The 228,710-nt window shown below is 61.8% G+C and carries 210 protein-coding genes, 3 tRNA genes and 5 pseudogenes (2 of these 218 cut by a window edge); 125 read left to right on the top strand and 93 right to left on the bottom strand.

All coding sequences use genetic code 11. From position 1 onward, the window contains the following. Positions 1–210 carry the final stretch of a spermidine synthase gene (locus tag ACYU8T_RS08925; RefSeq protein WP_461159167.1) on the top strand. The gene continues 462 nt to the left of window position 1, outside the view, so only the last 210 of its 672 coding nucleotides appear in the window; the start codon falls outside the window, past its left edge; it ends in the stop codon at positions 208–210. A 274-nt stretch (positions 211–484) separates the two neighbouring features. On the opposite strand, the gene ung is transcribed toward ACYU8T_RS08925, so the two are convergent. Next, on the bottom strand, positions 485–1,177 hold the full coding sequence (gene ung, locus ACYU8T_RS08920) for a uracil-DNA glycosylase (protein ID WP_461159166.1): 693 nt from the start codon (positions 1,175–1,177) through the stop codon (positions 485–487). Between the two features lie 84 nt (positions 1,178–1,261). Between ung and ACYU8T_RS08915 the strand changes: the two are divergent. The 3 genes and pseudogenes from ACYU8T_RS08915 (at position 1,262) to ACYU8T_RS08905 (ending at position 3,788) form a co-directional block, all read left to right on the top strand. Continuing rightward, positions 1,262–2,232 (top strand): annotated as a pseudogene (locus ACYU8T_RS08915) (serine hydrolase). Positions 2,233–2,294: 62 nt separating this feature from the next. Further along, a complete protein-coding gene (locus ACYU8T_RS08910) occupies positions 2,295–2,681 on the top strand; it encodes an Mpo1-like protein (protein ID WP_461159165.1) in 387 nt (128 codons plus the stop codon). A gap of 36 nt (positions 2,682–2,717) precedes the next feature. After that, entirely contained in the window at positions 2,718–3,788 is a 1,071-nt protein-coding gene (locus tag ACYU8T_RS08905; protein WP_461159164.1) for a GNAT family N-acetyltransferase, read from the top strand. On the opposite strand, the gene ACYU8T_RS08900 is transcribed toward ACYU8T_RS08905, so the two are convergent. Together ACYU8T_RS08900 and ACYU8T_RS08895 are read right to left on the bottom strand one after the other, a co-directional pair. After that, positions 3,766–4,626: a cupin-like domain-containing protein gene (locus tag ACYU8T_RS08900; protein ID WP_461159163.1), complete on the bottom strand. Its 861-nt coding sequence runs from the start codon at positions 4,624–4,626 to the stop codon at positions 3,766–3,768. The genes ACYU8T_RS08905 and ACYU8T_RS08900 overlap by 23 nt on opposite strands. Next, positions 4,623–5,753: a GNAT family N-acetyltransferase gene (locus ACYU8T_RS08895; RefSeq protein WP_461159162.1), complete on the bottom strand. Its 1,131-nt coding sequence runs from the start codon at positions 5,751–5,753 to the stop codon at positions 4,623–4,625. Before ACYU8T_RS08895 ends, ACYU8T_RS08900 begins: the two co-directional genes overlap by 4 nt. A gap of 191 nt (positions 5,754–5,944) precedes the next feature. Between ACYU8T_RS08895 and ACYU8T_RS08890 the strand changes: the two genes are divergently transcribed. The 4 genes from ACYU8T_RS08890 to ACYU8T_RS08875 all read left to right on the top strand — a co-directional run bounded on the left by ACYU8T_RS08890 (position 5,945) and on the right by ACYU8T_RS08875 (position 9,638). Continuing rightward, a complete protein-coding gene (locus ACYU8T_RS08890; RefSeq protein WP_461159161.1) occupies positions 5,945–6,943 on the top strand; it encodes an NAD-dependent epimerase/dehydratase family protein in 999 nt (332 codons plus the stop codon). A 289-nt stretch (positions 6,944–7,232) separates the two neighbouring features. Further along, on the top strand, positions 7,233–8,240 hold the full coding sequence (locus ACYU8T_RS08885) for a KpsF/GutQ family sugar-phosphate isomerase (protein ID WP_097092889.1): 1,008 nt from the start codon (positions 7,233–7,235) through the stop codon (positions 8,238–8,240). Between the two features lie 8 nt (positions 8,241–8,248). After that, complete coding sequence (gene kdsB, locus ACYU8T_RS08880) at positions 8,249–9,043, top strand: 3-deoxy-manno-octulosonate cytidylyltransferase (protein ID WP_461159784.1); 795 nt, start codon at positions 8,249–8,251, stop codon at positions 9,041–9,043. Positions 9,044–9,047: 4 nt separating this feature from the next. Next, a complete protein-coding gene (locus ACYU8T_RS08875) occupies positions 9,048–9,638 on the top strand; it encodes a histidine phosphatase family protein (RefSeq protein WP_097092295.1) in 591 nt (196 codons plus the stop codon). Between the two features lie 154 nt (positions 9,639–9,792). Here the strand turns inward: ACYU8T_RS08875 and ACYU8T_RS08870 are convergent, their stop codons facing one another. The 4 genes from ACYU8T_RS08870 to ACYU8T_RS08855 form a co-directional block, all read right to left on the bottom strand. Then, on the bottom strand, positions 9,793–10,473 hold the full coding sequence (locus tag ACYU8T_RS08870) for a hypothetical protein (RefSeq protein WP_461159783.1): 681 nt from the start codon (positions 10,471–10,473) through the stop codon (positions 9,793–9,795). Between the two features lie 285 nt (positions 10,474–10,758). Continuing rightward, entirely contained in the window at positions 10,759–11,301 is a 543-nt protein-coding gene (locus ACYU8T_RS08865) for an LptA/OstA family protein (RefSeq protein ID WP_097092294.1), read from the bottom strand. Further along, positions 11,301–11,948, bottom strand: a complete 648-nt coding sequence (locus ACYU8T_RS08860) for an LPS export ABC transporter periplasmic protein LptC (RefSeq protein WP_097092293.1) — start codon at positions 11,946–11,948, stop codon at positions 11,301–11,303. The genes ACYU8T_RS08865 and ACYU8T_RS08860 overlap by 1 nt, the downstream gene beginning before the upstream one ends. A gap of 17 nt (positions 11,949–11,965) precedes the next feature. Beyond that, positions 11,966–12,583: a ribonuclease D gene (locus ACYU8T_RS08855; protein ID WP_461159160.1), complete on the bottom strand. Its 618-nt coding sequence runs from the start codon at positions 12,581–12,583 to the stop codon at positions 11,966–11,968. A gap of 238 nt (positions 12,584–12,821) precedes the next feature. Here ACYU8T_RS08855 and ACYU8T_RS08850 point away from each other — a divergent pair, with 238 nt between their 5' ends. Next, a complete protein-coding gene (locus ACYU8T_RS08850) occupies positions 12,822–13,637 on the top strand; it encodes a cold-shock protein (RefSeq protein ID WP_461159159.1) in 816 nt (271 codons plus the stop codon). Between the two features lie 225 nt (positions 13,638–13,862). After that, the gene (locus ACYU8T_RS08845) at positions 13,863–15,761 is read left to right on the top strand and encodes an ATP-dependent nuclease (protein ID WP_461159158.1); all 1,899 of its coding nucleotides are present in this window, start codon (positions 13,863–13,865) and stop codon (positions 15,759–15,761) included. 352 nt (positions 15,762–16,113) lie between these two features. On the opposite strand, the gene ACYU8T_RS08840 is transcribed toward ACYU8T_RS08845, so the two are convergent. The 10 genes from ACYU8T_RS08840 to hflK all read right to left on the bottom strand — a co-directional run bounded on the left by ACYU8T_RS08840 (position 16,114) and on the right by hflK (position 26,336). Then, entirely contained in the window at positions 16,114–16,356 is a 243-nt protein-coding gene (locus tag ACYU8T_RS08840) for a hypothetical protein (protein ID WP_097092289.1), read from the bottom strand. Further along, complete coding sequence (locus tag ACYU8T_RS08835; RefSeq protein WP_201515559.1) at positions 16,353–16,568, bottom strand: hypothetical protein; 216 nt, start codon at positions 16,566–16,568, stop codon at positions 16,353–16,355. Before ACYU8T_RS08835 ends, ACYU8T_RS08840 begins: the two co-directional genes overlap by 4 nt. A 278-nt stretch (positions 16,569–16,846) precedes the next feature. Continuing rightward, complete coding sequence (locus ACYU8T_RS08830; RefSeq protein ID WP_461159157.1) at positions 16,847–18,166, bottom strand: cell wall hydrolase; 1,320 nt, start codon at positions 18,164–18,166, stop codon at positions 16,847–16,849. A gap of 18 nt (positions 18,167–18,184) precedes the next feature. Beyond that, positions 18,185–19,114 (bottom strand): cysteine synthase A, encoded by a 930-nt coding sequence (gene cysK / locus ACYU8T_RS08825; protein WP_461159156.1) that lies wholly within the window; start codon positions 19,112–19,114, stop codon positions 18,185–18,187. Beyond that, entirely contained in the window at positions 19,111–20,415 is a 1,305-nt protein-coding gene (locus ACYU8T_RS08820) for an MFS transporter (protein WP_461159155.1), read from the bottom strand. Before ACYU8T_RS08820 ends, cysK begins: the two co-directional genes overlap by 4 nt. A gap of 103 nt (positions 20,416–20,518) precedes the next feature. Then, positions 20,519–20,923, bottom strand: a complete 405-nt coding sequence (locus tag ACYU8T_RS08815; RefSeq protein ID WP_461159154.1) for a hypothetical protein — start codon at positions 20,921–20,923, stop codon at positions 20,519–20,521. A 26-nt stretch (positions 20,924–20,949) separates the two neighbouring features. Beyond that, on the bottom strand, positions 20,950–22,581 hold the full coding sequence (locus tag ACYU8T_RS08810; protein WP_461159153.1) for a helicase HerA-like domain-containing protein: 1,632 nt from the start codon (positions 22,579–22,581) through the stop codon (positions 20,950–20,952). 122 nt (positions 22,582–22,703) lie between these two features. Next, positions 22,704–24,218 (bottom strand): Do family serine endopeptidase, encoded by a 1,515-nt coding sequence (locus ACYU8T_RS08805; protein ID WP_097092282.1) that lies wholly within the window; start codon positions 24,216–24,218, stop codon positions 22,704–22,706. A 136-nt stretch (positions 24,219–24,354) separates the two neighbouring features. Beyond that, a complete protein-coding gene (hflC, locus tag ACYU8T_RS08800) occupies positions 24,355–25,206 on the bottom strand; it encodes a protease modulator HflC (RefSeq protein ID WP_097092281.1) in 852 nt (283 codons plus the stop codon). Further along, a complete protein-coding gene (gene hflK / locus ACYU8T_RS08795; RefSeq protein ID WP_176502227.1) occupies positions 25,206–26,336 on the bottom strand; it encodes an FtsH protease activity modulator HflK in 1,131 nt (376 codons plus the stop codon). The genes hflC and hflK overlap by 1 nt, the downstream gene beginning before the upstream one ends. Before the next feature lie 73 nt (positions 26,337–26,409). Here hflK and ACYU8T_RS08790 point away from each other — a divergent pair, with 73 nt between their 5' ends. The 9 genes from ACYU8T_RS08790 to ACYU8T_RS08750 all read left to right on the top strand — a co-directional run bounded on the left by ACYU8T_RS08790 (position 26,410) and on the right by ACYU8T_RS08750 (position 36,381). Beyond that, positions 26,410–27,369: an Mrp/NBP35 family ATP-binding protein gene (locus ACYU8T_RS08790; RefSeq protein ID WP_461159152.1), complete on the top strand. Its 960-nt coding sequence runs from the start codon at positions 26,410–26,412 to the stop codon at positions 27,367–27,369. 71 nt (positions 27,370–27,440) lie between these two features. Continuing rightward, complete coding sequence (locus ACYU8T_RS08785) at positions 27,441–27,875, top strand: CoA-binding protein (RefSeq protein ID WP_461159151.1); 435 nt, start codon at positions 27,441–27,443, stop codon at positions 27,873–27,875. 39 nt (positions 27,876–27,914) lie between these two features. Beyond that, positions 27,915–30,191 carry a xanthine dehydrogenase family protein molybdopterin-binding subunit gene (locus ACYU8T_RS08780; protein WP_461159150.1) on the top strand — a complete coding sequence of 759 codons (2,277 nt, stop codon included), beginning with the start codon at positions 27,915–27,917 and terminating at the stop codon, positions 30,189–30,191. 8 nt (positions 30,192–30,199) lie between these two features. Next, positions 30,200–31,198, top strand: coding sequence for a ferrochelatase (gene hemH, locus ACYU8T_RS08775; RefSeq protein ID WP_461159149.1), 999 nt, complete (start codon positions 30,200–30,202; stop codon positions 31,196–31,198). A 1-nt stretch (position 31,199) separates the two neighbouring features. Then, positions 31,200–31,922 carry an acetoacetyl-CoA reductase gene (phbB, locus tag ACYU8T_RS08770; RefSeq protein ID WP_201515549.1) on the top strand — a complete coding sequence of 241 codons (723 nt, stop codon included), beginning with the start codon at positions 31,200–31,202 and terminating at the stop codon, positions 31,920–31,922. Further along, the gene (locus tag ACYU8T_RS08765; RefSeq protein WP_461159148.1) at positions 31,922–32,209 is read left to right on the top strand and encodes a ribbon-helix-helix domain-containing protein; all 288 of its coding nucleotides are present in this window, start codon (positions 31,922–31,924) and stop codon (positions 32,207–32,209) included. Before phbB ends, ACYU8T_RS08765 begins: the two co-directional genes overlap by 1 nt. A gap of 69 nt (positions 32,210–32,278) precedes the next feature. Then, the gene (locus ACYU8T_RS08760) at positions 32,279–34,720 is read left to right on the top strand and encodes a TonB-dependent receptor (protein ID WP_461159147.1); all 2,442 of its coding nucleotides are present in this window, start codon (positions 32,279–32,281) and stop codon (positions 34,718–34,720) included. Between the two features lie 180 nt (positions 34,721–34,900). Next, positions 34,901–35,668 carry an energy transducer TonB gene (locus tag ACYU8T_RS08755; protein WP_461159146.1) on the top strand — a complete coding sequence of 256 codons (768 nt, stop codon included), beginning with the start codon at positions 34,901–34,903 and terminating at the stop codon, positions 35,666–35,668. A 29-nt stretch (positions 35,669–35,697) separates the two neighbouring features. Then, the gene (locus ACYU8T_RS08750) at positions 35,698–36,381 is read left to right on the top strand and encodes a Fe2+-dependent dioxygenase (RefSeq protein ID WP_461159145.1); all 684 of its coding nucleotides are present in this window, start codon (positions 35,698–35,700) and stop codon (positions 36,379–36,381) included. 10 nt (positions 36,382–36,391) lie between these two features. Here the strand turns inward: ACYU8T_RS08750 and ACYU8T_RS08745 are convergent, their stop codons facing one another. From ACYU8T_RS08745 to ACYU8T_RS08720, 6 genes are all read right to left on the bottom strand, one after another. Beyond that, entirely contained in the window at positions 36,392–37,264 is an 873-nt protein-coding gene (locus ACYU8T_RS08745) for an FAD:protein FMN transferase (protein WP_461159144.1), read from the bottom strand. 98 nt (positions 37,265–37,362) lie between these two features. Further along, complete coding sequence (locus ACYU8T_RS08740) at positions 37,363–38,199, bottom strand: DUF4198 domain-containing protein (RefSeq protein ID WP_247230369.1); 837 nt, start codon at positions 38,197–38,199, stop codon at positions 37,363–37,365. 10 nt (positions 38,200–38,209) lie between these two features. Continuing rightward, positions 38,210–38,734: a DUF2271 domain-containing protein gene (locus ACYU8T_RS08735; protein ID WP_461159143.1), complete on the bottom strand. Its 525-nt coding sequence runs from the start codon at positions 38,732–38,734 to the stop codon at positions 38,210–38,212. 19 nt (positions 38,735–38,753) lie between these two features. Beyond that, a complete protein-coding gene (locus tag ACYU8T_RS08730; protein WP_461159142.1) occupies positions 38,754–39,395 on the bottom strand; it encodes a PepSY-associated TM helix domain-containing protein in 642 nt (213 codons plus the stop codon). 330 nt (positions 39,396–39,725) lie between these two features. After that, a complete protein-coding gene (locus ACYU8T_RS08725) occupies positions 39,726–44,396 on the bottom strand; it encodes an NAD-glutamate dehydrogenase (RefSeq protein ID WP_461159141.1) in 4,671 nt (1,556 codons plus the stop codon). A 168-nt stretch (positions 44,397–44,564) separates the two neighbouring features. Continuing rightward, positions 44,565–45,839, bottom strand: a complete 1,275-nt coding sequence (locus ACYU8T_RS08720; RefSeq protein ID WP_461159140.1) for a PAS domain-containing protein — start codon at positions 45,837–45,839, stop codon at positions 44,565–44,567. Positions 45,840–46,026: 187 nt separating this feature from the next. Between ACYU8T_RS08720 and ACYU8T_RS08715 the strand changes: the two genes are divergently transcribed. Next, positions 46,027–46,102, top strand: a tRNA-Thr gene (locus ACYU8T_RS08715). A 129-nt stretch (positions 46,103–46,231) separates the two neighbouring features. Here ACYU8T_RS08715 and ACYU8T_RS08710 read toward each other — a convergent pair. Next, a complete protein-coding gene (locus ACYU8T_RS08710) occupies positions 46,232–47,566 on the bottom strand; it encodes a reverse transcriptase domain-containing protein (protein WP_461159139.1) in 1,335 nt (444 codons plus the stop codon). Then, positions 47,464–47,694: a hypothetical protein gene (locus tag ACYU8T_RS08705; protein WP_461159818.1), complete on the bottom strand. Its 231-nt coding sequence runs from the start codon at positions 47,692–47,694 to the stop codon at positions 47,464–47,466. Before ACYU8T_RS08705 ends, ACYU8T_RS08710 begins: the two co-directional genes overlap by 103 nt. A gap of 784 nt (positions 47,695–48,478) precedes the next feature. Here ACYU8T_RS08705 and ACYU8T_RS08700 point away from each other — a divergent pair. Both ACYU8T_RS08700 and ACYU8T_RS08695 read left to right on the top strand, forming a co-directional pair. Then, positions 48,479–48,838, top strand: coding sequence for a hypothetical protein (locus tag ACYU8T_RS08700; RefSeq protein ID WP_461159138.1), 360 nt, complete (start codon positions 48,479–48,481; stop codon positions 48,836–48,838). An 8-nt stretch (positions 48,839–48,846) separates the two neighbouring features. After that, complete coding sequence (locus ACYU8T_RS08695; protein ID WP_461159137.1) at positions 48,847–49,428, top strand: DUF805 domain-containing protein; 582 nt, start codon at positions 48,847–48,849, stop codon at positions 49,426–49,428. Here ACYU8T_RS08695 and ACYU8T_RS08690 read toward each other — a convergent pair. Together ACYU8T_RS08690 and ACYU8T_RS08685 are read right to left on the bottom strand one after the other, a co-directional pair. Next, positions 49,429–50,186, bottom strand: a protein-coding gene (locus tag ACYU8T_RS08690; protein ID WP_461159136.1) for an IS5 family transposase whose coding sequence is annotated in 2 segments (ribosomal slippage) — positions 49,429–49,865 and positions 49,865–50,186 — 759 coding nt in all. Because the reading frame shifts where the segments join, the coding sequence is not laid out codon by codon here. A 44-nt stretch (positions 50,187–50,230) separates the two neighbouring features. Further along, positions 50,231–52,486, bottom strand: coding sequence for a DNA methyltransferase (locus ACYU8T_RS08685; RefSeq protein WP_461159135.1), 2,256 nt, complete (start codon positions 52,484–52,486; stop codon positions 50,231–50,233). 373 nt (positions 52,487–52,859) lie between these two features. On the opposite strand from ACYU8T_RS08685, the gene ACYU8T_RS08680 reads away from it, so the two are divergent. From ACYU8T_RS08680 to ACYU8T_RS08665, 4 genes are all read left to right on the top strand, one after another. Continuing rightward, entirely contained in the window at positions 52,860–54,539 is a 1,680-nt protein-coding gene (locus ACYU8T_RS08680; protein WP_461159134.1) for a DUF262 domain-containing protein, read from the top strand. 250 nt (positions 54,540–54,789) lie between these two features. Then, complete coding sequence (locus ACYU8T_RS08675; protein ID WP_461159133.1) at positions 54,790–55,095, top strand: hypothetical protein; 306 nt, start codon at positions 54,790–54,792, stop codon at positions 55,093–55,095. A gap of 162 nt (positions 55,096–55,257) precedes the next feature. Then, positions 55,258–55,509, top strand: coding sequence for a type II toxin-antitoxin system CcdA family antitoxin (locus tag ACYU8T_RS08670; RefSeq protein WP_461159132.1), 252 nt, complete (start codon positions 55,258–55,260; stop codon positions 55,507–55,509). Further along, entirely contained in the window at positions 55,509–55,808 is a 300-nt protein-coding gene (locus ACYU8T_RS08665) for a CcdB family protein (RefSeq protein WP_461159131.1), read from the top strand. The genes ACYU8T_RS08670 and ACYU8T_RS08665 overlap by 1 nt, the downstream gene beginning before the upstream one ends. Before the next feature lie 28 nt (positions 55,809–55,836). Here ACYU8T_RS08665 and ACYU8T_RS08660 read toward each other — a convergent pair whose 3' ends face one another. The 3 genes from ACYU8T_RS08660 to ACYU8T_RS08650 form a co-directional block, all read right to left on the bottom strand. Further along, entirely contained in the window at positions 55,837–56,724 is an 888-nt protein-coding gene (locus tag ACYU8T_RS08660; RefSeq protein WP_461159130.1) for a plasmid partitioning protein RepB C-terminal domain-containing protein, read from the bottom strand. After that, a complete protein-coding gene (locus tag ACYU8T_RS08655) occupies positions 56,721–57,215 on the bottom strand; it encodes a plasmid partitioning protein RepB C-terminal domain-containing protein (RefSeq protein WP_461159782.1) in 495 nt (164 codons plus the stop codon). The genes ACYU8T_RS08660 and ACYU8T_RS08655 overlap by 4 nt, the downstream gene beginning before the upstream one ends. An 84-nt stretch (positions 57,216–57,299) precedes the next feature. Next, positions 57,300–58,663, bottom strand: a protein-coding gene (locus ACYU8T_RS08650) for an IS3 family transposase (RefSeq protein WP_461159116.1) whose coding sequence is annotated in 2 segments (ribosomal slippage) — positions 57,300–58,313 and positions 58,316–58,663 — 1,362 coding nt in all. Because the reading frame shifts where the segments join, the coding sequence is not laid out codon by codon here. A gap of 453 nt (positions 58,664–59,116) precedes the next feature. On the opposite strand from ACYU8T_RS08650, the gene ACYU8T_RS08645 reads away from it, so the two are divergent. Further along, complete coding sequence (locus tag ACYU8T_RS08645; protein WP_461159129.1) at positions 59,117–61,138, top strand: Druantia anti-phage system protein DruA; 2,022 nt, start codon at positions 59,117–59,119, stop codon at positions 61,136–61,138. A 17-nt stretch (positions 61,139–61,155) separates the two neighbouring features. On the opposite strand, the gene ACYU8T_RS08640 is transcribed toward ACYU8T_RS08645, so the two are convergent. Genes ACYU8T_RS08640 through ACYU8T_RS08630 form a run of 3 tightly spaced genes read right to left on the bottom strand, consistent with a single transcriptional unit; the run spans position 61,156 to position 64,567 of the window. Beyond that, positions 61,156–63,144: a DEAD/DEAH box helicase gene (locus ACYU8T_RS08640; protein ID WP_461159128.1), complete on the bottom strand. Its 1,989-nt coding sequence runs from the start codon at positions 63,142–63,144 to the stop codon at positions 61,156–61,158. 18 nt (positions 63,145–63,162) lie between these two features. Further along, complete coding sequence (locus tag ACYU8T_RS08635) at positions 63,163–63,807, bottom strand: DUF1998 domain-containing protein (RefSeq protein ID WP_461159127.1); 645 nt, start codon at positions 63,805–63,807, stop codon at positions 63,163–63,165. Next, positions 63,800–64,567 (bottom strand): hypothetical protein, encoded by a 768-nt coding sequence (locus tag ACYU8T_RS08630; RefSeq protein WP_461159126.1) that lies wholly within the window; start codon positions 64,565–64,567, stop codon positions 63,800–63,802. Before ACYU8T_RS08630 ends, ACYU8T_RS08635 begins: the two co-directional genes overlap by 8 nt. A gap of 27 nt (positions 64,568–64,594) precedes the next feature. On the opposite strand from ACYU8T_RS08630, the pseudogene ACYU8T_RS08625 reads away from it, so the two are divergent. Then, positions 64,595–66,563: pseudogene (locus ACYU8T_RS08625) on the top strand (AAA family ATPase); the annotation flags it as partial. A gap of 155 nt (positions 66,564–66,718) precedes the next feature. Here ACYU8T_RS08625 and ACYU8T_RS08620 read toward each other — a convergent pair. Continuing rightward, a complete protein-coding gene (locus ACYU8T_RS08620; RefSeq protein ID WP_461159125.1) occupies positions 66,719–67,315 on the bottom strand; it encodes a hypothetical protein in 597 nt (198 codons plus the stop codon). A gap of 504 nt (positions 67,316–67,819) precedes the next feature. On the opposite strand from ACYU8T_RS08620, the gene ACYU8T_RS08615 reads away from it, so the two are divergent. Beyond that, entirely contained in the window at positions 67,820–69,442 is a 1,623-nt protein-coding gene (locus ACYU8T_RS08615; protein ID WP_461159124.1) for a sensor histidine kinase, read from the top strand. Beyond that, complete coding sequence (locus ACYU8T_RS08610; RefSeq protein ID WP_461159123.1) at positions 69,435–70,088, top strand: response regulator transcription factor; 654 nt, start codon at positions 69,435–69,437, stop codon at positions 70,086–70,088. Before ACYU8T_RS08615 ends, ACYU8T_RS08610 begins: the two co-directional genes overlap by 8 nt. Positions 70,089–70,128: 40 nt before the next feature. Here the strand turns inward: ACYU8T_RS08610 and ACYU8T_RS08605 are convergent, their stop codons facing one another. Further along, positions 70,129–73,053 carry a TonB-dependent receptor gene (locus ACYU8T_RS08605; RefSeq protein WP_461159122.1) on the bottom strand — a complete coding sequence of 975 codons (2,925 nt, stop codon included), beginning with the start codon at positions 73,051–73,053 and terminating at the stop codon, positions 70,129–70,131. Positions 73,054–73,347: 294 nt separating this feature from the next. Here ACYU8T_RS08605 and ACYU8T_RS08600 point away from each other — a divergent pair, with 294 nt between their 5' ends. After that, on the top strand, positions 73,348–73,935 hold the full coding sequence (locus ACYU8T_RS08600; RefSeq protein WP_461159121.1) for a hypothetical protein: 588 nt from the start codon (positions 73,348–73,350) through the stop codon (positions 73,933–73,935). A 599-nt stretch (positions 73,936–74,534) separates the two neighbouring features. Here the strand turns inward: ACYU8T_RS08600 and ACYU8T_RS08595 are convergent. Next, positions 74,535–75,539 (bottom strand): helix-turn-helix transcriptional regulator, encoded by a 1,005-nt coding sequence (locus ACYU8T_RS08595; protein ID WP_461159120.1) that lies wholly within the window; start codon positions 75,537–75,539, stop codon positions 74,535–74,537. 209 nt (positions 75,540–75,748) lie between these two features. Here ACYU8T_RS08595 and ACYU8T_RS08590 point away from each other — a divergent pair, with 209 nt between their 5' ends. The 5 genes from ACYU8T_RS08590 (at position 75,749) to ACYU8T_RS08570 (ending at position 82,035) form a co-directional block, all read left to right on the top strand. Then, a complete protein-coding gene (locus ACYU8T_RS08590) occupies positions 75,749–76,741 on the top strand; it encodes a nuclear transport factor 2 family protein (RefSeq protein WP_461159119.1) in 993 nt (330 codons plus the stop codon). 87 nt (positions 76,742–76,828) lie between these two features. Further along, positions 76,829–79,144 (top strand): TonB-dependent receptor, encoded by a 2,316-nt coding sequence (locus ACYU8T_RS08585; RefSeq protein WP_461159118.1) that lies wholly within the window; start codon positions 76,829–76,831, stop codon positions 79,142–79,144. A gap of 70 nt (positions 79,145–79,214) precedes the next feature. Beyond that, entirely contained in the window at positions 79,215–79,547 is a 333-nt protein-coding gene (locus ACYU8T_RS08580) for a DMT family transporter (protein ID WP_461159117.1), read from the top strand. 181 nt (positions 79,548–79,728) lie between these two features. Further along, a protein-coding gene (locus ACYU8T_RS08575) for an IS3 family transposase (protein WP_461159116.1) occupies positions 79,729–81,092 on the top strand; the annotation gives its coding sequence in 2 pieces (ribosomal slippage) (positions 79,729–80,076 and positions 80,079–81,092; 1,362 coding nt in all). A 421-nt stretch (positions 81,093–81,513) separates the two neighbouring features. After that, positions 81,514–82,035: a tyrosine-type recombinase/integrase gene (locus tag ACYU8T_RS08570; RefSeq protein WP_461159115.1), complete on the top strand. Its 522-nt coding sequence runs from the start codon at positions 81,514–81,516 to the stop codon at positions 82,033–82,035. Between the two features lie 133 nt (positions 82,036–82,168). On the opposite strand, the gene ACYU8T_RS08565 is transcribed toward ACYU8T_RS08570, so the two are convergent. The 4 genes from ACYU8T_RS08565 to otnK all read right to left on the bottom strand — a co-directional run bounded on the left by ACYU8T_RS08565 (position 82,169) and on the right by otnK (position 86,286). Next, positions 82,169–83,215 (bottom strand): NHL repeat-containing protein, encoded by a 1,047-nt coding sequence (locus ACYU8T_RS08565; protein WP_461159114.1) that lies wholly within the window; start codon positions 83,213–83,215, stop codon positions 82,169–82,171. Positions 83,216–83,391: 176 nt separating this feature from the next. Beyond that, the gene (denD, locus tag ACYU8T_RS08560; RefSeq protein WP_461159113.1) at positions 83,392–84,384 is read right to left on the bottom strand and encodes a D-erythronate dehydrogenase; all 993 of its coding nucleotides are present in this window, start codon (positions 84,382–84,384) and stop codon (positions 83,392–83,394) included. Beyond that, positions 84,381–85,040, bottom strand: a complete 660-nt coding sequence (gene otnC / locus ACYU8T_RS08555; protein WP_247230477.1) for a 3-oxo-tetronate 4-phosphate decarboxylase — start codon at positions 85,038–85,040, stop codon at positions 84,381–84,383. Before otnC ends, denD begins: the two co-directional genes overlap by 4 nt. Beyond that, on the bottom strand, positions 85,033–86,286 hold the full coding sequence (otnK, locus tag ACYU8T_RS08550) for a 3-oxo-tetronate kinase (protein WP_461159112.1): 1,254 nt from the start codon (positions 86,284–86,286) through the stop codon (positions 85,033–85,035). The genes otnC and otnK overlap by 8 nt, the downstream gene beginning before the upstream one ends. 58 nt (positions 86,287–86,344) lie before the next feature. Between otnK and ACYU8T_RS08545 the strand changes: the two genes are divergently transcribed. From ACYU8T_RS08545 to ACYU8T_RS08525, 5 genes are all read left to right on the top strand, one after another. Next, positions 86,345–87,670 (top strand): MFS transporter, encoded by a 1,326-nt coding sequence (locus tag ACYU8T_RS08545; protein WP_461159111.1) that lies wholly within the window; start codon positions 86,345–86,347, stop codon positions 87,668–87,670. 66 nt (positions 87,671–87,736) lie between these two features. Further along, a complete protein-coding gene (locus tag ACYU8T_RS08540) occupies positions 87,737–88,522 on the top strand; it encodes a FadR/GntR family transcriptional regulator (protein ID WP_461159110.1) in 786 nt (261 codons plus the stop codon). A 495-nt stretch (positions 88,523–89,017) separates the two neighbouring features. Continuing rightward, the gene (locus ACYU8T_RS08535; RefSeq protein ID WP_461159109.1) at positions 89,018–91,378 is read left to right on the top strand and encodes a TonB-dependent receptor; all 2,361 of its coding nucleotides are present in this window, start codon (positions 89,018–89,020) and stop codon (positions 91,376–91,378) included. Between the two features lie 89 nt (positions 91,379–91,467). Further along, positions 91,468–91,782, top strand: a complete 315-nt coding sequence (locus ACYU8T_RS08530) for a DUF3363 domain-containing protein (protein ID WP_461159108.1) — start codon at positions 91,468–91,470, stop codon at positions 91,780–91,782. 12 nt (positions 91,783–91,794) lie between these two features. Continuing rightward, a complete protein-coding gene (locus tag ACYU8T_RS08525; RefSeq protein WP_461159107.1) occupies positions 91,795–92,136 on the top strand; it encodes a hypothetical protein in 342 nt (113 codons plus the stop codon). Here the strand turns inward: ACYU8T_RS08525 and ACYU8T_RS08520 are convergent. The 4 genes and pseudogenes from ACYU8T_RS08520 to alr all read right to left on the bottom strand — a co-directional run. Beyond that, positions 92,076–92,237 (bottom strand): annotated as a pseudogene (locus tag ACYU8T_RS08520) (hypothetical protein); the annotation flags it as partial. The gene ACYU8T_RS08525 and the pseudogene ACYU8T_RS08520 overlap by 61 nt on opposite strands. Positions 92,238–92,321: 84 nt before the next feature. After that, on the bottom strand, positions 92,322–93,575 hold the full coding sequence (locus ACYU8T_RS08515; RefSeq protein WP_461159106.1) for a sulfotransferase family protein: 1,254 nt from the start codon (positions 93,573–93,575) through the stop codon (positions 92,322–92,324). Positions 93,576–93,661: 86 nt separating this feature from the next. Continuing rightward, entirely contained in the window at positions 93,662–94,915 is a 1,254-nt protein-coding gene (locus ACYU8T_RS08510) for a D-amino acid dehydrogenase (RefSeq protein ID WP_461159105.1), read from the bottom strand. Then, positions 94,912–96,042, bottom strand: coding sequence for an alanine racemase (gene alr / locus ACYU8T_RS08505; protein ID WP_461159104.1), 1,131 nt, complete (start codon positions 96,040–96,042; stop codon positions 94,912–94,914). Before alr ends, ACYU8T_RS08510 begins: the two co-directional genes overlap by 4 nt. A 118-nt stretch (positions 96,043–96,160) precedes the next feature. On the opposite strand from alr, the gene ACYU8T_RS08500 reads away from it, so the two are divergent. Then, on the top strand, positions 96,161–96,637 hold the full coding sequence (locus ACYU8T_RS08500) for an Lrp/AsnC family transcriptional regulator (RefSeq protein ID WP_461159781.1): 477 nt from the start codon (positions 96,161–96,163) through the stop codon (positions 96,635–96,637). Positions 96,638–96,656: 19 nt separating this feature from the next. Here ACYU8T_RS08500 and ACYU8T_RS08495 read toward each other — a convergent pair whose 3' ends face one another. Beyond that, positions 96,657–97,550: a phytanoyl-CoA dioxygenase family protein gene (locus ACYU8T_RS08495; RefSeq protein WP_097092201.1), complete on the bottom strand. Its 894-nt coding sequence runs from the start codon at positions 97,548–97,550 to the stop codon at positions 96,657–96,659. Between the two features lie 261 nt (positions 97,551–97,811). On the opposite strand from ACYU8T_RS08495, the gene ACYU8T_RS08490 reads away from it, so the two are divergent. The 3 genes from ACYU8T_RS08490 (at position 97,812) to ACYU8T_RS08480 (ending at position 102,200) form a co-directional block, all read left to right on the top strand. Continuing rightward, positions 97,812–98,879 carry a hypothetical protein gene (locus tag ACYU8T_RS08490; protein ID WP_247230521.1) on the top strand — a complete coding sequence of 356 codons (1,068 nt, stop codon included), beginning with the start codon at positions 97,812–97,814 and terminating at the stop codon, positions 98,877–98,879. Positions 98,880–99,219: 340 nt separating this feature from the next. Beyond that, on the top strand, positions 99,220–101,745 hold the full coding sequence (locus ACYU8T_RS08485; RefSeq protein WP_461159103.1) for a TonB-dependent receptor: 2,526 nt from the start codon (positions 99,220–99,222) through the stop codon (positions 101,743–101,745). A gap of 62 nt (positions 101,746–101,807) precedes the next feature. After that, positions 101,808–102,200 (top strand): VOC family protein, encoded by a 393-nt coding sequence (locus tag ACYU8T_RS08480; protein ID WP_461159102.1) that lies wholly within the window; start codon positions 101,808–101,810, stop codon positions 102,198–102,200. A 137-nt stretch (positions 102,201–102,337) separates the two neighbouring features. On the opposite strand, the gene ACYU8T_RS08475 is transcribed toward ACYU8T_RS08480, so the two are convergent. Further along, positions 102,338–102,919, bottom strand: coding sequence for a nitroreductase family protein (locus tag ACYU8T_RS08475; RefSeq protein WP_461159101.1), 582 nt, complete (start codon positions 102,917–102,919; stop codon positions 102,338–102,340). 264 nt (positions 102,920–103,183) lie between these two features. Here ACYU8T_RS08475 and ACYU8T_RS08470 point away from each other — a divergent pair, with 264 nt between their 5' ends. Then, positions 103,184–103,861 carry a TetR/AcrR family transcriptional regulator gene (locus ACYU8T_RS08470; RefSeq protein WP_461159100.1) on the top strand — a complete coding sequence of 226 codons (678 nt, stop codon included), beginning with the start codon at positions 103,184–103,186 and terminating at the stop codon, positions 103,859–103,861. Between the two features lie 182 nt (positions 103,862–104,043). Here ACYU8T_RS08470 and ACYU8T_RS08465 read toward each other — a convergent pair. The 6 genes from ACYU8T_RS08465 to ACYU8T_RS08440 form a co-directional block, all read right to left on the bottom strand. After that, positions 104,044–104,117: transfer RNA gene (locus ACYU8T_RS08465), tRNA-Gln, on the bottom strand. 217 nt (positions 104,118–104,334) lie between these two features. Beyond that, positions 104,335–108,591: a DNA-directed RNA polymerase subunit beta' gene (gene rpoC, locus ACYU8T_RS08460; protein WP_461159099.1), complete on the bottom strand. Its 4,257-nt coding sequence runs from the start codon at positions 108,589–108,591 to the stop codon at positions 104,335–104,337. 85 nt (positions 108,592–108,676) lie between these two features. Then, positions 108,677–112,843, bottom strand: a complete 4,167-nt coding sequence (rpoB, locus tag ACYU8T_RS08455; RefSeq protein ID WP_247230529.1) for a DNA-directed RNA polymerase subunit beta — start codon at positions 112,841–112,843, stop codon at positions 108,677–108,679. A 308-nt stretch (positions 112,844–113,151) separates the two neighbouring features. After that, positions 113,152–114,153: an inorganic phosphate transporter gene (locus tag ACYU8T_RS08450; RefSeq protein WP_247230531.1), complete on the bottom strand. Its 1,002-nt coding sequence runs from the start codon at positions 114,151–114,153 to the stop codon at positions 113,152–113,154. A gap of 128 nt (positions 114,154–114,281) precedes the next feature. Further along, complete coding sequence (locus tag ACYU8T_RS08445; RefSeq protein WP_461159098.1) at positions 114,282–115,397, bottom strand: DUF47 family protein; 1,116 nt, start codon at positions 115,395–115,397, stop codon at positions 114,282–114,284. 97 nt (positions 115,398–115,494) lie between these two features. Continuing rightward, the gene (locus tag ACYU8T_RS08440; protein ID WP_461159097.1) at positions 115,495–117,672 is read right to left on the bottom strand and encodes a TonB-dependent receptor domain-containing protein; all 2,178 of its coding nucleotides are present in this window, start codon (positions 117,670–117,672) and stop codon (positions 115,495–115,497) included. 130 nt (positions 117,673–117,802) lie between these two features. Between ACYU8T_RS08440 and ACYU8T_RS08435 the strand changes: the two genes are divergently transcribed. Further along, entirely contained in the window at positions 117,803–118,255 is a 453-nt protein-coding gene (locus ACYU8T_RS08435) for a hypothetical protein (RefSeq protein ID WP_461159096.1), read from the top strand. Between the two features lie 73 nt (positions 118,256–118,328). Further along, a pseudogene (locus ACYU8T_RS08430) lies at positions 118,329–118,548 on the top strand (hypothetical protein); the annotation flags it as partial. 70 nt (positions 118,549–118,618) lie between these two features. Here ACYU8T_RS08430 and ACYU8T_RS08425 read toward each other — a convergent pair. Continuing rightward, a complete protein-coding gene (locus ACYU8T_RS08425) occupies positions 118,619–119,563 on the bottom strand; it encodes a LysR family transcriptional regulator (protein ID WP_201514759.1) in 945 nt (314 codons plus the stop codon). Positions 119,564–119,711: 148 nt separating this feature from the next. On the opposite strand from ACYU8T_RS08425, the gene ACYU8T_RS08420 reads away from it, so the two are divergent. After that, positions 119,712–121,046 carry a lipopolysaccharide biosynthesis protein gene (locus ACYU8T_RS08420; RefSeq protein ID WP_247230536.1) on the top strand — a complete coding sequence of 445 codons (1,335 nt, stop codon included), beginning with the start codon at positions 119,712–119,714 and terminating at the stop codon, positions 121,044–121,046. A 132-nt stretch (positions 121,047–121,178) separates the two neighbouring features. Here ACYU8T_RS08420 and ACYU8T_RS08415 read toward each other — a convergent pair whose 3' ends face one another. Beyond that, positions 121,179–122,297 (bottom strand): glycosyltransferase, encoded by a 1,119-nt coding sequence (locus ACYU8T_RS08415; protein ID WP_461159095.1) that lies wholly within the window; start codon positions 122,295–122,297, stop codon positions 121,179–121,181. Between the two features lie 417 nt (positions 122,298–122,714). Between ACYU8T_RS08415 and ACYU8T_RS08410 the strand changes: the two genes are divergently transcribed. From ACYU8T_RS08410 to ACYU8T_RS08400, 3 genes are all read left to right on the top strand, one after another. Next, positions 122,715–123,668, top strand: coding sequence for a glycosyltransferase family 2 protein (locus ACYU8T_RS08410; RefSeq protein WP_461159094.1), 954 nt, complete (start codon positions 122,715–122,717; stop codon positions 123,666–123,668). Positions 123,669–123,678: 10 nt separating this feature from the next. Then, positions 123,679–124,059, top strand: coding sequence for a GtrA family protein (locus ACYU8T_RS08405; protein ID WP_461159093.1), 381 nt, complete (start codon positions 123,679–123,681; stop codon positions 124,057–124,059). Between the two features lie 118 nt (positions 124,060–124,177). Further along, positions 124,178–125,680: a hypothetical protein gene (locus tag ACYU8T_RS08400; protein WP_461159092.1), complete on the top strand. Its 1,503-nt coding sequence runs from the start codon at positions 124,178–124,180 to the stop codon at positions 125,678–125,680. A gap of 46 nt (positions 125,681–125,726) precedes the next feature. Here the strand turns inward: ACYU8T_RS08400 and ACYU8T_RS08395 are convergent, their stop codons facing one another. Beyond that, positions 125,727–126,929 (bottom strand): hypothetical protein, encoded by a 1,203-nt coding sequence (locus tag ACYU8T_RS08395; RefSeq protein WP_461159091.1) that lies wholly within the window; start codon positions 126,927–126,929, stop codon positions 125,727–125,729. A 48-nt stretch (positions 126,930–126,977) separates the two neighbouring features. On the opposite strand from ACYU8T_RS08395, the gene ACYU8T_RS08390 reads away from it, so the two are divergent. From ACYU8T_RS08390 to ACYU8T_RS08355, 8 genes are all read left to right on the top strand, one after another. Then, positions 126,978–127,115 carry a hypothetical protein gene (locus ACYU8T_RS08390; RefSeq protein ID WP_461159090.1) on the top strand — a complete coding sequence of 46 codons (138 nt, stop codon included), beginning with the start codon at positions 126,978–126,980 and terminating at the stop codon, positions 127,113–127,115. 26 nt (positions 127,116–127,141) lie between these two features. Continuing rightward, positions 127,142–127,336, top strand: coding sequence for a DUF4169 family protein (locus ACYU8T_RS08385; protein WP_461159089.1), 195 nt, complete (start codon positions 127,142–127,144; stop codon positions 127,334–127,336). 167 nt (positions 127,337–127,503) lie between these two features. Further along, the gene (locus ACYU8T_RS08380) at positions 127,504–128,442 is read left to right on the top strand and encodes a hypothetical protein (protein WP_461159088.1); all 939 of its coding nucleotides are present in this window, start codon (positions 127,504–127,506) and stop codon (positions 128,440–128,442) included. Between the two features lie 165 nt (positions 128,443–128,607). Beyond that, positions 128,608–129,825, top strand: a complete 1,218-nt coding sequence (locus ACYU8T_RS08375) for an argininosuccinate synthase (protein WP_097092182.1) — start codon at positions 128,608–128,610, stop codon at positions 129,823–129,825. A 75-nt stretch (positions 129,826–129,900) separates the two neighbouring features. Continuing rightward, entirely contained in the window at positions 129,901–130,554 is a 654-nt protein-coding gene (locus ACYU8T_RS08370; protein ID WP_461159087.1) for a PAS domain-containing protein, read from the top strand. Between the two features lie 127 nt (positions 130,555–130,681). After that, entirely contained in the window at positions 130,682–131,320 is a 639-nt protein-coding gene (locus ACYU8T_RS08365) for an EF-hand domain-containing protein (RefSeq protein ID WP_247230552.1), read from the top strand. 71 nt (positions 131,321–131,391) lie between these two features. Further along, positions 131,392–132,111: a response regulator gene (locus ACYU8T_RS08360; RefSeq protein WP_097092180.1), complete on the top strand. Its 720-nt coding sequence runs from the start codon at positions 131,392–131,394 to the stop codon at positions 132,109–132,111. Next, the gene (locus ACYU8T_RS08355) at positions 132,108–133,454 is read left to right on the top strand and encodes a sensor histidine kinase (RefSeq protein ID WP_461159086.1); all 1,347 of its coding nucleotides are present in this window, start codon (positions 132,108–132,110) and stop codon (positions 133,452–133,454) included. The genes ACYU8T_RS08360 and ACYU8T_RS08355 overlap by 4 nt, the downstream gene beginning before the upstream one ends. Positions 133,455–133,659: 205 nt before the next feature. Here ACYU8T_RS08355 and ACYU8T_RS08350 read toward each other — a convergent pair whose 3' ends face one another. The 13 genes from ACYU8T_RS08350 to flgB form a co-directional block, all read right to left on the bottom strand. After that, complete coding sequence (locus ACYU8T_RS08350; RefSeq protein ID WP_461159085.1) at positions 133,660–134,715, bottom strand: flagellar motor protein MotB; 1,056 nt, start codon at positions 134,713–134,715, stop codon at positions 133,660–133,662. 3 nt (positions 134,716–134,718) lie between these two features. Continuing rightward, positions 134,719–135,582: a flagellar motor stator protein MotA gene (gene motA, locus ACYU8T_RS08345; RefSeq protein ID WP_201514745.1), complete on the bottom strand. Its 864-nt coding sequence runs from the start codon at positions 135,580–135,582 to the stop codon at positions 134,719–134,721. Between the two features lie 232 nt (positions 135,583–135,814). Next, the gene (locus ACYU8T_RS08340) at positions 135,815–136,660 is read right to left on the bottom strand and encodes a flagellin (RefSeq protein ID WP_461159084.1); all 846 of its coding nucleotides are present in this window, start codon (positions 136,658–136,660) and stop codon (positions 135,815–135,817) included. A 12-nt stretch (positions 136,661–136,672) separates the two neighbouring features. Then, positions 136,673–138,007 (bottom strand): flagellar hook-associated protein FlgK, encoded by a 1,335-nt coding sequence (gene flgK, locus ACYU8T_RS08335; RefSeq protein WP_097092175.1) that lies wholly within the window; start codon positions 138,005–138,007, stop codon positions 136,673–136,675. Continuing rightward, on the bottom strand, positions 138,004–138,315 hold the full coding sequence (locus tag ACYU8T_RS08330) for a rod-binding protein (RefSeq protein ID WP_461159780.1): 312 nt from the start codon (positions 138,313–138,315) through the stop codon (positions 138,004–138,006). Before ACYU8T_RS08330 ends, flgK begins: the two co-directional genes overlap by 4 nt. Further along, complete coding sequence (locus tag ACYU8T_RS08325; RefSeq protein ID WP_461159083.1) at positions 138,315–139,445, bottom strand: flagellar basal body P-ring protein FlgI; 1,131 nt, start codon at positions 139,443–139,445, stop codon at positions 138,315–138,317. Before ACYU8T_RS08325 ends, ACYU8T_RS08330 begins: the two co-directional genes overlap by 1 nt. Next, positions 139,445–140,086: a flagellar basal body L-ring protein FlgH gene (locus ACYU8T_RS08320; RefSeq protein ID WP_461159082.1), complete on the bottom strand. Its 642-nt coding sequence runs from the start codon at positions 140,084–140,086 to the stop codon at positions 139,445–139,447. Before ACYU8T_RS08320 ends, ACYU8T_RS08325 begins: the two co-directional genes overlap by 1 nt. A gap of 143 nt (positions 140,087–140,229) precedes the next feature. Next, a complete protein-coding gene (flgG, locus tag ACYU8T_RS08315) occupies positions 140,230–141,018 on the bottom strand; it encodes a flagellar basal-body rod protein FlgG (protein WP_461159081.1) in 789 nt (262 codons plus the stop codon). Positions 141,019–141,079: 61 nt separating this feature from the next. Then, a complete protein-coding gene (locus ACYU8T_RS08310; RefSeq protein ID WP_461159080.1) occupies positions 141,080–141,823 on the bottom strand; it encodes a flagellar basal body rod protein FlgF in 744 nt (247 codons plus the stop codon). A gap of 193 nt (positions 141,824–142,016) precedes the next feature. Further along, on the bottom strand, positions 142,017–142,880 hold the full coding sequence (locus tag ACYU8T_RS08305; protein ID WP_097092170.1) for a flagellar hook-basal body complex protein: 864 nt from the start codon (positions 142,878–142,880) through the stop codon (positions 142,017–142,019). 67 nt (positions 142,881–142,947) lie between these two features. Next, entirely contained in the window at positions 142,948–143,607 is a 660-nt protein-coding gene (locus ACYU8T_RS08300; RefSeq protein ID WP_201514741.1) for a flagellar hook assembly protein FlgD, read from the bottom strand. Continuing rightward, on the bottom strand, positions 143,604–144,014 hold the full coding sequence (gene flgC / locus ACYU8T_RS08295; protein WP_461159079.1) for a flagellar basal body rod protein FlgC: 411 nt from the start codon (positions 144,012–144,014) through the stop codon (positions 143,604–143,606). The genes ACYU8T_RS08300 and flgC overlap by 4 nt, the downstream gene beginning before the upstream one ends. A 2-nt stretch (positions 144,015–144,016) precedes the next feature. Beyond that, entirely contained in the window at positions 144,017–144,388 is a 372-nt protein-coding gene (gene flgB / locus ACYU8T_RS08290) for a flagellar basal body rod protein FlgB (RefSeq protein WP_097092167.1), read from the bottom strand. A gap of 261 nt (positions 144,389–144,649) precedes the next feature. Here flgB and ACYU8T_RS08285 point away from each other — a divergent pair, with 261 nt between their 5' ends. The 8 genes from ACYU8T_RS08285 (at position 144,650) to ACYU8T_RS08250 (ending at position 150,942) form a co-directional block, all read left to right on the top strand. Continuing rightward, a complete protein-coding gene (locus ACYU8T_RS08285) occupies positions 144,650–145,318 on the top strand; it encodes a motility protein A (protein WP_461159078.1) in 669 nt (222 codons plus the stop codon). Beyond that, positions 145,318–145,809, top strand: coding sequence for a flagellar motor protein MotB (locus tag ACYU8T_RS08280; protein ID WP_461159077.1), 492 nt, complete (start codon positions 145,318–145,320; stop codon positions 145,807–145,809). The genes ACYU8T_RS08285 and ACYU8T_RS08280 overlap by 1 nt, the downstream gene beginning before the upstream one ends. 92 nt (positions 145,810–145,901) lie before the next feature. After that, complete coding sequence (locus tag ACYU8T_RS08275) at positions 145,902–146,420, top strand: flagella basal body P-ring formation protein FlgA (protein ID WP_247231650.1); 519 nt, start codon at positions 145,902–145,904, stop codon at positions 146,418–146,420. Positions 146,421–146,466: 46 nt separating this feature from the next. Continuing rightward, positions 146,467–146,745: a flagellar biosynthesis anti-sigma factor FlgM gene (flgM, locus tag ACYU8T_RS08270; protein ID WP_461159076.1), complete on the top strand. Its 279-nt coding sequence runs from the start codon at positions 146,467–146,469 to the stop codon at positions 146,743–146,745. 8 nt (positions 146,746–146,753) lie between these two features. Further along, entirely contained in the window at positions 146,754–147,062 is a 309-nt protein-coding gene (locus ACYU8T_RS08265; protein WP_097092164.1) for a hypothetical protein, read from the top strand. 183 nt (positions 147,063–147,245) lie between these two features. After that, positions 147,246–148,067 (top strand): lytic transglycosylase domain-containing protein, encoded by an 822-nt coding sequence (locus ACYU8T_RS08260; RefSeq protein ID WP_461159075.1) that lies wholly within the window; start codon positions 147,246–147,248, stop codon positions 148,065–148,067. A gap of 9 nt (positions 148,068–148,076) precedes the next feature. Further along, positions 148,077–150,197, top strand: a complete 2,121-nt coding sequence (gene flhA, locus ACYU8T_RS08255; protein ID WP_461159074.1) for a flagellar biosynthesis protein FlhA — start codon at positions 148,077–148,079, stop codon at positions 150,195–150,197. Between the two features lie 13 nt (positions 150,198–150,210). After that, complete coding sequence (locus tag ACYU8T_RS08250; protein ID WP_461159073.1) at positions 150,211–150,942, top strand: sigma-70 family RNA polymerase sigma factor; 732 nt, start codon at positions 150,211–150,213, stop codon at positions 150,940–150,942. Between the two features lie 90 nt (positions 150,943–151,032). Here the strand turns inward: ACYU8T_RS08250 and mdoH are convergent, their stop codons facing one another. From mdoH to ACYU8T_RS08230, 4 genes are all read right to left on the bottom strand, one after another. After that, a complete protein-coding gene (gene mdoH, locus ACYU8T_RS08245) occupies positions 151,033–152,910 on the bottom strand; it encodes a glucans biosynthesis glucosyltransferase MdoH (RefSeq protein WP_461159779.1) in 1,878 nt (625 codons plus the stop codon). Between the two features lie 71 nt (positions 152,911–152,981). Further along, on the bottom strand, positions 152,982–154,466 hold the full coding sequence (locus tag ACYU8T_RS08240) for an OpgD/OpgG family glucan biosynthesis protein (RefSeq protein ID WP_461159072.1): 1,485 nt from the start codon (positions 154,464–154,466) through the stop codon (positions 152,982–152,984). A 213-nt stretch (positions 154,467–154,679) separates the two neighbouring features. Next, positions 154,680–155,522 (bottom strand): flagellin N-terminal helical domain-containing protein, encoded by an 843-nt coding sequence (locus ACYU8T_RS08235; protein WP_461159071.1) that lies wholly within the window; start codon positions 155,520–155,522, stop codon positions 154,680–154,682. 22 nt (positions 155,523–155,544) lie between these two features. Then, on the bottom strand, positions 155,545–155,673 hold the full coding sequence (locus tag ACYU8T_RS08230; RefSeq protein ID WP_268933191.1) for a hypothetical protein: 129 nt from the start codon (positions 155,671–155,673) through the stop codon (positions 155,545–155,547). Positions 155,674–155,851: 178 nt separating this feature from the next. Between ACYU8T_RS08230 and ACYU8T_RS08225 the strand changes: the two genes are divergently transcribed. The 25 genes from ACYU8T_RS08225 (at position 155,852) to queE (ending at position 177,766) form a co-directional block, all read left to right on the top strand. Then, positions 155,852–157,093: a sigma-54 interaction domain-containing protein gene (locus tag ACYU8T_RS08225; protein WP_461159070.1), complete on the top strand. Its 1,242-nt coding sequence runs from the start codon at positions 155,852–155,854 to the stop codon at positions 157,091–157,093. Between the two features lie 12 nt (positions 157,094–157,105). Then, complete coding sequence (gene fliE, locus ACYU8T_RS08220) at positions 157,106–157,465, top strand: flagellar hook-basal body complex protein FliE (protein WP_461159069.1); 360 nt, start codon at positions 157,106–157,108, stop codon at positions 157,463–157,465. 3 nt (positions 157,466–157,468) lie between these two features. Beyond that, entirely contained in the window at positions 157,469–159,205 is a 1,737-nt protein-coding gene (gene fliF / locus ACYU8T_RS08215; protein WP_461159068.1) for a flagellar basal-body MS-ring/collar protein FliF, read from the top strand. Beyond that, on the top strand, positions 159,198–160,214 hold the full coding sequence (gene fliG, locus ACYU8T_RS08210) for a flagellar motor switch protein FliG (RefSeq protein WP_097092156.1): 1,017 nt from the start codon (positions 159,198–159,200) through the stop codon (positions 160,212–160,214). The genes fliF and fliG overlap by 8 nt, the downstream gene beginning before the upstream one ends. 52 nt (positions 160,215–160,266) lie before the next feature. Next, complete coding sequence (locus tag ACYU8T_RS08205; protein WP_097092871.1) at positions 160,267–160,845, top strand: FliH/SctL family protein; 579 nt, start codon at positions 160,267–160,269, stop codon at positions 160,843–160,845. Positions 160,846–160,858: 13 nt separating this feature from the next. Next, positions 160,859–162,187 (top strand): FliI/YscN family ATPase, encoded by a 1,329-nt coding sequence (locus tag ACYU8T_RS08200; RefSeq protein ID WP_097092155.1) that lies wholly within the window; start codon positions 160,859–160,861, stop codon positions 162,185–162,187. Further along, positions 162,184–162,609, top strand: coding sequence for a flagellar FliJ family protein (locus tag ACYU8T_RS08195; RefSeq protein WP_097092154.1), 426 nt, complete (start codon positions 162,184–162,186; stop codon positions 162,607–162,609). The genes ACYU8T_RS08200 and ACYU8T_RS08195 overlap by 4 nt, the downstream gene beginning before the upstream one ends. A gap of 1 nt (position 162,610) precedes the next feature. Continuing rightward, positions 162,611–164,473, top strand: a complete 1,863-nt coding sequence (locus tag ACYU8T_RS08190) for a flagellar hook-length control protein FliK (protein ID WP_255254759.1) — start codon at positions 162,611–162,613, stop codon at positions 164,471–164,473. A gap of 27 nt (positions 164,474–164,500) precedes the next feature. Further along, positions 164,501–165,136, top strand: a complete 636-nt coding sequence (locus ACYU8T_RS08185; RefSeq protein ID WP_097092153.1) for a flagellar basal body-associated FliL family protein — start codon at positions 164,501–164,503, stop codon at positions 165,134–165,136. A 52-nt stretch (positions 165,137–165,188) separates the two neighbouring features. After that, on the top strand, positions 165,189–166,073 hold the full coding sequence (locus ACYU8T_RS08180) for a flagellar motor switch protein FliM (RefSeq protein ID WP_461159067.1): 885 nt from the start codon (positions 165,189–165,191) through the stop codon (positions 166,071–166,073). Beyond that, positions 166,070–166,408, top strand: coding sequence for a flagellar motor switch protein FliN (gene fliN, locus ACYU8T_RS08175; RefSeq protein WP_097092152.1), 339 nt, complete (start codon positions 166,070–166,072; stop codon positions 166,406–166,408). The genes ACYU8T_RS08180 and fliN overlap by 4 nt, the downstream gene beginning before the upstream one ends. Positions 166,409–166,492: 84 nt before the next feature. Beyond that, positions 166,493–166,756 carry a FliO/MopB family protein gene (locus ACYU8T_RS08170; RefSeq protein WP_461159066.1) on the top strand — a complete coding sequence of 88 codons (264 nt, stop codon included), beginning with the start codon at positions 166,493–166,495 and terminating at the stop codon, positions 166,754–166,756. Next, positions 166,746–167,540, top strand: a complete 795-nt coding sequence (gene fliP / locus ACYU8T_RS08165; RefSeq protein ID WP_461159065.1) for a flagellar type III secretion system pore protein FliP — start codon at positions 166,746–166,748, stop codon at positions 167,538–167,540. The genes ACYU8T_RS08170 and fliP overlap by 11 nt, the downstream gene beginning before the upstream one ends. Positions 167,541–167,559: 19 nt before the next feature. Next, on the top strand, positions 167,560–167,832 hold the full coding sequence (gene fliQ, locus ACYU8T_RS08160; protein ID WP_097092149.1) for a flagellar biosynthesis protein FliQ: 273 nt from the start codon (positions 167,560–167,562) through the stop codon (positions 167,830–167,832). Then, positions 167,829–168,611, top strand: coding sequence for a flagellar biosynthetic protein FliR (gene fliR / locus ACYU8T_RS08155; protein ID WP_201514725.1), 783 nt, complete (start codon positions 167,829–167,831; stop codon positions 168,609–168,611). Before fliQ ends, fliR begins: the two co-directional genes overlap by 4 nt. A 1-nt stretch (position 168,612) precedes the next feature. Further along, on the top strand, positions 168,613–169,749 hold the full coding sequence (gene flhB / locus ACYU8T_RS08150; RefSeq protein WP_247230596.1) for a flagellar type III secretion system protein FlhB: 1,137 nt from the start codon (positions 168,613–168,615) through the stop codon (positions 169,747–169,749). A gap of 213 nt (positions 169,750–169,962) precedes the next feature. Next, positions 169,963–170,418, top strand: coding sequence for a hypothetical protein (locus ACYU8T_RS08145; RefSeq protein WP_461159064.1), 456 nt, complete (start codon positions 169,963–169,965; stop codon positions 170,416–170,418). A 97-nt stretch (positions 170,419–170,515) separates the two neighbouring features. Beyond that, on the top strand, positions 170,516–171,916 hold the full coding sequence (gene fliD / locus ACYU8T_RS08140; RefSeq protein WP_461159063.1) for a flagellar filament capping protein FliD: 1,401 nt from the start codon (positions 170,516–170,518) through the stop codon (positions 171,914–171,916). Between the two features lie 18 nt (positions 171,917–171,934). After that, entirely contained in the window at positions 171,935–172,330 is a 396-nt protein-coding gene (locus ACYU8T_RS08135; RefSeq protein WP_201514721.1) for a flagellar export chaperone FliS, read from the top strand. 158 nt (positions 172,331–172,488) lie between these two features. Then, positions 172,489–173,682, top strand: coding sequence for an acetylornithine transaminase (locus ACYU8T_RS08130; RefSeq protein ID WP_461159062.1), 1,194 nt, complete (start codon positions 172,489–172,491; stop codon positions 173,680–173,682). A 100-nt stretch (positions 173,683–173,782) separates the two neighbouring features. Beyond that, on the top strand, positions 173,783–174,712 hold the full coding sequence (argF, locus tag ACYU8T_RS08125) for an ornithine carbamoyltransferase (RefSeq protein WP_461159061.1): 930 nt from the start codon (positions 173,783–173,785) through the stop codon (positions 174,710–174,712). 141 nt (positions 174,713–174,853) lie between these two features. Next, positions 174,854–175,810, top strand: coding sequence for an Hsp33 family molecular chaperone HslO (hslO, locus tag ACYU8T_RS08120; RefSeq protein ID WP_461159060.1), 957 nt, complete (start codon positions 174,854–174,856; stop codon positions 175,808–175,810). Between the two features lie 149 nt (positions 175,811–175,959). Further along, positions 175,960–176,370, top strand: coding sequence for a DUF3617 domain-containing protein (locus ACYU8T_RS08115; protein ID WP_461159059.1), 411 nt, complete (start codon positions 175,960–175,962; stop codon positions 176,368–176,370). Positions 176,371–176,414: 44 nt separating this feature from the next. Beyond that, entirely contained in the window at positions 176,415–177,107 is a 693-nt protein-coding gene (gene queC, locus ACYU8T_RS08110; RefSeq protein ID WP_461159058.1) for a 7-cyano-7-deazaguanine synthase QueC, read from the top strand. Positions 177,108–177,118: 11 nt separating this feature from the next. Next, complete coding sequence (gene queE / locus ACYU8T_RS08105; protein WP_461159057.1) at positions 177,119–177,766, top strand: 7-carboxy-7-deazaguanine synthase; 648 nt, start codon at positions 177,119–177,121, stop codon at positions 177,764–177,766. A 187-nt stretch (positions 177,767–177,953) separates the two neighbouring features. Here queE and ACYU8T_RS08100 read toward each other — a convergent pair whose 3' ends face one another. The 3 genes from ACYU8T_RS08100 to lipB form a co-directional block, all read right to left on the bottom strand. Then, positions 177,954–178,643 carry a hypothetical protein gene (locus tag ACYU8T_RS08100; RefSeq protein ID WP_097092138.1) on the bottom strand — a complete coding sequence of 230 codons (690 nt, stop codon included), beginning with the start codon at positions 178,641–178,643 and terminating at the stop codon, positions 177,954–177,956. Between the two features lie 123 nt (positions 178,644–178,766). Then, positions 178,767–179,042, bottom strand: a complete 276-nt coding sequence (locus tag ACYU8T_RS08095; RefSeq protein ID WP_255254758.1) for a hypothetical protein — start codon at positions 179,040–179,042, stop codon at positions 178,767–178,769. 74 nt (positions 179,043–179,116) lie between these two features. Continuing rightward, entirely contained in the window at positions 179,117–179,821 is a 705-nt protein-coding gene (gene lipB, locus ACYU8T_RS08090) for a lipoyl(octanoyl) transferase LipB (RefSeq protein WP_461159056.1), read from the bottom strand. A 73-nt stretch (positions 179,822–179,894) separates the two neighbouring features. Between lipB and ACYU8T_RS08085 the strand changes: the two genes are divergently transcribed. Further along, positions 179,895–180,683 carry a glycerophosphoryl diester phosphodiesterase membrane domain-containing protein gene (locus ACYU8T_RS08085; protein ID WP_247230611.1) on the top strand — a complete coding sequence of 263 codons (789 nt, stop codon included), beginning with the start codon at positions 179,895–179,897 and terminating at the stop codon, positions 180,681–180,683. Here the strand turns inward: ACYU8T_RS08085 and ACYU8T_RS08080 are convergent. The 3 genes from ACYU8T_RS08080 to ACYU8T_RS08070 are packed head-to-tail and all read right to left on the bottom strand — an operon-like array spanning position 180,665 to position 182,605. Next, positions 180,665–181,264, bottom strand: coding sequence for a GNAT family N-acetyltransferase (locus tag ACYU8T_RS08080; RefSeq protein ID WP_097092134.1), 600 nt, complete (start codon positions 181,262–181,264; stop codon positions 180,665–180,667). The genes ACYU8T_RS08085 and ACYU8T_RS08080 overlap by 19 nt on opposite strands. Before the next feature lie 5 nt (positions 181,265–181,269). After that, positions 181,270–182,133 carry an oxygen-dependent coproporphyrinogen oxidase gene (gene hemF / locus ACYU8T_RS08075; RefSeq protein WP_461159055.1) on the bottom strand — a complete coding sequence of 288 codons (864 nt, stop codon included), beginning with the start codon at positions 182,131–182,133 and terminating at the stop codon, positions 181,270–181,272. A 13-nt stretch (positions 182,134–182,146) separates the two neighbouring features. Then, complete coding sequence (locus ACYU8T_RS08070; protein ID WP_461159054.1) at positions 182,147–182,605, bottom strand: tRNA (cytidine(34)-2'-O)-methyltransferase; 459 nt, start codon at positions 182,603–182,605, stop codon at positions 182,147–182,149. A gap of 211 nt (positions 182,606–182,816) precedes the next feature. Here ACYU8T_RS08070 and petA point away from each other — a divergent pair, with 211 nt between their 5' ends. From petA to ACYU8T_RS08045, 5 genes are all read left to right on the top strand, one after another. Then, a complete protein-coding gene (gene petA / locus ACYU8T_RS08065) occupies positions 182,817–183,383 on the top strand; it encodes a ubiquinol-cytochrome c reductase iron-sulfur subunit (protein WP_247230617.1) in 567 nt (188 codons plus the stop codon). Between the two features lie 11 nt (positions 183,384–183,394). Next, on the top strand, positions 183,395–184,714 hold the full coding sequence (locus ACYU8T_RS08060) for a cytochrome b (protein WP_247230619.1): 1,320 nt from the start codon (positions 183,395–183,397) through the stop codon (positions 184,712–184,714). 17 nt (positions 184,715–184,731) lie between these two features. After that, positions 184,732–185,583 (top strand): cytochrome c1, encoded by an 852-nt coding sequence (locus ACYU8T_RS08055; RefSeq protein ID WP_247230621.1) that lies wholly within the window; start codon positions 184,732–184,734, stop codon positions 185,581–185,583. A gap of 82 nt (positions 185,584–185,665) precedes the next feature. Further along, the gene (locus ACYU8T_RS08050) at positions 185,666–186,202 is read left to right on the top strand and encodes an adenine phosphoribosyltransferase (RefSeq protein WP_461159053.1); all 537 of its coding nucleotides are present in this window, start codon (positions 185,666–185,668) and stop codon (positions 186,200–186,202) included. Between the two features lie 11 nt (positions 186,203–186,213). Then, a complete protein-coding gene (locus ACYU8T_RS08045) occupies positions 186,214–186,864 on the top strand; it encodes a 5'-methylthioadenosine/S-adenosylhomocysteine nucleosidase (RefSeq protein ID WP_461159052.1) in 651 nt (216 codons plus the stop codon). 72 nt (positions 186,865–186,936) lie between these two features. Here the strand turns inward: ACYU8T_RS08045 and ACYU8T_RS08040 are convergent, their stop codons facing one another. Together ACYU8T_RS08040 and ACYU8T_RS08035 are read right to left on the bottom strand one after the other, a co-directional pair. Further along, the gene (locus tag ACYU8T_RS08040; protein ID WP_461159051.1) at positions 186,937–187,419 is read right to left on the bottom strand and encodes an EF-hand domain-containing protein; all 483 of its coding nucleotides are present in this window, start codon (positions 187,417–187,419) and stop codon (positions 186,937–186,939) included. A 25-nt stretch (positions 187,420–187,444) separates the two neighbouring features. Beyond that, positions 187,445–188,233, bottom strand: coding sequence for a DUF4198 domain-containing protein (locus ACYU8T_RS08035; RefSeq protein ID WP_461159050.1), 789 nt, complete (start codon positions 188,231–188,233; stop codon positions 187,445–187,447). A gap of 125 nt (positions 188,234–188,358) precedes the next feature. Here ACYU8T_RS08035 and ACYU8T_RS08030 point away from each other — a divergent pair, with 125 nt between their 5' ends. From ACYU8T_RS08030 to ACYU8T_RS08020, 3 genes are all read left to right on the top strand, one after another. Further along, positions 188,359–190,437, top strand: a complete 2,079-nt coding sequence (locus ACYU8T_RS08030; RefSeq protein WP_461159049.1) for a TonB-dependent receptor domain-containing protein — start codon at positions 188,359–188,361, stop codon at positions 190,435–190,437. Between the two features lie 5 nt (positions 190,438–190,442). Then, positions 190,443–191,189: an energy transducer TonB gene (locus ACYU8T_RS08025; RefSeq protein WP_461159048.1), complete on the top strand. Its 747-nt coding sequence runs from the start codon at positions 190,443–190,445 to the stop codon at positions 191,187–191,189. A gap of 184 nt (positions 191,190–191,373) precedes the next feature. Continuing rightward, positions 191,374–192,144 carry an SDR family NAD(P)-dependent oxidoreductase gene (locus tag ACYU8T_RS08020; RefSeq protein ID WP_461159047.1) on the top strand — a complete coding sequence of 257 codons (771 nt, stop codon included), beginning with the start codon at positions 191,374–191,376 and terminating at the stop codon, positions 192,142–192,144. A gap of 94 nt (positions 192,145–192,238) precedes the next feature. On the opposite strand, the pseudogene ACYU8T_RS08015 reads toward ACYU8T_RS08020, so the two are convergent. Further along, positions 192,239–192,810: pseudogene (locus tag ACYU8T_RS08015) on the bottom strand (type 1 glutamine amidotransferase domain-containing protein). Between the two features lie 118 nt (positions 192,811–192,928). Between ACYU8T_RS08015 and ACYU8T_RS08010 the strand changes: the two are divergent. Then, entirely contained in the window at positions 192,929–194,047 is a 1,119-nt protein-coding gene (locus ACYU8T_RS08010) for a DNA topoisomerase IB (RefSeq protein WP_461159046.1), read from the top strand. A gap of 33 nt (positions 194,048–194,080) precedes the next feature. After that, positions 194,081–194,650: a DUF1003 domain-containing protein gene (locus ACYU8T_RS08005; RefSeq protein WP_201514701.1), complete on the top strand. Its 570-nt coding sequence runs from the start codon at positions 194,081–194,083 to the stop codon at positions 194,648–194,650. A 60-nt stretch (positions 194,651–194,710) separates the two neighbouring features. Here the strand turns inward: ACYU8T_RS08005 and ACYU8T_RS08000 are convergent. Further along, positions 194,711–194,785: transfer RNA gene (locus ACYU8T_RS08000), tRNA-Val, on the bottom strand. A 127-nt stretch (positions 194,786–194,912) separates the two neighbouring features. On the opposite strand from ACYU8T_RS08000, the gene ACYU8T_RS07995 reads away from it, so the two are divergent. Then, positions 194,913–196,247 (top strand): dicarboxylate/amino acid:cation symporter, encoded by a 1,335-nt coding sequence (locus ACYU8T_RS07995; protein WP_461159045.1) that lies wholly within the window; start codon positions 194,913–194,915, stop codon positions 196,245–196,247. Positions 196,248–196,254: 7 nt separating this feature from the next. Here the strand turns inward: ACYU8T_RS07995 and cpdR are convergent, their stop codons facing one another. Continuing rightward, positions 196,255–196,632: a cell cycle two-component system response regulator CpdR gene (gene cpdR / locus ACYU8T_RS07990; RefSeq protein ID WP_097092082.1), complete on the bottom strand. Its 378-nt coding sequence runs from the start codon at positions 196,630–196,632 to the stop codon at positions 196,255–196,257. 147 nt (positions 196,633–196,779) lie between these two features. Between cpdR and ACYU8T_RS07985 the strand changes: the two genes are divergently transcribed. Continuing rightward, positions 196,780–197,673, top strand: coding sequence for an N-formylglutamate amidohydrolase (locus ACYU8T_RS07985; RefSeq protein ID WP_461159044.1), 894 nt, complete (start codon positions 196,780–196,782; stop codon positions 197,671–197,673). A 70-nt stretch (positions 197,674–197,743) separates the two neighbouring features. Here ACYU8T_RS07985 and ACYU8T_RS07980 read toward each other — a convergent pair whose 3' ends face one another. Beyond that, positions 197,744–199,048 (bottom strand): sugar MFS transporter, encoded by a 1,305-nt coding sequence (locus ACYU8T_RS07980; RefSeq protein ID WP_097092081.1) that lies wholly within the window; start codon positions 199,046–199,048, stop codon positions 197,744–197,746. A gap of 165 nt (positions 199,049–199,213) precedes the next feature. Between ACYU8T_RS07980 and ACYU8T_RS07975 the strand changes: the two genes are divergently transcribed. Together ACYU8T_RS07975 and ACYU8T_RS07970 are read left to right on the top strand one after the other, a co-directional pair. Then, entirely contained in the window at positions 199,214–200,308 is a 1,095-nt protein-coding gene (locus ACYU8T_RS07975) for an aldose epimerase family protein (protein ID WP_461159043.1), read from the top strand. A gap of 3 nt (positions 200,309–200,311) precedes the next feature. Next, on the top strand, positions 200,312–201,169 hold the full coding sequence (locus ACYU8T_RS07970) for an SMP-30/gluconolactonase/LRE family protein (RefSeq protein WP_461159042.1): 858 nt from the start codon (positions 200,312–200,314) through the stop codon (positions 201,167–201,169). On the opposite strand, the gene ACYU8T_RS07965 is transcribed toward ACYU8T_RS07970, so the two are convergent. After that, positions 201,166–202,155 carry a LacI family DNA-binding transcriptional regulator gene (locus tag ACYU8T_RS07965; protein WP_461159041.1) on the bottom strand — a complete coding sequence of 330 codons (990 nt, stop codon included), beginning with the start codon at positions 202,153–202,155 and terminating at the stop codon, positions 201,166–201,168. The genes ACYU8T_RS07970 and ACYU8T_RS07965 overlap by 4 nt on opposite strands. Before the next feature lie 242 nt (positions 202,156–202,397). Beyond that, entirely contained in the window at positions 202,398–203,060 is a 663-nt protein-coding gene (locus ACYU8T_RS07960; RefSeq protein ID WP_461159040.1) for a protein-L-isoaspartate(D-aspartate) O-methyltransferase, read from the bottom strand. Positions 203,061–203,229: 169 nt separating this feature from the next. On the opposite strand from ACYU8T_RS07960, the gene ACYU8T_RS07955 reads away from it, so the two are divergent. After that, positions 203,230–205,929, top strand: a complete 2,700-nt coding sequence (locus ACYU8T_RS07955; RefSeq protein WP_461159039.1) for a GAF domain-containing hybrid sensor histidine kinase/response regulator — start codon at positions 203,230–203,232, stop codon at positions 205,927–205,929. Between the two features lie 179 nt (positions 205,930–206,108). On the opposite strand, the gene ACYU8T_RS07950 is transcribed toward ACYU8T_RS07955, so the two are convergent. The 3 genes from ACYU8T_RS07950 to ACYU8T_RS07940 are packed head-to-tail and all read right to left on the bottom strand — an operon-like array spanning position 206,109 to position 209,634. Then, a complete protein-coding gene (locus ACYU8T_RS07950) occupies positions 206,109–206,867 on the bottom strand; it encodes a FadR/GntR family transcriptional regulator (RefSeq protein WP_461159038.1) in 759 nt (252 codons plus the stop codon). Between the two features lie 18 nt (positions 206,868–206,885). Next, positions 206,886–207,815 carry a Gfo/Idh/MocA family protein gene (locus ACYU8T_RS07945; protein ID WP_461159037.1) on the bottom strand — a complete coding sequence of 310 codons (930 nt, stop codon included), beginning with the start codon at positions 207,813–207,815 and terminating at the stop codon, positions 206,886–206,888. Positions 207,816–207,831: 16 nt separating this feature from the next. After that, a complete protein-coding gene (locus ACYU8T_RS07940; RefSeq protein ID WP_461159036.1) occupies positions 207,832–209,634 on the bottom strand; it encodes an IlvD/Edd family dehydratase in 1,803 nt (600 codons plus the stop codon). A 100-nt stretch (positions 209,635–209,734) separates the two neighbouring features. Between ACYU8T_RS07940 and ACYU8T_RS07935 the strand changes: the two genes are divergently transcribed. Together ACYU8T_RS07935 and ACYU8T_RS07930 are read left to right on the top strand one after the other, a co-directional pair. Further along, positions 209,735–210,637, top strand: a complete 903-nt coding sequence (locus tag ACYU8T_RS07935) for a 2-dehydro-3-deoxygalactonokinase (RefSeq protein WP_461159035.1) — start codon at positions 209,735–209,737, stop codon at positions 210,635–210,637. Further along, positions 210,634–211,263, top strand: a complete 630-nt coding sequence (locus tag ACYU8T_RS07930) for a 2-dehydro-3-deoxy-6-phosphogalactonate aldolase (RefSeq protein WP_461159034.1) — start codon at positions 210,634–210,636, stop codon at positions 211,261–211,263. The genes ACYU8T_RS07935 and ACYU8T_RS07930 overlap by 4 nt, the downstream gene beginning before the upstream one ends. Positions 211,264–211,463: 200 nt before the next feature. Here ACYU8T_RS07930 and ACYU8T_RS07925 read toward each other — a convergent pair whose 3' ends face one another. Continuing rightward, complete coding sequence (locus tag ACYU8T_RS07925; protein ID WP_461159033.1) at positions 211,464–213,500, bottom strand: hybrid sensor histidine kinase/response regulator; 2,037 nt, start codon at positions 213,498–213,500, stop codon at positions 211,464–211,466. A 140-nt stretch (positions 213,501–213,640) separates the two neighbouring features. Between ACYU8T_RS07925 and ACYU8T_RS07920 the strand changes: the two genes are divergently transcribed. The 5 genes from ACYU8T_RS07920 (at position 213,641) to ACYU8T_RS07900 (ending at position 216,473) form a co-directional block, all read left to right on the top strand. Then, positions 213,641–214,684, top strand: a complete 1,044-nt coding sequence (locus ACYU8T_RS07920) for a COX15/CtaA family protein (protein WP_461159032.1) — start codon at positions 213,641–213,643, stop codon at positions 214,682–214,684. Further along, positions 214,681–215,001 (top strand): divalent-cation tolerance protein CutA, encoded by a 321-nt coding sequence (cutA, locus tag ACYU8T_RS07915; protein WP_201514688.1) that lies wholly within the window; start codon positions 214,681–214,683, stop codon positions 214,999–215,001. The genes ACYU8T_RS07920 and cutA overlap by 4 nt, the downstream gene beginning before the upstream one ends. A 130-nt stretch (positions 215,002–215,131) precedes the next feature. Continuing rightward, on the top strand, positions 215,132–215,611 hold the full coding sequence (gene rplM, locus ACYU8T_RS07910; RefSeq protein WP_097092068.1) for a 50S ribosomal protein L13: 480 nt from the start codon (positions 215,132–215,134) through the stop codon (positions 215,609–215,611). After that, positions 215,611–216,153 (top strand): 30S ribosomal protein S9, encoded by a 543-nt coding sequence (rpsI, locus tag ACYU8T_RS07905; RefSeq protein ID WP_097092067.1) that lies wholly within the window; start codon positions 215,611–215,613, stop codon positions 216,151–216,153. The genes rplM and rpsI overlap by 1 nt, the downstream gene beginning before the upstream one ends. Positions 216,154–216,290: 137 nt before the next feature. After that, the gene (locus tag ACYU8T_RS07900) at positions 216,291–216,473 is read left to right on the top strand and encodes a CsbD family protein (protein ID WP_461159031.1); all 183 of its coding nucleotides are present in this window, start codon (positions 216,291–216,293) and stop codon (positions 216,471–216,473) included. A 51-nt stretch (positions 216,474–216,524) separates the two neighbouring features. Here ACYU8T_RS07900 and ACYU8T_RS07895 read toward each other — a convergent pair whose 3' ends face one another. Beyond that, positions 216,525–217,922 carry an alanine/glycine:cation symporter family protein gene (locus ACYU8T_RS07895; RefSeq protein WP_461159030.1) on the bottom strand — a complete coding sequence of 466 codons (1,398 nt, stop codon included), beginning with the start codon at positions 217,920–217,922 and terminating at the stop codon, positions 216,525–216,527. 87 nt (positions 217,923–218,009) lie between these two features. On the opposite strand from ACYU8T_RS07895, the gene glmM reads away from it, so the two are divergent. From glmM to ACYU8T_RS07870, 5 genes are all read left to right on the top strand, one after another. Beyond that, positions 218,010–219,350, top strand: coding sequence for a phosphoglucosamine mutase (glmM, locus tag ACYU8T_RS07890; RefSeq protein ID WP_247230670.1), 1,341 nt, complete (start codon positions 218,010–218,012; stop codon positions 219,348–219,350). Next, complete coding sequence (locus tag ACYU8T_RS07885; RefSeq protein WP_461159029.1) at positions 219,350–219,574, top strand: DUF1272 domain-containing protein; 225 nt, start codon at positions 219,350–219,352, stop codon at positions 219,572–219,574. The genes glmM and ACYU8T_RS07885 overlap by 1 nt, the downstream gene beginning before the upstream one ends. Continuing rightward, positions 219,571–220,332: a bifunctional hydroxymethylpyrimidine kinase/phosphomethylpyrimidine kinase gene (gene thiD / locus ACYU8T_RS07880; protein WP_461159028.1), complete on the top strand. Its 762-nt coding sequence runs from the start codon at positions 219,571–219,573 to the stop codon at positions 220,330–220,332. The genes ACYU8T_RS07885 and thiD overlap by 4 nt, the downstream gene beginning before the upstream one ends. Beyond that, on the top strand, positions 220,325–220,924 hold the full coding sequence (locus tag ACYU8T_RS07875) for a ribonuclease HII (protein WP_097092061.1): 600 nt from the start codon (positions 220,325–220,327) through the stop codon (positions 220,922–220,924). Before thiD ends, ACYU8T_RS07875 begins: the two co-directional genes overlap by 8 nt. 628 nt (positions 220,925–221,552) lie before the next feature. Next, entirely contained in the window at positions 221,553–222,215 is a 663-nt protein-coding gene (locus tag ACYU8T_RS07870; protein WP_461159778.1) for a L,D-transpeptidase family protein, read from the top strand. 289 nt (positions 222,216–222,504) lie between these two features. Here the strand turns inward: ACYU8T_RS07870 and folP are convergent, their stop codons facing one another. Both folP and ACYU8T_RS07860 read right to left on the bottom strand, forming a co-directional pair. Continuing rightward, positions 222,505–223,629, bottom strand: a complete 1,125-nt coding sequence (folP, locus tag ACYU8T_RS07865) for a dihydropteroate synthase (RefSeq protein WP_461159027.1) — start codon at positions 223,627–223,629, stop codon at positions 222,505–222,507. A 102-nt stretch (positions 223,630–223,731) separates the two neighbouring features. Next, on the bottom strand, positions 223,732–224,871 hold the full coding sequence (locus ACYU8T_RS07860) for a site-specific DNA-methyltransferase (RefSeq protein ID WP_281494301.1): 1,140 nt from the start codon (positions 224,869–224,871) through the stop codon (positions 223,732–223,734). Between the two features lie 287 nt (positions 224,872–225,158). Here ACYU8T_RS07860 and ACYU8T_RS07855 point away from each other — a divergent pair, with 287 nt between their 5' ends. The 4 genes from ACYU8T_RS07855 to ahpF all read left to right on the top strand — a co-directional run. Beyond that, positions 225,159–225,503, top strand: a complete 345-nt coding sequence (locus ACYU8T_RS07855; RefSeq protein ID WP_097092058.1) for an ArsR/SmtB family transcription factor — start codon at positions 225,159–225,161, stop codon at positions 225,501–225,503. 133 nt (positions 225,504–225,636) lie between these two features. Next, positions 225,637–226,299, top strand: a complete 663-nt coding sequence (gene betI, locus ACYU8T_RS07850) for a transcriptional regulator BetI (protein ID WP_461159777.1) — start codon at positions 225,637–225,639, stop codon at positions 226,297–226,299. Positions 226,300–226,416: 117 nt separating this feature from the next. Next, positions 226,417–226,980, top strand: a complete 564-nt coding sequence (ahpC, locus tag ACYU8T_RS07845) for an alkyl hydroperoxide reductase subunit C (RefSeq protein WP_461159026.1) — start codon at positions 226,417–226,419, stop codon at positions 226,978–226,980. A gap of 162 nt (positions 226,981–227,142) precedes the next feature. Next, positions 227,143–228,710, top strand: the 5' portion of a protein-coding gene (ahpF, locus tag ACYU8T_RS07840) for an alkyl hydroperoxide reductase subunit F (protein WP_461159025.1). It continues 13 nt past the right edge of the window; the window shows 1,568 of its 1,581 coding nt (coding positions 1–1,568); it begins with the start codon at positions 227,143–227,145; its stop codon lies beyond the right edge, outside the window.

The following is a 228,710-nucleotide window of genomic DNA, read 5'->3' as shown; positions in this document are numbered from 1 at the left end:
AACGACCGGCTCTATTCGTCGGCTGGCCTTGCCACCGCCAAGGCAGCGCTGAAGCCGGGCGGCATCCTTGCCATCTGGTCCGCCGCCCCCGACGCGGCCTTCACCCGCCGCCTGCGCGACGCTGGCTTTCAGGTCGATGAGGTGGCGGTCAAGGCCCGCGACAACGGCAAAGGCCCCCGCCACGTCATCTGGTTCGCCCAGAAGCGGTAAATGGTCGAAGCCCTAATCCTTCTCCCGCAGGCGGGAGAAGGATACGCAGCCTTGCCAGCTTGCTGGCTAGGCGAAGTTGGATGAGGGCGGCCACCCAACCCTCACCCTCCCACCGCTGACGCGGCGGGCCTCTCCCTCTCCCGTAAACGGGCGAGGGCTAAAAGTGCCCATCTCATCCCGTCATCCCAGCGAAAGCTGGAATCTCATGCCGCCGGGCTGAACGCCATCGCCACAGATGCGAGCCTCCGCTGGCATGACGACAAATCGCGCCCGATCAAACCCCACATTCCGGCAAAGCCCAATCAATCCCCCCACGCCCCTTCTCTTCCAGAAACGCATTAGCCTGCGAGAAATGGCGGCACCCCAAAAACCCATTATGCGCTGACAGCGGCGAAGGATGCGCCGCCTTCAAAACCAGATGCCGCGTCTGATCCACAAAGGCCGCCTTGCGCTGCGCATAGGCGCCCCACAGCAGGAACACGACCGGTTCCTCCTGGCCATTGACCAGCCGGATGATGGCATCGGTAAATTCCTCCCAACCGCGCTTCTGATGTGACGCGGCGCGGCCCATTTCGACCGACAACACGCTGTTCAGCAGCAGCACGCCCTGCCGCGCCCAATGTTCCAGGAACCCATGGCGCGGCGGATCGATGCCAAGGTCGCTCTTAAGCTCCTTGTAGATATTGACCAGCGACGGCGGCGTCCGCACTCCCGGCCGCACGCTGAAGCACAGCCCATGCGCCTGTCCTTCGCCATGATAGGGGTCCTGCCCCAATATGACCGCCTTCACATTGCCAAGCGGCGTCAGGTCGAGCGCGCGGAAATATTCGCTGCCTTTGGGAAAGATGCGCTTCCCCTGCCGCTTCTCCTCTTCCAGGAATATCTTGAGCGCCTGCATATAGGGGCGGTCGAACTCCTCGCGCAGCGGCGCGCGCCAGCTTTCGTCGAGCTTGATCGTTGCGGTCATGCCCGCCTGATGACCTGCCCGGCAACAGCCTGTCAACCGCACGGCAGTCTTGCTCCGCGTCCGCAAATGAGGGAAAGGGCAATCATGCCGCGCCTTTCCTTTACCACCGCCATCATGGCGGGCCTTGGCCTGTTTCTCGCGCCCCTGCCAACCGCTGACGCCTTCGGTCCTCAGCCCAATGTGGTGCATCAAACGGCGCAATCGCGCCTGCTCGGCGAGTTCTCCCGTTTCGCAAGCCTCAGCGACGGCACCGTCGGCATAGCCGTGCGCGATCTGCGCAGCGGAGAGACGCTGGAACTGAACGGCGACACGCTTTTCCCGATGGCCAGCACCTACAAGGTCGCGGTGGCGGGGAAGATCTTGTCGCTCGCCGATGCGGGCATGCTGCGCTTCGATGAGAAGCTACCACGGTTCGGCACGGCGATGCCGGTCACGGCCTTGCTCGACCTGATGCTCACCCGCAGCGACAATGAAGCGACCGATGCGCTCGTCGCCCGCGCGGGCGGGCCGCAGGCGGTGAATGGCTGGCTCCAGTCGCTCGGCATCCGAGGCCAACGGGTGGACAGCAACACCGCCCAACTTCTCGCCCGCGCGAAGGCGGGAGCAGGCGGGGCAGGGGATGAGGCCGAAACCCCATTTCGGCGCGGGCGCGCGACGCGATGGACATGCCCAACATCGCCTTCGCCGCCGATCCGCGCGATACGTCGACGCCCCGCGCGATGAACGACCTCCTCTCGACCATCCAGCATGGGAAGGCGTTGAAGAGGGACAGCACGGCCATGCTGCTCGGCATCATGGCGCGTTGCAAGACGGGCAAGGCGCGCCTCGTCGGCATGCTTCCGCCCGGCACGCCGGTCGCTCACAAGACGGGTACATTGAATGGCCTGGGCAATGACACGGGCATCATCACCCTGCCCGATGGCCGCCCGATCGCCATCTCTGTCTTCGTCATGAAGGATCATCGCGGCCATGCCGCGCGCGACCGCATCATGGCTGAAGTAGCCCGCGCCGCTTACGACTATTTCCTCTTTGCCCCTGAATCGCACACGGTCTGACGCATCTGGCTTAACTTGGAGCAAGCCTGTCTTTAGCTGTGCAACCCTGAAAGGGGCCTGGCATGAGCAATATCGCACTGTTCAGCGAGTTCTGGCCATATTATCTTCAGGAACATGCGCGTCCTGGGACGCGAGCCTTGCATTATGCGGGGACGAGCGCCGTCATCCTGCTGCTGACCGCCATGCCCCTGACGGGCCGCTGGTGGCTGCTTCCAGCACTGCCCGTTGCGGGCTACGGCTTCGCCTGGGCGGCGCATGCCCTGATCGAGCGCAACAGGCCCGCGACCTTCCGCCATCCGCTCTGGTCCCTGCGCGCCGATTTCCGCATGTGGTTCCGCTTTCTCACAGGACGCATGCGCCGTGATCTCGCCCATGCAGGCGTGCGCCCGGATGGATCGATCGACCCGGCCAAGCGCCTCACCCTTCTAGGCGTCTCTCCGCGCCATTGACTTGACCGCCCTTGCAGCTCTGTCACAAGTGCGGCGATGGCTCTTTCCGCCCACTTCTCCCCCTTGCCCGATCTCGCCGCGCTCGCTCCCCGCTGGCAGGCGCTTGAGGCGGCATCGGACGCCTCCTTCTTCCTCGGCTGGACCTGGACCAGCAGCTGGCTCGAAAGCTATGGCGTCCGCCCCGACCTGCTGTGCGTCACGGATGGTGAGGGCAGGGACGTGGCCCTGGCACTCACCGGCCATGCAATGCAGCCGCGCCTGCTCGGCCGCTGCGCCACCCTCTCCCTCAACCAGTCGGGCGATCCCGCCGCCGATCGACCCTATGTCGAATATAATGGCCTGCTCGCTCGGCGCGGTGCGGAGACGCAGTCCGCCCAAGCCTTCCACGCCGCTCTCCAGCGCCACACCGACTGGCGCGCCCTTCGCCTCAGCGGCATTGCCCCCGGCTCACCCTTGCTCAGCCTGCCCATTCGCCGCGCCACCCGCGTCGACAGTTCGCCCGTCTACCAGATTGATCTCGCCGCCGTCCGCGCCGCGAATAGCGACTATCTCTCGCTCCTCAGCCCCAACACCCGCAGCCAGATTCGCCGCGCGAGCAAGGATCATGGCGGCCTGCCCACCGTCACCGCCGCCGCCACCCCGGACGAAGCCGCCACATGGCTGGATGACATGCGCGCCTTGAACGAAGGCCGCCACGCGGACAATGCCTGGGCAGACCCAGCCTTCCGTCGCTTCCTCCTGACCCTCACGCAAAAGGGCATTTTGACCGGCGAGGTCGAACTGCTCCGCTTCAGCGACGAAGGCGGCGCCGTCGGCTTGCTGGTCAATTTTATCCATCGCGGCCAAGCGATGAATTATCAATCCGCCTTCGCCGCCCCGCGCACGGCCAAGGACAAGCCTGGCCTGCTCTGCCACACCGCCGCCGTCGCCCATTATGCGGGCAAGGGCCTCAGCCTCTATTCGCTCCTCGCAGGCAAGGACCGTTACAAGCAAAGCCTCGCCACCCGCGAAGAGGCGCTGGAATGGTGGATATTGGAACGCTTCTCGCCTGCCCTTGAAGCCGAAGCGCTGCTCCGCCGGTTGCTTAGACGCCCAGCTTTCGCATGATCCGATAGGCGATCCGCCGCGCGCCCTGCCGCTCGGGCTGCGCTCCAATCCGCCCGATCGGCAGTCCCCGCCGCCGCAGCAGTGCGTTCAGCCCATGCAACTCGCTCTCGGCAACGCTGCGTTCCGATCGCCAGGTCACCGACAGGCTGATCGACACGCCTGCGCCATTTTCCACGAAATGCGGTGCCTTCACCGGCACATGGATCGCGTCGCCGGGTAGCAGCCTCACTGCCGTCCCCCGCTCGCGAAAATGCTCCCGCCAATGGAGGTTGCGATGCCCGCCCGCATGAAAAGCCTCGCTCTGCATCGCAGGCACCAACTCCTCGTCCCCCGCCGGAAAGACGGTCATGACCTTCTCGCCCATGATCTGGAGAAGGATATTATGCTCCGGGTCCATGTGGAACGGTGTGACGCTGCCCGGCGATGACAGGAATATGAAGGCTTCCCGATTCAGCATCGCCCCCGTCCGCGCATCCACGATCGGCGCGAGCTCCGCCAGCGCCGCATCCAGCAGAGCGCCATAGGCCGCATCCCGCTCGACATTCTTCAAGACCGCCCAGCTGCCATTGCTTTCGATCGTCCGGATCGTCTCGCCCAGGCTGAGCCCATTGGACGGCGTATCCTCCGGCCGGACGCCGAGCGGCAGCTTGCCCAGATTATATTCGACCGACGCCGCCGGCATCCGCTCGGCAAGACCCGCCAGCGCCCCGATCGTCAGCAGCGGATGCCCAACCAGCCCATGATGCAACTTCACCGGCGCATCCGGATAGGCTCCCGCGAATATCCGCTGCGCGTCCTCATCGAAAATCTGCGCGCTGATGGCTGAGCGAGCGGTCATCCCTGTCCTTTCATATGGCTCGCGATCGCCTCTATGCCATTGGCGACCGCGAAGGCTGCCGCGCGCCCCACCCGGCTTAACCCCCGGCCATGCAGCGCCACGCGATATTGCACGATCGTCCGCCGCTCGGCCCACAGGCTGTCGATCATCGGATGGTCGGGCGCGGCGCAGCTGTCCATCCAGCCGATCGCCGGATCGCCTTGCACCGCATGCAGGTTCGCCAGCTCGATCAGCACGCCGGGCGAAAAGCGGCCCATTTCCTCGTCAAAGGCGATCTTGAAGGAAAAGGCGCCATCGCCGTGACGGAAATTCGCCAGCATCGCGATCGGCCGTCCATCAAGGTCGATGCGCAGGAAATGCAGCAGCCCCGCGTCGAACGCTGCCGCGCAGGCCGCCCGGAAAAAGGCTGCGTCCCGTGGCGAGCAGGCAAGCGCCGACCCTTCGCGCCCCTTCCACCCCGAAGCCTCCAGCGCCAGGAAATCGGCGCACCAGTGCGGCAGTTCGGCCCTGTCCACCAACAGACGCTGCTCCACCGCGCCAAGGTCTGCCAGCCGTTTCTGCAGGCGCCTGATCTCCTTGCGCTTCTTCGCGCGCACGTGACTTTCCCAATAGGCGTCTGCATCCAGATCGGACCGGAGCATGGCGCGGTCATAGCGATGCACCTCGCGCCGCCCACGCCGCTGCTCGACGCACAGCGCCTCCAGCGCCGCAGCATTGGCCCCCGCTGCGTCCAGCCCCCGCAGGTACAGGAATCCCGCCGCCCAATGCGCGTCATCCAACTGCGCGAGCAATCCGCGCCAGGCCGCCATCTCCGCACCCCGCCGGATCAGCGGCGCGCCAAAGAAACAATGCTCATGCATCCAGTTGGTTACGCAGGACAGCGGCAGGCGGCTGTGGCGGGCAGCCACCGTCACCGGCAACAATCCGATCAGTTCGCCTCCCGCCTGCGCCTCGATGATGCGCACGCCAGGTGTCCCCGCCAGATGGTCCAGCGCGGCGCACAGCATGTCCGGCGCGTAAAAGGCGTTGGCCTCCGCCGCCTCCGCCGCCAATGCGGTCCAGCGCGCGCGCTGGGCTGGGCCATAGGCACGGGTGCCGCTGGGCAAGGGATGCGATGCCATGTCCATGACACAAGCGCATAAGCTTCAATGATTAGGGAAAGACTAAACTGCCTCATTTGGGGCAGCAGGCCGCCTCTTTGGGGGAAAGCCCTTTACATCGCCCGCTGGATTGTCTGTTTACAGGCGGCTAACCTTCGACGACTGAAAGACAATCCCATGGCGACCTCCTCCATCCAGTCACGCTCCATGGTGGCCGCATGACCATCCTCGTCACGGGGGCCGCGGGCTTCATCGGCATGGCCGTCGCTGATCAGCTTCTCGCCGCCGGACGGGCGGTGATCGGCATCGACAATATGAACGACTATTATCAGGTCTCGTTGAAGCGCGACCGGGTCGCCGCGCTGCAACAGCGGCATGGCAAGCTGTTCACCTTCGCCGAACTTGACTTTGCCGATCTGGATGCGCTGAACCGCGCGCTTGCCGATCAGACGGTGGAGGCGATCATCCATCTGGGCGCGCAGGCGGGGGTTCGCTATTCGCTCATCAACCCGCATGCCTATGTGCGCTCGAACCTTGCCGGTCATGTGAACATGCTGGAACTGGCGCGCGAAAGGCGGGTGCGGCACCTCGTCTATGCGTCCTCCTCGTCCGTCTATGGCGGCAATGACAGCCTGCCCTTCCGCGTCGAGGACCGCGCCGATCATCCCGTATCGCTCTATGCCGCCACCAAGCGCGCCGACGAATTGATGAGCGAGACCTACGCCCATCTCTTCCGCATACCGATGACCGGCCTGCGCTTCTTCACCGTCTATGGCCCCTGGGGACGGCCTGACATGGCGATGTGGATCTTCACGAAGAAGATCCTCGCGGGCGATCCCATCCCGGTCTTCAACCACGGCCGCATGCAGCGCGACTTCACCTATATCGACGATATCGTCAGCGGCGTGATCGGCTGCCTCGACCATGCCCCGGCCGACGATGGCGCGCCCAAGGCGGGGGGCAGCCGTTCGCCCCATCGGCTCTACAATATCGGCAACAACCGGCCCGAAGAATTGATGCACCTCATCTCGGTGTTGGAACAGGCGATCGGGCGCAAGGCGGAGATCGATTTCCAGCCCATGCAACCCGGCGATGTTCCCGCTACCTTTGCCGATATCAGCGCGATCGCGGAGGATATCGGCTTCGCGCCGACGACCGGCATAGAGGTGGGCGTGCCGCGCTTCGTGTCCTGGTATCGCGACTATCACGCAAGCTGAAGCGGGCGAAAATTCGCCGCAATACGCCTAACCGTGCGGAAAGTTCCAGCTACCTACAAAGAAGCATCGATTTGTGCCGCATGTGGCAATAAAGGCGCGCAAATTTTCGCGCCTGTCGGCAAATTAAATTGCCATTCAGCCGTCAACTATCCTATCTGCTTCGCCGGGTCGGCTTGCAGCCGGATGGGTCGCTAATGAATTGGAGGGCAGTACGCTGATAGGGCGGCTGCTGCCATGCTGCACGGATCAGGAAAACCTGGCTGGACGTCATGGAAAAAAGGGCGAACTTGTGTCGACAGTAACGAAAATTGTGCCTTTTGGTTCTGGCAGCCGGATTGTGGAAACAGCCTGCAGGACCTTGTCTGTCGCGTCCCATGGCTTGAACGCGCTGGAAGCGAAGTTCGCCGACCGGGATTTTTCCGCGATATTCCTCCGCGTCGTCAGCATGATCATGAGTGTGCGGGGCCGCTTGATCGTCACCGGCATGGGCAAGAGCGGGATCGTCGCGCGCAAGATGACCGCGACTTTGACCTCGACCGGCACGCCCGCGCTGTTCATGCACCCGGCCGACGCGGGCCATGGCGACCTTGGCATGGTGACGCCTGACGACATCGTGCTCATGCTGTCGCACTCGGGCGAATCCAGCGAACTCGGCCCCATCATCCAATATTGCAAGCGCTTCGGCATACCTCTGCTCGGCCTCACCGCACGTGCGCAAAGCACCGTCGCGACGGCCTCGGACGTGTGCGTGCTCCTGCCTGCCGTGCGCGAAGCTTGCCCCAACGAACTGGCGCCCACGACCTCCACCACGGTCCAGATGGCGTTCGGTGATGCGCTGGCCATCGCGCTCATGGAAATGCGCGGCTTCTCCGCCGACGACTTCCATAAATTCCATCCCAATGGCCGTCTTGGCGCGCAACTGCTGAAGGTGCGGGACCTTATGGCCTCCGGCGACAATGTGCCCCGTGTGCCCGAAGACGCCTCGCTGCTCGACGCCACCATCGAAATGACCCGCGCGCGTCTTGGCGGCACGGCGATCGTCAACAGCAGCGGCGAACTGATCGGCGCTTTCACCGATGGTGACCTGCGGCGCACGCTCACCGGTACGCGGCAACTGACCGAAGCGGTCGGCCAGTTCATGACCGTGCCGCCGCTGTCGGTCGGTCCCGACGAACTGGCATCCGAAGCGCTGCGGCTCATGCACATGCACAACATCACCCTGCTCTTCGTCTGCGAAGGCGGGCGGTTGATGGGTGCGGTCCATATGCACGACCTGTTGCACGCCGGGGTCGCCTGAACAGCCTCATCGTCATTCCGGCGCGGGCGGGATCGTCCCGTTTGCCGCGCAAGCCCCTGCGCCTGATCGCCGGTCGCACGCTGCTGCACCGGACCATCGCCATGGCCCGCGCCGCCATCGCGGGCATAGTCGACGCTGAGCTGGTCGTGGCGACCGACGACAGCGAAATCGCCGATCACGCCAATGCTGTTGGCTGTGCCGCAGCCATGACGGAGAGCGCCATCGCCACCGGCTCCGGCCGCGCGCTCGCCGCCGCGCTCCAGCGTCCGGAATCCCCGCATTTTGTCGTCAATCTGCAGGGCGATTCCCCCTTCCAGCCACAAGGGGCGCTGCGCGCCGTCATCGCCGCGCTTCATTCGGGCGCTGAAGTCGCGACCCCCGTCATCGCCCTCGACTGGAGCGCGCTCGACGCGCTCCGCGATCACAAGCTGCGCTCGCCTTTCAGCGGCACTACCTGCGCCCGCGCTCCCGATGGCCGCGCGCTCTGGTTCTCGAAGACCATCATCCCCGCCATCCGCGACGAGCAGGCGCTGCGCGCCACCCAGCCGCTCTCCCCTATCTGGCGCCATGTCGGGCTCTATGGCTACACATTGGACGCGCTCACCCGTTTCGAGGCTGCGTCCCCCACCGCGCTTGAGCAGCTGGAGGGGCTGGAGCAGCTTCGCCTCCTCGAACTCGGCATCCCGGTCACCACCGTCGCTGCCGATCCGCCGATCTTCGACAGTTCCGGCATCGACACCGAAGCCGACATCCAGCGCGTAGAGGCCCTCATCGCCACTTATGGCGACCCTACGCCACTCTGACCCCATGCGCCGCATCTTCATCATTCGCCATGGCAACACCTTCGAAAGCAGCGCCGCCGCTTGCCGCATCGGCGCGCGCACCGACCTGCCGCTCGTCGAAAGCGGCCGCGCCCAGGCTGACCGCCTCGGCCAATGGTTCGCCGCGCAAGGCCTCGCCTCGTCCCGCATCCAGAGCGGCCCGCTCAGCCGCGCCCGCGAGACCGCAAGCCGCATCGCCGCCGCTCTCGACCAGTCGGTGACAGGCACGCTCTCCTGGCTCGACGAGATCGACCATGGCCCGGACGAAGGCCGCCCGGAGGCCGAAGTCCTTGCCCGCATCGGCGCACAGGCGCTTGGCGCATGGGACGAGCAGGCCCTTCCGCCCCCCGGCTGGATCGTCAACGCGCCTTCCCGCATCGCCGCCTGGCAAAGCTATTTCGCGCAAGGTGGGGAGGGCACGGACCTTCTCGTCACCAGCAACGGCGCGGCCCGCTTCGCCCTGATCGCGCTCGGCCTCTCACCCGCGTCGCTCAAGCTGCGCACGGGCGCCTTTGGCGAACTCACCATCGCTGCGGACGGCAAGGTCATGCTGCGACATTGGGATCAACGGCCCTGAGGGCTAGAGCATCGTGCGCAGAAGTGGGAACCGGTTTTGCGCCTAAAGCGAGGCGATAACAAAAAACTAGAGCGCGCGACCTGCGTCCGATTAAACGCAGCGCGCTCTAGCTGAAAGCGTCTTGGCTTCAGGGGAGGCGACCCCCGATTGCTCCTCATCCCACCGGTGCCGCGCTCGCTGTTATGGGTTGCAGCACGGCCGGCTTCGCCTCGGGCGACGCGACAGGCTTGTCCGGCACCGCCTCCGGAGCCGCAGCCTGTGACTTCAGGCTCGCCGCGGCATTCTGCAACGCCACTGCCGCCGCCTCCAGCGCCGCCGCTGCGGAACCTGACTGGCCGACCGTAGCCTCTGTCGTGACGGCCATCCCCGCAGCCGTGACTGCCTCATGCGGCGCATTGACCTGCGTCACCCCGCTGGTCCCCGTTGCTGGAGCCGTCGTCACCACCGGTGCCGCCGTCGCCGCCGCCGGAGCAGCCGCCGTCACCACCGGTTGCGCCTCGCACACCGCATCGATGCCCATCGCGCTTTCGGAAAAGGTCGTCGCCAGTTGCGGCAGTTCCTTATCCTGCGCCTCGGTCGCCAGCGTCAGCAGCGTCTCGATCGTCTGGCAATAGCTCCCCGCCTGCGCCATTCCAGAATGGCCGTTACCCAGCTTCGTGTTGAACTGTTCATACACCCGCTGCCCTTCGGCGATGCCATTGACCCGCATGAACCGTGTCTTGAGCACATTATTGTAACTGCTCAGCAGCCCGATTTTCTTGTCGACGAAGGCGGAATATTTCGCCTCAATCTCCTTGTTCACCGCCTTGCATCGCAATGTTCCCAGCATCAGCATCACGTGCAGATCCCGGACTTTCGCCGCTTCTATTTCATAGGGTTGCCAGCACTGATTTGGACCGGAGGCGGCTAGCTGACCGGAAGAAAGCGCAACAAAACAACAGGCAGCTGTCGCCGCCATCAGCAAGCGTGACATGATGGACCTCGCAGAATCGAGAAACGACCCCGCTGCATCCATTGTAACATTTTGCCTTCAAAATGCCATATTTATTAATGCCACCGTGCAGCTTCCCGCGGGAAAACCCACGCCTCCAACCCTTCACAAGCTTTTGGAAAAAAAGGCTCAGTTGTTCCGCTGCGGCACGGTAAAGGTGCCCGACACACGGCCTCCCGATCCGCCCGATACACCCGGAGCGCCGCCAGAGGACCGCCCGTCCACGGTCGACCGCCCGCTCGTCAGGTCGATCACCAGCCGCCCGCCCGACAAGCGGTTGCTGCCCTGCGTCAGCGTCACATTGCCCAGCATCGTGATCAGGCGGCTGTTGAGGTCATAGATCGCCACATTGCCGCGCGCCGTCTCATTGCCCTTGGTCACGACGACATTGCCCGAAGCATCGATCCGGTCGACCTCCACGCCGCTGCCCGCGCCGTTGCGATAGGCCACCGTCATCCGCGCGGCATTCAGCTTCATGCCCGCCTGCGTCACTTCGACATTGCCGGACACGACCACCCGGTCGGCACGGTCCTGCACTTCGATCCGGTCTGCGGTGAAGTTGACCGGCGCGTTGCTGTCATGATTCTTCAGCACCTGCGCCCCGGCGCCAGCAAAGACCATCGCCGCGCAAAGGGCGCCAGCGCTCGACAGCAGGATCAGCGATCTCTTCATCACTTCCGCCCTTTGATGCCATTTTGTTCGATGCGCAAGCTCGCCCTGCCATTCAGCGTCACCGTGCGAGCGGCCAGGTCCGCTTCCAGATGGTCGCCGCTGAACGTGCCGATCGGTATCCGCCCGTCCACGCGGCCCGCGCTGCGCATGCGCCGAGTCTTGAGGTCGATGCCCACGTCTCGCGTCGTCAGCCTGTATCCGCCCGCCGCTTCGAACTGCACCGGCCCGTCCACCGCGACGCGCTCCTTTTCCATGTCATAGCGCCCCTTGCGCGCGTTCAGTACGGCGGGCCCTTCGGACAGCAGCACGCGCGCCGACATGTCATTGAGGTCCACGATCGGCTCGCGCGAGCTTTTCTGCACCGCGCTGCCCGCCCGCAGGGAAAAGGGCTGCCCCTTGCTGTCCTCGCCACGATACAGCGCCTCGCTCACCCGCATGCGCTCCTTCGCCACCTCGACCTTGTTCTTGTCGAGCACGAAGCTCACCTTGTCCCCGCCGGTAAAGGGCGCCATCACCAGCAAGGCCGCCAGCACGCCGACGAACACCGGCAACCAGTTCTTCAGCCGCGCGACCAGCCTGTCATGGCTGCCGCCTGGCCGCGCCCAATCGCGCCTGGCATGACGTTGCTGATCGGCCTGTATGGACATGGAAAAGCGTTACGTCCTCACATATGCGCGAAGATGTCGATCTCCGGCCATCCCGCCAGGTCGAGCTCCGCCCGGTGAGGAAGGAAATCGAAACAGGCCTGCGCCAGTTCCATCCGCCCTTCGCGGATCAGCCGCTTGTCGAGTTCGGCCTTCAGCGCATGGAGGTAGCGCACGTCCGACGCTGCATAATCCTTTTGCGCGTCGGACAGGGTGGGCGCGCCCCAGTCGCTCGACTGCTGCTGCTTGCTGATTTCCTGCCCCAGCATTTCGCGCACCAGCTCCTTCAATCCGTGCCGGTCCGTATAGGTGCGGATCAGCCGCGACGCGATCTTGGTGCAATAGACGGGCGCTGCCACCACGCCCAGATAGTGGCGGATCGCCGCGATGTCGAAACGCCCGAAATGATAGAGCTTCAAACGCGCCGGGTCCGCCAGCACCGCGCGCAGGTTGGGCGCGGCATAATCGCTGCCGGGCATGAAGCGCACCAGATGCTCGTCGCCCCGGCCGTCGCTGATCTGCACGACGCATAAGCGGTCGCGCGGCGTGATGAGGCCCATGGTTTCGGTATCGACGGCGACGGGGCCGGGGGCGAGGACGTCTGCGGGCAGGTCCTCTTCATGAAAGTGAACGGTCATTCGACCCCTCTATGGCGAAAGCGGCGGCAACTCAATCGACCCTTTTGGCCGTGAACGAAAAGCCTCATTACGGGGCAATCCCGAATTGTGGCGGCAATCGGGCTAAAATCATTCGCGCATGGCTGAAAAGTTGATATAGTGATTCTCAAACCCGCATATCTGCGGTGGATTCTTCATGTCATTCGCCCGGCATGTTTATCCGGTATAGTCTGGGCGAAGCGAAAGTGACCAACAGGGCATGAGTTTTGATAGAGGTCGCCGCGGCGGGCGCGGCAAGGATAAGCGCGACGGTTTCGGCGACGACAATTTTTACGGCGGCGGTAATGATCGTGGCGGTTTCGGCGGTGGTTTTGATCGCGGTGGTTTCGGTGGCGATCGCGGTGGTTTCGGCGGCGGTGACCGCTTCGGCGGCGGCGGTGGCGGCGGTGGTTTCCGCAGCGGCGGCGGCTTTGGCGGCGGCGGCGGTGGTGGCGGCTTCGGCGGCGGCCGTGGCGGCGGCATGCCCGCGCAGGTCGTTGGCGAAGGCACCGGCGTAGTCAAATTCTTCAACGGTCAAAAGGGCTTCGGCTTCATCGTCCGTGATGACGGCGGCGAAGACGTGTTCGTCCACATCAGCGCCGTTGAGCAGGCAGGCCTCACGGGCCTCGCCGAAGGTCAGCAGCTGGGCTTCACCCTGGTCGATCGCGGTGGCAAGGTGTCGGCGACCGATCTCAAGATCGAAGGCGAACCGCTCCCCGTTCAGGAACGCGCACCCCGCGAACCCCGCGCAGGCGGCTTCGGCGGTGACCGTGGCGGCTTCGGCGGCGGCGATCGTGGCCCGCAGCGTCAGCTGACCGGCGAACGCGCCAGCGGCACGGTCAAGTTCTTCAACGCCATGAAGGGCTTCGGCTTCATCCAGCGCGACGACGGCCAGCCCGACGCATTCGTGCACATCAGCGCCGTCGAACGCGCAGGCATGTCCGCCCTCAACGAAGGCGACCGCCTGGACTTCGAACTCGAAGTAGACCGCCGCGGCAAGCACGCAGCCGTCAATCTTCAGCCCAAGGGCGACTGATAAAAAGCCCTGCCCGCATCAGCGGAGAGGATAGAAAGGGGTCGCCTGCCCGGCGGCCCCTTTTTTGTTGGGGGCGGTGGAGAATTGGGGTCTGAACCCTGACACTTTTCGTGATCCAAATTGGCGTTCACGCGCCGGAATGTTCGGATGGAAAACCGATAACAGACTGTTGACACCCGCTCTAATAATGGCGGAGTTGCTTACGTCAAATGCCGGGGGCGCAGGATGCGGTACAAGTCGTTTAGAATCAGGAACTTCAAGGGTATCAAAGATACGACAGTGAATCTTCAATCGGTCGCGGGTGCCAGTGTGTTCGCGTTTGTTGGGTTGAATGAAAGCGGAAAAACCACGGTTCTAGAAGCAATCCACAGTTTCTCACCAGATACGGCGACTAGCGAACTTTTAGGTGGCGAGGAGGGCCTCGGAGTTCCGATCAAAGATCGCGTTCCCAGGCACCTAATTTCAGATTTCAATGGCAAGGTTTCGGTAGAAGCGTCGCTCGAATTAAACGAGATCGACAAAGACAAGGTAATTGCAGATCTCGAGAAAAAAGGCTTGAAAGTTGACAGAGATTCGATCGGAAATGAGATAACTTTTGAAAAATGGCAAGAGTTCAAAGGCGGCGACTTAGTAGGAAATTACTTTAATTTGATGACGAGGCCCAAGGTAAAATCTCTTGGACAAAAGAAGTGGAGGGCGGTGTCTGGCCTTGATGAAATGACGATGGTCCGCAATGTTTATTATGCGTTGACTCCAGATATCGCGTATTTCCCAACATCTGTATTTGACTTTCCTGAAACGATTTTTTTAACGAATCGCGGAGGTTTAATAGATCAGTTCTATCGTCGAACATTCCAAGATATACTTGATTATGACGGTAGAGGGTTAACTATTGAAAAAGATATTGTTCGACGCGTTCGCGGGAAAACGATGATTATTCCTTGGACATCGTTCCTTTCTGCATGGTCGGGGCACGACGATCGCGAAAAGATCCAGCATGTTATGGATCGAGCGAGTGCAGCTATAAGTAAAATGATTTTCGGAAGGTGGAATCAGATATTTGGGGAGGATACTAAAGGAAAAGAAATAATTATCACGTTTGAAATCACTGAGGGTGAGATTCAAGATGCTCAGGGGACAAGAACAAAAACCCAAGAGCACGACTTGTTTATAAAATTTCAAATTCGGGATGGAACTCGCCGCTTTAACGTGAATGACAGATCTTTGGGATTTAGGTGGTTCTTTTCGTTTATGTTATTCACGCAATTTCGTGTTGCGCGAGCAAGTTCTACATCGAGGCCGCTATTGTTCCTGTTTGACGAGCCAGCCTCCAATTTACACGCGGCGGCGCAACAAAAGCTTATAGAATCGTTTCCTGAAATTGCTAAGGGCGAGCATACCTTGGCGTACTCAACACACAGCCACTATTTGATCGAGCCGAAATGGCTTGAGCAAACATTTATTGTGACCAACCGCGCGGATGCGCCAGTTTCATCTGTTTTAGATGATATATCGCTGGATGATGAGTCACTTGATATTAAAGTTGAAACCTACCGGAATTTTGTCAATTTTCATCCCGGTCAGACAAGCTATTTCCAGCCGATCCTTGACAGATTGGCGGTGGTTCCTTCAAAGTTTGATGCGCAGAAAGCTTCTATCGTTTTGGAAGGAAAGTCAGATTACTATATTCTTAGGTATTTGGCCAAACTTCTGAACTTGAGTGATATGCCGTTATTACCAGGCTTGGGAGCAGGGACATTTGGCGCACTTGCTGCGCTGCATGTGGGATGGAACTTGAGTTTCTTGTTCGTTCTTGACGGAGACGCGGCCGGGAAGGCTGAGCGGAGCCGCTATGCAGAGGAATTTGGCATACCGGTCGGACGTCTTGTGACAATCGACGAGTTGGTTGACGACGTAAAGGTGATTGAAGATCTTCTCGATGATGAGGCGCGCTCCATTATTCAAGTCGAATTGGCGCTGACGAAGTCACCAACTAAAGGGCAAATTAGGCGATTTTTTCAAGAGCGTCTTGCGAGTCAAAACGTCGCTTCGCTTAGCGATGAATTCGCATCACGGGGTGGGAAGCTTATCGCCCAATTGAGGGAAAAACTTGCAGCCGAATAGGCTGGTAATTCCGGCTGGTCTCGAAGGCCGACCATCATAGGATGGGCGGTCCGACCGGATGTTATGGGATCCCCGTTGTGCCCCACCGTAAAGATGTCATCGAAACCCTAGCGGGCGAATCTCGCACCCCGAATTAGCCGATCAGCAGAGTGCAGTCAGAACAAGCGAGCCCCCAGTCCATGTCCCCACTCGCCACCACCCTAAGCCAATCGCTCCCGCTCAAGCACGCCGATGATTTTCCCATAAGCGCGGGCCAGATCATCATGCTTCAGTCGCGCTTCCCTGCACGTCGCAACGGCTGCGCTTTGCTGAGCCAGCAGTTGCTGGCTCCGCAGATGAGCGACCCGCTTCCTCATCGCGTCCGGTAGGAAGGCGGCGGCTGGCGGGATACATGGGCGGGGGAGCGCTTGACGTCGCCGGAGATCATCTGCTTCTTCATCAGGACGCGGACCTGATCCGCTTCCCGACCGTCGAGCAGCACCACTCTGGAGCCGCCCGACAGCAGCGGCTCTATCGTCGATATGCGGAAATCATGGGTGCGGCACAGCCGTTCGACCTCGGCCACAGATGCCGTCAGGTTGACGACCCGGCTCATGAATGCCGCCCTTCGCCGCCGAAGGGATAGGGGGCGAAGGCGGCCCCGCTCCTGACCGCGCCCGACCTGTAGGGATGGTGATGCTCGCGGATGCGGCGGCCATAGCCCCGCGCCCGCGCGCGGTGCGCGGCCCGTGATGTGGCGCATATCGAATGTTGCTCCTTGAGGAGCTCCATCTGTTCGCATTTCAGCAGATAATTGAGGTCTTCCATAGAGCATGCTCCGGCTGGCAAGCGGGAGCACAAGGGACTCTCGGTCGAGGCGAAGGCTTGCGGGCTGTTTTCGCTCGATGCCGCCTTCTAGCACAGCCCCGTCATTCTGTCGCACGAATTCGGGAAGGGGCGGGCATCCCTGCCAGATCGGCCCGTCGCCGCCTCCGCGCTGCCGCTACTGCGCCCCCCGGTAAAAGCGCACCAAGGGCCATCCGAAAGGGGAGGGCCACCCGGGCAGCAAAAATAGGAAAAATAGAAAATCGCGGCCGGAAACTCTTTTAATTCGCCATTTCATTCATGACTCTATTCGGCGGCGTAATCGTCACCGTCTCAAACCGCTCCTTCTTCCGCACGCCCTCCAGCGGCGACGGCGGGACTTTCACCTGCTCCACCGGCACCCGCTGCCGCATGCATTCTCCCCGGTTCTCCCGCGGCGTTTGCCCGCAATTCCACAACGCCCGCTGCAATCCAGTCGCGGCGTTGTGAATATAGGCAAAGCTCATATTCTCCAGCTGATCGCCCGACAGCGGAAAGCCCGGCGGCGCAATCCCCGCCCGCCACGCCATGATACGGCACTCCAGCCGCCCCGCGCAAAAAGTCTGCGCCATCACCGGCCAGCTGTCGGCCGCCGTCGCCTTGCCCAATTCCACCAGAAAGGCTCTCGCTCCCGGAGCGACGGCGATCAGCCTCACTCCGCCCATGATCTGACCGACCGAACCCGCGCCAATCGCCTCCTGCGGTTTGGCCGTCAAAGCCGCCAGCTCGGATCCGCCCGGCACCAGAATGCCGGGCAGTTCGCTGCCTCCCTCCCGATGCGCAATCGACAGGCGCGCGATCCGCCCGATCACCGGCTCCACGCTCTCCCGCGCCAACCGGAAAGCGGGCGGCGTCCCCCACCAGCCCCTCCAGCGGAAGAAGAGGTGCGTTCCCACCGCCGTGATCTTGTCCAGGCTGCTGCTCCAATAGGGCACAACCCAATCGGTATGATAATGGGTTGCATAGCCGACCGGCTTGAACACCTTGCCAGCGAGCGCCGCCCTGGCAATTTCCCGCGCCCGCTCCCAGGCGGCGGGGCTCGGCGTGCGCGCCAGAGCGCCGTCGCAAGTGAAGGTGAACTGACAGCCGGTGGATCGCTCTTGCCCCTGAAAAACAACGCCGCAGACGGTTTTCGGGAAAGCGGGGTGGCGCACGCGGTTCAGCACCACCTGCGCCACCGCGCGCTCGCCTACGGCATCATCTCCAGCCTCGTAAAGCTGCGCAGCCGCCAGACAGTCGATCGCCCGCGCCAAATCGCTCTCCGATCCATTGAACAGGAAAGGCCGCGCAGCCGGATTTGGCAAATGGGAAAATGGCACGGCCGCGTTGAATGCCTGCGCCTGATCACGATCCAGTTGGTACAGTTCCACAGGCTGCACCACCGGAGCGGCCGTCGCTGGTTGCTTCAGCCTCGCTCGCTGCACCAGCGCCACCCGCGCGGCTTCGGCCGCAGGCGCGCGCGCCTCCCACCGCGCCACCAGCGCGGGGAGGCCAGCGAACAGCAGAAGCCATATCAGCCACATCGCCCGATGCGGCTGGCTGCCGGTGGTAGCGTCAATCATCCTGTGTCCAGCGCTGACCTATTCGGGCAGGAAGTCAGGCACCGACAGATAGCGCTCGCCGGTGTCATAATTGAAGCCCAGAACGCGGCTGCCGGAGCCAAGTTCCTTCAGCTTCTGCGCGATGCCGGCGAGGGTCGCGCCGGACGAAATGCCCACAAGCATGCCTTCCTCACGCGCGGCACGGCGGGCATATTCCTTGGCATCGGCCGGATCGACCTGAATCACGCCGTCCAGCAATTGCGTGTGCAGGTTCGCGGGGATGAAGCCAGCCCCGATGCCCTGGATCGGATGGGGGCCGGGCTGTCCACCGCTGATGACGGGGGATAGGGTCGGTTCGACCGCATACACCTTCAGACTGGGCCAAAGCTTCTTCAGCACCTGGGCGACGCCGGTGATATGACCCCCTGTGCCGACGCCGGTGATCAATATGTCAATCGGGCTGTCCGCAAAGTCGGCCGCAATTTCCTGGGCCGTCGTACGAACATGCACGTCGATATTGGCGCTGTTCTCAAATTGCTGCGGCATCCACGATCCGGGTGTCTGCTCGATCAACTCGAGGGCGCGCTCGATCGCGCCCTTCATGCCCTTTTCGCGCGGGGTGAGATCGAAGGACGCGCCGTACGCCAGCATCAACCGGCGCCGCTCCATCGACATGCTTTCCGGCATGACGAGGATCAGTTTGTAGCCCTTCACGGCCGCGACCATGGCCAGGCCCACGCCGGTGTTGCCGGACGTCGGCTCGATAATGGTGCCGCCGGGCTTCAGGTCGCCTGACGCTTCGGCAGCCTCGATCATGGCGAGCGCGATACGGTCCTTGATCGACCCGCCCGGATTCGCACGTTCCGACTTGATCCAGACCTCGGCCCCTTCAGGCGCGTCGGCGAACAGGCGGCTTACCCGGATATGCGGCGTGTTGCCGATGGTTTCGAGAATATTGGCAGCTTTCATTTGGCCTTCTCCTGGCTGATGTCGGCCTCCCGTAAGTCGGGTGGGTCAAAGGTACGTGCAAGGCGCAACTCGGGAAAAAGCCGCGCCCAGACAAGGGTGATCACGATCGCGCCGATGCCGCCGCCGATCACCGCGACGACAGGCCCCACCAGCGCGGCGAGGAAACCGGACTCTGCTTCACCCAATTCATTGGATGCTGAAATGGTAAGTTGGGAAAGGCTGGACACCCGGCCGCGCATGGCATCGGGGGTGTGCAGCTGGATCAGCGACTGGCGGACATAGACGGACACCATGTCCGCAGCGCCCAGCAGCACCAATGCGCCGATGCCGATCTCCATCGCGATGTTACGTGGGATGAAGGCGGTAGCACCGAACAGGATGGTTGAGAGCCCGAATATGATGACGGCCGCCAGCATCTTCACGCCGACCTCCGATCGCATCGGTCGAAAGGAGAAGAAGAGCGCCACGATACCCGCGCCAATGGCTGGCGATGCGGCCAGGTGCCCGAGCCCCGCCGATCCGACTTTCAGGATATCGCGGGCGTAGATTGGCAGCAGAGCCGTTGCTCCTGCCAGAAGGACCGCGAAAAGATCGAGCGTGATGGTAGCAAGGACGAGCCGGTTCGAACGCACATAGGTCAGTCCGTCCAGCATCTGCCGGACAGGATGCCGGCTTGTGTCGCGCGGCGGCTGCTTTACCGGACCGATCAGCAACATGCCGCCTAGTGCGACCGCGAACAGGCCGGACGCCAGAGCATAAGCGCCCCACGCCGTTATCGCATAGACATAGCCCCCCAATGCTGGGCCAATGATCATGCCTGCCTGCCAGGCCACGCTGGACAAGGCGATCGCGTTTGGCAGCACGTCGCGCGGCACCAGATTGGGCGCCAGTGCGCTGTAGGCCGGCCCATTGAACGCCCGCGCGATACCCACGATGGCGGCGATCCCGAAGATCAGCGGCAGGCTTACCCACCCTTCATAGGTCGCAAACGCCAGCAGCGCGGATGCCACCATCAGCATCGCCAATGTCAGCCGAGCGATAACGCGCCGGTCGAAATGATCGGCGACCCAACCCGTCAAGGGAGTGAGAAAGAACAGGGGCACGAACTGCGCCAAACCGATGAGGCCCAGCTGAGCCGCGGCGCCCGACGTGCTCATGCTCTCCCGGGCGACATTGTAAGCTTGCCAGCCCAGGACAGTCATCATGCCATATTGAGCGAGCACGCCCGCAAGCCGCCCCAGCAGATAGCCACGGAAGTCGCCGAAGTGCAGCGGATGGCGGGAGTCGGTTGGCGCCTTCATGAGATTTTCTTACTGCCTGCGCCGTGATACGCAATTGCGTGGGTAGAGAATGGCAACAGCAGTTTTTGCAACGGCAAAACTCCTGCTTGGCCACTCCCTGAACCTAGCGGTCGGGGTCAAGCAGAATGCCGCTGACCGACCCGTTGCGGACGGAGCATATGAAGGGGAGTGACCGCTGGCCACCGGCTGGGCCCACCTCGCCTTCGACTTCCCATCCGGTCGCCATCGACCTTGCGTTCACGCGCCCCACTATGCGCGCGCCCGCACCTGCCTCGTCACGTGCCTTTGCAGCGCAGGCGTTGCGTGCAGCGGTGGCGCTGCGGATGGAGCCGTAGACGGGAGAGACATAGGGCTGCCGCTTCGCGTCACGTTCGGCTTGGCGGTCGCGAACGACGTCGCTGACGATCGCAGCGTCGGCTGCGCGGTGCAGATCGCGATAATCCTGCGCCTCCACAGGCAGGGCAACAATTGAGGCCAGAGCGCAAATGGCAGTGCTTCCGATACGCATCCTGCTTCTCCCTTTGAGGCGATGTCCTATTTGAACAGGCTGCCCAATATGCCGCGCACAAGTTGGCCCGCCAACCCTCCGCGGGAAGAACGGCGGCTCGATCCTCCGAACACCGCGCGGCCGATTTCATTGGCGACTTGCCGTCCTACCGATGATGCGGCAGAGCGGGTAGCGGACTGGACCGCCCGGTCGAGGGCAGACGGTTTGGCGGCCTCTCGCGCAGCGGCTGCGTCCCGCTTCGCCTGCTCCTTGAGCTCGGCCTCGCGCTGCTTTGCTTCCAACTTGGCCTGAACGGCGGCCGCCTTGTCGGCCTCAACCTTCGCTTTTGCAGCCTGAGACGCCGCAGCAGCGGCTTGGCCCCGAGCCGCCAATATCTCTTCCGCAGACTCGCGATCGACAAGCGCGTCATATTTCCCTTCACACGGAGAGATGGATTGGATGATCGCCCGTTCCTTTGCGTCGACCGGACCCAGGCGGGAACGGGGCGGGGCGATCAGGGTACGTTGAACGATCCCGGGAGAGCCATCTTCCTGGAGCAGCGAGACCAGGGCTTCGCCTACCTTCAGTTCGGTGATCGCGGTTTCCACGTCCAGATCGGGATTCACGCGGAATGTCTCGGCGGCCGCCTTGATGGCCTTCTGGTCGCGCGGCGTGAAGGCGCGCAAGGCGTGCTGAACGCGGTTGCCAAGCTGGCCCGCCACCTCTTCGGGAATGTCTATCGGGTTCTGTGTGACGAAATAGATGCCCACGCCCTTGGAACGGATCAGCCGGACGACCTGCTCGATCTTGTCCGTCAGCGCCTTGGGGGCGTCATCAAATAGCAGATGCGCCTCGTCGAAGAAGAACACCAAAACCGGCTTGTCCGGGTCGCCGACCTCAGGAAGCGTTTCGAACAGTTCGCTGAGTAGCCAAAGGAGGAAGGTCGCGTACAGCTTCGGGCTCTGCATCAGCTTGTCTGCGGCCAGGATGTTGACATAGCCGCGTCCCTGATCGTCAACCTTCAGGAAGTCGTGGATATCAAGCGCGGGCTCACCGAAGAAATGCCCGCCGCCCTGGCTATCAAGTTGCAGCAACTGGCGCTGGATCGCTCCCACGCTTGCTTTGGTGACGTTGCCATAGCGGCTGGAAAGTTCTTCCGCATTCTCGGCGCAGTAGGCGAGCATCGATTGCAGGTCACCAAGGTCGAGCAGCAGCAGCCCTTCCTCATCGGCATATCGGAACGCGATGGAGAGCACGCCTTCCTGCGTCTCATTGAGGCCCATCAAGCGGGCGAGGAGCAGCGGCCCCATTTCGCTGACCGTAGTGCGGATCGGATGACCCTGCTCCCCGTAAAGGTCCCAGAAGATCGCCGGATTATCGGCGTAGCTGTAATCTTCTACGCCGATCTCCTTGGCGCGGGCGACAAGCTTGTCGGCATTTTTTGCCGTGGGCGATCCCGCCATTGCAATGCCTGATAAATCGCCTTTCACGTCGGCGAGGAAAACCGGAACACCACGGGCGGAGAAGCTCTCCGCGATCCCTTGCAGCGTCACCGTCTTGCCGGTTCCCGTAGCGCCTGCGATCAGCCCATGACGGTTGGCCCGGCGCAAGTTAAGCGTTTGAGGAATGCCGCCGCCCGTGCCAGCTGCGCCAAGGCCGATGAAAATGCCGTCGCTCATGCGTCATGCTCCCCATAAGCATCGGGCCGCGCCTGCCGGACCCTGCTCACCATCTTAGTGGTGAGACAGGCAGTCCGGCAAGCGCGGCCCGATGCGATCTTAAACGCGTTATTCCCGGAAACTTACTTGTCCCGCAGACGCACCGGCAAAAATACCGCGGGTTGCCCGCGACGCAGTACCTGCAAGAGAATGGCACTTCGTCCTTGTGACGACACCTGCCGCACGGCGGCGTCCAAATCTGCCTGGCTGGCGACCGGACGGTTGTTGGCAGTGATGATCACATCGCCGCGACGCAGGCCCTTCGCTCCTGCGTCGGTGGAAGTATCGACAGCGGTGATGACGACGCCGCGCGTGTCGGCGGCGATGCCCAGCTGGCGGACGATGTTAGGCGTCAGCGGGATGGCCGAAATGCCAAGCGACTGCTGCGTCGCTTGCGCACCACCGGATTGGTCGTCCGGCTGCTGCTGGTTGAAATCATCGTCCTGTTGCTGGGCGAAGCTGTTGAGCTCATCCTCTGATGGACGCTGGCCGACAATGGCGGTTACCGTCTGGCGCTGTCCATTGCGCAAGAGGACGATCGGCACCCGCGATCCGATCGGCTGCGATGCAACGATCGACGACAGGTTCTGGTCGGGCGTCACTTCCTGACCCGCCACGCTGACGATCACGTCGCCCGCCTTGATGCCTGCGCGGTCCGCGCCCTTGCCAGGTTCGACGCCCTGGACGAATTCGCCGCGGTTCTTTGCAAGACCAAGGGAATCTGCGAGGTCTTCGCCAAGCGGGCTGATCTGGATACCCAGATAGCCGCGCTTCACGCTCTGTCCCTTGCGGAGCGTGGCGACGATCGGCGCCGCCTGTTCGGACGGGATTGCAAATCCAATGCCCACATTGCCGCCCGATGGCGAAAGGATCTGGCTGTTGATGCCGATCACATTGCCGCGCATGTCGAACATCGGGCCACCGCTGTTGCCCTGATTGATCGACGCATCGGTCTGGATGAACTTGTCATAGGTTCCGCCCGTGCCGCGATGGACGGCCGAGATGATGCCTGCGGTGACGGTGCCCGACAGGGCGAAGGGGTTGCCGATGGCGATTACCCAATCGCCGACGCGCGCCTTCGTGCTGTCGCCGAACTTGACGAACGGCAGCGCCTTCTTCGGCTCGATCTTCAACACCGCGATATCGGTGGCGGGATCACGCCCGATCAGCTTTGCCGAATATTCCTCTCGGTTGGTGAGGGTCACCGTGATGGCATCGACCGAAGCCCCTTCGGCGCCGGCGGACACGACATGGTTGTTGGTGACGATATAGCCGTCAGCCGAGATGATGAACCCTGAGCCAAGAGACTGCGCCTGCCGCGTCTGCGGCTTGGCACCAGGACCCTGGCCGAACAGGTCGCCGAAAGGCGTGCCCGCGAAAGGATTTTGAACCTGCACGCGCTGCTTGGTGGAAATATTGACCACCGCAGGCTGAAGCTTTTCCACCATGTCGGCCAAGCTGGCAGGCGCGCCGGCAGGTGCCGCGGCCTGCATGCCTTCATTTTGCGCGACCTGCGCGCCGACGTTCGGGCTGGATGTTACCGCGATGGCGGTGCCACCGAGAAGCAGGGCACCGGTAAGGGCATAAGCGTAACGCACTCGTGACGGTCCTCTCGTGATCTTGGCGAAGGAAGGGCGGGACTCGGAAGAGAGTCGGATGCGCCGCCTAGCCTTAACCCTCATTGAATGAAGCTGGTTCCGAAATGATCCCTAAACCTCTTCTGCATCTTACGGCTTATCGATCCCTTCCCTGGAATTGCTTCAGGAATTCATTGTCACGCGACAGCACCATGGTGGTGGAACCTGTCCGGTCGGGCGCGAAGGTGAAGCGGTAAGCCTGCATGGCCCGATAGAAGTCGTAGAATTGCGCGTCCTTGCCGAAGCTTTCCGCATAAATCCGCGCCGCATTCGCATCGGCTTCCGCCCGGATGATCTGCGCCTGCTTCGCGCCTTGCGCCCTGATAGTCAGCGCTTCCTGTTCGCGCGCAGTGCGCATCCGGGTGAAGGCGCTTTCCAGCGGCGCGCCATCCGGCAAGTCGGCGCGCTTGATCCTGACGTCTACGATCTCGGCGCCATATTGCCGCGCCACCCGGTTAAGCCCGGCTTCGATATTGTCCATCACTTGGCCGCGCTCAGGCGAGAGCAGGGCGGCGAATGGGCGCTTGCCAAGCTCGTTGCGAAGGGCCGAACCCAGGATGGGCCGCAGGGCATCGGACACACGTTCCTCATTGCCTGCTGCGATGTACATGCGCAGCGGATCGACGATGCGGTAGCGCGCAAACGCATCAACCTGCAACCGAAGCTGATCGGTCGACAGCACCTGCTGCCTCTCCATCTCTACGGACAAGACGCGCTTGTCGATCCAGACGATCTGATCGATGAACGGCCAGCGCAGGATCACGCCTGCGCCGGTTTTGCCGAAATCCTCATTGGGACGGTAGCGATTGACGATCTTCTTCGGGTCGCCGAAGCGCACGATCACGCCTTGCTTGGTTTCCGGAACGATCGCGATCGTGCTGCCGAGAAGCAGCAGGAGGGCAATGACGGAAAGTGCAAGCGCAACCGGATGGCGGACGAGCGTCGGCATTATTGACCTCCTTCCGCAGCAGCCGCACCGGACGATGCAGCCGCTCCCTGCGCGCGCCGCTTCAATTCCGGCAGCGGCAGGAAGGGGGTGACATTGCCACTTTCGATTAGCGTCTTATCGACGTTGGACAGGACGCCCTCCATGGTTTCATAATACATGCGGCGGCGCGTCACGTCCGGCGACAGCTTATATTGTTCATAGACCTTGTCGAACGCAGCGGCTTCACCCTGAGCCTTGGCCGTCACCTGCTGCGCGGCCGCCCTTGCCTCGTTCAGATAGGTTTGGGCGGTCTGCTGAGCGGCCGAAACAGCCTTGAACGCATCGTTGACCGCAGTCGGCGGGTCGGCTTGCTTGATGGCAACGCCCTGCACCCGGATGCCGGACCTGTACCCGTCCAATATCTCCTGCATCCGCTGCTCGACCTGCTGTTCGATTTCCGTACGCCCCGCGCCCAGCGCATCGTCCAGGCTGACGCTGGCGACGACTGACCTCATGGCGCTTTCCGCGACTTCCCTGACAGTTGCGTCGGGATCGGACAGTTGGAACAGGTAAAGCTCAGGGCTGCGAATGTTCCAACGGACCGAATAGGCAAGGTCGATGATATTCTGGTCGCCGGTCAGCACCAGATTTTCGCTTTGCGCACTGGGTGAGCCGATGTCGATTGCGCGGATTTCCTCCACGTCGACGGTCGTCACATTTTCCAGCGGCGCAGGCAGAGTCAGGCTGATCCCAGGCGAGAGCGTGCGGCTATATTTGCCCAGCAACGTCACGACGCCGCGTTCCTGTGGCCCCACGCGGTGGAAGCAGGTGAGCACCAGCCACAGCAGGATGAGAATGCCGACCGCAGCGGGCCAAAGCGTTTTTCCGGCGGGGCGCGGCGGTAGGTTGCCGAATCCACCACCGCCGCCACCTTGGCCGAAGCTTTCGCGGCTGCGGCGCAGCAGTTCCTCGATTGCGGAAGGTCCTTTGCCGCCGGGAGCGCGGCCCGGTTGCGTCCATGGATTGCGTGGGCCGCCGTCGCCGCCCTTGCCCGAACCGTCACTGCCGTCAGGGCCATCGCTCTTGCCGCCCCAGGGGCCTTGGACCATGGCGCTGGCGATGCCCGGCATCCACCCGAAAAATCTCTTCATCCCGTCTCTATAGGAAGGGAGGGCCACGAAAAACAGTGCCCTTCGCAACGATTATTGCCTAGGAGGCGCTGTCATGACCGATCTTGAGAGTTTTGCCGCCCGCCTGAAGACACTGACCGATGGCCGCGCCAGCGCGCCCCGGATCAAGGATGGTGTCATGAGCCTGGCCTTGGATGTGGGCGGCCTTTCTCCCGAGCGGCGGGATGCCGTTGCTGCCGCGATCAAGGAAGGCGGCTTGCTGGTGCCGGGCGTGCAGGATGTGCGCATCGCCATGACGGCCGAAAGAAGAGCGCTCCGGATCATTGCCGTTGCTTCCGGCAAGGGGGGGGTGGGCAAGTCCACCCTTTCGGCAAATCTCGCCGTGGCGCTCAAGCGACTGGGCTTCGCGGTGGGATTGGTCGATGCCGACATTTATGGCCCGTCGCAAGCCAGGTTGATGGCGAGCGAAGATCAGAAGCCGCAAGCGCGGGACAAGCATCTTATCCCAGTGGAGAGCCCGTTCGGCATTCCGATGCTGTCGATGGCACATCTGGTCGAACCCGGCAAGGCACTGGCTTGGCGCGGGCCGATGGCGGGCAACGCCCTTTCGCAACTCATCGATGCCGATTGGGGCGACGTTGAGTTGCTGATCGTGGACATGCCCCCCGGGACCGGGGACGTTCAACTCTCCATGGTGCAAAAGCATAAGCCCGCCGGGGCTGTTATCGTGTCTACGCCGCAGGATTTGGCGCTTATCGACGCCACCCGTGCGGTCAGTCTTTTTGAGCAAACGAACGTGCCGCTGATCGGGCTTGTCGAGAATATGGCGGGCTATAGCTGTCCCCATTGCGGGGAAATCTCCGATCCGTTCGGCGCAGGTGGAGCGGAAGCTGCGGGCGCAGCCATGGGCATGGCCTTTTTGGGGCGCATCCCGCTGGCGATAGACATTCGACGCCGGTCGGATGCGGGTGATCCTCCTGCCGCGGGCGATGACGCTTCCGGCGAGGCATTCCACGCCGTGGCAAAGCAAGTCGCCGACTGGCTACGAAGGTGAGCAAGAGCCGTGGGAACGGTTCTGCGGGGTCCGGCGTCTTTCACCCTATGGCAAGGAAGGGAAACAGAGTCATGCCGCTGACGCAGCCGCAGGATATCGCCGATCTGCTTGATAAGACGCGTACGATTGCCTTGGTCGGCATCTCCGACCGGCCCGGCAGACCGAGCTACGGCGTGATGAAATTCCTGCAGGACCATGGCTATCGCGTATTGCCGGTCAATCCCCAGATCGTCGGGGAGCATGTGCATGGGGAGTTTGTCTGGGCGCGCCTGGCCGACATTGGCGTTCCGATTGATCTGGTCGATATTTTCCGGCGCAGTGAAGCCGCTGGCGAGGCCGTTGATGATGCGATCGCGGCGGGTGCCAAGGCGGTCTGGATGCAACTGGGCGTGATCAACCAAGAGGCGGCGGAGCGCGCGGAAGCTGCTGGATTGAAGGTCGTGATGGACCGCTGCCCGGCCATCGACATTCCGCGGTTCAATATCCCACGGATTAGCGCGGATTAGCGCTTTCCAGCAGCACCAAGCCTCTTTATCACAATCATCATGACGCGCGCACTGCGGAGGCAGGCAAATCGTAACGGCACGGGAAGGAGGCTTGATCGGCGGACGCTGCTCGTCGGCGCCGGCGCGGCAGGAAGCCTGTTGCTGGCTTGGGGCGCATGGCCACGCACCTATCGCCCCAATCTGAACGCAGCTGCGGGCGAAACGGTCTTCAACGCCTTCCTCAAGATCGACAAGGCGGGCAGGATCCTTGTGATCGTGCCGCAAGCAGAGACCGGGCAGGGCGTGACGACCCTGCTGCCACAGATTTTAGCGGACGAACTGGGTGCCGACTGGCGAACCGTTGGCGTCCAAAGCGCGCCTGTCAGTCCGCTCTACGCCAATACGTTGCTGGCCAGAGAGTGGCTGGCTGATGATTGGTCGAGGCTGGCCGGTGGCGCGGGCGAGTGGGCGATCGGACAATATGCGACGCGGCGTGCCTTGATGTTGACCGGTGCTGGCACATCTGTCCCGATGTTCCATACAGCCTACCAAGAGGCAGGCGCCGCCGCCCGCGTGCTTTTGTGTAAAGCCGCCGCGGCACGCTGGGATGTGCCTTGGGAAAGCTGTGATATTCAAAATGGCATCATCACTGATGGAGGGCGACGCACCTTCAAGATCGGTGAGGTCGCAGCCGAGGCGGCAGAATTGGACTTGCCGGAGATTTTGCCCTTCCGGCAAGGTCAGGCTGACCGGCTGTTCGGACAGGATCTGCCGCGCCTCGACACGCCGTCGAAGATTGACGGCAGCCACAATTTTGCCGCCGACGTCCGATTGCCCGACATGCTTTTCGCTTCCATTCGCCAGGGACCGATAGGCAACGCCCTGCTTGCGCGCGTGAACGAGCAGGCGGCAAAATCTGTCACCGGCTTTAGCAAGCTGGTGCGTACTGATCGTTGGGTCGCAGCCGTCGCGACAAACTGGTGGGCAGCGAACAAGGCGCTCGACCTGAGTGATCCAGTCTTCGAGCTATCGGGGTCTCCTGTAAGCAGCGCGGGCATCGATGCGGCTCTTGAACAGGCTTTTTCAGGCTCCTCTGGTCAACGGCTTTATTCGCGCGGTGATCTCAAGCCGCTGTTCGACAATGCGACGATCCTTGCCAGCGAGTTCAGCGTTGCGCCGGGCCTGCATCTGACGCTGGAACCCCCCTGCGCAACTGCTCGGGTCGGCGAGGGCGTCGCTGAGATATGGATGCCCGCCCAAGCTCCCGCGCTGGCGCGTACGGCGATAGCGGATGCCCTCGACATGCCGGAGGAGCAGGTGGTGCTTTACCCCCTCCACGCTGGCGGGTCGTTCGGCCGCAAGATGGATTTCGAGGTGGGCGTTCAGGCCGCCTTGATTGCCAGGGAAGTTGGACGCCCTGTCCAACTGCTCTGGTCCAGGCTGGAAGATGTAATCCAGGACCGTCCCGGCGCTCCTGCACATGCTAGGATGGCGGCAAAGCTCGGCCGAAATGGCGCGATCGAAGGATGGCTGGCGAAAGTGGCGGCGCCTTGCGCGATGACACAGACATGGAAGCGGATCGCGGACGGCAAATCCCCTCATGAAGCAAGCCGCGCCGCAGTTGATGCTTCAACGCGGCTCGCTGTGGCAGGCATGGAGCTGCCATATGCCATGCCGAATTGGGCGGTAGATCATTTTCCCGCCGATGTCGGCCTGCCGCTAGGCTTCACCCGGGGCAATGCGCATCTTTACGGCGCCTTCTTCACCGAAAGCTTCATTGACGAACTTGCTCACTTAGCGGGGATGGAAGCGCTCTCCTTTCGTATCCAGATGCTGGGCGGCAATCCGAGACTGGCGCATTGCTTGACCACGGTCGGAGCAATGGGCGGATGGCAGGGGGGCATCGAAGGAAGCGGTCAGGGCCTAGCAGTGCATGCGATCAATGGCGCCTATATCGCTGTCATGGTCGAAGCCGCCATCGATGGAAACAAGCTGAACGTCGGCCGGATCATCGCTGCGGTCGATAGCGGTGAACAGGTCAATCCCGACATCGCACGTCAACAGGTCGAAAGCGGCCTCCTGTTCGGCCTGGCAACGGCCATGGGTGCATCGGTGCCTTATGCAAAGGGAATGCCGACGCGTTCGATCCTCTCCCGCATGGGGTTGCCCCGCTTGCAGGATATTGGCGAGATTACCGTGGAGATGATCCGTAGCACGGCACCTCCTGCCGGTCTTACCGATATTGGGGCTCCCCCGGTTGCTCCAGCTATCGCCAATGCCCTCTTCACAGTCACGGGTCAGCGTTTCCGTCAACTCCCCATCTTGTCACGGACATGACATCAAACATGGCAAATATCGGCGTTCTTCTGATCAATCTGGGCACGCCCGATGCACCGGATACTGCATCTGTGAGGCGCTATTTGGGTGAGTTTCTGTCTGACCAAAGGGTCGTGGAGATCCCAAAGCTATTGTGGCAACCCATATTGCGCGGACCAATCCTTCTCACCCGTCCAGCCAAATCCGCGAAGGCTTATCGGGAAGTCTGGCTCGATGAAGGCTCTCCGCTTGCGGTCTACACATGTGAGACCGCCGCAAGGCTGCAGGAACTTACGGGGCCTGAGATCAGGGTCGATTGGGCCATGCGCTATGGGAAGCCGTCCATCGCCGACCGGCTGAACGCGATGATTGCAGAGGGATGCAGCAGGATATTGCTGGCGCCGCTCTATCCGCAATATTGCGCGGCGACGACTGCAACAGCGCTCGATGCCTGTTATGCCGCCCTCGCGCGCCTGCGTGTCCAGCCTGCAATCCGCACCTTGCCGCCCTATTATGCTGACCCTTCCTACATTGAAGCGTTGCGCACCTCCACCGAGCGGCAGTTGGCTGCGCTGGATTTCAAACCGGACCTGCTGCTTGCCAGCTTCCACGGTATGCCTGAGCGTACGCGAACCCTGGGCGACCCCTATTATGACCAGTGCCGCGCCAGCGTTGAGCTTCTTCAGGATGCGCTCGGAAGAGAAGTGAGGCTGTCGTTCCAGTCGCGGTTCGGGCGCGCGAAATGGCTGGGACCAGCAACGGATGAAACCCTGCGAGAGCTACCGGCTCAGGCTGTTCGATCCGTCGCCGTTCTCACCCCCGGATTTTCGGCGGATTGCCTGGAAACGCTTGAAGAAATCGCGATGCGTGGCCGGGAAGATTTTCTGGCGGCCGGTGGCGAGGCATTCGCTCATTTGCCCTGTCTGAACGCCTCGCCGGAAGCTATGATCCTTTACCGGAATCTGATCGGCCGTGAACTGGCGGGGTGGGTTCAAGATGAGTTTCGTCCAATTCGAGAGGGGAACTGACATGGACAGGGTAGCTATCGTAACGGGCGGAACGCGGGGTATTGGAGAGGCGATCAGCCTGGCGCTCAAGGAATTGGGCTGCAAAGTTGCCGCCAACTACGCTGGAAATGACGAGAAGGCGCGCGCATTTACAGACAGGACGGGCATCGACGCTTTCCGCTGGGACGTCGGCGATCATCAGGCTTGTCTGGACGGTTGTGCTGCGGTTGCCGAAAAACTGGGACCGGTCGATATCGTGGTGAACAATGCGGGCATCACGCGCGACGGTGTACTTGCGAAAATGAACTTCGACGATTGGAACGAGGTCATGCGCATCAACCTTGGCGGTTGCTTCAATATGGCCAAGGCTACCTTTGGAGGCATGCGAGAGAGGAACTGGGGCCGGATCGTCAATATCGGATCGATCAATGGCCAAGCCGGACAATATGGGCAGGTGAACTATGCCGCAGCCAAGTCCGGCATTCATGGTTTCACAAAGGCTCTTGCGCAGGAGGGCGCCAAGTTCGGGGTCACCGTAAATGCCATCGCGCCCGGCTATATCGACACCGACATGGTGGCCGCAGTGCCTGCCCAGGTCCTGGAGAAGATTGTCGCGAAGATCCCTGTCGGTCGCCTCGGTCAGGCTGAAGAGATCGCACGCGGTGTGGCATTTCTGTGCAGCGAAGAGGCAGGTTTTGTCACGGGCAGCACCATGTCTATCAACGGCGGCCAGCATATGTACTGATGGTCCAAGACGACGGAATTGAGGGGGAGGCGGGCTCAGCGGAAACGCCGTTCGCCCCTCCTGTCAAGCGCAGTGTGACCATCGCCGGACATCAGACCGCGATCAGCCTGGAGCCCATATTCTGGCAAGCCCTTCGTGCGAGCGCCGCGCGCAAGGGGCTGCCGCTTAACGCGCTGATTGCGCAGATCGACATAGCAAGGCTGGCGGTTTCCGACCCTCCCAATTTGGCGAGTGCGATCAGATGCTGGCTTTTCGCGGCACCAAAAAATAATAATTATTCGCAATAGCGTTGACTCTGCGAACAGTTCGCAATAGCTGCCTCCTCAGCAATTAACGAAGAAGGGGGTTTCTGTTCGATGTCCAGCAGTTCCAAGTCGATCCCGTCATTTTTGGCACTTGGTTGCGTAAGCGCGATCGCCTTTGCGTCTACCGCGCATGCGCAGGATGGTGCCCCGGGCTCGAAGCTAGGTGGGATGACGGTAACGGACACAGCCATCGACGCGTCGGAGGTCAAGGTAGAACGAGCGGAGTCCCCCAAATATGTTCGCCCGTTGCTGGACACGCCGCAGACGATCACGGTGATCAACAAGGAAACGATCCAACAACAAAACCTTCTGACCCTGCGCGACGTACTTTCCACAGTGCCGGGCATCACCTTCGGCGCGGGGGAAGGTGGCTTCGGTTACGGCGATCGCATCATCCTGCGTGGTCAAGACGCCAAAAATGATGTCACGGTTGATGGAGTGCGCTCAGGAGCATTCCTCAACCGCAATGAAGTCTATAATATCGAGCAGGTTGAAGTCACCAACGGCGCGAACTCCGTTATGAACGGTGGCGGGTCTGTGGCCGGAACCATCAACTTGGTTACAAAGCGCCCCCTAGCTGATGACCAGATCATCTTGAATGCCGGAATAGGCACGGATAATTATTACCGGGCGACTGTTGATGCCAATAAGCGTCTTAACGACCTCATCGCTGTTCGCATCAATGCCGTCTATCACGAAAATGACGTGCCTGGCCGTGATGTTGAATATTACAAGCGTTGGGGTATTGCTCCAGCAATTACCATCGGCATCGATGGTCCTACCAGCCTTACGTTGCAGGGCGAATATCTCGACGATGATGCGATGCCTCAATATGGCCTTCGCTACTATCCTGCGCAGGGCGGCATTCTGGATGAATTCGATCGGTCTGGCTATTATGGCTTTGCCAATGTCGATAAGCAGGACAGCACGACTAAGTCGCTGCAAGCGATTTTTAGCCACGCGTTCAATGATAGCTTGAAGATCCGCAATCTGACTCGTTACGAGAAGATCCATCAAGACACGATTACGAGCCAGCCTACGGGGGATTTTTGCTTCTCCTCGAGCCCGGCTCCATGCATCTTCACTCCTTCGACGGGCACAGTCACTGTGCCGCCAGGCTTCTTCATGCCCAATCGCGGCAATGGTCGTGGCAACACGCGCTTTATCAATAACGAGACGGCCTACAATCAGATCGATCTTAGCGCTGATTTTGCGACGGGCGGGATAGAGCACACGCTGGTTCTCGGCGCCTCGGCGCTTTGGGAAAAATATAACCAACTCGCGGGCAACAGCCTTCGTGCGGCCGACGGTACAAACCCATTCGCAATTGCCTATCCGCTCGTAAGCATATCCAATCCGGGCGAAGTGGTGCAGGGCCCCGCAGGCTTTGTCTATGGCAGCAACAACTATGTCGGCCCGTTCAATTTTATCCGCGCTACGCGGACGTTGGGAGAGCAAACAAGCTACGCTGCCTACCTGTTCGATGCTATGAAGTTGACCGATTGGCTCGAGTTCAACGGCGGTATTCGCTATGAGAAGGTGAAAGGCACCAGCAGGACGGTCAGCTTCAATACGACGGCTGGCTCAGCTACTCTGGGTGATCCAACTGGCGTCACTACGCCGGCCAGGGTTGATGATAACCTCTTCTCCTACCGCGCCGGTTTGGTCGTCAAACCGACACCGAACACCAGCCTCTATGTCGCCTATGGCAATTCTAAACTGCCCTCGAAGGCTTCAGTGGACGGTTCGTGTGCCATTGACACAGGCACGGGCGGCGGAAATTGCAATGTGAAGCCTGAAACTACCAAAAATTACGAAATTGGTGTTAAGGCTGATCTGTTCGATGCCAAGCTCCTGCTGACTGCGGCGGCATTCCGTAATGATCGCAATCAGATCAAGGTGCTTTCGGGTGACCCACTGCTGCCGGATCAGGCGACCGATGGTAATCAGCGAGTCGAAGGTATTTCTCTCGGCGCATCGGGCAATATCACCAGTAACTGGACGATCTCTGCGAACTACATGTACCTGAAGAGCAAGATCCGGCAGGGTGTATCGGACTACTGTCTCGATAATCCCGGATCGACCAGCACGACTGCTGGCAATTGCGCAAACAGCTTGGCTTTTCCTGATCCTACCCGCGGGTATGCGCTCACCAACACCCCCAAGCACTCTGGCAGCCTGTTCACAACCTATCGCTTCGACTTCGGCTTGGAACTGGGCTACGGCATCACTTACCAGGGTAAGTTCCTGCTGAACCAACCTACTCTCGCGCAACTTACTGCTGGCACCTATGTCGGCTACTATGTGCCAAGCTACACCATTCACCGGTTCATGGCGAATTACCCCATCACCGAAAATCTTAAGGCGCAGCTCAACGTCCAGAACTTCACCAATGAAAAATATGTGACGACGGTGCGCAACAATGTGAACGGTAGCTGGGCGCAGCCTGCTCCGACCCGTTCGGCGGTGCTCAGCCTAAACTATACTTTCTAACCCTGCGAAAATCCCCCGGCCCCTTGTCCCTTGCCGGGGGAAAGGGCGGGTGGCGATGCACTCCTCTCCTCGGGTCGCCACCCGCCTGACCTTAAGAAAAGAGAGGTGTGCGATTGATTCGCATTAGAACCCGCGCTATGTGCTTCGTCCGCAGGCAGTAGCCATAAAAGGGGAATGGGCATGCTTGGTGCGGCCGAACGGTTCATTGCAGATGATATCGCACCCGCTACTTTCCCGTCGGATGCTCCCCATCTTCTCCCACGTACTAGGCTAGATGAGGTTACGGCGGTTCCGGGACCCCGCTACGGCGAGCGGCGGTCGATCAATCTTCCTGCTGTTTTGCTCATCATTCTCGTACATGGCATTCTCATTTTCGTCCTGATGCAGGCGCGGCAACATGCTCAGCGCGTGCGGGAGACCCGCCTTTCCGTCGTTAACCTGATGCCGCCTCCGCCCCCGCCCGCCGATGACACTCCACCACCACCACCTTCAGCACCGCAAGTGGTAGCTCCGCCGCCTCTGGTGCACGTCCCGATGCCGCCGGTGCCGATCGCCACGACACCTGAGCCGACACCCGTCCGGGCTCCCGTGGTCCCTGTCATCGGCCCCGCTCCGGCTACCGTCGTCTCATCTGCTCCGGCTGCGCCCAGCACCGTGCAAGGTGGGGATCTCGCGACGCAGATGGTGTCTGGCAAGCCACCTCGCTATCCGATCGAGAGCCGCCGCAAGCGCGAGCAGGGGACGGTGTTGTTGGCCTTGACCTTGGGGATCGATGGCGCGGTCGAGAGCCTGACCATTGCCCAGAGCAGCGGCTTTTCACGCCTGGATGCGGCTGCGCGTGACGCAGTTCGGACATGGCGCTGGAAACCGACAATCCGCGATGGGCAGCCCGTCAAAGTAAAGGGCTTGGTGGAAATTCCCTTCGTCCTGCGCACCGAAGGCGCCTGACCCCAGAACTGTTCAACAGAGTTTTCGATATGCTCACCGTCATTCCCGACCTGCTCGATGCTGCACACGTGGAGCGCACACGCGCGCTGATTGGGCAAGCGCAGTGGATCGACGGCAATGTGACGTCGGGCCATCAATCGGCGCTCGCCAAGCGCAACATGCAATTGCCCGAAGATGCGCATGAAGCTCAGCAGGCGGGGCAGATCATCTTGGAGGCGTTGGGGCGCTCGCCGCTTTTTATCGCTGCTGCATTGCCACTCAAGATATTCCCCCCGCTGTTCAACAGCTATGAAGGCGGGCAGGCGTTTGGCGTTCATGTGGATAACGCCGTGCGGGTGCAGGCGGGGACCGGCTTCACGGTCAGGTCGGACCTATCGATCACGGTCTTCCTGGAAGACCCGCACAGCTATGATGGCGGCGAATTGACTATCGAGACGAATTTCGGCGTGCAGCAGGTGAAGCTCCCGGCAGGGCATGCGGTTTTGTACCCTTCGTCGTCGCTTCATCGCGTGGAGGCGGTTACGCGCGGGCGGCGAACCGCTAGCTTCTTCTGGATACAGTCGATGGTCCGGGACGATTCGGCGCGTCAGATGATGTTTGACTTGGACAGCAGCATACAGGCTCTCGCCGTCGATCTTGGCCATGACAATGCCCAAGTGATCCGGTTGACGGGCGTCTATCACAATCTGCTGCGGCGATGGGCAGACGCATGAAGTGGCTTGGCTAATCAAGCATCGAAGCCAGGGCAGGCGTCATATACTCCGTGGCGCCATCGCACGCGCGGAGAATGAGGCGGGCGGCGACATCATGACGCGTCGCCAATGCCATGCCACGCTCATGCCCCAAAATCGTGATCGCAGTTGCCCAAGCGTCAGCCAGCATAGCGCTTTCGTGCAAGGCCGTGACAGACGCGACATTATTGCCGATCGGCCTGCCAGTTGACGGGTCGATGCTGTGAGACAAATGCGTCTCGTTCTCTGCGCGGAAACGAACATAGTCGCCTGACGTAGCTACAGAAAGGCCGCACAAGGCGATGCGGAGAATGGGCACTGAGAGACGCGGCGGCGCCTCGACATCGACCCACCAGGGCTGGTGATGGGGCTTAAATCCTTCGCCGCGCAGTTCCCCCCCGATCTCGACCAGAAAATGCCGGGCGCCTAGATCGCGGAGGGCTTCTGCCACCGCGTCGACTGCAAAACCCTTGGCTATTCCAGAGAAGTCCAGCTTCACGTCAGCCAGGCGGCGAGCGCTCTGATCGGCGATCTCGATCATGGTCCATGGTGCGAGATGAGCAGGCACTATCTCAGGGCCTGTGATGCCTGAGGGGCCGAAACCCCACCGTTCAACCATCTGTCCGAGGGCCGGGTCGAACGCACCGCCGGACAATCGCGCCATAGCCAATCCGGCCGTGAGAACCGTCATCATGTCTGACGGCAGCGTCGTCCAAGCCCCGATCGGCAATGCGTTGAAGCGGCTGATGTCGGAATCTGCTTCCCAGTTGCTCATCTGCGCTATGATGCGCGCGAGAACGTCTTCGATCGCGCTTAGGCAGCCCGGCGGAGCATCGACAATCCGGGCCGACCAGCTTGTGCCCATGGTCGGCCCGGAAAGCTCTGTAATGTACCCCGTTCCATCCCGCTGAGCCGAAGGAGGCTGTGGAGGCGGAATGTCAGGGATGGCGACGCGAATGCCGGTCAGGGGGCCAGCACTTCCAAGGTGGTGACATAGGAGGCGCGGCGCGGTGCCGGAGTGGCGGGCGATGCCGCCTGTGCGCCTTCGCCACCTTCGCGATTTCCGCCTACTGAGGCATTCAACCAGTACATGCCAGGCTGTGGCCAGTTGATCGAAACTTTTCCGTCCTTGCCGGTGACCAGATCCTGCTGGCCCAACGTGTCACGGTAACGGATGCCGCCGGGGATCACTGTTACCTTAAGGTCTGCAGCGGGCTTCCCATCGACGAGGAACTGGAAGGTCGCCGCCTCGCCTGCGACCAAATCGTTCGGATGGGTGACGGGCACCAATTCTATGCCAACGCCGGTCGGCTTGAATATCGTAGTGGTAGGCGCTCCCAGCGTGAGGAAAATCTCGTTGCGGTTGGAAGCCTCGACTGTCTGGACATTGGTGGCTCCCGCCGGGATGGCCGCCGACAGCTTGTCCTTGGTTGTGCCGCGGGGCAGGCGCTTCACCTCACCGTTCAAGGTGTAGCTGCCCATGATGCCCGTCGAGACGCTGGCGACGCGATACGTGCCGGGCTGCGTCAGGTGAACATCGAAGGTGGAGCGATATTTGCCAGTCGCGGCGTTTTCGATCTTGCCAGCCGATCCATCGGGCTGCGTCACTGCGACGGCATCGGTGCGCATCGGCATATGTTCGAAGTAAAAGAGGTCGTTCGATACCGCAGCGTCGACAGTGACCCAGCTGTCCGTGCCGGACAAGGTGGTCGAGGACGGCAACATCCACTGGCGGTGCGCGTGGGCGCTTGTGGCCATCAACGCAGTGAGGGTCGCTGCGATCAGATATTTGGCTTTCATCGGAATCCCCTTATTTGCTGACGCTGAGGCTGACCTGCCCCAATTCGTTATTGCCCTTTGCGCGGACCACAGTGCCGGGCTTTGCCGGCCAGGTGAATGGCAAGCGGAGCAGTTCGCGGCCGCCGACTTCGCGGGCGGCCTCTACGACGAGCGTGTAGTTGCCGGGTGTGAGTTGGCCGAGCGGGCCTTTGCCCGCGGTGAAGGCGACCTTTTGGTCACCCGGAGCGCGTGTGGCGCCGGTGATGCCGTCGGCGGGAACTTTGAGCGACCGTCCGGAGACGCGCCACCATTGGCGGATGTCGCGGAGCCATTTGGTGCCTTCGCCCTTTGCCTTGTCGACATCATACCAGACCGACAGGGTGCGCGGGGTGGCGCCTTCCTTTTCCAGCCAGATGGCGACGTAGGGGCGGTGATATTCGGCGACGGAGAGGCGCGGGATAGCGACGTTGACATTCAGCGTCTGGGCGGTGGCGGGGATGGCGGCCGCGCCGAAGGCGGCGCTGCTGCCAAGAATGAGTTTGTAGCGGCTTTGCATTGGCTGCTGGTCCCCTGAATTAATGAAGGAAGAGAAGAATTAAAAGCGTTGGGATAATGAGGCCTGCTCCTACCAGGGGCCAGGTGCTCGGGCGCTTGGCAGCGTGGAGCTGGAGGAGGAGAAGGCCGGTCATTGCGAAGACGAAACAAGCGACGGCGAAGATGTCGATGAACCATTTCCAGGCAGTGCCGGTGTTGCGGCCCTTGTGGAGGTCATTGAGATAGCTGATCCAGCCGCGGCTGGTGCTTTCGCTGGTCACAGCGCCGCTTTGCCGGTCGATCGAGACCCAGCCGTCGCCGCCGGGGCGGGGGAGGGCAAGGTAGATCTCGTCGGCGGACCATTCCGCATCCCCCGCAGCGCGAGCGCCGATTTCCTTTTCGACCCAGGCGGCGACAGGCGCGGGGAGGGGCTTTTTGCTGTCGGCCTGGTTGTCCGGAGCCACCTGCTTCAGGAGCGGGGCGGGCAGGGTCGCGGACTTTTCCACGGTCTGCGGCGATCCTTCGACGTCGGCGGCATGGTTGAGCGTGATGCCGGTGAAGGCGAAGAGCAGGAGGCCGATGAGGCTGATCGCGGAACTGATCCAATGCCAGCTGTGCAGCTGCTTCAGCCAGAAGGTCTTCTTCTTTTTCTTCTGCTGCTGAAGGTGAACGGGGGCATGCATGGGATGGATCGGTCCTGATGATGAGGTGGACCGGATAACGCGAACGACTCGCAATTGCAAACGGGGAGAGAGGGTAAATTGTATTAAAGTGTATGGGTTGGTGCGAGTTTTTGGGTTGGTTATTGGGGTTTAGAGTTGGAGAGGAAGCGGGACCCCGGATCAGGTCCGGGGTGACGAGCTTTGGGCATGATATCCCGGCGTTGGCTTACGCCGCCGTTCGGGTCGCTGGATGACGGTGACGGTGATGGGGCACCAAGAGGCACGAGATCCCAGCTTTCGCTGGGATGACGAGGTAAGGCGGGAGAGAGGGCGAAGATGGGTGAACGAGGTTTAGCGGCCCAGCAGCCCCCGTGCCTGGCCCGCTATTTCGGCGAGCATGGCGACGTTGGGGGCAGCTGCGGCCTTGGCGCGTTGGACAAGGGCGCGGAACTGGGTGATGCGGGGCTGTTTTTCGGCGAGCCATGCATCGACATGGGCTATGATGTCCTTGCCGTTCTTCTTGCCGCCCTGTTCGAGGAAGTCGAGCCGGACCTGCTGCATGTCGCGGGCGACGCCGGAAATGAGCAGCCTTTCCCACGGGTCGCTGGGCGACATGCGGGCGGCGGTCGATTGGACCCAGTCGATGCCGACCGCTTCGCCCAAATGGGTGAAGGCGCGGGTGAGCGCGACTTCGTCGACCTTCAACTGCCCGGCAAGGGCGGCGATGCCGACCGCGCCATCGAGCTTGAAGAGACCGGCGGTGCGGCGCACGAGATCCTCCGGCGCGCCGAGGGTGGCCAGGCGATCGACAACGGCATTGGTGCGGCGCAAGGCTTCGCTGGTGAGGAGGCCGTCAACCTCCCGCGCGAGCTTTTCGACGCCCTTGGCAAGCAGCGCGTGACCTGCGCCGGGCAGTGTTCCTGCGGGCAGACTGCGCAATATGTCGGCGATCTGTGTGCGTACGCCGATGGCGACATCGGCGAACAGCGCGAGGCGGGCGCTCTCCGACATGGCGGTGGCGTCGATATCGGCCCAGAGGGTGCCGATGTCATAGAGCCGCTCTGCGATCAGGAAGGCGCTGGCGAGGTCGGCCAGCGAGCAGCCTTCCTCTTCGGCCAGTTCAAAAGGGTGGATGAGGCCGAGCCGGTTGACGATGCGGTTGGCGACCTTTGTCGCGACAATCTCCCTGGCGAGCGTATGCGCCGCGATCGCATCCCCTTCCTTCTTCTGCATGGCAGGGGGGAAGGCGGCGGCAAGTTCAGGCCCCATGCTGGGATCAAGGGCGAGTTGCCCCTGTTCGATCGAATCCTGAAGCGCGAGCTTGGCGGTGGACAGGAGCACGGCGAGTTCGGGGCGGGTAAGGCCTAGGCCGTCCTGCCCACGCCGGAGCAGCACATCGTTCGCGGCGAGCCCTTCGACCTGCCGGTCGAGGCGGCCGCTTTCCTCGAATGTTTCGATCAGCCGGACATAGCTGGCAAGGTCGGCCGCGCCCCCGCTTTCGGCGATGGAAAGGCCAAGCACCTGGAGCCGGTTATCTTCCAGCACGATGTCGGCCACGGCGTCGGTCATGCTTTCTAGCAGCTTGTTGCGCGCGTCGAACGTCAGGCGGCCTTCGGCCATCTCCTTGTTCAGCGCGATCTTGATGTTCACTTCATTGTCCGAGCAATCGACGCCCGCCGAATTGTCGATGAAGTCTGTGTTGATGCGCCCGGCACGCAGCGAGAAGGCGATGCGGGCCGCCTGGGTGACGCCGAGATTGGCCCCTTCACCGACGACCTTGACGCGCAATTCCTCTGCATTGACGCGCAGGCGATCATTGGCGGGATCGCCGACTTCGCCATGGCTCTGCGCCGCCGCCTTCACATAGGTGCCGATGCCGCCAAACCATAGAAGGTCCGCAGGGCTTTTGAGGATCGCGCCAATGAGGGCGGTTGGCTCCATCTCCGTATCCGTGACGCCGAGGATCGCCTGAACCTGAGGCGTCAGAGTGATGCTTTTCAGGGTGCGCGGGAAGACTCCGCCGCCCTTTGAGATCAGCGACTTGTCATAATCGTCCCAACTCGACCGGGGCAGCTGGAACAGGCGGTTACGCTCCTCCCAGCTTTTCGCCGGGTCGGGATCGGGATCGAGGAAGATGTGGCGATGGTCGAAAGCGGCGAGCAGCCGGATCGACTTCGACAGCAGCATGCCGTTGCCGAACACGTCGCCCGACATGTCGCCACAGCCGACGACGGTGACGGGCTCGCTTTGCACATCGATGCCCATTTCGGCAAAATGCCGCCGAACGCTGATCCAGGCGCCGCGCGCGGTGATGCCCATCGCCTTGTGATCATAGCCGTGCGATCCGCCGCTGGCGAAAGCATCCCCCAGCCAGAAATCATGGTCGAGCGCGATGGCGTTGGCGACGTCGCTGAAGGTCGCCGTGCCCTTGTCCGCCGCGACGACGAAATAAGGATCGTCGCCGTCATGGATGACGACCCGAGCAGGATGGCGGACCTTGCCCTTCACGATATTGTCGGTGACGGACAGCAGCGCGCGGATGAAGATGCGGTAGCTTTCGGTGCCTTCCGCCATCCAGGCGTCGCGATCGACTTGCGGATTGGGAAGCTGCTTGGGATAGAAGCCGCCCTTTGCGCCGGTGGGCACGATGACGGCATTCTTCACCCGCTGCGCCTTCATGAGACCAAGGATTTCCGTACGGAAGTCGTCGCGCCGGTCCGACCAGCGCAGGCCGCCACGGGCGATCGGCCCCGCGCGCAGGTGAATGCCCTCGACGCGGGGGGAGTAGACCCAGATTTCGCGCCAGGGAAGGGGAGCGGGAAGGCCAGGCACTTGCGCACAGTCGAGCTTGAAGGCGAGCGCTTCGGCGGCGGCTTCGCTGAAGAAATTGGTGCGCAGCGTCGCGGTGATGACGGCGCGCAGCAGGCGCAGTACCCGGTCCTCGTCGATGGCGCTGACCTTTTCAAGGCCAGCGGTGATCGCCGCCTGCGCCTGTTCGGCGCGGGCGGGACCATCCTTCACGGCCGGATCATGCAGGGCCTCGAACAGGGTGACGAGTTGGCGGGCGATGTCCTGTTCCCGCCGCAGCGTTTCGGCAAAGGTCGCCATGCCATAGGCCATGCCGGTCTGGCGGAGGTAGCGGAACAGCGCGCGGAAGAGCACGACGGCGTGCGGCGCGAGGCCCGCCGTTACGATCAACTCATTGAAGCGGTCATTTTCAGCCCGGCCCTCCAGCACCTGGGCGATGGCTTCCGTGACGACCGAGGCGCGGGCGACGACCGCGTCGCCGCTGCCGCCCGGCGGGAGTTCCAGAACGAAGCGCTGCACATGGCCCTGCGCGCCACCATCGACCGCCGTCGTCATTTCGTCGATCACGCGGAAGCCGAAATTCTCGAAAGCCGGGACGACTTCGGACAGCGCGATGACATCGTGGCTGTAAAGCTTCAGGCGCAGTTGTTCGGGTCTATCCTCGCCATTGCGGTAGATGCGGATCGACTTGTCGCCGGGACCGCCCAGGCCGTGGAGCAGGCGAATGTCGATCGCCGCTTCGGAAGGGCCAGCACCATTGCGGTACGCCATGGGAAAGCCGGGCGCATAGCGTTGGGCGAGCGCAGCAGCGCGGCCCGGCTCTTCGGTATCGGCGAGAGCTTCCTCGACGGCGGGGACCCAGCCGCGCACCATCTGCTTCAATTGCCGGTCGAGCGGGGCTTCGTCGGGCACGACGCCGCCATCGCGCAGGTCGAGGGTGATGCGTAAGAGCGCGAGTCCGCTTTCTTCAAGCGCGATCGACCAGCTGAGCACCGGCGCGTTGGCGGCCTGCGAAAGCATGTCCTGCACCGCCAGGCGGCGGGCTGTGCTGAGTTCGTCACGCGGCAGCCAGGCGAAGGCATAGAGATGCCGGGCAAGCGCGCTGGTGCCGAGCGCCAGTTTTGGACGCGGACGATCGGTCAGCGACATGAAGGTGAGCGCCAGCCGTTCCAGCGTTTCATGATCGAAGCCGATCAATATGTCATGCGGCAGGGCAGTGAGCGCGTGGACCAGCACCTTGCCCGCATGGCCACCCGGATCGAAGCCGAACTTGTCCATCAGCGCCGACAGGGCGGAGCGGAGCAGCGGCACCTTGTCGGGGCTGGCGGACAGCGCCGCGCTGGTCCACATGCCGGCATGGATGGACAGGGCGACGACCTGTTTCCCTTCGCGCGCCGGCACGATGATGAGGTCGAGCAGAACGGCGCGGTGGACGCGCGACAAGATGTTCGATTTGATGATGAGCGGGTTGCGGCGGCCTTCCTCGAACCAGGTGAAGGCTGCTTCAAGCGAGGCGGGCGACAGCAGCGGCGCGTCGCCGAGCGAACATATACCGAGCCGATCGTCTGCCCGGCCGTCACGATGGCGGACTTCATGCCCGGTCTGGGTGAAATGGCGGGCAAGGAACCAGCGGAGCAGCGCCGCGCCTTCGCCATCGGGGATCGCGTCTGCATCCCGGCTCATGGCTTCGCGCATCCGCGGCCAGTCGGCGACGGCGATGCGGACATCGGCCAGCGTATCGCGCAGCGCCTTTTCCAGTGCGCGGCGGCCCTTCGCATCGACGCGGTCCGCTTCGATATAGATCATGGATTCGCGGCGGGCGCCGGGGGCTTCGTCGTCCAGGATGGCGCCGAGCCTGCCGCCGTCCGCGCGATCGACCGACAGGACCGGGTGCAGCAGGCGGTAGATGGTGATGTCATGGGCGGCGAGCGCGTTGGCGATCGAATCCACCAGGAACGGCATGTCGTCATTGACGATCGCGATGCGCATGTAGCGCCCGGTTGCGCCTTCGCCCAGCGTTTCGATGGCGATGGCGAGCTGGCCGGACCTGCGGACGTCAGCGGCGCGGGCGAGGAAGGTGGCGGCGGCGGTCGCCGCGTCATGACCGAAATCGTCGCTCTCGCCCGGGAGCGCGCCCCGTTCCAGCGCGGCCTCAAGTGCCTTGCGGATCGATGCGTCTACCTGGCCGGACTTCGGCTCGGACAATGCCGTCATGCGTAACCCTCTTCCCGCTGCGGCTGTTGCCGCTTTGCCTGAACGGAGAAGGCGCTGGAACGTTGCCGCGCGACTCTCCGGCTGGCCTTAGGTTATGCGCCAGGGTTTGGAGCGGCTCAACCGGAATGGTAAGAAAATTACATTTGGCCGAAATAAAATGATCCGGCCTTATGCTGCCGCGGCGACGATGACTCGCTGGCCAAGGTCCAATCCGTCGGGCAGCGCGCCAACGATGGCGAGGCTGCCGTCCGCTTCCCGCCGGGCGACGACGACGGCGAGGCCGTCTTCATCAGTTGGGATCGCGATGGGATCGAGGGGCGCAGCCGCCTTCATCGCGGCGCGGGCGGTTTGGCGCGGATCCTTTGCGGCGGGCAGGACGGCGCGGCGCTGGGCGCGTTCGTCGCGGATCAGGGCCTTGAGGCCGCCGGGATATGCGCCGAGATAGTCGCCAAGCGCGCCGAGGCCGAGCCCCGCGCTCTTCGCATGCTCAAGCGCGGTCGCATATTCGGTGATGCGGGTCTTGTCATAGGTGGAGCCGAAGACCAGCTTCACCACGGCGGTAAGCGGGCTGCGGGCCTGGGCTTTGATACCGGCGTCGGCCAGCATCTCCGCATAATCTGCCGGCGACGCCTCGCTCATCAGCGCGAAGTCATAGGCAAGGCCGATGGCGCGGTAGAGGGCGCTGTGGGTGCGGGCTTCGCTGGTGCGGGCCTGCTCCGCCCCATCGCGGGCGAGGGCGAGCCAGTCGGCAAGCGGCGCGTCCTGGCCCGGGCTTTCCATGCCGGACAGGTCGAGCGTGTCTTCATCCTCGCCCGCCGCAGGACCGTCGGCCCAGATCGGCGCGACCGCATGCGGCGCGGCGCTGCTGCGCAGGGCGGCATCGACCTCGCGGCCTAACTCGTCAGCGAAGGCCTGGCTCGCCAGTTCCTTCCAGCTGATGACGCCGAAGACGAAATCAATCGTCTCGCCATCCGAGGAGAAGGGCATGAGGATGCCGCGATAGAGTATCTCGGCGCCCCGCTGATTGACGAACCCTGCCTCGAACCCGATCGGCGCGGCGTTGGCGATGATCTGCAGATAATGATCCGTCAGGCGTGACAGCAGCGAGCGCGACGGGACGTCGTTGATGAACTGGATCGACCCGGTGACCTCGCACTCCCGGCGGAGCGCGGTGCCGAGATAGACGACGGCGGGATTGTCTAGCCCGGTGCTGAAATCGAGAAGCACGCTGTTCGGGCCAAAATCCTCCAGCTGATCGGGTGACAAATCCTCGATCGAAGGAAGCGCGCGGTCCCCAAGCAGGGACGCCCAATAATTATAGGCACGCACCTGCATGCGCCGCTCATCGGAGCCGACCTCGCTCGGCGGTTCGATCGCGCCATTGTCGGCATAGTCGAAATCATCCTGATCGCTGGAGATTTCCTGCCCCCGCAGAGTGTCCATCCGGCTGGTCCTAACCCAGAAGAAAAGCTTTCCTGAGACTCGACATTGCCATGGGATGGTAAACATGCCGTGAAGAAGGCGGCGGCCGATGAGGGAGCGGCGAAGGAGCATGTCTGCAAAGATGATGCGCGAAGATGCAATGCCCGCTTGTCCTGCGCACCAACCGCTGTTATCTGGCCCACCCAACGCCGCTTTAGCTCAGTTGGTAGAGCACATCATTCGTAATGATGGGGTCACGTGTTCGAGTCACGTAAGCGGCACCATCGCATTGGCCTTATCGGCCGGTCTTTCCCTACTGAAAGCGCTTTGAGATGGGTCCGCCGTGGGTTCTCACTGGGAAGCGCTTTGGGCTTATGATTCGGCGAAATGACGCCAGCGCACCTTCAGCCCGGTCATGCAGAACTACCCATTCGCGCGATACCGAGCGCTTGAACGCGCAAGCTGCTTCCCAGAGGCGTGGAGCAATTTAAGAACTGCTCAAAATCGCGCACTCTTCTAGCGATCCATTGGTCCAGGCTTTCGAACGTAGTGGGGCAGGTTGCGCTTTGAAACGAACTTTTCCACCCCATTGTTGTTCGATCAATGGCAACCAAAGTTTCTGAAAATGTCTTGTCGTAAGCCGTTAAACGCCTACCCTTCTTAACCTTCTCGATAGTTGCCTGTCCTGAATGTATCAGTCGATCGATGGAGTCGCGGAGCCGCTCCTGCGCTGCGTCGCTTGGTCGATATTTGCCAGGGATCAGTTTGTAACCCAAAAAGTCGTGGCCTTCTGAGACGTGGCCCGCAAACGCCTTGCGAGGGTGCAGCGCCGGATCATAGATTCCCATCCCCAGCTGTTCCAGCATCCTCCGCGCTTTCTCCATACCTTTTTCGACATTCAGCCGACGCCGCCCAAGCACGAGAAAATCGTCAATGTAGCGGATACAAACCAGACCGCGATCGGCGGCGTTCAGTTCTTTGTCGAAGTCACGAAGGACGATGTTTCCGGCCAACGCGGAAAGCGGGCATCCCTGTGCTACCCCTAGTTCATCAGTGGGAAATAGAGAAAGATCCTCTGGAGGCAGATCGGCGGCATTCGATAATTCGACAGTCAATGCCCGTTCGAACAGATCGACGAACTCGCTGTCTGCGCCCTCTCGGCGTACAAACTCGACAACCTGCGGCTTGGGTATTTTAGTGAAGAAGCTGGCGATGTCCGATCCAGCAAGGTGGCATTTTCCGTTGGCTACGTGCTCATCGAACATGGCAATCGCTGAGTCTACGCCACGGCCTGGAATTCCGCCGATCGATGTTGGTGTGCTTAGTATGTCTTGTATCCCAACCATTGACTTAGCCGTTTGCAAGACATCTAGGATTGCCCGTTGAACGATGCGATCTGGAAGGGGTGCCACCAAAATAGGTCGTATACCCGCCTTGCCGTTACCTTTCGGCGGAGTTGCGGCATAAGCTTTGTCGAATGCATATCCCTCATGCAGCCGCTTTTGCAGCTTGCGCAGGTTGGCCGGTAAATCTCGGCCGAAAGCCTGGGCCTCGTCCCTCGTGGATTTTGTCTTAGATGTTTCCGCGTTCCGTCGGATTGCATGCCACGCGCGGAGCAATACAGCACCGGATCGGACGTAAGGCGTCAATTCATGGTGCGCGCTAGCTTGGGGTCTCGCCAACAAAAATCTCCCCCGGCCAACGGGCGTACCCCGACAAACACGTTTGCCGAAGCCTCGACATGCCACGCGATGCCAGTGGCAACGCGCTCGCCACCCGGTTCATCCCCCGCACCCCAATGGGGCCAAGCCAGAACCAGAGCAATCAGCACAATGACAGAACCGAGCATGTTCAGATACCAGCTCATTTCCGCCATCCGGCTTCCGCGTCCCTGCAAAGAATTACCCCCCACCAGCTTAGCAGCTTTTTGGGGATGTCAACCCGTTGCGCGGCGCTGCGCTCCGGCGGAGACTTAAGTTCGGAGGCTGTTAGGCGAGCCGTACTAGACGGAATACCAGCCTCACACATCGTCGCCGGGGCGTGCGGGCGTCCGTCACAGCGTACCCCGACAAACACGTTTGCCGAAGCCTCGACATGCCACGCGATGCCAGTGGCAACGCGCTCGCCACCCGGTTCATCCCCCGCACCCCAATGGGGCCAAGCCAGAACGAGTAGCTCGGAAGCAGAAGCTTTGTAGAAGACACTCCATATCAAGGCAATAGCAGCAATCGGGGGGCAATCCCGCACATTTCACAACGCGGAAAAATCAGCATCTTATATGAACAGGCGAAATCAAACGCCTATTGCGAAGCTGCTCTAATCCCGCCAGAAAAGCTCTGCCTTCCGTGAAAGCCGGAGGGTGGGGCGTAGGAACCCCTTTTCAGAGAACTCGGTCGCCAGAATACGGAGGCCGGGTGGCATGCGCGCATGTCCAGCCGGTAACGGTAAAGGCGCATGCGCCTGCTCTCTGATCAGGTTCCTAACATCCGGCTTAGGCCGTCGCTCCAAGAGGTACATAGGGGTGACACGAGGTTGAAGCCGAAGGTCGCTCTTCCAAGTGTGAGGGGGCGAGCAGTGAAACATCAACAGCAATAGCGATGCTGCCTGTTCAGCCGTGCCCGGTGGGTTCGGCTCCATCACCTCATGCAAATGGAAAACTCATGAAGAAAATCATGCCCGCACTGTGCCTGGCGATCCTTTCTGCCTGCACCACGCCCGCCGATGTCTCGAAGCCTTTGACAGCTGGCGGTGACAAGAACGCGAAGTTCGACATCAAGAATACTGCCAGTGGCTTCACCGTCGATCTGCGTTACTCTCGCTATCAGTTTATCCCAGAGGCTGGTGCCCTTCTGACAGCCTGCCGGTCTATCGTCATCGCACGGGTGGAAGAAGAGGCGAAGGTGAGGGGCCGCGCAATCAAGCCGATCGATGAGCAAGCCGTTCGTGTCTCGGTTGGCCGAAATATACTGAGTGGCCGGACAGCTTGCCGGGCGTTCGTGGAAGCGGTCTGGAACAGCTGAGGTCGTCCATGATCACATCTTCACAAATCGCTCGGCTGGAGAAGCTGACCGAGCTTCGGGATAAGGGTGCCCTGACCTTGGAGGAGTTTGAGCAACATAAGCAGGCCATTCTTGCTCCCCCGCCGCCCAGAGCGGCAAATACCTTCGATTCGACGGCCATCAAAAAGCGGCTGGTGGGTGACGTTGATCTGGGGGAATTCGAAACTCACCTGCGATGGATGATCCTGCCGCTGCAAAACTATGCCAACTTCACAGGGCGATCTGGACGCCGGGAATACTGGATGTTCACCCTTGGAGTGGCAGTAATCTACGCCATTCTGTACATCATGTTTGAATCCGCTCTACGGGAAGACAACGCCTTCACCGGCATGGTTTCCCTGGGGATGGCTGGCCTGATTGCCATCGGTCTATTCCTTCCGGCGTTGGCGGTCCAGGTCCGACGCCTTCACGATCAGGATAAGCCCGGCTGGTGGGTGTTGCTTAATCTTGTCCCATATCTCGGTGCGATCATCGTCCTGATCTTGATGTGCTTGGAAGGGACGGACGGACCTAATCGCTACGGGGATGACCCTAGGCTCAGGACTCGTTGATCACAGCCAGAAGAGCACGGTGGCTGCGAGAGCGAGGGCGGAGAAGAAGACGGTTGGGCAGCGGTCGTAGCGGGTTGCCACACGGCGCCAGTCTTTCAGGCGACCAAACATGATCTCGATGCGGTTTCGGCGTTTGTATCGGCGCTTGTCGTATTTGACGGGAAAAGAACGGGATTTCCGGCCCGGAATGCAAGGCGTGATGCCCTTTTGTTCGAGCGCATCCCTGAACCATTCGGCGTCATAGCCCCGGTCAGCCAGCATCCACTGCGCCTTGGGTAGATCATCGAGCAGGGCTGCCGCGCCGGTGTAATCGCTGATTTGTCCTGCCGTGATGAAGAAGCTCAAAGGGCGGCCGTTGGCATCGGTGACGGCGTGAAGCTTGGTATTCATGCCGCCCTTGGTCCGCCCGATCAGGCGGCCGAGGCCCCCTTTTTTACCCCAAGGCTGGAAGCCGTGCGGTGGGCCTTGAGATAGGTAGCATCGATCATGACGGTCTGGGGATCGGCTCTCTGGGCAGACAGCCCCTCCATCATCCGGCCAAACACGCCCATCTCGCCCCACCGTTTCCAGCGGTTGTAGAGCGTCTTGTGCGGACCGTATTCCCTGGGCGCATCACGCCAGCGCAGCCCGTTGCGGTTGACGAAGATGATCCCGCTCAGCACGCGCCGGTCATCGACCCGGGGCTTGCCGTGGCTCTTGGGAAAATAGGGCGAAAGACGCGCCATCTGCTCGTCCGTCAGCCAATACAGGTCGCTCATGCTCAGTCTCCTCGCGGAGCCTGAATCACATCGCCCTCAGCCAATCAATGGGTCCTGAGCCTAGCTTTAGGATTGATCGCAAGTGCAGAATCATTTCGCTCTTGCTCTTTCGCCGCGGACTTCTGGCGATCAGGGAGCACGGTGTCCCGCAGTCGCTTGAATGGCACAGCGAATTCTTCCGCTTCAAGTACATCCATGCCTTGAAAATCAATGACATACCGCTTTGGTGAAATGACTTTCTGGCTCAGCAGCTCATTTGCAATCAAATACGGTCGCAATACCTTGCTAAGCTTGCCTGTGTTATCTCCAGCAAGGGCACTCCGAGCCGTATCTGCCTTGAGCAAGAAGCCCTTATGTCCATGTGTTTGCCCCTGATAGCAGCCCGCAAGCTGGTTAGCTCTTAGAGGCTTGGCCTTTGTCACGTCATGATTGAACGATAGTGCAGACCCGATTCGCTCGACGGCCTCGGCGCGCTCTTCCGCTTTGCCTTTCTCACCCACTTGAATGAAAAGGCGCTTGGGACCCACCTCGCGACCCTTTACCCAGTTGACGATGGAAACGTGAAGGTCGGCATCTCCCGGCCAGGGCATGCTGGACATTGCTTCGGTGATCGTGCCGCCGTGTCCTACAATGTAATCTAAACTGGCTTCCCGACTGTAGTTTTGGCGCACTGTATTGGTTCCGACCAAACCAGCACGCTGGCCATCTTTCAGATGGTCGTGTGCCCTTCGGAACCAGTAACAGCAGTAATCAGCGCGGCCGTCGATATTCGGATAACGCTCACGTAGAGCGTGCGTGTAGCCGGCCTCAGCCTCTGCTTGTAGCTTGTTTTTGCTCTGATATGGAGGATTGCCGATTATGGCGTCAACCTCCGGCCAATCAACAAATAGCGCATCGTTCTGTTGAATATTATCGTCTAAGTTATCTAACGGTAGAGCTTGATCCTCAAGACCTAGCTCACCCTGCATAGCACCAATGGTCTCCCGCGCTTCGTCAAGTGCAAGCTTTTTTGCAAGCATGAGAGTGACTTTCGCGAGTTCAACCCCAAATGCATCAAGTTCTATACCGAAAAACTGCTTTGGACTGATGATACTGACTGTCTTTGCTTGCTTCGAGAACTCTGCAGCTGAAAATTCGTCCTTCAAACGTTGCAAAATTCGAAGATCTAAGCGTGTCATCTCTCGGTAGGCAATATAAAGAAAGTTTCCACTACCGCATGCCGGATCGAGAACCCGAAATTGGGATAGCGCTCCCCTGAGTTCCAGCAACTGCTTCATTGTTTTAGCCGCCTCTATTCGTTCAAGCCACGGCCGAACGATCACGGGGCCTACGATACGTTGTATATCTGCCTCAGCCGTGTAATGCGCGCCGAAAGCGTGGCGCTGCGCCTTGTCCATGCTATCTTGAAACAAGGTTCCAAAGATTGCCGGATTAACCTTCGACCAGTCCTTTGTTGCAGCCCCTTCCTTATCTTTGCCTATGAGATCAAGCTGGAATCGATCCAGCTCTATCGGCTCAACTTTAGCGAATAGCCCGCCGTTGAAATACCGTACGCCCTTAAAGCGGCCGGCCGCGGCAGCGTTAGGATCGTTCATCTGACGGAAGAGGCCGCCAAACAGATCATAGGGCGATTGCTCCCGTTCGACGCAATCGTCATAAATGCCCTGGATCGTTGCTGCGGGCATCAAATCGATGTCTTCGGCGAACATAGCGATTAGAAGTTGAAGAACGAACCTTTGCGCCTGTTCGCGTGGGACTGGCTTGGCTGGATGCTTAACCAACCCACGGAACAATTCGGCCATTTTGTCAGCCGCATCGCGGGAGACTTTTTCACGGTCGTTTCCAAAGATCGGCTTAGGATTATTCGGAAACAGAAAGTTAAGGGCTGGATATCGTTGTGGTAGTTCATCAAGAAATACCTTGTCGACGGGCTCGCCTAGCTGCTTGTCGAAATCATAAATCCAAAATTCCTTGAAATTGCACAGTACAACGTATCTGGGGCGGTTCGGGACCGCCTCGATCCAGTAATCGAATGCTTGCTGATAATGCAGATGGAGCTTTTCCCCCGCACTTTTCATCTCGATCAAAACGTGCGGCTTCCACATCAGGTCGGCAAATTTCTTACCTTTTCCGCCTGTTTTGGTTACTCGGAATTCAAGGCTTGCCCCAGCTTCTTTGTAGCCTTTGTGTCCAAAGGCTTGAAACAAGCGGTCGCAGAAAACTTGGGCTTCACCCTTCTCGTCACCGAGCGGTTGTGCGTATTCGACAAACTGCTTCAAACGGTCAACGGTTTCAGACACTTGGACAATCCCCTTTGGCTTGTTCCTAGCCGAAGGATGAATGCGCCGTCACTATGAATTCTCACATGCGGATACCGGGCAGAACCCCCACGCAGCGCGCGAAGATGACTCAAGGTGTCCGAGCTATTTCACTGTCCTTATTCGGCTCATAGCTAGCTGCTTATGGCCGAGAAGTTTGATAACTACCCTTATGTTGATGGCCTCGACCAGCACGCGAAAGGCGCCGTCGATTATTTAGAAGGCAGCCGCTCAGGCAAGGTATGGACTCAGAAGCGTCGATCCCCGCGAGCATCGCTAAAAGTTGGTTGCGCCTGATCGCAGTGCCTGTACAGCCGACCGAGCTAACCTCTTCAATGGGCAACGGGGGCCGATCGTGTCGAAGAAGATCAGTGGTGCTGAATATCCTCTTTCCAAGATTTTCTCGTCTGATTTCGAGTATGTCATCCCCTCGTACCAGCGCCCCTACGCTTGGACCCCCGATCAGGCCGGTGAGCTTTTCGATGACCTAATCGCTTTCTTCCAAGCCGAGCAAGAGGAGGGCTATTTTCTCGGCAGCATCGTGCTAATCAAATCCGAAGAGAGCGCCTATTCGCAGGTGATTGACGGGCAACAGCGCCTGACGACACTTACCATCCTGCTCGCCGCAATGGCTTCGGCGAACGACGGCGAGGACAGTGAGGAGATTCGCCCTTACATCTTGGAGCCGGGCAAGAAGATGGAAGGCATCTTGCCGAAACCTCGTTTGTCGCTGCGAGAGCGCGACAAAGCGTTCTTTTCAAAATACATCCAAAATCTACAGTTAAATGCCCTGATCGATCTTGACTCCTCTTCGCTAGAGAACGAGTCGCAAGTTAATATCCGTGACAACGCAAGGCATTTTGTTCAGGCCGTTGCCGAAGCCCTTCCGACGCAGGAGAAGCTGCGCGCGTTTGTGACGTTCCTTCTGACGCGCTGTTACCTCGTCGCCGTCTCAACGGCGAGCCAGGAGTCGGCCTTTAGAGTATTTTCGGTCATGAACAGCCGCGGCCTCGATCTCCAGCCAACTGACATTATCAAGGCAGACACGATCGGTAAGTTGAAGAGCGAGAGCGACCGTCAGCTCTACAACGACAAGTGGGAAGAAATGGAGGTTGAACTCACGCGAGAAGGCTTTCGCGACCTTTTCACCTATCTCCGCATGATCTACGCCAAGGAGAAAGCTAAGCGGATTTTGCTAGAGGAGTTTAGAACGCACGTCTTGCCAAAAAATCCCGATCCTAAAATCTTCATTGATGAAGTTCTAGAGCCATTCTCGGATGCGCTGGATGCAATTCGTAATGCCTCCTTTTCGGCGACATCACACGCCGAAACCGTAAATTACTATATCAGGTGGCTTCAGCGGATTGACAACTCTGACTGGATACCGCCGGCGATGCTTTATCTTAAGGAGCAGCGTAACAAGCCTAAGCGGGTTGCGCGCTTCTTTGAACTCCTAGAGCGATTAGCCGCTTTCATGCACATTTGCAGGTGGAATGTGAATGATCGGATTGAGGTCTATGCAGACCTTATCGGTGATATCCAGTCTGGCGTGGAACCCGATGAGATGGAAACATTCCAGTTCACCGATGAAAACGTCGAAGACTTTCGCGAGGCGCTCGACGGAAACATCTACGAACTTACTCCTCGCCGACGCAATTATTTGCTTCTACGGCTCGATTCCTTCATTTCGGATGGTGCCGCCACTTACGACCCGTCCATTCTGACGATCGAACACGTTCTGCCGCAGACCGTGCCTGCAAACAGCGAATGGAAAGAATGGTGGCCCGACGCCGCCGAGCGCAAGGTGTGGGTGCATCGGCTCGCCAACCTGGTTCCGCTTAACAAGAAGAAGAATTCATCGGCGCAGAATTACGAATTTGGCCCGAAGTGCGATATCTACTTTTCAGGCACCAAGAATGTATCGTCATATGCATTAACCAGCCAAGTATTGACGCAGAAGGAGTGGACACCAGAAGTAGTAGCGGTCCGCCAGAAAGACTTGCTCGAGACTATCTATAATAATTGGGCGATCTGAAAGGTTGATGAACTAAACTAAAGAAAATATTAATCGGTTTCTGTGATCGTCTGATCAAAGGGAAATGTTGTATAGCGGCGACGCGTCAGTGTACTCTTGCCACAATTACCTTCTTAAGGATTTTGCATTTAGGAAATACAGGAAAAGGACGGAGATGCGTGAATCTTGGAACAAGACAACGTCGTTCGAGCATTTTGATGTTAAACTGGCCAACACTCGCTGGAGTTGGTCCGGTCAATCTGTAGATGGAATGACCGTAGCGCTTGTCCTCTGGCAGGATGGGGTGAAGGGCAAGAATGGCAATCTCACTTATGACGATACCGAAAATCCGGACGCCGAGTGGCGTAGCCGTCCGGGATCAATCGAGCGCACCCAGCTGCTGAAACATTGTCGCGACAATCTCGGCGGTCAGTTTCGGGCCGTCATCGCTGTGGCTGCGGACATCGAGGCGGATCCCAGGCAAATTGAGCGATGCTTCCCCCATAAGGGTGTCCTTTGGCAGCTGGATGAATTTGATGAGAGGACTGGCGCTTTCAGTGCGCATGTCGTCCGCTGATCCGGGTGTAAGGCCTCGGGCGGCTATGCAGACATAGGCCAACTGGTCGCTACCGGCTGACCTCGAATAAAAGTCCGATAACTGCGGTTATGTTCATGCCTTCTGGCTGGTTGACGAGGCAGAGCGAAATGCGCATATTTGTGCGCATGAAAGGAAGCTGCAATGGGTAGGTTTGAGCATGAATTCACGGGGCAGGGCCGGAAGCCTACCAATGTGTCCCTCGACATGGCCCTGGTGGCGGAAGCTAAGGGGCTCGGCATAAACATTTCGCGTGCATGCGAGGTAGGGCTGCTCGAGCAGATAGCCAAGGAGCGGGGACGGCTATGGAGGGAGGAAAATGCTCCCGCCCTGAAAAGTTCAAACGACTATGTTGAGCAACATGGCTTACCCTTGAGCAGACACCGCCAATTCTAATGGCAAAGTTTGATGTGTATCGTCAAAAGAATGGCGGTCCTCTTGTGCTCGATTGCCAGGCGGACCTTCTCTCTGATCTCAACACCCGTTTGGTCGTCCCCCTTCTCCCGGTTGAACAAGCTCCCAAGCCTGCAGCGCGCTTGAACCCCGTATTTGATCTGGATGGTGAACGCTACACCATGGTGACGCAGTTTGCAGCGAGCGTGGCCACGCGGGAGTTGGGGGAAATTCTGCAGTCGCTCAGGTCAGAGCAGGACACCATCGGCGCTGCGCTAGACATGCTTATTTTTGGCTTCTGAATGGCGACAGGTGCCATCGCCCGAGGCGTCACGCAGCTTGTGGGACATCGACGATTTTTTGAAATTCGCCCAATATGTCGGCATGATGATGCGCCAGATATCGCACAATGCGCGCGTTGCTGAGAAGGCGGTTCACGTATCCAATCGCTAAAACGAGATCGAGGTGATCTGCGCCGTAGGTTTGTTCAACCATCTTGAATTCGCGATCCAGGCTGGCTGACTCCCGTTCCATGAGCGCTATTTGTTCGGATGTTAGACCCTTTAAGATTTTCCGCCGCCCCGTCACAAGCTGATCCTCTGGAGTGGCTGCAACCAGAGATTTGGCATATCCGGTCGAAAATCGGTTCATCGCGATCATTAGCTCGGCCGCTTCAATCTGTCGTAGTGGCTTCAACTTTCGAAGTTCCACAAAGGCTGCGAGCGGGAGGTGCTTATCGTTGAGCAGCGCAACAGCCTCAGGGCAAATGCCTCTAAGAAGATTTCTCTTTGAGCGGATATTTGCGATATTCACATTTAAGGCGCGAGCAAGCCTCTCCTCCGAAACGCCCTTTTGAATCGCATTGAGGATCATTCTGTGTTCTTGAATTATAGCAATTCTGTTGATGCGCTTATTGTAGGTGAATGCTTCATCTTCAGTAGCGACAAGGCATACCACCTCTGAATCGCCACGCTCGAGCAGGATTTGTACTCGGAGGTGACCATCAAGAAGGTGATACTGATTTGGATTGAGGGGATCCCTGATTACGACAGGGGGTTCGATGATGCCCACCTCGCTGACGGATGCCGCTATCTGAGCATACTTCACGGATTTCTTTACCTGATCGGATACCTCTCTTAGGGGCAGTATTGCCGCAAGATTGATGCGAAGAGTGGCATCTTCAAACGCTTGAGCGATTGACCTGCGCGGCCGCGTCATAGGTCGTCTCCCTGCATACCCAAGCGGACTGCTATATTTTCAGGCAGCGTGGCGAGGTTTTCGTCCTCGGCAAGCCCGACGAATTGCTGGTCCTTGATCAATCTGCGAAGCGCCTCACTAATGAAGATCAGGCGGCTGCGGGTGATTTCAGTGCGTCTGATCATGACACGTTTCCGGTCGGTTTCCTCCTGATAGGCTTTGACCAAAGCTTCGGCAGAAACCTGGATGCGCGGCTTGCTGTTGGACCAGTCCAGGCCTTTTCCTCGCCGTCGTCGTATTTCGAGCAGCCTCTTTGCGGCGACAAGTTTGCGACCCTTGAGGAGACCTTGTTCATATGCGCTGCTTAGTGCTGTCTGTGCATCTTGGTCGGGTGCGTCCGCGATTTCGATGGCCACACTGAGGGGGATCGTTCCGCTTTCCACCGATTGCAGCAGGCGCTTTTCACCGGTCTCCAACAGGTGGGCGACGCCGTGAACATATTCAGCGGTCAGGCCAGTTCGTTGTCCGTCGTCAGCACATTCGGCACAACTCGCGGCGTAGATTAGCGGAGTGCGGGCCTCGTCTGGGGGTTGATGTTAAGCGGCGAGCTTGCGGTGTTGCAAGCGGCGATATTCGATGGTCTGTCGCTTGATCCTTTCGCGCTGTTTGATGATGGCTGGCGCCCTGCCGAAGTAGGCGTCGGCGGGCGTCACGTTGTTCAAGCTCTCGTGGTAACGCTGGTGGTTGTAGTGATCGACGAAGGCCTCGATCTGGGCCTCGAGGTCGCCGGGCAGGAAGTAGTTCTCCAGCAGGATGCGGTTTTTCAGGGTCTGGTGCCAGCGTTCGATCTTGCCCTGGGTCTGCGGGTGGCACGGGGCGCCGCGGACATGGCTCATCTTTCGGGCCTCGATGTATTCCGCCAGTTCGCCCGCGATGTAGCTGGGGCCATTGTCGCTGAGCAGCCTGGGCTTGTGCAGCACCGTGGCGCTGTCGCAGCCCGAGGCCTTGAGGGCGAGGTCCAGCGTGTCGGTCACGTCCTCGGCCCGCATGTTGGTGCACAGCTTCCAGGCGATGATGTAGCGCGAGAAGTCGTCGAGCACGGTCGACAGGTACATCCAGCCCCATCCGATGATCTTGAAGTAGGTAAAATCGGTCTGCCACATCTCGTTCACCCGCGTGGTTTTGGTGTGGAACTGATCGGCGGCCTTGATTACGACATAGGCCGGGCTGGTGATCAGATCATGGGCCTTCAACAGTCGATAAACCGTGGCTTCCGAGACGAAGTAGCGCTTCTCGTCGGTGAAGCGTACCGCCAGCTCGCGCGGTGACAGCTCGCTGTAATCCAGCGCCATCTCGACGATCTGATCCTGGATATCGTCGCCGATGCGGTTCCACACCCGGCTCGGCGCCGATGGTCGATCCTCCAGCGCCTCAGGCCCGCCCTCGAAATAGCGGTCATACCAGCGGTAGAACGTCCGGCGGGGGATGCCGAGCTGGTCCAGCGTGCGTTTGGCGGGCAGATGTGACTGCTCGACGATCCGGATGATCTCGAGCTTTTCGGATGCGGGATACCTCATTCGTCGTCGCCCCCATCCGCAAGCATGCTTTTTTTCAGCAGACGGTTTTCGAGCGTCAGGTCGGCAACGCATTCCTTCAAGGCACGGGCCTCACGCCGCAGATCCTGCACTTCGCCGGTGGTCGCGGCACGCGCGGTATCACCGGCCAAGCGGCGCTTGCCGGCTTCCATGAACTCCTTCGACCAGGTGTAATACAGGCTCTGGGCGATGCCTTCCTTGCGGCACAGCTCGGCAATGCTGTCTTCGCCGCGCAGGCCATCCAGCACGATGCGGATCTTGTCCTCGGCCGAAAAATGCCGACGCGTCTGCCGCCGGATGTCCTTCACCACCTGCTCAGCAGGGGCCTTCGCCGGCAATTTTTTCAAGGAGGGTTGGGTCTTCATCTTCGTTCCTTCGTCACTACGACGAAGCCCCAACCCTCCTTAATTCACAACCTCAAATCTGTGCCATTGGTGCTGACGGCGGACAGGAGATTCAGCAGAAGGGCGACCTCCCCTCTCTCCTACTACGTACAAGCAGTGGCGCGCTCGGCATCAACCTGGCCCACCCGGCATTCGGCGACGGCGACCGACCAGACCCGGTCTCACTCCAAGACGCGCTCGAAGCCCTGCTTCATGTCCTCGACGTTAGAGGTCGCGAGCGCTCGGCTGCGCGGCGACGGATCATCTCCGAAATACTCAGCGACTGGAGCCAGGCGCTCGACCCGGACCGCTCATCTATCGCGAACATTTTATCTCCTTGAATCCGTCAGGTTCCGCGCTCAAGCGCGCTGGAGTTCCACCCCGATCTTTGGCATAATCGGGCTAGGAGAATGGGTTGTGCAGGGGGCGCGATTAATGTCGGAAGGGAAGTTGCGGTTGAGTCCAGGGCAAGTGCGAACCGTCTCCCCTTTCCTGCGCATCGATCAGAAGCGGGAGTTTCGCAGCCTCCTAACGTTCGAGGGCGCACCCCAACCTTCTTTCGCCGAGGAACTGCGCACGCTGGCGCGTCGCTATGTTGATGATGGCGAGAGCCGGAAGCTCCGCACCGTCTGCCTTCTCGTCGCCGATCTCTTCGAGCAAGGCTGGCGCGTTGCCGTCGAGGACGATCATATTCTCTTCGAGGCGCCAGGCATCACACGGCAATCGGAGCAGTCGGTCGACGACGTGAAGCGCCGCGTTCGCGACGCACTGCAGGCCGCCCGCCAACGGCAACTACGGGAACCGTCCGTCGAAGCCTTCCTCCGACGCATGGAGCGCCGCACGCTCCGCGCGCCCGGGGCGCGGAGTTGCATCCTCGATCTGGTCGACAACGGGTCCGACCTCGCCGCCGAATTCCGACGGATCGCGTCCCTTCCCACCGGTCAGCAGGAGTCGGCGTTGGCCGACGTCGTCGATCCCGTCGTCGAGATCTGCAGGGCACGTGACCGCTGCTCGGCGACCGGCTTGCCGCTCAACGACATATGGCGCTACTTCCGCCACACCTGGGCGCACGAATATCGCCCGATCCCCGGCCGCCAGCTGCTGGTGTTGATCCGGAACGCTGCTCGCCCGAACCGCCCCGTCATGGGCATCGCCATGCTCGCGAGCCCTGTCATGCGGGTCACGGCCCGCGACCGCTGGATCGGTTGGCTCCGGGAATCGATGGAGGCGCGCTTCCTCGCCGGCGAATGGGCCCCCGAGGATATCGCCAAGGCATTCCTGGGCCGGATCGATGCGTCGATCGCCAATCTCCGGTGGGACGACCTCGCGTCCAAAAGCGAGATCCGCTCGCCAGTTGAAACGACGATCCTGCGGTTGGAGCAGAAGGCCTCGGGCGCAGCCTACTCGCGCGATCTCCAGCTACGCGCACATTATGAGGACAACCGGGCCGCCGATGGTAGCGTCCGGCCGATGCGCGGCAACGTGAAGGACGCGCAAGGAGATGCCGACTGGCGCGCGGCGTCCGAGGATCTACTCTTCGTGCGCAAGCGAGCCGAGCTTCTGGCGCAACTCCTGTTCGCCAAGCAAACGTTCCGCGCGGCCGGTCTCGCGAAGAAACCGCGCGCCGCGATCGAGCAGCTTCTCGCCGCGAAGACCGGCCAGCGCGCGATCGACATCACCCTCACCGAATTCCGCAAGGCCGGTCTGTCGAGCCAGGTCGCCGACGTCAGCATCTGCGGCGCGATCCATCCCTACAACGAACTGCTCGGCGGGAAGCTCGTCGCCCTGCTCCTCGCCTCGCGCGAGATCCACGATTACTACGCCGAACGATACGGTTCGCAGATCAGCGTCATCGCTTCACAGATGGCGGGGCGGGCAATCTCCAAGCCCGCCGACCTCCGGATCCTTACGACGACTAGCCTCTACGGTGTGGGCTCAAGCCAATATAACCGGCTTGTACTGCGCGCGAGCGATCACGCCGATCTAGGCCATGATGTCCACTGGGACGCCATCGGCAAGAGCCTGACCGGCGGTTACGGCACGCTTCACCTCGGCAAAGAGACGGCGCATGCGCTGCGACAAATGGCGCAGGCCCGCCACGACTCCCGGCGTGTGAACAACCGCTTCGGTGAGGGAACCAGCCCCCGGCTTCGGCAAATCAGAGAAGGCCTCGATGCGCTCGGCATCGACAGCGACGCCATCCTGCATCACGCTAACCCACGGCTGTTCTACGCCTGCGAACTCGGTTCGGCATCGCGCGACGCGCTTCTCGGGATGCACACCGAACCGCCATCGCTGTCCAGCGCCGCGTCGATCGGCGCGGCGTGGCGCCGACGCTGGTTGCTGGCGCGATCCAGGCGGCCGGAAACCCTCGCCGCCATCGAGAAACTCGGCCCGCAAAGCGTGCACGCGGCGTTGATCTCGCTGGCGTCGGATCCGTCACTGCTCCCGACCTGATACCGACCGAAAGCGCGTCAAATCGCGGCGACGTCCTCGAAGCCGATCAATTCGACTATATCGGGCCGGGCCTTCGCCGCCTTTAGCACGGCATCGCGCACGAAGCTCTGCTGTGATCCGATGTTGATGACGAGCGTATCGATCGCGCGAGTCAGCGGGATCATCACCCACCGGGACGCATGCAGTTTGGCAAGATCGTCGGCCGACGTATAAAGGTCGTCAACGGGATGGCCCTCGTTGAGCCACTGGGCATGCTTATAGTCCCAGAGTTCGTCCAAGCCGTAGTTGATGACGGTCCAGCCCTCGAGGCCGCGGCATGAATCGTACTGAACGAACCGTAACTGGTCGCGGCTCGTCGCGAAATGCTCCCGGACGTCCCGGCTCGTGCCGTCCCAGACCCTGTGGCCCAAGGCAACGAACTCCGCGGCAGGCTTGCAATGCCCGCCACCGTGGTTCGCACCGGCCAGTGAGGGAGGCACGCAGGCCAGGAGGTCTACCGGCGCGTTCTTCAACACCTCCGCCTCGTCGCACCATTCCTTCAGACGATCCGGATGGGAACTCAGGTCGCCCTCAACGATGATGATGCGGCCGCCGGCGGCATCCGTGTTCGGCTCCAGATCCCATTCATCAATCCCGAGATTCGTGGCCATGTCGGACACAAACGCCGCCAGATTGGCTTTCATCCGCATGCAGCGCGTTAGCCGCCGCTTGCGCAGCGAGGCCTTGCCGACGCCCGCGCTCCAGTCCGCCACGGTCCCGCGGACGAACTGGTCGACGCCGTCGGAGACGACAAGGCTTTCCGAGCCATAGATTTTCCGCAGGATCGCAATCTCGTCCGACGGCCAATCCTGCCCCTCGTCGACGAGCACGCTATCCCAGCCGAATTGATCGGCGTGATCGCGGATGAGCTTGTCGATATCGTCGCGGCTGACCGCACCCGACTCTACATAGGCGAGTAGCGCCTCTTTGTGCTCGGCGTAGCGTTCCAGAAAGTCGTCGTAGCAGTCGATGATGCCCAGCGCCATCATGAGTCGGCCAAAGAAGCCGTGCGCCGTCTCGATCCCGATACCCCCGGTCTCCACAGCGCGGGGCACTCCGAGAAGGGCCATCGATCGTCGAAGGTCCGCAACGAGCGCCTTGTTAAAGGTGAGGACCAGCGAGGGCTTCTCGTCGAACTGGTAGGCCCGATACGCCATCTGCAGGAGTATGACGGTTTTGCCGACGCCACCGCGGCCCTTCAGCAGGATCTGCTTCTCGCCCATGTCCTCGACCCAGTTGTCGGGGAGCGCCTGCTTCGCGATCAGGTCCATGCGCTTGCGATCGAGGGGCGTCGGTTCGAGAACGTCGAACAATTCGAAGCTCGGGTCGAGGATCGTTCGGAAGACGTCCGTCGATCCGAAGTTCAGATTCGCGAAATTGCCAGAACGGACGGGGTTGGATATCTGACCCAACGTGTTCAGAAGCCTCTCGAAGCTCGTATCGCTCGCGATGAAATTATGGGGCCGAGGCGGAAGCTGCGCTTCCTTCAGCCCCGAGAACATCACCAGTTCCTGGACGTAGATGCTCCCGCCACCTCGATCGCGCAGATATTTCTTGAACTCGAACATCTGCTTAAACGCCTTCTCGGTGACACATTCCCCGTCCTTCTTATTGCTGTATTTGACCGTGGCGGTCCTGCCCTCGAACCGAACACCGGGGGCATCGTGGGACTTCTCCTCAATCAGAAGCGCGAAGTTCCGGATGGAGGCACCCTTCGGAATGAACGGCTCTCCCTCGGAGGGACAGAATTTCATCTCCGCATCGAACGATCTCGGCGTCGCGAAACTGCCGACGACGATGATGTCGAGATCCTGGAATTTGTACCCATACATTTTGAAGCCGACGAATATCTTGACGATGTCGTCCTTGCTCTGCGCAAGATCAGGCCACAGCTTCAGCATCTGTTTGCGCAGGTGAACCGCAGCCTCATACTCCTGGCCGCTGTTCACACCCAAAATCTCAATCACGGGCTACATCCTGTCGTTTCAAGCGATCTCGGAAAGAACGGAGAGGGATGCCGCCGGCAGGTTACCCCTGACCAGCAGTTCGTTCACCGGGATCACGAGGAGATCCGGCCAGTTCTCGCGCATCTCGACAATCCTAGGGTCGGCCGGATGGTCCCCGGTCAATCCGCCGGCGAGCGCGACCGCGAACCGCTGGCCGTCTGATCGCGTGGCGAGGATCGGGATCGTTACCGACCCCATCCCCGGGACATCCACGTCGACATCGAGACCGAACTGAACGCCGTCAGTCTGGCGCTCGAGATCCTGGTGGAGCAGGAGCGTTGAGGCCTTGATACGGAGAGGGTCGAAGGGCTGCATCTCGCCACTGATCAGATATGCGAGCAGTTCCGCGCCGACATGCCGATCGAGCAACCCATGCTCGAACTTGTTCTTGAAGCTGCGCAGGCAGCGATAGCACGAGGCGTCGCAATTCTCCGGGCACGTCTTCATCAGCGTGAGAGCACGCTGGAACACTTCTTCGCCGCGGTGGGCCAACTGGCCGGAGAAGCCCGCGCCGCCGGGGAGAGTATCGTAGAGGAAAATCTCCGCCTCGAGCCCGCTAATCCCCGCCGGGGTCACCGCTGGGCGATATTCCGCCATGAGTTCGCCGGGCTCGATCTCAAGCATCGACGAGGCGGCCTTGGCGATCGCCTCGCTTAAGGCCCTCGTCGAGCGGCACCGTCTGCGCGAAGTGGCAGTCGGAGCATTCGCGATAGAGGCGTCGGTTCTGCCATGCCTCGACACGGTCCTCCCACATCGGCGAATAGATCGCTCCCGACGTGTAACACTTGCCCGAGATCCAGACCGTCTTGCCCGGCGCATATTGCGACAGCGCGACCGGCAGAGACTGCGACGGCGCAAATTTCATTACCGGGCGGAAATCCGTCGATCGGTCGATGTCGAACACATTGAACGGCGCCACATCTGTCGGAAACGCGTAGCGCGGCAACACGCCACTATAGAGCAACCGGTCCAGCAATTTGCCGGTCTGCGCCTTCTCGGACGGAACCTCCTCGCCTTCCTCTTCCTGAACCTCGACGCCTTCGCCGTCAGGCTCCTCGAAGAACTTCTCACCGCCCAGCACTTTGCCCTTGAGGGCGTCGTCGATCGACTTCAGGCAGTCGGCCGCCATGTCATCGAGCAATTCCTGCCGATCCTCCGGCGATAACTGGCTCGGAATCCAGTCGGCGACGGAGTCCCGGAGCGACTTGGCATTCTTCTTCAGCCAGGCTTCGAAATCGGCGCGGTTGAGGATTTCTGCGCCCGACTGGAATCCGCGGACGGTGCCCAGCACCGAAAACAGGTTCGGATCGGCGTCGGGATCAAAACCCGGAATCCGATCCTGATGATAGCGCTGGAGCAGATAGGCGCGGACGTGGCGGCGCACGATGTCGGGATTGTCGAGCGTGAGCTTGGGCGTGGCGATGAACGCTTCACCTCGCGGTCCATGCTCGAGACCGAGCAGCGGCTTGAGCGTGGCGCCGCCGCGCTCGACGCCCGCCGCCACCATGGCGTCGCGGCGCGCCATGTCGATCATGCGCTCGCACGGGCAAGCAGAGGCGGGCTGGATCTCTCGGCCGAGCAGCGTGGCGCGCTCGAGCATGTGACCAGTGCGAACGGGCTTAGCAGCGTCATCGGCTATGCCGGCACCGGCAAGAGCGCGATGCTGGGGGTGGCTCGCGAAGCCTGGGAGCATGCGGGATATGAGGTGTGTGGCGCAGCGCTCTCGGGCATTGCTGCTGAAAATCTCGAGGGTGGCTCTGGCATTGCGTCGCGCACCATCGCCAGCCTCGAGCATCAGTGGGCACAGGATCGCGAACTGCTGACCGACAGGTCCATCCTCGTGATCGACGAGGCTGGTATGATCGGCACGCGGCAGATGGAGCGGGTAATAAGGGAAGCGGAAAAACGCGGCGCAAAGCTGGTGCTGGTCGGCGACCCCGAACAGCTGCAGGCGATCGAGGCGGGGGCCGCGTTCCGCTCGGTGGCCGAGCGGCATGGCAGCGTCGAGATCACCTCCATCCGCCGCCAGGGCGAGGAATGGCAGCGGAAGGCGACACGGGCGCTCGCCACCGGGCGCACGGCAGAGGCGATCGACGCTTACGCAGAAGCAGGCCATATCCATGTGGCTGAGACGCGGGAAGGCGCACGGCGGGAACTGATCGATCGCTGGGAGAGGGACCGCGGCATCGACCCGCAAGCCAGCCGCATCATCCTCACCCACACCAATGACGAGGTGCGGGCGCTCAACGAAGCGGCGCGCGAGCGGCTGCAGGGTGCTGGCGCGTTGGGTGAGGAGATCGAGCTCATTGTCGAGCGTGGGACACGAAGCTTTGCGACCGGAGACCGGGTCATGTTCTTGCAAAATGAGCGCAGCCTTGGGGTCAAGAACGGAACCCTTGCCACCGTGCAATGCGCCAGCCAGGCACGCATGGCGGTGATGCTGGACGATGGTCGAAGGGTGGCGTTCGACCTCAAGGACTATGGCGCGATCGATCATGGCTATGCCGCCACCATCCATAAGGTGCAGGGCATGACGGTGGACAGGGTGCATGTGCTCGCAACTCCGGGGCTGGATCGTCATGCCGCCTATGTCGCGCTGTCCCGGCATCGCGGCACGGTCGATCTCCACTATGGCCAGGATGACTTTGCCGATCAGGGCAGGCTGGTGCGCACACTCAGCCGGGAGCGGGGCAAGGACATGGCGTCCGACTACACACAGGCGCGCGATCCGGAGCCGCAGGCAGTGGCTGGCAGGTCGATCGCTGCTCCGGGAGGAAAAAGGCTCGGCGCCGATCCTCCAGAGAGGCCTGAGCCGCAGCAGGATATGATACAGGTGCGGGACCGCGCCATTGTCCGTCACGCCCGCGCCGTGCAGGCGATCTTCACCATGCAGGATCAAGGGCTCGACAGCACGCCCGATCAACTCCGCGCATTGAACGACGCACGCAAGGGGCTGAACGACCTGCGGCCGCATGCCGCGCTCGACGCCGAGACGGCCTATGCGCGTAATCCCTCGCTCGCAGCCTCAGCAGCACGGGGCGACACCGAGCCGGCGCGCGCCGCTATCCTCCACGAGAAGGAGGTTCGCACCAACCCCGAGCTTCGCGCCGACCGCTTTGTCGAGCGATGGAACCGCTACGCCAATGCCGCAGAACGGGCCTATGCATCAGGCGACTATGACAGCCGCCGTGCTTATCAGGATACGATGCGCAACATGGCCAAGTCGCTGGAGCGTGATCCGCAGATGGAGTCCATTTCTTGCAGGTCGCAAGCGCGAACTGGGGATCGCCATCGACAGCGGACGCAAGTTGGGAGCAGAGCTGGCGTTCAATCATGGGATCGATCTGGGGCGCGGCCGGGGGCTTGGTATTAGTATGTGAATGGAAGCAGATTGGCGGCTCAGCGCCATTTTTTGTCGTACTGGAGGCAACAAGGCGATCCCGGAAGCGGTCATTCCCCGGCTGTGCGTCGCCCCGCTCAATAATCGGCCTTCGATCCGATTTCAGGTGGGAGGCTGCCCGAGCCAAAACGACCATCATGGGTTGAAGCTGCTCAGTTCCTCAGACATGCCGGGCACTTCAGACATGCCGCTTGCTATTTCTCCCATGCAGCGAGTGAGGATGAAGTCGCTAGGTTGACCCTGTGCATCAATTGAGTTCCAGCCCGGTGCCATCTCATGCAGCATCCGCTCCGAGCCGATGCTATGGAGGTTTGCAATCATCTGCCCGGAGCGCGGACACTCCTGCTGCACGCTGTCGGAAGTCGCGCGAGCTCTGATGCGCATCAACGCCGCATCGGTATAGTTGGGGTAAAGGGTAGAGACGACTGTAAATTCGCATGCAAGGGCTGCTGCACGTGCAATCTCCGACACACAGGTTCTTTCCGTCTTAAATTCTGTGGCTGCGGTATCAGCCGCCGCTACCCGGGTGGCGGTTCCGGTGCCGGGAGGTACTGCCTCGCCTGCTGCCGCTGTAAGTGTGCTTGGACCGCCAAACAGATCGATCCCAAAGACCTTGTCGAGCATGTGTGCACCACCAAGGCCTAAGATCGGCATCAATGCTAAGAGCTTCAATCCATTCATCAGATTGTTCTGTTTGGGCTGCTCGTCCTCAGTCCATTCTTCGTCTGCCACCTGCTAACCCCCCGTTATAAGTTCCGGGCGCATAGTGATGCGGAACCTCGACGGCCGAAATCCGGTTATTTCCCGGTGGGCTGAGTTAACAGTTTCACAGCTTGAATGTGCATGGGCCAAGAGACGTGCAGGAGAGAAGTGAGGTAAGGACGGGCACCGAGCGGTCATAGAGCCCGCCCCCCATCTGCAATCTGAGATAGGCCATGAGATTCCGCCTCAAGCAGCGGACGACATAGTCCGGCTGTGCAATCGGGCCTCCGCTGCCGCACGGACATGATCCAGATTAGCGAAACCTCTCCGATTCGCCCCGTAACAGGACCTCCGCGTGGGGCCTCCTTTTCGGCTGCGGCGGAGATGTTCGACATCGGCCATGATGGATATCCGGTACATTCCCGGACTCTGCCCATCTGCTCGCATCTTCCGCGCCAGAGACTGTATGCGAAGATGTCAGACCCGGAAAAAACCCGGCTTGGCATCCGAAAATTGATGCTGCACAGGCGTTTGATGGCCACCCTGCCATCCCCATCCAGCTTTGCTGACTCGGCGCCGATTTTCCACCCGCGCCCGGGGAAGATGCTCGTCGCCATCTTCATCGGCTATTTCTTCGCGTTCCTTGCAGCGCACAAGGTTGCCAGCCCATGGGGCGGCATTCAATATTTCAGTCTCTGGTACCCGGCGGCGGGCGTGCGCCTGGCGCTGCTATGGTATTGCGGCGCTCGCTGGACACCGGCAGTCATAGCAGTGGAACTTGTCGCACAATGGCTGGGCGGCGCCATCCTTTTCGGATCGCCGCATTTCTGGAGTCAGATCGGGGGGGTGGCGCGAGCGCCCTTGTCCTATGGGCTGATCATAGGGGCGGCGCAATGGCTCCGCAGGCAGAAACCTTCCGATCTTACGACAGACCCAATGCCCTTCGGCCTGGCAGCCGTTCTCGCGCCGACATTGAGCGCATTTGTCGCTGCAGGGTGGGAATGTTTCGACGCGAGCGTGCCGATCCAATTGCCAACGGCGCGCTTCGCCACGATCTTCGCCGCCTTTCTCGTGGGCGATCTGCTCGGCGTGCTCCTCGTGTCCCCGGCCATGCTCTGGATCGCTGCCCGGCTGGAAAGACCTTCCCCTTCCTTTCACCTGCAGCTGCGTTTCCCGTCGAGAGTGCTGGAGCCCCTCGCGGTGATCATAGCGGCCGGAGTGCTGGCTGCAATTTTGGGCGCAGTTAGCGCGTTCCTGAGCTTGATGCCAATCCTGGTGAGTGCGACCTGGATGGGCCTGAGAGGCGGGCGAAGCGGCGCCTGGATAGCTATTGTCATCGCGGCTGCCGTCATGTTGCCCTGGTCCCTCGCCATATCCTCCGCCGAGATGCGCATCGCCTTGCATTCGGGCCTCGCGGCGGTCGCGATTTCGGCCTATCTCGCGGGAAGCTTTTCAGAGGGGCAGCGTCGCGCGCGTGCAGATATCGCAAGGCGCGATCGGGTCCTTTTCCAGGCGGAACGGCTAAAGACACTGCGGGCGATGTCGGTTGCTGTCATCCACGAAATCAGTCAGCCGCTGTCCACGCTGGCGATCGAAAGCCGCCATCTGGCTGCCATCAGCGAAGATCCGGCAGCTCATGCGACGGACATTCGCGAGAGCGCACGACTGATCGAGAGGAAAGCAGAAACGCTCTCCAACATGGTTCGCCGGCTGCGCCGTTTCGGCGGACGAGCTGTCGATGAACCCTCATTGCTATCATTGAGCCGGGTGCTTGATGAGACTGTGCATCTGGCTGCTGGAGAAGCGCGGGCGGGCCGATCCAGCTTGAGGGTCAACCTGCCTGAGGAAGACCTACTCATCATGGGACAGGAGGTCGAACTGACGCAGGCGCTCCTGAACCTCGTCCGCAACGCCATCGCGGCGTCGCCGGGAAGCGCCATCGATATCTCGCTTAAACTTTCGAACTCCGAGGCGGCCATTCATATTTCAAATAGCGTTAACCGCGATAGCGAGGGATATGGCGGTATGGGGATCGGTTCGCTTGTGGCGCGCGCGATCATCGAGGCGCATGGCGGCCGGTTGGAGCGAACCGCTTCTGTGGCCGACCTTATCACGCATGAGGTCACTTTGCCGCTTGTCGAGGTGCTGCATGGCTGAGGGTGAGCTTCCTCATTTCGTGTGCGTGGTGGACGATGACTCCGACCTCGGAGCGGCCGTCGCCAGGCTGCTCAGTCGCCACGGATATCGCACCCGCGCCTATCAGGATCCTGCCGAGTTTCTCGCCATGCTGCCCCAGGAACAGGCGGATTGCATCGTCACCGATATCATGATGTGCGATATGGACGGCTTCGCCTTTGCTGAAGCCTTGCGATCGGCGGACCCCGCTGCCGCGATCATCTTCATGACGGCATGGCCGACCACGGCCAATGCCGTCGATGCCGTCCGCACCTATGGCGGCCTGGATTATCTTGAAAAGCCCATAGATGAGCCACGACTGCTCAAGGCTGTCTCCGAGGGCGTTCTGTGGAGCGGCCGCCGTCGCGCGGCCTTGCTCAAGCTCGCCAAGCTCACCAAGCGCGAGCGGGAAGTGATCGAGCTGCTCGGCCTGGGGTTCAGCAACAAGCAGATCGCTGCCCATTTGAACCTCAGTCCGAAAACGGTTGAAGATCACCGCGCAAATATCATCGGCAAGACGGGTTTGGCGGGCATGAGCCAGATGGTTGCGTTGCTGAAGGATGCATCCGACATTTTGCCCGAGCGGCGATTGCAGGACGGCCAGAGTATCGAGGCAGGACAGGCCTGACGGCGCTCAACGAAGTGGTTCGCTTTGGCGGCTATCGCTTTCAGAATTTATACGCCAATCCGAAGTAGAAGTCCGGGCCGTAGCTTTGATAGTCGGTGACCTGCCGCTCGTCATCATTCTGGTAGGTGACGAATGGCCGGTTGGTGAGGTTCTTGCCCTGCAACAGGATCGACAAACCCATGAGCGGCCCCGATCGGAACTCATAGCCCAGTTGTGCATCCAGGATGCTTTCCTGCCTGATGGTGCGGAAGGTGGGGGCCGCTGACAAACCCGCCATCTCTCCCAGGAAAGGGGAGCGGTACCGATAGCTCGCGCGCGCTTGAAAGCCGTTCTTCTCGTAGTAAGCTGTTCCGCTCATCACCCATTTTGAAAGTCCAGGGAGGCTTATGTTGACGCCAGGGTTGCTGCGATATTCAATTCTGCTGTCGGCATAGGTGCTGCTGAAGATGATGCCGAAGCCGTCGAGCGCTGGCGTGAAAAGCATGAACGGCAGTGCCGCCGTAGCTTCCACGCCCATGATCCTGCCCTTGCCGCTATTGGCGGGGGCTGTGACCAGTCCGACGCTGCTTCCTTGCTGGCGCACAATGGCCTGAGCCGCTGCTGGAAGCGCCGACATCGCCGCCATAAAATCAAAGGCTATGTTGTTGTTGGGATCGACAAAGTCTGTGAGCTTTTTGAAATGAGGCGCGACAGAAAGGTAGCCGCCACCCGGAAAGTATCTCTCGATAGACACATCAAGATTCATTGCTCGGTAGGGCCTAAGCACGATATTACCGCCCCTTGAGCTGAACGGACTAAATTGAGGATCGGATCCCGAACCCACTTTAGAGAGATCCACGCTGAATTCCTGATTGATCCTTTCCTGATCCAGCCGGGGACGGGACATCGTCGCTGAGGCGCTCATTTTCACAAACAGGTCTGGGGCGACCTCGATGGTCATGCGCCAGCTGGGCAGGATGTCCGTGTAGCGCGCGCTGCCTGTGACTGGAATGACGGTCAGTTCGCGGACGCTGTCGTTCGCGGCGAAGCTGGATAGGGTGCCCGCCGACGCCTGCCGGCTATGAACAAGCTGCAACCCGATCGCGCTGGTGAAGGGAGCGCTGCTTATCTCTCCAGCCATGGTCAGCATGGCATAGCCTGTGAGGATATCCTCTTTCACGACATAGTCGCGCGCCAGCGACGACGGTCGGTTATCGAAGACGGGAGACAAGGCTTCATCGTAGAGAAAGAGTGGATTGAGGGTCAGAAGTTCACGCCCGCCGAGATAACGCAGCGAAACATTGGAGGGCAGGCTCGCGCTCTGCGGCACGGGCGCTGACAGCATGGCGCCATTTTCCACCCTGCAGCCGTCTCCGCTGCCCGCGGGACACAAAAAATAGGAGGTGAAGGCGCTCCTCTTGCGCCGCCTGCTATAATTTGCGCCGACTTCCCATCGCCGCAATAGGCCCGTTCCAACTTCGCCGGTCAGGTCAGCACGGAGCGATCTCATATCGTCGATGAATTTGGGCCGGTTGAGGAAACCCGCCTGCACCACCGCTGAGGTGCCATTATAGCCCCATCCATTCGGGTCCGTCAGGCTAACCACGCGCGTGTCGCTATAGTCGAGGGTCGGCGTAAGACGGAAGAAGCCGCCACCTTGGCGCTCGACGCGGAGTGCATCCGCCACGCCCGAACGCATATAGCCCGTGCCTGAATAGGTCTCGAGCAGGAAGTCGGTGCGCTTGGCCCGCGACCAGCTCGCATCCAGGCTCAGCATGAGCCGGTCGGTCAACTGGGCTTCATTATTCCACCCCAGCGAGAGCATATCGGCGTCTCGCTTGTTATAATCGTTGCGCTGTACCCCGTAGACATTGTTGAACGTCGCAGCTGTAACGAACCCGTCCTTCACCTGCGTATCGGCGACAGAGACATCGACGCCCCAGAATAAAGGGAATTCCAAACCGCGCAGTCGCTGCGTCTCTTCGAAGCGGGAGGCGAGAAGGTCGAACGTCGAATGGAAGTCTTCGCTCGGCCGCCACTCCACGGTCGCGACGGCGCCATAGCGCTTGAGCAGATTCGATTGCGCGTAAGGCTTCACACCGCCCATGATGAGGTTGCCGCCGGGGTCAGTTGGATAGCCCCAACTTTCGAAGCGCTCGTCCTGCGACGGCGTTTTAGAGGCCGCGAAACCCACGGAGAGCCCGATGCGGTCGTCGGAGAATTGATCGACATAGACCAGGGACGCGCGATATCCGGTGCGCTCTCCATCCGGGTTCAATTTCCTCTTGCCGTTCATCTGGCCGCGTACCGACAAGGCCACCAAGGGCCTATCTAGCTCCAGCGGACGGAGCATGCGAAGATCGACAGTTCCCGCCACGCCTGCGGCAATCAGGCCGGCGTCTGCGCTCTTGTAAATATCGACACGCTGGAAGAACTCAGAGGGATATTGGTCATATTCGACGCCGCGATTGTCACCCACGGTGACCTGCTCACGGCCGTTGAGCAACGTGGTGGAGAAGTCGGGACCAAAGCCGCGAATGGAAAGCCGCTGGTCACGTCCCTCGATCCGCTGGGCAGTTAGGCCAGGCAGTCGGGCCAACGAATCCGCAATGGAAACATCGGGCAGCTTGCCAATGTCCTCCGCCAACACAGAATCAAGGATAAGGCTGGCGTTTCGTTTGGCTTTGGCAGCGCTGTCCAGGGAAGCTCTGATTCCGGTGACAACGAGAGTGTTAGCAGCGTCTCCGTCATTCGGAGTGATGGCCGCCGCCGGTTGGACCGTTAGCGCCACAAGACCGATAGTCGCTGTCATGACAGCAAGCGGGCAGGCGTGGGCATCAGATTTCTTGTGATTCACGTCGCGATACACACTCGAGGCAGAATACGCCTTCTCTGCCGAGAGGGCGAAGTTGCGGTTGGAACGAAGGCCTTCGAACAGGGCGCGGCGGGCGGAGAAGGAGCTTTGCTCTGAAAGCGGCGCTCGCATATTCACGATCTGGCTGAAATAAATTACCGCACTAATCTTCTACAGCGATAATGCCGCTTCAGGTTCTGATCATTTCGCCGCCCCTACAGTTGAAATGCTGGAGCCGAGTAGCTGACGGTTCTAATGATGCAAATATGCCTATAATATTACAGTTGTAAAAGGTGGCAAAATCGCAACAGTTACCATCGGATCTTTATCGAGATTAATTTTATACGCCACATGTCGGCAGGTTCGCCAACGACACCGGGAAAAACCCGGGTAGCGAACATAATCTCTACCTTATCTAGGGGAGAAATGATCTCTAACGATGTTAACGCTGCGCTGGACCATCTCGTCGACCTGCATGACAGTCTTAACGATTGGCAGACGCCCGGTTGGGCGACGCGATCCCTCTGCGATTGGTTAGTTCACAAGCAGCATGAGCGGATCGATTTGTTCGTTTGCCGGGAGCCTGCCGCCAATCGAGGAACTATGGTGCGCTCGCTCGCAAAATATTTTGCGGCTGTCGAACCGTTCGACGTTCATGACTATGGTGTTGGCTTCCCGGTGCGAGACTATCTGCTCGGCCCGCTACCCGACCTGGTTGACTGGACGATCACGAACCCGCCGTCCGCGCTGGCGGAGCAGTTCATAGCACGCGCGCTGGCCACAAGCAGGCATGGCGTGGCGATGATCGTCGAGACCGCATTCCTCGGAGGAAAGGGGCGGCATGAGAGATTGTTCAGTGTCAGCCCGCCATCGCACATCCTCAAGATGACCGAGGCCGTCGATACACCAAAGGAGATGCTCTACAAGGACGACCCCACCGCTGGCGGCTATGCATGGCTGGTGTGGATGGGCGAAATGCCGACGCGGTTTGAATGGATCGCACCCTGCCCGTAAGCGGCTGCACAGAGCGTCGGAGTACGCAGCCCACAGTCATCCGTAAGTAGACGAGACAGCGCATATCTGGAAAAACGCCGCTGGGTCAGAAAGCCTGTCGCCCGCTGCTGCCAAGGCGTGGGGTGACCGAGGAAGGCGGTCGCTGACGGATGACGGGCGGCGAGCATGTTGTGATCGATACCGGGAAAATTCCGGATAGGGATGCCGTGTCTCCTCAGCTACGGACATGTGGCGACCCGAAGGAAACTCTAAAGCTTCCTTTCTTGGCCCGGCCCTCTCGGCCGGGCCATTTTTCACAAAAAGTGCGCAGCAGCTGGGCTACTACGCGCCAATCCCGGTCACTTACCAGTTTGGACGCCACACCCGAAAGCCGGCATTTGTGGGGGGGGTGATCGACCGCAAGGAACTGGGACTTTTCTGCCATCCCGCTGATCGTTTTAACGGCAGAGCTGGCTAAAGTCCTCCCCGCTTTGTTAGGCTCTGAATGGCCGCGCTGTGGGACAGACCGGAATAATAGTTTGAATGCCGTAGAACACCGTCCGCTAAAACGCGGCGCCTAGAAGCATGGGCACAGTGAGCAGCGGCCGCGATTTAGCAGCTCATGTTGTCCGAAATCCTTGTCGTTCCTTGTAATGGGACGGTGAGTGGTGAGTCCAGCGGCGAAAAGCCCGTCTAAAGGACCGCTCATCACTAAATCCTAACTGCTCAGATATGTCGGCCACATTTAAATCGGATGACGTGAGCAGAGCCTCAGCACGCTTGCGCAAGCATTCTTCTCGAACATTCTGAAAGAACGTCCCTTCTTTGCTCAGCCGACGCCTCAGCGCCTGCTCGCTCAAGCGAAGAATGCTTGCGGCCTCGCCGACACTAGGCAGAGGTTTGCCCCGGCCGAGCCGCTGTTCGAAAAGGATAGTAAGCGAAGCGCTTACACCTCGCTTGGGATCTAGGCCGAAGCATAGAAGGAACGGAAACATGCCGTTGAACTGGGCCAGATCGCCCTTGCCGCAGATTACAGGCGCGCGTAGCCAGTCCCGCTCGAACTCAATGCCGACGATATGGGGCGCGTAATCGTCACCTCCCGGTTGGGCGTCCCACCCGCCGTCCACAGGGATGTCTGAGTGCCACAAAGGGATATGGCGGCCAGCCAGCCAAGACAGCAAGCGATGGTAGATCATTAGAACAGAACCATCCACCAGCCTGCTTGCCCGCCCCTCCATTCCTCTGTGAGTATCGAACTGGAGCCGGGCGCGGTGTCCACGCACTTGGAGGTCCACGGAAGTACCGGTAACAATCGATCTATTGAACACGCCAATTCGGGCAATGGCCTCCTCCAAGGTCTCACTACCGATCACGGCGAACCCGAGCAGATCGGACATGTCTTGTGTGTGACGAAATTCGCTTGATCCGATCCGGGTGCGTTCCTCCAGAGCCCGAATAGCGGAGCGGTACAGCCGCATCACCTCATCCGGCAGAATAGCGTCCGTACGAGTGAAATTGGTGGGCAACTCGGCATCCGAGAGAACACTCCGCTGGCAATCGGGCCACTGACCAAGGACGTCAAGCAATGTCCACACACGGTCGTGCGAAATGATCGCGTTCGCCATGCCACTCCCCTCTATTGTTAGGCAGATGATGGATCGACCCGCGTAAATTGCAATATTTTTGATTGGATAGGTCCGGTCAGGTGATCAGTTCGGTCCCTCCGCCCAACCCAGTGCCCAGCTAACATGCCAAGCATAACGGTAAGGAGATTCGTGTGACCGGTAGATGGGATAGGCAGGAATTGACGGAGGCTTTTAACCGACTGGAGGCCGTGGCGGACGCCGCATTCCTTTCTGGCGATTTCGAGCCATGGCTTGGCTGCTTCACCGAGGATGTGGTCTACAGTGAGCGCGGCAACGGTATATCCGGATGGAACCGGGAGGCATCCGGCTTGGCAGAAGTGCGCAACTGGATCAATGATGTTCGCCGCCAGCACCTTCATGACCAGGTCATTTATCGACCCGTGCCGTGGCACATCATTGACGTAGACCGGGGATGGGTTGTCTGCGAATGGCGCAATCGCATGAGCGACCCAGGCGACGGCAGCGTGCATGAATGGCGCTGCTATGCTCGCCTTTTCTACGCAGACGACAGCAAATGGCGCTTTGTGGAGGAGATCTACAACAGCACCGCCCAGCGCATGGCGATGGCAGCATGGCAGGCTGCGCGCCGCCGCGCCGAGGCGGCGGGAATAGACCAGCCCCCTCCGTCGTTGACCTTCGGCAAGGCCATTGCCGATCCCGACGAGCCCGCCGACCAGGCTTGGCCCCGAGAGGAGATTGTGGCGGCGGTTGAACATTTCGATGCCGTCTGTGCAAGGGCCTTTTTAGGACATGATCATGAGGAGTGGGTGGACTGCTTCACGGATGATGTCATCTACAAGGAACTGGCGATGCAGATGGACGGCACGTGGCTGCCGACCATGCGGGGGAAGGAAGCCGCGCGGCAATGGATCAACACCGTCTTTAACCGCTTTCCGATCGACAGCCAAACTCAATTCCCGATCGGCTGGTACGTGATTGACGAGGACCTCGGCTGGGTCGTGCTGGAATGGCGCAACCAGATGGAGGATCCAGGAAATGGCGAGCATTTCGAGGAACGCAGCTACACCAGACTGAAGTACGGCGGGAAGGGTCAGTTCTCGATGGAAGAGGACATTTATGACCCCAACCGCATGCGAGAAATGATCGTTCGCTGGCTGGAATCCCGTCGCCGCGCGCTTCAGCGCCCCCAAACCGAGCAGCTGTTGACACTCGAGGCGTGACAATATCGCGGCGCACGACCAGTGCGCCGCCTACGCTGATCAACGAAAAGGTGGCGCCGCAAAAGCGCAAACGACAGGAGAGGAATTATGGACAGAGGCAGTTTTCCCGCTTTCCTCGCATTGGGGCTTGGCATGGCGGGACCGGCGGCGGCACAGACCGCAGCGTCTCCAGAGTCTCGAAACGCGGGTCCGCTAGAGGAGATTGTAGTAACTGCGCGGCGCCAAAGTGAGGCCTTACAAAATACCCCAGTGGCGGTGACCGCACTGTCGTCGCGGCTGCTCGAGCAGCTGAACGTGCAACAGGTCACGACAGTCGCAAAGCTCACACCCAACCTCCAGATCCTGCCACAATCGACGGGGGCAACGGCTGCTACCGTGTCCATCCGCGGCATAGGTCAACAGGAGCCGGCCGTCACCGCGGAAGCGGGCGTCGGCATCTATTTGGATGGAGTCTATATCGCTCGGACAGCGGGTTCCGTTTTTGACCTGGTGGACCTCGAACGAATTGAGGTCCTTCGCGGTCCACAAGGGACCCTGTTCGGACGCAATACCACGGGTGGCGCCATCCAGCTCATCAGCCGCAAACCGGATCAGAAATTGGGAGCAGAGGTGAAGGCGGGCATCGGCAGCTTCAGCGAATGGTATTCGCGCGCCAGGTTCGACACAGGCGAGATTGGCGCCAGCACAGTCCGAGCGAGCGTCGCCTATCTCCATCGTCAACGGCACGGCTATGTCGACAACACCCTCGCGCCTTCGTCGCAAGACCCCGGCGCACTGAACAGCGAGGCTGTCTGGGCGTCGGTGATTGCAGAACCGTCGGAAAAGCTGTCGCTTCGCTATACCTTCGACTTTAATCACCGCTTCGGCGTCTCGGACTATTTTCAAATCGTCGCCGCAACTCCAGCGACTGCGGCCTATTTTGGCGCTTCTCCCAGCTTCGGCGGCAGTGCCTTCGTGATCTCTGCAGACAGGCGGTCGTCCGGGGAACAGGCGCCAGCCAGCAATGGAGAGTTCGGAGCCGTAGCCAGGTCTTCCGGCCACGCGCTTACCATCGAATGGGGAGCGTCACCGGCTTTGACGATCAAGTCCATCTCGGCCTACCGACGGTTTCGCCAGGAGTCGGCGCAGACGTTGAGCGGAAGTGGCTACCTGCTGGGTCAGGTTGTAGATTCCTCGTCGCCCACCGGCATTTCCCTAGGCAGCGTTACGCCTTTCAACGGCTACAATCGTATTCGACAGCGGCAATGGTCGCAGGAGTTACAGCTGCTCGGATCGTCGGGGAGCTTCAACTATCTGGCCGGCGCCTTCTACTTCAAGGAGAAGGGGTCGGAGGCCCTCCAGCAAGAACTTACGCTTATCCTACCAGGCGGCGTCGGCCTCAACCTGCCGCCTTTCCAAGGGTTCAATGGGAGTTCGACCTCCTATGCTCTCTTCGGGCAACTAAGTTTCCGTCCGGACGGCCGGGATGGGAAGCTAGAGCTTACGGGAGGGCTGCGACATACTTGGGACAAGAAGACCATTACGCTGAACAGCACTTTATTCGGTGCACCCACCGCGACGGGTAGCGGGGAACGGGATTTCCGAAATCTGTCGTGGTCCGCGACTGCCAATTACCAGTTCACCCCGGACGTGATGGCCTATGCAAGAGTGTCTAGCGGATATAAGTCGGGCGGCTTTTCACCGCGCGCGAGCGTCATAGCCCCTTTCAATCCCGAAAAAGCGATCGCCTATGAGGTCGGGTTGAAGTCCGAATTGCTGAACCGGCGGGTCCGGCTCAACCTTGCAGCCTTTCGCACCGATTATAACGACCTTCAGATTCAGCAGTTCAGTGCCGGGTCCGGTGGTGCTAGCAGCCTGATCGTCAATGCCGGAAAAGTGACGTTCCAGGGATTAGAGGGAGAAGTCACCGCAGTGCCGGTCCGTGGTCTGACGCTGACAGGCAGCTTCGGCTACACGGATCCCAAGTATAAACAATTCATCTATCGCGATCCGGTTACCGATGCGCTGATCGATGTGGCCGACGAAGCGCGGATGCCGCAGGCGGCGAAGCTGAACTGGAATATTGGCGCGGAATATACGTTTGACGAACTCTCGCTGGGCAAGCTCTCCCTGCGTGCTGACTATTCCTGGCGCGGTCGCATTTATTTCTTCGCTTTAGACCGGCAGGCGCCGTTCAACCGGGAGATAAGCTCACCTCATGCTAAGGATCTTAGCGCACGCGCGACATTATCGGACATTCCGCTAGGCAGTGGGCCGAAGCGTTTGGACGTCTCCTTATGGGGCGCTAATTTGACCAATGCGAATAACCGCGGCTTCGGCGTCGACTTCGGATCGCTCGGCTTTGCAGGCGTGACATACCTGCCGCCCCGTAGCGTCGGTATAGATGCAAAGATTGCCTTTTAGGGATCACCGCAGGCGGGCAGGCAAATCTTTCTCGCCCCCAGCCGAATTAAGATAGATGATGTGACGCGACATGAATCAATATGTCTATCTGTTCACAGCTATCGCGGCAGAGGTGATTGCAACATCATCACTCAAATCTTCCGCAGTCTTCACGAAGCTGATACCGTCGCTAGTCAGCATATCCGGCTATGTTGTCGCGTTCTACTTTCTCTCACTCGCGCTACGCACGATGCCAACGGCAATCGCCTACGCCATTTGGTCGGGTATTGGAGTGGGAGGGATCGCGATTGTTGCGTGGCTCTTTCAGGGGCAAAAACTCGACGCGCCTGCGATGATCGGCATCCTGTTCATCGTACTGGGAGTGATAATCATATATGGGCTATCCGACACAGTCGCTCAATAAGATCCCCGTCGCAGAGTTGCGCGGAACGTGCGCTTCGCTTGTTCGCATCCGCTACGAACGTAACTCGTCGAGTCTAGGAATCTATAATTTTGAGTCTGTCCGCCGTCAGCACCAATGGCACAGATTTGAGGTTGTGAATTAAGGAGGGTTGGGGCTTCGTCGTAGTGACGAAGGAACGAAGATGAAGACCCAACCCTCCTTGAAAAAATTGCCGGCGAAGGCCCCTGCTGAGCAGGTGGTGAAGGACATCCGGCGGCAGACGCGTCGGCATTTTTCGGCCGAGGACAAGATCCGCATCGTGCTGGATGGCCTGCGCGGCGAAGACAGCATTGCCGAGCTGTGCCGCAAGGAAGGCATCGCCCAGAGCCTGTATTACACCTGGTCGAAGGAGTTCATGGAAGCCGGCAAGCGCCGCTTGGCCGGTGATACCGCGCGTGCCGCGACCACCGGCGAAGTGCAGGATCTGCGGCGTGAGGCCCGTGCCTTGAAGGAATGCGTTGCCGACCTGACGCTCGAAAACCGTCTGCTGAAAAAAAGCATGCTTGCGGATGGGGGCGACGACGAATGAGGTATCCCGCATCCGAAAAGCTCGAGATCATCCGGATCGTCGAGCAGTCACATCTGCCCGCCAAACGCACGCTGGACCAGCTCGGCATCCCCCGCCGGACGTTCTACCGCTGGTATGACCGCTATTTCGAGGGCGGGCCTGAGGCGCTGGAGGATCGACCATCGGCGCCGAGCCGGGTGTGGAACCGCATCGGCGACGATATCCAGGATCAGATCGTCGAGATGGCGCTGGATTACAGCGAGCTGTCACCGCGCGAGCTGGCGGTACGCTTCACCGACGAGAAGCGCTACTTCGTCTCGGAAGCCACGGTTTATCGACTGTTGAAGGCCCATGATCTGATCACCAGCCCGGCCTATGTCGTAATCAAGGCCGCCGATCAGTTCCACACCAAAACCACGCGGGTGAACGAGATGTGGCAGACCGATTTTACCTACTTCAAGATCATCGGATGGGGCTGGATGTACCTGTCGACCGTGCTCGACGACTTCTCGCGCTACATCATCGCCTGGAAGCTGTGCACCAACATGCGGGCCGAGGACGTGACCGACACGCTGGACCTCGCCCTCAAGGCCTCGGGCTGCGACAGCGCCACGGTGCTGCACAAGCCCAGGCTGCTCAGCGACAATGGCCCCAGCTACATCGCGGGCGAACTGGCGGAATACATCGAGGCCCGAAAGATGAGCCATGTCCGCGGCGCCCCGTGCCACCCGCAGACCCAGGGCAAGATCGAACGCTGGCACCAGACCCTGAAAAACCGCATCCTGCTGGAGAACTACTTCCTGCCCGGCGACCTCGAGGCCCAGATCGAGGCCTTCGTCGATCACTACAACCACCAGCGTTACCACGAGAGCTTGAACAACGTGACGCCCGCCGACGCCTACTTCGGCAGGGCGCCAGCCATCATCAAACAGCGCGAAAGGATCAAGCGACAGACCATCGAATATCGCCGCTTGCAACACCGCAAGCTCGCCGCTTAACATCAACCCCCAGACGAGGCCCGCACTCCGCTAATCTACGCCGCGAGTTGTGCCGAATGTGCTGACGACGGACAGTAATCGCACCATTACTCCCTCCGCCAGTATCCACTTCAGGTTGAAAAAAACGGCGGAAATCGGCTAAAAATTCACTCTTTCTGGTCAGGTGCGTTTGTCGCCGTCCACGCCTGTCAGCTCCCTATTGGGAGTATCGCGATCTTCGTGGCGCGCTGACCATGTCCTAGGTCAAGCATCACGCGGCCATTCTCTATCCCGAACGAGCGAGCGAGATGCTGCGCGCCATAGATGGATATGAGAGGCAGCCGCTGACGCGCTGGGCCCTGCAGTTGTCGGCGCATCTTTTCTTTCGCCCGGGTGAGCTCCGAAAAGCGGAATGGGCAGAGATCGAAGCGGTGAAGTCCGTATGGCGCATCCGCCCGCAAAGATGAAGGGGCGGGCTGAGCACCAGGTGCCCCTGTCGCGGCAGGCTATGGCGATCCTGACGGAGATCAAAAATCTGGCTGGGAGGGGAATGTTCCTTTTCCCTTCAATCAGAAGCGCGGCAAATCCAATGTCAGAGAATACCGTGAATGCTGGCCCACGGCGCCTGGGTCACTCGGGCGACGAGATGACAGCGCACGGATTCTGTTCCATGACGTCCACTCTCCTGAAAGAGTGCGAGAAGTGGCATCCAGACGCGATCGAGCGGGCACTGGCGCACAAGGATCGTGATTCCGTTCGGGCTGCTTATGCTCGAAGGGCCTTTTGGAATGAACGTGTCGAAATGGCCCAATCGGGGAGTGATTATCTCGATCGGCTGAAGGACGAGCGGAACATACTGCGCGCGGCGTTGGTCCGTGCGGGGCATGGGAACATGTGCCGCTTGGCTAAATGGGAGGATGGATCGCTCGAAGCTCGAAACCGACCCTTCTTTGCCTTACAGTGACAAAATATCGAAACCCAGATCCGGAAGGGCAGCTATTCATTATCGCTCATCACCCCTGGCTTGAGTAAAACTTAGGCGATAAGGTAGACGACAATATCTGCCATTCTGCGTTGCTGAGCCCCGCTCAGTAAGATTAAGGCCTCGACAATGGCTGACTGCGCTCGTTGCTTTTCTCCCGATATGGCCTATCTGACGGGATAAGGCGCTGCACGCGGCGCCCCTGCACTTCGGCCACATAAATGACGCCCTTGCTGTCGGTGTCAATCAGGTGGGGGCCGCGAAACTCGCCCGCTGCCTCTCCGCGATGCCCGGTAGTGCCGATCACGGACATGTTCCTGCGGTCCACCACAACAATCATGTGATTGCCCCAATCGGCGACGAACATGTACTTCTGCTGGGGATCGCGTGAAAAGGTGATGCCCGAGGCTGTCATGGGCGAAGGCGCATCCCGATTTATGAAGACTTGCCGCAGGTAGCGTCCGTGGGCCGAGAAGGCCTGGATGCGCTGGTGCATGCGGTCCGATACATAAATGGTTCCGTCGCGCGCTTTTTCTACCCCGTGCACACCGTAAAAATATTCCGGCTCGAGCCCAGCCGCATGGAAATCTGCCGGGGGTGGCGCAGGGCGCGGATCGGGCGGGGCTTTCCCATAAGCGCCCCACATGCGCCGGAACGCGCCGTCGTCCCTGCCGAACACGACCAGCCGTTGATTGCCGTATCCGTCCGCAACATAGGCGGCCTGTTCGCGGTCATCGATGAAGATGTCAGCCGCTGCGTGCACATTCCGCCGGTCCTCATTGCCGGTGCTTTTTCCGCGCTGCCCGATCTGCCGGACGAAACGCCCCTGCGCGTCAAAGACGAGAAGCATGTCGTCGCCCTCCGCCTCCACCCGACTGCCGCTGATCCAGATATCGCCATTGGCCGCTATCGCCAGACTATGCTCTTTGCCCGGCCACTCATAGCCTGGGCCCGGCCCTCCAAAGCCACGAACATATCTGCCGTCCCTGTCGAATTCCATGATCGGCGGCGCGACGTTCGCTGGAGTGCGGCCGGTAACTGTTTGGGGACGGTGCAGGACCCACAGGTGATCCTTCTTGTCCACAGCGACCGCCACCATCTCTCCGGTTGCGAGGTTCACGGGCATTTTGAGCCACTGCGTATCGAACCGGAATGATGGCATGGGCAACTGAGCCGTTTCGCCTCTCATCGGAAGAGACGCGCACGTGGCTGTGGCAAGGGTCAGCAAGAGAGCAAGATGGCGGATCATGCGTATCTCTCCAATGATTGGTATCGATGTGGCTGCGATCTACGCGGTCGAGGCCTGCTGCCAAATGCTGGAGCCATGGCCGCCGTCTTTCAGTCCGATCCCGCAAGCTCCCGCCGCAATATTCGTTGCGATGGGAGATCGTCTGACACAAATGCGTCGATGATCTGCGCGATCGTTGTGTCACCCTCGAACCCCAGCGCCCGGGCCGTCGCGTCATCCCAGGCCGCTGGCCAACTCGCGACAATCTTCTCGATCGCGGCATCCGGTACGTCGCTCACCATCTGCCGTGCCGTCTGGCCTCCGATAATCTCCAACGCGTCTAGTATCTCACCCACGGTGACGGACAATCCGGGCAAGTTTACAATCCGCCGCGCGCCCAAACTGGAGGTGTCCAAGGCACCGGCGTGCACCAGCGCGGCGATCGCTCTCCGCGGCGACAGCAGCCATAGAGCGGTATCGTGCGGCACTGGGCAGATCGCCGCCTGTCCGGACATCGGTTCGCGAATGATGCTGCTGGCGAAAGAAGATGCAGCCCTGTTGGGCAGGCCGGGACGAACGCTGATCGTGGGCAGGCGCAGGGTCAGCCCTTCGATAAAGCCGCGCCGGCTGTATTCGGCTACCAGCAGTTCCACGACCGCTTTCTCCATCCCGTAGGATGAGCGCGGATCGACCGCGCTCTCGTCATCGATGGGCGCGCTGGGATCGGATGGCCCGAAGACCGCGACCGAGCTGGTGAAGATCACCCGCGGACACCGGCCGACTGCGCGGCATTCATCCAGCAACAGCCGCGCAGCGTCGATGTTGACACGCATGCCAAGGTCGAAATTGGCCTCGGCTTCGCTGCTGACCACGGCGGCGAGATGGTAGATGACGTCAGCCTCAGCTACGAGGCGCGCGACGAAGGTACGGTCGCACGCGTCTCCGACAGCATAATGGACCCTCGCGTCACCAAAATCCGGGCCCGCCACGCGGTCAGCCAGTAGAAGATGTGAGCGGTCCTTTGTGAAGCCGTCCTGCGCCAGCAGCGCGTGGGCCAGCTTCTGACCCAGGAAACCGGAGCCGCCGGTGATGACGATGTTCATTGCGCACCGCCTGGCGCGCCGAACACGCGATGAAGTTCTTCGATCTGCGTGGCATTCAACGGCCGGGTTGGCGTACCGCGCAGCAACAGGAACAGCTTGGCCGTCTCCTCCAGCTCCTCGATCGCGTTAGCCGCTTCGGCCAGCGATTTGCCCGCGACGATGGGACCATGATTGGCCAGCAATATGGCAGCGTTGGCCGATGCCATGCTGCCGATCTGGTCCGCAAGCGCTGGGTCCCCGGGGCGATGATAGGGGATCAGCGGCAATCGACCGACCTTCATCACGTGATAGGCGGTCAGCGGTGGCAGGCAATCGGACGGATCGAGGCCGTCCATACACGACACGGCTGCCGAATGTGTGGCGTGAAGATGGACTATCGCATGAGCGCCCGGTCGAGCGTCGTAGACCGCCCGATGCAGAAATTCCTCCTTTGACGGCGGATCGCCCGCTATCCTGCCGCCATCTGGTGCGAGCACTGAAAGACGCTCGACGTCCAGGTCACCCAGACGCGAATTGGTAGGCGTCATGATAATGCGTCCGTCCGCCAGCCTGGCGCTGATGTTGCCGCTGCTGCCCGGCGCCAGGCCGAGGTCGCACAGGCGGTGTCCCAGGCGCACGATATCCGTACGGATGGCAAGCGCAGGATCATCAGTCATCTAAGTGCTCCCAGGCCTTCAGGAAGAAGTCGTCGCTGCCGAAATTTCCTGATTTCAGCGTCAGCAGCAGTGGCGGACCCTCGTCCCGCGCTGCAATGGTCCACGGCACGCCGGGATCGATTTCTGGTCCGATGTCAATCCGGCCGAGCCCCAGCCGACTGACCACAGCCCCCGATGTTTCGCCGCCCGCGACGATCAGCGCGCCACCGCCATCCTCAAACAGATAGGCGGCCATCTCCGCGAGGATAGCTTCGAATGCGGCGCTGGCTCCATCGGGCCACGCGCGGCGCTGCGCTTCCACCATGTCGGGCGTTGCGGTCGAATAGATCAGCAGCGGCCGATCGAGCGCCTGCTTGTCGATCCAGTCCTTCGCACGGGCGACGACTTGTTGCGGTGTCTCTCCTGCACGCAGCGACAGCCGAAGGGATGGATATCGCTCGGCAGCCAGTTCGACCTGGCGTCGCGTGGCAGCGGAGCAACTGCCGGCAAGGATTGCGCACCGGGACGCGCCAGCTTCGGGCAACGGCGCCGATGCGCGGCAAGCGTCAGGCGGCGCCAGCGCGCGGGCGATGCCCGAAGCAAGGCCGGAAGCGCCCGAGGCCAGCGGCACGCCTGCGCAATATTGTCCAAGCAGCGCGAGGTCCTCGTCGCAGATGGCATCCGCGATGACGGCAATCATGCCCGCGCCACGGTGTTCCGCCATCGCCGGGGCGGCCGCTCGTGCGGCAAGGATTTCACGCGGCAGAAGGCCGACTGTACCGCGCGTCTGGCGTTGCAAAACCCGAACCAGATCGGCATCCAGCATCGGATTGAGCGGATGATCGCGCATGGTCGATTCATTCAGCAGCCGATCGCCGACAAACAGATGTCCCTGATAAACGGTCCGGCCTGTCGCTGGGAAGGCCGGGCAGGCGATCACTGCTTCAACACCCAGGTCCGCCGCCATGGCTTCCAGCACGGGCCCAATATTGCCAGCATCGGTCGAATCGAAGGTCGAACAATATTTGAAGTAGAAGCGCTCACACCCAGCCTGCTTCAGCCAGCGCAGGGCTGCAAGCGATTGTTCGGCCGCCGCATCCGGCGCAATCGAGCGCGACTTGAGCGCAATCACGACGGCGTCAACCTCTGCAAGGTCAAGATCAGCGGGTATTCCGAACAGCAGCGACGTCCTCAATCCCCGGCTCGCCAGTTCGTTGGCCAAGTCGGTTGCCCCGGTAAAGTCGTCGGCGATACATCCCAGTCGCATGGCGGCTCCTTCAGCGGCCGCATTGACACATACAAACTTGTCTGACAACCAGACAGGCATGGAAAATACGAACGGTATCATAGGGGAGGGCGCTGCTCCGGCGCAGGCAGATGCTGTCTATCGCAAGGTCAAGTGGCGGCTCGTTCCGTTCCTCATGGCCTGCTACGTCGTCGCTTATCTCGACCGGGTGAATGTCGGATTTGCAAAGCTGGGAATGTCGGGTGAGCTCGGCATCAGCGAAGCTGCATACGGACTCGGCGCGGGCATCTTCTTCATCGGCTACTTCCTGTTCGAGATTCCGAGCAACATGGCGCTCCACCGGTTCGGCGCGCGGCGCTGGATCGCCAGGATCATGATCAGCTGGGCCGTCGTATCGGCTGGCTGCGCCTTTATAGAAGGCGAAATGTCCTTCTATATCCTGCGCTTCCTGCTGGGCGTGGCCGAAGCCGGTTTCTTCCCCGGCATCATCCTCTATCTGAGCTATTGGTTTCCGTCATCCCGCCGGGGTGAAGTCATTGCGCTCTTCATGGTCTCTATTCCGCTAGCCGGCATCGTAGGCGGGCCGTTATCCGGTTTGATCATGGAGGGGATGGACGGAATTGGCGGCTGGGGCGGCTGGCGCTGGATGTTCGTGATCGAGGCTCTGCCGGCTGTCGTTCTGGGCTGTCTCGTACCGCGGATGCTGCCTTCGCGGCCTGCCGAGGCGGATTGGCTCGATGACAGCGAACGCGCATGGATCGAACGGGACCTTGCCGCCGATGAACCCGAAGGCGTGCGCCATCACGCGCGCATCCGCGATGTTTTCGGCGACCCGCAGATCATGCGATTGGCCCTGATCTACTTCGGCTGCATCATGGGCCAATATGGCTTCACCTTCTGGCTACCGACGATGATCGATGACATTTCGGGCGGTTCGCCGTTGGTTGTCGGGCTGTTTTCGGTGCTCCCATATGCTTGTGCAGCCGTCGTGATGCTGCTGGTTGGACGCAGTTCGGATCGCACCGGCGAACGCCGTTGGCACCTTATTCTGCCCTTGCTGGTGGGCGCGGCCGCGCTTATCGTGACGCCAATGGCGCAAAACCCCGTACCAGCGATCGCCCTCCTGTGCCTTGCTGCGGCATCGACGCTCACCGCCAGTCCACTTTTCTGGAACCTCCCAACGGCGTTCCTGCGCGGCAGCGCTGCTGCTGTGGGGATCGCCGCGATCAATTCGGTTGGCAACCTAGCAGGCTTTGCCAGTCCGCTGCTGATCGGATGGATCAGCGGAACGACGGGCAGCCGGGCAACCGCGACGGCGGTACTCGCACTTATATTGATCGTCGCCGCCATCGCCGTATCGCGCGGATCGCGATCACCGGCCAAAGCTGCGCTCGCTTCGCGATGATAGGAAAGCCCGATTGTTCGTTTCTTGCAGTTGGCGTGATGGAAAATCGCCTTTGGTCGACCCATGATGCGTGAATTGGATCGCGGTCCCGCTCTCCCCCTTGCAGGTTCTGATCATCACGGCGGACGCCGTTCGCAGTGGATAGCGCGCCTTATAATTGAGCATATCGAGAGCCACGATCTCGTTCCCGGTGCCAAGTTGCCGTCGGAAAATGCCCTCGCGCAGCGTTTCAGCGTGAGCCGTTCGGTCATTCGGGAGGCGATCGCCATGCTCCGCGCTGAAGGGCGCGTGGAGACGGTTCAGGGCAGCGGTGCCTTCGTCCGTTTTCCGGATGCCGGAGGCCCCGAACTGGACACGCTGACGCAGTCTTCTGTGAAGTCGCTGATCGATCTGATCGGCGTGCGCCGTGTGGTCGAGAGCGAGATTGCAGCGATCGCGGCAGCGGAAAGAACGCGCGAGGCCATGGCGGCAATTGACCGGGCATTGGATCGACTGCGGCGAGTCCAGCAGGCCGGGGCACTCGGCGTCATCGAAGACCGCGCGTTCCATGCCAGCATCGCCGACGCGTGCGGCAATGATTATTGGCGGAAGGTCGTCCAGGCCCTCGCACGGCCCATCGAGGTAGCGATCGGAGTAACACGGTCGAACGAGGCGCTCAGCGACGATCTCGTTCGCGCCGTGGACGAAGAGCATGGCGCTATTCGGGATGCGATCTCTGCCGGCGATCCCGATCAGGCTCGCGCTGCAGCGGTTCGCCATATGGAATGCTCGGCTCAGAGAATTTTGAGTGCTGACCGGGCGTTTTGGCGCACTGGCGGCGGCGGAATTTCCCGACTAAGCCAGGCTGACTAATCCGAGAGTCAAGCTCGCAGCAAGATGTGCCCTTCGAAAGCCCGTTCTCTCCTCGCCGCCAATCTCTTTGCTCCCATGGGGAAAGGTTTTGACGGAAGATTGCGAATAGTCTGGTCGAAGCAACGTACAAGGAATTCTAAAAACGATACCTAGCTAACCACGAGCGGCTCGTCGATCCCGTTGAGAAGTGAGCGCCCGTTCAAGTGTGATGCTCGATTGTCGCGGAGGATATTCGGTTCTTGATCTTCGAGAGCATGTAAGGATCTGGTCGACGGTTGACGCGATTGACTCCAATTGTTCCGCATCGTGAAAATAATCGGCCGCGTCTTTGCCTCCTTGAAATGAACATCCACAATGGTGCGGGATTGAAAGCGCGTAGATCGTTCCGGCGTTGACCAACGTTCTCCTCGTCCGACAATCCGCAAAGATGAGAATGTCTGAAATTAGGGGGTAGGGATGCGGGGACTTTGTTCCGGTAAAATGATCGGCATGTTGATGGCGGGTACGGCCCTTTGCTCAGGGAGCGGTGCATGGGCCCAAACGGCGCCGTCCGGCGAAAGTGAAGCGAGGCCAGCCGACATCATCGTCACGGCAGGCAAGCGAGAGGAACGGTTGAAGGACGTTCCGATGGCGGTCGACGTCGCCACGGGCGAACAGATCGAAAAGTTCAACTTGTTCGATTTCAAGGACGTTCCCGCACTTGCGCCGGGGCTTCAGATCGCCAACACGTCAGGGCGGGTCAGCGTCGCCACGCTGCGTGGCATTTCGTTCAACCCCGACATCGGCGGACCAGCTGCCGTCGCGGTCTATTATAACGAAGTGCCGGTCGATATACAGACCGTAACCACCGCGATTTACGATATTCGCCAAGTGGAAGTGCTGCGTGGACCGCAGGGCACGCTGCGCGGACGCACCGCGCCTGCGGGAGCGATCACGGTGACGACGCGGCGCGCCGACTTGAGCGAGCCGGAGGGCTATTTGCAGGCAACCGTCACCAACAAACATGCGCGAAACTTTCAGATCGCGGCGTCTACACCGCTGATCCAAGACAAGTTGGCGATCCGCGTCGCAGCGGTTCTCGATCGGAACCGAGCCAACCATGTCTACAACATCAATCGTGATGAATGGTCCAACCAGGAAACCGAAAGCGTTCGCGCCACTCTCTCCTTCGCGCCGACGGAGCAGCTGCGGGGAAACATCGTGTACCAATATTTGGAAAGCGACCTGCTACAGAATAGGGCGGTTCAAGGCCCGGGCAACCGCCCCAGTCTGTTCTCACCCTTCGTCAGCGGGCCTGCAATCAGCGCGTCCGACCGGCTGGCGGTACATGAAGGATTGTCATTTTACACCAATCGCACACATCTGGTGACGGCGGACGCCTCCTATGACCTGGGCAGTCATCTGATCTCAGTGCTGGGCGGCTTCCAGGACACGTCGCTCCATTCACGCACCGACCAGGATGTGGGCAATGCGGTGCAGGGGTACGATCAGGTGCTGACTGTGGCGGATCCAACTCGAGTATACACGGCCGAAGCCCGCATAGCCTCCGCGTTCGAGGGAATTTTCAACTATACGCTTGGCGTGTTCTACAATGAGACCAAGGCGGGCGGCCTGTCTTCCATTCGCGTCGACAGCTTCTTTGCCAACCGGGTGCCAAACACGCCCTTCCCGGCGAGCATGTTTGCCCTGCCGCTGCTGGCGGAAGTCGACATCACCAACAAGACCAGCGACCTCGCCTTCTTCGGCCAGACGCGCTTGAAGCTGACCGACAAGCTAAGGGTAGAACTAGGCGCGCGTTACACGCGCACCGTGGCTACGGCGCAGAGCTTCCTTGAGGTGACGACCACGGGCGGCGTCGGGATTCCCGTACCCGCAGGCATTGTCGTGCCCCGCGTCGCAACGGTCGATCCCGATTTCGTGCGGCAGGTCAATCATCCGCTGACGGGCACGGCCAGTATCAGCTATGATTGGACGCCCGACATCACCACCTACGCCACCTATGGCCGTTCTTACCGCCGTGGATCGGCACAGCTCGGCGTCAATTCTCCGCTGGATTCCGACCTGCTGGTGCTCGACCCCGAACGGTCGGATGCGATCGAGATTGGCTTGAAAGCGGAGATGTTCGACAGGCGCGTGTCGTTAAATCTCGCGGCCTTCTACCAGAAGTTCGATGGCTTCATCGGGCTGGTGACCGCGCCGACTGCATCAGCTAAAAACGGCGTCATCGACGGATCGAACGCCTCAATCAGCTTTAATGGCGACGCTATTTCCAAAGGTGTGGAAATGCAGCTGGATGCACGTCCGATCGATGAATGGGATATTTCGGTTAACGCGTCCTACGCCAACTCACATTATGACAATGCGACGGTTCCCTGCCGGGATTCCAACGGCGACGGCGTGCCGGATACTGCAGGACAGCCTGCGGTCCCTGTGGGCCAGCAGGTGGCGTTCTGCACCACCAACGACCGTTTGGCCAACATCCCCCGCTTCGCGTTGAGCGCCAACAGTGAACTGCGCTTTTCGGCTGGATCAGTGGAACCCTTCATTCGTGGGTTACTGACCTATCGGCCAGGCTTCTATGCACAGACCGCAAACTATAGGTACAATGCCATCACCAACGTCAACCTGTTCGCTGGCATTCGGTCAGCCGACGCCGGATGGGAATTGACGGCGTTCGTCAAAAATCTGTTCAATTCGACACAGATTACCAATGCCACCACCGCGGAATTGCAGATTGCAACGCGCTTCCTGGTTCCGGGGCCAGCGGGCAATCCCACACCGTTCCGGTCGGGCTATACGAACTTGTCCGTCAATCCGCCGCGCGAATTCGGCATAACGATGAACTACCGCTTTTAATCGATGACGCCGCAGCGCTCGAATAATTTCGGGCGCTGCGTTGCGATTGAAACCTCGACGGAACTCCGGAGTGAGATACGGTAAAGTCGATGCTGGCGCATTGCCGTCATCCAATGTTCTCTGGATCGGATGATGCGAATGTCCGGTGGGTTCGGGGCGGACGTCAGGAAGGGTCTGTCCAACGCCAGGCATGGCGCGTCGAACAAGGGCTGGTAGAACAGGAGGGACAGGCTGTCCGCCTCCGCCGCGACTTGCTTGTAGTTCTCCAGCAGCGCGAACTCAGCCGGACTTGCCAGCAGATCAAACAGGAAACCGGGCTGAGGCATGTCACGCCGCAACGCGGCGAGATGGTCGAGGGCGTCTACCGTCGCGCCGTCATGTCGGGGACCAGCGCTATGCCGTGATCGAGAAGGCGCATGAGTTCAGCCTTGAAAACCTTCAAGACCCGCCATCAATTCTATCTTCCCGACGACCTTTCGGTGAAGCTGGATGCGCTGACCGACAGCCGGACCGGCTTCGACGACAGCATCGGCAGGACCTACATCCATCGACGCCTCGCGATCGCCGGTGGGAGGCGTCAGCTTCCCCTGCCGATGATGACTCAAAAATCCAGGTCGAAGGACTGGTCGTACAAAACGTGGCGGTGTGCGAATTTCCAACCATCCGGTCTCTTCACCACGGTATCGCGCATGCGCCCAGTAACCACCAGTTTGGGCGCCATCGGCGTTCCGCCTGCATTGATGTTCAAGAAGGAATAATGAGCGATCACAGCGTCGCCTTCCTCCTCGATATAGATGTTGAGGTGGTAGTGTCGGTTGTTTCCGCCAGTCTGATGATCGGATTCCTTCGCATGTTCAATCTGTGCGGCGACCCCTTCATATTTTAGTGGGACGTTCGATTAGCGGGTATGGCTGATCTGATCGCTATGGAGCCGCCGACCGGCCTAACCTCCTTCCGTCATGGCTTGGTGGATGTCCATGCGGCTGAGACCGAACTGGCCGAGATCATAATTGTGGCGGCGAAGCTCTTTGTGACGCTTCCCTTTTATGAAGCGGCTCATGCCTTGCTCTATGCTCGGCCGAAGAGGCATGTCGAGAAACTTGTAGATCCGTGCAATCTGCCCGCGCCAATCCTGGTTCACGGCATCATAATGTACGTCCACACTCGGCACGGCTGAGCGGCGAAGAGCTGCGTTGAGGCGGCGTTCCCGCAGGGCGGTCTTGCGGAGCCATTCCTGGCCAATCCATCGAGCGTCAGCATCATCCGATTGCAGACTCATCTGGTTGTGCACCAGGGACGCGGATGAGGCGATGAGGGGTTCGGGGTCGCGATGCAAGCGGATGACGCGCGCTCCGGGAAAGGTGGCCAGCACTGCGTCCATATCCTGCGCGAATTGCGGCAGTTTGAGCAGCCACGGCCGTGAAGGGGCGCGCCGCCGGAACCAGGCGATGGTCTGCAGAAGCCGCTTGAACTCCGCATAGGCAGCCGCCGGATCGGCATCTTCGACGGCGGCGGTGAAGCTTGGGACGCGCCATTGCGCTTCAAAGGCAGAGCCGAACATGGAGATGTTCTGAAGGCCCATCTCCTCCTCCGCATGATGGACGCCGGTCGGATGGATATGGCGGAACGCGGGATTGAAGAAGTGGGCGCAGGAGAGCGCCACTGCCGCGCGGATCACACGATCGGCATGCGCTAGTCCCCAAAAGCGGGGAAGCGGATTCCAGCTTTCGTAAAATCGTGTGAAGGTGAGCCGGGGGTCGCAGGCGAGGAGGCGCTGGATGCGCGTGCTGCCGGATCTCATCTGGCCGACAATCAGGATCGGCGGCTGCAATTTGATGTCGCCGATTTCCGGATGGCGCGCCCATAAGGCTTGCATCCGTGCCCTGTTAAGCAGCGCGGCGGTGATCTGGCCATGCGCGATCACGCGGCCCAGATTGTTGAGCGATGCCTCTCTCTCCAAAGCCGACGCCAGGATGTTCAGCCGGTCGCGCCAGCAGCCATCGTGCAGATTTCCCGTCTTGCTTGCTTTGCAGGCTGCCCCGATCAGTTCGTCAGGATCGAGCGTGGGGCGATCGAGCCATCCTTTCGACCAGCCTGTTTCCAGCAATCTATTAGCGGTTCTCCGCCTTTCTGCCGGTCCGGCACTTTCCAGAGCGGGGAGGTGAGGGGCCGCAGCATGTTGGGAAATGGTCGCCATCGCAGTCGAACGACCGACATGGCAAATGGTGCCGTAGGGGCTGACGGACCGCCCGCCGGATCAATGTGGGCTAGCGGCAGTCCTGTTTAACGATAGCGCGCAATCGATAGATCGCCCGTTTCAATCGCCGGTTTCCGGTTGGAGACGATGTCGGCGATCACATGGCCCGAGCCGCAGGCCATGGTCCAGCCAAGCGTGCCATGACCTGTGTTGAGGTAGAGGTTCGGGATGTGCGTAGAGCCGATGACAGGCGTGCTGTCTGGCGTCATGGGGCGCAGGCCGGACCAGAAGCTCGCCTTGCCAAGGTCTCCGGCCGCGGGGAACAGCGAGCCTACCGAATATTCCAGCGTGTCGCGCCGCTTGCCGGGCAAGTTGGTCGAGAAGCCCGACAGCTCCGCCATGCCCCCGACGCGGATGCGATCGCCCAGGCGGGTGATCGCAACCTTGAAGCTTTCATCAAGCAGCGTGGACACAGGGGCGCGCTCTGCGGCGGTGATGGGAACGGTGATCGAATAGCCTTTTACCGGGTAGACGGGCAGCTTGATCCCCAGCGGCGCCACCAGCAGGGGCGAATAGCTGCCGAGAGCAACGATGAAGGCGTCCGCGTCGATCGGCCCCTTGTCCGTCTCGACATGATTGATGCCGCGCTTGCCCTGGACGAGGCGCTTGATCTTGTGATCGTGGAGGAAGGTGACACCGGCGGCCTTCGCCATATCGGCGAGCGCGTTGGTGAATTTGAAGCAATCCCCAGTCTCGTCATTGGGCAGGCGCAGGCCGCCGACGATCGGCGATTGGCTGTTGGCGAGGCCCGGCTCGGCGGCGATGCAGCCTGCTTTGTCGAGTATCTCGAACGGCACGCCGTCGGCCTGCAGCACGGCGACGTCCTTGCCGATGCCGTCGAGCTGTTTCTGCTCGCGGAACAGCTGGAGCGTGCCCTGGCTGCGCTCGTCATAGGAGATGCCGGTTTCCTGGCGCAGGGCGATAAGCTGATCGCGGCTGAACTCGGCCAGGCGAACCATGCGGCTCTTGTTCACCGCATAGGCCTTTTCCGTGCAATTGCCGAGCATGGCCACGATCCAGCGCAACATGGCAGCGTCGAAGGTGGGGCGGACGATGAGCGGCGCATGCTGCATGAACAGCCAGCGCATCGCCTTCATCGGAATGCCTGGAGCTGCCCAGGGCGAGGCATAGCCGGGGGAAATCTCTCCCGCGTTCGCGAAGCTGGTTTCCAGGGCCGGGCCCGACTGGCGATCGATCACAACCACCTCATGCCCAGCCTTTGCCAGATACCAGGCCGACGTCACGCCAATGACCCCGCTGCCGAGAATCGCGACCTTCATGCTGTCATACTCCGCTTTTGCTCGGCAGGCTCGGCGAGGCGGTACTCACGACGATACCGGTGGCCGAGCTGGGTGAGGATTTCGTAGGAAATGGTCCCCGCATCAGCCGCGACATCGTCGATCGACTGATGCGGGCCGAGCAGTTCGACAGGCGCGCCGGGATAGAGCAGCATGTCGGGGACATGCGTCACGTCGAGGGTGATACTGTCCATCGACACCCGGCCGACGATGGGCACCCGGATGCCGCCGATGAACGCCGAGCCGCGATTGCTGAGGTGCCGCGGCCATCCGTCCGCATAACCGACCGGGATCGTCGCGATGTGGGACGTCTGCTCAGCCCTGTGACTGAGGCCATATCCCACGCCCGTGCCCGGACGGACCGTGCGGAGTTGTGCAATGCGCGCCTCAAGCGAGATGACCGGGTGCATCGGATTGGCGCCGTTCTGCGGCGCGCCGCCATAAAGGGCGATCCCCGCGCGCACGACCTCATAATGCTGGTGGTCAAGGAAACTGCCGCCGCTGTTGTCGAGAGAGCGCGCGACGCCAGGGAAATGGCGCGTAAAATCGTTGAAGGCAGCAACCTGCTTGTCATTGAACGCGGACGAAGGATCATCGGCGCAGGCGAGGTGGCTTAGGATAAGCACCAGTTTGATACCGTCCAAAAGCGACCGGTCGGCAAGGAGTGCCCGGACCTCGTCCGGCGATAGGCCGAGCCGCGCCATGCCGCTGTCCACCTGAAGCGCGGCGGGCAGGGTGCGGCCCGAAGCCTGCGCCTGCTGGGACCAGCGCCTGATCTGGTCGAGCGAATTGAGAACCGGGATGGCGGCCGCATCCCGGCAGTGCCGCTCCGCCCCCGGTTGAAGACCGTTCAGGACGAAGAGCTGGACGGAGTCGGGCAGTTCCGGCTTGAGCGCGATGGCTTCTTCCAGCTGCGCCACGAAGAAGCGGCGGCAGCCAGCTTCCAGCAGGGCGGCTGCCACGGCGGAAGCGCCGGTGCCATAGGCATCGGCCTTGACCACTCCGGCGACCTCGGCAGGCGCAACCTGACGGGCGATCAGCCGGTAATTTTCCACCAGCGTGTTCAAATCGATGCTTAACAGTGCGCCTGCGCAATCCACCGGTGTCATGCCGATACCCCTTCATCTGTTTTTCTAACCGGGGCGACGCAGCTTTTTTCACCAAAATGTCGTGATTTGTTCTAAGATGATGCCGATTGAGGAAGGATGTTCGAGGTTTTTGAATAGAATGGCCATTGGCTTGGATCAGATTGACCGTGCGATTCTGCGTTTGCTGAGGCTGAACGCGAGGCGGCCGAATTCGGAGATCGCCGAAGAGGTGGGCCTGTCGCCATCAAGTTGCCACCGCAGGATCAAATTGCTGGAAGATGCAGGTGTGATCCGCGGCTATACCGTGCTGACCAGCCCTTTGCGGGTCGGTGAGACCAGCGTGAACATATTGGTTCAAGTGACCTTGGACAGGCAGACGGAGGATTATCTCGCGCGCTTCGAACATGCTGTGCGGCAATGTCCGGAAATCCGCGAATGTTTCCTGATGGCGGGCGGCACAGATTATTGGTTGCGTGTCGAAACGGAAAGTGTCGCCGCTTATGAGATCATTCACAGCGAGGTTTTGTCGCGTATGCCTGGCGTCGCTCGGATCAACTCGAGCGTCGCGATGCGCGACGCCCTCAGCCCGCGTTCCACCGGACCCCGGAGCCGTTGAAAACGGCTTCAGGAGTTGATCAGCTTGGCTCCGCCACGGCGTCCGTTGTCGCCATCTTGGGAATTTCTCGAGGGAAGCGGCCAAGCGCCGCCTCAGGCGGTACGATGTCGCTACGCTCGGGTGCTTTCAGCGGATCGGTGTAGAAACCCAGCGAATAGTTGCCGAAACTGTAGCCGATCAGGTCGGTCAACTCCTGGTCGAAATTCCGCGCGATCTCGGGCGGGCAGGACAGATACTGATTTTCCTCCTGCCGCAACCAGCCCAGAGTATATGTGACGTTGAGGGCCTTGCGGGGCTTGTCGCTCCGATTTTCCCCGCCGCCATGAATGACGCTGCCATTGTAGAGCAGGACGGAGCCAGCTTTCATGACGGCCTGAATGCTTTCGTCCCTGCGCGCCTGGCGGCTGAACGGCCATTTATGGCTGCCCGGCACGATATGCGTCGCACCATTATCCTCCGTGAAATCTTCCACGGCCCAGATGCCGTTGCACTGAGGCTCAATGCCTTCGGGAATGACGCCGCCGCTATCGTCGCCGCCCCATACGAACCTGTCGCGATGCAGCGGCTGCACGCCTTGCCCGGGCATGATGGTGATCAGTTGCGTGATGTTGAGTTGAATCTTCGAGCAGAAACGCCCAAGCGTCGCATTTGCCGTGCCCAGGATCAGCGGTTCGACCGCGATCTCGCGCACGCTCGCGCATCGGGCGATCAATCCACCCGTGCGCTTGGTCTTACGACCGGACCAATCATCCAGCCCGTCCGGAGTCTGGGCGATCCACGGCGCGACATCCTCCTGAAGAGTCTTCAGCCGGTCAGGCGACAATATGTCCCTTATGATGCACGCGCCGTCACGGTCCATGGCGGCGACGATCTCCTCCACGGTGCAGTCAGGATCCAATATCTGCAGCCCCATAGCTCTTGTCTTCGCTCCGATTGCTAGTGGCGCTCGGCCATCCTCATCCGACCACGGTGGGATTAAAGTTGACCATCGTCAACGATTCTGCGAGAGTTCCGTTCAAAAGGCCGAAACCATGAAAATTCTCCCATTTTGGCTACAGTTGACGACCGTCAACTTATGGTCCAAAATTCCGTCCGCATCCGCTCGAATCGCGACGGGCCGAGCCGCTTTGCGCGGACGATTTGAGCGAAACGTGCTTAATCAATGGAGTGCCTGATGACCACCGACATTGCCGACCAGTTTCGCCCGTTTGCGCCGCCTTATGTGATCGAAAACGCGTATACGGAAGATCAGCGTCAGCGGATATTCAAGGTCGTGCGGGAGAATGGCCCCTGGCCGCTTATTCTCGCCGAGAACTTCAAGTCGCCGGAAGAAGTCATTGCTGCGGTCGGCGGCACCATTCCTGAAGGTATGACCCTTACCTGGGACATGATCCTGCAGGGTAGCGGGACGTTTCGCGGGTATATCGCCCGGCAGGGTGTCTGCTTCTATCCTGAACTGAACGACTGCTATTATAATTCCAAGTTCCTCGAAATGGCGCGCAACTATTGGGGCGCCCAATATGCGGAGCCGGAGACGTTCCTGATCAACATTCAGGGGCCGACCATCATCGGTGGACCGCCGCATCTCGACGGCACGGTGTTCCGCGGCATGACCATGGAAAACACGCCGATCTGGCTTCTCCTGACGATGGCGAAGTCTCGCCTGTTCGAACATTGGCGCAGCAAGAAGATGCAGGTTACCGGCTGGTATTATAAGGGCAATATCGGCGGCGGCTTCAACTATTGGCCGGACGGTCCGCGCGGCGAACCCAAGCAGATCACCGCGCCTATGTGGGGTCGCGCTGTCGTTGCCGAAAACGAGATGATGTTCCATCATGCTCAGGCGACCGGTCCGCTTGCCATGCGTCGTTCCGAAGGGCTGGATATCAGCAGCGTGATGGCGCCTGATCCGACGGTCGAAGGCGGCTGGCGGATCGAGACCAACGGCGTGATCAATCAGCAGTTGCCGGCAGACGAAGTGCGCCTGCTCGTCCACTGGGGTGCACGAGTGTTCATGGATATGGCCGACCTGAAGCGGACGTTCGATCACACCGACGACATCACGCATGACAAGGCTTTGAACATGCTGATGGACGAAGCCCGCAAGCGCGGCGCTCAGTTCGAAACGCCGACCGATCCGCTGACCGATCGCGCCTTCATCGGCATGCTTTCCCAAGTTTTCGCTGTGAATGGCCCGACGAACATTCCGGCCGACATGGACGAAGCGCCGCTCGCCGCCTGATTACGGCAAACGGTACATTGCAAGATCGAGTGAATGGCGGGCCCTTGCGGCCCGCCATTTTCGTTTTGGTCTGTCCAAAAATGGGAGTCGGCGACGATAATAATATTACAGCATTTCCGGACCGGCGGAGACTTGTAGAACAACGAGCTGTGCAAATAAATTCAGCTTGACAACGGTTGAAATACGTCAACTATTGAAGGTGGCGAATGTAGCGGTGCGCAGTCGGTTAAGTTTCTGACTGAACGAATATAAATGCCCAATCGCCGATCGGAACCGGCAACTTTGCCGGGGGCCGCGATGTCCCATATGGAGGGGGCATTGCTACATATGGGGAGTAGCAATGATGCGAACAGTGAAAAACAGCTTGAAGCTTCTGTGCGGAGCCGGGGTGACGGCGTTGTGGGTCGCCGGAGCCGCGCATGCGCAGGCCCAATCGTCCGCAGGTTCGAACGAGAACCTGGAGTCTTCGCCCGACATCGTGGTCACCGCGCAACGCCGCGACGAGCGTGCACAGGACGTGCCCATCGCGATTACGGCATTTTCGCCAGAGCGCCTTCAGCAGCAGGGCATCACGCAGCCGCAGAATTTGCAGGCGACCGTTCCCTCGCTTGTCGTCGGCAACAATGGCAATCCGTCACGTGAAGCGCAAAGCTTTACGATCCGGGGGCAGGGTGCGACTTTCCAGGCGTCTCCGGGCGTTGTTGTCTATTTGAACGAAGTGCCGCTGCCTGCGCCGATTTCCATCCCTCAACAGGGCGGCGCCGGTAATTTCGTAGATCTGGAAAATGTCCAGGTCCTGAACGGGCCGCAAGGGACATTATTCGGACGTAATACGACTGGCGGCGCGGTTCTGCTTGTACCGAAGAAGCCGACGAACGACTTTGAAGGCTACGTTCAAGGCAAGTTCGGTAACTATGACAACAAGGAACTGGAAGGCGCGATCAACATCCCGATCGTGGATGACAAAGTCCTGCTACGGGCCGCCGGAGCCTATCAGGATCGAGATGGCTACACGCGGGATGTGGTCTGGAACACCGATCGTGACAACTTGCATTGGTATTCCGGCCGCGTTGGATTGACGCTGCGGCCGACCGAGAATTTCGAAAACTACACCATGGCCTACGGGGCGAATTCCCGGACGCATGGCACTGGTACGGTCAACACCTATCTCAACGTTCCGGGACTCGCGGCCACCAGTCTGGTCGGCCTTCCTTTCTGCGTCGAAGGGCCTACAATCCCTCGCTTCAGTGCATCGTGCGACGTATACAGAGCGGCTAGCGCCGAAGCAGCCGCGCGTGGTCCAAGGGAGACGGCGCACGGCACCAATTCGTTCCAGAGGACAAAAACCTGGGGTGTCACCAACACTTCGACGCTCAATCTGAGTGAAGAACTGACGCTGCGTAACATCATCAGCTATCAACGTTTCAAGACGACATATGCCGTCGATAGTGACGGCACCATCTTCCAGTTCGATGATGGTGACCCGAGGAGTTATCCGGCTCCTGGCGTTGTGACGCTTCCTGGTGACGGCACCCCGGTGGTTTACGAGAACGCCTCTCCCACGCGGCTGCCGCGCGACGATATCAAGGTGTTCACCGAGGAACTGCAGCTCCAGGGCGACTTGTTCGACAAGCAACTCACCTTTACCGCAGGCGCGTTCTATTATGATCAGCGTCCAGCCGGGGCTCAGGGAGCGGGGGCGACGGGCTTCTGTCCGGCCTTGTTCACCGGCAATCCATTGGTTTGCGGCGTGTATGATATCAGATACGCGATCACCAACACTTCGAAAGCGCTATACGCGCAGTCGACACTGGATTTAGGGTTGGTTTCGCCTGCACTGCAGAACCTCAAGATCACAGGCGGCGTTCGATATACTTGGGATAGGGTCCGTGGCTCGGCTGCCCTGTATCAGGTACTCGCCCCAGGGGCATTCTTCTGTTTCAGCGACAATTCGATAGCGACAGAAGCTACTGGCTGCCAATTTGAAGCAAATCTGAAAACCAAAGAGCCAACCTGGAATATCGGTGTAGACTACAGATTCTCACCCGAGCTGCTGGTTTACGGGAAGATCAGCCGCGGCTACAAGGCAGGCGGCATCAACGCGAACGCCGTATTCACGAGTACCCGGACATTTCCACCGGAGTTTGTCACCTCCTACGAAGCCGGGTTCAAGTCGGATGTGCGATTGGCAGGTATGCCGCTTCGCCTCAACGGCACCTATTATTATCTGACCTACAAGGGTATTCAGCGCGCTACAGGCGACTTCAACCCCGACACCTTCGCATCTGGCGCCAGGGTCCTGTCGGCCGATGCACGTATTCAGGGCGTGGAAGCGGAAGCATCGCTGCGACCGATCCCCGGTGTCGAGATCGGCGGTACGTTCAGCTACACGGATGCGAAGTATAAAAAATATGAGTTTGTGCCGAGCAGCCCGACCCAGGACTGCACCGGCAATGTCATCAGCGCTCCGGCGACTGTGAACCTTGCCTGCATTCCGTTCCAATATGTGTCACCGTACATCTACAGCTTCCATGTATCGGCGGAGCAGCCCCTTGGTAATGATCTCGGCACCTTGGCGATGTTCGTCAACTATTCGCACACCTCGGCGCAGCATACGGCGGGGACAAGCATTCCTGGAAATCAGCCGGGTGAGCGGCTTGAACCCTTCGGAACGCTGAACCTGTCGCTCGACTGGCGGAATGTTGCGGGCAGCCGTATGGACGTGGGCTTCTACGCCACCAACCTGACGAACAAGCTGTATCGGGTGAGCAATAGCAATACCTACAATAGTCAGCTGTTCACCGCGACTCTATATGGAGAACCCAGAATGTACGGGGTTCGTCTACGCTATTCGTTCGGGAGGTAATGTTAAGTTGCTCGAGGGAATGTCTAAGTTGAAACCGGAAAGTGTTAAATATGTCGGATGATGTGAATAAGGTGATTCCCTTGGGCTTCACTAAGCTGATCGTGCAGGACCTTGACAAGGTCGGGGCATTCTACGGGGCGGTCTGCGGGTTGGTAGAGGAGGCGCAGGCCGATGCAGATATTGCGGGCCGTCCCATCCGGGAATTGTACTTCAAGTCAAATCCGCCGGGGACTGGGAACTTCACGCTGACCAAGTTCCTTGATGTGGATAAATCGCCCACAGAGTCGCTTATCCTCGGGTTCATCGCGGACGACATCCATCGCTTCGTGGAAGATGCTGTCGCTGCGGGTGGCGTTGTCGTGATGGCCGTTCAAGCTGATCCTGAACATGGTGTCCATGTTGCCTTCGTCAAGGACGTCGAAGGCAATCTGATCGAGGTGGTCCAGCTTATGTGAGCCGCCTGGCCGTCATGCGTGGAACGGCCGTCCAGTCAGTTCCAGTGTCTGACGGCTTCTGGGCCAAGCGAAAGGGGAGGTGCATTGCGCCTCCCCATAGCGGCGTCTTAAATAACTGACAGGCGCCTCAGTCTGGATCAGGTCCGGAAATTCCCGGAATAGGCCAGCTCCTCCAGTGGTTTGCGGTCGCTTGGCTGTTCGCGCGCCTGAAGTTTTTCCGGGAGATTTGCAGGATCGCCCATCCGCCCGATCGCCACCGCTGCTTCAATGCGGAAGCCGTCGGGGATGGCGAGTTCCGTCCGCGTCTTTTCCATGTCTATCCCGACCATCCCGTGGGCATGATAGCCGAGCAGATGCGCCTGCAGTGCTATCGCCGCCCAGGCGGCGCCCGCGTCGAAGCTATGCGAGTGGCTGGGCTTGTCGGGCGCTCCCATCGTCGTCTCACTCAGGATGAACAGCAGCACGGATGCGTCCTTGGCCCAAACCGCGTTGAAAGGGATGAGAAGGTCAAGGAAACGATCCCAATTCGCCGCGTCGTCGCGCGTCGCGTAAAGAAAGCGCCAAGGCTGATAGTTGAAGGAGGAAGGAGCCCAGCGCCCGGCATCCAGGATCGTGCGCAAATCTTTGGCAGACATGACAGAGCCATCGAAAGCGCGCGGTGACCAGCGGTGCAGGAACATCGGGTCCAAAGCCGTGTCAGTCTGCCGATTGGTCGTCATGTCTTTTTTGTTCCTTTGCTAAAGTTTGTGCACAGACGGGCTTCCCGTCCCGCCGCCAAAAGGCTTGACTAATTGTTGTCGTATGTCAACTTCGTAAAGCTTTGATCTCGTACGAGCCAGGCTGGGGCGTCAGGGGATGAGTTGTGATCTGAGCCTTTGCCTCCAACCTTAGGCAAGCGCAAATTGGAGGATGTCAACATTTCATGATCCAACGATATGTTGCCTGAACTTTTCAACATTCAAAATCAGCGCTACGGGAGGGGTATGACTGATCAAAAGGTGAAAAAGGCGAAGCTCGTTGCTCCTCCGCGTCCCGGCGTATATTCGCGCGGCTCCGACACGGTTGACGCGATATTGAAGGCCGCGCTGCACGTCCTGGTTGAAGAAGGTGCGTCAGCCTTCACACTACGCCGCATAGCGGCTCAATGCGGCATGAAGGTTGGAAATGTAAGCCGACACTTCCCCCGCAAGGAAATGCTGGTCCAGGTGCTGCTGGAAGAATTGCTCACCCCGACGGTGGGGGAGGCGAGAAGCAGCCTTACCCGCCGCGGCATACCCGCTGAAGAAGCGCTGGCTCTCGTCATCGGCGGCACTCTCGATGAAACCAAGACCAAGAAGATGACCCATCTGTTCACGGAATTGTGGGCAATGGCGAACCATAATCAGTTCGTCGCCGAACGGATCGAGATGGTCTATCAATATATGCACGACCTCACGGCGTCCTATATCGCCGAACTGAACCCCGCGCTGTCGCCTGCGGAGGTGAGCGTCGTGGCTCTGTTTATCAACACGTCGATCGAAGGATCAACGATATTGGCAGGCTATGGCAGACCGTGGGAGGCGATGATGCCGCAACTCAAGGCCTTTACAGTCAAATCCCTGGTCCATCTCGCTAAGACGATCACCCCTGAAGAGGTGAATGGGCTCCGTCCCGCAGCATGATCATCTAGCGTCCCGCTACGCCTGTCTTCAAAAGATACGGTCAGGGCAGCCAGCTTGCGCGGCTGACAGCGCTGGAGGAGTGCTGCGACCTTGAGCGCAGGGGAAGCGCGCCGTGCCGTAAGTTTGCCGGAGTGTTAGCGTTCCGGTAGGCCAATACAAGAGACTGGCAGCATCTTGTTTAGTGGATGCCCGACAAGGATTCGAACCTTGATTGACGGAGTCAGAGTCCGCTCTCTTACCATTAGAGGATCGGGCACCAAGGCGGGTGTCGCCCGCATCGGAAGCGCGCAAATAGGCTGGTTGGATCGGCTGGTCAAGGGGCTTGCGCCGGAAAAATGCCGCGCACTTCGGCCATGAAAAAGCCCGCCGGACATGCTGTCACGTCCGGCGGGCTCTTTTCATCATCCCTCGTGGGGTAGATGGGCTTGGGAGCCGCTTCCAATGTAGGAAGCGGCTCCTTTCATTTCAAAAGGTCAGTCGAGGTCCTGGGTGGTGAAGTCTTCACCCTGGACAGCTGCCAACGGATCGTCTCCGATCGCGGCTTCCGGACCCTGCGCCAGTTCGGCGGCATGCTCTTCAGCGGCCGTCTTAGGCGCGATCAGGTCAACCTGGCTCGACGCCCGCAGAGCAGCCCGCATCGCCGCGTCACGCGACGAGGCGGCAACGCGCATGCGGTTCATGCCAGCGCCGGTGCCCGCCGGGATGAGGCGGCCGACAATGACGTTTTCCTTAAGGCCAACCAGCGTGTCCTTCTTGCCCTGAACCGCTGCTTCCGTGAGGACACGGGTGGTTTCCTGGAAGGAGGCCGCCGAGATGAAGGAACGCGTCTGGAGCGAGGCCTTGGTGATGCCGAGCAGCACCGGCTTGCCTTCGGCAGGCTGGTAGCCGGCCGGAAGCTTCGCGTTGATCTCGTCCATTTCCTCGCGATCGACCTGCTCGCCCACCAGCAAAGTGGTGTCGCCGGACACGGTGATCTCGACTTTTTGCAGCATCTGACGAACGATCGTTTCGATGTGCTTGTCGTTGATCTTCACGCCCTGCAAGCGATAGACTTCCTGGATTTCCGCGACCAGATATTCGGCCAGCGGCTCGATGCCGAGCACCTCCAGAATGTCGTGCGGATCAGGCGAACCGCCGATCAGATTATCGCCGCGCTTCACGAAGTCGCCTTCCTGAACGTCGATCACCTTGCTCTTGGGGATCAGATATTCGACCGGCTCGCCGCCATCCTCGGGATTGATGGCGATCTTGCGCTTCGCCTTGTAATCCTTGAGGAACTGGACGCGGCCCGACACCTTGGCAATGATCGCATTGTCCTTGGGCTTGCGGGCTTCGAACAGCTCGGCAACGCGGGGCAGACCACCGGTGATGTCGCGGGTCTTCGCGGCTTCGCGAGAGACACGCGCCAGCACGTCACCAGCCTGCACCTGCGCACCATCATCGACCGACAGGGTCGCACCTACCGCCAGCATGTAGCGGGCAGCTTCGCCCGACTGATCGTCGAGCAAGGTGAGGCGGGGACGCAGATCCTCCTTGGTACGGGCGGAACCGCGATGTTCCGTGACGACGCGCTGGGCGATGCCCGTGGCTTCGTCGGTCTGCTCGGTTAGCGTCTTGCCGTCGATCAGGTCCTGATACTTCACGATGCCCGGCTTTTCCGTGATCACCGGCATGGTGAACGGATCCCACTCAGCGAAGCGATCGCCCTTCTTCACGGCATCGCCATCTGCGAACAGGATGGTGGCGCCGTAAGGCAGGCGGTGCGTTTCGCGCTCGCGGCCTTCGGAGTCGATGATCGCGATTTCGCCGTTGCGGGCGAGGCTGAGGCGGCGGCCATTCTTGTCGGTGATGGTTGGCATGTCGCGCAGCTCGATCGTGCCGTCCGACAGGGCTTCCAGGTTCGACGTTTCGTTGAAGTTCGCCGCGCCGCCGATGTGGAAGGTACGCATGGTGAGCTGCGTACCCGGTTCACCGATGGACTGTGCCGCGATGACGCCGACCGCTTCACCGATATTCACCGGCGTACCACGGGCGAGGTCACGGCCGTAGCACTTGCCGCAGACACCCATTTTGCTTTCGCAGATGAGGGGTGAGCGGATCTTCACGGCCTGCGTGCCGATCGCCTCGATCTGCGCCACCAGCGCTTCGTCGAGCAGCGTGCCGATCGGAACGATGACCGAACCGTCCTTGCTGTCGACGATGTCCTGCGCCGTGGTGCGGCCCAGGATACGCTCGCCAAGCGAGGCGATGACCGAACCACCCTGAACGATGGCCTTCATCTCCAGCGCCTTTTCGGTGCCGCAATCCTCTTCGACGACCGTGCAATCCTGCGACACGTCGACCAGACGGCGGGTCAGGTAACCCGAGTTCGCCGTCTTGAGCGCGGTGTCGGCCAGACCCTTACGCGCGCCATGGGTTGAGTTGAAATACTCAAGGACGGTCAGACCTTCCTTGAAGTTCGAGATGATCGGCGTCTCGATGATCTCGCCACTCGGCTTGGCCATCAGGCCGCGCATACCGGCAAGTTGCTTCATCTGGGCCTGCGAACCACGGGCACCAGAGTGCGCCATCATGTAGATCGAGTTGATCTGGGCCATGCGACCGGTTTGCGGGTCCTTGGGCTGGGCGCGGATTTCGTCCATCATGGCGTTCGCGACCTGGTCGCCGCAACGGCTCCAGGCGTCGATCACCTTGTTGTACTTTTCCTGCTGGGTGATCAGGCCGTCCTGATATTGCTGCTCATAGTCGGCCACCAGCGCCTTGGTTTCGTCGACCATCGCGGTCTTCGAATCCGGGATCACCATGTCGTCCTTGCCGAACGAGATACCGGCCTGGAACGCGTGGCGGAAGCCCAGCGCCATGATGGCGTCGGCGAACAGCACCGTGTCCTTCTGGCCGGTGTGACGATACACCTGGTCGATGACGTCGCCGATTTCCTTCTTGGTGAGAAGGCGGTTGACCACGTCGAACGGCACCTTGTGCGACTTGGGCAGACATTCGCCAAGCAGCATGCGGCCCGGGGTCGTCTCAAAGCGCTTCATATACTGCTGACCGTTTTCGTCGGTCTGCGGCACGCGGCTGATGATCTTCGAGTGCAGCGTCACGGCCTTGGCATAGAGAGCCTGGTGGACCTCCTGCATGTCGGCCAGCAGCATGCCTTCACCCGGCTCGCCTTCGCGCTCCATGGACAGGTAATAGATACCCAGAACCATGTCCTGCGAAGGAACGATGATCGGCTTGCCGTTCGCGGGCGAGAGGATGTTGTTGGTCGACATCATCAGCACGCGCGCTTCGAGCTGGGCTTCCAGCGAGAGAGGCACGTGGACGGCCATCTGGTCACCGTCGAAGTCGGCGTTGAAGGCCGAGCAGACGAGCGGGTGCAGCTGGATCGCCTTGCCTTCGATCAGCACGGGTTCGAACGCCTGGATGCCGAGGCGGTGAAGCGTCGGCGCGCGGTTCAGCATGACCGGGTGTTCGCGAATGACTTCGTCGAGAATGTCCCAGACTTCCTTGCGCTCCTTCTCGACCCACTTCTTGGCCTGCTTCAGGGTCATGGACAGACCCTTGGCGTCGAGGCGGGCGTAGATGAAGGGCTTGAACAGTTCGAGCGCCATCTTCTTGGGCAAGCCGCACTGGTGCAGCTTGAGTTCCGGACCGGTCACGATCACCGAACGGCCCGAATAGTCGACGCGCTTGCCGAGCAGGTTCTGACGGAAGCGGCCCTGCTTACCCTTGAGCATGTCAGACAGCGACTTGAGCGGACGCTTGTTGGCGCCGGTGATGACACGGCCGCGGCGGCCATTGTCGAACAGGGCGTCGACGGCCTCCTGCAACATGCGCTTTTCGTTGCGGACGATGATGTCCGGCGCGCGCAGTTCCATCAGGCGCTTCAACCGGTTGTTACGGTTGATGACGCGGCGATAGAGGTCGTTGAGGTCCGACGTGGCGAAGCGGCCGCCGTCCAGCGGCACCAGCGGGCGCAGTTCCGGCGGGATGACCGGCACCACGTCCAGGATCATCCACTCTGGGCGGTTGCCCGATTCCAGGAAGCTCTCAACCACCTTCAGGCGCTTGATGATCTTCTTGGGCTTCAGCTCCGACTTGGTGGTCGCCAGTTCGTCCAGCAGCGCGACCTTTTCACCTTCAAGGTCGAGGTCCATCAGCATCTGCTTGACGGCCTCGGCACCAATCCCTGCGGAGAAGGCGTCCTCGCCATATTCGTCCTGCGCGTCGAGCAGCTCGTCTTCAGTCAGAAGCTGGAACTTTTCGAGCGGTGTCAGACCCGGCTCGGTGACGATGTAGCTCTCGAAATACAGCACGCGCTCAAGCTGCTTGAGCTGCATGTCGAGGAGCAGGCCGATGCGCGAGGGCAGCGACTTCAGGAACCAGATGTGCGCGACGGGCGCTGCCAGTTCGATATGGCCCATCCGCTCGCGGCGGACCTTCGACACCGTGACTTCGACACCGCACTTTTCGCAGACGATGCCCTTGTACTTCATGCGCTTATACTTGCCGCACAGGCACTCATAGTCCTTGATCGGACCAAAGATGCGCGCGCAGAACAGGCCGTCACGCTCGGGCTTGAACGTACGATAGTTGATGGTTTCCGGCTTCTTGATCTCGCCGAACGACCAGCTGCGGATGCGTTCGGGAGAGGCGAGGCCGATCTGGATCTGGTCGAAGGTTTCCGGCTTCTGGACCGGGTTCGCGAAGTTCGTCAGTTCGTTCATTTCTCATTCCCTCTAGAGGGTAAATTTTCGGGGCGAGGAGAGGGGAGAGCGCGCTGCCTTCGGGAGACAGCGCTCCGAGGTTCCCTTATTCCGCCGCCTGCGCGAAGCCGTCGCCGTCTTCCTCGATCTCGTCCATAGACGCGAGTTCGACGTTGAGGCCCAGCGAGCGCATTTCCTTGACCAGCACGTTGAAGCTTTCGGGAATACCGGCCTCGAAAGTGTCGTCACCCTTGACGATCGCTTCATAGACCTTGGTACGGCCGACCACGTCGTCGGACTTCACCGTCAGCATTTCCTGCAGCGTGTAGGCGGCACCATAGGCCTGGAGCGCCCACACCTCCATTTCACCGAAGCGCTGGCCACCAAACTGCGCCTTACCGCCCAGCGGCTGCTGGGTAACAAGCGAGTAGGGGCCGATGGAACGTGCGTGGATCTTGTCGTCGACCAGGTGGTGCAGCTTCAGCATGTAGATGATACCGACGGTCACCTTGCGGTCGAACCGATCGCCAGTCCGGCCGTCATACAGGTCCGACTGACCCGACGAGTGCAAGCCCGCTAGCTCCAGCATCGCCGAAACGTCGGCTTCGCGCGCACCGTCGAACACCGGCGTCGCCATCGGCACGCCGCGTGTAAGATGCTGAGCCAAGTCAACGATCTGCTCGGCCGTGCGGCCTTCGATCTGGTCAGCATATTGCGGCCCGTAGGTTTCGAGCAGACGGGTCTTCACAGCGTCCGGCATCTCGCCGCCCTGGGCATTTGGGTTGGCGTCACGCCATTCCTCCAGCGCATGCTTGAGTTGCTGGCCAAGGCCGCGCGCGGCCCAGCCGAGGTGCGTTTCGAAGATCTGCCCGACGTTCATGCGCGATGGCACGCCGAGCGGGTTAAGCACGATGTCGACATGGGTGCCGTCCTCAAGGAACGGCATGTCCTCGATGGGCAGGATGCGAGAGATGACACCCTTGTTGCCGTGACGGCCGGCCATCTTGTCGCCCGGCTGCAGCTTGCGCTTCACCGCGACGAAGACCTTCACCATCTTCAGCACGCCCGGGGGCAGCTCGTCGCCGCGCTGCAGCTTGTCGACGCGATCCTCGAACTTCTCGACGATCAGCTTCACCGCTTCGTCATACTGCGCCTTAACGGCTTCGATGCCGGCTTGGCGGGCGTCGTCCGCAACCGCGAACTTCCACCATTCATGACGCTCGACTTCAGAGAGCAGGGCCTCGTCGATCTCCACGCCCTTCTTGACGCCCTTGGGAGCAGCCGTGGCCGTCTGGCCGAGCAGCATTTCCTGCAAGCGGTTGAAGGTCGCGCGATTGAGGATGGCGCGTTCGTCTTCACGATCCTTGGCGAGGCGGTCGATTTCCTCCCGCTCGATCGCCATGGCGCGCTCGTCCTTGTCGATGCCGTGGCGGTTGAAGACGCGGACTTCCACGACCGTACCGGCAACGCCCGGCGGCAGACGCAGCGAGGTGTCGCGCACGTCGCTCGCCTTTTCACCGAAGATCGCACGGAGCAGCTTTTCTTCCGGGGTCATCGGCGATTCACCCTTGGGGGTGATCTTGCCGACCAGAATGTCGCCCGGTTCCACTTCGGCGCCGATGTAGACGATACCCGCCTCGTCGAGGTTGCGCAGCGCTTCTTCACCGACGTTCGGAATGTCGCGGGTGATGTCTTCCGGTCCGAGCTTGGTATCGCGGGCCATGACCTCGAACTCCTCGATATGGATCGAGGTGAAGACGTCATCCTTCACGATCCGCTCGGAGATCAGGATGGAGTCTTCGTAGTTGTAGCCGTTCCAGGGCATGAACGCGACCAGCGTGTTCCGGCCCAGCGCCAGTTCGCCGAACTCGGTCGAGGGACCGTCGGCGATCACGTCGCCGCCCTCGATCAGGTCGCCCACCTTCACCAGCGGACGCTGGTTGATGCAGGTGTCCTGGTTCGAACGCTGGAACTTCTGGAGCGTATAGATGTCGACGCCCGACTGGCCGGGTTCGATATCGCCGGTTGCGCGGATGACGATACGGGTCGCGTCGACCTGGTCAACGATGCCGGGACGCTTGGCCGCGATGGCTGCGCCGGAGTCACGCGCAACCGTACCTTCCATGCCGGTGCCGACGAACGGCGCCTCGGCATTGACGAGCGGCACGGCCTGACGCTGCATGTTCGATCCCATGAGCGCGCGGTTGGCGTCATCGTTTTCCAGGAACGGAATGAGCGAGGCTGCGACCGACACCAGCTGCTTGGGACTGACGTCCATCAGGGTGATGTGGTCCTTGGGCGCCATCAGGAATTCGCCCGCTTCACGCGCCGAGATCAGGTCTTCGGCCAGCGTGCCATCGTCGTTCAGCTCAGCGTTGGCCTGCGCGATCGTGTGCTTGGCTTCTTCCATCGCCGACAGATAGACGACCTCATTGGTAACCTTGCCGTCGATCACCTTGCGATAGGGTGTCTCGATGAAGCCGTACTTGTTGACGCGGCTGAAGGTCGCAAGGCTGTTGATCAGACCGATGTTCGGGCCTTCCGGCGTTTCGATCGGGCAGATACGGCCATAATGGGTTGGGTGAACGTCGCGGACTTCGAAGCCTGCGCGCTCACGGGTAAGACCGCCCGGCCCAAGCGCCGACACGCGGCGCTTGTGGGTGACTTCCGACAGCGGGTTGGTCTGGTCCATGAACTGCGAGAGCTGTGAGGAGCCGAAGAATTCACGCACCGCAGCCACGGCGGGCTTTGCGTTGATGAGATCGTTCGGCATCACGGTCGACACGTCGACGCTCGACATGCGTTCCTTGACGGCGCGCTCCATGCGGAGAAGGCCGACGCGATACTGGTTTTCTAGCAGCTCGCCCACCGAACGGACGCGGCGATTGCCGAGATTGTCGATATCGTCGATCTCGCCCTTGCCGTCCTTCAGGTTCACCAATTCCTTGACGACGGCGAGAATGTCCTCGGTGCGGAGCGTGGTGACGGTGTCCTCGGCATCGAGGTCGAGGCGCATGTTCAGCTTCACGCGGCCCACGGCCGACAGGTCATAGCGCTCGGGATCGAAGAAGAGGCCAGCGAAGAGGGCTTCGGCAGTTTCCTTCGTCGGCGGTTCGCCGGGGCGCATGACGCGATAGATATCGGACAGCGCCTGGTCGCGCTCTTCAGCCTTGTCGGCTTTCAGCGTGTTGCGGATCCAGGGACCGGTGGTGACATGATCAATGTCGAGCAGTTCAAGGCGGTCGATGCCCGCCTTGTCGAGCTTTTCGAGATTTTCCGGCGATACTTCGTCGCCAGCCTCGATGTAGATTTCGCCAGTGCTTTCGTTAATGAGGTCGTAGGCGCTGTAGCGGCCATAGACTTCCTCGGTCGGGATCAGCAGCGTTTCGAGCCCGTCCTTTTCCGCCTTGTTGGCGGCGCGGGGGGAAATCTTGTGACCGGCGGCGAACACGACTTCGCCCGACTTTGCATCGACAATGTCGAACGCCGGCTTCTGACCGCGCCATGCTTCGGCGGTATAGGGGATCTGCCAGCCGCCTTCGCCGCGCAGGAAGGTCACTTTGTTATAGAAATAGCCAAGAATGTCTTCGGCATTGAGGCCGAGCGCATAGAGCAGCGCCGTCACCGGCAGCTTGCGCTTACGGTCGATACGGACGTTGACGATGTCCTTGGCGTCGAATTCGAAGTCCAGCCACGAACCGCGATACGGAATCACGCGCGCGGCAAACAGATATTTGCCCGACGAGTGGGTCTTGCCACGGTCATGGTCGAACAGGACGCCCGGCGACCGGTGCATCTGCGACACGATGACGCGCTCTGTGCCATTGACGATGAAGGTGCCGTTCTGCGTCATGAGCGGCATGTCGCCCATGTAGACGTCCTGCTCCTTGATATCGAGCACGGAGCGGGTTTCGGTGTCCTGGTCGACCTCGAACACGATCAGGCGCAGCGTGACGCGCATCGGGGCGGCGTAGGTGATGCCGCGCTGACGGCATTCTTCGACGTCGTACTTCGGATCTTCCAGTTCATAATGAACGAAGTCCATTTCGGCGGTGCCCGCGAAATCGCGGATCGGAAAGACCGAGCGCAGAGTCTTTTCCAGGCCGGAGACATAGCCGGTCTTCGGATCGGAGCGGAGGAACTGTTCATAGCTCTCCCGCTGGACCTCGATCAGGTTCGGCATCTGCACCACTTCGTGGATGTCGCCGAATACCTTTCTGATGCGCTTCTTCGCGCCGGTATTGCTGATCGGGGGGAGAGCTTTGGTCGCCATTGCGTTTCCTGCCTGTAGTTCGTCGCATTAATTCGCATCACAGCGAAAATTCAGCCTGACGAGACGGCTCCAAGCGCTGATTCGCGCCTATGCCGCCACGCAAAAAAGTGCGGGCCGGGACTGTCCGATCCGCACTGTCAGCACCTTGTGACCCACTAATGTCGCCCAATCCCGCCGGTTTCGCGCGCTATTCGAAGCCGGTCCCCGGGCGATCCAGGGGACGGTCCATGCTTGCTGGAAAGCTTGCAGGAACCGGATTTTCAAAACGCCATATAGAGACAAGGCCGCCGCTTGTGAAGGGGCGAACGTCAGAACAGCCTGGTCAATTCGTAAAAACCCGCACCAATCAGCGCCGCCGCCGGGAGAGTCACCACCCAGGCAATGACGATGCTTGAGGCGACGTTCCAGCGGACTGCGGACAGGCGGCGCGAAGCGCCGACGCCGACGATCGCACCAGTGATGGTGTGGGTCGTCGACACCGGGACGCCAAGATGCGTCGCCATGAAAAGCGTGATCGCGCCGCCGGTTTCCGCGCAGAAGCCCTGGGCTGGAGTGAGGCGCGTGATCTTCGATCCCATGGTGTGGACGATTTTCCATCCGCCCAGCAGCGTGCCGATGCCCATCGCGGCCTGACAGGAAATCACGACCCAGAAAGGAACGTGGAAGCCGCCTTCAAGCATGCCCTGCGAATAAAGAAGGACAGCGATGATCCCCATCGTCTTTTGCGCGTCGTTGCCGCCATGGCCGAGCGAGTAGAGCGAGGCGGAGACGAGTTGCAGCTTGCGGAAGACGCGGTCCGCGCCCTGCGGAGTGAAGCGGCGGAAGATCCAACTGATGATCAGGACCAGTAGCAGCGCGAGCAGCAGGCCGATGGCGGGAGACATCACAATAGCGGCGCTGGTCTTGAACACGCCGCTCCAGACCACTGCGCTCAAACCCGCCTTGGCCGTGCCCGCACCCAGCAGGCCGCCGATCAGAGCGTGGCTGCTGGAGGAGGGGATGCCCAGCCCCCAGGTGATGAGGTTCCACGCGATCGCGCCCATCAGAGCCCCGAAGATCACCTGCGGATCGATGATGCTCGCATCGACGATGCCCTTGCCAACCGTCTCCGCGACATGAAGGCCGAAGAAAAGGAAGGCGATGAAATTGAAAAAGGCCGCCCAGGCCACGGCATATTGAGGCTTCAACACGCGCGTCGATACGATCGTGGCGATCGAGTTCGCCGCGTCATGCAGGCCGTTCAGGAAGTCGAATGCAAGCGCCACCCCGATAAGGGCGACAAGCAGCGGAAAGGCGAGATGGGCTTCCATGGCGGGTTATGCTTTGTCCTGCATGGATGGAGGCGTCCTACTTCGGTTCGCTTCGAGCGTGATCGAGAAACGGCATATGCGTGCTGCCTCTTTTCCGGGCTCTGCTCAAGCGGAGGAAGCGAGAGGCGTCAGGCGTGATCGATCACAAGGCCGGAGATTTCATTGGCGACATCCTCAAACCGATCAGTCACCTTTTCCAGATGGGCGTAGATTTCATTGCCGACGACAAAGTCCATGGGATTGCCCTGGCGCGCTTGATTGTAGAGCGCCTTCAGACCTGCCTCATGCAATATGTCGGCATGGCCTTCCAGCTTCACCAGCCGCTCCGTTAGGTCGTGGAGCCGCACTGAGTTGAGGCTGAGCGAGCGCAGGAGTGGCATGGCTTCGGCGGTGATGCGGGCGCATTCGACGATGAGCGCGCTCATATCCTGCATCTGCGGAGCGAAATCCTTGACCTCGAACAGGGCGATCGCCTTGGCGGTCTGGTTCATCTGGTCGATGGCGTCGTCCATCACGCCGATCAGGCCAGTTATGGCGCTGCGGTCGAACGGGGTGACGAAGATGCGGCGGACGTCCTGCAACACCTCGCGGATGATGTCGTCCGCTTCATGTTCCCGCGCCGAAATCTCCTGAATATGCGCGTCCATGTCCGGCCCGCCCTTCAGCAGTTTGGCGAGCGCGTCAGCCCCCGCAACCAGGGTTGCCGCATGATCTTCGAACTGTTCGAAGAAGCGCCCCTGCTTGGGCATCAGCGCGTGAAACCACCGCAGCATTCCAGTCCTTTCGCTTTGCCATTCCTTGACCCGCAGCAGCATTCGGACGAACAAGCCGGGATCACGCGGCGGTTCGCGAAAGGCCGCGATAATGGTTTGAAGATCGGGTTCGTCGACTGCCTTCGCGGCCTCGGCGACCGGAAACCAGCGCAGTTCCCTCTGCCCCTGTTCGGGCCATTGCGACAACTGGCCCGTCACCGCAAGCGGAAAAACCTCCACCGTGGCTTCGCGCGAGCCACCTTTGCGGCGGCGTTTGTCATAGCGGTAGCGGCCTAGGGGGGCGGGGCAGGCGATGCCGTGGATGCCCGCCTCTTCATAGGCTTCGAGCTCAGCGGCCCGGTGCGAGGCCATGCCCTTGATACGATTGCCCTTGGGGATCACCCACCGGCGGGTTTCGCGCGACGTGATCAGCAGAATGCGCATGGAGCCGTCATCGGCGGTGGCGTAGGGAAGGGCGGCGATCTGACGCATCAGTCACCCCCTCCCAACGCCCGCCGCGCTTCTGGCCGCTCCCGGTTCATGCGCGCCTTGTAACGAAATCGTCACATTGCGCAATCAACCAGGTTGGTCAGATGGACAGGCGCGCCGTCACGCGGATGTCGCGCCCGGCGAGCGGCGCGAAGTCCTTGAGCACGCTGGCATGGCGCCGCGCTTCCACATCGAAGATATTGTTGGCGCTGACGGTGATGCTGGTGCGGTCGTTGCCGCTGAACGGCTTGAATGACAGTGATGCGTTGACCAGCGTGAAACCGCCTGTACGCGTTTCCGAAGAGGCGATGCGATCCTGCGCGAAACTATGCTCCACCTCGCCGCGCAGCGTCAGCCGGTCGTCCTGCAACTGCAGCCCGCCCAGAAGGCGGAGCGGCGGGATGCGCGGCGCAGGCCCCGACCCGGTGATGGTCGCACGGACATAATCGGCTACGCCATCGAGGTTGAGGGCATAGCGGCCCAGCTGCGCCAGCTTCACCGACCCCTCCACTTCGATGCCCCAATAGCGCGCGTCAGCCTGGGCATATTGGAAGCAGGGGAATCCGAGCTCTGCGCCTCCATTGGCCGCCTGGCACACGCTGTCGTCGACGATCGCGTCATAGATATAACCGTCGAACCAGTTGTGATAGGCCGACAGGGAGAGGGTGTAACCGTTGCCCTGACCGCGCAGCGATCCTTCCACGCCCCAGCTCTTTTCCAGGCCGAAGTCGGGATTGCCAAGCTCGAATGCCTGCGTGCCCGCGTGATTGCCCCGCGCGAACAGTTCTTCGGCGGATGGGGCGCGTTCGGTGCGGGCGAGGTTCAGGCCCAGCCGCCAGCCGGGCACCACCTGCTGGCTTGCGCCGATGGATGCGGACGCCGCGTCGAAGCTGCGGCGCTGCCCTGCGATGAACAAGTCGGCGTCAGGGTCCGAGCGCAGGCGCGTCTTTTCGTAGCGTGCCCCAGCCTCGAGCCGGGTATCACCCAGATCGATCGACTGGAGCGTGAAGAAGCCCAGCTGCTCTGTTTGGTTCCGGGGCAGGAACTTTTCCTCGCCATCTGCTGAAAAGCGGCGGGTGAAATATTGCACGCCGGTCGCACCATCCCAGGCGCCACGGCGGGACTGGATGAATTCCAGCCGGCTTTCCATCGATTGGTTGCGGAAGGTCGTGCCGATTTCGCCTGTCGGCTCGATTTCATCATGCCGATAGGTTGCCCAGCCCGCGCGCAGGCGGATGCTGTCGAGGAAGGGGCCGTTCACCGCGACTTCGCCGCGCAGGTCGGCGCGCGTCTGCCGCATGGCGAGCGTCACATCCTCGTGGGAATGACCATGATCATGATCATGATCATCCTCATCGCCATGATCATGATCATGGTCATTGTCATGGTCGTGCGCCTCCGTCACGTCGATACGCGATGGGACGCCATAGCGATTTTCGCTGTGGGAGACGGAGAAGCCCAGATTGCCCCGGTCCCCGACATAGGCGATGCCGCCTGCCACTTCCCAGGTTTCCGCCGCCGTATTCGGCAGCTTGCCGCGCAGCCGCCCATCTTCCCGGATGTCCTCCTCGTCAGACGCGGCGGCGATCGCGCGCAGCGGAGCGGAGAGGATATAGCCGCCGGTCCGCAAGTCGCTCGTCTTGGTGTAGCTGCCATCGGCATGCGCAACCAGGCCTCCGCCGATGGGCACTTCGATCTCGCCAGCGACAGTCCGCTCGTCGGCTGCGCTGCCATAGGTGGCGATGCCGTCCACATGCACCGGTTCGTCGGGGACGCGGCGGGGAATGCGGCTGTCGATCACATTGACCACGCCGCCAATCGCGGACGAGCCGTAGAGCAGCGCCGAAGGGCCGCGCAGGATTTCGATTCGGTCGGCGGTCAGCGGATTGATCGCGACGGCGTGATCGACCGAGGTGTTCGACACGTCGAAACTGCCGATGCCGTCGGTCAGGATGCGCACGCGTTCGCCCTGAAAGCCGCGAAGGACGGGGCGGGAGGCGTTGGGGCCGAAGGATGTCGCGGACACGCCGGGCTGGCGCGCCAACGTCTCGCCGATGGTCGGACGCAGGTCGCGGGTCAGTTCCGCGCCGGAGAGGATCGACGTTCCCGACAATATGTCGCCCTGACGCCGGGGGATGATGGCGGTGACGACGATATCAGCCTGCTGGTCGTGATAGGCGGACTGCTGGGGGGATGTGGTTTGGGAGATGGCGGGGAAAGCAAGGCAGATCGGGGCGATGGCGCAGCTGGCTCGGAGGAGCGGCAGGGGGGAATTCATGAAGGAAAGCCTCGATTAAAACAGTTTGCGGGTCGCGCCTAGCTTAAATGTTATAACGTATCAATGGGGAAGTTTACCGGAGAAAACAGCTCGTCTTGATGCAGAGGCAGTTGACGGCGCGGCTTGCGCCTTGTTCGACCCTGGGCATCGGGCATCGGGCATCGGGCATCGGGCATCGGGCATCGGGCATCGGGCATCGGGCATCGGGCATCGGGCATCGGGCATCGGGCATCGGGCATCGGGCATCGGGCATCGGGCATCGGGCATCGGGCATCGGGCATCGGGCATCGGGCATCGGGCATCGGGCATCGGGCATCGGGCATCGGGCATCGGGCATCGGGCATCGGGCATCGGGCATCGGGCATCGGGCATCGGGCATCGGGCATCGGGCATCGGGCATCGGGCATCGGGCATCGGGCATCGGGCATCGGGCATCGGGCATCGGGCATCGGGCATCGGGCATCGGGCATCGGGCATCGGGCATCGGGCATCGCGACATCCGGGCGTCGAGCGCAAGGCGATGGGCGTCGGCGTCCGCGAGGGTAAGCGGGGGTGTTACCGATCACCCCTGCCGGTGAGTTGACGGCTTCATGGAAGGAGATGGCGCGGGTCTGATGGGAAAAGCGCGTAATGTCTGCCGTCCAGCATCGCGGGAGCAGCGCGACGCCGAGCTCAAGGAGCAGGCGAAGCGTGGCAGCAGCTGCGCGAGGGGCCGCCAAACCGTCTGCCCTGGACCGGGCGGTTCAGTTCGCCACGCGTTCCGCCGCATCGTCGGTAGGACGGCAAGTCGCCCATGAAATCGGCCGCGCGGTGTTCGGAGGATCGAGCCGCCGTTCTTCCAGCGGAGGTGCGCGTTCTACTTCTCCTGGCGGCTGATGGAGCGCGGCGAGGCCTCAGGGCGCTGGCCGGGGGGCTTGGAAAGCGCGCGCGCTTGAGGCCCGCTTCGCTACAGGAAGAGAAATTCTGCGAGGGCGTGAGCAGGGGAATCCGGGTCGGCGCGGGGGTGCAGGGCTTGCCGGACCTCTATAGAGGGGAGGGGGCGTTCGAGGGGCAGGCGGCGGATGCCTTGCATGCGGCCGAGGTCGCGCGCGAGGGGGCCGAAGGCGGCGAAACAGCCCGCGCCTTCCCGCAATATCGTCATGATGTCGAACATATTGTCGGTTTCGAGCACCGGAGCGCCCATGCGGATGCCATCGCGGGCAAGGGCTTCGTCGATGATGCGGCGGAGGCCGTTCTGCGGCTCCATTGCCAGAGTCGGGCTGATCATGAGATCGTCGGGCGTGACGATGTCGCGGCGGGCGAGGGGATGATCCGCTCCGGCATAGAGGTTGATCTGTTCTGACCAGCCATAGCGAGAGGGTAGCCCCGGCTGCTCGCCCAACGCATAGAAATAGGCGATGTCGACGCGACCCTGCTCCAGCGCCGCGCGTGCCTCTTCGCCCAAGTGAATGGAGAGGTCGAGGGTTATCGCGATATCCTCGTTCGCTTCCTCGAACGCGGCGAGCGCTTCCTGGAAATGACCGAAAACGGGCGCGGGCGCGGCGAGGACGATGGACTGCCGGTCTGCTTGACGGGAGGGCTGTAGAGGCGCTGCTTCCGCCGGGGCAGGCGCAGGAGGTGGAGGCGGAGCGACGTCTCCGGACGCCCAATTTTCCTCCTGATCCTGCGACAGGAGGGTCATCGCCTCGGCAGTCTTGCGCCCGGCGGGGGTCAGCCGCTGACGGTCGAGGGGCCCTTCGAAAAGGCGGTAGCCCAGGCGCATTTCCAGCGAGGCGATGTCGCGGGCGATGTCCTCCACCGGAACGCCAAGGTCGCGGGCGCAGCGCGCCATGCTGCCCGCCGCCACCATCTGCGCGAAGATATCGAGTTGGCGCAGGGAAGGCGTGGCCATGCGGGGGTGATAGAGCAATTGGGGGGCTGGGGTAAGCGGGATATTTTTGGCACGGGCCGACTTGCTAGACATCTATTTGGGTTGCATCCTGAGCTTTCGCCTCGACAATTCCCCTTGGCATCGGCGGTGAGTTCGGCAATCAGGCGCCATGATAAGTCGGTTCAGACGGGCGATAGCAGGCGGCGTGGGAGAGAAGCGTGGCTTTGCGAACATAGTCCGCAACACGGGCTGGCTGCTCGGCGGCAAGGGGCTGGGCGCGGTGCTGAGCCTTGTCTACCTCGCCATTGCGACGAGAACGATGGGGCCGGCGGGCTTCGGCGTGTTCAGCCTGGTCATCGCGATCGCCCAGTTCATCGCGCGCATCGTCACCTTCGACAGCTGGCAGGCGGTGGTGAAGTTCGGGCAGGCGCCATTGCGGGATGAGCAGAAATCCTCGCTCGCCCGGCTCGTCGGCGCGACATTGACGATCGATGTGCTGAGCGCGGTGGCGGGGATTGCGCTCGCTGCGGCCATTGCGCTGCTGCTGGGTCCGGTGCTGGGATGGAACCGGCAGGTCGCCTGGATGGGGCTGGGCTATGCATCCGTCGTGCTGCTGGCCACGCGGTCTACGGCGGTCGGCATATTGCGCCTGCTGGATCGCTTTGCAGCGGCGGCTTTGGCGGAAAGCATGATGCCGATCACGCGCATGGCAGGCGCGCTGATCGCCTGGTGGTTCAATCCGACGCCGCTCGGATTCCTGATGGCCTGGGCCTGTTCGGAAGTGGTGGTGTCCACGACCTACTGGATCCTCGCCTTTCGCTATGGCCGCAGTCACATCGGCGCCGTGAAGCCGGTCGGGATAGGTGAGGCGCGGCGGCACTTTCCCGGCATCCTCAACTTTTCGGTCGCGAGCAACATCAACCTCAGCCTGCTGGCGCTGATCAACAATGTGCCGATTTTCCTGGTGGGCATGTTCGCGGGCACCACGGGGGCTGGATATTACCGGCTGGCGGCGCAGCTGGGCAATGCGATGACGACTTTCTCGCAGCTCATGTCGCGCGCGATCTTTGCCGAGTCCACGCGCCATCATATGCGCGGCGGGCAGGAAGGCGACATGAGCGCGCTGCGCAAGCTGTCGCGGCAGATCAGCGCGGCTGCGGCCTTGAGCGCCATATTCATCATCCTGATGCTCTGGCTCGTCGGGGAGTGGGTGCTGGTCAAGATGTCCGGCGCGGCGTACCTGCCGGCCTATCCGTTGCTGTTGTTGCTGGCGGGCGCGGCGGCGATCGAGATGGCGGGAGTCAGTTTCGATCCCATTTTGATGACGATCGACCGGCAGCGGCTGACGGTGATGGTGCGGCTGGTGGAATGCGCGATTTTGGGCGCGCTGCTGGTGGTGTTGTTGCCCCGGCTGGGTGCGCAGGGGGCGGCACTGGGGGTGCTGGTGGCTTCCATGGGTGGTTTTGTGATGCGGGCGGCGGCGGTGCGGCGGCATTTGAGGTAGGGGTAGTTCGTTCAGACCCTCCCGCTCTTGCTCAAAAGAAGTGAAACCCCCGTCGGCTGCCTGCTTGCAGCAGGCGCTCAGGACAGGCTTCGACAAGCTCAGGGTGAACGGTGACAGGTAGGTGACGACGCGCTAGCGCAGCATCTCCGCGAACAAGGCCTGATATTGGGAAAGCGCGGCCTCCACGCCGTAACTGCGCACCGCTTCCCGCGCGCGATTGGGGTCGGCGGTGCGGGAGAGGGTCCAGTCTATCGCCCGAGCGAAAGCGGCCGCATCGCCCACCGGCACCATCGGATGCTGCCCGGCATCGGCGATGATGTCGCGCAGATTGGGGGTGCAGTCGGTGATGACGAGCTGGCACCCGCATGCGAGCGCTTCGATCGCGGTGGCGGTGAGGCCTTCCCAGCGGGAGGACTGCAACAGCAGTTCGGCGTTTGCATAAAGCTCGGCCAAGGCCTGAGGGTCGGAGACGAAGCCGAGAAAGTCGATGCGGTCGGCTATGTCGAGGTCGGCGGCCTGCTGCTTGAGGTCGTCGAGCAACGGTCCTTGCCCGGCGATGCGCAGGCGCCAGTCATGGCCCTTCACCTGGGCGAGGGCCGCGAACATCGTGCGATGGTCCTTTTGCGGGACGAGGCGGCCGACCGCGAGAAGTTCCCGCACTGTGCTAGGTGAGGTCGGGCGGCGTTCGCGCCCCACTTGCTCCAGCAGCGGGGTTACGGTGGGACGCGGCAGGAAGGCGACCTTTGCATGGACCGAGGGGCAGCCATGGCCGAGCAGATCGGCATCGCTGCTGCCCATGACGATGGTGCGGCCGCTGAGCCAGGCGGTCAGTTGGAATCGCTTGCGCCGGAGCCACGCAAGGATGCCGCGCTTGCCGGGGCGGACGATGGGGTTGGAGATGCGGCCGACCGCCTGGGCTTGCGTGCCCGCGACGGCGAGGGCGACGAGGAGATTGCTCTGATTGCCTGCCGAATAGAGGATATGCGGCCGATGGCGGCGGATCATGTGGCGGAGCGCGGGCAGTTGGGTGAGCATCGAGAGGCCGCGCGGAAGCTTGGCCGCAGGGACCTGGCGCACGGTAACATCGGGCGCAATCAGCGAGGAGAGGGGGCCATCGGTCCGGGCCATCCACAGTTCCGCGCCTGTTCCCTGTGCCGCCAGATGGTTGGCGAGCAGGATCGCGACCCGGTCCAGCCCGCCGTCGCTCGGCTCATAGAGATAGATTGCGATGCGATGGGTGTGATCGAGCATGGCCTCCGCGTGCAAGGGGCCGTGCAAGGAATGAGGTTGGCCGCTGCCCATGGTCCCGCCCGGCGATTGACAAATGAAGCGAAATGCCGCTTGCGCGTTATCGGACCCGCGCCCGCGGTTCAATCGGCAAAAGAGCAGGGCTCATGAAGGTAGAGGGATTGCCGATCAAGTTCGGGAGCGACTAGCCGGTAAGGGTTAGGCGCTGGTTGCTGGCCTGCGTAGAAACCATCCGGAACACGCTCTTACGTCTGTGAAGATAGTCAGACAAAATCGCATCCGCGATAGAGGAAAGCAATTACCGGGTTTTTTGCTTCTCCCATATCGTGTTCTGATGGAAGGCTCCGGTAGGTAAGATCCCAATACTGATTTAAATCGATGCGACTTGTCAAACTTGGTCTGATGTGAATATCAGGCGCGATGACGAACGTTTCTCCTGCCCAAGCTAGCGGCGCTATACCCTCTAGGCCGCATAACCTTGGCGTAAAAGCTGATGCGCGCGATTCGATAGCGTTCACTCTCATAATTCCCTGCTTCAACGAGGTTGACGCTATCGAAGGGACTGTACGGACACTGGATGCGTTGTTGAGTGAGCAGTTTGGTGTCGATCGCTTTGAGATTATAGTCGTAGATGATGGCTCGACCGATGGTAGCGGAGACATAATTGAAGCGACGGCTCTGGAACTGCCGCGTCTGCGCACGATCCGTCACTCGATCAACCGAGGCTATGGAGCGTCGCTTAAATCAGGTGTTCGCGCGGCGCATGGGCAGCGGATTGCGATTACGGACGCCGACGGCACTTATCCACATAATCGAATGATCGATTTGCTGTTAACGCCCGGCACTATGGTTGTAGGCGCGCGTATTGGGGACGGAGTAGATTATTCAAAGATTAGAGCTATTCCCAAGATTTTCCTGAGGCGCTACGCGCAGTGGGTAACCCGGCAGGAAATTCCCGACATAAATTCCGGGATGCGTGTGTTCGATCGGGATCTTGCATTAAGGCACATTCACATCCTGCCCAGCGGTTTCAGTTTCACGACAACGATAACCATGGCAGCCCTGATGGAAGATCGGGATGTAGTGTTCAAGCCGATCAGTTATTCCAAGCGGATCGGCTCGTCGAAGATCGCTCCTATTCGTGATACGCTGAGATTCATTTCCCTGATAGTGCGGACAGGGATGTACTTCGCGCCGCTCCGGATTCTTTCTCCGCTTATTTTCCTTAGCTGGCTGCTGTTAACCGGATCTGCAATTTACGATATTACGCGCTGGAATTTGACGGATCTTACCGTTTCGCTCCTTGTCGTTGCGCTAAATTTGTCTGTTCTCGCGTTGGTGGCGGACATGACTCGGCGTCGAACCGAGCGATAGAGAATCGACTGTGACTCATCTCTTCGGTTTCGGGCGGTTTTTAGGCGCGGGAGCGGTATCATTCGCGCTGATATTATTGGTCATGAGCCTGTTGATTAGATTGGGTTCCAATCCATCCGTCGCATACGCCGTCGCGCTCATCATATCCTTGATCTTTAATTTCCTTTGTAATCGGTTTTTTGTCTTCGCGGAGAAGGGGCGCAGTTTGCCTAAGCAGGCTGGCGTCTATCTGATCACCTCTCTGGCATTCCGTGGCGGAGAATGGCTAGTTTTTACGGTATTGGTCAGCCAGGCAGGGCTAGCCCCGGCTATTCTTGCTTTTCTAGTTCAAGGTGTGTCGACTTGTGTCAAATATCTCGTCTATAAGTATCAAGTCTTCCACCCTGTATGATCGCCTGCATGAAAGACCTAGCCTGGTTGCTGTCTTAGGCTTGTTCTGTTCGTTAGGCTTGTGGATAGCGGGCCTATTCCTGCAAGCAGCCACTGCGGCCATTCCCACCCAAGACGACATGGGTCAGCATATCGTCTGGTTTCGCCGTTATCTGGCGATCAGCCCAATAGGCGAAAGCGCGATCGGCGATTTCTTTTTGACCAGCAATGGGCTGCTGTTTCGTGCTCTATACACGGGAATAGCCTTAGTCGGGATTGATCCCGTTGCCGCTGCATGGGCGATCGGGCTCGGCAGTGCTGTCTTGGCGGCGCTCTGTGCCTGGAGGTTTGCTCGAGCAGCAGGTGCGGAAACGCTGACTTCGGCTTTTGTGCCAGCGGCGCTGATTCTTTTTCTAAGCTTTCGCGATGATGCCGCAACCGGTTCTGCCCGCGCGATCGGTTGGGCGGTATTAGCCGCTGCGTTATGGATGTTGGCGGGGCGGCATCGCTGGTGGATGATGATCGTCCTGTGCGTGGGCGCGTTGATCTACCCCCCGATTGTCGCTTTAGCTCTTTGCATCGTGATGATTGACCAGCTTATATCGTTCTATCGGACCCGTGACTGGGCGGATTTGCTACTATGGGGAATAGCGGCCGTAGTACCAGCATTGCTGGTACTGGCCACTTTGCTTCCGGCTGATCCCTGGGGCCCTACGGTGACGCTAGCGGAAGCGAAGCAACTCTCTGATTTTCAGCCTGGCGGACGAGCACAATTCTTTTTCGAAGGATCGGCACGTTTCTGGCTTACAGGTAGCCGGAGCGGATTAATCCCCAGCAATGTCTATCATGCTTGGCCATTGGTGGCAGCGGGTATTGCCGGACTGTTTCTTGCCAAAAGTCGAGGAAAATTGCTCTACTGGAATTCGGTAATTGCAGGTTCAGGTCTTTTGTTATGGATCGCGGCGCACTTCACCTTGTTTACTCTCTACCTGCCATCGCGATTTCCTTCTTATGCTATCGGAATCGTAGTTGCCCTTTCCGCTTCGTCGTTGGCGGATCAGCTTTGCGCCCAAAGGCGCTATTGGTTGGTGGGCCTATTCACTCTCGCGCCTTTGTGTCTATATGGGTTCAAAGGATCTTGGCCTTATGCGGGTTTAAGAGGATTGGATTCACCTGAGCTTGCTCCAGCGCTGCTGGACAATTCGCAGCATGGCGTCGTCGCGGGACTATCGCCCGATCTTGACCGGCTGCCGATAGCCGTTTCGCGAACTGTCTATTGGTCATGGGAAACGGCTCTACCCTATAAGTCTGGCTATAGATCAATGATGCGTCGCCGACTCAATTTGACGATTGACGCGCTGCTTGCCACGCAGCCGTCAAATGTCCTGCGGTGGGCGGCTGCAAACGACATTGCCTTTATAATTCTGCCAAAGGGCTTATTCGACCGGAATTCTTCCCAACGCTGGGAGACTATGATCGACACACATAAACGCGCAGAATTAGAGAGGCCAGGTCTGCCTCAGCGGAGTTGGTTGTGGGGTCAGCGGCTTGAGCACTGTGCGATAGAGGGAACTGCCGATTGGCTGATATCTGTGGCCTGCCTTCGCTCGCAAACCAGCGTACGCTGGAATCACGCCTTATAATTTTCGTTTCGCCTGATGTCTGCAGAGGCTGCTCGCAATCAGATCATCATGCGAACTTCGCGTTCGCCAACCATGACAGGATCGCGTCTGCGCCTCGCACTGATGAGGGACGGGTGCTGCGCGACATGGTGTAGTCGAAGATTTCCTCCTGCCGGGCCTCATAAAGACGGCCCCGCTCTTCAAAATGGGGGAGCAGGGGGAAAAGGGACGCTGCCGAACGAACCACGTCGCCCGCGCTCCACGAGAGGTAAGGCAGCGCTTCGTCATCTGCCCGGCTATGCGTGTCGATGAAGAAGGCAGGGCGGGGGCGAATGAGAAATTCGTAAATCTGGCTGCTGACATCCCCGATATAGGCATCCGCCGACAGCGTGTAGCTCATGTCGGTCAGCGCTTCGCTGTCGATGTCGATGCGGATGTTGGCGCATTGCCGCCACTGCGGGTTGAGGTCGGGCCGCCGCCGCGCCATGCGATATTCCGGCGAGATATGCAGTTTCTTCCGGAACAGCATGATGTGGGGCGCGAAGACGAGATTATAGGCCTGCCCGGGACCAAAGGCGAACCAGTCGATCAACGCCGGGCCATGATCATACCAGCTGGACAGGTGGGGATCGAAATGCGGGTTGTAGAGGAAGGTCGGGCGGTCGTTCTCAAAGAATTTGCGGGTGGCCTGGCGATTGATGAGGTCGAATTTAGGGTAGCCGATGATGGCGACCGTTTCAGGTGAAGCCAGGCCGTGGCGGATCATTTCATCCGCGACCTTGCGCCCCGAAACGAGCATGGCGTCGAAGCCGCTCATGTCGGGATGATAGGTGACGGAGCGGTCGCCCGCGCCGTGCGGTACGAAGATGAATTGTGGGCCGTCCTCTTTCCATTGGCGCTTGAGATGAAGGCAGGTACGTTCCGGGCTGACGATCAGGGTGGCGTTGCGCAGTTCGCCCGCATGATGGGTAAGCCGCTTCAGCCTTTCGGCAGGCGCGATCCGGTTGATCAACCGGGTCAACAGGCCTGGGCGGGGCAGGCTGAGGTCGAACCAGCCGATGCGCTCCGCAGCCTCTTCCCCCAGCATCGATCGTAGGCGTTGCGCGATCGCGCTGGTGCCGTAGGCGCAGACGATGGGCCGATCCACGTCCCTCAGCGCCAGCACCTTCAATATGCCAGCGGTATGCGCAAGCTGGTGGGTCGCGTCATGGTTGAACAGGAACAGCAGGGATCCGGGCGGTATCCGATTCTCTGGCGGTGACGCTCGCATGAAGACGCCAGTATCGGGCAAGCAGCCTTGCGTCAAAGATGGGCGTGCATGAACATATTCGCGGAATATGGCATTATGGTCGCCGCTGGTTTCGTCATTCCCTATCCATGGCCGCTCATGTCCTTCCTGTTCAACGGGAAACCGTTCAGAAAGCGGGAAGCGCGCGCTGGACGGGCTCTGACCTGAACGCTGTGGCTGATCGGAGGTGAAGAATGGCCGACATCATCAATCTGCGGCAGGCGCGCAAGGTCAAGGCGCGGAGGGACAAAGAGCGGGTGGCTGCTGCCAATCGGGCGAAGTTCGGCCAGACGAAGGCCGAGCGCGAGGTGCGGCGGGCTGAAGATGCGCGGGTGGAGCGGCTGCTGGATGGCAGCAGACGGGATGGTGACGTCGATCCGGTTGAATAGCGGTCGGGATGATAAGCAGTCAGAGGGAGCGGTGTAGGTCACGCAAGATGAATGGATATTCATCTTATGGTGAGATAAAACAACTCGTCTTTTGGGAAAATCAACTCGTCGTTAATCCGTGACCATGTCTGCGGTCAATTGAAAAGCTCGTTGGTTTAGTTGGGGCTATGAGAGGATATATTCATTCTGCTCGCCCGGCTGGCGCCGCGATTGCCGCTGTTCTGGCCCTTGGTTCAACCTATTCTTTCGCGCAGGAAGCTGTTGCTCCGGACGCGGCTTCGCCAACTGTCGTCGTGCCGCCGCCGGTTGTGGCGCCTGCCGCACCGGCTCCTCAGGCGATGGTCCAGCCGACAAGCTCGGTTGAAGAGCGGCTGAATGCTGCGGTGGCTGCTTCGGAAGCCGAAACGGCGGCGGCTCCTGTCGCTGACCGGCCGCGTGCGCGCACGGCGACTGCGCCGGTAAGGTCCGCGCCCCGCGCTGAATCTGCGCGATCGGCGGAGCGGACGGAGGCGCAACCTGTAGCGGCGGCTCCGCAGCGTGAGGCTGCCGTTGCTCCGGTGCCTGCGCTGAGCGAAGCTGCACCTGCTGCCGCTGCAACGGCTGAGGTGCGGGAAGCTAGTGCTGCCGATGCTGGTCCAAGCGAATCGCTCCTGTGGGCTCTGGGCGGCGGCGCATTGCTGCTGGCTGGGCTTGGCGGGGCGGCAGCCGTTCGTCGCCGCCGCAGTCGTGTGGAAGCGGAGGACGAGGTCTTCGCCACGTCGGCGACCCCGATCGTCGAGGAGCCTGCTGCTGCCGCGCCGATAGCTGAACCCGCTGGCGCGCGCGCGCCCGCACCGCTTGCTGCCGGGGCTGCTTATGGCTCCAGCCTGGAGGCGATGGTCGCCGCACCGCCGAGCGCGGACAATCCCTTCCGGACGCAGCGCAAGCGCCTCGCGCGGGCGCGGTTCCTGCTCGCACAGCAGGAGAAGCGGGAGCAGGCGCCTTATGGCGATGCGCGAGCAACCGTGCCGCCGCAGACGATCCATGCCGAACCGCAGATGCAGACCGTCTATCGGATGGGCGCGGATCGCAATCGCCGGATGAGCTTCAAGCCGCAAACGCGCTAAAGCCACCGAACGACCAGCAGACGGGGGCGGCATCGCAAGGTGCCGCCCCCTTTGCTTGCTTGATCCATGTCGATTCGGTTGCACTTGGGGCCGACCCCTGATACCGGCGCGCCGGTAATTTCGCGCCAGCACCAGGCCAAGTTTTTAAGGAAGGTCGCTCCACCCATGTCCGATAAGATCAACCGCATTGTCCTTGCCTTCTCAGGAGGGCTCGACACAAGCGTGATCCTGAAATGGTTGCAGCAGACCTACCAATGCGAAGTCGTGACCTTCACGGCCGATCTGGGGCAGGGCGAGGAGCTGGAGCCCGCGCGCCAGAAGGCCAAGCTGATGGGCGTGCGCGACGAGCATATCTTTATCGACGACCTGCGCGAAGAATTTGTGAAGGACTATGTGTTCCCGATGATGCGCGGCAACGCGCTTTATGAGGGATTGTATCTGCTGGGCACGTCGATTGCCCGCCCGCTGATCGCCAAGCGGCAGATCGAGATAGCGCGGCAGGTGGGAGCCGATGCCGTCAGCCATGGCGCGACCGGCAAGGGCAATGATCAGGTGCGTTTCGAGCTGGGCTATTATGCGCTGTCGCCCGACATCAAGGTGATCGCGCCGTGGCGGGAATGGGACCTGACCAGCCGCACGCGCCTGATCGAATTCGCCGAGCAGCACCAAATCCCGATCCCTCGGGACAAGCGCGGCGAAAGCCCGTTTTCGACCGACGCGAACATGCTGCACACCTCGTCCGAGGGCAAGGTGCTGGAAGATCCGTGGGAAGAAGTGCCCGACTATGTCTATTCGCGCACGGTGAACCCGGAAGATGCGCCCGACGCGCCGGAATATATCACCATCGATTTCGAACGCGGCGATGGCGTGGCGATCAACGGCGTGGGCATGAGCCCCGCGACGCTGCTCGAAACCCTGAACGAATATGGCCGCAAGCATGGCATCGGCCGCCTCGACCTGGTCGAAAACCGCTTCGTGGGCATGAAGTCGCGCGGCATGTATGAAACGCCGGGCGGCGCCATCTATTATCTCGCCCACCGTGGTATCGAGCAGCTGACGCTCGACCGGGGCGCGGCACATCTGAAGGATGAGCTGGCGCCCAAATATGCTGAACTCATCTACAACGGCTTCTGGTTCTCGCCCGAGCGCGAGATGTTGCAGGCGGCGATCGACTACAGCCAGGAAAAGGTGACGGGCACGGTTCGCCTGAAGCTGTACAAGGGCGGCGTCTATGTCGTCGGGCGCAAGTCGCCCTATTCGCTCTACAGCGAAAAGGTCGTGACGTTCGAGGATGATGCGGGTGCTTATGACCAGCGCGATGCGGCGGGCTTCATCAAGCTCAATGCGTTGCGGCTTCGTCTATTGGGTCGCCGCGACGGCTGATGATATCACTTTCGCTATATAATTTAGCGTCGAATTAACCATCTGCACGGCATATCCCCATGATGGAGATTTGCCGTGCAAGGTATTGAAATCGAGCCTGCGTCGATCTGGCGGGCGATCGAGCGGTCGACGGCTATCGTCACCTTCGATCGCGAATGCCGCGTCACAGGGGCGAACGATAATTTTCTCGACCTGTTCGGCTATCGCTTTGCCGATGTAGAGGGGCGTCATCACCGCATGTTCTGCGAAGTGGACTATGCCGCGTCGCGCGACTATGCCGAATTCTGGGACCGGCTCCAGTCCGGCCAGTTCGACACCGGGTCCTATCGCCGTCTGGACAAGCAAAGGCAGCAGGTGTGGATCCGGGGCAGCTACAACCCGACATTCGGGCCTGACGGCATGCAGACCGGCGTCATCAAGTTTGCGCATGACATCAGCGATCAATATCGCGCCGTCGCCGCGCGCGAAGAGGCCGAGCATCGGTTGCGCCTGCAGGAAAGCGAACGCCGCGCCGATGTCGAGCGGGTACTCAGCGAAGTGAACAGCATCGTCGGATCGATCGCTGGCATCGCGCGCCAGACCAATTTGCTGGCGCTGAACGCATCGATCGAAGCGGCGCGCGCGGGGGAGGCGGGCAGGGGATTTTCCGTGGTCGCGGCAGAGGTCAAGAAGCTGGCGATCGATACGCAGGAAGCGACCGGGCGCGCGCGAGCGATCATCGCGGGCTAGAGGCGCTGCGATACATATTGCGACAATTTAGCCCGTGACGTGACAAGTTTGCGGGACAAGTCTTCCTCATAAGGGGTTTCAAGGACGGCGATGGCCGTTCGGCACCCCTTTGGAAGGAAGAGAAGAGATGATCCGCAAATTTCTGGGCACTGCTGCTGTCGGCGCTTTGTTCGTTGGCGGGCTCGCGGGCACGCAGATCGCGCTCGCGCAGCCGGGCGATGGCGGGCCCGGTGGCCGCCATGGCGGCATGATGGCGAAGGCCGATGCGAACAAGGACGGCAAGATCAGCAAGGCTGAACTGACCGCAGCGCTCGACGCGCGCTTTGCGAAGATGGACGCCAACCGCGATGGCAAGCTGACCAAGGAAGATCGCGAAATCCGCCGTCAGGCGCGGCTCGACCAGCGTTTTGCCGCTCTGGACACCGACCGCAACGGCCAGATCAGCAAGGCGGAGTTCGCGGCCGGGCATCAGGCCCGCTTCGGACGCGGTGAAGACGGCAAGGGCCGGGAGGGCCATTGGGGCAAGCGCGGCCATCATGGCTTTGGCGGCGGCAGGATGTTCCATGGCGGCGGCGCCCGTGGCGAGGCGATGAAGGACGGGGTCATCACGCGCGCCGAGTTCATGGCCAAGCCGCTCGCGATGTTCGACAAGGCCGACGTCAACAAGGACGGCTTCGTGACCGCGGACGAGATGAAGGCAGCGCGTCAGGCCATGCGACAGGCATGGCAGGCGAAGCGCGGGGCGGACGCCGCTCCCCGCAACTGATCTTCAGGGAAGGGTGAAGGCGCGTGTCCTTCACCCTTCCAAGCTGCAGATAGTCGTGACAGATATCCTCCATGAACGAAAAACCCCATCTGCTGCTCGTCGATGACGAGCGTTCGATCCGCGAGCCGCTGGCGCAATATCTTTCCCGCAACGGATTTCGCGTGACCGCCGTCGAAAACGCGGCGGAGGCGCGGCTGCGGCTGAACGCGAACGCGATCGACCTGGTGATCCTGGACATCATGATGCCGGGCGAGGACGGGCTGTCGCTTTGCCGCCACATACGCGAGACGAGCGAAATCCCGGTCATTCTGCTGACGGCGAAGTCGGAGGAGACGGACCGGATCGTCGGGCTGGAGATGGGCGCGGACGATTATGTGCTGAAGCCCTTTTCCCCGCGCGAACTGGTGGCGCGGATCAAGGTGATATTTCGCCGCGTGGCGACGGGCGGCCAGCGGGTTACGGCTCCCGACGGCGCAACCTATGCCTTTGCGGGCTGGCTTTTGAAGACTCAGGAAAGGGTGCTGGTGGATCAGGAGGGCGTTTCGTTGCCGCTGTCCACGGCGGAATATAATCTGATGCTGGCCTTTGCCACCCGGCCCAATCAGGTGCTGAGCCGGGACCAGTTGCTCGACATCACGCAGGGGCGTGAAGCCAATGCCTTCGACCGGGCGATCGACAATCAGATCAGTCGACTCCGCAAGAAAATCGAGCCTGATCCCAAAAACCCGACGCTGATCAAGACCGTGTGGGGCGGGGGCTATACCCTGTCGGCCGATGTGAGGAAGCTGTGAAGCGCCTTCGCCTGTGGCCGCAGAGCCTGGTGGGCCAAATCATAATTCTGGTCGCGATTGCCTTGTTCGTCGCGCAGGCGATCAATTTCGGGCTGCTGCTGCGGGAGCGGAACCGGATGACGCTGACGGCGCAGACGGCGCCCGGCGTCTATCGCATCGTCGATGCGCTCGACAGCCGGGGCGAGCCCCCTGCGCGTCTTCGTCCGGGGCGCGCGCGCTTCTTTCGCGCGCCTCCCATACCGATGGGCGAGGCGCGGCCAGAGATTGAGCGGCGCGCGCTGGCCATGTTCGCCGAGGTCGGCTTCCCCATGCGTTCGGTGCAAGTGTTTGAAGAAGATCGCCCGCCGCCGATGCGCCGCACGGACAGCATCAGGATGCGCGTCATGGGCGACATGCGGGGTGAGCCGCGTGGCGGCCGGCTGACGATGGCAGCCGAATATGCGCCGGGGAAATGGGTGGTGACGCAGACGCGGGCTGGCAATCGGGCGCCGCGCTTTGGCGGCTGGCTCGCCTGGCAGACGCTAATCCTTTACGTGATCGTGCTGGCGCCGCTGCTGTGGGTCGGGCGCAGGCTGGCGCGGCCTTTGGGACAATTGACCCGGTCGGCGCAGCAATTTGCGCGGACGGGGTCGGCCGATCCCGTGGAGGAGCGTGGGCCCGGTGACGTGCGCGAGTTGACCATGGCTTTCAACGCGATGCGCAGCCGCATCTTCGCGATGCTGGACGAGAAGGACCGGATGCTGGGCGCGATCGGCCATGACCTGCGCACGCCGCTCGCGTCGCTGCGGGTGCGGGCGGAGTCGGTGGAGGATGAGGGCGAGCGCGCGCGCATGTCGCAGACGATCGACGAGATGAACCGGATGCTTGAGGATATTCTCTCACTCGCGCGGGCGGGCCGGAGCAGCGAGGCGGAGCAGAAGGTCGACCTCGCCGCGCTGGCCGACGCGGTGGTGGAGGATTTCGTGGAATTGGGCGCGCCGGCGGAGATGGCGGAGAGCGAGCGCGCGGTGGCTTCCGTGCGGCCGCAGCAGATCAGGCGGGCGCTGCGCAACCTCATCGAAAATGCGATCGTCTATGGCGAGCGTGCCCATGTGTCCGTGGTGCGGGAGGACGGAACGATCCGGCTGGTGGTGGCGGATGATGGGCCGGGAATTGCCGAGGACCGGATGGATGAGATGATGGAGCCCTTCACCCGGCTGGAGGGATCGCGGAACCGGGAGACCGGGGGTGCTGGGCTAGGCCTTGCGCTGGTGCGCGCGATCATGGCGGAGCATGGCGGGGCGCTGAAGCTTGCGAACCGGGCTGGCGGCGGGCTGGAGGCGAGCTTGGTGCTGCCGGTTTGAGGGTGGGAATGCTCAAGGAATTTTGAGTGACCTGCTCCCTCTCCCCTTCAGGGAAGAGGGCTGGGGAGAGGGGGGAGGCACCGAGACCGCCTTTATATTCCCCTCTCCCGCCTGCGCTACGCTCGGCACCTCGGCCAGAGTCGCGTGCCTCTGGTCGACCCCCTGAAGGGGAGAGGGATACAGTGCGCTCACCCCCCAAAACTAATCAATGTTTCCCCGGCTTGCTCGACGTGCCCGGCGCGGTTGGGTTCATCACCTGCACCCCTGCGGGCAATCCCGTGCCGCCCATGTCGATCTTCGTCGCTTCCTCGCGAGCGACGCGGGCGGGGTCGTCGCGTTCCTTGATCGCGGCCTTGGTTTCCTCGTCCTGCCCCTGATCGTCGGTGCCGCTGCTGCCGCCCTGGCTCCAGCCGAGGATGATCGACATGCGGCGGTTGCGGGGGTCGTAGATATTGCCCTTGGCGAAGGGTTCGCGGTCGGCGACGCCTTCGATGCGGGCGAAGCGGTCGTTGCCGATTCCGCTCGCCGCCAGCGTCTTGCGCGTGGCTTCGGCGCGGGCGGAAGAAAGCATCCAGTTATTCATGCTCTGCCCTGAGCTGTAGGGCAGGCCGTCGGTATGGCCGCGCACGATCAGCGGGTTGGGCATGCCGCGCACGACGCCCGCCACTTCGCTCACCAGATCGCGTGCCTGTGGCAGCAACCGGTCGGTGCCCATGGCGAACATCGCGAAATTGGCTTCGTCGATCAGGTCGATGCGCAGCCCTTCGCGCGTTTCGGTGAAGCGGACGTTGCGGCGCAGCTTGTCGAGCCCCTTCTTGCGGGCCATGCGCGCTTCCAGTTCCTTCTTCACCGCTTCGAACTTCATGCGGTCGGCGGCACGGGTGGCCTTACCGCCCTGATCCTTGGTGCCGCTTGCGTCGCGGGGGATGGTGATGGCGAGATTGCCCTGGCCGCCCGTGGTGGGGTAATTTTCCTTGCTGACCATGGAATCGCCGCCGAACAGGCCGCTCGACCCGGCCGAGGCCATTTTGAGTTCGACCAGCGTCGGCGTGAAATAGTCGGCCAGGCCCTTGCGCTGCTTTTCGGTGGTCGCGCCAAGCAGCCACATGAGCAGGAAGAAGGCCATCATCGCCGTCACGAAGTCGGCATAGGCGACTTTCCAAGCGCCGCCATGATGGCCGCCATGGCCATCGACGATGATCTTCTTGACGATGATCGGCCGTGGTTCGGGCTCGTTCGCGCCGCGTTTCTTGTCCGCCATGGCTTATTTGCCCCGCATGCCGTCGAAGACTTCGGCGAACGCCGGCTGGTTGGCGTGGGTCAGGCTGGAGCGGGCGGCTTCGATCACCAGCGGCTGCGGGTGTCCGTGCAGCGAGGCGATGATGATCTGCTTCACGACATGGTACATGGCGCCGTCCGCTTCGATCACCGCGCGGCAGCGGTTGGCGAAGGGGCCGACCATGCCATAAGCGAGCAGAACGCCGAGGAACGTGCCGACCAGCGCCGAACCGATCATGCCGCCCAGCACCGAAGGCGGCTGGTCGATCGAGCCCATCGTCTTCACCACGCCGAGCACCGCCGCGACGATGCCGAGTGCGGGCAGGGCGTCCGCCAGCCCCTGAAGGTTGTCGGCGGGCTTCAGCGCCTCATGATGATGGGTCTTGAGGGCATTATCCATGACCTCTTCGACCGCGTGCGGATCAAGCGTGCCCGAGGATACGACAACCAGGCGCAGCGTGTCGCTGATCAGGTGGATCAGTGTCTTGTCCGCCATCAGGCGCGGATATTCGGAGAAGATGGTGGAACTCGCCGGATCTTCGATATGCGGTTCCAGCGCCACGGGGCCTTCGACGCGCAGCGTCTTCATCAGGCGCGAGACGAGGAAGATGCAGTCGAGAAAATCCTGCTTCTTGTATTTGGGGCCCTTGAACACCTTGCCCAGGCCACCGCCCAGCGCCTTCAGGTCCGCGCCGGAGTTGCCGATGATGAGCGCGCCGACAGCGGCGCCGCCGATGATCAGCATTTCGTGCGGCAGGGCATGCAGAACCGGGCCGATGTCGCCACCCGTGAAGATGAAGCCGCCGAACACCATGGCGAGCAGCACGACCAGGCCAATGATTGCGAACATGATTACCCCTGAAAATTCTGCCCGCCGGCGTTCATCCGGCGACGCAAGATGCGCTTGCGTCAGATGGTTAATGCGGAATGGTTAGCGGGAGGTTTAGGACGGCGGATTTTTCTGCCGTTTTGATTTCTTATTGTCATCCCAGCAAAAGCTGGGATCTCAGGAGAGTGCGCGCCACGCCGCCGAGATCCCATCTTTCGCTGGGATGACGAACAGCGGCGGGCGGTGTTGATGCTTAGCGGATCAGATCGAACAGCGTTTGCTGGTTGATGCGCGCGAAGGCGGATTGGGCGGCTTCCAGTTGAAGCAGCTTGCTCTTCACCGAAGAGATGACTTCGGCGAGGTCGGTCGACTCCAGCCCCTGGCGGCGTTCCTTCAGGTCAAGATCGACGCTGGTCAGCCGGTTGCCGGTCACGTCCAACCGGTCGCTGCGGACGCCTTGCTTCGCCTGTTCGATGGTGACGTGGCTCTGCCCCGCCTTGATCGCGGTCAGCGCCGACTGGAGGTCAGCATCGGTGCCGCTCTGCAAGGCGGTGAGCGCCTGGCCCAATATGCCGTCCAGCGTCATGGGCGTGCCGCCGACATCGATCCCTTCCGAAACCTCCTGCCGGGTGCCGACCACGGCCAGCTTCAGCCCGCGGCTGACCGGGACGAGGACGCTCTGCGCGTCGTCGAATACCGGGACGCCCTGATAATCGGCCTGATTGAGGAGGGCGCCGATTGCCTCGCGAATGCCCTTCACATCTTCGAACATCGCGGTGCGCTGCGCGTCGTTCAGCGATCCGTTGCGGGCGGACGTCACCAGTTCCTGCGCGCTGATGAGCAGGGTGTTGATCTCTTCCAGATTGGCTTCGGCATTGGCGGCGCGGCCCATGCCATAGCTGACATTGGCCTGCCAGGACGATTGCTGCGCCTGCGCCTTGCCGATTTCCGACACCTGGACCCAGGCCAGCGCATTGTCCGACGGCTTGGTCAGCGTGATACCGGTCGAAATGGCGGTCTGCCCTTCTATGATGCCCTGCGACAATTGCTGCTGACGGCGGATTTCGGCGATCAGCGTCTTGTTGGTGATGCCTACCATGGGTCAGCCCTTTCAGATGATCTGCAGGATGGCGTCGACGGTTTCCTTCGCGATCTGAAGGATTTTCGCCGAACCGGAATAGGCCTGTTGCAGGCGCAGGAGTTCTGCCGCCTCCATATCGAGATCGACGCCGCTCACCGCTTCGCGCGCGGCGATAGCCTGGTCGCTGCGGCCCTGCGCGGTCGTCTGCTCGGCCTTGATGGATGCGAGCAGGTTCGCCTGCGTCGCGATGATCGAGGTCCAGCCCTGCTCGACGCTGCCATTGCCGCGCAGCACCGTCGAAACGGTAAGCAGGTTGCCGTTCAGCGTTCCGTCCGCCGACTTGGTCGCGAGCGCAACGGGATCGGTGATAAGTGCGGTGACAGTCGCCGCGGTCGTCCCGGACAGCAGCGCGCCGCCCACCGCATTGGCATCGGTACGCCCCTGCGCGTGCCAATTGTTCATGTCCGTCACGAACTGCTGCGCCAGCGTGTCCAGGCTGGTGCGGCGCTGCGATGTCGTGACGGCCGAGGAAAAGAGGCCACCAAGCGTACCATTTGCAGGTGCTGTCAGCGCGGTTCCGCCAGCCGTGGCGAGCGCCAGCGTGCCATTCGCGTTGACCGTCAACGCCAACGTGGTGGCAGCGTCGCCCTGCACGATCGTCGTGCCGTTATAGTTGATCGTTGCCACGTCATGCGCGCCGAAGCTGATATCGACATTCAGGTTGGCCGACAGCGTGTTCAGCGCTGCGTCACGGCTGTCCAGTAGCTGCGCATAGGCCGACGTGCCGGGCTGCGCGCGCAACAGGCTGTTGTTGATACCGGCCAGTTGCGACAGCGAGCGGTTGATGGTTTCGACGGATGCCGTGGCTTCGGTGGCTATGCCGCTGGATACCTGCGAAAGATCGGCCGAGGTCCGCTGAAACGCTTCGGCAACGCGGCTGATGCTGTCCAGCGTGGTGACGCGCAGCGAGCGGTCGCTGGGGCTGGCGGCGAGCTTGTCCATATTCTGGTACATGCCGGTCATCAGCTTGCCGATGCCGGTTTCCGTATCGTTGAGCGCGCCTTCCAGGTCGGTCATCCATCGCAGCCGGGCGGTGGAATTGCTGAGCGCCATGCCACTGGAGCGCACGGCCGCGTCCAGATAGGGGTCGGACGCACGGTTGACGCCCTGCACCTCTGTCCCGCCGAAATTGGCGCGGGCGATATAGGTCGCCATCGTGGCAGTCGAGGAACCCGATTCGATTGTGGTCAGCGAGCGGCGCGAATAGCCTTCGGTGCTGGCGTTTGCGATATTTTCCGAGATCGCGGCCATTGCCTGGCGATAGGCCTTGGTGCCCGAAGCGCCGATGATGAAGAGGTCGCTCATGCGCCCTTATCCTGCGCGATAGCCGCAGGCGCGACCGGCTGGCGGGCTTCATATTGGCGCAGCAGCATTTCGGCGATGCCAAGGCTGCCTTTTTCCGCCATCGTGTCGGCGGTGCGCGCGTCGGACATGTCGCGAAACTGCTCCGTCGCGCTCGAATCGAAGATGCCTTCGCCGCCGCCCGACTGGCGCATGGTGCCGATCATCTGGCGCAGGAAGATCGCTTCGAACTGCTTGGCGACCTTTTCCAGCTGCGCCTTTTCGGGCGATGCGGGAGCTTGAGCCCCTGCGGAAATCCGTGAAATCTGCATCACAACACCACCAGTTCAGCCTTCATCGCGCCCGCCTGCTTCAAGGCTTCGAGGATCGCGACCATGTCGGCGGGGGACGCCCCGATGGCATTCACCGCCTTCACTATATCGGCCAGCGATGCTCCACCTTTAAAATTAACCATTGGTTTCTTTTCCTGATCGATCGAAATCGAGCTGGAAGGCTCCATGGCGGTGCGCCCTTGCGAGAAGGGAGCAGGCTGGACGATGCGCGGACTTTCATTGACGCTGACGGTCAATTTGCCATGCGCGACGGCGGCCGGATGGATCTTCACCGCGCCGTTGATGACGACGGTGCCGGTGCGGGCGTTGACGATGACCTTGGCGGGCGCGTCGGCGGGCTTGATCTCGATATTTTCGATCATGCCCATCATCATGATGCGGTCGGTCGCGCCGGGGGCAGCGGTGATGTCCACCGACACGGCGTCGGTCGCGCGCGCGCGATTGTCGCCGAAGGTGCGGTTGATGCCGTCCGCTACCCTGAGGGCAGTTGTGAGGTCCGCTTCGGTCAAGTTGAAGGTGAGGGTGGGGGCAGTGTCGAAGCCGGTCGCGACCGCACGCTCGACCGTCGCGCCGCCGGGAATGCGGCCGGCCGAAGGAATGTTGACCGACACCTGGCTGCCGTCCGCACCGGATACGCCCAGGCCGCCGACGGCGAGGTTGCCCTGCGACATGGCGTAAATCTCGTTATCCGCGCCGCGCAGGGGCGTCATGATCAGCGTGCCGCCGCGGAGCGACTTCGCCTTGCCGAGCGCCGAGACGGTGACGTCCAGGCGCTGGCCGGGTTTGGCAAAGGCGGGAAGATCGGCCGTCACGAGAACCGCCGCCGCGTTCTTGAGCGCGGGGTTGATCCCCTGCGGCAGCGTCAGGCCGAAGCGCGACACCATGCCCTTCACGCCCTGCGTCGCATAATCCAGGCTGTCATCGCCCGTGCCAGCCAGGCCGACGACGATGCCGTAGCCCGTCAGCTGGTTGGGGCGCACGCCCTGGAAGGTGCCGAGGTCCTTGATCCGCTCGGCGTGGGCGGGGGTGGTCACAAGACTGGCGAGCGCCAGCACCGTTGCGAGCATGATGCATTGAAAGAAGCGGGTCATGGCTCCGACGGTCTCCATCAGAAGGGGCTGATCATCGAGAAGAAGCGCTGCAGCCAGCCTTGGCGGCTGGCGCGGGCGATTTCGCCCTTGCCGGTGTAGATGATCTTGGCGTCGGCCACGCGGGTCGATGCGATGCGATTATCCGGGCTGATGTCGGCCTGGCGGACAAGGCCGCTAATCTGGATATATTCGTCGCCGCGGTTGAGCGTCAGCGCCTTTTCGCCCTTCACCAGCATCGTGCCGTTGGGATAGACCGCCGCGATCGTCACGGTGATTTCGCCATTCAGCGCGTTGGATTGGGTCGCATTGCCCTTGCCGGTAAAGCCCTGGTCGCCGCTGGCCGCGATGTCGCTGGGCGAGAAGAGCTTTGAGAAGAGGCCGGTGGTCGGCGGCGTCAGGCCGATGCTACCGCTGCGGCTGGTGTCGGCGCTGTTGGTCTTGGTCGCTTGCGTCCGTTCGACCAGCACGATGGTGATGATGTCGCCGACGCTCTGCGCCCGCGCGCCGCTGGTGAGCGGGGTGTAGCCCATCGACGCCTGGAAGATCGAGCCGTTCGCTACCGGAGCGGCAGGGGCGGCAACGACGGTGGGGGCATAAAATTGCCGCTCGGCATCGCGCTTTTTGCCGGCCATTGCCGGGGTGGCGGCGAGGGCGGCCATTGCCACACCCAAAATGACCGTTCGGGCTGAGCTTGTCGAAGCCCTGCGCGCGCCCTTCGACAAGCTCAGGGCGAACGAATTTGGGAAGGAGGGCGTAATTTGGTTCAGCCCGAACGGCTTATGAGGGAGGGGCATCGTCAACCTCACAGCTGCTGGTTGACGTACTGGAGCATTTCGTCGGTCGCCTTGATCATCTTGCTGTTCACCTCATAGGCGCGCTGCGTTTCGATCATGTCGACCAGTTCCTCAACGACATTGACGTTCGAGGTTTCGAGATTGCCCGAGCGGATGACGCCGCGGCCGTCGAGCCCGGCGACGCCGACCTGCGGCGTGCCGCTCGCGGCGCTTTCGACCAGCAGGTTGCCGCCGATCGGCTGCAAGCCCGCCGCGTTCATGAAGCTGGCCAGTTCCACCTGGCCGAGCTGGGTCGGTTCGGTCTGGCCCTGAAGGGTTGCAGTGACCGTGCCGTCATTGCCGATGGTGATGCCGGTCGCGCCTTGGGGCACGGTGAGTTGGGGGACGAGGGGCAGGCCATCGCTGGTGACGACCACGCCTTCCGCCGTCGTGCTGAAATTGCCCGCGCGGGTATAGGCGGTGGTGCCGTCCGGGCGCTGGACCTGGAAGAAGCCGGAGCCTTCGATCGCCATGTCGAGCGCATTGCCGGTCTGCTGCAGCGTGCCCTGCGTGTTGATCTTGCTGGTGCCCTGCATCGCGACACCCGAACCGAGGTTGAGGCCGGTCGCGAACTTGTTTTCGCTGTCCGAATTTGCGCCGGCGGCAACCATCTGCTGGTAGGCGAGCGTTTCGAAATCGGCGCGATCGCGCTTGAAGGCGGTCGTGTTGACGTTCGCCAGGTTGTTGGCGATGACGCGCATCTTTGTGTTCTGCGCATCAAGGCCGGTGCGGGCGACGTGAAGGGCTGCGTTGCTCATCGTCTTGAAACTCCGTGGTGCCGGTCAGGCTTGCAGAATGAAAAGCAAGGTTCGTGCCAGATTAACCATCTAGCCGCATGAGCGACGCGCCGCCGTCATCGAGCTGCTTGGCGGTGTCGATCAGCTTCACCTGAGTTTCCCAGGCGCGGCTGGCTTCGATCATCTGCACCAGCGCCGAGGTGGCGTTGACATTGGAGCCTTCGACCGATCCGCCGGTGACAGTGGCCAGCGGGTCCTGCGGCAGCGCACCGCCATTGGTTTCGCGGAACAGGCCGTCCGTGCCCTTGGCGATGCTGGAGCCGACGGCGCGGACGAGCTTCAGGCCGTCGACGCGCTGCGGGTTCGCCGGGTCGCCGCCCTGGGGCACGCCCCAGATGCTGCCGTCCTGCGAGATGGAGACGCTGTCCATTTGTGGCAGGGTGATGGGGCCGCCTTCTCCAAGGACAGGCAAGCCGTCGCCGGTGGTGAGGAGGCCGCTATCGGAGAGCTTCAGGTCGCCGCGGCGCGTATAGGCTTCGCTCCCGTCCGCGGCCTGAACGGCGAGCAGTGCATCGCCGTTCATGGCCACGTCCAGCGGATTGCCGGTTTCGACGACCGCGCCCTGCGCCATGTCGGACGCGATCACCTGTTCGGACGCCTGCGCCCGCGTGTCGAAACCATCGCCCTTGATCCAGCGCGTCTCGGCATTGGCGATTTCCGCCCGGAAGCCAACCGTGTTGACGTTCGCGAGATTGTTGGAAATCGCCGCTTGCCGCGCCATCGCGCCGCGCATTGCGGTGAGTGCCGTGTTGACGAGCCGGTCCATGGGTTTGTCCTGTTATCGAGATTGGCCAGATTTTCCCCGTTCGGGCTGAGCGAAGTCGAAGCCGGTCCTGAGCGCCTGCTGCAAGCAGGCAGTCGAAGGGCCTTCTGCTGAGCGTAGCGAAGCGCTTCGGCTTCGCCTCAGCAGTGCCCTTCGACAGGCTCAGGGCGAACGGGGAAAAAAGAGGTGAACTAAATCAGGTGCGCATGTTGACGATGGTGGTCGACAGCGTGTTCGCCGCCTCGATCGCCTTCGAGTTCGCCTGGAAGTTGCGCTGGGCCGAGATCAGGGCGACCAGTTCCTCTGTGATATCGACATTGGCGCGTTCGAGAGCGCCCGAGCGTACCGAGCCGTAAAGGCCGCTGTTGCCGGTGCCGAAGCGCGGCTCGCCGCTGGCCGAGGTCGAGGTCCAGTGTGCGTCGCCCATCTGGCGCAGGCCGTCCTGGCTGTTGAAGGCCGCCATGGCGGTGGTGCCGAGATAAACGGTCGACCCATCGGCATAGACGCCGGTGATCTGGCCATCCTTGCCGACGCCGACGCTGTTGAGCTGGTTACCGGTGCCGCCTGCAGGCCAGTTGGTGGGAACCTGAAGATCGGCAAGGTCAGCGGAGGTCAGCGTACCCGCGGCAAGGCCAGCGGCGATCGCAGCGCTGGGCTGGCCAGTCGTGGGATCGACCGGGATCACCTGCACGCGGGCGCCGGTCGTGTCAACGACGAAGCGGTCCTCCGTCAGCGACAGGGCGCCGTTGCGGGTGAAGCTGACCTGGCTGTCGCCGGTGCGCTTGACGGTGAAGAAGCCTTCGCCAGTGATGGCGAGGTCGAGCGTCTTGTCGGTGCCCTCGATCGTGCCCTGCGTGAACTGCTGGGTGATCCCCTGGACGCGCGCGCCCTGGCCAGCGACCTGCGTCGTCGTCTGCATCGGCGCGGCGGCGAAGATATCGCCGAACACGGCCTTGCTCTTCTTGAAGGCGGTGGAGTTCACGTTGGAGACGTTATTGGCGATGGTCGCCAGATCGGTCTGGGCGGCCTTGAGGCCGGAAAGCGAGATGTAGAAGGACATGGCGTTGCTCCTTGGGTGAAAAGGATCTGGGGGTGAAAAGGATTTGAAGTATTTCTGGGTGACGAGGTTAGGCGAGTGAAATGGCGTCCGACGGGCTGTAGCTGCCCAATGGAGTGATGAGCTTGGAGGCGCTGCCGTCGGCGGGTGACTGCACGGCGGCGATGGTGGCCCAACTGGCGACACGCGACGGCGAAGCGCCGTTGACGCGAATCTTGAGCGCGTCGGTGGCGACCCGCTCTCCCGCCTCATTCTTGCCGTCCCAGTAGAAATTGACGTCGCCTGCGGGCTGATTGCCAAGATCGATGGTCTTGAGCACGTTGCCGGACCCGTCGAGCAGATCGACGGTCGCGCCGCTGGTCGCGTCCTTGAAGCTGACCTGGCCGATATATTGACCGGACGCGTCGGGGGCGACGATGTTGCTTTGAACCAGCATCGACTTGCCGATCCAGCTTGCCGCATCGCCAAGGCGCGAGCCGGTGAGCTGCGAGGCAAGGCCTTTCAGCGTCTGGTTCATTTCCGCAATGCCGCTGGAGTTGGTGATGGTGGCCATCTGGGCGACCATCTGTGCGTTATCCATCGGCGCGAACGGGTCCTGCGTCTGCATCTGCGCGGTGAGAAGGCGCAGGAAATCGGCCTGGCCCATCTCTGCCTTGCCCGTGCCGACATTCTTGTACGGATTATAGACGGAAAGGCCCGCGCTGTCGGTGACGGTGGAGGTCGTGCTCATTTGCCGATCCTTATGGTTTCGAGCATGAGGGATTTGGCGGTGTTCAGCACCTGCACATTGTTCTGGTACATGCGGGCGGTCTCGATCATGTCGACCAACTCCGCGCTGCTATCGACAGCCGCTTCCCACACATCGCCATTCGCGTCGGCGAGCGGGTGGTTGGGGTCGTGGCGCTTGGTGGGCTTGGCGTCTGTGGTGAGGACATTGGCGACCTTCACCGTCGATACGCCGGGCTTGTCGGTGACCGACTGGAAAACCGGCTTGATGGCGCGATAGGCGTCCGCCTCGCTGCCAGTGACATTGCCCGCATTGGCCATGTTGGAAGCCGTGGCGTTCAATCGCACCAGCTGCGCGCTCATGGCGCGGCCGGCGATGTCGAAGACATTCATGGGGCCAGAACCGCTCATGCTCATTCTCCCTTCAGCGCGCGCGTGATGGTGTTGATGCGACCTTCAAGGAAGGAGAGGGTCGTGCGGTATTTTACGGCGTTTTCAGCAAACAGCGTCTGTTCGGTGCTGAGTTCGACGGTGTTGCCGTCGAGGCTGGGCTGAAGCGGCACGCGATAGCCCATGCTGTCGTCCACGGCCTTGCTGACATCCGCTATTCCGCTGCCCTGCTGGCGCGTCGTCGCTTCCTTCAGCGCAGCGTCGAAATCGATGTCCCGCGCCTTGTAGCCCGGCGTCGAGGCGTTCGCGATGTTGGACGCGAGCAGGGACAGGCGTTGCGAGCGAAGCGCCAGCGCCTTTCCATGTACTCCAAACAATCCGTCTTCCAGCGACATTTCCGTCTTTCCGTCTTTTTGCCCTTGAGGGTCTAAACTTTGCGGTTCCTCCGCCGTTCTGAGCCCTGATGGCGTGAACCGCAGGTGATCCGAAGGCTATTTCGCAAGAGCCGTGCCAATTTGCGTGGGTGACGCATCGGCATGTGCGGAAACGGCGGAAATTCTTGGGTTCGGATGAAGGCGGCGGCAGGGGCGGCAAGATTTTGCCGGTCCTGGGCAAGGCTTTGCCGCTGGTGATCCGGGTGAATGGGGGACTGGTTGATGATCGGACTATTGGCGCAGCTTTTCGATCCCCTGACGCTGCTGATCATGATCGGCGGGGTGGGCGCGGTGGCGCTGTTCCAAAATGGCGGTCCGGCGATCGGGCGTGGTTTCGCCGCGCTGGTGCCGCTGCTGCGCGCCGATCCGGACAAGGATCAGGCGACGGCGCGCGCGGCCTTGCTGAAGATCGACCAGGTCGCGCAACTGCGCGGGCTTGCCTGCACCGATCGGGTGAAGACCGCCAACCCCTTCCTCGCTGAAGCGGCACGGCGCCTCGCCAACAGCGAAAGGACCGAGCAGTTCGAGATTTGGGCAGCGCAGGCGCTGGCCGACCGGGCGCGCCGCCATGCCGGTGCGCGCAACGTCTGGCTGTCGATTGCCGATGCCGCCCCAGCGCTGGGCATGGCGGGCACCATATTGGGCCTGATCGGCATGTTCGCGGCGATGGACGACCCGGCGGCTCTGGGCCCGTCCATGGCGTTGGCGCTGCTGACGACGCTGTACGGCGTGGTGATCGCCAATGTCATCGCCGCTCCCATCGCGAGCCGCCTTGCCGACCTGTCGGAGCGGGAACTGGCCTGGCAGAAGGAAGCGGCCAGCCGCTTGGTCGCCATCGCGCGGCGGGAGAATGTGACGACGCTGCGGGCAGCCATCCGCGAGGTGGCGTGATGATCGCTGCTGCCTCGCAAGCCCGGCGCAGCCGTTGGGCCGTGAGTTTCGCCGACCTCCTGTTGTTGCTGCTCGGCTTCTTCATTTTGTTGCAGGCAAGCGGGCAGAAGCGCGATGCCATGCTGGCGCAGGTGCGTCAGCAATTTGGCGGGCGCGCGGTGGCCAAGGACATGGAACTGCGCGCGGCGGAGCTGTTCCTGCCGGATGAGGCGCTGTTGTCGGGTCAGGGCAGGGCAGCGCTGGCAAGAGTGGCAGCAGGCCTGAAATCGGGCAGCGGCAGGATCGACATCAGCAGCCTTGGCACCGATCCCGCGCGGCGGCGGTTCGATCCTTGGGATCTAGCGGCGGCGCGGCTTGGCGCGGTGGCGCGCGAGTTGAAGGCGCAGGGGCTGGCCAGTGACCGGCTGCGCATTCGCGGCCTCGACCAGATGGACGGCGGCACGGGCAAGGGCCAGCTGATCCGCATCGGGGAAGCTGCCGGGCAGCGTTAACGACTTGTTAGCCATATCGGATGCTTAATGCGTGGCATGAATCTGTCCGCATCCGGAGATATGCTGTGAAAACGCTGCCCCTTATTGCCGCCATGGTGCTGGCCACAGCAGTTTGTCAGCCTGCGCTGGCGCAACAGAAATTCGAAAATCTCGATCGCCTGGACGGCTTGGTCGCGATGACCGTGGGCGCCAATATTGGTGAGCCTGGCGGGCCCATCGCGCCAGTTGACCGGCGGCTACGGCTGGCGGCCTGCCCTGTGACGCCGAGCGTCGAAGGGCCGACTTTCGGCGCGGCGATCGTGAAGTGCGACTCCGTGGGATGGCGCATCCGCGTGCCCTTGAGCGGCGGCGGCGGCGCTGCTGCGGCACCGGTTGCGCGCTATGGCGTCGCTGCGCGTCCTGCGCAGCGCGATTTGGTGGTGAAGCGGGGGGACCCGGTCCAGCTGCTCGCCGGCAATGCGAGTTTCAGCGTCTCGCGCGCGATGATCGCGGATGAAGACGGCGCCGTGGGCGACACCATCCGCGTGCGCGAGGACAAGCGGTCCACGCCTGTCCTGGCGCAGGTGGTCGAAATGGGCACCGTGCGCATTCCGGGATTTAATGATTTTTGAACCCTGCCGTTATAGGGTGAACGGGACGAGTGAAGGATTGTAAGCCATGATCAAATCTGTCGGCCAGAATATGAGCGCCGCGATAGAGGCTTCCCGGTTGCGGGACAGCGGCAAGACGCGAAGCGCTTCCGACAAGGGTGGGCCGAGCGTTTCGTCCTTTTCGGCATCGGCGAGCCCCGCTGCCCGCATGGCCGCGGAAGGCGCGCCGGTCGACATGGACCGCGTCGCGGCGATCAAGGCAGCCATCGCCTCGGGCAATTATCCGGTCGATCCGGCTGCGATCGCCGACAAGATGCTCGCGCTCGACCTGCCGATCAACGGTTAAGGCTTATTATGCCGCTCGGCCTTGCAGCGTTGGATGACCTTTTCTCGGCTTTCGATGAGCTCCGCGTCGCGCTTGACGGCACCGACGTCGCGGCCATCGACGCTGCCGCCGCCCATGTGAGCCGGAGCGCCGCCGCAGTGCGTGCGATCGGCGCATGGCGCGCGGATGACGCGATTCGCGAGCGAGTGACGGCCCTGCTGCCGATGATCGAAGCGGCGCGTGTGCGGATCAATGTGCTGACCGATCATGCGGGACAGCGCCTGTCCCTGCTGGCGGCGCATGGGTCGACCCAGGCTCCGCTGGTTTACGGGCGATAGAGGCCAGGGCCTCCGCTCCCCCGAACGGTGATTTAAACTCTGATGTTGATGAGATGAGGCGCCCTAGAGGCGCCTTTTTCTTTGCATGCTGAACGCGCCAGCAACATTTATGGAGCGCGCGTTAACCAAATCTTGGCATAAGCCTTGCTCTAATGCTCCCCGGTACCAACGGGGATTATTTCATTGTCGGCATTTGCAGACATAGCAGCAACAGGCGCTTCGACCGGCAACCGCGTGACGAACGCGATCGCCATGGCGAGCCGCAGGACGGGCGTGGACTTCGCCTATCTGCTGGGCCAGGCGAAGATCGAAAGCAGCCTTAATCCCACGGCGCGCGCGAGCACCTCGTCGGCAACGGGCCTGTATCAGTTTATCGACCAGAGCTGGCTTGCCGTCATCGACAAGCATGGCAGCGAATATGGCCTTGGCTGGGCCGCCGACATGATCAGCCGGGGCCAGAACGGCCGCTATTATGTCGCGAACCCGGAAATGCGCCAGCAGATCCTGGATCTGCGCAACCACCCCGAAACCGCCTCCGTCATGGCTGCGCAGCATGCCGCTGACAACAAGGCCTATCTCGAACAGCGGCTTGGCCGTGAGGCTGAGCCGGTCGATCTCTACCTCGCCCACTTCCTGGGCGTCGGCGGGGCCAGCAAGTTCCTGTCGGTCCATGATCGCGCGCCGGGCGCAACCGCTGCGTCCATGTTCCCCGCCGCCGCGCGGGCCAACCGCTCCATCTTCTACGATCGCTCCGGCAGTCCTCGCAGCTTCGCCGAAATCCGTGATCGCTTCGCGTCGAAGCTTCAGCGCGGCGTCGATTCGATCAACACTGGCCCCATCCAATATGCTGCCGCTCCGCTGCCCGATGGCGCGAAGACCGTGCAGCCCGCAGATTATGTGCGGATCGAAACCCAGCGCCTCGCAAATGCGGCCGATGTCAGCATCAAGCCGCAGCCGGAAACCGCACGTCTCGCCTATCTCATGCTCGCCACCCTCGGAAGGTAACGGCCCATAATGACTCCCGCCCAAGTCAAAGCGAAGATCTGGATGAGCGCCGCCAAGGGGGCCGTGCTGCCCATCGCGACGCTGATGGTCGTGCTGTTCATGATGGTGCCGGTGCCTGCGTTCATGCTGGACCTGGGTTTCATCACCAACATCATGATTTCTCTGGCCGTGCTGATGGTGGCGCTGAACGCCGCCAAGCCGCTGGACTTTTCGAGCTTCCCCACGGTGCTGCTGTTCGCGACCTTGCTTCGCTTGGCGCTCAACGTCGCATCGACGCGTGTCGTGCTGGTGTCGGGCCATGAAGGATCGGACGCTGCGGGCCATGTGATCGAAGCCTTTGGCCATTTCCTGATCGGCGGCGACTATGTCGTCGGCATCTTCGTCTTCGCGATCCTGATGATCATCAACCTGGTGGTCATCACCAAGGGCGCGGGCCGCGTCTCGGAAGTCAGCGCGCGCTTCACCCTGGACGCCTTGCCAGGCAAGCAGATGGCGATCGACGCCGACCTCAACGCTGGCCTGCTCACCCCGGAAGAAGCGAAGGTTCGCCGCCGCGAAGTGGCGACCGAAGCGGATTTCTACGGTTCGATGGACGGTGCGTCCAAGTTCGTGAAGGGGGATGCGGTCGCGGGCATCCTGATCCTGGCGATCAACATCGTCGGCGGCATCATCCTGGGCGTGGTCAGCCATGGCCTGTCCATGGGCGAGGCCGCGCAGACCTATATCATCCTGGCCATCGGCGACGCGCTGGTGGCGCAGGTTCCCGCGCTGCTGCTTTCCATCGCCGCTGCTGCGATCGTGACGCGCGTTGGCAGCGAGGATGATCTGTCCAACCAGATCACCGGCCAGTTCGGATCGAGCAAGGCCTGGACGCCCGTCGCGGCGATCCTGACCTTCCTTGGCATCCTGCCTGGCATGCCGCACATGATCATCCTGCCCGCGGCAGCGGTTGCGGGCTATATCGCGTGGCACCTGCGCAAGCAGGCCAAGGTGAAGGCCGCCGAGCCCGCGCCGATGCCGGAGCCCGCCAATCCCGCACTGATCGAATGGAATGACGTGTCGGACGGCGCGATCCTCGGCCTTGAGATCGGCTATGGCCTCATCGGTCTGGTCGACGAGCGCAAGGGCGCGCCGCTAATGGCCCGCATCACCGGCATTCGCCGCCAGCTGTCCAAGGAACTGGGCTTTGTCGTGCCGATGGTGCGCGTGAAGGACAATCTGGCGCTGGAGCCGAACCAATATCGCATCACCATCGCTGGCGTGGTCGTCGGCGAGGACGAAATCTACCCTGACGATCTGCTGGCGCTCGACAGCGGCGCGCTGGAAGGCGTGGTGTCCGGCCGTGAAGCGAAGGACCCGACATTCGGCCTCGACGCCGTCTGGATTTCGCCAGCCAAGCGCAGCGAAGCGGTGGTCGCGGGCTATACCGTGGTCGATCCGCCGACGGTGGTCGCCACGCATCTCAACCAGCTGATCGCCATGAATGCGAGCGAGATGTTCGGCCTCGACGAAGCGCGAAAGCTGCTCGACAATCTGAAGGACGCAGCGCCGCAACTCGTCGATGGCCTGACCCCCGGCACGCTCAGCCTCACCCAGATTTCCGCGCTGTGCCGCGCACTGCTCTCCGAAGGCATTGCGCTCAAGGACTTCCGCCGCATCTGCGAAGCGATGGTCGACGCCGCGCGGCCGGACATGAGCCATGAGCAATTGGTCGAGGCCGTCCGCCAGCGGATCGGCGCGCTCATCATCCAGGGGCTGGTCCCGGTGAAGATGCCGTTGCCGGTCATCACGCTGGACGGCGATCTGGAAGCGCTGCTCGCGCAGGCGATGCGCGTTGCTGGCGACGCCAAGCATCCGATCGAACCGGCGCTCGCCAACCGCATCATCGAAGCGGTGGTGCAGGCTGCCCGTCCGATCATGGGGCAGGCGCGCAACTTCGCCATCGTGACGTCGCCGGTGGCGCGCCGTGCGCTCGCCCGGCTGTTCAAGCCGCATCTGCCCGAAACGCCGGTGCTGTCCTTCCTGGAAATCCCCGATGGCAAGGGCGTGGAGGTCGTCGCCGTCGTCGGCGGCGAGCAGCGGCCTGCGCCCCGTCACGATCCGCTTCCCACTCGCGAACGCGTCGCCTGAGGATAACTGACCCATGTTCATGAAGAAGGTCATCGCCGGTTCCGACGCCAATACCTACGGCCGGTCGAACAACAGCCCTGAACAGCTCGCCCGCCGTTACATGCCGCTGGTGCGCAAGATCGCATGGCATGTGCATGGCCGCGTATCGAGCGCCGTTGAGGTCGAGGATCTGCTCCAGATCGGCATGGTGGCTCTGGTCGAGGCAGCGAACGGTTTTGAGGATCGCGGCTTAGGTTTCGCCTCCTATGCGCAGATGCGCGTGCGCGGCGCGATGATCGATCATCTCCGGCGCGGGGCGACGATCGCCCGGTCGGCCATGGCCAACCGCAAGCAGCTGGCCGCCGTGCGCAACCGGCTGGAGCAGCAGCTGCGCCGCGCGCCACTCGAAGCCGAGATGGCTGGCGCGATGGGCATGGAGGCAGCCGCCTATCGCGAACTCGCCGACAGTTGCGAGATGGTGCAGCACAGCAGCATGGATGAGGTCTATTCTGACCAGTCCATGTGGTTCGCCGATGTGGAAGACCGCGCCGACGATGTCATGGAACGCGAATCGCTCAAGGCTGCGCTTGCCAAGTGCATCGGCGAACTGCCGCAGCGCGAAGCCATGGTGCTGCAGCTCTATTTCGTCGAGGAACTGAACCTTGAGGAGATCGGGCAGGCGCTCGACATCGGCGCAGCCCGCGTGTGCCAGATCAAGAAGGCGGCGCTGGACAAGCTACGCGAAAAGCTTCACGAGTGGGATTGAGAAGGCGTCATCCCAGCGCAAGCTGGGCTCTTGTGACGCTTGGTTGAACGTCAGGCCTGAGACGCCAGCTCATGCTGGCATGGCGAAACTTCAGTGATCGTTCACCACCGCTTGGCTTAGCGAGGTCCTTCCTCTGGCCTGCTCAGGATAATGCGGCGCGCGATAGCTGTTTGTCCGCCACCAGGGCTCTGCCACCTGAAAAAGCCCGCTGCGTTCCGCCTTCTGGCCCAGACCTTTACGCGCCGTGACGGCAGCAAGGACGGGAGCAAGCACAAGCCCCGCCACCACCGGGATGATCCATCCAACGGACGTGCCGCCCTGGATCGCCAATGCCGTCAGTAAGCCGCCCAGCATGATATGATATTTGAACAGCCAGACGGCGCCCCCGATCGACATGCCGTCCCGGTCGCGAACCTGCCCGCTCCAACTGCTTTTGCGCCCCATCAATATGCCGAACAGGTTGATCGTCTGCGTGAGCATGCTGACGGGCGCCATCAGGATCGAGAGTGCGATGTCCGCCATGACGCCCCGGCTCATGCGCGCCGCTCCGCCAAAGCCGATGCGCCGCGCCGGATCGGCCATCGCCCATCCCATCGCCAGCAGCTTCGGCCCGAAGAGCAGCACTGCGGTAAGCGCCAGCAGCCCGCCCGATGGCAGGATCGCGCTCGGCGGCCAGACGCCAGCCAACGCACCGCCCAGCACGACGAGCAAGAGCGCCAGCCATAGCGGCGACGTACAATAGGCCGACGCGCCGACCAGCAGCTGGAACCGGCTGACCAGATGCAAGCCCCTGATCTTGGGGATGAGCGGCACATGCTGGATATTGCCCTGGCACCAGCGGCGGTCACGGGTGGCAAGGTCGGGAAGGGAAGGGGGAAACTCCTCGAAACTGTCGTCCGCCATGACCATGTGCACGTCCCAGCCGCGGCGGCGAAGCAGTGCGGCCTCGATCATGTCATGGCTCATGATATGGCCGCCGAACGGGGCGCGGCCGGGCATTTCGGGGAGGCCGCAACTCTGCGCAAAAGCCTTGGTGCGCAGGATGGCATTATGCCCCCAGAACATGCCTTCCGATCCCGCCCACCAGATCATGCCCGCAGCCGAAATCGGGCCGAACAGGCGGCTGGCGAACTGCTGCCAGCGCGCAAAGAAGGTGGATGCCCCCACGATCGTCGGCACGGTCTGGATCAGGCCGACATGCGGATGCCGTTCCATGTCGAGCGCCAGCCGGGCCATCGTCTGCCCGCTCATCACGCTGTCCGCGTCCAGCACGATCATATAGTCATAGCCGCCGCCGAACCGCTGTACCCATTCAGCGATATTGCCGGGCTTGCGGCCGATGTTGAGTGCGCGGCGGCGGTAATGCACCGGCCGCGAGAAGCCCTTGCGCATTTCCAGATAAGTGTTGCGCTCTATCTCGCCATTGTCCGGGTTGGAATCGCTCAGGATGAAGAATTCGAAGCGTTCATTGCCCATGACCTGTGCCAGGGATCGCTCCATGATCGAGAGGCGGCCCATGACGCCCAGAAAATCCTCGTTGCAGACCGGCAGCAATATGGCCGTCCGCCCCCGAAGGGGCGTGGCAAAGGAGGTTCGATAGGGCTGGGCCGCCGAAGCCTTTCCCATGGTCAGGATCAGGAACCCGATCAGGCTGGTGGCAAAGCCGAAGGCGATCCAGGCGAATAGCGGGATGAAAAGGGCAAGATAGACGCCTTCCCACAGAGAAATGCCGTCGAGGCCAATGGAGCGCCGCATTTCATGGGCCGCCATGGACGCAGGCAACAGGGCCAGCAAGATGACGAGCATGCGCCGGGCCCATTGATCGATGTTCAGCGGACGGTGCGGAAAATCGCGCGGATGCTCGCTGAAATCCTGCTCCGGCATCGGGAGCGGCATTTCGGCGGGCACATGCTCGAACGCGCGTGCGGAGGCTTGCTCCTTGCCGCTACCCGTTTGCCCGCTGATCATCGCCATTTCACGTCTGTCCGTTCCAAAAATCATGACGCACGCGTCAAAGCGCCCGGTCCCTGCCGGTTCCGTCAAGCGCCCAGCGGATAATGCACATATTCGCTCATGGCCGCATTACCGGAGCGAAGCTGGACGCGGACATCGGCTGCTTTGCCGCTCTCGCGTCGCAGATCGAGCGCCACGCGGAAAAGGCCGGGTTGATGAAGGACGGGATATCCGCCCTTCCTGACCAGCGTAGCGCCAGCCAGATCGACCCAGATGTCGGGCCGCGCGTCCTTTGCCACGCCAGAGAAATCCAGGATCAGACGGTCCACGCCCGCTTCACCCGCCTGACCGGTCCACACATTATTGAGCACCGCGATGCCCGTTGCAGGTCCGCCCGCTGACGACCAGTCGAGCCGGTAGCTCGCATCGATCCGGCTGCCCGCCCGAACCGCCGCCGCTGGCGTCCAATAGGCGCAGACATTGTCGACATATTCGCTGGTCGTGGGAAATGCGTACAGCCGGACCTGCCCCGCACCGAATGGCTTGCGTGGCGAAGCCCAGAGAGAAGGGCGGCGTTCATAAAAGACGCCGTCATCCTGATAATTTTCGAAATTCCGGTCCCGCTGCATCAGACCAAAGCCCTTCGGACTGCGTTCGGCAAAGGCATCGACGCGCGGTGCGGCGGGATTGATGAGCGGACGCGCATGGATCGTGCCGTCCGCACTGCCGATCGCCAGCAGATCGGAATCATGGATTTCCGGCCGCCAGTCGGTGCGGGATGCGCGGCTTGCCTGATCATACCAGAACATGCTGGTCATCGGCATCAGCCCCAGTTCCGCGATCGGGCGGCGCGCGAACAGCGCGGCATCGACATCCTGCCGCACGCCCTGCGCCGTCTTTTCAGTCACGAAGCGATAGGCCCCGGTGACCGAAGCGCCGTCCAGCAGGGCGTAGATGGTGAGGCTGCTTGGGCCAATGCGCTCCAGCCAGAAATGGGTGAAGCGGGGAAATTCCTCCTTACCCTGTATGCTCGTGTTGATCGCGATCGCGCGGGCCGACAAGCCGAACTGCTTGGTCGCGCCGGGGGAGCGGAAATAGCTGGCGCCGAGGAAGGACAGCCAGTCTCCATCGCGCGCGGAGTTCATGACGCGAAAGCCCGCATAGCCTGCGTCCGGCCCCAACTGCCGCACCGCATTGTCGGCAGGCGCATCGAAGATCGTCGGATCATAGCGCAGCGGCGTGGCCCGGCCATTCTCCACCAGCGCAATCTCCACCCGCTGTTCAGCAGAGGCGCTTAACGGGAAAAGCTGTACGCCGGTGTCTCCCGGCAGATTGCCCCAGATCGTCCGGTCCTCGCGGAAACGGGCTTTGTAGAGCGCCTCGTAATCCACTTTGCGGGCACCGGGATGATGCGATGTTTCCCGATAGGGCTGCCGCGCAAGACCCCTGGCGCGAGCAATCACCATGTCCCAGGAAAAACGCTCGCCTCCCTGCTGGGCGAGCACGGTTCCGGGGAGGAGTAGGGCAGCGCCTGATGCGCCGATCAGCGCGCGCCGGTCGATATCCATCATGGCCGTAATGATGGGCGCATGATCGCATAATGCAAGCCTTGGCGCCCCAAAATGCGGTGAAGCCTCCGCCCGGGGGGACGGAGGCTTCGAATGCTGGCCGTTCGATCGAAGGTGGTTGCCCGGCGCGGTGGGGACTGTTGATGCGCCGGGTTCCCATGACTGGCTGTCAGGTGACCAATACCTCAGCCGGTCAATCTGGTTCGCTGAACCGGATTACTGGATCAGCTTCAGGACGTTCTGCTGGCTCTGGTTCGCCTGAGCGAGCATCGCCGTCGAAGCCTGGTTCAGGATCTGCGCCTTGGCGAGGGCGGTCGTTTCAGCCGAGAAGTCGGCGTCTTCGATGCGGCTGCGGGCGTCAGAGAGGTTGGTGATGTTTGCAGTAAGATTATTGACGGTTGACTCAAGACGATTTTGAACGGCACCCAGCTTGGCGCGAGTTGAGTCAATCTTCTTAAGCGCCGCGTCATAGGTGGCAAGCGAGCTAGCATCCGTCGTGCTCGCCGTGACATCAAGAACTGCACCTGAGGCCGTCGCAATAGCGGTTATGGCAGCATCAGCAGAAAGACCGTTTGCGGCGATGGTCACGGTGTCATTCCCACTTGCACCGGCCTGGATTTTGATGTCGTCTGTACCCGCAGTGCCAGTAAACAGACCGATGCCATTGAATTTGGTGTTAGCCAAGGTTGTATTGATCTGCTTAGCTAGTTCGTCCATCTCCCCCTTAATATTGGTCTTGGCGCCAGCGTCGTTTGTGCCGTTGATGGCTTGAACGGTCAACTCACGCATGCGCTGCACCATGTTGGCGATTTCGCCGAGCGCGCCTTCCGCCGTCTGAGCGAGCGAGATGCCGTCATTGGCGTTGCGGATGCCCTGGGTCATGCCCTTGATCTGCGAGGTCATCTGCGAGCTGATCGCGAGGCCTGCTGCGTCATCCTTGGCGCTGTTGATGCGCTTGCCGCTCGACAGACGCTCCATGGCGGTGCTCAGCGACTTGCCTGCGAGAGCCGAAGCGTTGGCGGCGCGCAGAGCGGAGGAGTTGGTTCCGATAACAGTCATGATATTCCCTTTCTATGTCCTATCAGGTCGCTGCCATCAGGCTGCTTGCGGCCTCGAAAGGGGATAACGGCGCGGCGGAAAAAGCTTTTAGGGCTCGGCGCATTTTTTTCTGAGAAAGTTCAAAAAGCCCCGAAATCAGCGGATCTTGCATAACCGATCCATATGGAAGCCGGTCCACCGCCCCGGCAAAGCGGAAGAAAATTGCCGCCCCGCAGCAAGGTTATTGCCGCATTAACCAGATGATAACCATGCGAAGGGCATTTGTCAGAGCATCGAAGGGGGTTGGGGCGTGCGGGGGCACAAGCCAGCCGAAAATGGATGGGACTGTCATGTCGTCGCTTGACGTGAGCCGAGGTGTCTGCGCGCTCGTTCCGGGCCTGCAGCATTGGCTGGAAAATGCCTTCTACATGGTACGCATCGTCGATGCGCAGAGCCCGCGCGAGCGTGACGAGCGCCGCGTGCTGCTGGCGACGGAGATCGGCCATGCGACCCATCGCGATATCCTGATCAACCTGATCGATGGAAAGCCTTCGCTGGTGCCTGCCGCCAACGGCCTGCCTGCCCGCGTGGCATTCAATATCGAAGATATGGGCTTTGCCTTCGCGCTCATCGCCGAGCTCGCCCGCCCCGCAAGCGTCCCGGCAGTGGGCGACGCAGCCAGCACTCGCCTGATGACGCTGGCTGGCCGTGTTGCCCGCAGCGACGCCACGGTCCTGATCCAGGGTGACACCGGCACCGGCAAGGAAGGCATGGCGCGCTTCCTCCATGCCCAGTCGGGCCGTATCAGCCGCGACTTCATTGCCGTCAACTGCGCCGCGCTTCCCGAAACGATGATGGAAGCGATGCTGTTCGGGCATAAGAAGGGCAGCTTCACCGGCGCGGCCAACGCTTCGGATGGTCTGTTCCTGGCCGCTGACGGCGGCACGCTGTTCCTGGATGAAATCGCCGAACTGCCCTTGCCGCTTCAGGCAAAGCTGCTTCGTGCCTTGCAGGAAGGGGAAATCCTGCCCGTCGGCGCGACCCATCCCGTGCCGGTCGATGTTCGCATCATCGCTGCCTGCAACCGTGACCTTGCCGCCGAAGTAGCCGCCGGACGTTTCCGCGAAGACCTTTACTGGCGCCTCAATGTCATGCCGCTGGAACTGCGCCCGTTGGCCGAGCGCGCTGGCGACGTCACCGCCATCGCCGCTGCCATGCTGCTGCGCCATCAGGAATTCGTCTGGCCGACCGCTGCGGCACTGGAAAAGCTCGCCGCCCATGTGTGGCCCGGCAACGCCCGTGAACTTGGCAATGTCCTCCAGCGCGCCATCGTGCTGCGCGAAGGCGACCGGATTGACGCGGAAGACCTGCACATCGCTGGCGCGCCGCAGTTGCGCGTAGTCGATGCGCAGCCCGCGCCTGCCGGAACGATCAGCCTGCGCGACGTCGCTCGCCAGTCGAAGCTCGACGCCATCCGCGCCGCGCTGCGTGAGACGGACGGCCACCGCGCCGCCGCCGCGCGCAAGCTCGGCATTTCCGAACGCACCCTGCGCTACCGGCTCGCCGAAATGCGCGAACTTGCAGCGGCTTGAGGGAGGTAGGGCATGACCGGCATTTCCCCGACTGACAGCGTGATGGCGATCCGCAACGCCATCCTCCAGAAGAACGCGGCTCTCCGCGATGTTGCGCAGACCGGTACGGTCGGCGGCGGGTCAAGTGTTGGCGGGGCCGAGGGCACCAAGCCCGGGGGCTTTACCGAGGCGCTCAACTCCGCCCTCCAGCAGGTCAACGGCCTGCAAGCCCAGGCAGGCGAGGCGGCTTCCGCCTTCGAGCGCGGCGAGACGACCGACATCGCCGCCGTCATGCTCGCCAAGCAGCAGGCGTCGGTCAGCTTCGAAGCGACCCTCCAGGTCCGCAACAAACTCCTGTCCGCTTACAAGGACATCATGAGCATGCCGGTATAATCCATGAGCGAGAACGCACTCACCCTCGATGGCGGCGCGACCGCTCTCCCCGCCACCAGCGCCCCTGCCTTTGGCGGCGCGAAGGGCGCCGATGCGCTCAAAGCGCGCTTCACCGGCTTCATCAAACAGCCTGCGGTGGCGAAGAGCCTGCCGCTGCTCGGCCTGCTGGGCGTCGTCGCCACGGCTGGCGCTGCCTGGCTGGCGCTGCGCGAACCGCCCCAGCGTGACCTTTTCCGTGGCCTGCCCGATGCCGACAAGTCGGCCGTGGCACAGGTGCTGGACCAGAATGGCCTGACTTACGACTTCGACAATTCGGGCGCGATGACAGTCGCCGAGGATGATTATTTCAAGGCGAAGATGATGCTCGCCGCTCAAGGCCTGCCCAAGAGCGCGCCCGACGGCAACAGCATGATCGACAGCCTGCCCATGGGCGCGTCGCGCGCGGTGGAAGGCGAAAAGCTCCGTTCGGCCCGCGAAATGGACCTGGCTCGCACGATCGAGGCGATCGACAGCGTCGAAAGCGCCAAGGTGCACCTGGCCGTCGAACCGCCAAGCGTGTTCCTGCGCGAACGGGCCAAGCCCTCCGCCTCGGTGATGCTGCGTCTGGCTTCGGGCCGCACGCTGACCGATGCGCAGGTGAGCGCCATCGTCCACCTCGTTGCTTCGTCGGTGCCGGAACTCAGCCCCGATCAGATTTCGCTGGTCGATCAGAATGGCCGCCTGCTCAGCAATAATGACGGCAATGCCGCCGACGACCGCCAGCTTGCGGTGCAGGGCAAGATCGAGGACCGCTATCGCCAGTCGGTGATCGCACTGCTGACCCCGATTTTGGGCGAAGGCAAATTCTCGACGGAAGTCCGCGCCGAACTCAACTTCGCAGAGCGTCAGGCGACCCGCGAAACCTATCCGCAGGACGAAGCCCGCCTGCGCACTGAAACCGGCAGCTGGGCGTCCGACCCGCGCGGTCAAGGCGCTGGCGGCGAAGCCAGCGGCGTACCGGGCGCACTCAGCAATCAGGCCCCGGTCAACCCGACCGTCACGCAAACCAATCCCAACGGTCAGGCCGTGAGCCAGGGCACGCAGGCCAATCAGCCCGCGACCCCAGGAAACGCGCCGATGAAGACCGAGGAAACCTTCAACCGCAGCTTCGAACTGGGCCGCGAAATCTCCGTAACGAAGGACGCGGTCGGCACCGTCAAGCGGCTGTCCGTCGCCGTGGCGCTCGACAATGGCGCGGACGGCAAGCCCCGCTCGGCACAGGAAATCGCCGCTCTGGAAGCGTTGGTGAAGGGCGCTGTCGGCTTCGATCAGGCGCGCGGCGACGTGGTGGCGCTTTCGTCGCGCAGCTTCGTCAAGGCGGAGGAAGTGAAAGCGCCTTGGTATGAGGCGGACTGGATCTCTCCGCTGGTGCGCAACCTGTCGGCGCTGGCCGTCGCGCTGCTGGTGATCTTCGGCATCGGCCGCCCGCTCTTGAAGCGCCGCGCCGCTGCTCAGGAGGCTGCTGCCGAGCAGACCGCTGCGCAGGGTCAGAAGATCGGCCGTGAAATCTCCTCCGAGATTACGAAACAGGCCGCGATCGCTCCTGACGGCAGCAAGGCAGTGACGCTCGACATGATCTCGTCCACCTATGACTATGCACAGCGCGCCGACCTTATCCGCAACTTCGTGAAGCAGGACCCGGATCGTGCCGCCCTTGTCGTCCGCGACCTCCTGAAGGAAGGGAAGAAGGACAATGGCTGAGGTCGATACCGCTCCCGCCGCCATCAAGGGCAGCGCCGCCGCTGCCGTCCTGCTGATGCTCTTCGACGAGGATGAAGCCGCGCAGATCCTTTCGCGCCTGGAACCCGACGAAGTTCGCCAGCTTGGCTACGCCATGTATGACGTCGCCGACGTCGCTGTCGAGGAAGTCAACGAGGCGCTCGACCATTTCGTCACCAAGGCGAAGAAGCGCACCACCATCGGTTATGGCGCTACCCGTCACATCCGGGGCGCGATGACCAAGGCGCTGGGCGAGGAACGCGCCGAGACGATCCTGGCGCGCATCACGCCGCCGACCCGCTCCACCCAGCTCGAAATGCTGAAGTGGATGGACGCCAAGGAAGTGGCGTCCCTCATCGAGGCGGAGCATCCGCAGATCATGGCAATCGTGCTCGCCCATCTGGAAGCGCCCGTCGCCGCCGATGTGCTGCAGCTGCTTCCGGCCGAATATCAGGAAGAGATCGTCTATCGCATCGCAACCCTGGGCCCGGTGTCGAACGAGGCGCTCGACGATCTGGAACAGCTGCTGCTGCGTGGCTCCACGGCCAAGAAGCAGGGTGCGGCGTCCCAGCGCGGCGGCACGATCGAGGCGGCTGCCATCATGAACAATGTCCGCAAGGAAAATGAACAGCGGATCATGAAGGCGGTGGCCAAGCGCGACAAGATGATCGCGCAGACCATCGAAGAAGAGATGTTCGTGTTCGATAACCTGATCGACATGGATGACAAGAATATGGGCACGCTGATGCGCACCATCGACAGCAGCGTGCTGGTGGTGGCGCTGAAGGGCGCGAACGAGATGCTGAAGGGCAAGATCTTCGGCGCGATGTCGGCCCGCGCCGCGCAGGCGATCGCCGACGAGATCGAGGAACGCGGACCCATTCGCCTGGCAGAGGTGATGGAGGCGCAAAAGCTGATCATCGCCACCGCGCGCCGCATGGCCGACGCTGGCACCATCATGCTCGGCGGCAAGGGGAACGACTTTGTTTAAGGTCTGGGACGCAAGCAGCAGCCGGGACGCGTCGAGCATCCCCTTGGGCGGCATGGGGCAGGTAAAAAACGGCAGCTTCCGCAGCCTTTATTCCGACGCGGCCCCGGCACCCGGCAGGACGATGCACGATGCCGCGCCCGCCATGACCGACGAGGACATCATCGAACAGGCCCGGATGGAGGCCTTCACGCTCGGCTTCGATGAAGGATGCCGGGTGGTCGGCGACGCCGCCGCCGCGGATGCCGAAGCACGCGCTCGCCTCGCCGAAGCACTGGAAAATCTTTCGCCCGCGCCCAGCGGCATGCTGTCCACCATGTTGTCGGCCACGGTAGTCCGGCTGGTCGAACAGATTGTCGGCGAGGTCGAGATCGATCTGGAGCGGCTCGTCCAGCGCTGCGACACGGTCGCCGCCTTCATCGAGGATAACGAGGACAAGAGCGCGCTCCACCTGCATCCCGACGATGTCGCCATGCTGGAAGGCGAAACGATCGGCGTGAAGCTGGTCGGTGATCCCGCCATGCATCGCGGGTGCGTGCGGCTCGAAACCGCAGACGGCTGGATCGAGGATGGCCCGGACGTGCGCCTGTCGCGCCTGCGTGCGCTGATGGACGACATGGAAGGCCGTTCATGAAGGGGGTTTGGGCATGATCAAGGCATCGCTTGCCCAGGCGGAAAGCCTGTTCGACCATCTCCAGGTCCAGAACCGTTCACCCCGTCACGTCGGCCGTCTCGTCAGCCACGATGCGGGCATGCTGGAGGTCACGGGCTTTCGCAAGCCGATCGGCGCAGGCGCGCGGGTGATCGCGTCGGACGGCACCATCTGCCGCGCCGAGGTGGTCGGCTTTCGCGGCGACAAGACGCTGCTCGTGCCGCTGGATGCCGACGCACCGCTGGAAAATGGTGCACGGGTAGAACCGGACAGCCAGGCGAACATGGTGCAGGTGGGCGAGGGGCTAATCGGCCGCGTCATCGACGCCATGGGCCAGCCGCTCGACCGCAAGGGACCGATTATCGCCGGCGGCAGCTGGCCGCTCAATGGCGTCAAGGGCAATGTCCTCGACCGGGGCCGCGTGACTGAACCGTTCGACCTTGGCGTGCGCGCGGTCAACGCGCTGCTCACCGCCGGGCGCGGCCAGCGCATTGCCATCATCGCTGGGTCGGGCGTGGGCAAGTCCGTCCTGATGGGCCAGATGATCGCAGGCGCGGAAGCCGACATCGTCGTCGCGGGCCTGATCGGCGAACGCGGCCGCGAGGTCAGCGACTTCCTGGAAACCAAGCTCAAAAATTCGATGCACAAGAGCATCGTCGTCGCCGTGCCCGCCGATCATCCCCCGGTGCTGCGCCTGCGCGCCGCCGCGCGGGCCACCGCCATCGCCGAATATTTCCGCGCGCGCGGCAAGAAGGTGCTGCTCCTCATCGACAGCCTGACCCGCTGCGCCCATGCCCAGCGCGAGATCGGCCTTGCGCTCGGCGAACCGCCCGCGATGAAGGGCTATCCGCCCTCCGCGCTTGCGCTGATCCCCCGTCTGGTGGAACGGGCAGGGGTGGATGCCCGCACCGGCGGCTCGATCACCGCGCTCTACACCGTGCTGGCGGACGGCGATGACACCGACGATCCGATCGTGGACGCCGCCCGGGCGATCGTGGATGGCCATTTCGTCCTTTCGCGCCATCTGTCGGAACAGGCGATCTTCCCCGCCATCGACATCGGCAAGTCCCTCTCGCGCGTCATGGCTGACGTGGTGCCGGACGATCATCGCATGGCCGCTGCCTCCTACCGCCGCCTGTGGGCCGCCTATGAAGAAAATCGCGACCTGATCCTGATGGGCGCCTACCGCCCGGGCAATGACCCGGTGATCGACGAAGCCGTGCAACGCCGCCAGGAAATCCTCGATTTCATCCGGCAGGATCAGAAAAGCCGGATCGACCTCGACACCAGCGCTGGTGCTCTCATCGCTGAGTTCGGCGCATGAAGGGCGCGCTCAAGACGCGCCACCGCGTGCTGCGCGTCCGCCATGTGCAACATGCCATGGCTGTCGCTGAAACGGCCCGTGCCCGTGACGAGGCAGACGGCATCGAACGCAATGCCGACCGGCTGCGCAAGGTGCGGAACGATCTTTTTTCCGACCCCGGCATGGCAACTGGCGCGAATTTTGCAGCGATGCAGGAACTTGCTGGCCGGCTCGAGCAGGCTGGCCGTCAGCTGGATGGCGCGCTCTACGATGCGCGCCGCAAGGTAGAGGCCAAGGAGGGCCTGACCCTTGCGGCCAATCGGGATCGCGAAATCGCCGAAAAGCTCAAGGATCGCGCCCGCGCGGACCTGGAGGAATGGCGGGAAAACAAGCTGGCGGCCCTGCCGCGCTACCGCCGGATGCAGCGGACGGGAGACCTATGAGATGAACATGCTTTCCAGCCTGAAGGCACTGCTCTTTTCCACGGCCGCGCCGGGCGTAGCGGCGGTTCAGCCTGCCTCGCCGGGCGAGACGGCCGATTTCGCTGCGCTGTTCAACGGCACGATGGCGGAAGAGACCGCCGTTGCTCCGGCCCTGCCGCAGATCGAGGGACCAGCTTTGCCGCCCGTTGCGGCTGATATCCCGCCCATTGAACAGCGGGACACAGCTACCGCTCCCTCCGGCCTTCTAATAAACATGGCTCCGCCCGAGGCCACGCCTGCGCAGGGCCACGTTCCGCACGGGCTTGCCATAGCGGTTGCCGCCGGCAAATCCTTGCCGTCGCAATTGCCGCCCGGCCGAGCGCTCGGGTTCGTCAAGCAGGCCGCAGATGTTCCGGTGGAGCAGCAGCCGCAGGTTGAGCCTTCGCCTTCCCAGGCGCAGTCCGAGACAAGCTTGCCGGACGAAGCACCCATCCCTGAGCCAGATGCGTCGGGTGAAGCACCCGTCCAGCCGGAAGCCGCAGTACCGGATAAGGGGACTAAGCCTGCCCAGTCGCCCAAGGCTCATCCTGCCGCTCACAAGGATGAGCCTGAGCCGGGGCCTGCCATTCCCGTCATGGCGGAAGCCTCGCCGGTCGAAACCCAATCCTCGCCCAAGCAGAAGGCAAAGGTCGAACGTACGGAGCAGGACCCTGCGGCTACGGCTCCAGTGCCGCAGCCCGTCATGGCAGCTGAAGCCGTTCCGCCAGTCAATCCTGAACCTGTAGCCGATGCATCAACAGACGGCTCCGAACCTGTAGCTGCCGCACCCAATGTGGCACCGATTATGACGGTTCCTGTGCCATCGGCGCCCTCGCGCGGTCCTGCGCCAATCCAAAGCGACCCTGAAAGGATCGCCCCAGACCAGCGCCACGCTCGCGGCGAGGGGAAGATATCCTCGGCGGTTCCAGACGCGCCTGTGGCGGTGATGGCAGGCGAAAGCCCAGCCCCCGAAGGCGTATCGCCCGCAGCGCCCGTCCTCAATGGCAAGCCGGTGAAGGCGGAAGCGATCGCTCTCCTGGCAATCGTGCGTGAACAGGTGGCCGCGCGCCAGACCGGCGCGCCCATTCGCGTCGGCGAACAGGTTTCCGCCGCTGCGCATGCGAAAGCCGAAACGCCCGCGCGTTCAGCCGAACCGGCATTGGATTCGTCCGTCGTTCCGCCGTCCCCTGACGCAGCTCCCGCTGCTCCTCCGGTCGCGGCTCCGCAAACCGCCAGCCTGTCCCCACCAAGCGCAGTTCCCGCTTCGCCATCGCCCGATTTGTCTGCCAGCCTCGGCGCTCAGGTCGTCGACATGGGTGTTTCCGGCCAGTGGATTGACGGGCTTGCTCGCGACATTGCAGGGCTGTCGGCAAACGGCGCGCAGGGACGGTTCCAGATCGATACGCAGCATCTGGGCGCGGTGCAGGTGGACATTCGCCACGACACGGACGGCGCCGCAGTCAGCCTGACCGTTGCCAGTGAGGCGGCGGAGGCGGCGTTGCGGCAGGATAGCGACCGGCTGAAGCTGGACGCGGGCCTCGCTGCCGTTCGCATCGCCGAGTTGAAGGTCGAACGCGCGCCTGCGGTGGCTGAAGCGCACCGCGCCGAAACAGGTGGCCAGTCATCGTCTCAGCAGCAGCAACAACAGTCGCAGCAAGGCTCTCAGAGCTCCGCCTGGGCGCAGAATAACGGCCAGAATATGGGCCAGCCCCAAGGCCAGCAAAATCGCTGGCAGGGGCGCGAAAATAACGGCTTTGGCCCTAAAGGCTCCGGCGATCCTGCCGTTCTTAACCATGCGGACGCGCAGCCTGCCGCCCATGGCCGGGCGCGCGCGCGTTACGCTTAAGATTCAGGATTTTCGGGGGACCGGCAGATGAGCGACGAGGCGAAGGCGAAGAAGAAAAAGGGCGGGGGCATGAAGATGATCCTGCTGGCCGCCGCCGCGCTTGTCCTGGGTGGTGCGGGCACGGCTGGCGGGCTCTACGCGGCCGGTTTCTTCAGCGCCAAGGAAGAGGGCCCCAAGGAAGATCCCAACAAGCCAGTCCTCGTCCTTGCGGGCGAGAGCGCCGAGGAAGTCGCGAAGGCTCATGGCATGGGCGGCGAAGGGCATGGTGAAGGCGGCGGCGGGGGCCATGCGCCCGCGCATCCGGGCAAGGGCATCGACCTTCCCACGCCCGCCAATCCGGCGGCCTATCAGGCGACCTATTTCCAGTTGCAGGCGCCCTTCACCTCCAACATGTCGGACACCGACGCCTTCGCCCAGATTTCGGTGGCGGTATCCACCTATTACGACCTGCGCGTGATCGAGGCGATCAAGACGCACGAGATGGCGATTCGCAGTCAGGTTCTGATGCTGCTCGCCCAACAGCCCGAAGCGATGCTGGCGACGCCGGAAGGCAAGCGGCAGCTCCAGGGCCGGATCAAGGGCGTTATCAACGATGTTTTGAAGCAAAAAACGGGCTATGGCGGCATCGATAACGTTTATTTTACCAATTTCGTTATTCAATAGGGGTGCCTGAAAGGTCGGGAAGTCCCCTGACCCGCTAGGGCAGGGGACTATGATGAACGACGTTCAGACCTACGCTTTCGGGCGTGGGGAATCGCAGACACCACAGCTGCTGTCCGGGCTCGACCGGCTGGGCGAAAAGCTCGGCCGGCGTTTGCGCGCCTTGTTCGAGCCGATTTCGGGCGTGCGCCCGCATATCGCCATGCTCGACGCGCAAGTGCTGGATTTCGGCCAGTGGTCGGCGCAAGTGCCAACCTTTTCCAGTATCGGCGTCTATCGCATCGCGCCGCTAAAGGGTCAGATGCTGCTGCGCATGGACGCGGCCATGATCTCGACGCTGGTCGATTGCTTTTACGGCGGCCTCGGCAATCGCCCGCTGCCTGCCCGGGGCGAGTTCACCCCTACCGAAGACCGGCTGATCAGCCGCATTTCAGAAGGCGTGATCGCGCGCCTTTCGGAAGGTTGGACCGACATCCTGCCGCTGGAAATCGGCCTTGTCATCCGCGAAACCGGGATCGGCTTCGCATCCGCCGCGCAGCCCGGCGAGCAGATGGTGCTGCAACGCTTCATGCTCAGCATCGCGCGCGATCAGGAATGGCCGATCGACCTCCTCTACCCGCTGTCGTCGTTGCGCGCGGTGGAGCCGCTCATGGGGACGAAGGCTCCGGTGGACGAGGAGCGCGTCGATCCAGTGTGGCAGGCGCGCATCGCCAATCGCATGCGCGACATCCGCCTGCCCGCCCGCACCGTGCTGGCGCGCCCCAATCTCTCGCTCGCCGACCTCATGCAGTTGAAGACCGGCGACATCATTCCAGTCAATATCAGCCGCAGCCTCCCGTTGATCGTGGGCGACCGCATCGTCGCTCATGGATCGATCGGCGAACAGGACGGCCGCGCCGCATTCCAGATTGAAAAGCTTTTACAGGGACCTGAACAATGAGCGACATGAGCGAAGCGCCGCGGATGGACGGCTTTGCCGACAATGGATTGAGCCGCATGGTCAGCAATCCCCAGTTCCGCCTGCTGGCCGACATTCCCGTCCGCATGTCGGTGGAGGTCGGCTCCACGTCGCTGCGCCTGGCGGAGGTCATGGACCTGGCCGAAGGCAGCATCGTGGAACTCGACCGTCAGGCCGACGACCTGCTCGACATCATGGTCAACGGCGCGCTGATCGCGAAGGGCGAGGTGGTGACGGTGAATGGCCGCTATGGCATCCGCATCGTCGACATCGCCGCTGCCGAGAGCCGCCTGGCCGGGGTCGAACGGCGCGGTTGATCGCGCCGCCATCCTTTTTCCCTTGCTGCGCGCCGATCTTTCTGATTCGGAAGGGCGGTTAACCATGATAGCGGACCGGCCCTCATGTTCTGGTATTTCGTCAAACTGCTGATCCTCCTGCCGCTGGTCGGCGGCATGGCCTTCGGCGCGCTGTGGCTTTGGCGCAAATATCAGCCCGGCATGATCGCGGGGCAGGACGGCCGATCCTTGAAGATGCTCGAAGCGCTGCCGCTCGGCACCTTCGGTAAGCTCGCCGTGATCGAGTTCGAGGGCAAGAAGATACTGCTGTCCGTCACGCGCGGCCGGATCGAAAAAATCGCGGAAGGCGATCCCTATCGTGCGCGCTAACGCGCTGCTGATCGGCGGACTTGCGCTGACGGCTGGGCTGCTGCTGGCTGAACCCGCGCTCGCCCAGGCAGCCGCGCAGGCCGCACCCGCGGCGCCGGTCGACAATGGCGGCGCGCTGACCCGTGCGATGGGGGCGATTTCGGGCGACGGCCGCCCGCTGTCCCTGTCGCTCCAGATCCTCGTCCTGATGAGCCTGCTGTCGGTGCTGCCGTCGCTCGTGCTCATGATGACCAGCTTCACCCGTATCATCATCGTCCTGTCGATCCTGCGCCAGGCGCTGGGTTTGCAGCAGACCCCGCCTAACCAGGTGCTGGTGGGCCTTTCGCTCTTCCTCTCCCTCTTCGTGATGCGCCCCGCGATCGACCAGATCAACGCGCAGGCCTTCGACCCCTATGGCAAGGGGCAGATCAGCATCGAGGAAGCGGTCGGCCGATCGGGCAAAGTGCTGCACGGCTTCATGGCCAAGCAGACGCGCGAGACGGATCTGAAGCTCTTCGCCAACCTCGCCGAAGCGCCTGCCTTTCGCTCAGCCGCCGATATTCCCTTCTCGATCCTGCTCCCCGCCTTCGTGACCAGCGAACTGAAGACGGCGTTTCAGATCGGCTTCATGATCTTCCTGCCCTTCCTCATCATCGACCTCGTTGTCGCCTCCACGCTGATGGCGCTCGGCATGATGATGCTGTCGCCGACGATCATCTCGATGCCGTTCAAGCTGTTGCTGTTCGTACTGGTGGATGGCTGGGCCCTGACCATGGGGTCGCTGGCAGGGTCCTTCGCGACATGACCGCGCGAGGCATCTAGCCATGGAAAACGCCGACTTCTTCATGGGCCTTGCTCAACAGGCGCTCTGGATCACGGCGCTCGCCGCGGCGCCCATCCTGATCCCGGCCCTGATCGCTGGCGTCCTGATCGGCATGGTGCAGGCCGCCACCTCGATCAACGAACAGACGCTGAGCTTCATCCCCAAGATCATCGTGGTGGGCGGCATGCTGGTGCTGTTCGGCGGGTCGATCCTTGTCCTCATCGCGGACTTCACGCGCGAGATATTCGAACGCATCCCGGACCTGCTCCAATGATCGCGCCGGGCTTCGCGAATGTGGAGACGCAGCTCTGGATCTGGCTGATCGCCATGATCCGTCCGGGCGCGGCCTTCATCGCGGCGCCCGTATTCGGCGCGCCCTCCGTGCCGCTGCCGCTGCGCTTCATCCTCTCGCTTGCGCTTGGCCTCGCCGCGCTCAACAGCGTCACCATCCAGCTGCCGCAAGACGGCATCGCCAGTTTCGCAGGCGTGATGCTCGTCATGGGCGAAGTGCTGGCCGGGCTCGCCATGGGCTTTGCGGTGCAGATCGGCTATGCCGCCGCCTTCGTCGCGGGCGAGGCGATCGGCAACACCATGGGCCTGAACTTCGCCGCCATGGTCGATCCGTCCTCGGGGCAGGCGACGCAGGCAGTGGGCACGTTCCTGTCGATCCTCGCCACCTTCCTGCTGCTCGGCATGGACGGCCATCTGATGCTCGCCAGTTTCGTGGTGCAAAGCTACAAGGCGCTGCCACCCGGAGACGCGATGCTCAGCAATGATGCGGTGTGGCATCTGGTGCAGTTCGGGGGCGCGCTGCTTGGCGCGGGCCTCACCATTGCGCTGCCTGTCGGCTTCGCGCTTGTGCTGGTGCAGATCATCATGGGCATGCTCGCTCGCAGCGCGCCGTCGCTCAACCTCTTCGCGGTAGGTATGCCTGTCGCCGTCATGGCGGGCCTCATCCTGCTTGCCATCGCCGCGCCGGTGATGGGCGAGGGGCTGACCGCCGCCCTCAAGTCCGGGCTCGACCAGGCCCAGTCGATCGCAGAGGGCCGCTGACATGGCTGGCGACAATGGCGGCGGCGAAAAGACCGAAAAGCCGACACAGAAGAAATTGCAGGATGCCGCCAAGAAGGGCGACATCCTCCAGTCCAAGGAACTGGCGACCGCTCTGGTCGTGATGGCAGGGATCGGCTGGATCGCGGTGACGGGACCTTCCGTCGTCGAATCCCTTTCGCAGATGCTGATCGAGGCGCTGCGCTTTCGGCGTGAGGATATCATGGACTTCGCGCCCGCCGCGCGCGGCATGAGCCTGCTCACCGGCATCGCGCTGCCGGTCGGCGGCATATTGCTGGCGACCACGCTCGCCGCCATCGCGGGACCCGCCATCCTCGGCTCGCTCGGCTTTCGCCCCGGCGCCTTCGCGCCCAAGGCGTCGAAGCTCAATCCGGCAGCGGGCCTCAAGCGCATCTTCGGCATGCAGGGCCTTATCGAGCTGATGAAGTCGATCGCCAAGGTCGCGCTGCTCGGCTCCATCGGCGTCTGGCTGATCTGGGACCGGCTGACCGCGATCATCGGCCTTGGTTCGTCGGGCCTTGCTCCCGCCATGTCGGAACTGGGCAACATGTTCATCATGACCTGCCTCGTCATGGCGGGCGGCCTGTTCCTGATCGCTGGCATCGACGTCCCCGCGCAAATCATGCAGCGTTCGAAACGCCTCGGCATGAGCAAGCAGGACATCAAGGACGAGCATAAGGAAAGCGAAGGCTCGCCGGAACTCAAGGGCCATATCCGCCGCCGCCAGTTCGAGGTGCTGAGCGGATCGACGCGCCAGGCGGTGGCTGAAGCCAGCGTGATCATCACCAACCCGACCCACTTTGCCGTCGCCCTGCGCTACAAGCCGGGGCAGGATGCCGCGCCAGTCGTGGTGGCGAAGGGCTGCGACGCGATCGCCGCCGCCATTCGCGAGCTTGCCGACCAGAATGGCGTGACGGTCCTTCAATATCCCGATCTTGCCCGCGCCATCTACTTCACTTCGCGCGCCGGGCAGATCGTCAATGAAGGGCTCTACATGGCGGTCGCGACCGTCCTCGCCTTCGTCTTCCGCGTGGAAAACCGGATGGCCAGCGAGATGGACCGGCCCTTCATCAGTGTGCCCGACGACCTGCGCTTCGACGCCGACGGCCAGAAGCTCTAGGACCCGCCTCCTGCTCCCGTTCGCCCTGAGCCTGTCGAAGGGCCGTTTTTCTTCTTCATGAAAAGTGAAGGGCTTCGACAAGCTCAGCCCGAACGGGGCAGGGTGATTTTTTGATGAGAGGCGCCACGCCTTGATAAAAAACCTCACGGTGAACTAAATCTTAGGCATTGCTGGCCGTAATATATTCATGGGGACGCATTAGGATGGTGCGTCATGAACGAATATGTTTCGCGGAGCGACTTAACGCAGGTTGATCGGGTATCTTCCCGAACGCCTTCGGCCGTGCCCGCGGTCCAGCCTGTAGCTGCCCAGCAGGGCATGGATACGCCAGCAGGCAAGCCGCAGGACGGCGGTACGAATATGGGCCTTTCCGAAGATGATCTCGCCAGCGCGGCGGAATATGCCAAGGTGCATGCGCGCGTGGCCGATATCCTGGCGGAGTTGCGATCGGCCTCGGTCACGCCGACCGTTGAAGGGGCGGAAGCGGAAATCCAGACGCTGCTGCCTGCGCCCATGATCCTTGTACCCCTGCCGCCCGCTTCGAAGGAAGCGGTGGAAAGCGCGGTGACGCTTGGCAAGCGCATTGCCGAACAGGCGAGTTACGCGCACGCTGCGCAGGCCCATCTCAAGCGTGGAACGGTGGATCAACTGCTTTCGACTGACCATTGAGGTAAAAGATCGCCAAGCGCGGTCTTTCCTTTCCTCATGAAAATCATTCCTAAAGGTCTTCGTCCTAGAGCCGTTCTCATCCTCGAAAGGACGGACGATGACTTCGGTAAGCAGCAGTATTTCGACAGCGCTCGGCATCGGGTCCGGCATTGATACCGGGGCGCTGGTCACCAGCCTGGTGAGCGCCGCGCGCGACCCGAAGCAGAAGATGATCACCGACCGGCAGAGCGCCAATAATGCGCGGATTTCGGCGCTGGCCTCTGCTTCCAGTTCGCTCGACACATTTGCCGACGCGCTCAATAGCCTGCTTGCAGGCACCGGCTATGCGGGCAACCCAGCCTCCAACGATCCCAGCATCGCGGCGGTCAGCCTGCTGCCTGGCGGTACGCCCAAGCTGCCCGCCCAGCTTGAAGTGCGCCAACTCGCCGCGGCGCAGACCATCTCATCCGCTATCGTCGCGAACACAGCCGCCTCGACTACAATCGGTGCAGGAAGCTTTGAGCTCAAGGTAGGCAGCGGGAATGCGATCCCGATCACGTTGGCCGCTGGCGCCACCTACACCGATCTTGCTGCAGCCATCAACGCGTCTGGTGCAGGCGTCACTGCCAGCGTCATCACTGACAATCAAGGGACGCGCCTCGTCATGAAGGGCGCGACCGGAGCGGCTAACAGCTTCACCCTCACAAACAAATCCAGCAACACGGCGCTCGACGCCTTCACTTGGGACGGCACGACTGGCGGCATGACGCGCCAGGTGCAGGCGCAGGATTCGATCATTCGCCTTGACGGGGTGGAGCAGCGCTACAGCAGCAACACCATCGATACCGCGATCGCCCATCTGCGCATCGACCTAAACAAGGCCGCGCAGGGCACCAGCGTGACGCTGGCGACGACGCAGCCGACCACCACGATGCGCGACCTGATGGTCGAGTTCGTCGACGCCTACAACACGCTGATGAAGGCGCTCAACACCGCCACGGCGAAGGGATCGGACCCCTCCACCGCTGGCGCGCTGAACGGCGAAGCGTCTGTTCGCGACATGAAGCGGCAGCTGTCCCAGATGACGTCGGCGGTGCTCGCGCCTAGCGGGGCCTACACGACTCTGTCTTCGATCGGCGTCAGCACCAATCGCGACGGCACGCTGAAGCTCGACACCGCCGCGCTCGACAAGGCGCTGACCGCCGACGCGGCCGGGATCACGCAGATGCTCAATCCGGCTGTAAAGTCGGACACGACGCCGGGCCTTGCGGGGCTGATGGACGGCGTGCGCGACAAGATCCAGCAGAAGGACGGCCCGCTCGCCACCGCCAAGACCAAATATGAAAAGCTGGCCGAAAATCTCACTGAGCAGCTGGAAAAGCTGAACGAGCAGATGACGGACTACCAGGTGCAACTCTCCAAAATCTACACCAACATGGAAAAACGGCTTTCCGCGTTCAAGGCGACACAGACCTATCTTGAGCAGCAGGTCGCCATGTGGACCAAAAGCGATAATTGATAACAGGGGTCAGATACGATGTTCTATTCTCAGGGCTATGCAGGCAATCGCGCAGCGCGCGGCTATGCAGCGGTTCATTCGGGCAGCCGGATCGAAGGCGCGACGCCCCATGCGCTGGTGAAGGTGCTGTTCGACGAGCTGCTGATCGCCCTTGAAGCCACTGCGCTGGCCGAGCGCAACAATGATCGCCTCAAGGTGTCCGACAAGCAGGCCCGCGCCATGTCGATCCTGATCGCGCTTGAATCCAGCCTCGACTTCGACAAGGGGGGCGACATCGCCATGGGCCTCGCCCAAATCTATCGCGAAGCCCGCCGCCTGCTGCTGCTGAGCGCCAAGGAACGCTCGCCCGACCATGCCGAGCAGGCCCGCGACATCATCGCCGAAATCGCCGACGCCTGGAACCAGATCGGGTAATTCACCGTCATCCCGGCGGACGCTGGGGTCTCAGGCGAGAGGGTGCTTGCACCACCTGAGCGCCGCTAGTATAGGCAGCGCTCGCAAAGGGCGGCCCGGCGGGGGCCGCCTTTTTGCGTTTTGAGACTTTTCATCAGCCCAGCGAAGGGAGGGCCACCATGTCGATTACGCCGCTCATGCCCGTTTACCCCCGGTGCGATGTCCGCCCGGTGCGAGGCGAGGGCTGCTATCTGATCGGCGAGCGTGGCGAACGTTATCTCGACTTCGCCAGCGGCATCGCGGTCAATCTGCTCGGCCATGGTCATCCCAAGCTTGTGAAGGCGATCGCGGATCAGGCCGCGACGCTGATGCACACGTCGAACCTCTATGGCATGCCGCTCGGCGAAAAGTTCGCGCAGCGGCTGGTCGATTCGACCTTCGCGGACACGGTCTTCTTCACCAATTCGGGCGCGGAAGCGGTCGAATGCGCGATCAAGACCGCGCGCCGCTATCACTATGCCAATGGTGAGGCGCACCGGCACAAGATCATCAGCTTCGACAACGCCTTCCACGGCCGGACGCTGGGGACTATCTCGGCCACCAGCCAGCCCAAAATGCGCGACGGCTTCGAACCGCTGCTGCCCGGCTTCACCGTCGTTCCGTTCAACGATCTGGAAGCGGCCGCGGCTGCCGTCGATGACAACACCGCCGGTTTCCTCGTCGAAACCGTGCAGGGCGAAGGCGGCGTGACGCCCGCGACCCAGGATTTCCTCTCCGGCCTGCGCCAGCTCTGCGACGAGAAGGGCATGCTCCTCATCCTCGACGAAGTGCAGTGCGGCTATGCCCGTACCGGCACCTTCTTCGCGCATGAGCAATATGGCGTGCAGCCCGACATCATGGCCGTCGCCAAGGGCATCGGCGCGGGCTTTCCACTCGGCGCCTGCCTTGCGACGGAGGAAGCGGCCAAGGGCATGGTGTTCGGCACGCATGGCTCCACCTATGGCGGCAACCCGCTCGCCATGGCGGTCGGCATGGCCGTGCTGGACGAAGTGCTGGGCGAGGGTTTTCTCGACCATGTGAACAGCATCGGCGCGCGCCTGCGTTCCGCGCTGGAGCAGCTCATTCCCAATCACGACATGTTCGAGGATGTGCGCGGCCTTGGCCTGATGCTCGGCGTCAAGCTGAAGGACAGTGCCGACGCCCGCAACTTCGTGGCGCATCTGCGCGACAATCATGGTCTGCTGGTGGTGTCGGCAGGGCAGAATGTCGTCCGCATCCTGCCGCCGCTTGTAATCGGCGAGGAACATGTCGCCGAATGCATCGAAAAGCTGTCCGCCGGTGCCCGCAGCTTCGCGGAGGCGCAAGCGGCATAGCCAACTTCCGTTCGCCCTGAGCGTGTCGAAGGGCACTCCTTCTTTGAATAGAGAAGTGCGCTTCGACAGGCTTGGCCCGAACGAGTTGAGGGGTTTGATTATGACCAGACATTTCCTGAATCTCTCCGACGCGGGCGCAGACGCGCTCGCTGCCATGATCGCCGACGCCATCGACCGGAAAGCCGCGCGCAAGGGCCTGCCAAAGGGTCAGGCAGATGCCGACGCGCCGCTCGCCGGGCACACGCTGGCGATGATCTTCGAAAAGAACAGCACCCGCACCCGCGTCAGCTTCGACATGGCGATCCGCCAGCTCGGCGGCACCTCGCTCATCCTAGATGGCGCGACCAGCCAGCTTGGGCGGGGTGAAAGCATCGCGGACACCGCCCGGGTCCTTTCCCGCATGGTCGACATGATCATGATCCGCACCGACGATCATGCCAAGATCGAGGAGATGACCCGGCACGCCACCGTTCCTGTCATCAATGGCCTGACCGACCTGTCGCACCCTTGCCAGATCATGGCGGACCTCTTGACGCTCGTCGAACATGGCGTCGCCTTGCCGGGCAGCCAATGGGCATGGCTCGGCGATGGCAATAACGTCCTGCACTCGATCATCGAAGCGGCGGGTCTCTTCAAGTTCGACCTGCGCATTGCCGTGCCCCAAGGCTATGAGCCCGACCACGCCTTCATCAGACAAGCGCAAGACCTCGGCGCCGGCATAACGCTCACCCGCGACCCGGTCGAGGCCGTGGCGGGCGTGGATGCAGTCGTCACCGACACCTGGATTTCCATGGGTCAGCCGCATGCCGACGAAAAGCTCAAGGCCATGATGCCCTATCAGGTCACGCAAGAGCTGATGGCCAAGGCGAAGCCGGACGCCAAATTCCTGCACTGCCTTCCCGCCCATCGCGGCGAAGAGGTGGTGCCTGAAGTGATCGACGGTCCACAGTCGCTGATCTGGGACGAAGCGGAAAACCGCATTCACGCGCAGAAGTCCGTGCTGCTCTGGGCAGCGGGCCGCCTTGGTTGAGATTCGGGTGAGGCGTCCTATCTAGGGCGAAACACGCAGAGGCGACGTTATTTCTAGTCGTCATGCCGGGCTTGTTTCAGCATCCATCGTGCCCCGCAGGCCTCTCCGCGCGGTAGAAATGGATGCTGAAACAGGTTCAGCATGACGGTTTTTCATAAGACGGCCTTATACCTCATTTTGGAGCCTGACTTGAACGCACCCGCCGATATCGACCAGGCCCAGGGTTTCACGATCCCGTCACGTCATGCGCGCGGCCGCATCCTGCGCCTTGGCCCTGTGCTGGACGATGTGCTGGCCGCCCACGCCTATCCGCCGCCGGTGGAACGGCTGCTTGCCTCCGCGCTCGTCCTTGCCGCACTGCTTGGTTCGACGCTCAAGGATGCGGGCGGCCAGCTCACATTGCAGGCGCATAACGAACATGGCGTCGTCAGCCTCCTGGTAGCTGATTATAGGGGCGGCGAAGTGCGCGGCTACGCCAAGTTCGATGCTGACAGGCTGGCGGAGCTTGGCCCCGACCCGACGCTCTTTGGCTTGTTCGGCAAGGGCTTCCTTGCCATCACCTTCGACCAGGCGGTGACGGGTGAGCGCTATCAGGGCATCGTGCCGCTCGATGGCGATTCGCTGGCGGACGCGGCGGAACATTATTTCTTCCAGTCCGAACAAATCCCCAGCATCGTGCGTATCGCCACGCGCCATGATGCGGGGCAGGGGTGCCTCGCCGCGGGCATGCTGCTTCAGCATCTTCCCGAGGGAGAGGTTGGCCGCGAACGCCTGCATACCCGCCATGATCATCCCGAATGGGAACATGTGAAGGCGCTGGCCGTCACGCTGAGCGACAAGGAACTGACCGACGAAGGGCTGCCGCTGACCGACATCGTCTGGCGGCTTTTCCATGAGGAAGAGGTCGTCCGCGTCACAGAGCCGGTGCCCTTGAGCAAGGGGTGCCGCTGCGACCTTGCGCATATCCGCAGCGTGATCGGCCGATTCCCGGCGGAAGAACGGGCGCACATGGCTGATGACCAGGGGGTTATCGGTGTCGACTGCGCCTTTTGCTCCCGCCTCTTTCCGGTTTCGCTGGACAGCTTCGCGCAAGGCTGACACGAATCCGTTACGATTTCGGGGGAGGTTGATGCTCTAGCGGGGGCTGGCGCTATCAACAGGCCGCATTTGGGTGCATGGAAGGTGACGCCGCCGTGCACGGCAAGCCGATTTTTCCGGAGTCCGCGATGAAATACGGGGGCTATCGAATGACGTCAGGTCTGCGCGCCATGAGTGCGGCCGCTGCGATGTTGATCGCGACATTGCCAGTCGCGTCCCAGGCGCTTGCACAACAACCACTTCGGGGCCTTGAACCGGGGGAATGGGAATTGCGGGAACGGCCAGAAGAGGGCGGCAAGGGCGACGTGCGCCGCATCTGCCTCACCGCCATTCGCCAGTTGATCCAGCTCCGCCATGGCCGCGACAGCTGCAAGCGGCTGACGGTTGATGAAGGCGCGAAGCGGGTGGTGGTAAGCTACGAATGTGGCGGGGCGGGCAGCGGCCGCACGGACCTGCGCATCGAAACGCCGCGTCTGGTGCAGATCCAATCGCAGGGGATCGCCGGGGGCGCACCTTTTTCCTTCAGCATGGAAGGACGGCGGATCGGGGCGTGCCGTTGACCGGGCGGCTTGCGCCAGCGCTCCGGCAGGGGTAGCGCAACGCGATGCTTTCCAATGATCCCAAAATTGCGGTCGTCCTGATGTCGGGCGGGCTGGATTCGATGGTCGCGGGCGGACTTGCGCGTGAGGCGGGCTATGAACTGGTCGCGCTCACCATCGACTATAATCAGCGGCATCGTGTCGAATTGCAGGCGGCGGCTCGCATCGCCACCGTTCTTGGCGCGCGGCGGCACATCGTCCTCCCCCTCGACCTCACCGCGTTCGGCGGCTCGGCCCTGACGGCGGACATGCCCGTGCCCAAGGACGGGGTGGGGCCGGGCATTCCCAACACCTATGTGCCCGCGCGCAACACGATCTTCCTGTCGCTGACGCTTGGCCTTGCCGAAGTTTCGGGGGCAAACGACATTTTCATCGGCGTCAACGCGCTGGATTATTCCGGCTATCCCGACTGCCGCCCTGAATTCATCGATGCTTTCCAGCATCTGGCGTCGCTCGCGACCAAGGCGGGTGTTGAAGGCCATCCCGTCCGCATCAACGCGCCCCTGCAGCATATGAGCAAGGCTGACATCGCGCGGGAGGCAAACCGGCTGGGCCTGGATGCTGGGATGAGCTGGTCCTGCTATGATCCTGCGCCGGGCGACCAGCATTGCGGCCTCTGCGACAGCTGCCGCCTGCGGTCCAAGGGCTTTGAGGAAGCGGGCCTGCCCGATCCCACCCGTTACGCCGTCAGGCCATAAGGGGTTCGTCGATGACCTACGCCGTCAAGGAAATGTTCCTGACGCTGCAGGGCGAAGGCGTGCATAGCGGCCGCCGCGCCGTCTTCATGCGCTTTGCCGGATGCAACCTCTGGACCGGTCGTGAAGAAGACAGGCGCAAGGCCGTGTGCCAGTTCTGCGACACCGATTTCGTCGGCACGGACGGGGAAGGCGGCGGCAAATTCGCCGATGCGCAGGCGCTTGCCGACGCGGCGCTCGCCTTTTGGGGGACTGGCGAAGAAGGCCGCTACATCGTCATGACGGGTGGCGAGCCCATGTTGCAGGTCGATGATGCCCTGATCGACGCGCTTCACGCGCATGGCTTCATCATCGCCATCGAAAGCAACGGCACGATCCCGGTCCATCCCGGCATAGACTGGGTCTGCATCAGCCCAAAGGCAGGCAGCGATGTCGTCCAGCGCAGCGGCAACGAACTGAAACTGGTCTGGCCGCAACCGGGCAGGGGACACAGCATCGGCGATGTGGAAGCGATGGAAGGCTGGGCCTTTGATAACTTGCTGATCCAGCCCCTCGACAGCGCCGACGCGGCGGCGAACATGCAGGCGGCGATCGATCTCGTCATGGCCCGCCCGAAATGGCGGCTAAGCCTTCAGTCGCACAAATATCTGGGGCTGCGGTAAACGGTCGCGGTCGAACTGCCCCCGCCGGTCGAACTTACCCCTCCTCCGTTCGCCCTGAGCCTGTCGAAGGGCTCTACTTCTTGGAAGGAAGTTAGGGGCTTCGACAGGCTCAGCCCGAACGGGTTAATTGTCCTCGCCAACAAGACCAAAAAAGAGCGGAGCCCCGAAGACTCCGCTCCTCACATCATCACCTGGCCGCCACCTTCTGCTCATAATCCGCCTGGCAGTTCGGCCGCAGCTTGTCCTTCTTCCAGCATTTCTTGTCGAACGAAGGCAGGGTCAGCGCAAAGCTCCGGCCCGGATCGCCGTAAAATTGCTCGCCTGCCAGCACCAGCGACTTCTTGATCGATCCCAGGCCCGTGCGCGCCACCTCATGCAGGCTGCCGCGATTGGCGAAGATCGCCTGACGTCCGACCTGTGCCGCCGCTTGGCAGAAGCCCCGCTGCGCCTGCACCGTCGAATAACCGGAATAGATGCGTGTGCCATATTGATCCGACGCCGCCTGGCCGGGCTTGCCCTTGCCGACGGTGCGCTGGAAATAGCCGAGCAGCACAGACTGGGCCGAATCCATCTCGGCGTCATGATGCGCGATCATCGCGTTATAGTTGCTGATCGACAGCAGCGTGGGTTCGAACTGGCACTGGAGCGCGGCGACGTTGAGCGCGGCGCGCAGGTTCCACACCAGGCCCGCGCGGATTTCCTCCGCCGTCGCGCCCGGCAGGCCCAGTGCGGTGGCCGCTTCGGCATCGGTCAGCGGCGGCGCGGAGAAGTCGGGCGGCGACCAGAAGAACTGGGCTGCGGCAGGCTGCGCCAGCAGCGGCGCGGCGGCAAGCATCAACCCGGAACAGATCCGGCGCAGGGTGGAACTGGATCGCATGACTTTCCCTTTTTGGATGGCCCTTTGTGAAGGGCGGCCTTGGTGAACGACGGTCGGGCAGGGCTTTCCTTGTCATATGCCTTGCCGATGGCGCCTGTATTGCGCCTGAACGCCTTGCTTCTTCTATTGATCCGAAAGCACTTCTGCCTCGCCCCGCGTTGCGTTGGCAGCGGCGGGTTCCGACTGAGATGCGGCAGCGGCGCTGTTATTGCCTCCGACGGACGGCAGGGCGGCAGACGGCGCCTCGCTCTGCACGCCGTCCAGGTCCGTCATGGCATCCGTGGTCGTGCCGTCGACGACCTCCAGATCCTTCATCTGGACCGTGTTGCTCGTCTTGTCGTCCTTGCCGCACGCCCCCAGCATGGCGCTTGCCGTCAACAGCAGGGCAGTAAAGATCATCCTCGCTTCACAGCGCATCCGGGTCTCCCAAACATGTGATGCCCGGCGGCCCCCACCCGGCGTAGGCGCGGACCCTAGCGGCCCGCTCCGCATTGCTCAACCCCCGCGCCGCAGCGCCGCAACCGGCCGAGGAAAGCGGGAAAGTGCGCCTTCAACGCCGCGTCGAGATCGGCCATCGACGCCTTCTTGCCCAGCGCCGCGATGCTCGTGACGGGATATTCCGCCAAGCCACACGGCACGATGCCGCCAAAATGCGACAGGTCGGGATCGACGTTGATGGAAAAGCCATGCAGCGTCACCCATCGCCGCACCCGGATGCCGAGCGCGCCGATCTTCGCCTCGCGCCCCTCCAGGTCATCGGTCCAGATGCCGATCCGCCCCTCCGCCCGCCGCGCCGCTATCCCCAGGTCCGCCAACGCATCGATCATCCATCCCTCCAGATGGTGGACGAAATTGCGCACATCCTTGCCACGCGCGCTGAGGTCGATGTTGAGATAGCCGATCCGCTGCCCCGGCCCATGATAGGTGTAGCGCCCGCCGCGCCCCGCATCATGCACCGGAAAGCGCGGGTCGATCAGCTCGGCCGGATCGGCGCTCGTCCCCGCCGTATAGAGCGGCGGATGTTCGAGCAGCCATACCCGCTCTTGCGCCTGCCCTTCGAAGATCGCCGCCGCCCGCGCCTCCATGTCGGCCAGCGCATGCGGATAGTCGACCGGTGCCGAATCGACCCGCCATTCGATCTGTTCGGCCCCGGCCGGCGAAGGGGGAGAGGATGACATGGCACTTCCTTGACTTGGGCGAGGGGAGCGATCAAGTCTCCTCCCGATTTTCAGTACGGGAAAAGGCGAAGATATGACGGCGATGTCGATCGGCAAGGCATGGGAAGAAGCGGTCGCCTTCGTCGCGCGCGAACGCAGCCTGCTCTTCCCCGTCGCCCTGCTGTTCGTCGCGCTGCCCGGCCTCATCCTTCAGGAGATGACCCCGCCCGAACTCGCGACATGGCGCATGGACAAGGGCGCGATGCCCGACATCCCGGCCAGTTTCATGCTGTCCACGCTGATCGGGGTCATCATCATCTGGTTCGGCTCGCTCGCCCTCTTCGCCCTGGCGCTTAGGCCCGGCATCAGCGTCGGCGAAGCGCTGCGGCTCAGCTTCTCCCGCTTGCCCGTGCTGCTCGGCACGGCCTTGGTCGTGATCGGCGTCCTGCTTGCCATAGCCATTGTCGGCATGATGGTCGTCGTCGCCTTCTCCATGGTGGCAAAGCCCGTCGCCGCTGCCCTTGTCATGCTGCTGCTGGCTGGCGGCGGCGCTGTCATGCTTTTTGCCAGCGTCCGGCTTCTGCTGCTCAATCCGGTGGTGATCGACGGCAATGAGGGCGTCATGGCCTCGCTTCGACACAGCTGGGCGCTCACACGCGGCCATTTCTGGCGTCTGTTCGGCTTCCTTCTCGTATTGACGCTGCTCTCCGCCATCGTCGGGTCGGCCGCGCAGGTCATCTTCGGCCTGGTCGGCCGCCTGGTCGCCGGAGCGGAAGGCGCGCGGCTCGTTGGCGGCGTCGCGGCGGCGGTCGTCTCCACCGTGGTGCAGGTCTATATGCTTGTCATGATCGCCCGGCTCTATCGTCAGGCCGAGGCGGACTGACCCAGCATCGGCACGTGCGGCGCGGCGTCGGCGCTCAATAGCCCTGTCAGCCGAGGATCGGCAAAGGTCTCGATCTCGCGCTTATAGGGGACAAATCCCGCCCGCTGATAAAAGCCGAGCGCCCCCGGGCTATCCAGCGTGCAGCTATGCACCCAAAAGCGGCGCACATCCTTGCGCCACGCCAGCGACTTGGCCTGCGCCATTACCCAAGCCCCGAACCCCTTGCCGGTCAGGCCGGGTACAAGGCCAAGGAAGCTCAACTCGCAGTCTGGCAGCGCGCGGAAATCGAGCTCCAACAAGCCCACCTCCACTCCCCGCGGATCCGTGATCGCAAAGACCTGCACCCCCGGATCATGGATGATCGCCGTCAGCTCCGCATCGCTCATGACGAGGCGCGAAAACCAGAGCCACGGCTCCCCCACACGCCGGAACAGCGCGCGATAGGCATCCGGCGCAGGGGTCTTCCACGGCACCAGCCGCAATGGAGCAGGCGGGATCGGCGCTGGCCGGGGCCGCTCCACCATCTCCAAATAGGTCACGATTGTCGCAATCTGGTCATTGGCGACCGGCGTCAGCGGCATGGAAGTCAGCTCCAGCTCGCCATCGGCGGCAGGCTCATCAGGATCGCGTCGACATTGCCCCCGGTTTTCAGCCCGAACAGCGTGCCCCGGTCATGCACCAGGTTGAACTCCGCGTAGCGGCCACGCCATTCCAGCATCTGGGCATAATCCTCCTCGCTCCAGCTTTCGCCCATCCGCCGCCGCACGATCGGGGGAAAGGCCTTCAGGAACGCCTCGCCCACCGATCGGGTGAAAGCGAAATTCGCGTCGAAACCTGCATCATCCTCGCACTCCAGATGGTCGTAGAAGATGCCGCCGACGCCGCGATGGACGCCGCGATGGGGAATGAAGAAATACTCATCGGCCCATGCCTTGAAGCGGGGATAATAGTCCGCGTCATGCGTATCGCACGCGTCCTTGAACGCCGCGTGGAAGCTCGCCGTGTCCTCATCCCGGGGCAGGGGGGGGTTGAGGTCCGCGCCGCCCCCGAACCAGCTTTTGGACGTGATCAGATAGCGCGTGTTCATATGCACCGCTGGCACATGCGGATTGGCCATGTGCGCGACCAGGCTGATCCCCGTCGCGAAAAAAGCCGGGTTTTCCCCCGCGCCATGAATGGTCTTCGCGAAATCGGGAGCGAACTCGCCCGAAACGGTCGACACATTCACCCCGACCTTCTCGAATATCCTGCCCTTCATCACGCCGCGAACGCCGCCGCCGCCTTCGCCCGGGGCCAGCCCCGGCGCTTCGCGATCCCATGGCGTGTAGACGAAAGAAGCATCGCTTCCCGCTTCCCGCTCGATCGCTTCGAACTCGGCGCAGATGCGGTCGCGCAGCGATTCGAACCAGTTACGGGCGGCCTGCTGCTGGGGGTTGAGGTGCAATGTCATCGCGAAATCTCGATCATTGTGGAAACTGGCCGGTCTGGCGAAGGGCTTCGGCAACCGCGATGCCCGTGGAAACGGCGATGTTCAAGGACCGGAATCCCGCCGCCATCGGGATTCGCACGCGCAGGTCGGCCATGTCCCGCACCGCGTCCGGAACGCCAGCGCTTTCCGAACCCATCAGCAATATGTCGTTGCTTTGGAAACGCACCTCGGGAAGGGGCTGCGAAGCATGGCTGCTCATCAGCACCAGGCGGCGGCCTTCCCTGCGTCGGAAGTCGTCTAAGGCCTCGAAATTCGCATGGCGAGTCACGTCCGCCGCCGCGCCATAATCCATCGCGGCGCGCTTCAGCTTGGCGTCGGAAAAGGCGAATCCCATCGGCATGATGATGTCCAGGGGCACGGAAAAACAGGCGGCAAGGCGCAGGATGGCGCCGACATTCCCCGCGATCTCGGGTTGGTAAAGGGCAATACGCATGCCCCGCGCATAAAGCAGCAGGGCAAATTGTCATAGCCATGGCCAAATTGCTGTTGGCAAAGAAGCTACAGTGGGTCTATCAGGCCCGCGAACCACGCCAGGGGGAAAGGCGGGGCCCATATTCCGTGGGCGCCGTGGCTCTCTTCCATAATCAGGGCCGGAAACGGCAATGCGGCGGGTATCAGGGACGTCTTTGCAAGGGTTGAGGTGCATGGCGAGCGTTGAACATACGGACAGCCAAGGTCTATCCGGCGAAGGTGGGGTGCGTCGTCGCGACTTCATCAATATCGCCGCAGTAAGCTTCGCGGGGGTCGGGGCTGTCGCCGTCGTCATTCCGCTCGTCGATCAGATGAACCCCAGCGCGGACGTGCTGGCGCTGGCATCGACCGAGGTCGATCTTTCCGCGATCCAGCCGGGTCAGGCGATCAAGACGACCTTCCGTTCGCAGCCGCTCTTCGTCCGTCACCTGACGGAAAAGGAAATCGCCGAGGCTGACAAGGTTGACGCTGGCGGCCTGCGTGACCCGCAGACGCTGGAAGAACGCACCGTCGACGGCAAGAAGCAGTGGCTCGTCACCATGGGCGTTTGCACCCATCTGGGTTGCGTGCCGCTGGGCGCGGGCGAGGGTGAGAACAAGGGTGAATTTGGCGGCTATTTCTGCCCCTGCCATGGTTCGCACTACGACACGGCTGCCCGCATCCGTAAGGGCCCCGCGCCCAAGAACCTGGAAGTGCCGAAGTTCAGCTTCACTTCCGACACTGCCATTCTTGTAGGCTGAGGTAAGAAACCATGAGCTTTCCCTGGGCTGAGCATTATACTCCCAAGCATCCCGCGATGCAGTGGATCGACGAGAAGCTGCCGCTTCCGCGCCTCGTCTACAACGCGATCGGCGCCGGTTATCCGGTCCCGCGCAACCTCAACTATTTCTGGAACTTCGGTGTTCTCGCTGGCCTCGCGCTGGTGATCCAGATCGTCACCGGCGTGATCATGGCCATGCATTATGGCGCCAACACGCTGGTTGCATTCGGCACCGTTGAACAGACGATGCGCGACGTGAACGCGGGCTGGCTGATGCGCTATGCGCACGCCAACGGCGCCAGCTTCTTCTTCATCGTCGTCTATCTCCACATCTTCCGCGGCCTTTTCTACGGCTCCTACAAGGCGCCGCGCGAAATGGTCTGGCTGCTCGGCCTCGTCATCTTCCTCCTGATGATGGCGACCGCCTTCATGGGCTATGTGCTTCCCTGGGGGCAGATGTCCTATTGGGGGGCGAAGGTGATCACCGGCCTGTTCGGCGCGATCCCAGTCGTGGGCGAACCGATCCAGACCTGGCTGCTTGGCGGCTTTGCTCCTGGCAATGCGTCGCTCAACCGCTTCTTCTCGCTGCACTTCCTGCTGCCCTTCGTGATCGCGGGTGTCATCATCCTGCACATCTGGGCGCTGCACATTCCGGGTTCGTCGAACCCGACCGGCGTGGAAGTGAAGGGTCCGCAGGACACTGTTCCCTTCCATCCCTATTACACGGCAAAGGACGGCTTCGGTGTCGGCGTATTCCTGATCCTCTTCTCGATCCTGCTGTTCTTCGCGCCGAACTATCTCGGCCATCCGGACAACTATATCGAAGCGAACCCGCTTTCGACGCCCGCGCATATCGTTCCTGAATGGTATTTCTGGCCCTTCTACGCGATCCTGCGCGCCTTCACGGTGGACTTCTTCTTCATTCCGGCGAAACTGCTGGGCGTGCTGGCGATGTTCGCATCGATCCTGCTGCTCTTCTTCCTGCCGTGGCTGGACACGTCGCCGGTGCGTTCGGGCAACTATCGTCCGACCTTCAAGAAGTTCTGGTGGATCCTGATCGCAGACGTTCTGGTCCTGGGTTATTGCGGCGGCGCGCCGGCGGAAGAGCCCTATGTGATGATCTCGCAGATCGCCTCGGCCTATTATTTCGCGCACTTCCTGATCATCCTGCCGTTGATCTCGCGCTTTGAGCGGCCGTTGCCGCTGCCGGGCTCGATCACTGAATCCGTGCTTAACCGCCATAACATCAAGGGCGAACAGGATGCGCTTCCCGGCATGGGCGCGGATCCGCAGCCGTCGAACGCCGGCTAAGAGGGGACAAGAGTAACATGGTTCGCATCGGCGCATTTCTCGTCGGCCTCTTCTTTGCTGGCTGGCTGCTGATATCCTTCCTGGTGGGCGCGGTGGCTTATGTCACCGAACCACCCGCCAAGACGGTGGAGCATGAATTTCACAAGCATCCCAAGCATGTGGATTTCTCGTTCAACGGCCCGCTCGGCAAGTTCGATCAGGCCCAGCTGCAGCGCGGCTTCCAGGTCTACAAGGAAGTTTGCTCGGCCTGCCACAGCCTGAAGTTCGTGGCGTTCCGCGATCTGGCTGGCATCGGCTATAACGAGCCGGAAATTAAGGCGATTGCCAAGCAGTGGGCGATCAAGACGCCTGACGTCGATCCCAAGACGGGTGAAATGTCGACGCGTGAGCCGGTTCCGGCGGATTATTTCCCCAAGCCCTTCGCGAACAATGTCGCGGCGGCTGCGGCGAACAACAATGCGATCCCGCCGGATCTCTCGCTCATGACCAAGGCGCGCCACGATGGGACGGCTTATGTCTATTCGCTGCTGACGGGTTATCAGAAGCAGCCGGCTGAACTGCTCAAGCATTTCCCGGATGCCAAGACGCCCGAAGGTCTTCACTACAATCCCTATTTCGCCAACCTGAACCTCGCCATGGCTCCGCCGCTGACCGCCGATGGCCAGGTGACCTATGGTGACGGCACCAAGGCGACCGTGGATCAGATGTCCAAGGACGTTGCGGCGTTCCTTACCTGGACGGCGGAACCGAAGCTTGAGAACCGCCGCCGCGCGGGTCTGGCGACCATCGTCTTTCTCCTGATCGCCACGGCGCTGGCCTATATGTCCTACCAGAACATCTGGGCCGAAAAGAAGAAGAAGGCTGCCTGACCGCCGCTTGGGTGAAGGGAATGAAAAAGGAAGGGGCGCGGCGTCATGACGACACCGCGCCCCATTTTCATTGGGAGTAGCCATGGACATCGATGAACTCGCCGCGCTGGTTCGCACCATCCCCGACTTTCCCAAGCCGGGTATCCTCTTTCGCGACATCACGACCCTGCTCGCCGACGCTGAAGGTTTGTCCGCGCTCGTCGGCGGGCTAGCGGCGATCGCCCGTCCGCTTGACGCCGACATCGTCGTTGGCATCGAAGCCCGTGGCTTCGTGCTGGGTGCGGCGCTCGCCCATGCGCTGGGCCTCGGCTTCGTGCCCATCCGCAAGCCGGGCAAGCTCCCCGGCAAGACGGTCGGCATCGACTATGTGCTTGAATATGGAACCGACCGTCTCGAATTGCATGAAGGACAGATAGGGCAGGGCACCCGGGTCCTCCTGGTCGATGACCTGATCGCCACCGGCGGCACCGCTCTCGCCGCTGCCCAGCTCCTCCGCGAACAAGGCGCCACCCTGCTCCTCGCCCTTTTCGCGATCGACCTTCCCGACCTTGGCGGCCGCGCCGCCCTCGAAGCCGACGGCGTCGCCACCGCCGCCCTCCTCAAATTTCCCGGCAATTAACGGTTTTCTTCATGCATTTTCCCTCCGGCCTGCCAAATTGCGAAATAATCGCCGGAAAACGCGTCCTCTTCATCATGGCGATCGAGGACGAATATGGCCCGCATCTGCGCTCCCGCTTCACACCGCTGATGACCGGTGTCGGCCCGATCGAAGCTGCCGTTACGACCAGCCTCGCGCTTCAGCACCTCCACCAGCAGGACTCTCTGCCCCACCTCGCCGTCTCCCTCGGATCAGCCGGGTCCCGCACCTGCCAGTTGGGAGAGATCTATCAAGTCGCCAGCGTGTCCTGGCGAGACATGGACGCTTCCCGCCTCGGCTTTGCCAAGGGCGTGACGCCGTTCATAGATCACCCCGTCGATCTACCGTTGCACACGCCCCTCGACCTCCCCACCGCGCGCCTTTCAACCGGCGCAAATATCGTAGGGGGCGAGGAATATGCGCTGATAGACGCGGAAATGGTCGACATGGAAAGCTTCGCGATTGCCCGGGCCTGCCAGCGCTTCGCTGTCCCGCTCATGGGCCTACGCGGCATCTCCGATGGGCCTGGCGAACTGAACGACATGCTGGGCTGGACGAAGCTCCTCGCGCTTCTCGATGAGAAATTATCTCACGCCGTCGATATGCTCGTTGCCCACTTGAACTCTCGAAACCTGTCGCCCTGAATAGAAGCGACGCCAGGCGAAGCAGAGCCGCACTTGCAACTCTGCTCCTCTCTCAGTCCGCCATGGGTAACGCTAGTTTTTCTGCTGTGCGGCGAGTTGCTTCGCGCGAGTGGCAGCCGCATCGGCAGCAGTCACGACACCATCCTTGTCATCATCCTGCTCGGCAAAAGCACGGGTGCCAGAGGTGTCATATTCCGCCCGGCTCATCCTGGTGTCCTTGTCCTTGTCCAGCACGCCGAAGCGAATTTTGGCCTGACGCATCTGCCGCTGCCGCTCTTCTGCCTTTTTCTCCTCGCTGCGGTCCGATGCTGCCAGTTGCTGCTCAAGCCGGGCGCGATATTCGCCAACATATTCGTCTTCGGACAACCACCCGTCACCATTGGCATCCGTCGCCTTGAAGCGAGCAGTCCGGACGGCGTCGAACTCGGCGCGGGTGACCTGCCCGTCATGATCGGCATCATAATCGTGGATGAAGGCTGATCCTTCATGCGGAGCGGCGAACGCCGTGCCCGATGCTGCGAGCAGGGGGGCGGTCAGGAAGAGCCGAATTTTCATATCATATCCTCTAGCTGAAAAAGGGTCAGGCCGCGTCGAAGGCCAAAGTGTAGGCGTAGCTGCGATAGGGCGTTTCTGACCCCGCCGGAGCGGCGGCGCGATGGCGTACAAGTATAAGATAGGTGCCAGCATCTTGCGGTCTCAGGACGAAGCGGCCATTCGAGCCGCTCTTCACCTGAGCGGCCACCTTTCGCCCATCATATAGGCCAGCGCTGCGGAACAGGGTGATGTCCGCGCCAGCCAGCGGCTCGCCATCGAAGAGCAGCGTGAAGCTCGCATCTGTTCCAGCGACGAACGCATTGGGATGAGACATGACCTGGATTTCGAGGGCCTTGCCAGTCGGCTTCAGCGCCCCCTGGGTAGGTTGGCCGCGTGTGACATAGGCTTCGGCCAACGTCATGCTCTGCACATCGACCTCCGCAGCGCCAGCAGGCGCCTCGCTACCCTCGCCGCGCATTTTCCAGTCATCCCCGGCCTTGAACATCTTGCCCTTGCGTCCGGCGCGAAGGCCGCTCGTCACCCGGTAAGTCCCGTCCGAAGGGATCGCCGCTTCGAACATGCTGATGTCGCGCAAATGCGTGACGGGGCCGATCGCAAGTTGCTTTCCGTCCGGCCCTATCAAGTGGAAGGGCGCGTCACGCATGGCAACTTCAGGTAAAAAGGCATCCTCAGCAAACGCCGACTGAACGGTGACATGGTCAGCCTTGCCCAGATCGAACTGGGTGGGCAGCACATAAGGCATGTGCGCCTGGGCAGTGGCCGCACCCAAGATGATCGCAAGCCACGCGGCAGAATGAAGTCGCGACAATTTCATCAAAATCCCCTTTCAATTTCCTGATATATCTAATGCGACTCACTTGCAATATCATTCATTATTGGTAAGCCGAGCGCCGTGTGGGGCCCTTGATGTCCCGTGGAGATGCAAAAGGGGGTAAGATGATGAAGACCAAGGCAAAGCTTCTGATGTGCGCCGTGCTGATCGCCGTGCCCGCCGAGCTTTGGGCGCAGCAGGCAGCCGACGCGCCGGGAACAACGCGCATGACCCTGGATCGCATGGTCATATCCGCAGGGGCAGAAAAGGTGGCCATCGATACGCCCCAAGCCGTCAGCACGCTTGATCAGGACGATATTGATCAAGCCCAGGCGATGACGATCGGCGATCTGCTGGAAGACATGCCGGGCGTGAACGTGCAGGGCGGCGTCGGCCAACTGGGGCAGGGCTTCAACATCCGCGGCATCGGCACGGCCGTGGGGGATTCCGATAATCGGATATTGCTCAATGTCGATGGCGTCACCAAATTCTACGAGCAATATCGCATGGGCGCGCTGTTCACCGAGCCGGAGCTTTACAAGCGGGTCGAAGTCTTGCGCGGCCCGGCCTCCTCGACCCTTTACGGAGCTGGCGCGCTGGCGGGCGTCGTCAATTTCACGACAAAGGATGCGTCCGATTTCCTGACCGGCGGAGATCCGCTGGCCGTCCGCCTGAAGGCCGCGACCGATACCAACGCGCAAGCGCATACGCTGTCGGGCATCGTAGCCGCGCAGCCGGTTGAGGGCGTCGAATTGCTAGGCAGCTATAATTACCGCCGCAGCGATGACTACAGGAGCGGTAATGGCGGCATCGTCGCTGCATCCGCAACGCTATCGGACAGTTGGCTGGCAAAGGGTCGTGTTTCCATCGGCGGCAATCGGAACCACGCCATCTGGGCCAGCTACCAGGATTGGATCAGCGACGCGTCGCAGGTCTACGACCAGGTTTCGGCCGCCACCGGAAACAGCCTGATGCGTCGCCGCGTTCACGATAAGACGGCGGTGCTCGGCTATGTGAACGACTTCGATGGCAGCAGGATGTTCAATGTCGAGGCGCAGATCGCCTATTCGCTGTCAAAGGTGCACCAGACCGAAACGACCTTCCTTGGCCCCCTGGCCTATTCCGACTTTTCCTACGAAAGCTGGCAGGGAAAGTTGCAGAACAGCAGCCGTTTCGACATGGGCGGCGACTGGACGGCGTTCCTCATCGTCGGTGGCCAGTGGAGCAGGCAGGAGCGGCGCAATCCGCGTGTGGCGCTGAATGGCGCGGTGACCCCGGGCGCGGGCACCCATCCGGAAGGGGACATGAGCCGTTATGGGCTGTTCAGCCAACTGGAGATAATCTGGTCCGACAAGCTGACCATCATGCCCGGCGTTCGCATCGACTGGACCGACCTTAAGCCCGGTGACACGGTCGTTGCGGGCACCAGTTTGACGCAGCGGGTCAAGGACAGCGGTGTCTCTCCCAAGCTTGCGGCATTGTACAATATCACCCCATGGTTCGGCCTATTCGGATCTGCGGCACGCACGGTGCGCATGCCCAATGTGGATGAGGTCTTCACGCGATCCGCGACGCGGCCCAACAACCCGGATCTCCGCCCGGAAAAGTCCGACAATTATGAGGTCGGCTTCACCCTGTCCTTCGATGATGCGCTGGGACGTGGAGACCGGTTCCGCGCGAAGACCACTCTGTTCCAGAACGATGTGAAGGATCTGATCGTCAACGTCGCCGCCCCGGCGGGAACGCCCTACTTCCAGAACATCAACCGCTCACGTTTCAAGGGGCTGGAGATCGAGGCAGAATATGGCGTCGGCGGCTTTTTCGCGCGGGCCAATGCTTCCTTTATCGACGGCAAGGATCGCCTGACGGACAATTATCTCAACACCATTCCCGCCAATGACTATCGCCTGACGCTGGGCTACGCCGATTCGGCAACGGGTCTTTCGGGCGGTTGGACCGGCGAGTTCGCCGAACGGCAGGACAAGGTGACGACGGGCGTCTTTTCTTCTGCCGGATCGGGCTTGCCGACCCCAGGCTATAGTGTCCACAACCTCTTCTTCGCGTTCAAGCCACGGAGCGGCGCGGCGAAGGGATTCGAGTTCCGCGTTGCCGTGGATAATCTGTTCGACAAGCAATATCGCCGCCACTTGTCCGCGTTGGCGGCCGAAGGACAGAGCTTCAAGTTCAGCGTAGCGAACACATTCTGACGATGATGGCGCGGGCGGTTCCATCCTTCCGCATTAGCGGTCCGGCAGCGGCTTCCCTGCTGGTGAACGGATTGCTAATCGCGGCGCTGCTGAACCTGGGAATGGGGCAGGCGGCGCGACGGCAGGAATCGCCTGCGCTGACGGTCCTGTCGCTGGCGCAGCTGAAGGGGGTTGAACAAGGGGCGGAGGAAAGGGAGGCGGCTTCCGCAGGCTCCTCTCAACCCGCTGAGCAGAGGCCTGTAGTTCGGCCGCCGGTTTCCTCCGCTGTGGTGCAGCCATTGAGGATTGATCAGTCACCGCCGTCTACCCTCGTGCCGATCGCACCTGTCGCGTCAGTCGCAAGCCAGGTCATGACTGCACCGAATGCATCGGGGGCTGAGGGGGCTGCGGCCTTGCCTGCCACATCTTCGCTTCCCCCACGCGGCGTGGAAGATGGCGCTGATATCAAGGCCCCGTCGGGCACCAGCCGGAGCTACGCCGCGAAGGTTCGATCCTGGCTCTACGCTCATAAAATTTACCCCCGCCGCGCTCGTATGCGACGCGAGGAAGGGCAAGTGCAGGTTCGATTCATCCTGGATCGCGCCGGGACCTTGCTGGAAGGCGCGATCATCAGGGGCTCGGGCAATCCGGTTCTCGATGAGGAAGCCAGAGCGATGCTGCAGCGCGCGTCCCCCTATCCTCGAGCCCCGGCAGAGCTCCCTGGCGAGCGTATCGAATTCAGCGCGCCGATCGAATTTATATTGCCCGCATGAAGGCGCCTGCCGCGCCACCACGGGCAGGGCGGCTGCCAAAACGGACACTTGGCATTTCCACTCTCAGCTATGCGCTAGAGGCATAGGTCGGCGCGATCTTAGTCGGTTGTGCCTTGTGCAGATTGCTTTTCATATGGTGCAAACGGATGCCCAGCCAAAGGTAATCGAACGGGAAGGGGAAGACATGGACCTGCACCTTGAAGGAAAGACAGTCGTCATTACTGGCGGCACCCGTGGCATCGGCCGGGCGACAGCCGAGCTATTTGCAGCCGAGGGATCGAAGGTCGGGATCTGTGCGCGCAATGCCGATCATGTTGCGGCCGCTCTCAAAAAGCTTGAGGCGTACGGCGTTCCAGCCTTCGGAGCGCCGGTCGATATTACCGATGGTTCGGCACTGCGGGCATTTATCCATGAGGCTGCCGAGGCGCTGGACGGTATCGACATGTATATCGCGAACGCCAGCAGCATCGCTTCCGGCAATGGGGAAGCGGAATGGCGATTGGCGTTCGAATCGGATGTGATCGGCGCGATTGCCGCTGCCGAAGTGGTGATCCCCTATCTGGAGGCTGCGGCCGCCGCAAAGGGGGATGCCTCATTCCTGACCATATCTTCGATGGCGTCCACCCAAGTCGGAGGACCTGACGCCTACTCGGCGATGAAGGCCGCACTGACCAACCTGACAAAGGGATTTGCACGCCAATATGCGCCCAAGAAGGTCCGCTTCAACACCATCTCCCCAGGCATGATCTATGACGAAGACGGCAGCGTCGGCCGCCTGCGCGCGGAACGGCCTGACTATTTCAACGCGATGCTGGCATTACATCCCACCGGCCGGATGGGAGTACCCGACGAAGTCGCCGCGACGGCCCTCTTCCTGTCCAGCCCCCGGTCGAGCTTCACCACCGGCGCGAACTTCGTCATCGACGGCTCGATGTTCACCCGCGTGAATTATTAGCGCGTCCAGCGTTGAAGGGGTTCGCGGATCAAGCTCGCACCTCGTCGCGATGTTGATGCTGCGACAAAAGATATCTGCTGACACTAGATAGACCTTAAGTGCTCTCTCCCCCTTCGGCATGCTTGCCCTCGCTGATCTCCTCGATCAGCTTCGCGCAGAAGGCGGGGAGGTCTTTCGGATTGCGGCTCGTCACCAATCCCTTGTCCACCACGACCTCCTGATCGATCCATGTTCCGCCGGCGTTGCGGATATCGGTCTGGAGCGTTGGGAAAGAGGTAAGCGTCCGTCCCTTGACAACATCCGCCTCAACCAGTGTCCAGGGCGCGTGGCAGATTGCGGCGACAGGCTTGGATTGATCGAAGAATGCGCGGACGAAGGCGACGACCTCCTTCGATCCCCGTAGCTTGTCAGCGCCTACCGATCCGCCGGGAATGACCAACGCGTCAAAATCTTTGGCGGAAACCTCGCCGATCGCCCTGTCGACGGGGAAGGTTGCCCCGGGGTCGAGATCATTGTTGACCGCCTGCGCCTCGCCCGCTTCCAGGCTGATCACCGTGACTGTGTGCCCCCCGCTTGCTCCACCGCTGCCTTCGGCTGCGTAAATTCCGGCTCTTCCGTCCCGCGCGGCGCAATGAGAATGGCGATCTTCTTGCCTTCGAGTGTCATCGGTGGATTCCCTTCACATGATCGCGTTTCAGCGCTCTTGAACGGTTGAGTTTTCGGTTAGTGCCGCGGTTATTTCAGATTGCGGGAACCGGCGCCTCATCCCAGGCGATTTCCGTCCATGAACCTTGAAACCTCGCCGATCGTCCCCGATGACAACGAAAATGGCGCGATTGTGGACGCGCGAGAAGCTGCGGAAGTGGCTGGGCTCGTTTACACAAGCGATGAAGAAGAGGGCGTCAGGCGGATCAAACGAGGGAAGGGGTTCCAATATCGCCGGGCGGATGGAAGTGCGGTTCGCGATGCGGAAACCCTCGCGCGCGTTCGCAAGCTTGCTATTCCGCCAGCCTACACCGACGTCTGGATATGCGCGGACGCCAATGGTCACCTTCAGGCGACGGGCAGGGATGCTAAAGGTCGTAAACAATACCGCTATCATCAAAAATTCCGCGAAATCCGTGACAGCACCAAATATGAGCATTTGCTGGAATTCGCCGCTGCCCTGCCCAGGATCAGAGCTAAGGTGGAAGAGCATCTGAGTTTGAGAGGCATGCCACGCGAGAAGGTGCTCGCCGCTGTCGTCCGCCTGCTTGAGACAACAATGATCCGCGTCGGAAATGCTGATTATGCCAAGCAGAACAAGAGCTATGGACTGACCACCCTGCGCGATCGGCATGTCGATGTGAATGGATCTGAAATGCGTTTCCGGTTCAAGGGCAAGAGTGGGAAGCAATGGCGGCTGACCTTGCGCGACCGTCGTATCGCGAAGATCGTCAAGAACAGCCAGGACCTGCCGGGCCAGCACCTTTTCCAATATATCGATGATGAGGGGGAGCAGCGGGAGGTAACCTCCGGCGATATAAATGGCTATTTGAAGGAAATCTCCGGGCGCGACGTCACCGCCAAGGATTTCCGGACGTGGAGCGGCACGGTGCTCGCAGCGCTGGCGCTTGCTGAACTTGAGAAGGTCGACAGTCAGGCGGCGGCAAAACGAAACATTCGGGCTGCCATCGAGACGGTGGCGGCTCGGCTCGGCAACACGCCGACGGTCTGCCGAAAATGCTACATCCATCCGGAGATATTCGACAGCTATCTGAACGATGCGCTGATCCTGGAGGCGCGGGAGGAGGTGGAAAAAGAATTGCGCGGAGACCTGACACAGCTTTCACCCGAAGAGACCCTGGTTCTCTCGTTTCTCCAGCGCAAACTCTCACCAAAGGATGGAGAGGGGAGGGCCTGAGGTGAACAGGCTCGCTCCTGGGAAGTAGTGACTATGAGCAATCCTCCGGGGCGCGAGCCGGAAGCAGCGGTGACAGTTCCCCCGCCTCAGCCACCTAATCTTTCCGAAGCATTGAAGCGGAACATCGCCGCCCTGGAAGCGCGCCGCCGCGGCGAAGAGCAAAGAGCAAGCATCCAAGAAAAGGCTGCTGAAGCGATAACGCGATTTACCGGCAGCATGCGCTTCGTATACCTCCACATGCTGCTGTTCGGCGCATGGGTGGCGATCAACCTTGGCGTGATTCCTGGCGTGAAGCCATTCGACCCGACCTTCGTCATTCTCGCGACCTGGGCATCGGTCGAAGCCATATTCCTGTCGACATTTGTATTGATCAGCCAGAACCGAGCGGCAGCTGCGGCGGACAAACGAGCTGACCTCGATCTTCAGATCAGCCTGTTGGCTGAGCATGAGATCACCAAGCTCGTGCAGCTGAACTTAGAGGTGGCACAGCATCTGGGAATCAGAAAAGCCGGCGATCCGGTGCTGGACGACATCGCTCGAGACGTAGCGCCGGAGGCCGTCCTGGATGAGATTGAGCAGCAGGACCGGAGGTCAGAGTCCTAGTCCCGCCTCCCTCAGGCAAACAAAAACCCCGCCAGATCCTTGATCTGACGGGGTTTTCGATGGTGGGCGTGGCAAGGATTGAACTTGCGACCCCTGCGATGTCAACACAGTGCTCTACCACTGAGCTACACGCCCACGGGAGTTGCGCCAATAGCGGTGGGTGGTGGGGTGTGCAAGCGGGAAATTCGCTTAAAAGCTAATTCTCTGGACAGAGGGTGTGCAGCCCATATTGTGCGGGGAAACAGGGGGCGGCCGGGCGCGCATGAAGGACATCCACAACGTAGCGGGCGGAGCGACTACGCCGCTGCCCTTTTACCGCCAGCTTTACGTGCAGGTGCTCGCCGCCATCGCGACCGGAGTCCTGATCGGCCATTTTTTCCCCCAGACGGGCGTCGCGCTCCAGCCGCTCGGGGATGCCTTCATCAAACTGGTGAAGATGATCATCGCACCGGTCATTTTCCTCACCATCGTGACCGGTATCGCGGGCATGAAGGAATTAGGCGCGATTGGGAGGGTGGCGGCGAAAGCCTTCGCCTATTTCCTCACCTTTTCCACCCTCGCGCTGATCCTGGGCTTGATCGTCGCGAACGTCGTGCATCCGGGCGCTGGCCTCAATATCGACCCGGCGAGCCTCGATGCGGGAAAGGTCGCCGAATATCAGCAGCAGGCGCATGACCGGACGCTGACCGGTTTCCTGATGGACATCATCCCTTCCACGCTGATTTCGGCCGTCGCGGATGGCCACAACATCCTGCAAGTGCTGTTCGTCGCGATATTGTTCGGCATCGCCCTGACCCTGATCGGCGATAAGGCGGAGCCGCTGATGCAGGTGCTGGACTCCGCCAGCCACGCCATTTTCAAGCTGGTGTCGATCCTCATGAAGGCCGCCCCCATCGGCGCGCTCGGCGCGATGGCCTTCACCATCGGCAAATATGGCGTAGGCGCTCTTGCGAACCTCGCGGAACTGGTCGCGACCTTCTATCTTACCTCACTCTTGTTCGTGCTGGTCGTGCTCGGACTGGTGGCGAGGCTCGTCGGTTTCAATATCCTGCACCTCATCCGCTATCTGAAGGCGGAACTGCTGCTCGTGCTCGGCACCTCTTCGTCGGAAGCCGCGCTGCCCAGCCTCATCGAGAAGATGGAGCGGGCAGGGTGCCGCAAGTCGGTCGTCGGACTGGTGGTGCCGACAGGGTACAGCTTCAACCTTGACGGCACGAACATCTACATGACGCTGGCGGCGCTGTTCATAGCGCAAGCGACCAATGTCGATTTGAGCATAGGTGACCAGATCCTGCTGCTGCTGGTCGCGATGCTGTCCAGCAAGGGCGCGGCGGGCGTCACTGGCGCGGGCTTCATCACGCTCGCCGCCACGCTCTCCATCGTCCCGTCCGTGCCGGTCGCTGGCATGACACTTATCCTCGGCATCGACCGGTTCATGAGCGAATGCCGCAGCCTTACCAATTTCATCGGCAATGCGGTCGCCACCGTGGTCTTGTCCGCATGGGAGAGGGGGCTCGACAGGGAGCGGTTCGCCGCCGCCATGGCAGGAGAAGCGCTGCCGCCGACCCCCGATATGGAAGAAGTCGTCCCCGGCTAAACGGCTTTCAGTTCAGCCCGCTCATGCTGCTGCTGCCGAACATACGATCGATCTCAAGCACCAGGTCGCGCAGGTGGAACGGCTTCGATAGCACCTTGGCCTGCGGCACCGCTTTCCCGGCCTTCAGCGTCACGGCGGCAAAGCCGGTGATGAACATGATCCGCATGTCCGGCGCAACCGTGGCCGCATGCTGGGCAAGCTCGATCCCGTCCATTTCGGGCATCACGATATCGGTCAGCAGCAGGTCGAACTGATCCGTTTCGATATATGGCACCGCCTGCGCGCCGGTCTCGACGGCAACCACCTCATATCCCGATCGCTCAAGCGCGCGGGCGAGGTAGGTGCGCATGCTGTCATCATCTTCGGCCAGCAGAATTCGAACCATGGCTCGGGTCAGTCTCGTCTCTGGCCGGTCTCGGCCGATCTCGTGCGGCACCCCTCGCGGGTGGCGCTGCCAGTCATTATATGCGACAACCAACATATATATCCAGCCGGGTAACCATTTTTGCCGCGCCTTGTGGAAGGAGATGATTTGAGCTATTCCGCACCGCGCGCTCCGGCCGAATCCTTGACTTCGCATGATCTCTACGGACCGGACCGGCCGATCGCCCCGGTGGTTATTTCGGTGCCCCATGCCGGGCGAGCCTATGACCCGGCCTTGTTGAACAGCGCCAGAGTCGCGCCCGATGTGCTGCGGCGGCTGGAGGATCGCTGGGCGGACTTGCTCGCCCACCCCTTGATCGAACGCGGCTATCATGTGCTGGTGGCGCGTGCGCCTCGGGCGATGATCGACCTTAATCGGCATGAGCGGGAAATCGATCCCGCGATGGTGACGGGCCTGCCCCGTGACGCTGCTCTTCAAGGCAGCGCGAAGCTGCGCGGCGGCCTGGGCCTGCTTCCCCGCCGGCTGCCGGGGGCATATGAATTGTGGCAGCGGCCTGTCGGGTGGGAGGAGGTGCGCCGCCGGATCGACACGATCCACCGCCCATATCATGCCACCCTGACCCGCATGATGCGATCCGCGCGAGAGGCGCATGGCCATGCCGTGCTGATCGATCTCCATTCCATGCCGCCGCTTCCCGCAGCCGCCGCCGGGCAACCCGCGCCTACCGCAGTGCTGGGCGATCGCTTCGGCCGGGCGGCATCAGCGCGGCTGATGACGCTGGCGGCCGATGTGCTGGAAGGGCATGGGCTGACGGTGGCGCAGAACCATCCCTATGCGGGCGACCATATGATCGAACGCCATGGGCAGCCGGGCCATGACTTCTACGCCATGCAGGTGGAGATTGACCGCAGCCTCTATCTGGACGCCGCCTTGGACAATCCCGGCCCCGGCCTGCCAGGGATTCAGACGGCTATCGGTTCGTTGGTCGATGCGATCGCCTGCGAAGCGCCACGCGCCGCCTATCCGCTCGCCGCTGAATAGCCGCCCATGCAAAAGGCCGGGGCGTTATATGCACCCCGGCCTCTCCTTTGCTTGGCTCTCTAAACGCGCGTCATTCCAGATGCTGGTCAGGCAGCGCGTGCGTCGGCCTTGAACCCCAAAGCGCGTAGAAGAGGATGTACAGTTCGCAGGCAGCCGTCAGCAGGAAGCTGTTCTGCAGACCGTAATTGTCGGCAAGCCATCCCTGCACGACCACCAGCGAGCCGCCAGCGATCGCCATGATCAGCAGTCCGGAACCTTCCTCGGTCAACGGCCCCAGGCCGCGAATGCCAAGGGTGAAGATGGTCGGGAACATGATCGAATGGCCAAGGCCCACCAGGATCAGCGCCCACATTGCGACGGGTCCGTGGCTGAACACCGCGACAAGCATCACGATGAACGACCCTGTGGCAAAGGCTGCCAACACCTTGCCCGCGTCCACCTTCTGCATGATCGCCGACCCTACGAACCGGCCAACCATCATGCCGCCCCACAGGAAGCTCAGGTAGCGGCCAGCCTGTTCATGAGTCAGATTGGCGATGTCCGGCTGGCTGACGAAGTTCACGAACAGGTTGGCGACGCCGATTTCCGCGATCAGGTAGATGAAGATGGCGGGGATGCCGAAGACCAGATTGCGATGCGACCAGAGTGAGTGCTTCTTCCGTTCCTCCTTGGCCAACCGGGCGGTCGATGATCCCATCGCGGGAAGGGGGAAGCGGGCAATGACGATCGCCAGCACCACCAACACGACGGCAACCAACCCATAGGGCAGAATCACGGATTGAGCATCCGCCAGCCGTTCTGCCGGAGTCAGCACGACGTCGGCGCTCGACGTGCCGCCCTTGGAACGGCCAAGGATCAGATAAGCACCGAACAGCGGCGCCAGCATCGTTCCGGCCGAATTCATCGCCTGCACCAGATTTAGGCGCGAAGATGCGGTTTCAGGCTTGCCGACAACCGCCACATAGGGGTTGGCCGCCACCTGAAGCAGCGTGATGCCGCTCGCGATGATGAACAGCATGGTCAATGTGACGCCATAGGATGGCAGGCTGGCCGCCAGCATCATGCCCAACGCCCCCGCCGCCATGATCAGCAGGCCGATCACCAGCGACTTCTGGTATCCGACACGTTCGATCAGCTTGGCCGAAGGAATCGACGCGACGAAATAGGCGATGAACCATACGGACTCGATCAACGTCGTCTGCGTATAGTTCAGCTCGAACACGCTGCGCAGGTGCGGCAACAACGTGTTGTTGATGACGGTGATGAAGCCCCACATGAAGAACAGGCTCGCCAGCAGCGTCAGTGCAGGCCCGTACCGGGTGGCGGGATGGTCGCCCGCAGTCAGAGTGGCTGATGATGAGGGAGGTGCAGGCATTCATCTTCTCCAACAGGGGCCAACAGGCTTGTGCTGCTTCTATTTGTCCGAGTATATAGCTGCCCGTCGGGCGTCAATATACCCCGGCGGCAGGGGGATCGTATGCAGAGGGGCTGGATCAGCCATGCTTTTCGAACATCATCGTCCTATTGTTTCGCGTGTCTGATGGCAAGCACGTCAGCACTTGCGGCTGAAGCCAGCCGCGCTCCCGCAGGCCAGCTTCCTGACGGTACGGCCATAGAGGCGATCACCCTTTCCAACGGGCACAGCGTGTCGGCCCGCATCCTCACTTATGGCGCGACATTGCAGTCGCTGTCTGGCCCCGATCGGGACGGCAAGCAGGCTGACGTGCTGCTCGGCTATGACGATCTGGCGGGCTATCTGGAGCGACCCGACTTTTTCGGCGTGACGGTCGGCCGCTATGCCAACCGGATCGGACGCGGCCAATTCACTTTGGACGGCCAAAGCTACCAGCTGCCTCTGAATGACAAAGGCAATACGCTGCACGGCGGCGGCAAAGGGTTCGACAAACAGGTCTGGAAGGTCGTGTCGGTCCGCAGCGAACCGCGCCCGGAAGTCGTGCTGTCCTACAGCAGCCCGGATGGCGAGGCGGGCTATCCCGGCCAGCTCGGCACCCGGATCAGCTATGCATTGGACGAAAGCGGCGGCCTGACCATCAGTTTCGAAGCGCAGGCGAGCAAGCCGACCATCGTCAACCTCACCAACCACGCCGTCTTCAATCTGGCGGGCGAAGGCGCACCGGGCGGCGCCCTCGGTCATCTGCTGACGATACCCGCCAAGGCTTATACGCCCGTCGATGCGGGACTTATCCCTACTGGTGAGATCAGGCCGGTCGCGGGAACGCCGTTCGACTTCCGCTCGCCTCGCCGCGTGGATGGCGCCGTGCGCGCCGGCGCCGATCGGCAGATCAGTTTCGGGCGCGGCTATGATCATAATTGGGTGCTGGACAAGGGGCGGACGGCGACGCCGGAGCTGGCTGCGCGTCTTGAGGACCCCGCGTCAGGCCGCGTGCTGGAAGTGCTGAGCACGGAGCCCGGACTTCAATTCTATTCCGGCAATTTTCTCGACGGGACATTCCTTGGCAAAAATGATCATCTCTATCGCATGGGGGACGGCTTCGCGCTTGAGCCGCAAAATTTCCCGGATGCGCCCAATCACCCGAACTTTCCCTCGGCCCGGGTCGATCCCGGCAAGCCCTATCGTCACGTCATGATCTATCGCCTTTCGGTAAAGCGCTGAATCATGGCGCAGTGGCAACTCATCACGCGCGACATTCGCGACAAGCTGGGCGAGGGGACGCTCTGGTCCGCGCGCGACAATGCGGTCTATTGGACCGACATCATCGCCCCCGCGCTCAATCGCCTTTCCCTGACGGATGGCAGCATCGACCGTTGGACGATGCCGGAGCCGATCGGCTGGGTTGTCGAGCGGCAGGGCGGCGGCTTCATCGCTGGCCTGCAAAGCGGTTTTGCGCGGCTTTCCCTTGATCCGCTCACGCTTGAGCCGTTCGGCGATCCTGAACAGCATCTGCCTGGCAACCGCATGAACGATGGCAAGGCCGATGCGGAAGGGCGCATCTGGTGCGGCACGATGGACATGACGGAGGCGGAGGACAGCGGCGCCTTTTATCGGCTGGACCCGGACGGCCGCTGGACGCAGATGGACAGCGGCTATCGCGTGCCCAACGGGCCTGCCTTTTCGCCCTGCGGCAATTGGCTTTATCATACCGACAGCGCGCGCCGCACCGTCTACCGCTTCCCCCGTACCGAAGGCGGCGGCCTGTCCGCGCGCGAGGTCTTCATCCAGTTTGGCGACGGAGACGGTTATCCCGACGGCATGACAGTGGACGCCGACGGGCATATCTGGATCGCGCATTGGGGCGGCAGCCGCATCAGCCGCTTCACGCCCGACGGCAAGCTCGACCGCGTCATCGCCTTGCCAGCGCAGCAGGTGACGAACATCTGCTTTGCAGGTGCCGGGCTGGATCGCATGTTCGTGAGTTCGGCGGCTGTCGGATTGCCGGACAGTGACTATGACGGCGGCTTGTTCGAGGTCGATGCCGGTGTGAAGGGCATGCCGACGCCGCTTTACGCGGGCTAGGCGCGGGGCGGCGCGGAACTTTCCCGCCGCACCAGCTCGAAATCGAACTGGGGCGCCTTTGCGGGCCGGTTGATCAGCGCGTCGATGACCGCTGCCCCCATCTGCGCCAGCGGCTGGCGCACAGTCGTGAGCGGCGGCCAGGCGGTGAGGCTCGCGGGCGTGTCGTCGAAGCCGACCACGGAGAGGTCTTGAGGGACCCGCAAGCCCCGCTGCCGCGCCAGTTGCAGAACGCCTAGCGCCATGTCGTCATTGGTCGCAAAGATCGCGGTCGGCGGCTCGGCCAGCCCCAGCAATGTCTCGCCCGCAGCGATCCCCGACGGATAGTCGAACCCGCCCTCCACGAACAGCGCCGCCTCCTCCGCCAGCCCCGCCGCGGCCAGCCCTTCGCGAAACCCGTCGACCCGGTGCGTCGCAGCCTCATGGGCAGGCGGCGGCGTGATGACGCCGATCCTGCGGTGGCCAAGACCTAGCAGGTGATCGGCCACCATCCGTCCCGCCTCCCATTCCGGGGTCACGATATTCAGGCTCTGCGCCCCGTTCGGGCCCGCGATCCGCGCGCAGGGCAACTTCTTCTCCGCCAGCCATTCCAGCACGGCGGGATCGTCGGACAGCGGCGGCGCGAGGAACACGCCATCGGGGCGCAGTGCGGCTGCCAGCCCCTCAAGAATGTCGAACCGCTCCTCGCCCGCCAGCGGGATCAGCTCGACCACCAGATGATAGCCCAGTTCGCGGCACCGGTTGACCGCGCCCGCCTGGATGCCGCTGATATAGCTTGCGACGGGATTGTTGTAGAGAAAGGCGATCATGAATGACCGCCCGCCTGCCAGCCGCCGCGCGGACTGGTTCGGCCGATAGTCGAGTTGCTGTATCGCCGCCGCCACCCGCTCGCGCAGCTGTTCGCTGACATTGGGCGCCTTGTTGACGACCCGAGACACGGTCTTGATGGAAACGCCAGCCAGCGCGGCTACGTCATGGATGCTGGCCATGAAAACCCCGGACCGCGCCCGCTCTGATATGAAAACCCCATGTCATCGCCACCGCATTGGCATGGAAAGCCCACGCAAAACAAGGCCGCGGCTTTTTAAGGGCCGAGAGGAAAAAGGACTTGATCGATCCGCCCAACGCTTTAAGGAAGACAGCGTTGTCATACCTGATGGCAATAAGGTCATCCCGGACAGCTGCAGGCTAACTGCACGAGCATGTGGTTGTCCGGGATGCGCTTTCCCGCTCAGGGATCGGCGTTCGCATCTTTCCAGCCATGCGCGCCGATCAGCGGCACGAACCGCACGGCCTCCAGCACCGTCAGATCGAACTCCTCCTCGTCCTTGCGGATCAGGCGCACAAGCTGCTGTTCGCCGCCATCCCCGACCGGCATCACCAACCGTCCGCCGATCGCCAGCTGTTCGCGCAGCGGCGGCGGCACGCCCGGACCGCCAGCCGCCACCAATATGGCGTCGAAGGGCGCCTTCTCCGCCCATCCTGCGGTGCCGTCGCCCAAGCCGATCGACACATTGTCATAGCCAAGCGCCTTCATCCGCCTCTCCGCCAGCGCAGCCAGTTCGGCGATACGCTCGACCGCGAAGACATGCGCGGCAAGGCGGCTCATGACCGCCGCCGCGTAGCCGGAGCCCGCACCCACCTCCAGCACCCGATCCTCCGGACTGATCGCCCCTGCCTCTATCATCCGCGCGACGATATAGGGCTGCGAAATGGTCTGGCCCGCCTCGACCGGCAAGGGCCTGTCCTCATAGGCCAGGCTTCGGACATCTTCCGGAACGAAGCGCTCGCGCGGCACGGCCCGCATCGCTGCCCACAGCCGGAGATCACCCACGCCCCGGCGGATGATCTGTTGCTCGACCATCATCTGGCGCAGGCGCGCGCAATCCGCCATGCCGCCTCCTGACCGCTCCTGCGAGCCGCCGAATCACGCCCGCCGTTCGACGAAGATCATATCCTCTAATGACCTTCCAAGCGCTCGCCTTTGTGCGCCAACGCCTTAACCTCGTTTAGCCAACTTCCGCGAGGCGGAGTTGTTGGCGGTTCAATAACAAGGCGTTATGATGTGCTTCAGATTTTCGCCGAGGCCGCCCCGATTGGACATGCTGGTGCCCGCCCATGAGGCGTCCCAACGATGGACGCCGTTGTTCGCAGCAGCGGAGAGGTTGGCGAACGCCCGATCGCTCGACGATGTCGTTGAGGTCGTGCGCACGGCGGCGCGCGTTATCGCCGGGGCGCAGGGCATCACCTTCGTCAGGGCAGACGGCGACGACTGCCTCTATGTCGCGGAAGATGCCATCGAGCCCCTTTGGGCGGGGCAGCGATTCCCGCAATCGGCCTGTGTCTCAGGTTGGGTGATGATGCACGGGGAAACAGCCGTCATCCCTGATATCTTCACTGACCCGCGCGTCCCTCATCATCTGTACGAACCCACTTTCGTGCGCAGCATGGTGATGACTCCGGTCGAAACCGGGTCGCAGCCGATGGCGATCGGCGCTTATTGGGCGCGCGCGGATGCGCCGGATGAATTTTCGATCGCCTTGCTTGAGCAGCTTGCTCGTCTGGTCGGGGCGGCCGTCCGCAACGTGTCGCTTCAGGCATCGTTCGAAATCGTCAATCGCATAGGCGCGACCGTCGCTGCCGAACCGAATCTTGACTTGGTCGTACAGACCATCACGGACGCCGCCGTAGAGCTGACCGGCGCGGAATTCGGCGCCTTCTTCTATAATCTGATCGACCAGAATGGTGAGAGCTACATGCTCTACAGCCTGTCCGGTGTTCCGCGGGAGGCCTTTGCGGGCTTTCCCATGCCGCGCAATACCGCCGTTTTCGCCCCTACCTTCATGGGAGAGGGGATCGTGCGGTCCGATGATATCAAGCAGGATGCGCGCTACGGGCATAATGCCCCCCACAAGGGCATGCCTGCCGGTCACTTGCCCGTCACCAGCTACCTTGCGGTGCCTGTCATTTCGCAAAGTGGCGAGGTTCAGGGCGGCCTCTTCTTGGGCCATCATCTGCCGGGCCGCTTCACCGTCGAACATGAAAAGGTCATGGCTGGCGTCGCGGGCCACGCGTCGATCGCCATCGATAATTCGCGCCTCCATCACAAGGCGCAGCGGGAAATCGCCGCCCGCACCGTGGCGGAAGGGGAATTGCGCCAACTCAACGCCACGCTCGAACAAAGGATCGAACAACGTACCGAGCAGATCCAGGCCGCCTTCCGCGAACTGGAGCAGAGCGAGCGGCGTTTCGGCCTGCTGGTTCAGGGCGTCACCGACTATGCCATGTGCATGCTTGATGCGGACGGCACGATCACCAACTGGAATGCCGGGGCGGAGCGGATCAAAGGCTATCTCGCCTATGAAATTGTCGGGCGGCATTTCTCCTGCTTCTATACCGATGCTGATCGGGAAGCGGGCATGCCCGCGCGCACGCTGGAGGTCGCGTCCACCACTGGGCGGTTTGAGGCTGAGGGCTGGCGCGTGCGCAAGGATGGCTCTCAATTCTGGGCGAATATCGTCGTCGATGCGATCCATGACCATCAGGGCCGCCTGATCGGCTTTGCGAAGGTCACGCGCGATCTCACCGAAAAGCGTGCGGTCGAGGAGCAACTGCGTCAGGCGCAGAAAATGGAGGCGGTGGGGCAACTCACGGGCGGCATCGCGCACGACTTCAACAATCTGCTGACCGTCATCAACGGCAATATCGAACTGGCCGAGCGCAGTCTGGAAAAAGGATCGGACTCGGCGAGGATCAGCCGCGCCATCGCCAATGCACGGCAAGGCGCAGAACGTGCCGCGTCGCTCACGCAGCGGCTGCTCGCCTTTTCCCGGCGGCAACCCTTGTCGCCAAAGCCTTTGCATCTCGATCGGGTCGTTGAAGGCTTGTCCGATCTCATGAAACGGGCCCTGGGCGAACTCGTCCAGCTTCAAACGGTCACCGGACCGCATCTGTGGCCGGTGGAGGCGGACCCCAACCAAATCGAAAGCGCGCTGCTGAACCTCGCCGTCAACGCGCGCGACGCGATGGGCGACGGCGGCACTTTGACGATCGAAACCGCCAACGCGCATCTCGACAGCGGATACGCTGCTGCCTGTGGCGACGTCACTCCCGGCGATTATGTCATGGTCTCGGTCAGCGACACGGGCACCGGAATGGCGCCGACCGTCCTGTCGCGCATCTTCGAACCTTTCTTCACCACCAAGGAAATCGGCAGAGGCACGGGGCTCGGCCTCAGCCAGGTCTATGGCTTCGTCAAGCAGTCGGGCGGCCATGTCGAAGTGCTGTCGGAGCAGGGGAAGGGCACCACCGTCAAAATCTACCTGCCGCGCTTCACCGGGGAAGCGGAAGGTCCGACGGAAGAAAGGGCAGTGACGCACGACCCGTCCGCCAATGGCGAAACCATATTGGTGGTGGAAGATGACGATGGCGTGCGGGCCTATTCGGTCGAAATCCTGAGAGAGCTTGGCTATCGACCTCTGGAGGCCGCCGACGGCCTCTCCGCCTTACGCCTGATCGAAGCGGACGACCAGCCAATCGACCTGCTTTTCACGGACGTCGTCATGCCCGGAATGTCCGGCCAGGAGCTAAGCGACAAAGCGCTGGCGCTAAGGCCAGGGCTCAAGATTCTCTACACCAGCGGCTACACCCGCGAAGGTTTCCTGCGCGATGGAAAGCTGGACCCCGACATCGCCTTGCTGGCGAAACCCTTTACGCTCCAGGAATTGGCAAGCCGCATCCGGAACCTGATCGATCAGGGCTGATCAGGTCTGCGACAAAACCACGCCCAAAAAAGCCCACCCCCATTGCCGTCATCCCAGCGAAAGCTGGGATCTCAGTCGGGGAAGCGCCATCCCACCCAGATTCCAGCTTCCGCTGGGATGACGTCAAATATTGACACCAGGGCGTCACGCCCATTCAACCTCCACTCCGACAGTACCGCTCAGGAACCCGCCACCGGCTCCAAAAGCGCAATATCCATATCCGCCAGCGCCAGCCGCAACAGCTCACTCATCGCCGCTCGCGCACCCTCCGCATCGCCCGCCGCAATCGCGTCGAACACCGCCCGATGATCGGCAAAGGGATCACGCGGGGGTGACTTCCTGCGCTGCTTGAATGTCGTGGTCCAACTGACCGCGGCTCCAACCGAACTTGCCAGCGCAGCCAGCGCGTCATTCTGCGTCGCGGCGAGGATGGCGTGGTGGAAACGCTGGTCGGCGGCGCGTCCTTCTTCCGTCGACAGTCCATGGCCGCGCATCTGCGCAAGCGCCTGCTCCATCGCCAAAAGCTGCGAACCGGTGCGCCGCCGTGCCGCCAATTCCGCCGCTGCCGGTTCTATGACGCCGCGCAGTTCGAACAGGTCCCGGATGAAGGCCGCGTCCGGCTCCCCAGCGAACATCCAGGCAAGCATTTCGGGGTCCAGCACATTCCAGCGGCTGCGCGGCAGGACGCGCGTCCCCGCCTTGGGGCGGCTTTCCAGCATGCCCTTGGCCACCAGTATGCGCACTGCCTCCCGATAGGCGGTGCGGGACACGCGCAGCCGTTCGGCCGCCTCTATCTCGCCTTCGAAAACATCGCCCGGCTTGTGGATTCCAGCCACGATCGCGGTGCCGAGCTGCCGGGCAATCGCCTGGTGGATGCGAAGCCCGCCTTCCTCACTGCCGAACTTTCGTTCCGCCGGATGCCGGTCTTCCTTGCCCAAGCTCTGCTCCCCCGCCTTTTAATCCTCGAATGCCGCCGTAGGACAATGCTTGCCGCAAAGGAAGGCGTCAGCCACCAGTTGCAGCGGCATAGTGTCGGCATCGATTGCCCGATCCTTCACCAGCTGGACGAACTGCCGGTACATCTCCGGATATTCGCCTTCTGGCGCCTGCACCATGACTTCGCCGTCCACGGTCAGCTGGTTCCCGCCTTCGGACAGGAGCAGATTGCCATCCTGCGTTTCGACGGCAATGTCCCATGTCTGCTTGCCGGTCTGCCGCCAGTCGAACGCTGCTTCGATGGGCGCGCCCGACGCGCTCGCCATCTTCAGGTTGGCGGCGATCGGCGCCTGCTTGTTGGCGGGCACTTCCAGGCTCGCGGACAGCATAGTTACGGGCTCGGGCATGATCTCGGTCAGGATCGACAGCGCATTGATGCCCGGATCGAACACGCCAAAACCACCTGCTTCCCAAATCCAGGGCTGGCCGGGATGCCAATGCCGCACATCTTCGCGCCACTCGATCGACACGCGCGTGATCTTGCGTTTCGCCATCCATGCCTTGGCATCTGCCACGGCGGCGGCATGGCGGCTGTGCCAGCTTGCATAGATCGTCACGCCCTGCGCGCGCGCCAGGGTGATGAGCGCCTCGACTTGCGTCACCGTCGCGCCGGGCGGCTTTTCCAGGAAGACATGCTTGCCCGCCAGGATCGCCTCGCGCGCGGCCTCGTAGCGCACCTGCGGCGGTTGGCACAGGATCACCGCATCCATGTCGGGTTCGCCCGCCAGCATCGCGTCGAGCGTGGGATAGTTGTTCACGCCATCCGCCTGCGCATTGCGGCTGGCGACCGCCACCAGGTCGATGCCGCCGGTTTGTTCGATCGCGGGCAAATGCTGGTCGCGCGCGATCTTGCCCAGCCCGACCAGCCCCGCCTTGATGATGCCGTTCATGCCGTTCCTCTGCTCTTTAATGATTGTCGCGCGGCAGACCCTGGGTCTGCGCGATCCGCTGGAACTTCTCAGCGCCCTCCAGGATCGCGCCCTTGTCCAGCTGTCCCACTAGCGCGCGCTGGATTTCCTGCCACGGGGTCTGCGACGCCGGATAGGCATAGCCACCCTCCGCCCGCAGCGCCGCGCGCCGCGCCTCCAGTTCCTCGTCGGGGATCAGCACGTTCACCGTCCGCGCCTCCAGGTCCATCCGCACCCGGTCCCCGGTTTTCAGCAGCGCCAGCCCGCCCATCGCCGCCGCCTCTGGCGAGGCGTTGAGGATAGATGGGCTTCCCGACGTGCCCGACTGCCGCCCGTCGCCGATGCAGGGCAGGGCGGACACGCCTTCGGTGATCAGATAGGCAGGCGGGCGCATGTTCACCACCTCCGCCGCGCCCGGATAGCCGATCGGCCCGGCGCCGCGCATGAACATCAGCGTGTCGGGCGTGATGCCGACCGCCGGATCGTCGATCCGCGCATGATAATCCTCCGGCCCGTCGAAAACGACCGCCGGTCCTTCGAAGGCGTTCGGATCGGCAGGGTTGGAGAGGTAGCGCTGGCGGAATTCCTCGCTGATGACGCTCGTCTTCATGATCGCCGCGTCGAACAGATTGCCCGACAGCACCAGGAAGCCCGCTTCTTCCTTCAGCGGCTGGGTGAAGGGGCGGATGACATTTTCGTCCTCGATCTCCACCGCCCGGCAATTCTCGCCCATCGTCCGACCGTTCACCGTCATCGCGCCCTCGCGGATCAGGCCTTGCGCGATCAGCTGCCCCACCACCGCAGGCACGCCGCCCGCGCGATAATAATCCTCGCCCAGATATTCGCCCGCCGGCTGCAGGTTCACCAGCAGCGGCACATGATGCCCCACCGTCTCCCAATCCTTCAGCGGCAATTCGACGCCGACATGGCGCGCGATCGCCGCCAGATGGATCGGCGCGTTGGTCGATCCCCCGATCGCCGAATTGACCATGATCGCATTATGAAAGGCATCCAGCGTCAATATGTCGGAGGGCTTAAGATCCTCCGCCACCATCTCCACGATCCGCTTGCCGGTGCGCCACGCGGCCTCCTGCCGGTCGCGATAGGGCGCGGGGATGGCGGCCGATCCCGGCAACATCATCCCCAGCGCCTCGGCCAGGCTGTTCATGGTCGTCGCCGTGCCCATGGTGTTGCAATAGCCAGTCGAGGGCGCTGAAGAGGCCACCAGCTTGATGAAGCCCTCATCATCGATCTTCCCCGCCGCCAGCAGCTGCCGTGCATGCCAGACGATCGTGCCCGACCCCGTCCGCTGCCCCTTGTACCAGCCATTGAGCATCGGCCCGACCGACAGGGCGATTGCCGGAATGTTCACCGTCGCTGCCGCCATCAGCAGCGCAGGCGTCGTCTTGTCGCAGCCCGTCGTCAGCACCACGCCATCGATCGGATAGCCGTACAAAGCCTCGACCAGCCCCAGATAGGCAAGGTTCCGATCCAGCCCCGCAGTCGGCCGCTTGCCCGTTTCCTGGATCGGGTGGACGGGAAATTCGAGCGCGATGCCGCCCATTTCGCGGATACCCTCGCGAATGCGCTCGGCCAGCACCAGATGGTGGCGGTTGCAGGGCGACAGGTCGCTGCCGGTCTGCGCGATGCCGATGATCGGCTTGCCGCTCCGCAACTCCTCCAGGCTCAACCCGAAGTTCAGATATCGCTCCACATAGAGCGCCGTCATGTCGATATTGTCCGGATTGTCGAACCAGGCGCGGCTGCGCAATTTCCGGTCGGGCTGAGACGAAACGGCCATGAGAGATCCTAAAAAGCACTGAGGCGCGCCACGCATTGACGCTATCGGCTGATCCATATACTCATACAAATAAGCAGACAAGAACGGAAATGACGTGCGCATGAGCAGCTATGACGTGGTGGGCGACTGGGGCACCAGCCGCCTGCGCCTCTTCCGCATGGAGCAGGGGCAGGTCGCCGCCCGCCGCGAAGGCCCGGGCATAGCCGAAGCGGGCACGAACGCCGCCCAGGCCTTCGCGCAAACCATCGCCCCCTGGCTGGAAGACGGCACGCCCGGCACCATCCGCCTGTGCGGCATGGCGGGCGCGCGGGACGGCTGGGTGGAGGCGCCCTATGCCGACTGCCCCGCCGCCGCGCAGGATTGGCGCACCGCTGCCGTGCGTTTCGACTGGCAGGGCGCGCCGCTGTCGATCCTGGCGGGCCTTGCCTGCACGGACGAGGATGGCGTTCCCGACGTCATGCGCGGCGAGGAAACCCAGATTTTCGGCGCGATGCACCGAAATCCCGATCTGGCGCAGGGCCGCCACCTCATCGTCCTGCCCGGCACGCACAATAAATGGTCGCTGGTGGAGGATGGCCGCATCGTCAGCTTTCGTACCGTACCCACTGGCGAGCTCTTCGCCCTGCTGCGTGATCAGTCCACGCTCGGCCCCAAAGCCGCCCCCGCAGATGCCGCCCAGGAAGCGGAAGGTTTTGCCGAAGGCCTCGGCCGGGCAGGGGAGGGCCGCCTCCTCACCAACCTCTTTGCCGCACGCGCCAAGCGCCTGCGCGCCGGACGCTCGCCAGATTGGGCCGCTGGCTATCTTTCCGGCCTTCTCATCGGTTGCGAAATCGCCGAAGTGCGCGCCCTGCTCGGAGACGTGAGCGGCATCACCCTCATTGGCGATCAGCGCCTGTGCGCCCGCTATGCAGAGGCACTGGAGGCCCAAGGCCTCTCTTCCCGATCCTTGAGCGGCGACGATTGCGTCCTCGCTGGCCTCACTCTTCCGGAGAATGCCGCATGACCCTCGATTCCCTTCTTGCGGCAGGCGCTCCACCCGTCTGCGCCATCCTCCGTGGCCTTCGTCCCGAAGAAGCGGTGGAGATCGGCACGGCCCTCATCGACGCGGGCATCCGCATCATCGAAGTGCCATTGAACTCGCCCGAACCCTTCGAAAGCATCACCGCGCTCCAGCAGGCATTCGGCACAACCGCGCTGATCGGCGGTGGCACCGTGCTGTCGGTCGAAGCGGTGGACGATCTGCGCCGCACCGGTGGACGCATCATGGTGACGCCCAATACCGACCCCGCCGTCATCGCCCGTGGCGCGCAATATGGCTTCGACATGCTGCCCGGCTTCATGACCCCCAGCGAAGGCTTCGCCGCCGTCCGCGCAGGCGCCCGCCGCCTGAAACTATTCCCCGCCGCCAGCCTCGGCCCCGCCTATATCAAGGCCGTCAAGGAAGTTCTGCCGCGCCATGTCGGCCTTTGGGCAGTGGGCGGCACCGGCGCCGACACGATCGGCCAATGGCTCGGCGCAGGATGCGAAGGCATCGGCGTCGGTGGAGCCCTATACCGCGCTGGCGACACTGCCGCGACAGTGGCGGACCGGGCGAAAGTCTTGGTCGAAGCGTGGCGCGCGCTCCGCTAAAGAGCGGCACGCTACCCATCATCCGTTCGCCCTGAGCCTGTCGAAGGGCGCTACTTCCTTTTAGAAGGGAAGGGCTTCGACAAGCTCAGCCCGAACGGATTTAGAGTGATCCGGATGAATGGCGAGAGGTTGAGCAGGCAAGGCCTCCCATCCCATTCAGGCTAAGCCAAGCTAAGCGCATCAACCCCAAACCCCGAACACTATCCCACCCGCTGCTCGACCCGCCGGTCCAACACCTCCCGCACCTTCCCCGCCAGATCGGCATAGGTAAAAGGCTTGGTCAGCAATTCCACCCCCGGGTCCAACCGCCCATGGTGGAAAATGGCGTTCCGCGCATAGCCGGTCGCGAACAGGATCTTGATGTCGGGCCTGCGCGCCGCCGCCTCCCGCGCCACGTCCGCTCCCGTCATCCCGCCGGGCAAAACCACATCGGTGAACAGCAGGTCGATATGCTCGCCCGGCTGCTCCAGCGCTTCCAGCGCCGCCGGTCCGTTCCCCGCCTCGATTACATGATAGCCCAGCTCGTTCAGCACCTCGACGGCATAGGCGCGCACCTTCTCGTCATCCTCGCACACCAGCACCGTCTCGTCGCCGCCGCTAACGGCAGGGCGGGGGGCCTCCTCCAACTGGTCGTTGGCGGGCACCAGGCCATGATAGCGGGGCAGGTAAATCTTGACGCTCGTCCCTTCACCCACCTCCGAATAAACCCGGATATGCCCGCCTGACTGCTTGATGAAGCCATAGACCATGGACAGCCCCAGCCCGGTGCCGCGTCCCACCTCCTTGGTGGTGAAGAAGGGCTCGATCGCGTGGCTCAGCGTCTCGGCGTCCATGCCTTCGCCCGTGTCGGACAGGCAGATCAGCACATATTGCCCGGGCTGCACATCATCTTCCTCCGCCGCATAGCGGTCATCGATATGCGTGTTGGCGACTTCGATGGTCAGCTTGCCGCCGTCCGGCATCGCGTCCCGGGCATTAACCGCCAGGTTCAGCAGGGCGTTTTCCATCTGGTTGAGGTCGACCTCGATCGGCCATGCGCGCGCGGCCTGTATCGTCTCCACCTCGATCCTCTCGCCCAGGGTGCGGTTCAGCAGTTCCGACATGCGGCTCACCAGCCGGTTGGGATCGACGCGTTCGGGCGCCAAAGGCTGGCGGCGCGAAAAGGCGAGCAGCTGCTGCGTCAGCATCGCCGCACGCTCGGCACCTGCCATCGCATTGTCCGCCGCGCGGCGCATCCGCTCATTATCGTTGAGGCCGCGCTGGAGCAGTTCGAGGTTGCCGGTGACGACCTGCAACAGATTGTTGAAATCATGGGCAACGCCGCCGGTCAGCTGCCCCAGCGTCTCCATCTTCTGCGCCTGCCGCAACGCGGCTTCCGTTTCAGCAAGGGCACGGGCATGGGCGCGCTGTTCCGTGACGTCCCGCGCCACGCAATAGACCAGCCCATTGTCGGGCACCGCCGTCCAGCTGAAACTGCGATAATCGCCATCCTTGGTCCGGAACCTGTTCTCGAACCGGATCGTCAACACCCCCTGTTGCAGGGTTTGAACCTCCTCCCTGGTGCGCGCGGCATCATCGGGATGTTCCATCCATTCCGATGTGCGGCCGATCAGTTCCTCCTGGCTCCATCCCAATATGTCCGTCCATGCAGGACTCGCCGACAGCCATTTTCCGTCCATGTCGGCAATCAGGAACGGATCGCGGGCCAGCGTCCACAGGCGGTTGCGGTCAGCCACCATCTCCCGTTTGGCTTTGACCCGCTGCGTCGTCTCGTTGACGATGCACAATGCTCCGCCGATCGACCCGTCCGCTTCGAACACGGGGGAATAGCTGATGTCGAAATAGACCTGCTCGCCCCGTCCACCGTCCCGTTCGATGTAAAAGGGGCGGTCCTTGGCATGCACCGTCTCGCCCTTCTGGACCACGGACAGCAGCAGCGGCTCCAGATCGTCCCACAGTTCAGCCCAATTCTCCCGCGCCGGGCGGCCAAGCGCGGCTGGATGCTTGTCGCCGATCGTCGGTGCATAGGCTTCATTATAGAGCGCGCAGAGTTCCGGCCCCCAGAACAGCACGATTTCCGCCTTGGATGACAGCATCAGCCGAACCGTTGAGATCAGCGCGGGCGACCATCGCTCAACCGGGCCCAGCGGCGACCCGTCGCCGATGTGCGCCGTCAAATCCCCCAGGGGACCCTGCGTGGCGATCATTCCGGCGATACTGTCCGCCGGCGCAATCATCGATTATCCTCTGTTAAGAAGTGCATAGGCGGGATACGCCTGTCCGATGATTTGTATCCGCTCGTTACGGATCGTTGCGACCTTTTGTCCCATGGTCGCCCTCTTGCAACAATAGGGGCATCGGCGCATGGATCGGCGCCATGACCGAACTTGCCCTTGGCCCGGCTACGGCTGCATCCCGTCCGCTCTCGATCGCTCGCTGGCTGCTTGCCGTCGCGGCGCTGGTTTTCTGCATGGTGGTGGTCGGCGGCATCACGCGCCTCACCGAATCGGGCCTGTCGATTACGGAATGGAAGCCGATCACCGGCGCGATTCCGCCGCTTACCCATGCGCAGTGGGAGGACGCGTTTCGGCTCTATCAGCAAATTCCCGAATATCAGCAGCTGCGGCAGGGCATGACCCTCTCCGACTTCCAGTTCATCTTCTTCTGGGAATGGGTGCACCGGCTGCTTGGGCGGTTGATCGGCGTCGCCTTCGCCCTTCCGCTGATCTGGTTCGCCTGGCGGCGCGCGATCCCGTCCGGCTATGGGTGGCGGCTGGTCGCGCTGCTGGCGCTTGGCGGGCTTCAGGGTGCGATCGGCTGGTGGATGGTCACGTCCGGCCTGTCGGTGCGCACCGATGTCAGCCATTACCGGCTCGCCGTCCATCTGCTGACCGCGCTCTTCATCATCGGCGGCCTCGTCTGGACCGCACTTGATCTGCTTGCCCTTGCGCGGAACCCGGCTGCCCGTCCAGCCGCGCTGCGTCCCTTTGCCCTAGTCGTCCTGCTGGTGCTGCTGGTCCAGCTGATGTTCGGCGCCTTCACCGCCGGGCTCGACGCTGGCTATGTCTCCAACACCTGGCCGCTCATGAACGACCATTTCGTGCCGGAGGGGATTTCCTGGCTGGGATCGCTCTGGGCCACCTTGTCCAGTGATCCTTATCTCGTCCATTTCATCCACCGCTGGTGGGCCTGGGTTGCCGCCGCCATGCTGATCCTCCTTGCCCGCAAGGCGAAGGGGGCAGGGTGGCGCGGCGCCTCGATCGCGATCAACGCTGCGGTCGGCGCGCAGATCGTGCTCGGCATCGCCACCGTTATCAGCGGCATCGCTCTGTCGCTGGCCGTGCTGCATCAAGCCGTCGGCGCCCTCGTCGTCGCTGCCGCCGCTTGGGGCGCGCACGCCGTTGGGGAACGTCGGGCATGAGCGGCGTCGCGCTTGTCTACACGCTCTTCGGCTCGGCGGAGGCGGCTGATCGCGTGGCGCGCCAGCTGATCGCGGAAAGGCTGGCCGCCTGCGCCAATATGCTAGGCGCCGCGACCTCACTCTATGAATGGAACGGGGTCATGGAAAGCAGCGCCGAGGTGCCGGTCCTCTTCAAGACCACGCCCTCCCGCCGCGACGCCCTTATGGCGCGCATTGCCGAACTTCACGACTATGAAGTGCCCGCAATCCTCGCTTTGCCGGTGGAATCGGCTGATCTGGCCTACGCAAAATGGGTCGCAGAGCAGATCGCGAAGTGACGGGTATTATTTTACCCGTCAGGAAACCCGCCGAATCTCTTGACTTCTGAACCCCTCAACGTCATTAGCCCCCATCTTCTGAAAGCCCAGAACGCTTTCAGTTCACTATTTCATTCTGGAGATTGGCACCATGAAGGCGCTGATGAAGACCACCAAGCCGGCAACCCCGGCAACGGTCGAAAAGAAGTGGATCCTGATCGACGCAGAAGGTCTCGTCGTCGGCCGCCTCGCCTCGACCGTCGCGAACATCCTTCGCGGCAAGCACAAGACCAGCTTCACGCCCCACGTCGATTGTGGTGACAATGTCATCATCATCAACGCAGGCAAGGTGAAGTTCACCGGCCGCAAGCTGACCGACAAGGTGTACTACAAGCACACCGGTTACGCCGGCGGCATCAAGGAAACCACGCCTGCCAAGATCCTGGAAGGCCGCTTCCCCGAGCGCGTCCTGGAAAAGGCCGTTGAGCGCATGATCCCCCGTGGTCCGCTTGGCCGTCAGCAGATGCGCAACCTGCGCATCTTCGCCGGTGCTGAACATCCGCACGAAGCGCAGAACCCCGAAGTGCTCGATTTCGCGTCGCGCAACCGCAAGAACAAGGTGGGTGCATAATGTCCGATAACCGCCAGTCCCTGTCCGACCTCGCGTCGCTGACCGCCAATGCGCCCGCCGCTGCTCCCGCTGCTGCTGGTGAGACCACCGCTGCCGACGCGCCTATCGCGCCGGTTCAGCCTTCGGCTCCCCTGCGTGCGCAGGAAATCGACAGCCTCGGCCGCGCCTATGCCACCGGCCGCCGCAAGGATGCCGTCGCCCGCGTCTGGGTGAAGCCCGGCACCGGCAAGATCACGGTCAACGGCCGCGATCAGGAAGTCTATTTCGCTCGCCCGACCCTGCGTCTCGTCATCAACCAGCCCTTCGGCGTGACCGAGCGTGAAGGTCAGTATGACGTGATCGCCACCGTCAAGGGCGGCGGTCTGTCGGGTCAGGCTGGCGCCGTGAAGCATGGCATTGCCCAGGCGTTGTCCAAGTACGAACCGGCACTGCGCAGCGCGGTCAAGGCTGAGGGCTTCCTCACCCGCGACAGCCGCACCGTTGAGCGTAAGAAGTATGGTAAGGCCAAGGCCCGCCGGAGCTTCCAGTTCTCGAAGCGCTAAGCGTCAGCTGCAAGCATTTTGGAAGGGGCCGGTTTTCCGGCCCCTTTTCTATGGCAGTCCGTTGCGGACGCGTATCAGTGGCAACCTTTCGCTAATCCAGGTTGTTGACCTGCCGTAGATCACGACAGGAGGACAATATGGGTGAAACGACTGACAAGCTGAAGGCCGCAGGCAACAAGGCTGCAGGCGCCGTCAAGGAAGCGGTAGGCCAACATCAAAATAACGCCGATCTCGCCGCAGAAGGAAAAGCGCAGAAGGCAAAGGGCACTGCTCAGGACGTCAAGGGCTCTGTGAAGGGCGCGCTTGGCGACAAGATCTGATAGCCATCATCGCATCAGGAGAAAGGTCTCGCACGACGCGGGGCCTTTTTCTTAATAGGTCGGCTCTGTAGTGGCTGAGGCATCATTGGACGAGCGTAGATAGGCGCGTACGTCCCGCCGCAGTTCTCCAGCGCACAGATAGAGTGCGATGACGTTAGGAATAGCCATTAGGAAGAAGCTGCTGTCGACAATATCCACCACTCGTCCCAGGTCGATCGCCGCGGCAGGCGGCAGCGCCAGGATATAGAGGATTTTATAACTCCACTGCGCCTTTGGACCATGGCCAAAAAGATATCCCCAGGCCTGAAGCCCATAAAATCCCCAGGCGACGAGCGTTGAGTAGGCGAACAGAACGACGACCACTGCCAGCAGCCACGGAAACCAGGGCGACACCTGCGCGAACGCGGCCGAAGTGATGGCCACGCCTTCGAGCCCGGATGTCCACGTACCTGCAACGACGAGCGCCAACCCGCCAACGGAACAAACGATCATCGTGCCGAGCAGCGGCTCAAGCAGCGCGACCAGCCCCTCCGATACAGGATGGCGTACCCGCGCCAGGCTATGCGCCATCACAGCCGAGCCGACGCCTGCCTCGCTGGCGAAAACGGCACGCCTCATGCCCGAGACGAAGGCGCCAACGGCGCCCCCGGTAGCTGCACTGCCGGTCCAGGCGCCATGCCATATTTGTGCCAGGGCAGCCGGGATTGCTGTAGCATGGATGATAAGGACGGCGGCGACGCCTGCCAGGTAGACGGCGACCTTGAGCGGGGTAAGACGCTTCGCAACCTCACCCAGCCATGCGGCACCCCCTAGGGTGACCAAAGCGACGGCGGCTGCCAACAGCACGCCATAGGCCCAGCCGTTCGACAGACCGGTCACCACCTTGACCTGCGCAAAGCTCTGGTTCACTTGCACCATCGGGATCGCCCCGAACAGCGCGAAGAAGGCGTAAAGCCCACCCAGTACCAGCCCCAGCCGCGGCCAGCCACGCGCAGCGCCGATGGCTCTCAGCACATACATGGGTCCACCATGGACATGACCACGCTGATCGAAGGTCCGGTATTTCAGGCCAAGCGTCACCTCGGCCAACTTCACGGTCATGGCGAACCAGCCGATCACGAACATCCAGAAAATCGCGCCCGGTCCGCCCATTGTGAGCGCAACTGCAACACCCGCGATGTTGCCAAGGCCGATCGTACCGGCAAGGGCGGTGGTCAGGGCTCCCCACTGGCTGACATCACCTTTGGCTTGATCCGCGTCTGGCTGTGTCCGCAAGATGCGCACTGCACGTCCAACCGCCCGAACATTGGGAAACCCGAGCCAGATGGTGAAGAACAACATCGGCGCGGCAAGGTAGAGGACGATCAATTCGATCTCGGTGCCCAGCAAGGGAACCTTGAAGAAGACCGCGCTGGAGAGCGCGTCTACTGCTGCATTGAAGCCGTCCACCTGCTAGGGAATGAAGGGTCGGCGGTGGAAAGTCGAACAAAGATTGCTATGGGGGTCATAGGTTAGCCTCGTGGCAGGACGGGAATTATGAGCAGGCGTTATTTCGGCACGGACGGGATCAGGGGGCGGACGAACCAATGGCCGATGACCGCCGAACTCGCGATGAAAGTCGGCATGGCCGCAGGGAAGCATTTCCAGCGCGGCAGCCACCGGCATCGGGTCGTGATCGGCAAGGACACGCGCCTATCCGGCTATATGGTTGAAAATGCTCTGGTGGCTGGTTTCACGGCGGTGGGCATGGATGTTGTCCAGTTCGGCCCAATCCCTACGCCTGCAGTTGCGCTGCTTGCCCATTCGATGCGTGCTGATCTGGGCGTCATGATTTCGGCCAGTCACAATCCCTATGCTGATAACGGCATCAAGCTGTTCGGGCCTGACGGCTACAAGCTGTCCGACGAAGATGAGCTGAAGATAGAGGCGATGCTGGAGCAGGATATCCCGCTAGCAGCGCCCTCCGAAATCGGCCGTGCGCGCCGGGTTGAGGACGCAAGAGGCCGCTATATCCACGCGGTGAAGTCCAGCTTTCCTGCTGATCTTCGCTTGGACGGCCTCAAGATCGTCGTCGATTGCGCGAACGGTGCAGCTTACCAGGTCGCGCCATCGGCCTTCTGGGAACTGGGAGCCGAGGTGATCGCGATCGGCGTGACGCCGAACGGCATCAATATCAACGATGGCTGTGGATCGACCTCTCCACTTTTGTGTCAGGAAACGGTCGTGTCTTCGGGGGCCGACATCGGCATTGCCCTCGACGGAGACGCGGATCGGCTGATCGTCGTGGATGAGAAAGGCCAGATTGTCGACGGTGACCAGATCATGGCGCTGATCGCTACCAATTTCGCACGTGACGGATCGCTGCGCGGGGGTGGCTTGGTAGCGACGGTGATGTCCAACCTTGGCCTGGAACGGCATCTTGCCGGACACGGGATCAGCCTGGAGCGTACCAAGGTCGGCGATCGCTATGTTCTGGAGCGCATGCGAGAGGGCGGCTTCAATGTTGGCGGAGAGCAGTCCGGGCACATGATCCTGTCCGATTACGCGACCACTGGCGATGGCACCGTAGCGGCGCTGCAGGTGCTCGCGGCGCTCGTTCGCTCGGGCAAGCCTGCCAGCGAGGTCTTGCATCGGTTTGATCCCGTGCCACAACTTCTCAAGAATGTCCGCTTTTCCGGGGGCAAGCCGCTGGAGCATGAAGAGGTCAAGCGGGTCATCGCGCAGGCAGAGGGCGAACTCAACGGCTGTGGCAGATTGGTCATTCGCCCGTCCGGGACTGAGCCGGTGATCCGCGTGATGGCGGAAGGGGATCGGGAGGATCAGGTCAAGGACGTCGTCGAGCGGATCTGCGACGCTGTCGCCAGGGTCGCGGCCTGATGCTCGACATGCGTCCTGATTGCGAACGATGTGGCATGGACTTGCCAGCGGCAGACCCTGGGGCGTTCATCTGTTCTTTCGAATGCACCTATTGCGCTGGCTGCGCAGAGGCGCTGGACGACCATTGCCCCAATTGCGGTGGGGAGTTGATGGATCGCCCAACGCGGACAGGCGATGCGCTCGTCCGCCATCCAGCCTCTACCCGGCGTCACTACAAGGGATGAAACCCGCGCGCATTTTGATCGTCGCGGGTTCGGACAGCGGCGGAGGGGCTGGCATTCAGGCTGACATCCGCACTGCTACGCTGCTGGGCGGTCATGCAATGACCGCGATCACTGCCATTACGGCCCAGAATACGATCGGTGTGCAGGCCGTGCATGCGGTGCCAGCGGATATGGTGGTCAAGCAGATGGACAGCGTCATCAGCGATATCGGTGTTGATGCTGTCAAGATCGGGATGATTGGGTCCGCTACGACTGCGGAGGCGGTCGCTGATCGGCTCGCGCAGTTGACTGATGTGCCGATCATATTCGATCCGGTGATGGTCGCGACGAGCGGATCGGTGCTGGCGGATCAGGCGACGGTCGCGGCATTCGAGCGGCTGATGGCGTTGGCGACTTTGGTGACCCCGAATATACCGGAGTTGGAGGCGCTCGGCGGTGAACAGATTGCGATCCGCTTCGATACGCATGTGCTGGCGAAGGGTGGGCATGGTGAAGGGGCGATGCTGACGGACCGGCTGATCGGGCCGGGAGGGTTGGTAAAGTCGTGGAGGAATGCGCGAATTGAAACGATTCACACGCATGGGACGGGGTGTACCCTGGCCAGTGCTGTGGCTACGCGGTTGGGTCAGGGTGAGGGATTAGTAGAAGCTATTGAATTTGCTAGGAAATATGTTCGGGAAGCGCTGGTGTTGGCGCCGGGTCTGGGGCAGGGGCACGGGCCGATGGGCGCGCCGTTCGGGTTTCATCAACATGCCTGATTTCGCGCATGAGCGATTGCATCATCCCGGGCTGGTCGCTGGAGTGGACGAAGCGGGCAGGGGGCCGCTGGCGGGGCCGGTGGTGGCTGCTGCCGTCATCCTGCGGCAGGAGGATTGCCCGGATGGCCTGAATGACAGCAAGCAACTGACCGCCGCCCGCCGCGCAGTGCTGGAGGGCGAGATCAAGGCGCGGGCGCTGTGTTGGGGGATCGGGGTGGCGTCAGTCGAGGAGATTGACGAGATCAACATCCTTTGGGCGACGATGCTGGCGATGACGCGAGCGGTCGAGGCGCTCAGCAAAGATTGCGCACATGTGCTGGTGGACGGCAATCGCTGCCCCAAATGGCGGTGGGCCTCGACCGCCGTGGTCGAGGGCGACGCCAAATGCCTGTCGATCGCCGCCGCGTCGATATTGGCCAAGGAGGCGCGCGACCGCATGATGATAGAGGCGGCGGCGGTGCACCCCCATTATGGCTGGGAAAGCAACAAGGGCTATGGCAGCCCGATGCATCTGGCGGCGCTCAGGGAACATGGCCCCACGCCGCTGCACCGACGCAGCTTTGCTCCGGTCGCGCAGTTGGTGCTGTTGTAGAAACTGGAGCGGTTTCGCAGCAGATGGCGTCATCTGCTGGCAGGCGGAAAACTCGACATAAATGGAGCGTAACCCGATCCAGTGTGATTGGACCATGCCAGGGCCAATTGAGTTTGAGCTGAGCCGCTTTTGCTTGATCCGCATCATATTCGAGCAAGGTGAGAGACTTCGGTAACTGATTTCCGGACTGATGGGCTCAATCCTTGCGAGATCAGTTTTCAGGTTTGAACAGTCCACAGGTCTGAGGGTGTTCGCGTGCCTTTGCAGCAGCACGCCACGCGGCGGCTTTGATGAGGGGGGGCGGCTTGTTCGGCGGTTGCACGTTCGTCGGACGTTGCTCCCTGCCCACCCCCGGCCCCTCCCGCCTGCGGGAGGGGAGAGATGATGGAGCCACCGGGCTAGTTTCGGGACGCGTTCCAGCTTGGCGGCTACGTATCGAGAAAGGGGCAAGCTCTAGCCCTCCGTCACTTCTCAGCGGATCAGCACGCTGAGCGGAGTTCGCCGCGTGCCTCTGGATGCGACAAAGGCTTCTTACTCTGTGCCATGGCGGGATTAAGAATAGTGAGCCGCAAGCCGCTTCCGGCTGGCGAATCCGTGCACAATAGTTAAGAAAGACTTTATGCGCGTGATGCCGTTCCTGCTGGCGCTTGCCGCCATAACGCCTGTGTCATCGATGAGCCAAGCGGCCGCTGAGGTCGCAGCCTCGGAAGGACAGGTCATGCAGCCGGGCGGTTATCGTTGGCTGGAGGAGGGGCCGTTCGACGGGCCGCTCTACCTGATCATCAGCCTTCAGCGGCAGATGGTGCATGTCTATAATGGCGACCGGCTGGTGGGGATGGCGAGCGTATCCACGGGCACGCCGGGGCACCGGACGCCGACCGGCGAGTTCACGATCCTGCAGAAGCGGGAATGGCATCGGTCCAACCTCTACAGCAACGCACCCATGCCGTTCATGCAAAGGCTTACCTGGGATGGCGTGGCGCTGCATGCGGGGCATAATCCCGGCTATCCGGCGAGCCATGGCTGCATCAGGCTACCTACCGCCTTTGCACGGACATTGTTCGGGATGACGCAGCTTGGCACTTTGGTTCGGGTCAATGCGGATGCGTTGGGACCGGCCTTGATGCTGGATCAACTGGTGATGGATGATCCGGGGACGGCGGTGGTGACATTCACGCCGGGTGCCAAGCCGCCGGTGGTGGAGCAGGCCAAGGTTGAGTTGGCATCGCGGGATGTGCCTGTGCTGGCGGTTGATCCCAGTGTGTTCCGGCCGAGGTTGCGGCGGTGGTAGGGTTGGTGCCTGTTTTTCCAGAGGTCTGACGTCTTCGTTTTGAACAGATGAGGGATTCGACAAGCTCAGCCCGAACGGGTGTGGGTTGTTGGCCTGAGGCTCAGGGCGACCGGGTTAAGAGTGCTTGCGATCCTTAGAAGGTGATCGTCTTACACGGAAGCATCGGCATTAAGGCTGATTTTCCGTCACGCTGGGCTCGACCCGGGGTCCCGCTGCCTCGGTAGCGTCAGATAAGAAGCGGGACCCCGGATCAAGTCCGGGGTGACGATCACTCAAACATGAACATGCTCTAAACCGCGCTGAGCCCTGCGTCGGCCAGGCCGCGCCACAGGTGCAGGGCCTGGACGCTTTCCTTCACATCATGGACGCGGACCATTTGCGCGCCCGATTGGGCAGCGCGAAAGGCGAGGGCGATGGAGCCGCCGAGGCGGTCGGCGGCGGGGGCTTCGTTGGAGAGGGCGCCGATCAAGCGCTTGCGGCTTCCGGCAAAGAGCAATGGCACGCCGAGACCCTGGAAAGTGGCAAGGCCATTGACCAGCGCCAGATTGTCGGCCAGCGACTTGCCGAAGCCAAGGCCTGGATCGACCATGATCCGGTCGCGCGCAATGCCTGCACTGACGCAGCTTTCGATGCGGCTTTCGAGCATGTCGAACACATCGGCGACGACATCGCCATAGCCGCCCGGATTGTCATGCGGGTCATCGCCGGAGGACGGCGCATGCATCAGGATGACGGGGCAGGACGCGCGCGCCGCGACTTCCAGCGCGCGGGAATCATGGGCAAGGGCGCTGACATCGTTGATGACCTTTGCGCCTGCCGCGAGCGCCGCTTCCATGACGGCCGCCTTGCGCGTGTCGATCGATACCGGGACGCCCGCGGCGGCGAGCCTTTCGATGACCGGCACGACGCGGGCGATTTCGTCGCCCTCCCACACTTTGGGAGCTTTTGGGCGCGTGGATTCGCCGCCGATGTCGATAAGGGCTGCGCCGGCCGCCGCCATGGCAAAACCAGCGTCCGCTGCTGCTTGGGGGTCGCCCATATGCTTCCCGCCATCGGAGAAGCTGTCGGGGGTCACGTTGAGGATGGCCATGACTTGCGGCGCATCGAAGCGGATGGTGCGATCGCCCAGCGAAAGCGGATGGCGCTGCGCCGAGATATTGGCTGCGAAACGCTGGGCGCGTTCCGCGAGCGGGGCGGGAAGCGAGGCGATGGTTTCGTCGAACTGCGCCACCGGGATCGTGATCCGCGCCAGGCGGTGCGCGCCCTGTAGTGCGGTCAGCTCATAGGCCTGGAACCAGATCAGGCCGTTGGCCATGCGTGCCGCTGACCCATCGGGCAGGCCGATGGGGGAGGGGACGAACCATGTGGGCTTCAGGTAAAGCCGAGCGTCGTGGGGGAGGGTGGATAGGATCATTGCTGGTCTCGTTCACGCTGCGCCTGTCGAAAGCTTTTCCTTGTTAAAGAAAAAGAAGGGGCTTCGACAGGCTCAGCCCGAACGGAAATGCAGGTGAGGGCGTCAGGGCTCGTTTGCGAGCAGATAAGTCTGGCGCAGCGTGTCGATGGGCTTGAGGGCGCCGTCGACTTCATGGTGCCAGAAAGTCCAGCCATTGCAGCTGGGCGCATTTTGCAGGGTTGCGCCGATCTTGTGGATCGATCCCGTATCCGTGCCGATGCAAAGCGAGCCATCGGCGCGCACGGTGGCCTGCCAGCGGCGTTTGGCGTCGGTCAGGATCGAGCCGGGCTGGAGGTAGCCGGTTTCGACAAGCGTGCCGAAGGCGACCTTGGGCTGGCTCTTCGCGCTTTGCATGATGGTGAGGGCGGATTCATCCAGCGGCAGGGCGGCTTCGATGCGCTCCATCGCGACTTCGATATAGCTGTCTTCGCGTTCGATGCCGATCCACTGGCGGCCAAGCCGCTTAGCGACTGCACCGGTGGTGCCGGTGCCGAAAAAGGGATCGAGCACGACATCGCCGGGCTTCGTGCACGCCAGCAGCACGCGGTAGAGCAGGGATTCGGGCTTTTGCGTCGGGTGCGCCTTCGTCCCGTTGCGCTTCAGCCGTTCCTGCCCGCCGCAGATCGGCAGCACCCAGTCGGAGCGCATCTGAAGCTCGTCATTGAGCGTCTTCATCGCCTTGTAGTTGAAGGTATATTTGGCGTCTTCGCCCTGGCTGGCCCAGATCAGCGTTTCATGGGCGTTGGTGAAGCGGGTGCCCTTGAAATTGGGCATGGGGTTGGACTTGCGCCAGATGATGTCGTTGAGGATCCAGAAGCCTTCGTCCTGAAGGGCCGTGCCGACGCGGAAGATGTTGTGGTAGCTGCCGATGACCCAGATGGTGCCGTTGGGCTTCAGGATGCGGCGGGCCTGCGCCAGCCATGCCTTGGTAAAGCGGTCATAGCTGCTGAGCGTATCGAATTTGTCCCAGTCATTGTCGACGGCATCGACCCGGCCGCCTTCGGGACGGAAGAGGTCGCCGCCGAGCTGGAGATTATAGGGTGGATCGGCGAAGATCATGTCGATGCAGGCGTCGGGAAGCTTCGCCATTTCGGCGATGCAGTCGCCGCGCAGGAGGCTGTTCGCCGGGATGGCGACGGCCTCTCTTTCAACCGGCGCAACCGCCCTTTTACGCCGCGGCGCGACGCGTTCCATGACACCCATTATGTGACCCCCATTCGTTTCGAGGACCAGCGTTGAGTCGTCGGGAGTCCGGCGTCAAGATCAACGGGTTAGCCGCTGAGCCTCAGACAAAAGTTAACAGCAGGAGAACGAAAGAGGTAGACACGACATGTTGAGTCCGGATGTCGCCAGGGGACTCAATATCAGGTGGTGTGACTCAAAAGACTCAGCTGCTGGACCCCGCCAACTTTTTTTGGTTAACGTCGCTTCGACCCTTCAAAAAGGGTCTTCGCTTGATCTTCTTATAATCATTTGGTTATGACTTCGCAATGAATGATCCTCTTTCAGGCGGCGACCGCTCGGCGGCATGTGACGAACTTTTCAAGGCGCTGTCCGATGGGACGCGGCGCGCCCTGCTCGAATATCTTGTGAAGGAAGGGGAGCAGAGCGTGCACGCCCTGACGGCGGTGTCGGACGTGTCGCAGCCGATGGTGTCGCGGCATCTGGGGAAGTTGAAGCGCGCTCGACTCGTCACGGCTCGCCGGGCAGGCCGGGAGACCTATTATGCAGCCCGCGTGAAGGGGCTGGCGCCGGTGGTGCAGTGGATGGCGATTTACGGCGCGCTCTGGTCGCAGCGCTTTACCGCGTTGGAAGAATTGAACGAACCGGCCTGACGCGGTTTTCGCCGATCTTTTCCCCTTGCATTGCGGGCCTAAATGATGATCGAAAGCGCGGTGATCCATGTTGCGGGAAGGGGGCGGGGTGGGCCGCCCTGAAGGGGTGCGGCATGGTGACGGGAAAAAAGACGTGGAGCAGAAGATTGCAGGCCGCCTTGACGGGAGACAGGGGCGGGCGCGCTTTGTCAGAGAGTCACCCGATGTCAGGCGCCAGGCGCTGATCGAAGCGACGGCGCAATGTCTTGCCGAGAAGGGGGTGGCGGCGACATCCGTTCGGGCCATTTGCGCGCGGGCGGGGGTCTCTGCGGGATTGCTTACCCATTATTTCGATGGGGTCGACGCGCTGATCCTCGCCACCTATCGCGATGTTGGGGAGAAGGTGGCGGCGGCGCTGGAGCAGGCCGTTGCCGAAGCGGGGCCTGATCCGCTTGATCGGCTATGGGCTTATATCAGGGCGAATTTGCAGCCGCCTGTGCTGGATCCCAATTTGCTGGCGACCTGGATTTCCTTTTGGAGCCTGGTGAAGACCAGTCCGGAGATCGCCGCGACGCATGCGGAAACCTATGGCGGATCGCGCGAACGGTTGGAGGTGCTGCTGCGGGAAGCCGCGCCGCAGATCCCGCGTCCGGCGGCGCGGATCGCTGCGATTGGCTTGACCGCCATGCTGGACGGCTTGTGGTTGGAGCTGTGCCTCGACTCCTCGACCTTCACGATCGAAGAGGCGCTGGAGATGGCCAAGGAAGCCATGACCTATGTGCTCCAGAAACCAAGGGATGAGCCGGTCGATCAATAATCGGTCCGTTGATCGCTTTTCTCAATGACAGGTGTGAATAAAAGCAATTTCCCCCGACCCTGCTCCCTCCCTACATAGGCCGGGCAACAGCAACCCTAAGAAGGAACTGGAAAGCCCATGGCTCTCATCAACACCAGCATCAAGCCGTTCAAGGCCACCGCGTTCAAGGAAGGCAAGTTCGTCGACGTCACCGACGAGGACGTGAAGGGCAAGTGGGCGATCTTCTTCTTCTATCCCGCCGACTTCACCTTCGTGTGTCCGACCGAACTGGAAGACCTGGCCGGCATCTACCCGACGCTGCAGTCACTGAACGTTGAAGTCTATTCGGTTTCGACCGACACGCACTTCAGCCACAAGGCTTGGCACGACACCTCGCCCGCGATCGGCAAGATCAACTATTATATGCTGGGCGATCAGTCGGGCACGATCACCAACAATTTCGACGTGATGCGTCCGGGCGTGGGCCTGGCTGACCGCGCGACCTTCCTGGTCGATCCCGAAGGCGTGATCCAGTTCATGGAAATCACTTCGGAAGGCGTCGGCCGCAACGCGACCGAACTGCTCCGCAAGGTCAAGGCTGCGCAATATGTCGCCGCTCACCCCGGCGAAGTGTGCCCGGCCAAGTGGGAAGAGGGTGAAGAAACCCTGGCTCCCTCGCTCGACCTCGTCGGCAAGATCTAAGCAACACCTGCCCTTCGCCGGGTCGGGTCGAGCAACTCCCCGGCCCGGCGGGGGTTTACCAAGACATTTTGAACGCTGTCATGCCGGGCCTTTGGGTCGCACCTCCCGGCAAGCGGACCTGCGCGCCCACGGGCGGTGCGCCAATTCAATGGAGCTACGAAGATGTTGGACGCAAATCTGAAAGGCCAGCTGAAGGCCTATATGGCGAACATCACGCAGCCGATCGAGCTGGTGGCGTCGCTGGACGAAGGCGCGAAGTCGCGCGAACTGGAAGGGCTGCTGAGCGAGATCGCCGAGCTGTCGGACAAGGTGACTGTCACCTCTGGCAATGACAAGCGCAAGCCGAGCTTCATGATCCGGCGCGCGGGCACCGATATCGGCGTGACCTTCGCGGGTATTCCGATGGGGCATGAGTTCACCTCGCTGGTGCTTGCCCTGCTGCAGGTGGGCGGCCATCCGTCCAAGGCGACGCAGGAGTTGATCGAGCAGATCAAGGAGTTGGACGGCGACTTCAGCTTCGAAACCTATTTCTCGCTGTCATGCCAAAACTGCCCGGACGTGGTGCAGGCGCTGAACCTGATGAGCGTGCTCAATCCTCGGATCAAGCATGTTGCCATCGACGGCGCGCTGTTCAAAGAAGAGGTGGATGCGCGCCAGGTGATGGCTGTGCCGACCGTGTTCCTGAACGGTGAGCCGTTCGCGTCGGGCCGCATGGAGCTGGAACAGATCGTCGCGAAGATCGACAGCGGCGCGGAAACCCGCGCGGCGGAGAAGATCAAGAAGCAGGACCCGTTCGAAGTGCTTGTGGTCGGCGGCGGTCCTGCTGGCGCGGCGGCGGCGATCTATGCAGCGCGCAAGGGCATCCGCACGGGTGTCGCGGCGGAACGCTTCGGTGGGCAAGTGCTTGACACGATGGACATCGAGAACTTCATTTCGGTCAGCCGGACGGAGGGCCCTAAGCTCGCCGCGCAGCTGGAAGCGCATGTGAAGGATTATGATGTCGAGATCATGAACCTGCAAAAGGCGGCCAAGCTGATCCCGGCGAACGCCGAGGGCGGATATCATGAAGTCGTGCTGGAAAATGGTGCTTCGCTGAAAGGCCGCACCGTCATCCTGTCCACTGGCGCCAGGTGGCGGCAGATGGGCGTGCCGGGCGAAGAGGAATATCGCAACAAGGGCGTGGCTTATTGCCCGCACTGCGATGGTCCCCTGTTCAAGGGCAAGCGCGTGGCGGTGATCGGCGGCGGCAATAGCGGCGTCGAAGCGGCTATCGATCTGGCCGGTATCGTTGCTCATGTGACGCTGATCGAGTTCGACAGCCAGCTGCGCGCCGACGCGGTGTTGCAGCGCAAGCTCGCCAGCCTGCCCAATGTGCGGATCATCACCTCGGCGCTTACGACCAAGGTTGAGGGTGACGGGACCAGGGTCACGGGCCTTAGCTACAAGGACCGCAACCATGGAACCGAACATGATGTCGAGCTGGAAGGCATCTTCGTCCAGATCGGGTTGGTGCCGAACACGGAATGGCTGAAGGACGCGATCGCGCTGTCGCCACGCGGCGAAATCGAGATTGACGCCAGGGGCGAAACGAGTCAGCCAGGCATATTCGCTGCGGGCGACTGCACGACCGTGCCTTACAAGCAGATCGTGATCGCCATGGGGGCAGGATCGACAGCGGCGCTTTCTGCCTTCGACTATCTCATTCGTCTGCCCGCTTCCGCGGAAACAGC

It is taken from the genome of Sphingobium sp. TomMM35A, assembly GCF_054771735.1.
The sequence above is the reverse complement of the archived record's forward strand: the minus strand, read 5'-3'. Positions and strand labels throughout refer to the sequence as shown.

Coding starts and splice junctions, on each gene's coding strand:
- denD (WP_461159113.1), bottom strand. CDS start 84,384: ATGAACATCGTCATCACCGGCGGCTCCGGTTTCCTGGGTCAGAAGCTG.
- ACYU8T_RS08860 (WP_097092293.1), bottom strand. CDS start 11,948: ATGTCCATACAGGCCGATCAGCAACGTCATGCCAGGCGCGATTGGGCG.
- ACYU8T_RS08100 (WP_097092138.1), bottom strand. CDS start 178,643: ATGCGATCCAGTTCCACCCTGCGCCGGATCTGTTCCGGGTTGATGCTT.
- flgB (WP_097092167.1), bottom strand. CDS start 144,388: ATGTCGCTGGAAGACGGATTGTTTGGAGTACATGGAAAGGCGCTGGCG.
- ACYU8T_RS07945 (WP_461159037.1), bottom strand. CDS start 207,815: ATGAACGGCATCATCAAGGCGGGGCTGGTCGGGCTGGGCAAGATCGCG.
- ACYU8T_RS08545 (WP_461159111.1), top strand. CDS start 86,345: ATGGAAAATACGAACGGTATCATAGGGGAGGGCGCTGCTCCGGCGCAG.
- ACYU8T_RS07870 (WP_461159778.1), top strand. CDS start 221,553: ATGCCGTTCCTGCTGGCGCTTGCCGCCATAACGCCTGTGTCATCGATG.
- ACYU8T_RS08095 (WP_255254758.1), bottom strand. CDS start 179,042: ATGATCTTTACTGCCCTGCTGTTGACGGCAAGCGCCATGCTGGGGGCG.
- ACYU8T_RS08645 (WP_461159129.1), top strand. CDS start 59,117: ATGTCGGAAGGGAAGTTGCGGTTGAGTCCAGGGCAAGTGCGAACCGTC.
- ACYU8T_RS08725 (WP_461159141.1), bottom strand. CDS start 44,396: ATGACGGCATTGTCCGAGCCGAAGTCCGGCCAGGTAGACGCATCGATC.
- ACYU8T_RS08410 (WP_461159094.1), top strand. CDS start 122,715: ATGACGAACGTTTCTCCTGCCCAAGCTAGCGGCGCTATACCCTCTAGG.
- ACYU8T_RS07975 (WP_461159043.1), top strand. CDS start 199,214: ATGGCAAGCACGTCAGCACTTGCGGCTGAAGCCAGCCGCGCTCCCGCA.
- otnK (WP_461159112.1), bottom strand. CDS start 86,286: ATGCGACTGGGATGTATCGCCGACGACTTTACCGGGGCAACCGACTTG.
- cysK (WP_461159156.1), bottom strand. CDS start 19,114: ATGAAAGCTGCCAATATTCTCGAAACCATCGGCAACACGCCGCATATC.
- ACYU8T_RS08275 (WP_247231650.1), top strand. CDS start 145,902: ATGGTGCTGGCCACAGCAGTTTGTCAGCCTGCGCTGGCGCAACAGAAA.
- rpsI (WP_097092067.1), top strand. CDS start 215,611: ATGTCCGATAACCGCCAGTCCCTGTCCGACCTCGCGTCGCTGACCGCC.
- ACYU8T_RS08600 (WP_461159121.1), top strand. CDS start 73,348: ATGATCTCTAACGATGTTAACGCTGCGCTGGACCATCTCGTCGACCTG.
- ACYU8T_RS08535 (WP_461159109.1), top strand. CDS start 89,018: ATGGCGGGTACGGCCCTTTGCTCAGGGAGCGGTGCATGGGCCCAAACG.
- ACYU8T_RS08510 (WP_461159105.1), bottom strand. CDS start 94,915: ATGAAGGTCGCGATTCTCGGCAGCGGGGTCATTGGCGTGACGTCGGCC.
- ACYU8T_RS08615 (WP_461159124.1), top strand. CDS start 67,820: ATGGCCACCCTGCCATCCCCATCCAGCTTTGCTGACTCGGCGCCGATT.
- ACYU8T_RS07980 (WP_097092081.1), bottom strand. CDS start 199,048: ATGCCTGCACCTCCCTCATCATCAGCCACTCTGACTGCGGGCGACCAT.
- ACYU8T_RS08135 (WP_201514721.1), top strand. CDS start 171,935: ATGTTCTATTCTCAGGGCTATGCAGGCAATCGCGCAGCGCGCGGCTAT.
- argF (WP_461159061.1), top strand. CDS start 173,783: ATGACCAGACATTTCCTGAATCTCTCCGACGCGGGCGCAGACGCGCTC.
- ACYU8T_RS08400 (WP_461159092.1), top strand. CDS start 124,178: ATGGGTCAGCATATCGTCTGGTTTCGCCGTTATCTGGCGATCAGCCCA.
- ACYU8T_RS08045 (WP_461159052.1), top strand. CDS start 186,214: ATGCATTTTCCCTCCGGCCTGCCAAATTGCGAAATAATCGCCGGAAAA.
- ACYU8T_RS08350 (WP_461159085.1), bottom strand. CDS start 134,715: ATGGCGGACAAGAAACGCGGCGCGAACGAGCCCGAACCACGGCCGATC.
- ACYU8T_RS08085 (WP_247230611.1), top strand. CDS start 179,895: ATGACGGCGATGTCGATCGGCAAGGCATGGGAAGAAGCGGTCGCCTTC.
- ACYU8T_RS08820 (WP_461159155.1), bottom strand. CDS start 20,415: ATGAAGGCGCCAACCGACTCCCGCCATCCGCTGCACTTCGGCGACTTC.
- ACYU8T_RS08750 (WP_461159145.1), top strand. CDS start 35,698: ATGCTCACCGTCATTCCCGACCTGCTCGATGCTGCACACGTGGAGCGC.
- ACYU8T_RS08185 (WP_097092153.1), top strand. CDS start 164,501: ATGAGCGACGAGGCGAAGGCGAAGAAGAAAAAGGGCGGGGGCATGAAG.
- ACYU8T_RS08050 (WP_461159053.1), top strand. CDS start 185,666: ATGGACATCGATGAACTCGCCGCGCTGGTTCGCACCATCCCCGACTTT.
- fliR (WP_201514725.1), top strand. CDS start 167,829: ATGATCGCGCCGGGCTTCGCGAATGTGGAGACGCAGCTCTGGATCTGG.
- ACYU8T_RS08705 (WP_461159818.1), bottom strand. CDS start 47,694: ATGGCGGAAATGAGCTGGTATCTGAACATGCTCGGTTCTGTCATTGTG.
- ACYU8T_RS08610 (WP_461159123.1), top strand. CDS start 69,435: ATGGCTGAGGGTGAGCTTCCTCATTTCGTGTGCGTGGTGGACGATGAC.
- ACYU8T_RS08760 (WP_461159147.1), top strand. CDS start 32,279: ATGTCCAGCAGTTCCAAGTCGATCCCGTCATTTTTGGCACTTGGTTGC.
- ACYU8T_RS08280 (WP_461159077.1), top strand. CDS start 145,318: ATGATCGCTGCTGCCTCGCAAGCCCGGCGCAGCCGTTGGGCCGTGAGT.
- ACYU8T_RS08080 (WP_097092134.1), bottom strand. CDS start 181,264: ATGCCGCTGACGCCGGTCGCCAATGACCAGATTGCGACAATCGTGACC.
- ACYU8T_RS08450 (WP_247230531.1), bottom strand. CDS start 114,153: ATGGAAGCCCATCTCGCCTTTCCGCTGCTTGTCGCCCTTATCGGGGTG.
- fliF (WP_461159068.1), top strand. CDS start 157,469: ATGAGCGAGAACGCACTCACCCTCGATGGCGGCGCGACCGCTCTCCCC.
- ACYU8T_RS08445 (WP_461159098.1), bottom strand. CDS start 115,397: ATGCGTCAGATCGCCGCCCTTCCCTACGCCACCGCCGATGACGGCTCC.
- ACYU8T_RS08320 (WP_461159082.1), bottom strand. CDS start 140,086: ATGGCCGCCCTCGCCGCCACCCCGGCAATGGCCGGCAAAAAGCGCGAT.
- ACYU8T_RS08005 (WP_201514701.1), top strand. CDS start 194,081: ATGAGCAATCCTCCGGGGCGCGAGCCGGAAGCAGCGGTGACAGTTCCC.
- ACYU8T_RS08485 (WP_461159103.1), top strand. CDS start 99,220: ATGATGCGAACAGTGAAAAACAGCTTGAAGCTTCTGTGCGGAGCCGGG.
- ACYU8T_RS08745 (WP_461159144.1), bottom strand. CDS start 37,264: ATGGGCACAAGCTGGTCGGCCCGGATTGTCGATGCTCCGCCGGGCTGC.
- flgG (WP_461159081.1), bottom strand. CDS start 141,018: ATGAGCAACGCAGCCCTTCACGTCGCCCGCACCGGCCTTGATGCGCAG.
- ACYU8T_RS08375 (WP_097092182.1), top strand. CDS start 128,608: ATGTCCGATAAGATCAACCGCATTGTCCTTGCCTTCTCAGGAGGGCTC.
- rpoC (WP_461159099.1), bottom strand. CDS start 108,591: ATGAACGAACTGACGAACTTCGCGAACCCGGTCCAGAAGCCGGAAACC.
- motA (WP_201514745.1), bottom strand. CDS start 135,582: ATGTTCGCAATCATTGGCCTGGTCGTGCTGCTCGCCATGGTGTTCGGC.
- ACYU8T_RS08020 (WP_461159047.1), top strand. CDS start 191,374: ATGGACCTGCACCTTGAAGGAAAGACAGTCGTCATTACTGGCGGCACC.
- ACYU8T_RS08530 (WP_461159108.1), top strand. CDS start 91,468: ATGCTGGCGCATTGCCGTCATCCAATGTTCTCTGGATCGGATGATGCG.
- ACYU8T_RS08495 (WP_097092201.1), bottom strand. CDS start 97,550: ATGGGGCTGCAGATATTGGATCCTGACTGCACCGTGGAGGAGATCGTC.
- ACYU8T_RS08060 (WP_247230619.1), top strand. CDS start 183,395: ATGAGCTTTCCCTGGGCTGAGCATTATACTCCCAAGCATCCCGCGATG.
- lipB (WP_461159056.1), bottom strand. CDS start 179,821: ATGTCATCCTCTCCCCCTTCGCCGGCCGGGGCCGAACAGATCGAATGG.
- ACYU8T_RS08340 (WP_461159084.1), bottom strand. CDS start 136,660: ATGGTAGGCATCACCAACAAGACGCTGATCGCCGAAATCCGCCGTCAG.
- ACYU8T_RS08835 (WP_201515559.1), bottom strand. CDS start 16,568: ATGGAAGACCTCAATTATCTGCTGAAATGCGAACAGATGGAGCTCCTC.
- ACYU8T_RS08595 (WP_461159120.1), bottom strand. CDS start 75,539: ATGGCGAACGCGATCATTTCGCACGACCGTGTGTGGACATTGCTTGAC.
- ACYU8T_RS08585 (WP_461159118.1), top strand. CDS start 76,829: ATGGACAGAGGCAGTTTTCCCGCTTTCCTCGCATTGGGGCTTGGCATG.
- ACYU8T_RS08225 (WP_461159070.1), top strand. CDS start 155,852: ATGTCGTCGCTTGACGTGAGCCGAGGTGTCTGCGCGCTCGTTCCGGGC.
- queE (WP_461159057.1), top strand. CDS start 177,119: ATGACCTACGCCGTCAAGGAAATGTTCCTGACGCTGCAGGGCGAAGGC.
- glmM (WP_247230670.1), top strand. CDS start 218,010: ATGAGCAGGCGTTATTTCGGCACGGACGGGATCAGGGGGCGGACGAAC.
- petA (WP_247230617.1), top strand. CDS start 182,817: ATGGCGAGCGTTGAACATACGGACAGCCAAGGTCTATCCGGCGAAGGT.
- ACYU8T_RS07960 (WP_461159040.1), bottom strand. CDS start 203,060: ATGGCGGATTGCGCGCGCCTGCGCCAGATGATGGTCGAGCAACAGATC.
- ACYU8T_RS08055 (WP_247230621.1), top strand. CDS start 184,732: ATGGTTCGCATCGGCGCATTTCTCGTCGGCCTCTTCTTTGCTGGCTGG.
- ACYU8T_RS08265 (WP_097092164.1), top strand. CDS start 146,754: ATGCCGCTCGGCCTTGCAGCGTTGGATGACCTTTTCTCGGCTTTCGAT.
- otnC (WP_247230477.1), bottom strand. CDS start 85,040: ATGACTGATGATCCTGCGCTTGCCATCCGTACGGATATCGTGCGCCTG.
- ACYU8T_RS07925 (WP_461159033.1), bottom strand. CDS start 213,500: ATGATTGCGCCGGCGGACAGTATCGCCGGAATGATCGCCACGCAGGGT.
- flgM (WP_461159076.1), top strand. CDS start 146,467: ATGATCAAATCTGTCGGCCAGAATATGAGCGCCGCGATAGAGGCTTCC.
- ACYU8T_RS08395 (WP_461159091.1), bottom strand. CDS start 126,929: ATGCGAGCGTCACCGCCAGAGAATCGGATACCGCCCGGATCCCTGCTG.
- ACYU8T_RS08735 (WP_461159143.1), bottom strand. CDS start 38,734: ATGCAAAGCCGCTACAAACTCATTCTTGGCAGCAGCGCCGCCTTCGGC.
- ACYU8T_RS08250 (WP_461159073.1), top strand. CDS start 150,211: ATGTTCATGAAGAAGGTCATCGCCGGTTCCGACGCCAATACCTACGGC.
- ACYU8T_RS08235 (WP_461159071.1), bottom strand. CDS start 155,522: ATGACTGTTATCGGAACCAACTCCTCCGCTCTGCGCGCCGCCAACGCT.
- ACYU8T_RS08470 (WP_461159100.1), top strand. CDS start 103,184: ATGACTGATCAAAAGGTGAAAAAGGCGAAGCTCGTTGCTCCTCCGCGT.
- ACYU8T_RS08700 (WP_461159138.1), top strand. CDS start 48,479: ATGAAGAAAATCATGCCCGCACTGTGCCTGGCGATCCTTTCTGCCTGC.
- ACYU8T_RS08815 (WP_461159154.1), bottom strand. CDS start 20,923: ATGCGTATCGGAAGCACTGCCATTTGCGCTCTGGCCTCAATTGTTGCC.
- thiD (WP_461159028.1), top strand. CDS start 219,571: ATGAAACCCGCGCGCATTTTGATCGTCGCGGGTTCGGACAGCGGCGGA.
- ACYU8T_RS08730 (WP_461159142.1), bottom strand. CDS start 39,395: ATGCATGCCCCCGTTCACCTTCAGCAGCAGAAGAAAAAGAAGAAGACC.
- hflC (WP_097092281.1), bottom strand. CDS start 25,206: ATGCCGACGCTCGTCCGCCATCCGGTTGCGCTTGCACTTTCCGTCATT.
- ACYU8T_RS08570 (WP_461159115.1), top strand. CDS start 81,514: ATGGCGCATCCGCCCGCAAAGATGAAGGGGCGGGCTGAGCACCAGGTG.
- mdoH (WP_461159779.1), bottom strand. CDS start 152,910: ATGATCAGCGGGCAAACGGGTAGCGGCAAGGAGCAAGCCTCCGCACGC.
- flgK (WP_097092175.1), bottom strand. CDS start 138,007: ATGAGCGACCTCTTCATCATCGGCGCTTCGGGCACCAAGGCCTATCGC.
- folP (WP_461159027.1), bottom strand. CDS start 223,629: ATGATCCTATCCACCCTCCCCCACGACGCTCGGCTTTACCTGAAGCCC.
- ACYU8T_RS08390 (WP_461159090.1), top strand. CDS start 126,978: ATGAACATATTCGCGGAATATGGCATTATGGTCGCCGCTGGTTTCGTC.
- ACYU8T_RS07935 (WP_461159035.1), top strand. CDS start 209,735: ATGAGCAGCTATGACGTGGTGGGCGACTGGGGCACCAGCCGCCTGCGC.
- ACYU8T_RS08780 (WP_461159150.1), top strand. CDS start 27,915: ATGACGCGCGCACTGCGGAGGCAGGCAAATCGTAACGGCACGGGAAGG.
- alr (WP_461159104.1), bottom strand. CDS start 96,042: ATGACACCGGTGGATTGCGCAGGCGCACTGTTAAGCATCGATTTGAAC.
- hemH (WP_461159149.1), top strand. CDS start 30,200: ATGGCAAATATCGGCGTTCTTCTGATCAATCTGGGCACGCCCGATGCA.
- ACYU8T_RS08810 (WP_461159153.1), bottom strand. CDS start 22,581: ATGAGCGACGGCATTTTCATCGGCCTTGGCGCAGCTGGCACGGGCGGC.
- flhB (WP_247230596.1), top strand. CDS start 168,613: ATGGCTGGCGACAATGGCGGCGGCGAAAAGACCGAAAAGCCGACACAG.
- ACYU8T_RS08475 (WP_461159101.1), bottom strand. CDS start 102,919: ATGACGACCAATCGGCAGACTGACACGGCTTTGGACCCGATGTTCCTG.
- ACYU8T_RS08195 (WP_097092154.1), top strand. CDS start 162,184: ATGAAGGGCGCGCTCAAGACGCGCCACCGCGTGCTGCGCGTCCGCCAT.
- ACYU8T_RS08130 (WP_461159062.1), top strand. CDS start 172,489: ATGTCGATTACGCCGCTCATGCCCGTTTACCCCCGGTGCGATGTCCGC.
- ACYU8T_RS08285 (WP_461159078.1), top strand. CDS start 144,650: ATGATCGGACTATTGGCGCAGCTTTTCGATCCCCTGACGCTGCTGATC.
- ung (WP_461159166.1), bottom strand. CDS start 1,177: ATGACCGCAACGATCAAGCTCGACGAAAGCTGGCGCGCGCCGCTGCGC.
- hslO (WP_461159060.1), top strand. CDS start 174,854: ATGACGGTTTTTCATAAGACGGCCTTATACCTCATTTTGGAGCCTGAC.
- rplM (WP_097092068.1), top strand. CDS start 215,132: ATGAAGGCGCTGATGAAGACCACCAAGCCGGCAACCCCGGCAACGGTC.
- fliQ (WP_097092149.1), top strand. CDS start 167,560: ATGGAAAACGCCGACTTCTTCATGGGCCTTGCTCAACAGGCGCTCTGG.
- ACYU8T_RS08670 (WP_461159132.1), top strand. CDS start 55,258: ATGGGTAGGTTTGAGCATGAATTCACGGGGCAGGGCCGGAAGCCTACC.
- ACYU8T_RS08300 (WP_201514741.1), bottom strand. CDS start 143,607: ATGAGCACGACCTCCACCGTCACCGACAGCGCGGGCCTTTCCGTCTAT.
- ACYU8T_RS08200 (WP_097092155.1), top strand. CDS start 160,859: ATGATCAAGGCATCGCTTGCCCAGGCGGAAAGCCTGTTCGACCATCTC.
- ACYU8T_RS08515 (WP_461159106.1), bottom strand. CDS start 93,575: ATGGCGACCATTTCCCAACATGCTGCGGCCCCTCACCTCCCCGCTCTG.
- fliN (WP_097092152.1), top strand. CDS start 166,070: ATGAGCGACATGAGCGAAGCGCCGCGGATGGACGGCTTTGCCGACAAT.
- ACYU8T_RS07920 (WP_461159032.1), top strand. CDS start 213,641: ATGACCGAACTTGCCCTTGGCCCGGCTACGGCTGCATCCCGTCCGCTC.
- ACYU8T_RS08870 (WP_461159783.1), bottom strand. CDS start 10,473: ATGCTGATGCTGGGAACATTGCGATGCAAGGCGGTGAACAAGGAGATT.
- fliG (WP_097092156.1), top strand. CDS start 159,198: ATGGCTGAGGTCGATACCGCTCCCGCCGCCATCAAGGGCAGCGCCGCC.
- ACYU8T_RS08765 (WP_461159148.1), top strand. CDS start 31,922: ATGGTCCAAGACGACGGAATTGAGGGGGAGGCGGGCTCAGCGGAAACG.
- ACYU8T_RS08415 (WP_461159095.1), bottom strand. CDS start 122,297: ATGCTCGATCACACCCATCGCATCGCAATCTATCTCTATGAGCCGAGC.
- ACYU8T_RS08025 (WP_461159048.1), top strand. CDS start 190,443: ATGGCGCGGGCGGTTCCATCCTTCCGCATTAGCGGTCCGGCAGCGGCT.
- ACYU8T_RS08420 (WP_247230536.1), top strand. CDS start 119,712: ATGATAAGTCGGTTCAGACGGGCGATAGCAGGCGGCGTGGGAGAGAAG.
- ACYU8T_RS08840 (WP_097092289.1), bottom strand. CDS start 16,356: ATGAGCCGGGTCGTCAACCTGACGGCATCTGTGGCCGAGGTCGAACGG.
- ACYU8T_RS08305 (WP_097092170.1), bottom strand. CDS start 142,880: ATGTCCTTCTACATCTCGCTTTCCGGCCTCAAGGCCGCCCAGACCGAT.
- rpoB (WP_247230529.1), bottom strand. CDS start 112,843: ATGGCGACCAAAGCTCTCCCCCCGATCAGCAATACCGGCGCGAAGAAG.
- ACYU8T_RS08330 (WP_461159780.1), bottom strand. CDS start 138,315: ATGCAGATTTCACGGATTTCCGCAGGGGCTCAAGCTCCCGCATCGCCC.
- ACYU8T_RS08010 (WP_461159046.1), top strand. CDS start 192,929: ATGAACCTTGAAACCTCGCCGATCGTCCCCGATGACAACGAAAATGGC.
- ACYU8T_RS08180 (WP_461159067.1), top strand. CDS start 165,189: ATGAACGACGTTCAGACCTACGCTTTCGGGCGTGGGGAATCGCAGACA.
- ACYU8T_RS08115 (WP_461159059.1), top strand. CDS start 175,960: ATGACGTCAGGTCTGCGCGCCATGAGTGCGGCCGCTGCGATGTTGATC.
- ACYU8T_RS08910 (WP_461159165.1), top strand. CDS start 2,295: ATGAGCAATATCGCACTGTTCAGCGAGTTCTGGCCATATTATCTTCAG.
- ACYU8T_RS07940 (WP_461159036.1), bottom strand. CDS start 209,634: ATGGCCGTTTCGTCTCAGCCCGACCGGAAATTGCGCAGCCGCGCCTGG.
- ACYU8T_RS08525 (WP_461159107.1), top strand. CDS start 91,795: ATGAGTTCAGCCTTGAAAACCTTCAAGACCCGCCATCAATTCTATCTT.
- ACYU8T_RS08580 (WP_461159117.1), top strand. CDS start 79,215: ATGAATCAATATGTCTATCTGTTCACAGCTATCGCGGCAGAGGTGATT.
- ACYU8T_RS08905 (WP_461159164.1), top strand. CDS start 2,718: ATGGCTCTTTCCGCCCACTTCTCCCCCTTGCCCGATCTCGCCGCGCTC.
- ACYU8T_RS08500 (WP_461159781.1), top strand. CDS start 96,161: ATGGCCATTGGCTTGGATCAGATTGACCGTGCGATTCTGCGTTTGCTG.
- ACYU8T_RS08895 (WP_461159162.1), bottom strand. CDS start 5,753: ATGGACATGGCATCGCATCCCTTGCCCAGCGGCACCCGTGCCTATGGC.
- ahpC (WP_461159026.1), top strand. CDS start 226,417: ATGGCTCTCATCAACACCAGCATCAAGCCGTTCAAGGCCACCGCGTTC.
- ACYU8T_RS08035 (WP_461159050.1), bottom strand. CDS start 188,233: ATGAAATTGTCGCGACTTCATTCTGCCGCGTGGCTTGCGATCATCTTG.
- ACYU8T_RS08900 (WP_461159163.1), bottom strand. CDS start 4,626: ATGACCGCTCGCTCAGCCATCAGCGCGCAGATTTTCGATGAGGACGCG.
- cpdR (WP_097092082.1), bottom strand. CDS start 196,632: ATGGTTCGAATTCTGCTGGCCGAAGATGATGACAGCATGCGCACCTAC.
- flhA (WP_461159074.1), top strand. CDS start 148,077: ATGACTCCCGCCCAAGTCAAAGCGAAGATCTGGATGAGCGCCGCCAAG.
- ACYU8T_RS08720 (WP_461159140.1), bottom strand. CDS start 45,839: ATGGACACTCTGCGGGGGCAGGAAATCTCCAGCGATCAGGATGATTTC.
- ACYU8T_RS08170 (WP_461159066.1), top strand. CDS start 166,493: ATGTTCTGGTATTTCGTCAAACTGCTGATCCTCCTGCCGCTGGTCGGC.
- ACYU8T_RS08855 (WP_461159160.1), bottom strand. CDS start 12,583: ATGACCGTTCACTTTCATGAAGAGGACCTGCCCGCAGACGTCCTCGCC.
- ACYU8T_RS08665 (WP_461159131.1), top strand. CDS start 55,509: ATGGCAAAGTTTGATGTGTATCGTCAAAAGAATGGCGGTCCTCTTGTG.
- ACYU8T_RS08440 (WP_461159097.1), bottom strand. CDS start 117,672: ATGAATTCCCCCCTGCCGCTCCTCCGAGCCAGCTGCGCCATCGCCCCG.
- hflK (WP_176502227.1), bottom strand. CDS start 26,336: ATGAAGAGATTTTTCGGGTGGATGCCGGGCATCGCCAGCGCCATGGTC.
- ACYU8T_RS08490 (WP_247230521.1), top strand. CDS start 97,812: ATGACCACCGACATTGCCGACCAGTTTCGCCCGTTTGCGCCGCCTTAT.
- ACYU8T_RS08785 (WP_461159151.1), top strand. CDS start 27,441: ATGCCGCTGACGCAGCCGCAGGATATCGCCGATCTGCTTGATAAGACG.
- ACYU8T_RS08790 (WP_461159152.1), top strand. CDS start 26,410: ATGACCGATCTTGAGAGTTTTGCCGCCCGCCTGAAGACACTGACCGAT.
- ACYU8T_RS08360 (WP_097092180.1), top strand. CDS start 131,392: ATGAACGAAAAACCCCATCTGCTGCTCGTCGATGACGAGCGTTCGATC.
- ACYU8T_RS08070 (WP_461159054.1), bottom strand. CDS start 182,605: ATGCGTATTGCCCTTTACCAACCCGAGATCGCGGGGAATGTCGGCGCC.
- ACYU8T_RS07970 (WP_461159042.1), top strand. CDS start 200,312: ATGGCGCAGTGGCAACTCATCACGCGCGACATTCGCGACAAGCTGGGC.
- ACYU8T_RS08635 (WP_461159127.1), bottom strand. CDS start 63,807: ATGCTTGAGATCGAGCCCGGCGAACTCATGGCGGAATATCGCCCAGCG.
- flgC (WP_461159079.1), bottom strand. CDS start 144,014: ATGAGCGGTTCTGGCCCCATGAATGTCTTCGACATCGCCGGCCGCGCC.
- ACYU8T_RS08660 (WP_461159130.1), bottom strand. CDS start 56,724: ATGACGCGGCCGCGCAGGTCAATCGCTCAAGCGTTTGAAGATGCCACT.
- ACYU8T_RS08310 (WP_461159080.1), bottom strand. CDS start 141,823: ATGGACCGGCTCGTCAACACGGCACTCACCGCAATGCGCGGCGCGATG.
- ACYU8T_RS07955 (WP_461159039.1), top strand. CDS start 203,230: ATGTGCTTCAGATTTTCGCCGAGGCCGCCCCGATTGGACATGCTGGTG.
- ACYU8T_RS07930 (WP_461159034.1), top strand. CDS start 210,634: ATGACCCTCGATTCCCTTCTTGCGGCAGGCGCTCCACCCGTCTGCGCC.
- ACYU8T_RS08865 (WP_097092294.1), bottom strand. CDS start 11,301: ATGAAGAGATCGCTGATCCTGCTGTCGAGCGCTGGCGCCCTTTGCGCG.
- ACYU8T_RS08830 (WP_461159157.1), bottom strand. CDS start 18,166: ATGATTGACGCTACCACCGGCAGCCAGCCGCATCGGGCGATGTGGCTG.
- ACYU8T_RS07875 (WP_097092061.1), top strand. CDS start 220,325: ATGCCTGATTTCGCGCATGAGCGATTGCATCATCCCGGGCTGGTCGCT.
- queC (WP_461159058.1), top strand. CDS start 176,415: ATGCTTTCCAATGATCCCAAAATTGCGGTCGTCCTGATGTCGGGCGGG.
- ACYU8T_RS08190 (WP_255254759.1), top strand. CDS start 162,611: ATGAACATGCTTTCCAGCCTGAAGGCACTGCTCTTTTCCACGGCCGCG.
- ACYU8T_RS07900 (WP_461159031.1), top strand. CDS start 216,291: ATGGGTGAAACGACTGACAAGCTGAAGGCCGCAGGCAACAAGGCTGCA.
- ACYU8T_RS07965 (WP_461159041.1), bottom strand. CDS start 202,155: ATGGCCAGCATCCATGACGTAGCCGCGCTGGCTGGCGTTTCCATCAAG.
- ACYU8T_RS08230 (WP_268933191.1), bottom strand. CDS start 155,673: ATGCAAGATCCGCTGATTTCGGGGCTTTTTGAACTTTCTCAGAAAAAA.
- ACYU8T_RS08875 (WP_097092295.1), top strand. CDS start 9,048: ATGCGCCGCATCTTCATCATTCGCCATGGCAACACCTTCGAAAGCAGC.
- phbB (WP_201515549.1), top strand. CDS start 31,200: ATGGACAGGGTAGCTATCGTAACGGGCGGAACGCGGGGTATTGGAGAG.
- ACYU8T_RS08040 (WP_461159051.1), bottom strand. CDS start 187,419: ATGAAAATTCGGCTCTTCCTGACCGCCCCCCTGCTCGCAGCATCGGGC.
- ACYU8T_RS08145 (WP_461159064.1), top strand. CDS start 169,963: ATGAACGAATATGTTTCGCGGAGCGACTTAACGCAGGTTGATCGGGTA.
- ACYU8T_RS07995 (WP_461159045.1), top strand. CDS start 194,913: ATGAAGGACATCCACAACGTAGCGGGCGGAGCGACTACGCCGCTGCCC.
- ACYU8T_RS08030 (WP_461159049.1), top strand. CDS start 188,359: ATGAAGACCAAGGCAAAGCTTCTGATGTGCGCCGTGCTGATCGCCGTG.
- ACYU8T_RS08890 (WP_461159161.1), top strand. CDS start 5,945: ATGACCATCCTCGTCACGGGGGCCGCGGGCTTCATCGGCATGGCCGTC.
- ACYU8T_RS08380 (WP_461159088.1), top strand. CDS start 127,504: ATGAGAGGATATATTCATTCTGCTCGCCCGGCTGGCGCCGCGATTGCC.
- ACYU8T_RS08565 (WP_461159114.1), bottom strand. CDS start 83,215: ATGCCATCATTCCGGTTCGATACGCAGTGGCTCAAAATGCCCGTGAAC.
- ACYU8T_RS08740 (WP_247230369.1), bottom strand. CDS start 38,199: ATGAAAGCCAAATATCTGATCGCAGCGACCCTCACTGCGTTGATGGCC.
- ACYU8T_RS08695 (WP_461159137.1), top strand. CDS start 48,847: ATGATCACATCTTCACAAATCGCTCGGCTGGAGAAGCTGACCGAGCTT.
- ACYU8T_RS07855 (WP_097092058.1), top strand. CDS start 225,159: ATGAATGATCCTCTTTCAGGCGGCGACCGCTCGGCGGCATGTGACGAA.
- ACYU8T_RS07860 (WP_281494301.1), bottom strand. CDS start 224,871: ATGGGTGTCATGGAACGCGTCGCGCCGCGGCGTAAAAGGGCGGTTGCG.
- fliE (WP_461159069.1), top strand. CDS start 157,106: ATGACCGGCATTTCCCCGACTGACAGCGTGATGGCGATCCGCAACGCC.
- ACYU8T_RS08675 (WP_461159133.1), top strand. CDS start 54,790: ATGACCGTAGCGCTTGTCCTCTGGCAGGATGGGGTGAAGGGCAAGAAT.
- ACYU8T_RS08850 (WP_461159159.1), top strand. CDS start 12,822: ATGAGTTTTGATAGAGGTCGCCGCGGCGGGCGCGGCAAGGATAAGCGC.
- ACYU8T_RS08605 (WP_461159122.1), bottom strand. CDS start 73,053: ATGCGAGCGCCGCTTTCAGAGCAAAGCTCCTTCTCCGCCCGCCGCGCC.
- fliD (WP_461159063.1), top strand. CDS start 170,516: ATGACTTCGGTAAGCAGCAGTATTTCGACAGCGCTCGGCATCGGGTCC.
- ACYU8T_RS08425 (WP_201514759.1), bottom strand. CDS start 119,563: ATGGCCACGCCTTCCCTGCGCCAACTCGATATCTTCGCGCAGATGGTG.
- ACYU8T_RS08205 (WP_097092871.1), top strand. CDS start 160,267: ATGGGGCAGGTAAAAAACGGCAGCTTCCGCAGCCTTTATTCCGACGCG.
- ACYU8T_RS08365 (WP_247230552.1), top strand. CDS start 130,682: ATGATCCGCAAATTTCTGGGCACTGCTGCTGTCGGCGCTTTGTTCGTT.
- ACYU8T_RS08240 (WP_461159072.1), bottom strand. CDS start 154,466: ATGATGGATATCGACCGGCGCGCGCTGATCGGCGCATCAGGCGCTGCC.
- hemF (WP_461159055.1), bottom strand. CDS start 182,133: ATGACATTGCACCTCAACCCCCAGCAGCAGGCCGCCCGTAACTGGTTC.
- cutA (WP_201514688.1), top strand. CDS start 214,681: ATGAGCGGCGTCGCGCTTGTCTACACGCTCTTCGGCTCGGCGGAGGCG.
- ACYU8T_RS08385 (WP_461159089.1), top strand. CDS start 127,142: ATGGCCGACATCATCAATCTGCGGCAGGCGCGCAAGGTCAAGGCGCGG.
- ACYU8T_RS08845 (WP_461159158.1), top strand. CDS start 13,863: ATGCGGTACAAGTCGTTTAGAATCAGGAACTTCAAGGGTATCAAAGAT.
- ACYU8T_RS07885 (WP_461159029.1), top strand. CDS start 219,350: ATGCTCGACATGCGTCCTGATTGCGAACGATGTGGCATGGACTTGCCA.
- ACYU8T_RS08755 (WP_461159146.1), top strand. CDS start 34,901: ATGCTTGGTGCGGCCGAACGGTTCATTGCAGATGATATCGCACCCGCT.
- ACYU8T_RS08540 (WP_461159110.1), top strand. CDS start 87,737: ATGCGTGAATTGGATCGCGGTCCCGCTCTCCCCCTTGCAGGTTCTGAT.
- ACYU8T_RS08325 (WP_461159083.1), bottom strand. CDS start 139,445: ATGGAGACCGTCGGAGCCATGACCCGCTTCTTTCAATGCATCATGCTC.